At 59.9% G+C, this 226,801-nt stretch carries 212 protein-coding genes, 2 tRNA genes, 3 rRNA genes, 1 other RNA gene, 3 pseudogenes and 1 riboswitch (2 of these 222 cut by a window edge); of the genes and pseudogenes, 141 read left to right on the forward strand and 80 right to left on the reverse strand.

Annotated elements, in window-relative coordinates; genetic code table 11:
• The 25 genes from rpsB to J0X03_RS04570 form a co-directional block, all read left to right on the forward strand.
• Positions 1-149, forward strand: partial view of a 30S ribosomal protein S2 gene (gene rpsB, locus J0X03_RS04450; RefSeq protein ID WP_016929891.1) — the 3' portion only. It extends 577 nt beyond the left edge of the window; only the last 149 of its 726 coding nucleotides appear in the window; its start codon lies off the left edge, out of view; its stop codon occupies positions 147-149.
• A gap of 129 nt (positions 150-278) precedes the next feature.
• Positions 279-1,130, forward strand: coding sequence for a translation elongation factor Ts (gene tsf / locus J0X03_RS04455; protein ID WP_033644872.1), 852 nt, complete (start codon positions 279-281; stop codon positions 1,128-1,130).
• 148 nt (positions 1,131-1,278) lie between these two features.
• A complete protein-coding gene (gene pyrH / locus J0X03_RS04460) occupies positions 1,279-2,004 on the forward strand; it encodes a UMP kinase (RefSeq protein WP_004931940.1) in 726 nt (241 codons plus the stop codon).
• Positions 2,005-2,123: 119 nt separating this feature from the next.
• A complete protein-coding gene (gene frr, locus J0X03_RS04465) occupies positions 2,124-2,681 on the forward strand; it encodes a ribosome recycling factor (protein WP_025160240.1) in 558 nt (185 codons plus the stop codon).
• Between the two features lie 157 nt (positions 2,682-2,838).
• The gene (ispC, locus tag J0X03_RS04470) at positions 2,839-4,044 is read left to right on the forward strand and encodes a 1-deoxy-D-xylulose-5-phosphate reductoisomerase (protein WP_103101961.1); all 1,206 of its coding nucleotides are present in this window, start codon (positions 2,839-2,841) and stop codon (positions 4,042-4,044) included.
• A gap of 268 nt (positions 4,045-4,312) precedes the next feature.
• Positions 4,313-5,071 (forward strand): (2E,6E)-farnesyl-diphosphate-specific ditrans,polycis-undecaprenyl-diphosphate synthase, encoded by a 759-nt coding sequence (gene ispU / locus J0X03_RS04475; protein WP_033644874.1) that lies wholly within the window; start codon positions 4,313-4,315, stop codon positions 5,069-5,071.
• Positions 5,072-5,080: 9 nt separating this feature from the next.
• The gene (gene cdsA, locus J0X03_RS04480) at positions 5,081-5,923 is read left to right on the forward strand and encodes a phosphatidate cytidylyltransferase (protein WP_033644875.1); all 843 of its coding nucleotides are present in this window, start codon (positions 5,081-5,083) and stop codon (positions 5,921-5,923) included.
• 27 nt (positions 5,924-5,950) lie between these two features.
• On the forward strand, positions 5,951-7,306 hold the full coding sequence (rseP, locus tag J0X03_RS04485; RefSeq protein WP_025304033.1) for a sigma E protease regulator RseP: 1,356 nt from the start codon (positions 5,951-5,953) through the stop codon (positions 7,304-7,306).
• A 35-nt stretch (positions 7,307-7,341) separates the two neighbouring features.
• Entirely contained in the window at positions 7,342-9,768 is a 2,427-nt protein-coding gene (gene bamA, locus J0X03_RS04490; RefSeq protein ID WP_147881684.1) for an outer membrane protein assembly factor BamA, read from the forward strand.
• A gap of 156 nt (positions 9,769-9,924) precedes the next feature.
• Complete coding sequence (skp, locus tag J0X03_RS04495; RefSeq protein ID WP_004931958.1) at positions 9,925-10,422, forward strand: molecular chaperone Skp; 498 nt, start codon at positions 9,925-9,927, stop codon at positions 10,420-10,422.
• 3 nt (positions 10,423-10,425) lie between these two features.
• The gene (lpxD, locus tag J0X03_RS04500) at positions 10,426-11,448 is read left to right on the forward strand and encodes a UDP-3-O-(3-hydroxymyristoyl)glucosamine N-acyltransferase (protein ID WP_033649808.1); all 1,023 of its coding nucleotides are present in this window, start codon (positions 10,426-10,428) and stop codon (positions 11,446-11,448) included.
• A gap of 160 nt (positions 11,449-11,608) precedes the next feature.
• Positions 11,609-12,064, forward strand: coding sequence for a 3-hydroxyacyl-ACP dehydratase FabZ (gene fabZ / locus J0X03_RS04505; protein ID WP_004931962.1), 456 nt, complete (start codon positions 11,609-11,611; stop codon positions 12,062-12,064).
• Between the two features lie 3 nt (positions 12,065-12,067).
• Positions 12,068-12,856 carry an acyl-ACP--UDP-N-acetylglucosamine O-acyltransferase gene (lpxA, locus tag J0X03_RS04510; protein WP_033644878.1) on the forward strand — a complete coding sequence of 263 codons (789 nt, stop codon included), beginning with the start codon at positions 12,068-12,070 and terminating at the stop codon, positions 12,854-12,856.
• Between the two features lie 3 nt (positions 12,857-12,859).
• Positions 12,860-14,008: a lipid-A-disaccharide synthase gene (gene lpxB, locus J0X03_RS04515; protein ID WP_004931967.1), complete on the forward strand. Its 1,149-nt coding sequence runs from the start codon at positions 12,860-12,862 to the stop codon at positions 14,006-14,008.
• A complete protein-coding gene (rnhB, locus tag J0X03_RS04520) occupies positions 14,005-14,598 on the forward strand; it encodes a ribonuclease HII (protein WP_033644879.1) in 594 nt (197 codons plus the stop codon). The genes lpxB and rnhB overlap by 4 nt, the downstream gene beginning before the upstream one ends.
• 77 nt (positions 14,599-14,675) lie before the next feature.
• On the forward strand, positions 14,676-18,164 hold the full coding sequence (dnaE, locus tag J0X03_RS04525) for a DNA polymerase III subunit alpha (RefSeq protein WP_046687712.1): 3,489 nt from the start codon (positions 14,676-14,678) through the stop codon (positions 18,162-18,164).
• A gap of 12 nt (positions 18,165-18,176) precedes the next feature.
• Positions 18,177-19,136 carry an acetyl-CoA carboxylase carboxyl transferase subunit alpha gene (gene accA / locus J0X03_RS04530; protein WP_004931972.1) on the forward strand — a complete coding sequence of 320 codons (960 nt, stop codon included), beginning with the start codon at positions 18,177-18,179 and terminating at the stop codon, positions 19,134-19,136.
• A gap of 111 nt (positions 19,137-19,247) precedes the next feature.
• Positions 19,248-21,392 carry a lysine decarboxylase LdcC gene (locus tag J0X03_RS04535; RefSeq protein ID WP_033644883.1) on the forward strand — a complete coding sequence of 715 codons (2,145 nt, stop codon included), beginning with the start codon at positions 19,248-19,250 and terminating at the stop codon, positions 21,390-21,392.
• Between the two features lie 107 nt (positions 21,393-21,499).
• Positions 21,500-21,889, forward strand: a complete 390-nt coding sequence (locus tag J0X03_RS04540) for a VOC family protein (RefSeq protein ID WP_047026598.1) — start codon at positions 21,500-21,502, stop codon at positions 21,887-21,889.
• 89 nt (positions 21,890-21,978) lie between these two features.
• The gene (gene cadC, locus J0X03_RS04545; RefSeq protein ID WP_033644885.1) at positions 21,979-23,535 is read left to right on the forward strand and encodes a lysine decarboxylation/transport transcriptional activator CadC; all 1,557 of its coding nucleotides are present in this window, start codon (positions 21,979-21,981) and stop codon (positions 23,533-23,535) included.
• A 369-nt stretch (positions 23,536-23,904) separates the two neighbouring features.
• Complete coding sequence (cadB, locus tag J0X03_RS04550) at positions 23,905-25,248, forward strand: cadaverine/lysine antiporter (protein WP_033644886.1); 1,344 nt, start codon at positions 23,905-23,907, stop codon at positions 25,246-25,248.
• A gap of 95 nt (positions 25,249-25,343) precedes the next feature.
• Positions 25,344-27,482 (forward strand): lysine decarboxylase CadA, encoded by a 2,139-nt coding sequence (cadA, locus tag J0X03_RS04555; RefSeq protein ID WP_033635725.1) that lies wholly within the window; start codon positions 25,344-25,346, stop codon positions 27,480-27,482.
• Positions 27,483-27,550: 68 nt separating this feature from the next.
• The gene (gene dtpD, locus J0X03_RS04560; RefSeq protein WP_160204530.1) at positions 27,551-28,996 is read left to right on the forward strand and encodes a dipeptide permease DtpD; all 1,446 of its coding nucleotides are present in this window, start codon (positions 27,551-27,553) and stop codon (positions 28,994-28,996) included.
• Between the two features lie 56 nt (positions 28,997-29,052).
• The gene (gene tilS / locus J0X03_RS04565) at positions 29,053-30,384 is read left to right on the forward strand and encodes a tRNA lysidine(34) synthetase TilS (RefSeq protein ID WP_069100480.1); all 1,332 of its coding nucleotides are present in this window, start codon (positions 29,053-29,055) and stop codon (positions 30,382-30,384) included.
• Positions 30,384-30,698, forward strand: coding sequence for a c-type cytochrome (locus J0X03_RS04570; protein ID WP_025304017.1), 315 nt, complete (start codon positions 30,384-30,386; stop codon positions 30,696-30,698). Before tilS ends, J0X03_RS04570 begins: the two co-directional genes overlap by 1 nt.
• A gap of 50 nt (positions 30,699-30,748) precedes the next feature.
• On the opposite strand, the gene rof is transcribed toward J0X03_RS04570, so the two are convergent.
• Both rof and J0X03_RS04580 read right to left on the reverse strand, forming a co-directional pair.
• Complete coding sequence (rof, locus tag J0X03_RS04575; RefSeq protein ID WP_004931991.1) at positions 30,749-31,012, reverse strand: Rho-binding antiterminator; 264 nt, start codon at positions 31,010-31,012, stop codon at positions 30,749-30,751.
• Positions 30,999-31,199, reverse strand: a complete 201-nt coding sequence (locus tag J0X03_RS04580) for a YaeP family protein (RefSeq protein ID WP_033652508.1) — start codon at positions 31,197-31,199, stop codon at positions 30,999-31,001. Before J0X03_RS04580 ends, rof begins: the two co-directional genes overlap by 14 nt.
• Before the next feature lie 213 nt (positions 31,200-31,412).
• On the opposite strand from J0X03_RS04580, the gene J0X03_RS04585 reads away from it, so the two are divergent.
• Genes J0X03_RS04585 through nlpE form a run of 3 tightly spaced genes read left to right on the forward strand, consistent with a single transcriptional unit; the run spans position 31,413 to position 33,091 of the window.
• Positions 31,413-31,961, forward strand: coding sequence for a YaeQ family protein (locus J0X03_RS04585; RefSeq protein ID WP_033644891.1), 549 nt, complete (start codon positions 31,413-31,415; stop codon positions 31,959-31,961).
• 3 nt (positions 31,962-31,964) lie between these two features.
• Positions 31,965-32,378 carry an alternative ribosome rescue aminoacyl-tRNA hydrolase ArfB gene (gene arfB, locus J0X03_RS04590; protein ID WP_033644893.1) on the forward strand — a complete coding sequence of 138 codons (414 nt, stop codon included), beginning with the start codon at positions 31,965-31,967 and terminating at the stop codon, positions 32,376-32,378.
• A gap of 29 nt (positions 32,379-32,407) precedes the next feature.
• Complete coding sequence (nlpE, locus tag J0X03_RS04595) at positions 32,408-33,091, forward strand: envelope stress response activation lipoprotein NlpE (RefSeq protein WP_033644894.1); 684 nt, start codon at positions 32,408-32,410, stop codon at positions 33,089-33,091.
• Positions 33,092-33,159: 68 nt separating this feature from the next.
• Here nlpE and proS read toward each other — a convergent pair whose 3' ends face one another.
• The 6 genes from proS to metN all read right to left on the reverse strand — a co-directional run bounded on the left by proS (position 33,160) and on the right by metN (position 38,746).
• On the reverse strand, positions 33,160-34,878 hold the full coding sequence (gene proS, locus J0X03_RS04600; protein WP_033644896.1) for a proline--tRNA ligase: 1,719 nt from the start codon (positions 34,876-34,878) through the stop codon (positions 33,160-33,162).
• Between the two features lie 112 nt (positions 34,879-34,990).
• Positions 34,991-35,698, reverse strand: a complete 708-nt coding sequence (gene tsaA, locus J0X03_RS04605) for a tRNA (N6-threonylcarbamoyladenosine(37)-N6)-methyltransferase TrmO (protein ID WP_016929866.1) — start codon at positions 35,696-35,698, stop codon at positions 34,991-34,993.
• Positions 35,695-36,099, reverse strand: a complete 405-nt coding sequence (rcsF, locus tag J0X03_RS04610) for an Rcs stress response system protein RcsF (RefSeq protein ID WP_025304011.1) — start codon at positions 36,097-36,099, stop codon at positions 35,695-35,697. Before rcsF ends, tsaA begins: the two co-directional genes overlap by 4 nt.
• 114 nt (positions 36,100-36,213) lie before the next feature.
• Positions 36,214-37,029: a MetQ/NlpA family lipoprotein gene (locus J0X03_RS04615; protein WP_025304010.1), complete on the reverse strand. Its 816-nt coding sequence runs from the start codon at positions 37,027-37,029 to the stop codon at positions 36,214-36,216.
• Between the two features lie 39 nt (positions 37,030-37,068).
• Complete coding sequence (locus J0X03_RS04620; RefSeq protein ID WP_004932010.1) at positions 37,069-37,722, reverse strand: methionine ABC transporter permease MetI; 654 nt, start codon at positions 37,720-37,722, stop codon at positions 37,069-37,071.
• Complete coding sequence (gene metN / locus J0X03_RS04625; RefSeq protein WP_004932012.1) at positions 37,715-38,746, reverse strand: methionine ABC transporter ATP-binding protein MetN; 1,032 nt, start codon at positions 38,744-38,746, stop codon at positions 37,715-37,717. Before metN ends, J0X03_RS04620 begins: the two co-directional genes overlap by 8 nt.
• Before the next feature lie 188 nt (positions 38,747-38,934).
• On the opposite strand from metN, the gene gmhB reads away from it, so the two are divergent.
• The 7 genes from gmhB (at position 38,935) to J0X03_RS04660 (ending at position 46,852) form a co-directional block, all read left to right on the forward strand.
• On the forward strand, positions 38,935-39,498 hold the full coding sequence (gene gmhB, locus J0X03_RS04630; protein WP_025304009.1) for a D-glycero-beta-D-manno-heptose 1,7-bisphosphate 7-phosphatase: 564 nt from the start codon (positions 38,935-38,937) through the stop codon (positions 39,496-39,498).
• 393 nt (positions 39,499-39,891) lie between these two features.
• Positions 39,892-41,433, forward strand: a 16S ribosomal RNA gene (locus J0X03_RS04635).
• 74 nt (positions 41,434-41,507) lie between these two features.
• Positions 41,508-41,584, forward strand: a tRNA-Ile gene (locus tag J0X03_RS04640).
• Between the two features lie 38 nt (positions 41,585-41,622).
• A tRNA-Ala gene (locus J0X03_RS04645) sits at positions 41,623-41,698 on the forward strand.
• Positions 41,699-41,904: 206 nt separating this feature from the next.
• Positions 41,905-44,811, forward strand: a 23S ribosomal RNA gene (locus J0X03_RS04650).
• 175 nt (positions 44,812-44,986) lie between these two features.
• Positions 44,987-45,102, forward strand: a 5S ribosomal RNA gene (gene rrf, locus J0X03_RS04655).
• The 16S, 23S and 5S rRNA genes sit together here with 2 tRNA genes alongside, the layout of an rRNA operon.
• 439 nt (positions 45,103-45,541) lie before the next feature.
• Positions 45,542-46,852 carry an MFS family transporter gene (locus J0X03_RS04660; RefSeq protein ID WP_033644171.1) on the forward strand — a complete coding sequence of 437 codons (1,311 nt, stop codon included), beginning with the start codon at positions 45,542-45,544 and terminating at the stop codon, positions 46,850-46,852.
• A gap of 36 nt (positions 46,853-46,888) precedes the next feature.
• Here J0X03_RS04660 and pssA read toward each other — a convergent pair whose 3' ends face one another.
• The 4 genes from pssA to trxC all read right to left on the reverse strand — a co-directional run bounded on the left by pssA (position 46,889) and on the right by trxC (position 52,317).
• The gene (gene pssA, locus J0X03_RS04665) at positions 46,889-48,244 is read right to left on the reverse strand and encodes a CDP-diacylglycerol--serine O-phosphatidyltransferase (protein ID WP_033644170.1); all 1,356 of its coding nucleotides are present in this window, start codon (positions 48,242-48,244) and stop codon (positions 46,889-46,891) included.
• A gap of 152 nt (positions 48,245-48,396) precedes the next feature.
• Positions 48,397-51,045, reverse strand: a complete 2,649-nt coding sequence (locus J0X03_RS04670) for a bifunctional acetate--CoA ligase family protein/GNAT family N-acetyltransferase (RefSeq protein WP_033644169.1) — start codon at positions 51,043-51,045, stop codon at positions 48,397-48,399.
• Positions 51,046-51,093: 48 nt separating this feature from the next.
• On the reverse strand, positions 51,094-51,783 hold the full coding sequence (locus J0X03_RS04675) for a tRNA-uridine aminocarboxypropyltransferase (protein WP_047573925.1): 690 nt from the start codon (positions 51,781-51,783) through the stop codon (positions 51,094-51,096).
• A 114-nt stretch (positions 51,784-51,897) separates the two neighbouring features.
• A complete protein-coding gene (gene trxC, locus J0X03_RS04680) occupies positions 51,898-52,317 on the reverse strand; it encodes a thioredoxin TrxC (protein WP_004928868.1) in 420 nt (139 codons plus the stop codon).
• A gap of 207 nt (positions 52,318-52,524) precedes the next feature.
• Between trxC and J0X03_RS04685 the strand changes: the two genes are divergently transcribed.
• Positions 52,525-53,613 (forward strand): tRNA/rRNA methyltransferase, encoded by a 1,089-nt coding sequence (locus J0X03_RS04685; protein ID WP_033644167.1) that lies wholly within the window; start codon positions 52,525-52,527, stop codon positions 53,611-53,613.
• 60 nt (positions 53,614-53,673) lie between these two features.
• Here the strand turns inward: J0X03_RS04685 and emrB are convergent, their stop codons facing one another.
• From emrB to J0X03_RS04720, 7 genes are all read right to left on the reverse strand, one after another.
• The gene (gene emrB / locus J0X03_RS04690) at positions 53,674-55,212 is read right to left on the reverse strand and encodes a multidrug efflux MFS transporter permease subunit EmrB (protein WP_033644166.1); all 1,539 of its coding nucleotides are present in this window, start codon (positions 55,210-55,212) and stop codon (positions 53,674-53,676) included.
• A 17-nt stretch (positions 55,213-55,229) separates the two neighbouring features.
• Positions 55,230-56,402, reverse strand: a complete 1,173-nt coding sequence (gene emrA / locus J0X03_RS04695; protein ID WP_016929855.1) for a multidrug efflux MFS transporter periplasmic adaptor subunit EmrA — start codon at positions 56,400-56,402, stop codon at positions 55,230-55,232.
• 23 nt (positions 56,403-56,425) lie between these two features.
• Entirely contained in the window at positions 56,426-57,877 is a 1,452-nt protein-coding gene (locus J0X03_RS04700; protein WP_033644165.1) for an efflux transporter outer membrane subunit, read from the reverse strand.
• A 28-nt stretch (positions 57,878-57,905) separates the two neighbouring features.
• Complete coding sequence (gene mprA, locus J0X03_RS04705; RefSeq protein ID WP_004928879.1) at positions 57,906-58,424, reverse strand: transcriptional repressor MprA; 519 nt, start codon at positions 58,422-58,424, stop codon at positions 57,906-57,908.
• A 162-nt stretch (positions 58,425-58,586) separates the two neighbouring features.
• Positions 58,587-58,934, reverse strand: a complete 348-nt coding sequence (gene ygaH, locus J0X03_RS04710; protein WP_033644164.1) for an L-valine transporter subunit YgaH — start codon at positions 58,932-58,934, stop codon at positions 58,587-58,589.
• Positions 58,924-59,670, reverse strand: a complete 747-nt coding sequence (locus J0X03_RS04715) for an AzlC family ABC transporter permease (RefSeq protein ID WP_033644163.1) — start codon at positions 59,668-59,670, stop codon at positions 58,924-58,926. The genes ygaH and J0X03_RS04715 overlap by 11 nt, the downstream gene beginning before the upstream one ends.
• 121 nt (positions 59,671-59,791) lie before the next feature.
• Positions 59,792-60,991 carry an MFS transporter gene (locus J0X03_RS04720; protein ID WP_103101674.1) on the reverse strand — a complete coding sequence of 400 codons (1,200 nt, stop codon included), beginning with the start codon at positions 60,989-60,991 and terminating at the stop codon, positions 59,792-59,794.
• Positions 60,992-61,096: 105 nt separating this feature from the next.
• Here J0X03_RS04720 and J0X03_RS04725 point away from each other — a divergent pair, with 105 nt between their 5' ends.
• Positions 61,097-61,975 (forward strand): LysR family transcriptional regulator, encoded by an 879-nt coding sequence (locus J0X03_RS04725; protein WP_042785250.1) that lies wholly within the window; start codon positions 61,097-61,099, stop codon positions 61,973-61,975.
• Between the two features lie 30 nt (positions 61,976-62,005).
• On the opposite strand, the gene proX is transcribed toward J0X03_RS04725, so the two are convergent.
• The 3 genes from proX to proV form a co-directional block, all read right to left on the reverse strand.
• On the reverse strand, positions 62,006-63,007 hold the full coding sequence (gene proX, locus J0X03_RS04730; protein ID WP_033644160.1) for a glycine betaine/L-proline ABC transporter substrate-binding protein ProX: 1,002 nt from the start codon (positions 63,005-63,007) through the stop codon (positions 62,006-62,008).
• A 69-nt stretch (positions 63,008-63,076) separates the two neighbouring features.
• On the reverse strand, positions 63,077-64,183 hold the full coding sequence (proW, locus tag J0X03_RS04735; RefSeq protein ID WP_160204529.1) for a glycine betaine/L-proline ABC transporter permease ProW: 1,107 nt from the start codon (positions 64,181-64,183) through the stop codon (positions 63,077-63,079).
• On the reverse strand, positions 64,176-65,378 hold the full coding sequence (gene proV / locus J0X03_RS04740) for a glycine betaine/L-proline ABC transporter ATP-binding protein ProV (protein ID WP_042785248.1): 1,203 nt from the start codon (positions 65,376-65,378) through the stop codon (positions 64,176-64,178). The genes proW and proV overlap by 8 nt, the downstream gene beginning before the upstream one ends.
• 126 nt (positions 65,379-65,504) lie before the next feature.
• Between proV and J0X03_RS04745 the strand changes: the two genes are divergently transcribed.
• Positions 65,505-65,768: a hypothetical protein gene (locus J0X03_RS04745; RefSeq protein ID WP_145957278.1), complete on the forward strand. Its 264-nt coding sequence runs from the start codon at positions 65,505-65,507 to the stop codon at positions 65,766-65,768.
• Positions 65,769-65,784: 16 nt separating this feature from the next.
• Here J0X03_RS04745 and J0X03_RS04750 read toward each other — a convergent pair whose 3' ends face one another.
• Together J0X03_RS04750 and J0X03_RS04755 are read right to left on the reverse strand one after the other, a co-directional pair.
• Positions 65,785-66,471, reverse strand: a complete 687-nt coding sequence (locus J0X03_RS04750) for a response regulator (RefSeq protein WP_033644157.1) — start codon at positions 66,469-66,471, stop codon at positions 65,785-65,787.
• A 33-nt stretch (positions 66,472-66,504) separates the two neighbouring features.
• Entirely contained in the window at positions 66,505-68,097 is a 1,593-nt protein-coding gene (locus tag J0X03_RS04755; protein ID WP_033651616.1) for an ATP-binding protein, read from the reverse strand.
• A 326-nt stretch (positions 68,098-68,423) separates the two neighbouring features.
• Between J0X03_RS04755 and J0X03_RS04760 the strand changes: the two genes are divergently transcribed.
• A complete protein-coding gene (locus J0X03_RS04760; protein ID WP_033644155.1) occupies positions 68,424-69,779 on the forward strand; it encodes a 2-hydroxycarboxylate transporter family protein in 1,356 nt (451 codons plus the stop codon).
• 97 nt (positions 69,780-69,876) lie between these two features.
• Here the strand turns inward: J0X03_RS04760 and J0X03_RS04765 are convergent, their stop codons facing one another.
• Positions 69,877-70,848, reverse strand: coding sequence for a patatin-like phospholipase family protein (locus J0X03_RS04765; RefSeq protein WP_033644154.1), 972 nt, complete (start codon positions 70,846-70,848; stop codon positions 69,877-69,879).
• A gap of 206 nt (positions 70,849-71,054) precedes the next feature.
• Between J0X03_RS04765 and J0X03_RS04770 the strand changes: the two genes are divergently transcribed.
• The 5 genes from J0X03_RS04770 (at position 71,055) to J0X03_RS04790 (ending at position 73,805) form a co-directional block, all read left to right on the forward strand.
• On the forward strand, positions 71,055-71,999 hold the full coding sequence (locus J0X03_RS04770) for an MBL fold metallo-hydrolase (protein WP_033644153.1): 945 nt from the start codon (positions 71,055-71,057) through the stop codon (positions 71,997-71,999).
• 153 nt (positions 72,000-72,152) lie between these two features.
• A complete protein-coding gene (locus J0X03_RS04775; RefSeq protein WP_033644152.1) occupies positions 72,153-72,893 on the forward strand; it encodes an SDR family oxidoreductase in 741 nt (246 codons plus the stop codon).
• A gap of 64 nt (positions 72,894-72,957) precedes the next feature.
• On the forward strand, positions 72,958-73,152 hold the full coding sequence (locus J0X03_RS04780; protein ID WP_033644151.1) for a DUF1289 domain-containing protein: 195 nt from the start codon (positions 72,958-72,960) through the stop codon (positions 73,150-73,152).
• Between the two features lie 78 nt (positions 73,153-73,230).
• Positions 73,231-73,518 (forward strand): CopG family ribbon-helix-helix protein, encoded by a 288-nt coding sequence (locus J0X03_RS04785; protein WP_033639547.1) that lies wholly within the window; start codon positions 73,231-73,233, stop codon positions 73,516-73,518.
• Positions 73,518-73,805, forward strand: a complete 288-nt coding sequence (locus J0X03_RS04790) for a type II toxin-antitoxin system RelE/ParE family toxin (protein WP_033639548.1) — start codon at positions 73,518-73,520, stop codon at positions 73,803-73,805. Before J0X03_RS04785 ends, J0X03_RS04790 begins: the two co-directional genes overlap by 1 nt.
• 43 nt (positions 73,806-73,848) lie before the next feature.
• Here J0X03_RS04790 and nrdF read toward each other — a convergent pair whose 3' ends face one another.
• The 5 genes from nrdF to J0X03_RS04815 all read right to left on the reverse strand — a co-directional run bounded on the left by nrdF (position 73,849) and on the right by J0X03_RS04815 (position 78,303).
• Positions 73,849-74,820 carry a class 1b ribonucleoside-diphosphate reductase subunit beta gene (nrdF, locus tag J0X03_RS04795; RefSeq protein ID WP_033639549.1) on the reverse strand — a complete coding sequence of 324 codons (972 nt, stop codon included), beginning with the start codon at positions 74,818-74,820 and terminating at the stop codon, positions 73,849-73,851.
• 8 nt (positions 74,821-74,828) lie between these two features.
• Entirely contained in the window at positions 74,829-76,973 is a 2,145-nt protein-coding gene (gene nrdE / locus J0X03_RS04800) for a class 1b ribonucleoside-diphosphate reductase subunit alpha (protein ID WP_071991659.1), read from the reverse strand.
• Complete coding sequence (gene nrdI / locus J0X03_RS04805; protein ID WP_004928930.1) at positions 76,955-77,359, reverse strand: class Ib ribonucleoside-diphosphate reductase assembly flavoprotein NrdI; 405 nt, start codon at positions 77,357-77,359, stop codon at positions 76,955-76,957. Before nrdI ends, nrdE begins: the two co-directional genes overlap by 19 nt.
• A 9-nt stretch (positions 77,360-77,368) precedes the next feature.
• Complete coding sequence (locus tag J0X03_RS04810) at positions 77,369-77,599, reverse strand: redoxin NrdH (RefSeq protein WP_033644148.1); 231 nt, start codon at positions 77,597-77,599, stop codon at positions 77,369-77,371.
• 272 nt (positions 77,600-77,871) lie between these two features.
• Positions 77,872-78,303: a carboxymuconolactone decarboxylase family protein gene (locus J0X03_RS04815; protein WP_015378864.1), complete on the reverse strand. Its 432-nt coding sequence runs from the start codon at positions 78,301-78,303 to the stop codon at positions 77,872-77,874.
• A 95-nt stretch (positions 78,304-78,398) separates the two neighbouring features.
• Here J0X03_RS04815 and pdxR point away from each other — a divergent pair, with 95 nt between their 5' ends.
• Positions 78,399-79,832: a MocR-like pyridoxine biosynthesis transcription factor PdxR gene (pdxR, locus tag J0X03_RS04820; RefSeq protein ID WP_160204526.1), complete on the forward strand. Its 1,434-nt coding sequence runs from the start codon at positions 78,399-78,401 to the stop codon at positions 79,830-79,832.
• A 61-nt stretch (positions 79,833-79,893) separates the two neighbouring features.
• On the opposite strand, the gene J0X03_RS04825 is transcribed toward pdxR, so the two are convergent.
• Entirely contained in the window at positions 79,894-80,202 is a 309-nt protein-coding gene (locus J0X03_RS04825) for an ElaB/YgaM/YqjD family protein (protein WP_004928950.1), read from the reverse strand.
• Positions 80,203-80,431: 229 nt separating this feature from the next.
• On the opposite strand from J0X03_RS04825, the gene asr reads away from it, so the two are divergent.
• On the forward strand, positions 80,432-80,782 hold the full coding sequence (asr, locus tag J0X03_RS04830; protein ID WP_004928953.1) for an acid resistance repetitive basic protein Asr: 351 nt from the start codon (positions 80,432-80,434) through the stop codon (positions 80,780-80,782).
• A 196-nt stretch (positions 80,783-80,978) separates the two neighbouring features.
• Here the strand turns inward: asr and J0X03_RS04835 are convergent, their stop codons facing one another.
• Both J0X03_RS04835 and J0X03_RS04840 read right to left on the reverse strand, forming a co-directional pair.
• Entirely contained in the window at positions 80,979-81,359 is a 381-nt protein-coding gene (locus tag J0X03_RS04835) for a DUF4440 domain-containing protein (protein WP_004928958.1), read from the reverse strand.
• Positions 81,356-82,738: an MFS transporter gene (locus tag J0X03_RS04840; RefSeq protein WP_160204525.1), complete on the reverse strand. Its 1,383-nt coding sequence runs from the start codon at positions 82,736-82,738 to the stop codon at positions 81,356-81,358. The genes J0X03_RS04835 and J0X03_RS04840 overlap by 4 nt, the downstream gene beginning before the upstream one ends.
• Positions 82,739-82,843: 105 nt before the next feature.
• On the opposite strand from J0X03_RS04840, the gene J0X03_RS04845 reads away from it, so the two are divergent.
• The 3 genes from J0X03_RS04845 to J0X03_RS04855 all read left to right on the forward strand — a co-directional run bounded on the left by J0X03_RS04845 (position 82,844) and on the right by J0X03_RS04855 (position 85,452).
• Entirely contained in the window at positions 82,844-83,740 is an 897-nt protein-coding gene (locus tag J0X03_RS04845; protein WP_060660329.1) for a LysR family transcriptional regulator, read from the forward strand.
• A 98-nt stretch (positions 83,741-83,838) separates the two neighbouring features.
• Positions 83,839-85,011, forward strand: a complete 1,173-nt coding sequence (locus J0X03_RS04850; RefSeq protein ID WP_074446864.1) for an MFS transporter — start codon at positions 83,839-83,841, stop codon at positions 85,009-85,011.
• Positions 85,012-85,113: 102 nt separating this feature from the next.
• Complete coding sequence (locus tag J0X03_RS04855; protein WP_033644143.1) at positions 85,114-85,452, forward strand: DUF2002 family protein; 339 nt, start codon at positions 85,114-85,116, stop codon at positions 85,450-85,452.
• 25 nt (positions 85,453-85,477) lie between these two features.
• On the opposite strand, the gene J0X03_RS04860 is transcribed toward J0X03_RS04855, so the two are convergent.
• Together J0X03_RS04860 and J0X03_RS04865 are read right to left on the reverse strand one after the other, a co-directional pair.
• Positions 85,478-85,924 carry a DUF1198 family protein gene (locus tag J0X03_RS04860; RefSeq protein ID WP_033644142.1) on the reverse strand — a complete coding sequence of 149 codons (447 nt, stop codon included), beginning with the start codon at positions 85,922-85,924 and terminating at the stop codon, positions 85,478-85,480.
• A 67-nt stretch (positions 85,925-85,991) separates the two neighbouring features.
• Positions 85,992-86,327: an MbeD/MobD family mobilization/exclusion family protein gene (locus J0X03_RS04865; protein WP_033644141.1), complete on the reverse strand. Its 336-nt coding sequence runs from the start codon at positions 86,325-86,327 to the stop codon at positions 85,992-85,994.
• 184 nt (positions 86,328-86,511) lie between these two features.
• On the opposite strand from J0X03_RS04865, the gene smrA reads away from it, so the two are divergent.
• Positions 86,512-87,084: a DNA endonuclease SmrA gene (smrA, locus tag J0X03_RS04870; RefSeq protein WP_033651604.1), complete on the forward strand. Its 573-nt coding sequence runs from the start codon at positions 86,512-86,514 to the stop codon at positions 87,082-87,084.
• A gap of 50 nt (positions 87,085-87,134) precedes the next feature.
• On the opposite strand, the gene J0X03_RS04875 is transcribed toward smrA, so the two are convergent.
• Positions 87,135-87,548: a DoxX family protein gene (locus J0X03_RS04875; RefSeq protein ID WP_016929826.1), complete on the reverse strand. Its 414-nt coding sequence runs from the start codon at positions 87,546-87,548 to the stop codon at positions 87,135-87,137.
• Between the two features lie 192 nt (positions 87,549-87,740).
• Here J0X03_RS04875 and J0X03_RS04880 point away from each other — a divergent pair, with 192 nt between their 5' ends.
• Both J0X03_RS04880 and J0X03_RS04885 read left to right on the forward strand, forming a co-directional pair.
• Positions 87,741-87,971: a (4Fe-4S)-binding protein gene (locus J0X03_RS04880; protein WP_016929825.1), complete on the forward strand. Its 231-nt coding sequence runs from the start codon at positions 87,741-87,743 to the stop codon at positions 87,969-87,971.
• Between the two features lies 1 nt (position 87,972).
• Positions 87,973-88,251, forward strand: a complete 279-nt coding sequence (locus J0X03_RS04885) for a GNAT family N-acetyltransferase (RefSeq protein WP_033644139.1) — start codon at positions 87,973-87,975, stop codon at positions 88,249-88,251.
• Between the two features lie 32 nt (positions 88,252-88,283).
• Here J0X03_RS04885 and J0X03_RS04890 read toward each other — a convergent pair whose 3' ends face one another.
• Positions 88,284-88,466 (reverse strand): YodC family protein, encoded by a 183-nt coding sequence (locus tag J0X03_RS04890; protein WP_016929823.1) that lies wholly within the window; start codon positions 88,464-88,466, stop codon positions 88,284-88,286.
• A 120-nt stretch (positions 88,467-88,586) separates the two neighbouring features.
• On the opposite strand from J0X03_RS04890, the gene J0X03_RS04895 reads away from it, so the two are divergent.
• Together J0X03_RS04895 and J0X03_RS04900 are read left to right on the forward strand one after the other, a co-directional pair.
• Positions 88,587-89,102, forward strand: a complete 516-nt coding sequence (locus tag J0X03_RS04895) for a DUF1543 domain-containing protein (RefSeq protein ID WP_096242544.1) — start codon at positions 88,587-88,589, stop codon at positions 89,100-89,102.
• A 151-nt stretch (positions 89,103-89,253) separates the two neighbouring features.
• A complete protein-coding gene (locus J0X03_RS04900) occupies positions 89,254-89,754 on the forward strand; it encodes a GNAT family N-acetyltransferase (protein ID WP_160204524.1) in 501 nt (166 codons plus the stop codon).
• A gap of 59 nt (positions 89,755-89,813) precedes the next feature.
• Here J0X03_RS04900 and J0X03_RS04905 read toward each other — a convergent pair whose 3' ends face one another.
• Entirely contained in the window at positions 89,814-90,548 is a 735-nt protein-coding gene (locus J0X03_RS04905) for a class I SAM-dependent methyltransferase (protein WP_033651601.1), read from the reverse strand.
• Positions 90,549-90,648: 100 nt separating this feature from the next.
• On the opposite strand from J0X03_RS04905, the gene J0X03_RS04910 reads away from it, so the two are divergent.
• The 3 genes from J0X03_RS04910 (at position 90,649) to J0X03_RS04920 (ending at position 93,363) form a co-directional block, all read left to right on the forward strand.
• Entirely contained in the window at positions 90,649-91,101 is a 453-nt protein-coding gene (locus J0X03_RS04910) for a GNAT family N-acetyltransferase (RefSeq protein WP_083223817.1), read from the forward strand.
• A 112-nt stretch (positions 91,102-91,213) separates the two neighbouring features.
• A complete protein-coding gene (locus J0X03_RS04915) occupies positions 91,214-91,630 on the forward strand; it encodes a DUF2946 domain-containing protein (protein WP_202396426.1) in 417 nt (138 codons plus the stop codon).
• A gap of 71 nt (positions 91,631-91,701) precedes the next feature.
• Positions 91,702-93,363 (forward strand): DUF2534 family protein, encoded by a 1,662-nt coding sequence (locus J0X03_RS04920; protein WP_201750830.1) that lies wholly within the window; start codon positions 91,702-91,704, stop codon positions 93,361-93,363.
• Positions 93,364-93,418: 55 nt separating this feature from the next.
• On the opposite strand, the gene J0X03_RS04925 is transcribed toward J0X03_RS04920, so the two are convergent.
• Positions 93,419-94,354 carry a LysR family transcriptional regulator gene (locus J0X03_RS04925; protein ID WP_025303965.1) on the reverse strand — a complete coding sequence of 312 codons (936 nt, stop codon included), beginning with the start codon at positions 94,352-94,354 and terminating at the stop codon, positions 93,419-93,421.
• A gap of 135 nt (positions 94,355-94,489) precedes the next feature.
• Here J0X03_RS04925 and J0X03_RS04930 point away from each other — a divergent pair, with 135 nt between their 5' ends.
• From J0X03_RS04930 to J0X03_RS04940, 3 genes are read left to right on the forward strand one after another with little or no spacing between them, the layout of a single operon-like run.
• Complete coding sequence (locus J0X03_RS04930) at positions 94,490-95,143, forward strand: DUF3313 domain-containing protein (RefSeq protein ID WP_015378822.1); 654 nt, start codon at positions 94,490-94,492, stop codon at positions 95,141-95,143.
• 38 nt (positions 95,144-95,181) lie between these two features.
• Positions 95,182-95,526: a DUF3302 domain-containing protein gene (locus J0X03_RS04935; protein ID WP_089197360.1), complete on the forward strand. Its 345-nt coding sequence runs from the start codon at positions 95,182-95,184 to the stop codon at positions 95,524-95,526.
• 9 nt (positions 95,527-95,535) lie between these two features.
• Positions 95,536-96,672, forward strand: coding sequence for an HlyD family secretion protein (locus tag J0X03_RS04940; RefSeq protein ID WP_160204523.1), 1,137 nt, complete (start codon positions 95,536-95,538; stop codon positions 96,670-96,672).
• A gap of 132 nt (positions 96,673-96,804) precedes the next feature.
• On the opposite strand, the gene ssrA is transcribed toward J0X03_RS04940, so the two are convergent.
• Positions 96,805-97,168, reverse strand: a transfer-messenger RNA (tmRNA) gene (gene ssrA, locus J0X03_RS04945).
• A gap of 49 nt (positions 97,169-97,217) precedes the next feature.
• On the reverse strand, positions 97,218-97,700 hold the full coding sequence (gene smpB / locus J0X03_RS04950) for an SsrA-binding protein SmpB (protein ID WP_016929804.1): 483 nt from the start codon (positions 97,698-97,700) through the stop codon (positions 97,218-97,220).
• A gap of 161 nt (positions 97,701-97,861) precedes the next feature.
• Between smpB and J0X03_RS04955 the strand changes: the two genes are divergently transcribed.
• The 3 genes and pseudogenes from J0X03_RS04955 (at position 97,862) to J0X03_RS04965 (ending at position 99,902) form a co-directional block, all read left to right on the forward strand.
• Positions 97,862-98,296, forward strand: coding sequence for a type II toxin-antitoxin system RatA family toxin (locus tag J0X03_RS04955; RefSeq protein WP_004929096.1), 435 nt, complete (start codon positions 97,862-97,864; stop codon positions 98,294-98,296).
• The gene (locus tag J0X03_RS04960) at positions 98,289-98,573 is read left to right on the forward strand and encodes an RnfH family protein (protein WP_004929098.1); all 285 of its coding nucleotides are present in this window, start codon (positions 98,289-98,291) and stop codon (positions 98,571-98,573) included. Before J0X03_RS04955 ends, J0X03_RS04960 begins: the two co-directional genes overlap by 8 nt.
• 83 nt (positions 98,574-98,656) lie before the next feature.
• A pseudogene (locus J0X03_RS04965) lies at positions 98,657-99,902 on the forward strand (IS3 family transposase).
• 95 nt (positions 99,903-99,997) lie between these two features.
• Here J0X03_RS04965 and bamE read toward each other — a convergent pair.
• From bamE to nadK, 3 genes are all read right to left on the reverse strand, one after another.
• Positions 99,998-100,336 (reverse strand): outer membrane protein assembly factor BamE, encoded by a 339-nt coding sequence (gene bamE, locus J0X03_RS04970; RefSeq protein ID WP_004929101.1) that lies wholly within the window; start codon positions 100,334-100,336, stop codon positions 99,998-100,000.
• Between the two features lie 240 nt (positions 100,337-100,576).
• Positions 100,577-102,238: a DNA repair protein RecN gene (gene recN, locus J0X03_RS04975; protein WP_033644129.1), complete on the reverse strand. Its 1,662-nt coding sequence runs from the start codon at positions 102,236-102,238 to the stop codon at positions 100,577-100,579.
• Positions 102,239-102,324: 86 nt separating this feature from the next.
• A complete protein-coding gene (nadK, locus tag J0X03_RS04980) occupies positions 102,325-103,203 on the reverse strand; it encodes an NAD(+) kinase (protein ID WP_004929107.1) in 879 nt (292 codons plus the stop codon).
• A gap of 125 nt (positions 103,204-103,328) precedes the next feature.
• Here nadK and grpE point away from each other — a divergent pair, with 125 nt between their 5' ends.
• Positions 103,329-103,913, forward strand: coding sequence for a nucleotide exchange factor GrpE (gene grpE / locus J0X03_RS04985; RefSeq protein WP_089195095.1), 585 nt, complete (start codon positions 103,329-103,331; stop codon positions 103,911-103,913).
• A 56-nt stretch (positions 103,914-103,969) separates the two neighbouring features.
• On the opposite strand, the gene ung is transcribed toward grpE, so the two are convergent.
• On the reverse strand, positions 103,970-104,653 hold the full coding sequence (ung, locus tag J0X03_RS04990; protein ID WP_004929112.1) for a uracil-DNA glycosylase: 684 nt from the start codon (positions 104,651-104,653) through the stop codon (positions 103,970-103,972).
• A 346-nt stretch (positions 104,654-104,999) separates the two neighbouring features.
• On the opposite strand from ung, the gene grcA reads away from it, so the two are divergent.
• From grcA to J0X03_RS05005, 3 genes are all read left to right on the forward strand, one after another.
• Positions 105,000-105,383, forward strand: a complete 384-nt coding sequence (gene grcA / locus J0X03_RS04995) for an autonomous glycyl radical cofactor GrcA (RefSeq protein ID WP_004929114.1) — start codon at positions 105,000-105,002, stop codon at positions 105,381-105,383.
• Positions 105,384-105,567: 184 nt separating this feature from the next.
• On the forward strand, positions 105,568-106,527 hold the full coding sequence (locus J0X03_RS05000) for a Tle-like phospholipase domain-containing protein (RefSeq protein WP_033644128.1): 960 nt from the start codon (positions 105,568-105,570) through the stop codon (positions 106,525-106,527).
• Positions 106,520-107,275, forward strand: coding sequence for an ankyrin repeat domain-containing protein (locus J0X03_RS05005; RefSeq protein WP_160204503.1), 756 nt, complete (start codon positions 106,520-106,522; stop codon positions 107,273-107,275). Before J0X03_RS05000 ends, J0X03_RS05005 begins: the two co-directional genes overlap by 8 nt.
• A gap of 52 nt (positions 107,276-107,327) precedes the next feature.
• Here J0X03_RS05005 and srmB read toward each other — a convergent pair whose 3' ends face one another.
• Positions 107,328-108,650 (reverse strand): ATP-dependent RNA helicase SrmB, encoded by a 1,323-nt coding sequence (gene srmB / locus J0X03_RS05010; protein WP_016929798.1) that lies wholly within the window; start codon positions 108,648-108,650, stop codon positions 107,328-107,330.
• Positions 108,651-108,749: 99 nt separating this feature from the next.
• Here srmB and trmN point away from each other — a divergent pair, with 99 nt between their 5' ends.
• Positions 108,750-109,529 carry a tRNA(1)(Val) (adenine(37)-N(6))-methyltransferase TrmN gene (gene trmN / locus J0X03_RS05015; protein WP_033644126.1) on the forward strand — a complete coding sequence of 260 codons (780 nt, stop codon included), beginning with the start codon at positions 108,750-108,752 and terminating at the stop codon, positions 109,527-109,529.
• 38 nt (positions 109,530-109,567) lie between these two features.
• On the opposite strand, the gene nadB is transcribed toward trmN, so the two are convergent.
• Positions 109,568-111,169, reverse strand: a complete 1,602-nt coding sequence (gene nadB / locus J0X03_RS05020; RefSeq protein ID WP_016929796.1) for an L-aspartate oxidase — start codon at positions 111,167-111,169, stop codon at positions 109,568-109,570.
• 214 nt (positions 111,170-111,383) lie between these two features.
• On the opposite strand from nadB, the gene rpoE reads away from it, so the two are divergent.
• From rpoE to rseC, 4 genes are read left to right on the forward strand one after another with little or no spacing between them, the layout of a single operon-like run.
• On the forward strand, positions 111,384-111,959 hold the full coding sequence (gene rpoE, locus J0X03_RS05025) for an RNA polymerase sigma factor RpoE (protein WP_004929136.1): 576 nt from the start codon (positions 111,384-111,386) through the stop codon (positions 111,957-111,959).
• A gap of 30 nt (positions 111,960-111,989) precedes the next feature.
• Entirely contained in the window at positions 111,990-112,643 is a 654-nt protein-coding gene (gene rseA, locus J0X03_RS05030; protein WP_033644125.1) for an anti-sigma-E factor RseA, read from the forward strand.
• Positions 112,643-113,599: a sigma-E factor regulatory protein RseB gene (gene rseB, locus J0X03_RS05035; protein WP_160204501.1), complete on the forward strand. Its 957-nt coding sequence runs from the start codon at positions 112,643-112,645 to the stop codon at positions 113,597-113,599. Before rseA ends, rseB begins: the two co-directional genes overlap by 1 nt.
• Positions 113,599-114,075, forward strand: a complete 477-nt coding sequence (rseC, locus tag J0X03_RS05040; RefSeq protein ID WP_033644124.1) for a SoxR-reducing system protein RseC — start codon at positions 113,599-113,601, stop codon at positions 114,073-114,075. Before rseB ends, rseC begins: the two co-directional genes overlap by 1 nt.
• Here the strand turns inward: rseC and J0X03_RS05045 are convergent.
• Positions 114,072-114,908, reverse strand: coding sequence for a hypothetical protein (locus J0X03_RS05045; RefSeq protein ID WP_033644123.1), 837 nt, complete (start codon positions 114,906-114,908; stop codon positions 114,072-114,074). The genes rseC and J0X03_RS05045 overlap by 4 nt on opposite strands.
• A 519-nt stretch (positions 114,909-115,427) precedes the next feature.
• Here J0X03_RS05045 and lepA point away from each other — a divergent pair.
• From lepA to acpS, 7 genes are all read left to right on the forward strand, one after another.
• A complete protein-coding gene (gene lepA, locus J0X03_RS05050; RefSeq protein ID WP_019452315.1) occupies positions 115,428-117,227 on the forward strand; it encodes a translation elongation factor 4 in 1,800 nt (599 codons plus the stop codon).
• A 32-nt stretch (positions 117,228-117,259) separates the two neighbouring features.
• Complete coding sequence (gene lepB, locus J0X03_RS05055; protein ID WP_033644122.1) at positions 117,260-118,237, forward strand: signal peptidase I; 978 nt, start codon at positions 117,260-117,262, stop codon at positions 118,235-118,237.
• A gap of 234 nt (positions 118,238-118,471) precedes the next feature.
• The gene (gene rnc, locus J0X03_RS05060) at positions 118,472-119,152 is read left to right on the forward strand and encodes a ribonuclease III (RefSeq protein ID WP_004929158.1); all 681 of its coding nucleotides are present in this window, start codon (positions 118,472-118,474) and stop codon (positions 119,150-119,152) included.
• Positions 119,149-120,057, forward strand: a complete 909-nt coding sequence (gene era, locus J0X03_RS05065) for a GTPase Era (RefSeq protein ID WP_004929162.1) — start codon at positions 119,149-119,151, stop codon at positions 120,055-120,057. Before rnc ends, era begins: the two co-directional genes overlap by 4 nt.
• A gap of 6 nt (positions 120,058-120,063) precedes the next feature.
• The gene (gene recO / locus J0X03_RS05070) at positions 120,064-120,795 is read left to right on the forward strand and encodes a DNA repair protein RecO (protein ID WP_015378804.1); all 732 of its coding nucleotides are present in this window, start codon (positions 120,064-120,066) and stop codon (positions 120,793-120,795) included.
• Between the two features lie 71 nt (positions 120,796-120,866).
• Positions 120,867-121,598, forward strand: a complete 732-nt coding sequence (pdxJ, locus tag J0X03_RS05075; RefSeq protein ID WP_033651585.1) for a pyridoxine 5'-phosphate synthase — start codon at positions 120,867-120,869, stop codon at positions 121,596-121,598.
• Positions 121,598-121,978, forward strand: a complete 381-nt coding sequence (gene acpS, locus J0X03_RS05080) for a holo-ACP synthase (RefSeq protein ID WP_004929169.1) — start codon at positions 121,598-121,600, stop codon at positions 121,976-121,978. Before pdxJ ends, acpS begins: the two co-directional genes overlap by 1 nt.
• A gap of 46 nt (positions 121,979-122,024) precedes the next feature.
• On the opposite strand, the gene J0X03_RS05085 is transcribed toward acpS, so the two are convergent.
• Entirely contained in the window at positions 122,025-122,285 is a 261-nt protein-coding gene (locus J0X03_RS05085) for a YfhL family 4Fe-4S dicluster ferredoxin (RefSeq protein ID WP_160204500.1), read from the reverse strand.
• Between the two features lie 53 nt (positions 122,286-122,338).
• Entirely contained in the window at positions 122,339-123,187 is an 849-nt protein-coding gene (locus J0X03_RS05090) for a MurR/RpiR family transcriptional regulator (protein WP_033644119.1), read from the reverse strand.
• Between the two features lie 167 nt (positions 123,188-123,354).
• Here J0X03_RS05090 and murQ point away from each other — a divergent pair, with 167 nt between their 5' ends.
• From murQ to yfhb, 3 genes are read left to right on the forward strand one after another with little or no spacing between them, the layout of a single operon-like run.
• Positions 123,355-124,248, forward strand: coding sequence for an N-acetylmuramic acid 6-phosphate etherase (gene murQ / locus J0X03_RS05095; RefSeq protein ID WP_033644118.1), 894 nt, complete (start codon positions 123,355-123,357; stop codon positions 124,246-124,248).
• Between the two features lie 18 nt (positions 124,249-124,266).
• Positions 124,267-125,628, forward strand: a complete 1,362-nt coding sequence (locus J0X03_RS05100; RefSeq protein ID WP_160204499.1) for a PTS transporter subunit EIIC — start codon at positions 124,267-124,269, stop codon at positions 125,626-125,628.
• A 3-nt stretch (positions 125,629-125,631) separates the two neighbouring features.
• Positions 125,632-126,288, forward strand: coding sequence for a phosphatidylglycerophosphatase C (gene yfhb, locus J0X03_RS05105; RefSeq protein ID WP_070914447.1), 657 nt, complete (start codon positions 125,632-125,634; stop codon positions 126,286-126,288).
• 45 nt (positions 126,289-126,333) lie between these two features.
• Here yfhb and J0X03_RS05110 read toward each other — a convergent pair.
• Positions 126,334-127,386, reverse strand: a pseudogene (locus J0X03_RS05110) (DUF2157 domain-containing protein).
• A 117-nt stretch (positions 127,387-127,503) separates the two neighbouring features.
• Between J0X03_RS05110 and tadA the strand changes: the two are divergent.
• Positions 127,504-128,010, forward strand: a complete 507-nt coding sequence (tadA, locus tag J0X03_RS05115; protein WP_033644114.1) for a tRNA adenosine(34) deaminase TadA — start codon at positions 127,504-127,506, stop codon at positions 128,008-128,010.
• Here the strand turns inward: tadA and mltF are convergent, their stop codons facing one another.
• Positions 128,011-129,471, reverse strand: a complete 1,461-nt coding sequence (gene mltF / locus J0X03_RS05120; protein ID WP_033644113.1) for a membrane-bound lytic murein transglycosylase MltF — start codon at positions 129,469-129,471, stop codon at positions 128,011-128,013.
• Positions 129,472-129,746: 275 nt separating this feature from the next.
• Between mltF and purL the strand changes: the two genes are divergently transcribed.
• The 15 genes from purL (at position 129,747) to J0X03_RS05195 (ending at position 151,688) form a co-directional block, all read left to right on the forward strand.
• Entirely contained in the window at positions 129,747-133,640 is a 3,894-nt protein-coding gene (purL, locus tag J0X03_RS05125; RefSeq protein ID WP_197806638.1) for a phosphoribosylformylglycinamidine synthase, read from the forward strand.
• A gap of 887 nt (positions 133,641-134,527) precedes the next feature.
• Entirely contained in the window at positions 134,528-135,964 is a 1,437-nt protein-coding gene (locus J0X03_RS05130; protein WP_033644112.1) for a sensor histidine kinase, read from the forward strand.
• A 3-nt stretch (positions 135,965-135,967) separates the two neighbouring features.
• Complete coding sequence (gene qseG / locus J0X03_RS05135; protein WP_052133764.1) at positions 135,968-136,840, forward strand: two-component system QseEF-associated lipoprotein QseG; 873 nt, start codon at positions 135,968-135,970, stop codon at positions 136,838-136,840.
• Positions 136,837-138,177 (forward strand): two-component system response regulator GlrR, encoded by a 1,341-nt coding sequence (gene glrR / locus J0X03_RS05140; RefSeq protein ID WP_046687667.1) that lies wholly within the window; start codon positions 136,837-136,839, stop codon positions 138,175-138,177. Before qseG ends, glrR begins: the two co-directional genes overlap by 4 nt.
• A gap of 130 nt (positions 138,178-138,307) precedes the next feature.
• Positions 138,308-139,930, forward strand: coding sequence for an NAD+ synthase (locus J0X03_RS05145; protein WP_033644110.1), 1,623 nt, complete (start codon positions 138,308-138,310; stop codon positions 139,928-139,930).
• 11 nt (positions 139,931-139,941) lie between these two features.
• The gene (gene glnB, locus J0X03_RS05150) at positions 139,942-140,280 is read left to right on the forward strand and encodes a nitrogen regulatory protein P-II (RefSeq protein WP_004847623.1); all 339 of its coding nucleotides are present in this window, start codon (positions 139,942-139,944) and stop codon (positions 140,278-140,280) included.
• Positions 140,281-140,496: 216 nt separating this feature from the next.
• The gene (locus J0X03_RS05155) at positions 140,497-141,420 is read left to right on the forward strand and encodes a LysR substrate-binding domain-containing protein (protein ID WP_033644109.1); all 924 of its coding nucleotides are present in this window, start codon (positions 140,497-140,499) and stop codon (positions 141,418-141,420) included.
• 115 nt (positions 141,421-141,535) lie between these two features.
• Entirely contained in the window at positions 141,536-142,999 is a 1,464-nt protein-coding gene (locus J0X03_RS05160; RefSeq protein ID WP_103101662.1) for a gamma-aminobutyraldehyde dehydrogenase, read from the forward strand.
• A 73-nt stretch (positions 143,000-143,072) separates the two neighbouring features.
• A complete protein-coding gene (gene ydcS, locus J0X03_RS05165) occupies positions 143,073-144,227 on the forward strand; it encodes a putative ABC transporter substrate-binding protein YdcS (protein WP_025303928.1) in 1,155 nt (384 codons plus the stop codon).
• A gap of 53 nt (positions 144,228-144,280) precedes the next feature.
• Entirely contained in the window at positions 144,281-145,309 is a 1,029-nt protein-coding gene (locus J0X03_RS05170) for an ABC transporter ATP-binding protein (RefSeq protein WP_033644106.1), read from the forward strand.
• Between the two features lies 1 nt (position 145,310).
• A complete protein-coding gene (locus tag J0X03_RS05175) occupies positions 145,311-146,255 on the forward strand; it encodes an ABC transporter permease (RefSeq protein WP_033644105.1) in 945 nt (314 codons plus the stop codon).
• A complete protein-coding gene (locus J0X03_RS05180; protein ID WP_016929774.1) occupies positions 146,245-147,051 on the forward strand; it encodes an ABC transporter permease in 807 nt (268 codons plus the stop codon). Before J0X03_RS05175 ends, J0X03_RS05180 begins: the two co-directional genes overlap by 11 nt.
• Before the next feature lie 35 nt (positions 147,052-147,086).
• A complete protein-coding gene (gene patD / locus J0X03_RS05185; RefSeq protein WP_046687663.1) occupies positions 147,087-148,511 on the forward strand; it encodes an aminobutyraldehyde dehydrogenase in 1,425 nt (474 codons plus the stop codon).
• A gap of 85 nt (positions 148,512-148,596) precedes the next feature.
• The gene (locus tag J0X03_RS05190) at positions 148,597-150,507 is read left to right on the forward strand and encodes an NAD(P)-binding protein (protein WP_129993523.1); all 1,911 of its coding nucleotides are present in this window, start codon (positions 148,597-148,599) and stop codon (positions 150,505-150,507) included.
• Positions 150,504-151,688, forward strand: coding sequence for a c-type cytochrome (locus J0X03_RS05195; RefSeq protein ID WP_060660344.1), 1,185 nt, complete (start codon positions 150,504-150,506; stop codon positions 151,686-151,688). Before J0X03_RS05190 ends, J0X03_RS05195 begins: the two co-directional genes overlap by 4 nt.
• Before the next feature lie 37 nt (positions 151,689-151,725).
• Here the strand turns inward: J0X03_RS05195 and hmpA are convergent, their stop codons facing one another.
• Positions 151,726-152,916: an NO-inducible flavohemoprotein gene (gene hmpA / locus J0X03_RS05200; RefSeq protein ID WP_160204496.1), complete on the reverse strand. Its 1,191-nt coding sequence runs from the start codon at positions 152,914-152,916 to the stop codon at positions 151,726-151,728.
• Between the two features lie 357 nt (positions 152,917-153,273).
• Here hmpA and glyA point away from each other — a divergent pair, with 357 nt between their 5' ends.
• Positions 153,274-154,527 carry a serine hydroxymethyltransferase gene (glyA, locus tag J0X03_RS05210; protein WP_025303922.1) on the forward strand — a complete coding sequence of 418 codons (1,254 nt, stop codon included), beginning with the start codon at positions 153,274-153,276 and terminating at the stop codon, positions 154,525-154,527.
• Between the two features lie 156 nt (positions 154,528-154,683).
• Positions 154,684-155,829 carry a 3-phenylpropionate MFS transporter gene (locus J0X03_RS05215; RefSeq protein ID WP_160204495.1) on the forward strand — a complete coding sequence of 382 codons (1,146 nt, stop codon included), beginning with the start codon at positions 154,684-154,686 and terminating at the stop codon, positions 155,827-155,829.
• On the opposite strand, the gene csiE is transcribed toward J0X03_RS05215, so the two are convergent.
• A complete protein-coding gene (gene csiE, locus J0X03_RS05220) occupies positions 155,830-157,095 on the reverse strand; it encodes a stationary phase inducible protein CsiE (protein WP_160204494.1) in 1,266 nt (421 codons plus the stop codon).
• 181 nt (positions 157,096-157,276) lie between these two features.
• Here csiE and J0X03_RS05225 point away from each other — a divergent pair, with 181 nt between their 5' ends.
• Both J0X03_RS05225 and J0X03_RS05230 read left to right on the forward strand, forming a co-directional pair.
• Complete coding sequence (locus J0X03_RS05225) at positions 157,277-157,912, forward strand: DUF1007 family protein (protein WP_046687657.1); 636 nt, start codon at positions 157,277-157,279, stop codon at positions 157,910-157,912.
• Entirely contained in the window at positions 157,903-158,925 is a 1,023-nt protein-coding gene (locus tag J0X03_RS05230) for a nickel/cobalt transporter (RefSeq protein WP_033651571.1), read from the forward strand. The genes J0X03_RS05225 and J0X03_RS05230 overlap by 10 nt, the downstream gene beginning before the upstream one ends.
• A 55-nt stretch (positions 158,926-158,980) precedes the next feature.
• Here the strand turns inward: J0X03_RS05230 and suhB are convergent, their stop codons facing one another.
• A complete protein-coding gene (gene suhB, locus J0X03_RS05235; RefSeq protein WP_033644096.1) occupies positions 158,981-159,784 on the reverse strand; it encodes an inositol-1-monophosphatase in 804 nt (267 codons plus the stop codon).
• A gap of 119 nt (positions 159,785-159,903) precedes the next feature.
• Here suhB and trmJ point away from each other — a divergent pair, with 119 nt between their 5' ends.
• From trmJ to J0X03_RS05345, 22 genes are all read left to right on the forward strand, one after another.
• The gene (gene trmJ / locus J0X03_RS05240; RefSeq protein ID WP_025303916.1) at positions 159,904-160,638 is read left to right on the forward strand and encodes a tRNA (cytosine(32)/uridine(32)-2'-O)-methyltransferase TrmJ; all 735 of its coding nucleotides are present in this window, start codon (positions 159,904-159,906) and stop codon (positions 160,636-160,638) included.
• A gap of 193 nt (positions 160,639-160,831) precedes the next feature.
• Complete coding sequence (iscR, locus tag J0X03_RS05245; protein WP_004941404.1) at positions 160,832-161,326, forward strand: Fe-S cluster assembly transcriptional regulator IscR; 495 nt, start codon at positions 160,832-160,834, stop codon at positions 161,324-161,326.
• Between the two features lie 54 nt (positions 161,327-161,380).
• Positions 161,381-162,595 (forward strand): cysteine desulfurase, encoded by a 1,215-nt coding sequence (gene iscS, locus J0X03_RS05250; protein WP_015378780.1) that lies wholly within the window; start codon positions 161,381-161,383, stop codon positions 162,593-162,595.
• A 24-nt stretch (positions 162,596-162,619) separates the two neighbouring features.
• Positions 162,620-163,006 (forward strand): Fe-S cluster assembly scaffold IscU, encoded by a 387-nt coding sequence (iscU, locus tag J0X03_RS05255; protein ID WP_033635600.1) that lies wholly within the window; start codon positions 162,620-162,622, stop codon positions 163,004-163,006.
• Between the two features lie 54 nt (positions 163,007-163,060).
• The gene (gene iscA, locus J0X03_RS05260) at positions 163,061-163,384 is read left to right on the forward strand and encodes an iron-sulfur cluster assembly protein IscA (RefSeq protein ID WP_004941410.1); all 324 of its coding nucleotides are present in this window, start codon (positions 163,061-163,063) and stop codon (positions 163,382-163,384) included.
• A 62-nt stretch (positions 163,385-163,446) separates the two neighbouring features.
• On the forward strand, positions 163,447-163,968 hold the full coding sequence (gene hscB, locus J0X03_RS05265) for a co-chaperone HscB (RefSeq protein WP_033644094.1): 522 nt from the start codon (positions 163,447-163,449) through the stop codon (positions 163,966-163,968).
• A 32-nt stretch (positions 163,969-164,000) separates the two neighbouring features.
• On the forward strand, positions 164,001-165,851 hold the full coding sequence (gene hscA, locus J0X03_RS05270) for a Fe-S protein assembly chaperone HscA (protein WP_160204493.1): 1,851 nt from the start codon (positions 164,001-164,003) through the stop codon (positions 165,849-165,851).
• Between the two features lie 2 nt (positions 165,852-165,853).
• Positions 165,854-166,189, forward strand: coding sequence for an ISC system 2Fe-2S type ferredoxin (gene fdx / locus J0X03_RS05275; RefSeq protein ID WP_004941417.1), 336 nt, complete (start codon positions 165,854-165,856; stop codon positions 166,187-166,189).
• Between the two features lie 32 nt (positions 166,190-166,221).
• Positions 166,222-166,422 (forward strand): Fe-S cluster assembly protein IscX, encoded by a 201-nt coding sequence (gene iscX / locus J0X03_RS05280; RefSeq protein ID WP_006327336.1) that lies wholly within the window; start codon positions 166,222-166,224, stop codon positions 166,420-166,422.
• Positions 166,423-166,645: 223 nt separating this feature from the next.
• Positions 166,646-167,941 (forward strand): aminopeptidase PepB, encoded by a 1,296-nt coding sequence (gene pepB, locus J0X03_RS05285; protein ID WP_160880170.1) that lies wholly within the window; start codon positions 166,646-166,648, stop codon positions 167,939-167,941.
• An 89-nt stretch (positions 167,942-168,030) separates the two neighbouring features.
• Positions 168,031-168,861 (forward strand): enhanced serine sensitivity protein SseB, encoded by an 831-nt coding sequence (gene sseB, locus J0X03_RS05290; RefSeq protein WP_160204492.1) that lies wholly within the window; start codon positions 168,031-168,033, stop codon positions 168,859-168,861.
• 162 nt (positions 168,862-169,023) lie between these two features.
• Positions 169,024-169,449 carry a nucleoside-diphosphate kinase gene (ndk, locus tag J0X03_RS05295; RefSeq protein WP_004941424.1) on the forward strand — a complete coding sequence of 142 codons (426 nt, stop codon included), beginning with the start codon at positions 169,024-169,026 and terminating at the stop codon, positions 169,447-169,449.
• A gap of 237 nt (positions 169,450-169,686) precedes the next feature.
• On the forward strand, positions 169,687-170,883 hold the full coding sequence (gene rlmN, locus J0X03_RS05300) for a dual-specificity RNA methyltransferase RlmN (RefSeq protein WP_004941426.1): 1,197 nt from the start codon (positions 169,687-169,689) through the stop codon (positions 170,881-170,883).
• Between the two features lie 97 nt (positions 170,884-170,980).
• A complete protein-coding gene (gene pilW, locus J0X03_RS05305; protein WP_033644344.1) occupies positions 170,981-171,730 on the forward strand; it encodes a type IV pilus biogenesis/stability protein PilW in 750 nt (249 codons plus the stop codon).
• The gene (gene rodZ / locus J0X03_RS05310; RefSeq protein WP_033644090.1) at positions 171,720-172,694 is read left to right on the forward strand and encodes a cytoskeleton protein RodZ; all 975 of its coding nucleotides are present in this window, start codon (positions 171,720-171,722) and stop codon (positions 172,692-172,694) included. Before pilW ends, rodZ begins: the two co-directional genes overlap by 11 nt.
• Before the next feature lie 47 nt (positions 172,695-172,741).
• Complete coding sequence (ispG, locus tag J0X03_RS05315; protein ID WP_016929756.1) at positions 172,742-173,863, forward strand: flavodoxin-dependent (E)-4-hydroxy-3-methylbut-2-enyl-diphosphate synthase; 1,122 nt, start codon at positions 172,742-172,744, stop codon at positions 173,861-173,863.
• Positions 173,864-174,002: 139 nt separating this feature from the next.
• Positions 174,003-175,277 carry a histidine--tRNA ligase gene (hisS, locus tag J0X03_RS05320; protein ID WP_025303909.1) on the forward strand — a complete coding sequence of 425 codons (1,275 nt, stop codon included), beginning with the start codon at positions 174,003-174,005 and terminating at the stop codon, positions 175,275-175,277.
• A gap of 13 nt (positions 175,278-175,290) precedes the next feature.
• Complete coding sequence (locus J0X03_RS05325; protein ID WP_033635592.1) at positions 175,291-175,911, forward strand: YfgM family protein; 621 nt, start codon at positions 175,291-175,293, stop codon at positions 175,909-175,911.
• An 11-nt stretch (positions 175,912-175,922) separates the two neighbouring features.
• Positions 175,923-177,104 carry an outer membrane protein assembly factor BamB gene (gene bamB, locus J0X03_RS05330; RefSeq protein ID WP_046687651.1) on the forward strand — a complete coding sequence of 394 codons (1,182 nt, stop codon included), beginning with the start codon at positions 175,923-175,925 and terminating at the stop codon, positions 177,102-177,104.
• A 131-nt stretch (positions 177,105-177,235) separates the two neighbouring features.
• The gene (gene der / locus J0X03_RS05335; protein WP_004941442.1) at positions 177,236-178,726 is read left to right on the forward strand and encodes a ribosome biogenesis GTPase Der; all 1,491 of its coding nucleotides are present in this window, start codon (positions 177,236-177,238) and stop codon (positions 178,724-178,726) included.
• 99 nt (positions 178,727-178,825) lie between these two features.
• Positions 178,826-179,782: an AEC family transporter gene (locus tag J0X03_RS05340; RefSeq protein WP_033651565.1), complete on the forward strand. Its 957-nt coding sequence runs from the start codon at positions 178,826-178,828 to the stop codon at positions 179,780-179,782.
• Between the two features lie 13 nt (positions 179,783-179,795).
• Positions 179,796-180,017 carry a zinc ribbon domain-containing protein gene (locus J0X03_RS05345; protein ID WP_004941446.1) on the forward strand — a complete coding sequence of 74 codons (222 nt, stop codon included), beginning with the start codon at positions 179,796-179,798 and terminating at the stop codon, positions 180,015-180,017.
• A gap of 4 nt (positions 180,018-180,021) precedes the next feature.
• Here the strand turns inward: J0X03_RS05345 and J0X03_RS05350 are convergent, their stop codons facing one another.
• The 3 genes from J0X03_RS05350 to J0X03_RS05360 form a co-directional block, all read right to left on the reverse strand.
• The gene (locus tag J0X03_RS05350; protein WP_016929750.1) at positions 180,022-180,363 is read right to left on the reverse strand and encodes a protealysin inhibitor emfourin; all 342 of its coding nucleotides are present in this window, start codon (positions 180,361-180,363) and stop codon (positions 180,022-180,024) included.
• On the reverse strand, positions 180,363-181,388 hold the full coding sequence (locus tag J0X03_RS05355; protein WP_046687648.1) for a M4 family metallopeptidase: 1,026 nt from the start codon (positions 181,386-181,388) through the stop codon (positions 180,363-180,365). The genes J0X03_RS05350 and J0X03_RS05355 overlap by 1 nt, the downstream gene beginning before the upstream one ends.
• A gap of 62 nt (positions 181,389-181,450) precedes the next feature.
• Entirely contained in the window at positions 181,451-182,521 is a 1,071-nt protein-coding gene (locus tag J0X03_RS05360) for a LacI family DNA-binding transcriptional regulator (RefSeq protein ID WP_033651630.1), read from the reverse strand.
• A gap of 359 nt (positions 182,522-182,880) precedes the next feature.
• Between J0X03_RS05360 and J0X03_RS05365 the strand changes: the two genes are divergently transcribed.
• Together J0X03_RS05365 and J0X03_RS05370 are read left to right on the forward strand one after the other, a co-directional pair.
• Positions 182,881-184,191 carry an MFS transporter gene (locus J0X03_RS05365; RefSeq protein WP_101453852.1) on the forward strand — a complete coding sequence of 437 codons (1,311 nt, stop codon included), beginning with the start codon at positions 182,881-182,883 and terminating at the stop codon, positions 184,189-184,191.
• Between the two features lie 11 nt (positions 184,192-184,202).
• A complete protein-coding gene (locus J0X03_RS05370; RefSeq protein ID WP_160204491.1) occupies positions 184,203-186,569 on the forward strand; it encodes a glycoside hydrolase family 31 protein in 2,367 nt (788 codons plus the stop codon).
• Between the two features lie 3 nt (positions 186,570-186,572).
• Here the strand turns inward: J0X03_RS05370 and xseA are convergent, their stop codons facing one another.
• Positions 186,573-187,949 (reverse strand): exodeoxyribonuclease VII large subunit, encoded by a 1,377-nt coding sequence (xseA, locus tag J0X03_RS05375; RefSeq protein WP_033644342.1) that lies wholly within the window; start codon positions 187,947-187,949, stop codon positions 186,573-186,575.
• Positions 187,950-188,119: 170 nt separating this feature from the next.
• Between xseA and guaB the strand changes: the two genes are divergently transcribed.
• The 4 genes from guaB to J0X03_RS05395 all read left to right on the forward strand — a co-directional run bounded on the left by guaB (position 188,120) and on the right by J0X03_RS05395 (position 194,921).
• Positions 188,120-189,583 (forward strand): IMP dehydrogenase, encoded by a 1,464-nt coding sequence (gene guaB, locus J0X03_RS05380; protein ID WP_004941460.1) that lies wholly within the window; start codon positions 188,120-188,122, stop codon positions 189,581-189,583.
• A gap of 103 nt (positions 189,584-189,686) precedes the next feature.
• Positions 189,687-191,264: a glutamine-hydrolyzing GMP synthase gene (gene guaA / locus J0X03_RS05385; RefSeq protein ID WP_021504498.1), complete on the forward strand. Its 1,578-nt coding sequence runs from the start codon at positions 189,687-189,689 to the stop codon at positions 191,262-191,264.
• 1,099 nt (positions 191,265-192,363) lie between these two features.
• Positions 192,364-193,167 carry a helix-turn-helix domain-containing protein gene (locus tag J0X03_RS05390; RefSeq protein ID WP_033644341.1) on the forward strand — a complete coding sequence of 268 codons (804 nt, stop codon included), beginning with the start codon at positions 192,364-192,366 and terminating at the stop codon, positions 193,165-193,167.
• Positions 193,168-193,295: 128 nt separating this feature from the next.
• Positions 193,296-194,921 (forward strand): cholesterol oxidase substrate-binding domain-containing protein, encoded by a 1,626-nt coding sequence (locus J0X03_RS05395; RefSeq protein ID WP_228287469.1) that lies wholly within the window; start codon positions 193,296-193,298, stop codon positions 194,919-194,921.
• 77 nt (positions 194,922-194,998) lie between these two features.
• Here J0X03_RS05395 and J0X03_RS05400 read toward each other — a convergent pair whose 3' ends face one another.
• Complete coding sequence (locus J0X03_RS05400) at positions 194,999-195,316, reverse strand: hypothetical protein (RefSeq protein ID WP_079007635.1); 318 nt, start codon at positions 195,314-195,316, stop codon at positions 194,999-195,001.
• A 320-nt stretch (positions 195,317-195,636) separates the two neighbouring features.
• Here J0X03_RS05400 and J0X03_RS05405 point away from each other — a divergent pair, with 320 nt between their 5' ends.
• The 3 genes from J0X03_RS05405 (at position 195,637) to J0X03_RS05415 (ending at position 199,375) form a co-directional block, all read left to right on the forward strand.
• Positions 195,637-196,914 carry an HlyD family secretion protein gene (locus tag J0X03_RS05405; RefSeq protein WP_033644082.1) on the forward strand — a complete coding sequence of 426 codons (1,278 nt, stop codon included), beginning with the start codon at positions 195,637-195,639 and terminating at the stop codon, positions 196,912-196,914.
• Positions 196,907-199,021 carry a peptidase domain-containing ABC transporter gene (locus J0X03_RS05410; protein ID WP_033644081.1) on the forward strand — a complete coding sequence of 705 codons (2,115 nt, stop codon included), beginning with the start codon at positions 196,907-196,909 and terminating at the stop codon, positions 199,019-199,021. Before J0X03_RS05405 ends, J0X03_RS05410 begins: the two co-directional genes overlap by 8 nt.
• A 159-nt stretch (positions 199,022-199,180) precedes the next feature.
• Positions 199,181-199,375: a hypothetical protein gene (locus J0X03_RS05415; protein WP_127897174.1), complete on the forward strand. Its 195-nt coding sequence runs from the start codon at positions 199,181-199,183 to the stop codon at positions 199,373-199,375.
• 97 nt (positions 199,376-199,472) lie between these two features.
• On the opposite strand, the gene J0X03_RS05420 is transcribed toward J0X03_RS05415, so the two are convergent.
• The gene (locus J0X03_RS05420) at positions 199,473-201,254 is read right to left on the reverse strand and encodes a hybrid sensor histidine kinase/response regulator (protein ID WP_033644080.1); all 1,782 of its coding nucleotides are present in this window, start codon (positions 201,252-201,254) and stop codon (positions 199,473-199,475) included.
• Entirely contained in the window at positions 201,251-201,883 is a 633-nt protein-coding gene (locus J0X03_RS05425; protein ID WP_047025599.1) for a response regulator transcription factor, read from the reverse strand. The genes J0X03_RS05420 and J0X03_RS05425 overlap by 4 nt, the downstream gene beginning before the upstream one ends.
• Positions 201,884-202,058: 175 nt before the next feature.
• Between J0X03_RS05425 and J0X03_RS05430 the strand changes: the two genes are divergently transcribed.
• The 4 genes from J0X03_RS05430 to J0X03_RS05445 all read left to right on the forward strand — a co-directional run bounded on the left by J0X03_RS05430 (position 202,059) and on the right by J0X03_RS05445 (position 207,046).
• Entirely contained in the window at positions 202,059-202,373 is a 315-nt protein-coding gene (locus tag J0X03_RS05430; RefSeq protein ID WP_025303891.1) for a putative periplasmic lipoprotein, read from the forward strand.
• 195 nt (positions 202,374-202,568) lie between these two features.
• Positions 202,569-205,616, forward strand: coding sequence for an autotransporter family protein (locus J0X03_RS05435; RefSeq protein WP_060660357.1), 3,048 nt, complete (start codon positions 202,569-202,571; stop codon positions 205,614-205,616).
• Positions 205,617-205,797: 181 nt separating this feature from the next.
• A complete protein-coding gene (locus tag J0X03_RS05440; RefSeq protein ID WP_069100039.1) occupies positions 205,798-206,601 on the forward strand; it encodes a YPO3983 family protein in 804 nt (267 codons plus the stop codon).
• A complete protein-coding gene (locus J0X03_RS05445) occupies positions 206,594-207,046 on the forward strand; it encodes a DUF943 family protein (RefSeq protein WP_033644077.1) in 453 nt (150 codons plus the stop codon). Before J0X03_RS05440 ends, J0X03_RS05445 begins: the two co-directional genes overlap by 8 nt.
• Positions 207,047-207,162: 116 nt before the next feature.
• On the opposite strand, the gene rluF is transcribed toward J0X03_RS05445, so the two are convergent.
• The 3 genes and pseudogenes from rluF to J0X03_RS24300 form a co-directional block, all read right to left on the reverse strand.
• Entirely contained in the window at positions 207,163-208,032 is an 870-nt protein-coding gene (rluF, locus tag J0X03_RS05450) for a 23S rRNA pseudouridine(2604) synthase RluF (protein WP_047574034.1), read from the reverse strand.
• A 138-nt stretch (positions 208,033-208,170) separates the two neighbouring features.
• Positions 208,171-208,974: an aminoglycoside adenylyltransferase family protein gene (locus tag J0X03_RS05455; RefSeq protein ID WP_060660877.1), complete on the reverse strand. Its 804-nt coding sequence runs from the start codon at positions 208,972-208,974 to the stop codon at positions 208,171-208,173.
• Between the two features lie 42 nt (positions 208,975-209,016).
• Positions 209,017-209,454 (reverse strand): annotated as a pseudogene (locus J0X03_RS24300) (winged helix-turn-helix transcriptional regulator); the annotation flags it as partial.
• A 95-nt stretch (positions 209,455-209,549) separates the two neighbouring features.
• On the opposite strand from J0X03_RS24300, the gene J0X03_RS05460 reads away from it, so the two are divergent.
• Positions 209,550-210,779, forward strand: coding sequence for an MFS transporter (locus J0X03_RS05460; RefSeq protein WP_160204489.1), 1,230 nt, complete (start codon positions 209,550-209,552; stop codon positions 210,777-210,779).
• On the opposite strand, the gene J0X03_RS05465 is transcribed toward J0X03_RS05460, so the two are convergent.
• Together J0X03_RS05465 and J0X03_RS05470 are read right to left on the reverse strand one after the other, a co-directional pair.
• Complete coding sequence (locus J0X03_RS05465; protein WP_129993534.1) at positions 210,756-211,436, reverse strand: class I SAM-dependent methyltransferase; 681 nt, start codon at positions 211,434-211,436, stop codon at positions 210,756-210,758. The two genes, J0X03_RS05460 and J0X03_RS05465, sit on opposite strands and share 24 nt — an antisense overlap.
• 101 nt (positions 211,437-211,537) lie before the next feature.
• A complete protein-coding gene (locus J0X03_RS05470; RefSeq protein WP_033644074.1) occupies positions 211,538-211,963 on the reverse strand; it encodes a GNAT family N-acetyltransferase in 426 nt (141 codons plus the stop codon).
• 142 nt (positions 211,964-212,105) lie between these two features.
• Positions 212,106-212,202: riboswitch (TPP riboswitch) on the forward strand.
• A gap of 35 nt (positions 212,203-212,237) precedes the next feature.
• On the opposite strand from J0X03_RS05470, the gene thiM reads away from it, so the two are divergent.
• The 3 genes from thiM to J0X03_RS05485 all read left to right on the forward strand — a co-directional run bounded on the left by thiM (position 212,238) and on the right by J0X03_RS05485 (position 214,371).
• Positions 212,238-213,029, forward strand: a complete 792-nt coding sequence (thiM, locus tag J0X03_RS05475) for a hydroxyethylthiazole kinase (RefSeq protein WP_033651555.1) — start codon at positions 212,238-212,240, stop codon at positions 213,027-213,029.
• Positions 213,029-213,829: a bifunctional hydroxymethylpyrimidine kinase/phosphomethylpyrimidine kinase gene (thiD, locus tag J0X03_RS05480; RefSeq protein WP_025303881.1), complete on the forward strand. Its 801-nt coding sequence runs from the start codon at positions 213,029-213,031 to the stop codon at positions 213,827-213,829. Before thiM ends, thiD begins: the two co-directional genes overlap by 1 nt.
• An 83-nt stretch (positions 213,830-213,912) precedes the next feature.
• A complete protein-coding gene (locus tag J0X03_RS05485) occupies positions 213,913-214,371 on the forward strand; it encodes an inhibitor of vertebrate lysozyme family protein (protein WP_160204488.1) in 459 nt (152 codons plus the stop codon).
• Positions 214,372-214,410: 39 nt separating this feature from the next.
• Here the strand turns inward: J0X03_RS05485 and gutQ are convergent, their stop codons facing one another.
• From gutQ to J0X03_RS05550, 13 genes are all read right to left on the reverse strand, one after another.
• Entirely contained in the window at positions 214,411-215,382 is a 972-nt protein-coding gene (gutQ, locus tag J0X03_RS05490; RefSeq protein ID WP_069100799.1) for an arabinose-5-phosphate isomerase GutQ, read from the reverse strand.
• Positions 215,375-216,148, reverse strand: coding sequence for a glucitol operon DNA-binding transcriptional repressor SrlR (gene srlR / locus J0X03_RS05495; RefSeq protein ID WP_033644070.1), 774 nt, complete (start codon positions 216,146-216,148; stop codon positions 215,375-215,377). The genes gutQ and srlR overlap by 8 nt, the downstream gene beginning before the upstream one ends.
• An 83-nt stretch (positions 216,149-216,231) precedes the next feature.
• The gene (gutM, locus tag J0X03_RS05500; protein WP_004941515.1) at positions 216,232-216,588 is read right to left on the reverse strand and encodes a transcriptional regulator GutM; all 357 of its coding nucleotides are present in this window, start codon (positions 216,586-216,588) and stop codon (positions 216,232-216,234) included.
• A gap of 46 nt (positions 216,589-216,634) precedes the next feature.
• The gene (gene srlD, locus J0X03_RS05505) at positions 216,635-217,414 is read right to left on the reverse strand and encodes a sorbitol-6-phosphate dehydrogenase (protein ID WP_129993535.1); all 780 of its coding nucleotides are present in this window, start codon (positions 217,412-217,414) and stop codon (positions 216,635-216,637) included.
• Between the two features lie 10 nt (positions 217,415-217,424).
• Positions 217,425-217,787, reverse strand: coding sequence for a PTS glucitol/sorbitol transporter subunit IIA (gene srlB / locus J0X03_RS05510; protein WP_004941520.1), 363 nt, complete (start codon positions 217,785-217,787; stop codon positions 217,425-217,427).
• A 22-nt stretch (positions 217,788-217,809) separates the two neighbouring features.
• The gene (gene srlE / locus J0X03_RS05515) at positions 217,810-218,790 is read right to left on the reverse strand and encodes a PTS glucitol/sorbitol transporter subunit IIB (protein ID WP_016926695.1); all 981 of its coding nucleotides are present in this window, start codon (positions 218,788-218,790) and stop codon (positions 217,810-217,812) included.
• 15 nt (positions 218,791-218,805) lie between these two features.
• The gene (gene srlA, locus J0X03_RS05520) at positions 218,806-219,354 is read right to left on the reverse strand and encodes a PTS glucitol/sorbitol transporter subunit IIC (RefSeq protein ID WP_004941528.1); all 549 of its coding nucleotides are present in this window, start codon (positions 219,352-219,354) and stop codon (positions 218,806-218,808) included.
• 236 nt (positions 219,355-219,590) lie between these two features.
• On the reverse strand, positions 219,591-220,640 hold the full coding sequence (fbaB, locus tag J0X03_RS05525; RefSeq protein WP_015378749.1) for a class I fructose-bisphosphate aldolase: 1,050 nt from the start codon (positions 220,638-220,640) through the stop codon (positions 219,591-219,593).
• Between the two features lie 206 nt (positions 220,641-220,846).
• A complete protein-coding gene (locus J0X03_RS05530; RefSeq protein WP_060660360.1) occupies positions 220,847-221,533 on the reverse strand; it encodes a GntR family transcriptional regulator in 687 nt (228 codons plus the stop codon).
• A gap of 98 nt (positions 221,534-221,631) precedes the next feature.
• The gene (locus J0X03_RS05535; protein ID WP_069100800.1) at positions 221,632-222,963 is read right to left on the reverse strand and encodes an MFS transporter; all 1,332 of its coding nucleotides are present in this window, start codon (positions 222,961-222,963) and stop codon (positions 221,632-221,634) included.
• On the reverse strand, positions 222,944-224,449 hold the full coding sequence (locus J0X03_RS05540; protein ID WP_160204487.1) for a mannitol dehydrogenase family protein: 1,506 nt from the start codon (positions 224,447-224,449) through the stop codon (positions 222,944-222,946). The genes J0X03_RS05535 and J0X03_RS05540 overlap by 20 nt, the downstream gene beginning before the upstream one ends.
• A gap of 52 nt (positions 224,450-224,501) precedes the next feature.
• The gene (locus J0X03_RS05545) at positions 224,502-225,791 is read right to left on the reverse strand and encodes an MFS transporter (RefSeq protein WP_160204486.1); all 1,290 of its coding nucleotides are present in this window, start codon (positions 225,789-225,791) and stop codon (positions 224,502-224,504) included.
• A gap of 91 nt (positions 225,792-225,882) precedes the next feature.
• Positions 225,883-226,801 carry the 3' portion of a Zn-dependent oxidoreductase gene (locus tag J0X03_RS05550; RefSeq protein WP_160880171.1) on the reverse strand. 98 nt of this gene lie beyond the right edge of the window, so the window shows 919 of its 1,017 coding nt (coding positions 99-1,017); its start codon lies off the right edge, out of view — the gene reads right to left on this strand; it ends in the stop codon at positions 225,883-225,885.

A 226,801-nucleotide genomic window follows, 5' to 3' on the forward strand; every position in this document is an offset into this window, starting at 1 on the left:
CAGACGGCGTTGACTTCATCATCCCTGGTAACGACGACGCAATCCGTGCAGTAAACCTGTACCTGACTGCTGTTGCTGCCGCTGTGCGTGAAGGTCGTTCTCAAGATCTGGCCGTTCAGGCGGAAGAAGGCTTCGTAGAAGCTGAATAATAAGGCAAGCTCGTCACTGAGCCCTTATTAACCAGGTATTGACATATGTTGGTTAGGGGGGCCTGTAAAGGCCCCCTTTGCTTATCTGAATGAGAACTGTCTCCACGCGAGATAACCGAGGAAAAATAAATGGCTGATATTACCGCTGCCCTGGTAAAAGAACTGCGCGAGCGTACCGGCGCTGGCATGATGGATTGCAAGAAGGCGCTGGTTGAATCCAACGGCGACATCGAACTGGCAATCGAAAACATGCGTAAGTCCGGTGCGATCAAAGCCGCTAAAAAAGCAGGCAACGTAGCTGCTGACGGCGTGATCAAAACCAAGATCGAAGGCAACTACGGCATCATTCTGGAAGTTAACTGCCAGACTGACTTCGTTGCGAAAGACGCCGGTTTCCAGGCGTTCGCCGACAAAGTGCTGGATGCCGCTATGGCCGGCAAAATCACTGACGTTGACGTGCTGAAAGCACAGTTCGAAGAAGAGCGCGTAGCGCTGGTGGCAAAAATCGGCGAAAACATCAACATTCGTCGCGTTGCTTCCCTGGAAGGCGACGTGCTGGGCAGCTACCTGCACGGCGCGCGCATCGGCGTTCTGGTTGCGGCTAAAGGCGCTGACGAAGAGCTGGTTAAGCAAATCGCAATGCACATTGCGGCGAGCAAGCCAGAGTTCGTGAAGCCAGAAGACGTGTCTGCTGAAGTGGTAGAAAAAGAGTACCAGGTTCAGCTGGACATCGCCATGCAGTCCGGCAAGCCGAAAGAAATCGCAGAGAAAATGGTTGAAGGCCGCATGAAGAAATTCACCGGCGAAGTTTCTCTGACCGGTCAGCCTTTCGTTATGGATCCGAGCAAATCCGTTGCTCAGGTGCTGAAAGAGCACAACGCTGACGTGACCAACTTCATTCGCTTCGAAGTGGGCGAAGGCATCGAGAAAGTCGAAACCGACTTCGCTGCTGAAGTTGCCGCGATGAGCAAACAGTCTTAATGACTGTCGATGGAACCGCCGTCTGGCGGTTCCATACTATCCAGCCAGAATTACACCGGTGGCAGGCCCTGCAGCGTGATGCTCACCTCAGGCGCGTTTCATCGGCTGAAATCCCCAATACTAATACTGCTTCTTAGGACAGAACACCATGGCAACCAATGCAAAACCCGTATATCAGCGTATTCTGCTTAAACTGAGTGGCGAAGCCCTGCAAGGTGCAGAAGGTTTTGGTATCGACGCCAGCGTTTTGGATCGCATGGCTCAGGAAGTGAAAGAGCTGGTCGAACTGGGAATTCAGGTCGGTGTAGTTATTGGCGGCGGGAACTTGTTCCGCGGCGCGGGGCTGGCGCAAGCCGGCATGAACCGCGTAGTGGGCGACCACATGGGAATGCTGGCTACCGTGATGAACGGCCTGGCTATGCGTGATGCACTGCACCGTGCCTATGTGAACGCCCGCCTGATGTCAGCGATCCCGCTGAACGGCGTATGTGATAATTACAGCTGGGCAGAGGCTATCAGCCTGCTGCGCAACAACCGCGTGGTGATCTTCTCCGCCGGTACCGGCAACCCGTTCTTTACCACCGATTCCGCTGCCTGCCTGCGCGGCATCGAGATCGAAGCGGACGTGGTGCTGAAAGCCACCAAAGTGGATGGCGTATACTCCGCCGATCCGGTGAAAAACCCGGATGCGACGCTGTATGAACAATTAACCTATCAGGACGTGCTGGAGCGCGAGCTGAAAGTGATGGATCTGGCGGCATTTACGCTGGCCCGCGATCACGGTCTGCCGATCCGCGTGTTCAACATGAACAAGCCTGGTGCGCTGCGCCGCGTGGTGATGGGTGAGAACGAAGGTACGTTGATCAGCAAATAAGGCTGTTCACACCTCTTTTTCGGAGCGCGTGACGCCAGGCGCCGCGCGCTCTTCGAGTACGATTACGGGCTATACTTGAGTATCGCCTGCCAAGTAACCAGCTTCCAAGGGTTTGCAACGTGACTAATGAAATCAGAAAAGATGCTGATTCACGCATGGAAAAAAGCGTAGAAGCATTCAAAAACCAAATCAGCAAGATCCGTACCGGCCGCGCTTCTCCAAGCATTCTGGACGGCATCATGGTGGAATACTACGGCGCCGCTACGCCGCTGCGTCAGCTGGCCAACGTGACCGTGGAAGACTCCCGCACGCTGAAAATCAACGTATTCGACCGCAGCCTGAGCCAAGCCGTTGAGAAAGCGATCATGAGCTCTGATCTGGGCCTCAACCCGTCTTCCGCCGGTTCTGACATTCGCGTTCCGCTGCCTCCGCTGACCGAAGAACGTCGTAAGGATCTGATCAAGATCGTGCGCGGCGAAGCCGAGCAGGGCCGCGTAGCGGTGCGTAACGTGCGTCGCGACGCCAACGACAAGGTCAAGGCGCTGCTGAAAGATAAAGAGATCAGCGAAGACGAAGAGCGTCGTTCACAAGACGAGATTCAGAAAATGACCGACGCTTACATCAAGCTGGTCGACGCCGCGCTGGCGGAGAAAGAAAAAGAGCTGATGGAATTCTAATCAGCATCGCGCAGAAAAAAAGCGTCGCCTGGGCGGCGCTTTGTTTTTTGTGGCGCAGATCCCGTTTCATCGTACTGAAAGATCATGGACAAGCGGTGTCCAAGGTTCCACACTGGAGCACCTCCGATCTCATCAGACAGTTATTCAGAGTGAACTCATGAAGCAACTGACCATTCTTGGCTCGACCGGCTCGGTAGGGACCAGCACCCTGGCCGTGGTCAGGGCGAATCTCGACCGTTTTGCGATCAAAGCGCTGGTGGCCGGCCGCAATGTTGCGGTCATGGCGCAGCAATGCATGGAATTTCGGCCCGCGTTTGCCGCGATGGCGGATGAAAGCGCCGCGCGCGAGCTGCGCGCTATCCTGGCGGAGAACGGTGTCGCTACCGAAGTGTTGGCCGGGGAACAAGCGGCCTGTGAATTGGCCGCTTTGGATGACGTCGATCAAGTGACGGCGGCCATCGTCGGCGCCGCGGGGCTGTTGCCGACGCTGGCGGCGATCCGCGCGGGCAAGCAGGTGCTGCTGGCCAACAAAGAGTCGCTGGTCACCTGCGGCCGTCTGTTTATGGACGCGGTGCGGCAAAGCCAGGCGCAACTGCTGCCGCTCGACAGCGAGCACAACGCGATTTTTCAGAGTTTGCCTGAGAACATTCAGCGTCAGTTGGGATACTCTTCACTGGACAGTCATGGTGTTTCGCGCATCGTGCTTACCGGTTCCGGCGGCCCGTTCCGCACCACGCCGTTGGAACAGTTCGCCGCGATGACGCCGGATCAAGCCTGCGCCCACCCAAACTGGTCGATGGGCCGCAAGATCTCGGTGGATTCCGCCACCATGATGAACAAAGGTCTGGAATACATTGAGGCCCGCTGGCTGTTTAACGCCTCGGCCGAGCAAATGGAAGTGATCCTGCACCCGCAGTCGGTGATTCACTCGATGGTGCGCTATGCCGACGGCAGCGTGCTGGCGCAGTTGGGGACGCCGGATATGCGCACGCCAATCGCTCACGCGATGGCGTATCCGCAGCGTGTGAATTCCGGTGTGGAAGCGCTGGACTTCTGCCGTATCGGTTCGCTGACCTTCGCCGAACCGGAGCGTGAGCGTTATCCTTGCCTGTATTTGGCGATCGAAGCGTTCGATGCCGGCCAGGCGGCCACCACCGCGCTGAACGCGGCCAACGAAATCGCCGTGGCGGCATTTTTGCAGCAGCAGATTCGCTTTACCGATATCGCGGCGGTCAATCGCCAGGTGCTGGAACGTCTCGCGCTGCAGGAACCGACGAGCATCGAAGCGGTCTTAGACATTGACCGTCAGGCGCGCGCCGCCGCTGAGGAGCGGGTTCGCGCGTTGTGCGGCCGATCACGGTGATTATCCGATTTTGCTCGTAATTCGCGTGCGCCGCAGCGGGGCCGTTTGTTCATGCCCCGCTGAGGTGGTATAGTCTGCGCCACCTGTCAGCGGTTATACCGTTGAATTATGGCCCGATTGGCGCCTTGTGCGTCAATGGCGGCCCGGCTGCGCCGGGTGTCGCAAGGGCAGGCTGAAAGCCGTGTCGGGCACACGGCTTTTTTTGCGCGTAAGGGCCTGATGTTCCGGAAAGGCAGTTATATTTCTATTGAGGAAATAAGTACGAGTTATGTCGTCCGCAAACCAACAAGAGGCTAATCCATCTTCCCCGGGGCCGCGCCATGTCGCCATTATCATGGACGGTAACGGACGCTGGGCCAAACGTCAGGGCAAGTTACGTGTCTTCGGTCATAAAGCAGGGGTGAAATCGGTTCGCCGCGCGGTCAGTTTTGCCGCCAGCCACCATTTAGATGCGCTCACGCTTTATGCCTTCAGCAGCGAAAACTGGAACCGTCCGGTGCAGGAAGTCTCTGCCCTGATGGAGCTTTTTGTCCGCGCTTTGGATAGTGAAGTAAAAAGCCTGCATAAACATAACGTCAGGCTGCGAGTGATCGGCGATATCAGCCGATTCAGCGCGCGTTTGCAGGAGCGGATCCGCCGCTCTGAAGCTCTGACGGAAAATAACGATGGCCTGACGCTCAATATCGCTGCCAACTACGGCGGCCGTTGGGATATCATTCAGGGAGTAAGGGAACTGGCCGAACAGGTACGGGTAGGCGAGTTGCACCCGGATCAGATCAGCGAGGAATTATTGAACGAGCGGGTTTGCATGAGCGACCTGGCGCCGGTGGATCTGGTTATCCGCACCGGTGGCGAGCATCGCATCAGTAATTTCCTGCTGTGGCAAATCGCCTATGCTGAACTTTACTTTACTGATGTGCTCTGGCCTGATTTCGATGAACTTGTCTTTGAAGGTGCGCTGAATGCATTTGCACAACGTGAGCGCCGCTTCGGGGGAACAACACCTAACGGCGCCGATGCGTCCTAGGGAGAACTTTTGCTGAAGTATCGCCTCATAACTGCTCTGATTTTAATCCCGATCGTTATCGCGGCGCTGTTCCTGTTGCCGCCGTTGGCCTTTGCTCTGGTAACGCTCGTCGTGTGCATGTTAGCTGCCTGGGAGTGGGGCCAATTGGCCGGTTTTACCTCCCGTTCGCAGCGCATCTGGTTGGCGATACTGTGCGGTTTTCTGCTTGCGCTGATGATGCTCAGCGTCCCCGCTTACCATCAATCCGTGCCGCAGATAAGCGGCTCGCTGTGGCTGTCGTTGGCCTGGTGGCTGGCGGCGTTGCTGTTGGTGCTGTTCTATCCCGGCTCGGCCGCTATCTGGCGCAATTCGCGCCCGCTGCGCCTGCTGTTTGGCCTGCTGACCATCGTGCCGTTTTTCTGGGGCATGCTGGCGCTGCGCCAGTTCGGCTACGAGCAAAACCCGTTTACCGGCGCCTGGTGGCTGTTGTACGTGATGTTGCTGGTGTGGGGCGCGGATTCCGGTGCCTACATGTTCGGCAAGCTGTTCGGCAAGCATAAGCTGGCGCCGAAGGTCTCACCGGGCAAAACGTGGGAAGGGTTGATCGGCGGGTTGCTGACGTCGGCGGTGATCTCGTGGCTGTTCGGCCGCTACGCGCCGCTGAACGTGGTGCCGACCACGCTGCTGGCCTGTTCGGTGATCGCCGCGCTGGCTTCGGTGCTGGGCGATTTGACCGAAAGCATGTTCAAACGCGAAGCGGGCATCAAGGACAGCGGGCATTTGATTCCCGGTCATGGCGGCATACTGGATCGTATCGACAGCCTGACCGCGGCGGTGCCGGTGTTTGCCTGCCTGATGCTGTTGGTGTTTTAATCCGTCGATGACGGAAAGTGAGGGATGATGGTCAGCGTGCTTTGGAACCTGGTGGCGTTTCTGATTGCGCTCGGTATCTTGATTACCGTGCATGAGTTCGGACACTTTTGGGTTGCCCGTCGTTGCGGCGTGCGCGTTGAACGCTTCTCCATCGGCTTCGGCCGGGCGCTGTGGCGTCGAACCGATCGCCAGGGCACCGAGTACGTTATCGCTCTGATCCCGCTCGGCGGCTACGTGAAGATGCTGGACGAGCGCGTGGAGTCGGTGGCGCCGGAGATGCGCCACCAGGCCTTCAACAATAAAACCGTCTGGCAGCGCGCGGCCATCATCAGCGCCGGTCCCATCGCCAACTTCCTGTTTGCTATCCTTGCCTACTGGCTGGTGTTCATCATCGGCGTGCCGAGTTTCCGTCCGGTGATCGGCGAAATCGCGCCGCAATCGATCGCCGCCAAGGCTGAAATTTCGTCTGGCATGGAACTAAAGTCGGTTGACGGCATCGAAACGCCTGATTGGGAGTCAGTTCGTCTGGCGCTGGTGGCGAAGATTGGCGATGCGCAAACCGAAGTCGGCGTAGCGCCGTTCGGCTCTTCGCAGGTGGTGACCAAAACCCTGGACTTGCGCCAGTGGAACTTTGAACCGGACAAGCAGGATCCCGTTGTCGCGCTGGGGATTATGCCGCGCGGCCCGCAGATCGAATCCGTGTTGGCGGAAGTGCAGCCGAACTCGGCGGCGCAAAAGGCGGGTTTACAAGCGGGGGACAGGATCGTTAAAGTCGATGGTCAGCCGTTGGGTCGTTGGCAGACGCTGGTGAAGCGTATCCACGATGGCCCGGGGCAACCGCTGGCTTTGGAGATTGAAAGAAACGGCGCCCCCTTGTCTTTGACGCTGATACCGGATACAAAGCCGGTGGGAAAAGACAAATCGGTGGGGTTTGCAGGCATCATTCCAAAGGTGCTGCCGCTGCCGGAAGAGTATAAGACGATTCGCCAGTATGGACCGTTCCCGGCGCTGTATCAGGCCGGCGACAAGACCTGGCAGCTGATGCGGCTGACGGTCAACATGCTGGGCAAATTAATAACCGGTGATGTAAAGCTGAACAACCTGAGTGGCCCGATCTCGATTGCACAGGGAGCTGGGGCGTCAGCCGGAGTCGGATTCGTGTATTATCTGATGTTCCTGGCGTTGATTAGCGTCAACCTGGGGATCATCAACCTGTTCCCATTACCGGTGTTAGATGGTGGGCATCTCCTCTTCCTGGCGATAGAAAAGCTGAAGGGTGGGCCGGTTTCCGAGCGAGTACAGGACTACAGCTACCGCATAGGTTCGATCGTGTTGGTGTTGTTGATGGGTCTTGCACTTTTCAATGATTTTTCCCGCCTTTAGGGGCGGGGATAGGTTAGGAAGAACGCATAACAACGATGGCGATGAAAAAGTTGCTCATAGCGTCGCTGCTGTTTGGCAGCGCCACCGTATACGGTGCAGACGGGTTCGTAGTGAAAGACATTCATTTCGAAGGCCTGCAGCGAGTTGCCGTCGGTGCGGCGTTACTCAACATGCCGGTTCGCGTCGGCGATACCGTCACTGACGATGACATCAGTAATACCATTCGTGCCTTGTTTGCCACCGGCAACTTCGAGGACGTGCGCGTACTGCGCGATGGTAATACCTTGATCGTGCAGGTGAAGGAACGTCCTACCATCGCCAGCATCACTTTCTCCGGCAACAAGTCGGTGAAGGATGACATGCTCAAGCAAAACCTGGAAGCCTCCGGCGTCCGGGTGGGCGAGGCGCTCGACCGCACCACGATTTCCAGCATTGAAAAAGGGCTGGAAGACTTCTATTACAGCGTTGGTAAATACAGCGCCTCGGTGAAAGCCGTGGTCACGCCGTTGCCGCGCAACCGTGTCGACCTGAAGCTGGTGTTCACGGAAGGGGTCTCCGCCAAGATTCAACAAATCAACATCGTCGGCAACCATGCCTTCACCAACGATGAACTGATCTCGCGCTTCCAACTGCGTGACGAAGTGCCGTGGTGGAACCTGGTCGGCGATCGCAAATACCAGAAGCAAAAACTGGCGGGCGATCTCGAAACCCTGCGCAGCTTCTATCTGGATCGCGGCTATGCCCGCTTCAACATCGATTCTACCCAGGTGAGCCTGACGCCGGATAAAAAAGGCATCTACATCACTATCAACATCACCGAAGGCGAGCAGTACAAGCTTTCCGACGTTGTCGTGAACGGCAACCTGGCTGGCCACTCGGCGGAAGTCGCTCAGATCACCAAAATCGAGCCAGGCGAGCTGTACAACGGCAGCAAGGTGACCAAAATGGAAGACAACATCAAAACGATGTTGGGCCGTTATGGTTACGCCTACCCGCGCGTCGGCACTCAGCCTGAGATCAACGACGCGGATAAAACCGTCAAACTGCACGTCAACGTTGACGCGGGCAACCGCTTCTACGTGCGTCGCATCAAGTTCGAAGGCAACGACACCAGCAAGGATTCCGTACTGCGTCGCGAAATGCGCCAGATGGAAGGCGCCTGGCTCGGCAACGAGCAGGTCGAGCAGGGCAAAGAGCGTCTGAACCGTCTGGGCTACTTCGAAACGGTTGACGTGGAAACCCAGCGCGTGCCGGGCACCGCCGATCAGGTCGATGTGACCTACAAGGTGAAAGAACGCAACACCGGTACCTTCAACTTCGGCGTCGGTTACGGCACCGAGAGCGGCGTCAGCTTCCAGGCCGGCGTGCAGCAGGATAACTGGTTGGGTACCGGCTACTCGGTCGGCATCAGCGGCACCAAGAACGACTACCAGACCTATACCGAACTGTCGGTCACCAACCCGTACTTCACCGTTGACGGTGTGAGCCTGGGCGGCCGCATCTTCTACAACGACTTTAAGGCGGATGACGCGGATCTGTCGGACTATACCAACAAGAGTTACGGTATCGACGGCACGCTGGGCTTCCCGATCAACGAAAACAACTCGTTGCGCACCGGCCTGGGCTACGTCCACAACGGCCTGTCGAACATGCAGCCGCAGATCGCCATGTGGCGTTACCTCGACTCGATGGGCGTGGATGCGAACAAGACCGACCGCGCCAGCTACTCGACCGACGACTTTACGCTGAACCTGGGCTGGACCTACAACAACCTGGACCGCGGCTACTTCCCGACCTCGGGTAACCGCACCACGTTGAACGGCAAGGTCACCATTCCGGGCTCGGACAACGAATACTACAAGGTGACGCTGGACAGCGTACAGTACGTGCCGATCAACGACGATCGCACCTGGGTGCTGTTGGGCCGTGGCCGTCTGGGTTACGCGGATGGGCTGGGCGGCAAGGAAATGCCGTTCTACGAGAACTTCTACGCCGGTGGTTCGAGCACCGTGCGCGGCTTCCAGTCCAACACCATTGGTCCGAAGGCGGTGTACTACAACTCCAACTCGTACCAGTGTCAGTTCAACGCCGGCAGCACGACCGATCGTCAGAGTATCTGTAGCTCGGATGACGCGGTGGGCGGTAACGCCATGGCGGTCGCCAGCCTGGAGCTGATCACCCCGACGCCGTTCATCAGCGAGAAATACGCCAACTCGGTGCGCACGTCGCTGTTCATCGATGCGGGTACCGTGTGGGATACCAAGTGGAAGAATACCAACGATACGCTGATGTACGGCGTGCCGGACTACAGCAAGGCCAGCAATATTCGTTCTTCCGCCGGTATCGCGCTGCAGTGGATGTCGCCATTGGGGCCATTGGTGTTCTCTTACGCCAACCCGATCAAGAAATACGAAGGCGACAAGTCCGAACAGTTCCAGTTTAACATCGGTAAGACCTGGTAACGGGTCTCTCCTCTGGGCATAACAGTTATTAAGAATCGCAATGGCCAGGCGCCCGCCGGCAGAGGGAGATGATTCTCATTGTTTGGTGGGACAAGTCTGGCAAATTGTGTACTTCAGTGTCATATGACACAAATGGGTGATGGTAAGGAGTTTATAGTGAAAAAGTGGTTGTGTGCCGCAGGCCTCGGTTTAGCAATGGCTGCTTCAGCTGGCGTTCAGGCAGCAGATAAGATCGCTGTCGTTAACGTCTCCAGCATTTTCCAACAGCTGCCGGCCCGCGAAGCGGTCGCTAAACAGCTGGAAAACGAGTTTAAAGGCCGTGCAAGCGAACTCCAGAACATGGAACGTAGCCTGCAGACCAAAATGCAACGTCTGCAGCGTGACGGCGCTACCATGAAAGCCAGCGACCGCAGCAAGTTGGAAAAAGACGTGATGGCGCAGCGCGAGCAGTTCTCTCAGAAAGCCCAGGCTTTCGAGCAGGACAACCGTCGTCGCCAGATGGAAGAGCGTAACAAGATCCTGAGCCGCATTCAGGACGCGGTGAAATCTGTCGCGAGCAAAGGCGGTTATGACGTGGTGATCGACGCCAACGCCGTTGCCTATGCAGACTCTTCCAAAGATATCACTGCTGACGTGCTGAAACAGGTTAAATAACACATGCTTTCAATTCGACTGGCTGATTTAGCGCAGCAGTTGGATGCACAATTGCACGGTGATGGCGATCTCGTCATCACCGGCATTGCTTCTATGCATTCGGCACAGCCTGGCCAAATCACGTTTTTGTCAAACAGCCGCTATCAAGAGCAGCTGTCTTCCTGCCAGGCAAGCGCCGTGGTGCTTACCGAAGCGGATTTACCACACTGCCGTGCTGCGGCGCTGGTGGTTAAGAACCCTTACCTGACCTATGCGCGCATGGCGCAGCTGATGGACACCACGCCGTCGCCGGCTCAGGATATCGCGCCAAGCGCGGTTGTCTCGCCGGAAGCGCAGCTGGGGCAGAACGTCGCCATTGGGGCGAACGCGGTGATCGAGTCGGGTGCGGTGCTTGGCGATAACGTGGTTATCGGCCCGGGCTGCTTCATCGGCAAACACGCACGCATCGGCGCGGGAACGCGTCTGTGGGCGAACGTAACGATTTATCATGCGGTCGAAATCGGCCAGCGCTGCCTGATTCAGTCGGGCACCGTGATCGGCGCAGACGGTTTCGGCTATGCGAATGAGCGCGGCGAGTGGATCAAGATCCCTCAGTTGGGCACGGTGATTATCGGCGATCGCGTCGAAATCGGCGCTTGCACCACCATTGACCGCGGCGCTTTGGATAACACCCAAATCGGGAATGGTGTTATCATCGACAACCAATGCCAGATTGCACATAACGTCGTGATTGGCGACAATACCGCCGTCGCCGGCGGTGTGATCATGGCCGGCAGCCTGAAAATCGGCCGCTACTGCCAGATTGGCGGCGCCAGCGTGATCAACGGTCACATGGAAATTGCCGACAAGGTTGTTGTTACCGGAATGGGAATGGTTATGCGACCAATCACCGAACCTGGGGTATACTCTTCGGGCATTCCGTTGCAGCCTAACAAGGTTTGGCGTAAAACCGCTGCGTTGGTAATGAATATCGATGAGATCAGCAAGCGCTTGAAAGCTGTCGAACGTAAAGTCGGAAAAGACTAGTCATTGCCGCCCGCTCTCGCGGGTACAAAACGAAACGCGTTGGTCGTGAGACCAAAAGCGCAAAGAGATGTTAATTTGCGGCCTGCATGATGATCTCCTTTTGGGGTCAGCGCAGGCCGTGTTGTTGATGCCATCAGTTTTTAGAGACAGGAAGAGTATTTTGACTACTGACACTCATACTCTGGATATTGCAGAAATTTTGGATCTGCTTCCTCACCGTTACCCGTTCTTGCTGGTCGACCGCGTCCTCGAGTTTGAAGAGCACAAATATCTGCGTGCGGTGAAGAACGTATCGGTGAATGAACCGTTTTTCCAGGGCCACTTCCCTGGCAAACCGATTTTCCCAGGCGTATTGATCCTGGAAGCCATGGCGCAGGCCACCGGCATCCTGGCGTTTAAAAGCGTCGGCAAACTGGAACCGGGCGAGCTGTATTACTTCGCTGGTATCGATGAAGCTCGCTTCAAGCGCCCTGTGGTGCCAGGCGATCAGATGGTCATGGAAGTCACCTTCGAGAAAACTCGCCGCGGTCTGACTCGCTTCAAAGGCGTGGCGACCGTTGACGGTAAAATTGTCTGCGAAGCAACCATGATGTGTGCCCGCAGCCGGGAGGCTTAATCCGTGATTGACCAAACCGCCTTTATCCATCCTAGCGCGATAGTCGAAGAAGGCGCCGTGATTGGCGCCGGCGTGCATATCGGCCCTTTCTGCTACGTCGGCTCCCAGGTGGAAATCGGCGCCGGCACGGTGCTGAAATCCCACGTGGTGGTGAACGGCATTACCAAGATTGGCCGCGATAACCAGATTTATCAGTTCGCCTCTATCGGCGAAGTGAATCAGGATCTGAAATACGCGGGCGAGCCGACGCGTGTGGAAGTGGGCGATCGCAATCGCATCCGCGAAAGCGTCACTATCCACCGCGGCACCGCGCAGGGCACCGGCCTGACCAAAGTGGGCAACGATAACCTGCTGATGGTCAACGTGCACGTCGCCCACGACTGTGTAGTTGGCAACGCTTGCGTGCTGGCCAACAACGCCACGCTGGCGGGGCATGTGGAAATCGACGATCACGCCATCATTGGCGGCATGACCGCGATCCATCAGTTCTGCATTATCGGCGCGCATGTGATGGTAGGCGGTTGTTCCGGTGTCGCTCAGGACGTGCCTCCGTTCGTCATCGCTCAGGGCAACCACGCTACGCCGTTCGGCGTCAACGCGGTCGGCCTCAAGCGCCGCGGTTTTGACAAGGATGAAATGCAGGCGATCCGCAACGCCTACAAAATCCTGTATCGCAGCGAAAAAACGCTGGATGAAGCGAAAGCGGAAATCGAAGCCCTGGCCAAAGAGCAGCCGGTGGTGCAGCAGTACCTCGATTTCTTCACCCGTTCTACCCGTGGCATCATTCGCTGAGTTATGTCGAATCGTCCATTGACTATCGGATTGGTCGCCGGAGAAACCTCCGGTGACATTCTCGGCGCCGGTTTGATCCGTGCGCTCAAAGCGCAGATCCCTGACGCGCGTTTCGTTGGCGTCGCCGGCCCGCTGATGCAGGCCGAAGGGTGCGAAGCCTGGTACGAAATGGAAGAGCTGGCGGTAATGGGCGTGGTGGAAGTGCTCGAGCGCTTGCCACGCCTGTTGAAGATCCGCAAGGATCTTACCCGCCGCTTCGGTGAGCTGCGGCCGGACGTGTTTGTCGGCATCGACGCGCCGGACTTCAACATCACGCTGGAAGGCCGCCTCAAGCAGCGCGGCATTCGCACCATCCACTATGTCAGCCCTTCAGTGTGGGCCTGGCGACAAAAGCGCGTTTTCAAAATAGGCAAAGCCACCGATTTGGTGCTGGCCTTTCTCCCTTTCGAAAAAGCGTTTTACGATCGTTTCAACGTCCCCTGCCGGTTTATCGGTCACACCATGGCGGACGCCATGCCGCTGCAGCCCGATCGGTTGGCGGCGCGCGCTCAGCTTGGCATCGCTCCGCAGGCGCGCTGTTTGGCCTTGTTGCCGGGCAGCCGCGGCGCCGAAGTCGAGATGCTGAGCGCCGACTTCCTCAAAACCGCGCAGCTGCTGCGCACGCGTTATCCCGAGCTGGAAGTGGTGGTGCCGCTGGTCAACGCCAAACGGCGTGAGCAGTTTGAGCGCATCAAGGCCGAAGTGGCGCCGGATCTGACCGTACACCTGCTGAATGGGCAGGGGCGTGAAGCGATGATCGCCAGCGACGCGGCGCTGCTGGCATCCGGCACGGCGGCGCTGGAATGCATGCTGGCCAAGTGCCCGATGGTCGTGGGCTATCGCATGAAGCCGTTCACTTTCTGGTTGGCGCAGAAGCTGGTGAAAACGCCTTATGTCTCGCTGCCGAATCTGCTGGCGGGGCGGGAGATCGTCACCGAACTGCTGCAGCATGACTGCGTCCCGGACAAACTGGCCGCCGCCGTGATGCCGCTGCTGGAAGAGAGCCCGGAAACCGACGCGTTGAAACAGACTTTCCTTACCTTGCACCAAAGCATCCGTTGCGGTGCGGACGAACAGGCCGCTCAGGCTGTGTTGGAGCTGGCGAAAGCATGATTGAACCCTTTATCTATCCCGCTGCCACGCTGATTGCCGGTGTGGACGAAGTGGGCCGCGGCCCGTTGGTCGGCGCGGTGGTCACCGCCGCCGTGATCCTCGATCCGGCGCGGCCGATCGTCGGGCTGGCGGACTCCAAAAAGCTCAGTGAAAAACGCCGGCTGGCGCTGTATGACGAAATCGTCGCCAAAGCGCTCTCCTGGAGCCTGGGGCGCGCCGAACCGGCGGAAATCGACCAGCTGAACATTTTGCACGCCACCATGTTGGCGATGCAGCGCGCGGTGGCCGGGTTGCATATCGCGCCGGACATGGTTTTAATCGACGGTAACCGTTGCCCGAGCTTGCCGATGCGTTCGCAGGCGGTGGTGAAGGGCGACAGCCGCGTGGCGGAGATCAGCGCGGCGTCCATTCTGGCGAAGGTCACGCGCGATCGCGAAATGGCCGAGCTGGACAGCGAGTTCCCGGACTACGGTTTCGCGCAGCATAAAGGCTACCCGACCGCCTTCCACCTGGAGCGGCTGGCCGCGCTGGGCGCCACCGAGCATCATCGCCGCAGCTTCGCGCCGGTGAAAAGGGCGCTCGCGCTGTAGCCTGCGAGCCTGACCGGCTCGACGATAGCATTAACCCGGGCTCAGCACGCTGAGCCCCTTCAATCAGGTATCTGGAGATGGCCGAACCTCGTTTTATTCACCTGCGCGTCCACAGTGACTACTCCATGATTGATGGATTGGCCAAGACGGCGCCGCTGGTGAAAAGAGCCGCCGCGTTAGCCATGCCTGCTCTGGCAATCACCGATTTCACCAACCTGTGCGGGCTGGTGAAGTTCTACGGCAGCGCGCACGGCGCCGGGATCAAACCGATCATCGGCGCGGATTTCCATGTGCAAAGCGAAGTCTTGGGCGACGAACTCGCTCAGCTGACGGTGCTGGCCAGCAACAACGAAGGCTACCAGAACCTGACGCTGCTGATTTCCCGCGCCTATCAGCGCGGCTACGGCGCCGCCGGCCCGATCATCGATCGCGACTGGCTGATTGAACATCGCGAAGGGCTGATCCTGCTCTCCGGCGCGCGTCAGGGCGACGTCGGCAAGTTCCTGCTGCGCGGCAACCAGGCGCAGGTGGATCAGTGTCTGGATTTCTACCAGCAATATTTCCCCGACTGCTACTACCTGGAGTTGATCCGCACCGGCCGCCCGGATGAAGAGAACTATCTGCATGCGGCGGTGGCGCTGGCCACCGAGCGCGGTTTGCCGGTGGTGGCCACCAACGACGTGCGTTTCCTGGTGGAAGATGACTTCGACGCTCATGAGATCCGCGTCGCCATCCACGACGGCTTTACGCTGGACGATCCCAAGCGGCCGCGCAACTACAGCCCGCAACAATACATGCGCAGCGAAGACGAGATGTGCGAGCTGTTCGCCGACATCCCGGAAGCGCTGCTGAACAGCGTCGAAATCGCCAAGCGCTGCAACGTCACCATTCGCCTCGGCGAGTACTTCCTGCCGCAGTTCCCGACCGGCGATATGAGCACCGAGGACTTCCTGGTACTCAAATCGAAAGAGGGGCTGGAAGAGCGTCTCGAGTTCCTGTTCCCCGATCCTGACGTGCGCGCGCAGCGCCGCCCGGAATACGACGAGCGTCTGGACGTCGAGCTGAAAGTGATCAACCAGATGGGGTTCCCCGGCTACTTCCTGATCGTGATGGAATTTATCCAGTGGTCGAAGGACAACAACGTGCCGGTGGGCCCAGGGCGAGGCTCCGGCGCCGGTTCGCTGGTGGCCTATGCGTTGAAAATCACCGACCTCGATCCGCTGGAATTCGACCTGCTGTTCGAACGCTTCCTGAACCCGGAACGTGTCTCGATGCCCGACTTCGACGTCGACTTCTGCATGGAGAAACGTGACCAGGTAATCGAGCACGTGGCGGAGATGTACGGCCGCGAAGCGGTATCGCAGATCATCACCTTCGGCACCATGGCGGCGAAAGCGGTTATCCGCGACGTAGGCCGCGTGTTGGGGCACCCGTACGGGTTCGTCGATCGCATCTCCAAACTGGTGCCGCCGGATCCGGGCATGACGCTGGAGAAAGCCTTCGCCGCCGAACCGCAGCTGCCGGAGATTTACGAGGCCGACGAAGAGGTCAAAGCGCTGATCGACATGGCCCGCAAGCTGGAAGGGGTGACGCGCAACGCCGGTAAACACGCCGGTGGCGTGGTGATCGCGCCGACCAAGATCACCGACTTCGCGCCGCTGTACTGCGATGCCGAAGGGAACCACCCGGTGACCCAGTTCGACAAGAACGACGTGGAATACGCCGGGCTGGTGAAGTTCGACTTCCTCGGTCTGCGCACCCTGACCATCATCGACTGGGCGCTGGAGATGATCAACGCCCGGCGCGCCAAGACCGGGCTGGAACCGATCGACATCGCCGCCATCCCGCTCGACGACAAGAAAAGCTTCGACATGCTGCAGCGTTCGGAAACCACGGCGGTGTTCCAGCTTGAATCGCGCGGCATGAAAGATTTGATCAAACGTCTGAAGCCCGACTGCTTCGAAGACATGATCGCACTGGTGGCGCTGTTCCGTCCGGGGCCGCTGCAGTCGGGCATGGTGGATAACTTCATCGACCGCAAACACGGCCGCGAAGAGATCTCCTACCCGGACATTCAGTGGCAGCATGAGTCGCTCAAGCCGGTGCTGGAGCCGACCTACGGCATCATCCTGTATCAGGAACAGGTGATGCAGATTGCCCAGGTGCTGGCCGGCTATACGCTGGGCGGCGCGGACATGCTGCGCCGTGCGATGGGTAAAAAGAACCCGGTCGAAATGGCCAAGCAGCGCGGCGGCTTTGAAGACGGCGCCAAAGCGCGCGGCATCGACGGCGAACTGTCGGTGAAAATCTTCGACCTGGTGGAGAAATTCGCCGGTTATGGCTTCAACAAATCGCACTCCGCCGCCTACGCGCTGGTGTCGTACCAGACGCTGTGGCTGAAGGCGCACTATCCGGCCGAGTTTATGGCGGCGGTGATGACCGCCGATATGGACAACACCGACAAAGTAGTGGGGCTGGTGGACGAATGCTGGCGTATGGGGCTGAAGATCCTGCCGCCGGACATCAACAGCGGCCTGTATCACTTCCACGTCAACGACGACGGCGAGATCGTTTACGGCATCGGCGCCATCAAGGGCGTGGGGGAAGGGCCGATCGAAGCCATTATCGAAGCGCGCAACAGCGGCGAGCAAGGTTATTTCAAAGACCTGTTCGATCTCTGCGCGCGCTCCGACATCAAGAAACTGAACCGCCGCATTCTGGAAAAACTGATCATGTCCGGGGCGTTCGATCGCCTTGGGCCACACCGCGCCGCGCTGATGAATTCGCTCGGCGACGCGTTGAAAGCGGCGGATCAGCATGCGAAAGCCGAAGCTATCGGCCAGGTGGACATGTTTGGCGTGCTGGCGGAAGCGCCAGAGCAGGTGGAGCAATCCTACGCCAACATCGCGCCCTGGCCGGAGCAGGTGGTGTTGGACGGTGAACGGGAAACGCTGGGACTGTACCTGACCGGCCACCCGATCACCCAATACCTCAAGGAGATCGAACGTTACGCCGGTGGCCAGCGTTTGAAAGACATGCACCCGACGGATCGGGGCAAAATGACTACCGCCGTCGGGTTGGTGGTCGCCGCGCGGGTGATGGTGACCAAGCGCGGCAACCGCATCGGCATCTGTACGCTGGATGACCGTTCGGGCCGTCTGGAAGTGATGCTATTCACCGAAGCGTTAGAAAAATACCAGCATTTGTTGGAAAAAGACCGTATCCTTATCGCCAGTGGACAGGTCAGCTTTGATGACTTTAGCGGCGGGCTTAAAATGATGGCCCGCGAGGTAATGGACATCAGTGAAGCCCGGGAAAAATACGCTCGCGGGCTTGCTATCTCGCTGACTGACAGGCAAATTGATGACCAGCTTTTGAACCGTCTCCGTCAGTCGTTGGAACCCCATCGCTCGGGGACGATTCCAGTGCATCTCTACTATCAACGGGAAGATGCGCGAGCCAAGCTGCGTTTTGGCGCAACCTGGCGCGTGACGCCCACCGACCGCTTGTTGATAGACTTGCGGACGTTGGTAGGCAATGAGCAGGTGGACTTGGAATTTGACTAAAATAGGAATGCTATGAGTCTGAATTTTCTTGATTTTGAACAGCCGATTGCAGAGCTGGAAGCGAAAATTGACTCGCTGACTGCAGTCAGCCGTCAAGACGAAAAATTAGATATTAATCTGGACGAAGAGGTTCAGCGCCTGCGTGAAAAGAGCGTTGAGCTGACGCGCAAGATTTTTGCCGATCTTGGGGCCTGGCAGATTGCCCAATTGGCACGCCACCCGCGCCGTCCTTATACCCTGGATTATATCAAACATATCTTTACCGACTTCGAAGAGTTGGCGGGCGATCGCGCTTACGCCGACGACAAAGCGATCGTCGGGGGGATTGCGCGTCTGGATGGCCGCCCGGTGATGATCATCGGGCACCAGAAAGGCCGTGAGACCAAAGAGAAGATCCGCCGCAACTTCGGCATGCCGGCGCCGGAAGGCTACCGCAAGGCGCTGCGCCTGATGGAAATGGCCGCCCGCTTCAAAATGCCGATCATCACCTTTATCGATACCCCGGGCGCTTATCCGGGCGTGGGCGCGGAAGAACGCGGCCAGTCGGAAGCCATCGCGCGCAACCTGCGTGAGATGTCGCGCCTGAACGTACCGGTCATCTGCACCGTCATCGGTGAAGGCGGCTCGGGCGGCGCGCTGGCGATCGGCGTGGGCGACAAGGTGAACATGCTGCAGTACAGCACCTACTCGGTGATTTCGCCGGAAGGCTGCGCCTCCATCCTGTGGAAGAGCGCCGACAAGGCGCCGCTGGCCGCGGAAGCGATGGGCATCACCGCGCCGCGTCTGAAAGAGCTGAAGCTGATCGACTCGGTGATCCCGGAGCCGCTGGGTTCCGCGCACCGCGACGTGCCGGCGATGGCCGCCGCGTTGAAAGCGCAGCTGCTGGCCGATCTGAAAGATCTGGATGGCCTGAACGACGAAGAGTTGCTCAACCGTCGCTACCAGCGTCTGATGAACTACGGCTACTGCTGAGTTGCGATCTTCACGGTAATAAACCGCCTCCGGGCGGTTTTTTTTTGGCTACACACCGCCGGATTTTCGTGGTGTTATAGAGACTTGGCCGTTAACTGACAGGAGCTGCCGATGAATATCATCGCCATCATGGGCCCGACGGGCGTCTACTACAAAGATGAGCCGATCCGCGAGCTCCACGCGGCGCTGGGCGCGATGGGATTCCAGCTGGTATACCCCAAAAACAGCGGTGACCTGCTGAAGCTGATCGAAGCCAATGCCCGCATCTGCGGCGTGATCTTCGACTGGGACGATTACAGCCTGGAGCTGTGCAGCGAGATCAACGAGCTGAACGAATACCTGCCGCTGTACGCCTTTATCAATACTCACTCCACCTTCGACGTCAGCCTGCATGAAATGCGCATGGTGCTCTATTTCTTCGAGTATGGCCTGAATGCGGCAGACGATATCGCGCAGCGCATCCAGCAATACACGGCGGAATACATCGACACCATTACGCCGCCGCTGACCAAGGCGCTGTTCAACTACGTGCGCGAAGGAAAGTACACCTTTTGCACGCCGGGCCACATGGCCGGCACCGCGTTCCAGAAAAGCCCGGTGGGCTGCCTGTTCTATGACTTCTTCGGCGCCAATACCCTGAAGGCCGACATCTCGATTTCGGTCACCGAGCTCGGGTCGCTGCTGGATCACACCGGCCCGCATCTGGAGGCCGAAGAGTACATCGCGCGCACCTTCAATGCCGAGCAGAGCTATCTGGTCACCAACGGCACCTCCACCGCCAACAAGATCGTCGGCATGTATTCAGCGCCGGCGGGCAGCACGGTGCTGATCGACCGCAACTGCCACAAATCGCTGTGCCACCTGCTGATGATGAGCGATATCGTGCCGATCTATCTGCGCCCGCTGCGCAACGCCTACGGCATCCTCGGCGGCATTCCGCAGCGCGAGTTTACCCGCGCCAGCATCGCCGCCCGGGTGCAGGAGACCCCGAACGCCACCTGGCCGGTGCATGCGGTGATCACCAATTCCACCTATGACGGCCTGCTGTACAACACCGACTACATCAAGCAGACGCTGGAGGTGCCGTCGATCCACTTCGACTCCGCCTGGGTGCCTTACACCAACTTCCACCCGATTTACGACGGCAAGAGCGGCATGAGCGGCGATCGGGTGCCCGGCAAGGTTTTCTACGAAACCCAATCCACCCACAAGCTGCTGGCGGCCTTCTCGCAAGCCTCGATGATTCATATCAAGGGCGACTACGACGAGAGCACCTTCAACGAAGCCTACATGATGCACACCACCACTTCGCCGCACTACGGCATCGTGGCGTCGATGGAAACCGCCGCCGCCATGCTGCGCGGCAATCCGGGGCGCCGCTTGATCAACCGTTCGGTGGAGCGCGCGCTGCATTTTCGCCGTGAAGTGCAGCGGCTGCGCGAGGAAAGCGACAGCTGGTTCTTCGATATCTGGCAGCCGGAAGAGATCGATGAAGCGCAGTGCTGGCCGCTGGATCCGGACGATAACTGGCACGGTTTCGGCCAGACCGATCGCGATCATATGTATCTCGATCCGATCAAGGTGACGATCCTGACGCCGGGCATGAACGAGCTGGGCGCGCTGGAGGAAGAGGGGATCCCGGCGGCGCTGGTGGCGAAGTACCTCGACGAGCGCGGCATCGTGGTGGAGAAGACCGGGCCGTACAACCTGCTGTTCCTGTTCAGCATCGGCATCGATAAAACCAAGGCGATGAGCCTGCTGCGCGGCCTGACCGACTTCAAGCGCGCCTACGATCTCAACCTGCGGGTGAAGAACATGCTGCCGGATCTGTACGCCGAGGATCCGGATTTCTATCGCCATATGCGCATCCAGGAGCTGGCCGCCGGTATTCATCGCCTGATCTGCCAACACGATCTGCCGCGCCTGATGCAGCGGGCGTTTGACGTGCTGCCGGAAATGAAGCTGACGCCGCACCAGATGTTCCAGGAGCAGGTGCGCGGCAATGTGGAAACCTGCGAGCTGGATCAGTTGGTGGGCAAAGTGGCGGCCAATATGATACTGCCTTATCCGCCGGGCGTGCCGCTGGTGATGCCAGGGGAAATGATCACCGAAGAGAGCCGGGCGGTGCTCGATTTCCTGCTGATGCTGTGCTCGATCGGCGAGCGCTATCCCGGTTTTGAAACCGATATCCACGGCGCCAAGCTGACGGAAGACGGACGCTATCTGGTGAAGGTGCTGAAAGCCCCGCAGCCATAAGGCCATAATGCGCCCGGCGGTTTGGAAAGATGCGCCGGGCTTCCTCATTGACGGCCTCATCGCCGCCGGATACCGTGCACCATCAGAATGAACAGGAGAGGGTTTCTATGCTGGCATTACGTCAGGTGCATCACATCGCGATCATTGGCGCGGACTACGCCGCCAGTAAGCATTTCTATTGCGACATTCTCGGCTTTACCCTGCTGAGTGAAGTTTACCGCGAGGAGCGTGACTCCTGGAAAGCGGATCTGGCGCTCAACGGGCAATACACCCTCGAGCTGTTTTCTTTCCCTTCGCCGCCGGCCCGCGTCAGCCGCCCGGAGGCTTGCGGCCTGCGCCATCTGGCGTTCAGCGTTGACGATATAGACCAAGCCATCGCCCATCTGCAGGCGGCCGGCGTCGCCTGCGAACCGGTACGCGTCGATCCTTATACTCAATCTCGTTTTACCTTTTTCAGCGATCCCGATGGTTTACCGTTAGAATTATACGAGAGTTAACGGCTTAATCGCCTCCCGGCGGCCACAGCCGGGGGCGATTATGCTATGATCGCGCCCTTGCCCCACATGCCTACAGAGTTATTTCCGCCATGCAAGAGCCTGCTTTTCGCGTCGGGGAGTGGCTGGTTACCCCTGCCGACAATACCATCAGCCGTGACGGCCGCCAGAAAACGCTGGAACCGCGCCTGATCGACATGCTGTGCTATTTCGCCCGGCACCCCGATGTGGTGCTGAGCCGCGACGAGCTGATCGATAGCGTTTGGAAGCGCAATATCGTCACTAATCACGTGGTGACCCAATGCATTTCAGAACTGCGCAAATACCTGAAAGACGGCGACAGCGACAGTCCGGAATACATTATCACCGTGCCTAAGCGCGGGTATAAGTTGGCGGCTTCGGTGATCTGGTGTGAAGACGGGGAGTCGCAGCCCGCCCCTGCGCCGGCGCCGCAGATTGCGGTGATCATGCATGAGCCGGAAGACGGCAGCGATGATGAAGACGATACGCCGTACGTGCCGCCGAGCCGGACCCGAACGCCGGTTGCCGCGCCCGGCGAAAAGCAGCCGCGCTTTTATCGCCGCTCGACGTTCTGGGTGTGGCTGGCGTTTCTGGCGGCGCTCAGCGTCTGCGTGGCGTTTGTCGGCATCGCCACGCTGTCGCAGCGCGTGCCGGTATCGACCATGCCGGTGCTGCTTAACCCGCGCGATATCGATATCCGCATCCAGGGCGGCGAGAGCTGCAGCAACTGGATGCCGCAGCTCTCCTATGTGGTGGGCGTCAGCGAGCTGATCACCGATTCGCTCAACACCTACTCGACCTTCCTGGTGCACGACCAAACCAATTACAACTATTCCGGCCCCAGCAACTCGGGCAAGTCGCTGTATATCGAGTTCGTCAATCAGCGCCACTACCGCGCCCAGCAGTGTTTCCTGTCCGTACGGCTGGTGGATAACGCCGACAGCTCAATCATGTTGGACAAGCGTTACTTCATTACCGCCGATAACCAGCTGAAGATCCAAAGCGACTTCCTCGCCAGCCTGTCCGCCGCGCTGAAACAGCCCTGGCCGCCGCAGCTGGAACAGCGTCTGGCGCAGCTGCTGCCGGATAACGGGCCACTGCTGCAGCGCTTCTACCAGGCGCATCAATTGTTGATCCATGGCGACGCTGATTCGTTGACTCGCGCCAGCGCGCAGCTGAGCGAGCTGATTAAAAGCGCGCCGAATTTCCACTACCTGCTGGCGGAAAAAGCGCTGGTGGATGTGCTGCGCAACTCTTATCAACCGTTCGACAGCCAGGGGCTGGCGCAATTGCGCGCCGATATCAGCCATCTGGCGACGATCCCCGAATTGAAAAATACGCCGATCGTGCAGCAAGTTCTGGCGGTTGATGCGCTGGCGCAGGGACGCATTGACGATGCGCACCGGGCGATCGAGCTGGGGATTGAGTTGCAAATGTCGTGGCTGAATTATGTGCTGCTGGGCAAAGTGTATGAAATGCAGGGGCAGAATCATTTGGCGGCGGATTCTTATATTACCGCGTTCAACCTGCGCCCCGGTGAAGATACCTTGCATTGGATCACCAATGGCGTATTCCAGACGTCATTGACCAACGTGGTGCCTTATTTAAATAACTATCAGCGCCAATAATTCACCAGAACCACGCCGCCATTATTCTCAGGGAATTCCGGCGGCGTTATTTATTGGTGAAGATATGTTGCGCCATTGTGTTATTTTGCTGCGCAATATCGTTCCTTTTCTGCCGTTTGTTATTCGTGATTAACCTGGTTATTATCCTGTTTTTTAACGATGTTTATCTTTTCTTTAGCTTACCTTTTTATCTTGATGTGTTAATCAAAAACCTCAGATTATCATTTGTATGATCATGAGCGTAATCTCACTTTATCTTTAGGACTTTATTTCTGCCGATGGTTAGCATCCTGACTATCAAGCCGGCTCATTAAAATCTTTTATTTATGGGTGTGGCTTATAAGAAACGTAAATCAGGAGAAACTGACCATGGCTTCACCCAAGAAAATAGGGCTTATTGCCTGCACCGGCGTAGTCGCCGGTAATATGATGGGGAGCGGGATTGCCTTATTGCCCGCCAACCTGGCGAGTCTCGGATCCATCGCCATTTGGGGATGGGTGATCTCGATTATCGGGGCGATGTCGCTGGCCTACGTGTACGCCCGCCTCGCGACCAAAAACCCGCAGCAGGGCGGCCCTATCGCCTACGCCGGTGAAATTTCCCCGGCGTTCGGCTTCCAGACCGGCGTGCTTTATTACCATGCCAACTGGATCGGCAACCTGGCCATCGGCATTACCGCCGTTTCTTATCTCTCCACCTTCTTCCCGGCGTTGAACAACCCGGTGCCTGCCGGCATCGCCTGTATCGCCATCGTGTGGATCTTCACCTTCGTCAACATGCTGGGCGGGACCTGGGTCAGCCGCTTGACCACCCTGGGCCTGGTGCTGGTGCTGATCCCGGTGATCGTAACCGCCACCCTCGGCTGGCACTGGTTTGACGCCGCCACCTACCAGGCTAACTGGAATACCTCCGGCACCACCGACAGCCATGCGGTCATCAAAAGTATTCTGCTGTGCCTGTGGGCGTTCATCGGCGTGGAATCCGCGGCGGTCAGCACCGGCATGGTGAAAAACCCGAAACGCACCGTGCCGCTGGCGACCATGCTTGGCACCGGCCTGGCGGGCATCATCTACATCGCCGCCACCCAAGTGATCAGCGGCATGTTCCCGGCGTCTGAAATGGCCGCCAGCGGCGCGCCGTTCGCCATCAGCGCCTCGGCGATTATGGGCAACTGGGCGGCACCGATGGTTTCCGCGTTCACCGCCTTTGCCTGCCTGACCTCGCTCGGGTCATGGATGATGCTGGTCGGCCAGGCCGGGGTGCGCGCCGCCAACGACGGCAACTTCCCGAAAGTGTACGGCGAGCTGGATAAAAACGGCATTCCGAAAAAAGGCCTGCTGCTCGCGAGCTGCAAAATGACCGCGCTGATGGTGCTGATCACCCTGATGAGCTCCGCCGGCGGCAAGGCTTCCGATCTGTTCGGCGAGCTGACCGGCATCGCGGTGCTGCTGACCATGCTGCCTTACTTCTACTCCTGCGTAGACCTGATTCGCTTCGAAGGGGTCAACGTGCGCAACCTGCTGAGCCTGATCGCTTCGGTGTGCGGCTGCGGCTTCTGCTTCATCGCGCTGATGGGCGCCAACTCTTTCGAACTGTCCGGCACCTTTATCATCAGCCTGATTATCCTGATGTTCTACGCCCGGAAAATGAATACCCGCCAGGCTGCCAATGCAGCGGCGGTCGATGAAAACACCACGGCCAAAGCGCACTGATTCGCGTCCGCTGACCGACTGAATTTACCCAGCCCCTTTCTTTCCGACCTGTCAGCCGCGACGGGAAGGGGCTTGCTTTGCCAGGAGAAATGCATATGAACGTTATCGCCATCATGAATCACATGGGTGTCTACTTCAAAGAAGAGCCTATCCGTGAACTGCATCAGGCGCTGGAAAGTCTGGATTTCCGCATCGTTTACCCTAACGATCGCGAAGACCTGCTGAAACTGATCGAGAACAACGCCCGTCTGTGCGGGGTGATCTTCGACTGGGACAAATACAATCTGGAGCTGTGCGAAGAGATCAGCCAACTGAACGAATACATGCCGCTGTACGCATTCGCCAACACCTATTCCACGTTGGACGTCAGCCTGAACGATCTGCGCATGCAGGTGCGCTTCTTCGAGTATGCGCTCGGCGCGGCAACCGACATCGCCGCCAAGATCAAACAGAACACCGACGAGTATATCGACACCATCCTGCCGCCGTTGACCAAGGCGCTGTTCAAATACGTGCGCGAAGGCAAATACACCTTCTGTACACCGGGCCACATGGGCGGCACCGCCTTCCAGAAAAGCCCGGTGGGCAGCCTGTTCTACGATTTCTTCGGCCCGAACACCATGAAGTCGGATATTTCGATTTCGGTGTCCGAACTGGGATCGTTGCTGGATCACTCCGGCCCACACAAAGAGGCGGAAGAGTACATTTCCCGCGTGTTCAACGCCGAGCGCAGCTACATGGTGACCAACGGCACCTCCACTGCCAACAAGATCGTCGGCATGTATTCGGCGCCGGCGGGCAGCACGGTGCTGATTGACCGTAACTGCCACAAGTCGCTGACTCACCTGATGATGATGAGCGACATCACGCCGATCTACTTCCGCCCGACCCGCAATGCCTACGGCATCCTCGGCGGCATTCCGCAGAGCGAGTTCCAGCGCGCCACCATCGCCAAACGCGTGAAGGAGACCCCGAACGCCACCTGGCCGGTGCATGCGGTGATCACCAACTCCACCTATGACGGCTTGCTGTACAACACCGACTTTATCAAGAACACTCTGGACGTGAAGTCGATTCATTTCGACTCCGCCTGGGTGCCTTACACCAACTTCCATCCGATCTATAAAGGCAAGTGCGGCATGAGCGGCGGCCGCGTGGAGGGCAAGGTGATCTACGAAACCCAGTCCACCCACAAACTGCTGGCGGCCTTCTCGCAGGCTTCGATGATTCATGTGAAGGGCGATATCAACGAAGAGACCTTCAACGAAGCCTACATGATGCACACCACCACTTCGCCGCACTACGGCATCGTGGCGTCGACCGAAACCGCCGCGGCGATGATGAAAGGCAACGCCGGCAAGCGCCTGATCAACGGCTCTATCGAGCGCGCGATCAAGTTCCGCAAAGAGATCAAACGCCTGAAAGTCGAGTCCGACGGCTGGTTCTTCGACGTCTGGCAGCCGGAGCATATCGATGAGCCGGAATGCTGGCCGCTGCGCTCCGACAGCGCCTGGCACGGTTTCAAGAACATCGACAACGAACACATGTATCTGGACCCGATCAAGGTCACTATCCTGACCCCGGGGATGAGTAAGGAAGGCGAGATGCAGCCGTTCGGCATCCCGGCCAGCATCGTGGCGAAATACCTCGACGAACGCGGCATCATCGTCGAGAAAACCGGGCCTTACAACCTGCTGTTCCTGTTCAGCATCGGCATCGATAAAACCAAGGCGCTCAGCCTGCTGCGCGCGATGACCGACTTCAAACGCTCGTTCGACCTGAACCTGCGGGTGAAAAACATGCTGCCTTCGCTGTATCAGGAAGCGCCTGATTTCTATGAAAACATGCGCATTCAGGATCTGGCGCAGAACATTCACCGCCTGGTGGAGCAACACAACTTGCCGGACCTGATGTACCGCGCGTTCGAAGTGCTGCCAACCATGGTGATGAATCCGTACCAGGCGTTCCAGAAAGAGCTGCACGGCGAAGTGGAAGAGGTCTATCTGGAAGAGATGGTCGGTAAGGTCAATGCCAACATGATCCTCCCATACCCACCGGGCGTGCCGCTGGTGATGCCGGGCGAGATGCTGACCGAAGAGAGCCGGCCGGTGCTGGAGTTCCTGCAGATGCTGTGCGAAATCGGCGCGCATTATCCGGGCTTTGAAACCGACATTCACGGCGCCTATCGCCAGGCGGACGGACGTTATCGGGTGAAAGTGCTGAAGGCGAAATAACCGCAGCCAATAAGAGGGGAGGCGCTCGCGCTTCCCCTTTGTCGTTCACCGACTGATGGGAGACCACCATGAAAACACCCTCACAGCCGCGCGCAATCTACTATGTCGTAGCGATACAAATTTGGGAATATTTCAGCTTTTACGGCATGCGTGCGTTATTGATCCTCTATCTGACCCACCAACTCGGCTATACCGACAGCCACGCCATCGATCTCTACAGCGCTTACGCTTCGTTAGTTTACGTCACTCCTATTCTTGGCGGCTGGCTCGCCGACCGCCTGCTGGGCAACCGCGTCGCGGTGATCGCCGGCGCGGCGCTGATGACCCTGGGGCATATCGTGCTCGGCCTGAGCGCGGTCTCCGCCCAGTCGCTCTATCTGGCGCTGGCGATCATCATTTGCGGCTACGGCCTGTTCAAATCCAATATCAGCTGCCTGCTGGGCGAGCTGTATCCGGCGCAGGACTCGCGCCGCGAAGGGGGCTTCTCACTGCTGTACGCCGCCGGCAACGTCGGATCTATTCTGGCGCCGATCGCCTGCGGGTTGGCGGCCGAGCGCTATGGCTGGCACGTCGGCTTTGCGTTGGCCGGGATCGGCATGTTCGCCGGTCTGGTGATTTTTCTGCTGGGCGGACGCCATTTCCGCCACACGCGCGGCGTGAATGCACCGCTGATGCGCGCCAGGAGCCTGGGCCTGCCGCACTGGGGATGGCTGCTGGCGGCGTTGCTGACGTCGCCGCTGTTCTTCACGCTGCTGTTTGAACGCGGCTGGGCCGGCTATTTGCTCGGGTTGGTGTGCGTGGCGGCGGTGGCGCTGGTGGCGCGCATTATGCTGCGTGCGGACGCCGGCCAGCGCCGGGGGCTGTGGCAGATCATCGTACTGATGCTGCTGGGCACGCTGTTCTGGGCTTTTGCCCAGCAGGGCGGCAGCTCCATCAGCCTGTTTATCGATCATTTCGTTGACCGGCGCTGGTTTGGCTGGACGGTGCCGACCGCGCTGTTCCAGTCGGTTAACGCCTGCGCGGTGATGCTGGGCGGCGTGGCGCTGGCCTGGCTGGCGAGCGGCGATGGCGATCGCACGCTGCGCATCTGGTGCAAGTTCGCCTTCGGTCTGCTGTTGATCGGCGTCGGCTTTACGCTGATGGCGCTCAATACGCGGCTGCACGGGCCGGGATCGATGGGGCTGATGATCGCCGGTTTGGCGGTGATGGGCTTTGCCGAACTGTTTATCGATCCGGTGGCGATGGCGCAGATCACCCGGCTGAATATCCCCGGCGCCACCGGCGTGTTGACCGGCATCTATATGTTGGCGACCGGTTCGATCGCCAACTATCTGGCGGGCATTATCGCCAATCAGACCGCCGAGGATCACATCGAAGGGGCGGCGATGCAGGCGTATGGCCGCATTTTCGCCCAGATCGGCTGGGGAGCGGCCGGATGTGCGCTGGCGGTGATCGCGGTGCTGGGCGGCTGGTGGCTGCTGACGCGACGCCAGGCCCGGACGGTTAATGCTTGATTGATGGCGGTAGGCGGGGTTAACGTGCAGCTATGTAGAAGTGACAAAGCCTACCGATGGATACTGATCAATTAACGACGCAGGTGGCGGAACAGCTGGGCGCGCAGCAGCGGCTGCTGGTGGCGTTTAGCGGCGGCCTGGATTCCAGCGTGCTGCTGCATCTGCTGGCGGCGTTGCGCCGCCAACGTCCGGCGCTGCAGCTACGTGCGCTGCACGTGCACCATGGCCTGAGCGCCTTTGCCGACCGTTGGGTTGAGCATTGCCGCAGCCGGTGTGCCGAGTGGCGGATCCCGCTGACGGTGACGCACGTGCAGGTGGATGCCCGCCAGGGCGGCATCGAAGCGGCGGCGCGTGCGGCGCGCTATGCCGCTTTCAGTGCAGCATTGGCGGAGGGCGAAGCGCTGCTCACCGCCCAACACCTTGACGATCAAAGCGAAACCTTCCTGTTGGCGCTCAAGCGCGGCAGCGGGCCGGCGGGATTGTCGGCGATGGCGGCGCGCGCCACGCTGGGCGAGCACCTGCTGTTGCGGCCGCTGCTGGGCTGCTCGCGTCAAACGCTGGAAAATTACGCGCAACGCCACGCCTTAACCTGGATAGACGACGACAGCAATCAGGACACGCGCTTCGATCGCAATTTCCTGCGGTTGCAGGTGTTGCCGCAGCTCAATCAACGTTGGCCGCACTTCGCTTCGGCGGTGGCGCGCAGCGCCAGCCTGTGCGCCGAACAGGAACAATTGTTGGACGAGCTGCTGGCGGAACCGCTGCAAAGCCTGTTGGCGGCGGATCGCTCATTGGCGATCGACGGTTTGACGGCCTGTTCGCCGGTGCGGCGCTTCGCTCTGTTGCGGCGCTGGATCGCATTGTTCAACGTTACCATGCCGGCGCGTGAGCAGTTGCAGCGTCTGTGGGAGGAGGTGGCGCTCAGCCGGGAAGATGCCGAACCGCAGCTGCAGCTCGGCGCCTATCAGATCCGCCGCTTCCGAGGCCGATTGCACCTGTTGCCGCCGCTGGCGGCACTGCGCGATGTGCATCTGCCCTGGCAGCCTGACGAGACGCTGACGTTGCCGGACGGGCTGGGGCAGTTGGTTGCCGGTGAGGGCGATCTGGCGCTGCGCGCGCCGCTGCCATCGCAGCAGATTAGCATTCGTTTCGGCGGCTTACGGGGCGCGGTGCGCATCGTGGGGCGCGCCCATTCGCGGCCGATAAAAAAACTGTGGCAGGAGCTGGGTATTCCTCCCTGGCAGCGTGAACGTATCCCGTTGATTTATTATGATGAGCAGCTGATCGCCGCGCTGGGCGTATTCGTCTGTGAGGCGGGGCAGGTGCCGGAAGGCGAACGCCCGTGGCGGCTGCGCTGGGAAAAAAATCATAATCGTGAGGAGCAATGATGAAGTTTGTGGAAATCGCGCTGTTGGCCGCCGGCCTGTTCAGCCTGCCGGCGTTGGCGGCGGGGGATGCGGCCGCCGGTCAGGCCAAAGCCGCCGCGTGCGCGGCCTGCCACGGCGCGCAGGGCAAGGTGACGGTGCCGATGTACCCGAATCTGGCCGGGCAAAACGCCATGTACCTGCAGCACGCGTTGCAGGCGTATAAGAAAGGGGAACGCAACGGCGGCCAGGCCGAGGTGATGAAAGCCTATGTGTCGGGATTGTCGGATGACGATATCGCCGATCTGGCGGCTTATTACGCCAGCCTGAAGCCCTAAATGACGAGGGCAGCCGTTGGGCTGCCCTGTTGGGATGGGGTTACCGCTGCTCAGTCCGACAGACTGACGACCACGGTACCGATTTCCGGATGACTGAAACTGCTGATATGGTCCAGACGCAGGTCGCGCTGTTGGCCGTTCTGTTCGATGGTCAGATACTCAACGCGTTTCTTTTGCAGCAGGTCGATCGCCTTGGCCTCGATCACTTCTCCGTCGCGTAACTCCAGCTTCAGAATAAGTTTATGCTGACAGGCGAGTTCCAGGTTGTCGTAGTCATCGCAATTGATGGGTTGGTACTCATCATTCATCAACATAGTCGCTCACCAATAAGTTAGCGGCGGCAAAGGCCGCCTGTTCCCTAACGGAGGACGGTAGCGCGTGGTTCGCTGCGACATCGTCCAATGCCTTTAACGCACAAGCCAGCGCATCAGGCACGTAGCCAAGATCTCCACTGCCAATCTCGGCGTAAGTACGGCGTACTAACTCACAGTATTGTTGCACAGTTTCCTCCCTTAAGAACCTCTGCATCATCAAGACTACTATCGCGATGAGGCGCAGGCTCTCGGAGTTTTATCCTATCCTAGACGACTATAGCACAGCTGTTATGGAGTTATCAGCACCCCGGCACGCCTTTCGCACTGCCGCAGCCTGGCCGCGCTGGCGGGGTTTGGCCCTGATCAAGTACACTGTCGCCGGATAATAACGAGGTCACCCATGGCGCTGAAAGCAACCATTTATAAAGCCGCGGTCAATATTGCTGATATGGATCGTCACTTCTACCACGACGCCACGCTGACGCTGGCGCAACACCCGTCCGAAAATGAGCAACGCATGATGCTGCGCCTGTTGGCCTGGATCTGCCACGCCGACGAGCGGCTGGTGTTCACCAAAGGGCTGAGCGCCGACGACGAGCCGGAGATCTGGCAGCGCAACGACCACAACGGGCTGGAAATGTGGATCGAGATGGGATTGCCCGACGAGAAACGCATCCGCAAGGCCTGCAACCAGTCGCCGCGCGTGGTCTTGTACGCTTACGGCGAGCGCGCCGCGCACGTTTGGTGGCAGGCGATGCAGGGAAAAGTGGCCGGCTACAAGAACCTGAGCGTGCGCTTCCTCGATGACGAACAGCTGGCGCGCCTGACGGCGCTGGCCAGCCGCACCATGACGCTGCAGGCAACGCTGCAGGAGGGAACTATTTGGCTGTCTGATGCTCAGAATAGTCTGGAAATCCAGTTTGCCGAGTGGCAGCAGGCACAGGTGTGACCGGTGCTGGAACTGTCAAGAAACGTAGCCATACCGGATAATGAGCTGGAATTGACGGCGATCCGCGCGCAGGGCGCGGGTGGCCAGCACGTGAACAAAACCTCAACGGCGATCCATTTGCGCTTTGACATCCGGGCATCCAGCCTGCCAGAGTATTATAAGGAAAGGCTGCTGGCGCTGAATCATCATCTCATTACCGCTGATGGCGTAGTGATTATCAAGGCGCAAGAGTATCGCAGTCAGGAATTGAATCGCGAAGCGGCGTTGGCCAGATTGGTCGCGCTGATTCAGCAGGCGATGGTGGTGGAAAAAATGCGCAAGGCGACCAAGCCGACCAAAGGGGCAAAATTGCGCCGTTTGGAAGGCAAGGCGCGTAAGGGCGCCACCAAGGCGCTGCGTGGCAAGGTTCGCACTTAGGAATACATGAACACAGTAGGAGAATAACTGTGAAGAAAATTACGGTAGCCCTGTTCTTGGCGGCAGGCGCACTCTCGTTGTTGGGATGCAACAATCATTATCAACCGAAGGAACAACCGCTGCAGGCGATGCCGCAGAGTTATCAAGGGCTGTTGCCTTGCGCCGATTGCGGCGGGCTGGATACGGCGCTGTTCCTGGATGAGGACGGCACCTTTGTGCTGCAAGAAACTTATCGCGGCACCAAAGACGGCGATCAGACCTTCGCCGACTACGGCAAATGGGCGCGCACCGCGGATAAGCTGGTGCTGACTGACAGCACCGGGGAAAAACGCTACTTCCGCCCGGTGGGCAAGAGTCTTGAGATGCTGGATCGCAGCGGCGCGCCGATCGCCTCCAAGCTGAATTATCGTCTGGAGCCGGTCGAGAAGCCATTGCCTAAAACGCCGATGGTGATGAAAGGCAGCTACACCTATATGGCCGACGCGGCGGTGTTCAAAGATTGCGCCACCGGCATCACGTTCCCGGTGGATAACAACATCGCGCTGGAGCAAGGTTACGCCAAAGCCAATAAGAATGCCGGTGAGCCGGTGTTTCTGACTTTCAACGCGCACTTCAGCGTGCAGCCGTCGATGGAAGAGGGGCAGATAGAGAAGGCGGTGGTGCCGGACGGTAAAATCGCGTTCGACCGCAGTAAAAGCTGCAGCAACAACTAACTTCCCCTGTCCCCATGGACATAAAAAAACCCGCCTAGGCGGGTTTTTTATTCGCTGACGGGCGGTGTTCAGCGTTTGATCTGGCCCAGCAGGAAATCAACGATTTCACCGGTTTTGATCATTTGCTTCTCGCCGACGCGGCGGTTTTTGTACTCGATCTCTTCGTTGTCGAGGTTACGGTCGCCGATAACGATAGAGTGCGGCACGCCGATCAGCTCCATATCCGCGAACATCACGCCCGGGCGCTCTTTGCGGTCATCGAGGATCACGTCGATGCCGTGGGAGCGCAGGGTGTTGTACAGCTCTTCGGCCAGCGCCTGCACGCGGAACGACTTGTGCATGTTCATCGGCAGAATAGCGACCTGGAACGGCGCGATGGCGTCCGGCCAGATAATGCCGCGTTCGTCGTGGTTCTGCTCGATGGCAGCGGCCACGACGCGCGTCACCCCGATGCCGTAGCAACCCATGGTCAGCACCTGGTTGCGGCCGTCTTCACCCTGTACGGTCGCTTTCATCGCTTCCGAATACTTGGTGCCGAGCTGGAAGATATGGCCCACTTCGATGCCGCGTTTGATCAGAAGCGTGCCCTGACCATCCGGGCTGGCGTCGCCTTCCACCACGTTACGGATGTCGGCCACCTGCGGCAGCGGCAGATCCCGCTCCCAGTTGATGCCGAAGTAGTGTTTGCCGTCGACGTTGGCGCCGGCGCCAAAGTCGCTCATCGCCGCTACGCTGCGGTCGGCAACCACCGGCATCTGCAGCTTGACCGGGCCGAGGGAACCCGGGCCGGCGCCGACGATGGCGCGGATCTCTTCTTCAGTGGCGAAGGTCAGCGGCGCGGCAACCTGCGCCAGCTTCTCGGCCTTGATTTCGTTCAGCTCGTGATCGCCGCGCACCAGCAGGGCGACCAGTTTATGGCCGCTCTCTTCGGTGGCGCGCACCATCAGCGTCTTCACGGTTTTTTCCACCGGCAGCTGGAATTGCTCGACCAGCTCGGCGATGGTTTTGGCGTTTGGCGTATCCACCAGGCGCAGCTCTTCGCTGGCCGCCGCGCGCGGCGCTGCCGGAGCGACCGCTTCCGCCAGCTCGATGTTGGCGGCGAAGTCGGAACCGGTGGAGAACACGATATCGTCTTCACCGCTGTCTGCCAGCACCTGGAATTCGTGCGACGCACTGCCGCCGATCGAGCCGGTATCGGCCTGCACCGGGCGGAAATCCAGGCCCATGCGGCTGAAGATTTTGCTGTACGCTTCGTACATCGCGTCGTAAGTCTCCTGCAGAGACTCCTGCGAGGTATGGAAGGAGTAGGCATCCTTCATCAGGAACTCACGGGAACGCATCACGCCGAAACGTGGGCGCACTTCATCACGGAACTTGGTCTGGATCTGGAAGAAGTTCAGCGGCAGCTGCTTGTACGAGCTGATCTCGTTGCGGATCAGATCGGTGATCACTTCTTCATGCGTCGGGCCCAGCACGAAAGGACGGTCGCCGCGGTCGACGAAGCGCAGCAGCTCGGGGCCGTATTGCTCCCAACGGCCGCTTTCCTGCCACAGGTCGGCAGGCTGAACCACCGGCATGGATACTTCGATCGCGTTAGCATTGTTCATTTCTTCGCGAACGATGTTTTCAACCTTTTTCAGAACGCGCAGGCCGGTCGGCAGCCAGGTGTAAAGACCGGAGGCCAGCTTGCGGATCATCCCGGCGCGCAGCATCAGCTGGTGGCTGATCACTTCGGCGTCGGCAGGTGTCTCCTTCAGAGTGGAGAGCAGATATTGGCTAGTACGCATGGTGTTTTGGTTCCGTTAGAACTGCAAATTGCATCGGGCTGCCAGAGTGGCGGCCAAAAAGTGATTTAGTTTACCAGCGCGAGCGGGTCGCCAAAAGAGAGGCGGCGGAATTTTAACGCGGGTCGAGCGCCAGCACTTCGGTGTGGCCGTCCACGACGCGCCAGCGCACGTTGAAATCCAGCAGCCAGACGGCGTAATCCCGTTCGACGTCCTCTCCTTTACGATAGGCGGGACGGGGGTCCTGTGCCAGCACCTGGCTGATAAAACGCCTTAATTGCGGGTAGCGCGCCTGATGTTGCTGCAGCTGCTGTTCCGCCTGCGGCGCGAAACGCACCGGCATATCGCCGGCGGGCGCGGCCTGGGCAAAGCCGGCGCGGGCCTGCGGTTGGCTCTCGGCGAACGGGAGATAAGGCTTGATGTCCACCACCGGGGTGCCGTCGACCAGATCGAGGCTGCCCAGTTCCAGCGCCACTTCCCCGTTTTTCACCCGTACGCCTTTGAGCTCAATGAGCGACATGCCGAGCGGGTTGGGACGGAAGGTGGAGCGGGTGGCGAACACGCCCATGCGGGCATTGCCGCCTAAACGCGGTGGGCGTACCGTCGGGCGCCAGCCGCCTTCCATGGTTTGATGGAAAATGAACATCACCCACAGATGGCTGAAATCGCTGAGACCGCGAACCGCTTCCGCCTGGTTGTAAGGCGGCAGCAGCAGCAGTTCGCCGCCACCGTCTTCGACCAGCCCCGGTTGGCGGGGCACGGCGAATTTCTCTTTATACGGCGAGCGGATCACGCCGATCTGCTCAAAAACGAATTCGGTCATTTAGACGAGACGTTAAGCGCCGAGCCCTGGCAAACGGCCTGCTGGTAACAACCGGCGACGCCGCTGACAATCTGGCAGTCGTGCAGCAGCACGGCGTTGGCCTTCATGTAAGACGCACGGATTTGCATGCGTTTACGGGCGGTAGCCAGATTCGGTGGGGAGTCTTGTACGGTGGTTTGGCACGATTCGCCGGACACTTCACCCAGATCGCGGAATGGTTTACCCACGAGTTCTTCTGCACTTTTATACAGTTTTACCGGAGCGGGGCGGGCGGCCGGCGTGGTCTTGGCCGGGGCGGTCGTGGTCGGCTTGCTGGTGCTGTTTGTTGAGGATGGCGCGATACGTTGCGATGAACATCCGGCCAGCGCGAGCGCTAACAAACAGAGAGGTAAAACACGCATTGAGATTCCTCTGCCTTAATGAAAGTGGCGCTATTGAAGCAATCTATGGCGGAAATAACAAGACGGGCCTTGGCCCGTCTTGCAATTATAGGAATAAAATTGGTGAATAAGCGCTTACCAGCCTTTCACGGCACCGCCGTTGAAGATTTTGTTGGCGGCGGCGTCAACTTCGTCAGACTGGTAGGCCTGAACGAATTTCTTCACGTTTTCCGCGTCTTTATTATCTTCGCGCGCAACCAGCAGGTTGACGTAAGGCGAGTCTTTATCTTCCACAAACAGACCGTCTTTCGCCGGCGTCAGGCCGATCTGGCTGGCATAGGTGGTGTTGATCACCGCCAGCGCGATCTGCTGATCGTCCAGAGAGCGCGGCAGCTGAGGGGCTTCCAGCTCAACCAGCTTCAGGTTTTTCGGATTCTCGGTCACGTCCAGTACGGTCGGCAGCAGGCCAACGCCGTCTTTCAGTTTAATCAGACCGACTTTCTGCAGCAGCAGCAGCGAACGGCCCAGGTTGGTCGGATCGTTCGGCAGTGCGATCTGAGAACCCTCTTTCAGTTCGTCCAGCGATTTGATTTTTTTGGAGTAACCGGCGATCGGGTAAACAAAGGTGCTGCCGACCGGCACCAGCTTGTAGCCGCGATCTTTGATCTGCTGATCCAGATAAGGTTTGTGCTGGAAGGCGTTCAGGTCGATATCGCCTTTGCTCAGCGCTTCGTTAGGCAGCACGTAGTCGTTGAAGGTGACCAGCTCAACGTCCAGACCGTATTTCTCTTTCGCCACTTTCTGCGCCACTTCGGCCACTTGCTGTTCAGCGCCGACGATCACGCCGACCTTGATGTGGTTTGGATTCTTTTCATCCTGGCCGCAGCCCGCCAGAGCCAGAGTACCGATCAGTGCGCCAATTGTCGCGATGGATTTAAATGTTAACGACATATCCCTTCCTCATTAGACTCGCATTAATATGCTGTGAAACTATTTATGGGTAACGGCTTTGACGATGCGATCGCCGCAGAATTGGATCAGATAAACCAAAACTACCAGTAATACTAATACGGTATTCATAACTGTGGCGTTATAACCGATATAACCGTATTGGTAACCGATTTGGCCCAGGCCGCCGGCGCCGACCGCGCCGCCCATGGCGGAGTAGCCCACCAGGGTGATCAGGGTGATGGTCGCGGCGTTGACCAGGCCCGGCAGGGCCTCCGGCAGCAGCACTTTCTTGATGATCTGCATCGGCGTGGCGCCCATGGCGCGCGCCGCTTCCACCAGACCGGACGGGATCTCCAGCAGGGCGTTTTCCACCATGCGCGCGATGAACGGCGCGGCACCGACGGTCAGCGGCACGATCGCCGCTTGCAGACCGATCGAGGTGCCGACGATCATGCGGGTAAACGGAATCATCCAAACCAACAGGATAATGAACGGGATGGAACGGAAGATGTTCACCAGCCCGGACAGGATTTTATACAGCGAATTGTTGGCGATGATCTGCCCCGGGCGGGTGACATACAGCAGCACGCCTACCGGCAGGCCGAGCACGAAACCGAAAAAGCCGGAGACAAAGGTCATCATGACGGTTTCCCACACGCCACGCGCCATCAACCACATCATTGCCTCAGACATAACCCAGAACCTCTACTTTTACCTGATTTTCTTGCAGGAACTTAATCGTTGCCAGCGCGTCTTCGTCGCTGCCGTGCAGCTCCGCCAGCATCACGCCGAATTTCACGCCGCCGGCATAATCCATCTGGGCGCTGATAATGTTGTTGTTCACGTTGAAGCGGCGAGCGGCTTCAGACAGCAGCGGCGCATCGACCGACTGACCGGTGAACTCCAGGCGCAGCAGCGGCTGACGGTCGCCCTGACGCTCCGGCGACAGGCGCGCGGCGTAGTCGTCCGGGATATCCAGATGCAGCGTGGACTGAATGAACTGTTGGGCCAGCGGTGTTTTCGGGTGCGAGAACACTTCGCTGACGCTGTCTTTTTCGATCAGCTGCCCCTGGCTGATGACCGCGACCTGGTCGCAGATGCGTTTCACCACGTCCATTTCATGGGTGATGAGCAGAATGGTCAGGCCCAGACGGCGGTTGATGTCTTTCAGCAGTTCCAGGATGGAACGGGTGGTGGCCGGATCCAGCGCGCTGGTGGCTTCGTCGCACAGCAGCACTTTGGGGTTACTGGCCAGCGCACGGGCGATCGCTACGCGCTGTTTCTGGCCGCCGGACAGGTTGGCCGGATAGGCGTCGTGTTTGTCCGCCAGGCCGACCAGCTCCAGCAGTTCGGTCACGCGCTTTTTGATCTCGGCGCGCGGCGTATTGTCCAGCTCCAGCGGCAGCGCGACGTTGCCGAACACCGTGCGGGAAGAGAGCAGGTTGAAGTGCTGGAAGATCATGCCGATTTGGCGACGGGCGCGCGTCAGTTCGCTTTCCGACAGCGAAGTCAGATCCTGACCATCGACCAGTACCTGGCCTGATGTTGGGCGCTCCAGCATGTTGGCGCAGCGGATCAGCGTGCTTTTGCCGGCACCGGAAGACCCGATGACGCCATAGATTTGCCCGGCAGGGACGTGAAGGGTCACGTCAGAGAGCGCGGTAATGGTGCGCGAACCCTGCTGGAACACTTTAGTGATGTTAGAAAGTTTAATCATATTCTTCTTATTTTAGCGTGGTTGCCCGTGGCTAGATAAAAGTAAACCTCGGCGTGGAACCCAGGTATGTCTCAGATGTTAAGGCGTCTAGACGTCTAAGTCAACGACCAGCGACGTTCTCCGGCGTTCTCAGCGTGGGGTAAAACATGCGATACTGTCAGCGTATACAGGCCCTCAGGAGCAAAGCGGTGACACAAAGCGTTCCAGCAATTTTTCTCGATCGTGACGGTACGATTAACGTTGACCATGGCTATGTCCATGAAATCGACAACTTCCACTTTATTGACGGCGTGATTGACGCCTGTCGCGAACTTAAAAAGATGGGCTTCGCGTTGGTGATGGTGACCAACCAGTCCGGCATTGCGCGCGGCAAGTTCAGCGAAGACCAGTTTATGTACCTGACCGAGTGGATGGATTGGTCGCTGGCCGATCGCGACGTCGACTTCGACGGCATCTATTTCTGCCCGCATCATCCGGAGGCGGCAGTAGAAGAGTATCGCCAGGTGTGCGACTGCCGTAAGCCGCAGCCGGGCATGTTGCTGCAAGCGCAGCAGGAATTGAACATCGATATGGCCGCTTCTTATATGGTGGGCGATAAACCGGAAGACATGCAGGCGGCGATCGCGGCCGGCGTCGGCACCAAGGTGCTGGTGCGTACCGGCAAGCCGGTGACGGAGCAGGGCGAAAAGCTGGCCGATTGGGTGCTAAACAGCCTGGCGGACCTGCCGGCAGCCATCAAAAAGCGGGTTTAATAGGCGTTACGAATGAATAGTGAGCGGTCAGATAAAAAATGCATATTAACGCTTGTCATTCTGAACCGGCTCCCTATAATGCGCCTCCATCGACACGGAACATGTGAACAACTTCACAGAGTATCCGGGGGTCGCAGAGAAAAAATCCTGAAAATTAGGGTTGACTCTGAAAGAGGAAAGCGTAATATACGCCACCTCGAGTTAGCAAGCGAAAGCGTCTAACTCACTGCTCTTTAACAATTTATCAGACAATCTGTGTGGGCACTCCACAAGACGATATCCAGCATCTTCGGATGCAAAAAAATATCAAGTCTTGAAGAGTGACTAACTGAAGTAAAATTCATGCAGTAAATCTTTGAGCATCGCTTCTCGAGTGGAAGCACATCAAGCTTTTAATTGAAGAGTTTGATCATGGCTCAGATTGAACGCTGGCGGCAGGCTTAACACATGCAAGTCGAGCGGTAGCACAGGGGAGCTTGCTCCCCGGGTGACGAGCGGCGGACGGGTGAGTAATGTCTGGGAAACTGCCTGATGGAGGGGGATAACTACTGGAAACGGTAGCTAATACCGCATAACGTCGCAAGACCAAAGAGGGGGACCTTCGGGCCTCTTGCCATCAGATGTGCCCAGATGGGATTAGCTAGTAGGTGGGGTAATGGCTCACCTAGGCGACGATCCCTAGCTGGTCTGAGAGGATGACCAGCCACACTGGAACTGAGACACGGTCCAGACTCCTACGGGAGGCAGCAGTGGGGAATATTGCACAATGGGCGCAAGCCTGATGCAGCCATGCCGCGTGTGTGAAGAAGGCCTTCGGGTTGTAAAGCACTTTCAGCGAGGAGGAAGGTGGTGAGCTTAATACGCTCATCAATTGACGTTACTCGCAGAAGAAGCACCGGCTAACTCCGTGCCAGCAGCCGCGGTAATACGGAGGGTGCAAGCGTTAATCGGAATTACTGGGCGTAAAGCGCACGCAGGCGGTTTGTTAAGTCAGATGTGAAATCCCCGGGCTCAACCTGGGAACTGCATTTGAAACTGGCAAGCTAGAGTCTCGTAGAGGGGGGTAGAATTCCAGGTGTAGCGGTGAAATGCGTAGAGATCTGGAGGAATACCGGTGGCGAAGGCGGCCCCCTGGACGAAGACTGACGCTCAGGTGCGAAAGCGTGGGGAGCAAACAGGATTAGATACCCTGGTAGTCCACGCTGTAAACGATGTCGATTTGGAGGTTGTGCCCTTGAGGCGTGGCTTCCGAAGCTAACGCGTTAAATCGACCGCCTGGGGAGTACGGCCGCAAGGTTAAAACTCAAATGAATTGACGGGGGCCCGCACAAGCGGTGGAGCATGTGGTTTAATTCGATGCAACGCGAAGAACCTTACCTACTCTTGACATCCAGAGAACTTTCCAGAGATGGATTGGTGCCTTCGGGAACTCTGAGACAGGTGCTGCATGGCTGTCGTCAGCTCGTGTTGTGAAATGTTGGGTTAAGTCCCGCAACGAGCGCAACCCTTATCCTTTGTTGCCAGCGGTTCGGCCGGGAACTCAAAGGAGACTGCCAGTGATAAACTGGAGGAAGGTGGGGATGACGTCAAGTCATCATGGCCCTTACGAGTAGGGCTACACACGTGCTACAATGGCATATACAAAGAGAAGCGACCTCGCGAGAGCAAGCGGACCTCATAAAGTATGTCGTAGTCCGGATTGGAGTCTGCAACTCGACTCCATGAAGTCGGAATCGCTAGTAATCGTAGATCAGAATGCTACGGTGAATACGTTCCCGGGCCTTGTACACACCGCCCGTCACACCATGGGAGTGGGTTGCAAAAGAAGTAGGTAGCTTAACCTTCGGGAGGGCGCTTACCACTTTGTGATTCATGACTGGGGTGAAGTCGTAACAAGGTAACCGTAGGGGAACCTGCGGTTGGATCACCTCCTTACCTAAAGATATTAGTTCGAGTGGCGTGCTCACACAGATTGTCTGATAGAAAGTAACGAGCAGAAATACCTTTATAGGCTTGTAGCTCAGGTGGTTAGAGCGCACCCCTGATAAGGGTGAGGTCGGTGGTTCAAGTCCACTCAGGCCTACCACTTCTTGTAAGTGGAAAAGGTACTGCACGTGACTGTATGGGGCTATAGCTCAGCTGGGAGAGCGCCTGCCTTGCACGCAGGAGGTCAGCGGTTCGATCCCGCTTAGCTCCACCATATAGTCCGGTATTGAATACTTCAGAGTATATTGGCGACAGTATGCTGCGAAGTATTTTGCTCTTTAACAATCTGGAACAAGCTGAAAATTGAAACATGACGGCTGAAATTTATCCCTCCGTAGATGTATTGGGATGAAGAGTAACCTGTCATAGAGTCTCTCAAATGTTTGCAGCGCGAACGATGGAAACATCTTCGGGTTGTGAGGTTAAGTGACTAAGCGTACACGGTGGATGCCTAGGCAGTCAGAGGCGATGAAGGGCGTGCTAATCTGCGAAAAGCGTCGGTAAGGTGATATGAACCGTTATAACCGGCGATACCCGAATGGGGAAACCCAGTGTGTTTCGACACACTATCATGTCATGAATACATAGTGGCATGAGGCGAACCGGGGGAACTGAAACATCTAAGTACCCCGAGGAAAAGAAATCAACCGAGATTCCCCCAGTAGCGGCGAGCGAACGGGGAGGAGCCCAGAACCTGAATCGGCTTGTGTGTTAGTGGAAGCGTCTGGAAAGTCGCGCAGTAAAGGGTGATAGCCCCGTACACTAAAATGCACAGGTCGTGAGTTCGATGAGTAGGGCGGGACACGTGACATCCTGTCTGAATATGGGGGGACCATCCTCCAAGGCTAAATACTCCTGACTGACCGATAGTGAACCAGTACCGTGAGGGAAAGGCGAAAAGAACCCCGGCGAGGGGAGTGAAATAGAACCTGAAACCGTGTACGTACAAGCAGTGGGAGCACCTTCGTGGTGTGACTGCGTACCTTTTGTATAATGGGTCAGCGACTTATATTTTGTAGCAAGGTTAACCGTATAGGGGAGCCGTAGGGAAACCGAGTCTTAACTGGGCGATTAGTTGCAAGGTATAGACCCGAAACCCGGTGATCTAGCCATGGGCAGGTTGAAGGTTGGGTAACACTAACTGGAGGACCGAACCGACTAATGTTGAAAAATTAGCGGATGACTTGTGGCTGGGGGTGAAAGGCCAATCAAACCGGGAGATAGCTGGTTCTCCCCGAAAGCTATTTAGGTAGCGCCTCGTGAACTCATCTTCGGGGGTAGAGCACTGTTTCGGCTAGGGGGCCATCCCGGCTTACCAAACCGATGCAAACTCCGAATACCGAAGAATGTTATCACGGGAGACACACGGCGGGTGCTAACGTCCGTCGTGAAGAGGGAAACAACCCAGACCGCCAGCTAAGGTCCCAAAGTCATGGTTAAGTGGGAAACGATGTGGGAAGGCATAGACAGCCAGGATGTTGGCTTAGAAGCAGCCATCATTTAAAGAAAGCGTAATAGCTCACTGGTCGAGTCGGCCTGCGCGGAAGATGTAACGGGGCTAAACCATGCACCGAAGCTGCGGCAGCGACGCTTAGCGTTGTTGGGTAGGGGAGCGTTCTGTAAGCCGTTGAAGGTGGCCTGTGAGGGTTGCTGGAGGTATCAGAAGTGCGAATGCTGACATAAGTAACGATAAAGCGGGTGAAAAGCCCGCTCGCCGGAAGACCAAGGGTTCCTGTCCAACGTTAATCGGGGCAGGGTGAGTCGACCCCTAAGGCGAGGCTGAAAAGCGTAGTCGATGGGAAACAGGTTAATATTCCTGTACTTGGTGTTACTGCGAAGGGGGGACGGAGAAGGCTAGGCTAGCCGGGCGACGGTTGTCCCGGTTTAAGCGTGTAGGGGGTGTGACCTGGTAAATCCGGTTGCATACTAACCCTGAGGCGTGATGACGATGCACTACGGTGCAGAAGTAGTTGATGCCCTGCTTCCAGGAAAATCCTCTAAGCTCCAGGTAACATTAAATCGTACCCCAAACCGACACAGGTGGTCAGGTAGAGAATACCAAGGCGCTTGAGAGAACTCGGGTGAAGGAACTAGGCAAAATGGTGCCGTAACTTCGGGAGAAGGCACGCTGGCATGTAGGTGAAGTCCCTCGCGGATGGAGCTGAAGCCAGTCGAAGATACCAGCTGGCTGCAACTGTTTAATAAAAACACAGCACTGTGCAAACACGAAAGTGGACGTATACGGTGTGACGCCTGCCCGGTGCTGGAAGGTTAATTGATGGGGTCAGCCGCAAGGCGAAGCTCTTGATCGAAGCCCCAGTAAACGGCGGCCGTAACTATAACGGTCCTAAGGTAGCGAAATTCCTTGTCGGGTAAGTTCCGACCTGCACGAATGGCGTAATGATGGCCAGGCTGTCTCCACCCGAGACTCAGTGAAATTGAACTCGCTGTGAAGATGCAGTGTACCCGCGGCAAGACGGAAAGACCCCGTGAACCTTTACTATAGCTTGACACTGAACATTGAGCCTTGATGTGTAGGATAGGTGGGAGGCTTTGAAGCGTGGACGCCAGTCTGCGTGGAGCCATCCTTGAAATACCACCCTTTAATGTTTGATGTTCTAACTCGGCCCCGTGATCCGGGGTGAGGACAGTGTCTGGTGGGTAGTTTGACTGGGGCGGTCTCCTCCCAAAGAGTAACGGAGGAGCACGAAGGTTAGCTAATCACGGTCGGACATCGTGAGGTTAGTGCAAAGGCATAAGCTAGCTTGACTGCGAGAGTGACGGCTCGAGCAGGTACGAAAGTAGGTCTTAGTGATCCGGTGGTTCTGAATGGAAGGGCCATCGCTCAACGGATAAAAGGTACTCCGGGGATAACAGGCTGATACCGCCCAAGAGTTCATATCGACGGCGGTGTTTGGCACCTCGATGTCGGCTCATCACATCCTGGGGCTGAAGTAGGTCCCAAGGGTATGGCTGTTCGCCATTTAAAGTGGTACGCGAGCTGGGTTTAGAACGTCGTGAGACAGTTCGGTCCCTATCTGCCGTGGGCGTTGGAAGATTGAGAGGGGTTGCTCCTAGTACGAGAGGACCGGAGTGAACGCACCACTGGTGTTCGGGTTGTCATGCCAATGGCATTGCCCGGTAGCTAAGTGCGGAAAAGATAAGCGCTGAAAGCATCTAAGCGCGAAACTTGCCTCAAGATGAGTCTTCCCTGGGCCTTTAAGGCCCCTGAAGGAACGTTTAAGACTAAGACGTTGATAGGCTGGGTGTGTAAGTGCAGCGATGCATTGAGCTAACCAGTACTAATGATCCGTGAGGCTTAACCTTACAACACCGAAGGTGTTTTTAGAGAGACAAAATCGTCAGGAACGATTTTGAACAACGCGGAGCGTTGGCCCCGAAGGGGTGAGTATCAGGATGATACGAATAATTTTCAGCGACGTTCCAAGATTGGTTCTGATGGCTTCACGGAAGTGAGGCGGTTGGAATGAAACAGAATTTGCCTGGCGGCAATAGCGCGGTGGTCCCACCTGACCCCATGCCGAACTCAGAAGTGAAACGCCGTAGCGCCGATGGTAGTGTGGGGTCTCCCCATGCGAGAGTAGGACACTGCCAGGCATCAAACAAAGCAAAAAGCCTCATGCGAAAGCATGGGGCTTTTTGCTTTGTCTGTTATCTGGCGTTCTGCTCGAGCATGGGCATGCGAAAGGCCCGTCGGGAACGGGCCTTAACGCCGCGTGCGGCGGCCCCGGAGGGGAGAGTCTCAGGATGAGACGAATTGTGTAGGACACTGCCAGGCATCAAACAAAGCCGAAAGCCCTGAACTGACGTTCAGGGCTTTTTGCTGTGCGTAAAATGGAAAATCCCCGTTGTAATCCGCTTCAGCTTTCATCGTACTGTTTAATATTCATCACAAAACCAACGCATTGTTTCTCTGAATGTCAGATATTCTTCGTCCGCTATTAAGTTTGGCTGTTAACTTATAAATAACAATAAAGTAACAACCAGGGCGGCAGGAAGCCAAATTTCATCATTGTTATGGCTCGGAGAATACATCATGACAGAAACAACCTCGGCTCTTGGGGATGAGCACGGCGTCGAACAGGGGGCGCTGGATAACAAGAAACGCATTTTCGCTATCGTCGGGGCTTCATCAGGCAATCTGGTGGAGTGGTTTGATTTTTACGTTTACTCCTTCTGTTCCATTTATTTTGCCGCCTCGTTCTTTCCAGCGGGCAACAGCACCACGCAGCTGCTGCAAACCGCCGGTGTTTTCGCCGCCGGCTTCTTTATGCGACCTATCGGCGGTTGGCTGTTCGGCTATATTGCCGACAAGCATGGCCGAAAAAACTCCATGCTGCTTTCAGTCTGCATGATGTGCGCCGGATCGCTGGTGATCGCCTGCCTGCCGACGTATGAATCGATCGGCAGCTGGGCGCCGGCGTTGCTGCTGATCGCCCGCCTGTTCCAGGGGCTGTCGGTAGGGGGAGAATACGGCACCAGCGCGACCTATATGAGCGAGGTGGCGATCAAGGGGCGACGCGGCTTTTACGCCTCGTTCCAGTACGTGACGCTGATCGGCGGGCAACTGTTGGCGTTGCTGGTCCTGGTGATCCTGCAGCAGATATTGCCCGCCGAAGAGCTGAAAGCCTGGGGATGGCGCATTCCGTTTGCCCTGGGGGCCGTGTTGGCGGTAGTTGCGCTGTACCTGCGCCGTTCGCTGAATGAAACCTCCGATGCGAAGACGCGTAACCACAAAGATGCCGGTTCGCTGACGGGCCTGTGGAAAAATCGCAAGGCGTTCCTGATGGTGCTGGGCTTTACCGCCGCCGGTTCGCTGACCTTCTACACCTTCACCACCTACATGCAGAAATATCTGGTGAATACCGCCGGTATGGACGCCAAGCTGGCCAGCGCCATCATGACCGTCGCGCTGTTCGTCTTTATGCTGCTGCAGCCTGCGGTAGGCGCGTTTTCGGACAAAATCGGCCGTCGCAGCTCGATGTTGATCTTCTCGGCCTTTGCCACGGTGTTGACGGTGCCGATCCTGTTCGCTCTGAAAGAGGTGAGTAATCCTTATATGGCGTTTGGCCTGATCGTGCTGGCGCTGTTCATCATCAGTTTTTACACCGCGATCAGCGGGCTGCTTAAAGCCGAAATGTTCCCGCCGGAGGTACGTGCTTTAGGGGTGGGCTTGTCTTATGCGGTGGCGAACGCCATGTTCGGCGGCTCGGCGGAATATGTCGCGCTGTCGCTTAAATCGTTTGGCGTGGAGAACGCTTTCTTCTGGTATGTCTCCGGCATGTGCCTGCTGGCGCTGCTGGTCTCGCTCCGGTTGCATCGCAAAGGCAAGGAGATACAGCTGTAATAAAAACCCCGGCCTTGGCCGGGGTCAGCATACCGCTTACAGGATACGGCTGATCAGCCGATCGATACGGATACGGCGCAGACGCCGAATCAGCTTACGCACCTTGATCGGATACTGCTGAATGCTTTGCAGTTCCTGATAATGGCCGACTACAGTGGTATGAGTACGGATGCATTCCAGCTCTTTCTGCCGTTGCTCGCGCAGCTCTTGCTTGGGATCGTGGATCAGAATGGCGTTTTCCAGATCCAGCCGCCAGGCGCGCGGGTTGAGGTTATTGCCGGTAATCAGCTGCCACTCTTCGTCTACCCACATGCCTTTCAGGTGATAGCTGTTATCGCCATCCTTCCACAAACGCACGATCAGTTGGCCGGTGTCGATGTAACGCTGCAACCGGCTCAGGAAGCGGCGCAGGTTGATCTCATACAGGTAGGGCAGCGCGCCGATGATTTTGAACGGCTGGTCTTCCGGAATATAGAAATCGTTGGCGGTTTTATCGCCGACGATGATTTCCACCTGCTTGCCCTGTCGCAGCAGATAAATGATGTTGCGCACCAGCAGCGCCGGCAGGTTGAAATAGGGAGTGCACAGCGTCAGTTTCTGGTCGGTGCATGACATCAGGTGATGAATGGTTTTATTCAGCACGCTTTGTTTGCCTAGCCCAACCATCGGCGTCACCGCCAGCTCATCGTTGCCGGCCTTGCCGCGGAAGTGGTAACCGGCGCGGCGCAGGGCGAAACGGAACAGACGGGTTTCGTTTTTGATCTCCGGGCTTTTCGGCCGATCGCTGCGATCCAGGCGTTGTACGGCGCCGGCGGTGAGCAGATGCTGCTTGATGTAATCGATCAGGGTATCGGCCAGCACGCCGTTGGTGATCAACTGGTAGCGATCGTAACGGTATTTCTCATGCTGATGCAGATAGACGTCGTTGATGCTGGCGCCGCTGTAGATAACGGTATCGTCGACCACAAAACCTTTCAGATGCAATACGCCCAGTGCTTCGCGAGTATTGACCGGTACGCCGTAGATCGGCACCGACTGTTCCGGATGCTGGCTGGCCATGGCGCAGTACCAGTCGGCGTTGGTATTGGCGGCGGCGGCGCCGATGCGCCCGCGCTGTGCGCGGTGCCAGTCGACCAGCACGCAGATTTCCAGCTCGGGCCGCCGCTGTTTGGCTTGATACAGCGCGTTGAGGATCTCACGCCCGGCGTCGTCATGCTCCAGATACAGAGCCACCAGATAGATACGTTGGGTGGCGTTGGCGATGGAATCCAGCAGCGTGGCGCGAAAGTCGGACGGCGCGTACAGAGTACGAACATCAGCAACCGTCTGGGGGAGTTTGGGCAGTTGTGCAAGGTGTTGTTGATGTTTGCTACGTTTAAATTTTGACAACATCACAGTGCGCTTCTTCTCTCATGATTGATGGCCGGAACGCCACAGACTTAAAAACAATAAACCGAATAATCGGGCGATAATACCATTAGTTGCCTCGATTGTGCGTATGTTTTGGCGTTAAGTGGTGGATTCGTAGCGCATTGCGACGCAGGTCACTGCGCGTCGTCGGCCTGCAGCGGCAGCGTCAGATTGACGATGCCGTCCTCAAGCTGCACCTCGATGCCAAAGCCCAACCGCTGCGCCAGCGCGATCATGCCGCGGTTATTCGGCATGGTGATACCGCTCAGGCGGGTCAGGCCATGCGCGCGCGCATAGGCGATCATTTTCTCCAGCAGCTGGCGGCCGAGCCCCACGCCTTTCAGGTCGGAACGTACCAGCACGGCGAATTCGGCGTCGGTGTTGTCCGGATCGGACAGCGCGCGGGTCACGCCGATAATCTCATCTGCCCGCACCGCCACAAAGGCCATTTCCCGATCGTAGTCGATCTGCGTCATGTTGGCCAAATCGTCATGGGTAAACTCGTTGATCTCGCTGAAGTAGCGATAATAGAGGTCTTCCTTGGTCACCCGGTCGATGAAATGCTTCAGCGCCGGCTCGTCTTCCGGCAGGATAGGGCGGAACAGGCATTGGCTGCCGTCTTTCAGCGCGATGGTCTCTTCCAGCTCATGCGGATAAGGCCGAATCGCCAGCCGCGCCTGCGGATCGCCGCTGAACGGTGCGAGCTGCATCGAAACGTCCAGCAGGGTGAACTCGCTGCCGGAAGCCAGCACCGGGTGAATATCCAGCCGGGCGATCTCAGGGCAGTCAAGGATCAGGTTGGAAACCTGCACCAGCAAGCGGCTCAGCCCGGGGATATCTAAAGGCCGCAGTGCGCTGCGCCCGCGGATCTTGCCGCCTTTCACCGCCTGCAGCACCAGATAACGCGCCAGCGCCATATTCAACGGCGGCAGCGCGACCGCGACCTGATTTTCCTGGCGCCACTCTACGCCGCCTTCACCCAGCATGATCAACGGGCCGAAAATGGCATCCTGCTCCACGGCGATGCGCAGCTCCTGGGCGCCGGCGCGGTTGGCCATGCTCTGCACCAGCAAGCCGTGGATGCGCGCCTGAGGATAGGTACGCTTCACGCGGTCGAGGATCGCCTCCGCCGCGCGTTGCACTTCGGTCGCGGTGCGCAGGTAAAGCATCACGCCCTGAACTTCCGATTTGTGCGGGATATCCGGCGAGCGCAGCTTCAGCGCCACCGGGTAGCCGATCTGCTCGGCGATGTGCACCGCTTCGGCGCTGTCTTCGGCGATCCAGGTCGGCAGGGTGCTCAGATCGTAGGCCTGCAGAATGGATTGCACCTCGTGGGTATCCAACTGGGTGGCGCCTTCGGCCAGCGCCTGATGGATCAGGCGGTGGGCATCGGCGGTATTGGCGGTCAGGCCGACCGGCAGCGCGGGCGTCTCCTTCAGCTGCTTCTGGTTGCGGCGGTATTCCACCATATGCATAAAAGCGGTGACCGCGCCTTCCGGCGTGCGGTAAGTCGGAATGGCGGCCTCGGTAAACAGCCGGCGTGCCTCTTGCGAAGAGTATTCGCCGCACCAGTTGGTCAGCAGCGTGATGCGCTTGCCGCGCGCATGACGATGCAGCGCGTCGATCAGCCGCTGCGCCGTGGCGGTGCCGGGCGCAGCCGCGCTCGGCGCGTGGATCAGCAGCAGCGCGTCATAGTCGTGGCTGTCGAGCAGCGCTTCGAGAGCCGCCAGATAACGCTGCGGCGTGGCGTCGTCGCGCAGGTCGAGCGGGTTGCCGGCGCGAATGAAGTCCGGCAGCGCGTCGCTCAGCGTCGCCAGGCTCTCCTCGCTCAGCGTCGCCAGCTTGCCGTTGCGGCCGAGCAGTTCGTCCAAGGCCATCGCCGCCGGCGCCGCCCCGTTGCTGACGATCATCAACCGTTCGCCGCGCAGCGGATGCATATGGCTGAGGGTTTCCACCGCCGAGAACAGCTCATGGGTATCCTGGACGCGCAGCAGGCCGGCGCGCTGGATGGCGGCGTCATAGGCGGCGTCCAGGCCCAGTTGGCTGTTGAGCAGTAATTGCGCCTGTTGGCTGCGGCCGCTTTTGATCACCAGAATGGGCTTGTTGCGCGAGGCGCTACGCGAGGCGGAGAGAAAGCGCCGCGCGTCGCTGATGTTTTCCAGATACAGTAGGATGGCGCTGGTCTTGCTGTCGCGCGCCAAAAAGTCGAGCAGGTCGTCGACGTCGATATCCAGGCTGTCGCCCAGCGCGATGAAATAGGAGAAGCCGACTTCGCGCTGCTGCGCCCAGTCGAGAATGGTGTTGGCGACGGCGGCGGACTGCGAGATAAACGCCAGCTTGCCCTTTTGGATCGGCACCGGCGAGAAGCTGGCGTTGATGCCTTGCCACGGCGCCAGCAGCCCCAGACTGTTGGGGCCCAGCAGCCGCATGGCGTAACGCTGCGCGCAGGCTTTGAGCTCGGCGAACTGTTCCGGCGGCGAAGAGAGCACGATGGCGGTTTTGCAGCCGCGTTGGCCCAGCGCTTCAATCAGTGCCAGATTACGGCTGGCGTGGGTGCAGATGATCGCCAGATCCGGCGTCAGCGGCAGGCTGGCGACGTCGGGATAGGCCATGACGCCGCATACCGCCTTGTAGCGCGGCGTCACCGGCAAGATGGGCCCGCCGAAACCGCCGGCCAGCAGGTTGCTCATCATCAGGTTGCCGGCGCGGCCCGGCTGCTGCGAAGCGCCCAGCACGGCGATCGATTTGGGACGTAGTAGCGCTTCTAACCCTCGCTGGCTCATGCACGGCTCCTTTTGGCAACGTTACGCCTGATTTTAGGCGCTTTATGGCTACATTGCTGTGACCGGTGCCTCCGGTCGGGTCGGTTTTCCCGCCAGATACTGTTGACGGAAATAGCGGAAATGCTGATTCAATCCGTCGGCGGCCGGCATATCGCCCGCCTGTTGCAGCAGGGCGGCGGCCACTTCCGCCGTGCAGTGTTGCTCGGCGCGGCTGGCTTCGCGCAGCTGGTAGGCCGATGCGGCGTCGACGTTGAGTGAAAACACCGGGAATTGATTGAGATACGGGCTTTTACGGAACATTTTGCGCGCTTCCGCCCAGGTGCCGTCCAGCATGATGAACAGCGGCGGTTTGCCGCCGACGGGCAGTTCGCTGAACACCGGCCGCTCGGCGTCGGCGTAGGACGCGGGGAACACCACGTAAGGCTGCCGTGTCGGATCGTTGATGGCCGCCAGCAGGGCGGGATCGACCTCGGTACGCGACCAGAGGAACGCCTGGGTGTCCGGCAGGATATCGGCGATCAGGCGCCCGGTGTTGCTGGGCTTGAGCGGCTCTGCGCCGAACATGATCAGGCAGAAACGGCTGCCGGCCTGCTGCGGGCGAATGGTGTCGCACAGGCAGTTCTTATGCGGCAGCAGGCACCCCTGACAACGCGCCACCCGGCAACCGCGCGCCAGAAAGGGGCGGGTGGCGCGGTCTAAACGGAATTGGCGCAGGCGAAGTACGGCGTTGTCGGTCATAACGATCCTGGGGAAAAACCGTTATTGTAACGCAGAAAAAAGCCCGCCGGGAGGGGCGGGCTCGATCGGGGCGCGTTCGCGCGCGATGGCGGGATACGGCCTATACTTGCCGAATCACACTAACTCGTTGAGCCAGTTGTCAAACGGCGCCTTCGGCATCGCGCCGTTGAGCATGTCGACCATCTTGCCCTGACGGAACACCATGATGGTCGGGATGCTGCGGATGCGGAAACGTGCGCTCAGTTCCGGCTCGGCTTCGGTGTTCACTTTCACGAAGCGCACTTTGCCGGCGCGCTCTTCGGCCACGTCTTCAAAGATCGGCGCAAAGCTGCGGCACGGGCCGCACCACGGCGCCCAAAAATCGACCACGACCGGCAGATCGTCCTGCAGCAACTGGTCCAGCGTGGCGGCGGTGGCGTTGATCACTTCACCGTCGAAGAGCTCATGGCCGCAGCGGCCGCATTTCGCGTTGTCCGCCAGACGTTCTTCCGGCACACGGTTGGTGGCATTGCAAGCTGCACAAACTGTATTCATGTTGACCTCGGGTACTGAGAAAGCATGGTCCCCGCAACGCGGTTGCGGAGATGTTTCTTTAATGCTGACGATTATCGGCAAAACCCGGCGCATGAACAATGAGGTTTGTTCAATGGATGTGATAGTTGGGAGCTTTTAGCGCAAGTTGGTGGCTTCATGCACCAACATCAGGTAATCTTCGCGCCCTGCGCGTTGGTGGAGAAGACAATGAACGATTCATTTAGTGGCAAGAACGGTAAGGTCAAAGTGATGTACGTCCGCAGCGACGACGACAACGGCGACGACCGCAACAAGAATAAACGTCCGGCCGGCAAAGGCCGTCCGGCTGACGGTGCGCGCTCGGGCCGCACCGGTCAAGACAAGGCGCGCGGCGGCAATGACCGTCGCGGAGCCGATTCCCGCCGCAGTGAAAGCGATCGTCCTCGCCGTCCGGCGCGCTCTGAAGATCGCGGCGGCAACGAGTCGCCGTGGAGAACCGTGTCGCGCGCGCCGAGTGAAGAGCCGGCGTTCGATCACGGCGGCATCAGCGGCAAAAGCTTTATCGATCCGGAACAGCTGCGCCGCCAGCGCGCGGAAGAAACCCGCGTTTACGGTGAGAACGCCTGTCAGGCGCTGTTCGCCAGCCGCCCGGAAGCGATCGTGCGCGCCTGGTTCGTGCAGTCGGTCACGCCGCGCTTCCGTGAAGCGCTGCGCTGGATGGCGGCTAACCGCAAAGCCTACCACGTGGTGGATGAGGAAGAGCTGGCCAAGGCTTCCGGCACCGAGCACCACGGCGGCGTCTGCTTCCTGATCAAAAAGCGTCAGGGCCTGGATGCGCAGACCTACCTGAAAACTGCGCCGGCGACCGACTGCGTATTGGCGCTGGAAGAAGTCGGCAACCCGCATAACCTGGGCGCCATCGTCCGTTCGTGCGCCCACTTCGGCGTCAACGGCGTGCTGCTGCAGGATCCGGCGTTGCTGGAATCCGGCGCGGCGGTGCGTACCGCAGAAGGCGGTGCGGAGCACATCAAGGCGATCAACGCCGATGATTTCCTGTCGGTGCTGGATACCTTCCGCAAGGCGGGTTACACCATCGTCACCACCTCCAGCCACAAAGGCACCGCGCTGGCGCAGGCCAAGCTGCCGGCCAAGATGGTGCTGGTGCTTGGCCAGGAGCGCGACGGCCTCAGCGATAGCGCCTGGCAGCAGGGCGATATGAACGTGTCTATCGGCGGCACCGGCAAGGTAGAAAGCCTGAACGTTTCCGTGGCGACCGGCATTCTGCTGGCGGACTGGTGGCGTCAGAATCAGGCGTAATCTGTTCTACGTCGGATAAAAAAACGGGCGCCTCAGGGCGCCCGTTTCGTTTATTGAAGCTTAGTGAGCGCCACCGCCCCCGCCGCCGCCGGAGCTGAATGGCGGTTTCGCTACCCACACCAGCGCCAGCAGCACCAGGAATACCCCGGCCGACAGCCAGAAAATCTCGTTGGCGGAGATGATCAGCCCCTGTGCCGTGATCTCGTTGGCGATGTAGGCCGACGCCTGCTGCTTGCTCATGCCGAGCTGCTCGAGCTGCCGGTACATCTCCTGCGACTGCGGATTGTACGGGTTGACGAACTCCGTCAGCTGCGCGTGATGCTGCGATTCGCGCTGCGTCCACAGGGTGGTGGTGATCGAGGTGCCGATCGACCCCGCCAGGGTTCGCGTAAAGTTCGACAGGCTCGATGCCGCCGCCATGCGTTCCGGCGGCAGGCCGGACAGCGTGATGGTGGTCAACGGCATGAAGAAGCAGGCGATGGCGAAACCTTGAACGAACTGCGGCCAGGCCGAAGCGCCGAAGTCCATGCCCGGTTCAAACGTATAGGCGCGCCAGTAGAAGCACACGGCATACATGATGAAGCTGAAAGTCACCAGCTTGCGCATGTCGAGCCGGTTGCCGAACTTACCGATGATCGGCGACAGCAGCACCGGGATCAGCCCGACCGGCGCCGACGCCAGCCCCGCCCAAGTGGCGGTATAGCCGTACACCTCTTGCAGCAGCTGCGGCAGCAGAACGATGGCGCCAAAATACAGCATGTACGCCAGGCTGATGCACAGACAGCCGATGGTAAAGTTGCGCGACTTGAACAGCGACAAATCCACCACCGGATGATCGTCCGTCAGTTCCCAGACCACCAGGAACAGCAGCGCCACGACCGCCACGACGGTCAGGGTGATGATCTCGGTCGAGTTGAACCAGTCCAGCTCCTTGCCCTGATCGAGCATCACCTGCAGCGAACCGATGCCGACGATCAACAGCACCAGACCGACGGTGTCGATCGGCTTGATCTCGGTTTTGGTTTCTCGCCCCTTCAGCGTCGCCATCGCCGCCAGGATAACGAAGGCGCCGATCGGGATGTTGATGAAGAAGATCCAACCCCAGTGGTAGTTGTCGCTGATGTAACCGCCGAGAATTGGCCCGAAGATCGGCGCGACGATCACGGTCATCGACCAGAGCGCCAGGGCCATCGCTCGCTTGGCGGGCGGGTAGTTGTTCAGCAACAGGCTCTGCGACAGCGGGATCAGCGGCCCGGCCACCACGCCCTGGATCACGCGGAAGAAGATCAGCATGCCGAGGCTGTTGGAGATGCCGCACAGCCAGGAGGCGAGAACGAACAGCGCGGTGGACCAGAGGAACAGCCGCACTTCGCCGATGCGCTTCGCCAGCCAGCCGGTGATCGGGATCGAGATGGCGTTCGCCACGCCGAACGAGGTGATCACCCAGGTGCCCTGCGAGTTGGAAGACCCGAGGTTACCGGCAATGGTGGGGATCGCCACGTTGGCGATGGTGGAGTCCAGCACCTGCATGAAGGTCGCCATGGCGAGCGCGACCGTCATCCAGGCAAGCTGGGCGCCTTCAAGCGGTTTCTGTGGCAAGATGGCCTCCCGCGCGCTTAGCCGGCGTTCGCATGGATCACGTCGGCGATCAGCTGGTTAACCGGCGCCAGATTCAACGCCAGCGCGTCGCTCTGATACAGCGGTTTGTCGCGCACCACGTCAGACAGCACGCGGCCGTCCAGGTTGGCGGTGTCGACGGTCACCAGCGTCGAAAGACCGATGCGCAGCGGATGATCGGCCACCTGCTTGGCGTCGAGCTCAATACGCACCGGCAGACGTTGCACCACCTTGATCCAGTTGCCGGTGGCGTTCTGGGCCGGCAGCAGCGAGAAGGCGCTGCCGGTGCCCATGTCGATACCGACCACTTTGCCTTGATACACCACGTCGTCGCCGTAGACGTCGCTGACCACCGTCGCCGGCTGGCCGATGCGCATATTGGCGATTTGCGTTTCCTTGAAGTTGGCGTCAACCCAGATGTGATCGGCCGGCACTACCGCCATCAGCGGCGAACCGGCGGCGATCTGCGCGCCGACCTGCACGCTGCGGCGCGAGACATAGCCGGTAATCGGGCTGATCACTTTGGTACGCTGCAGCGCCAGCCAGGCGTCGCGCATCTGCGCGGCGGCTTGCTGGATCGCCGGCTGCTGTTCCAGCGGGGTGTTCAGCACCATCGCCTGGTTGGCGTTGTATTGCTGCACCGCCACTTCCAGCGCGGCTTTGGCGCTGTCGACCGCATCGCGAGCGTGTTGCAGCTCTTCGCGGCCGATGGCGTCAACGCTGCCCAGCACCACGCGACGTTTCAGATCGTTCTCGGCCTTGCTCAGATCGGTCTTGCGCAAGGCGATGTTGGCCTGATACTGCTTACTGTTGATGATCAGCTGGTGGGTCTGACGCACGCTGTTGGCCAGGCCGGTTTTGGCGCGTTCAAACGCCTGCTCGGCATCGGTCGGATCGAGCGTCAGCAGCACGTCGCCCTGCTTGACGTAGTCGGTGTTGTCGAAGTTGACGCTGTTCACGCTGCCGGACACCTGGGCCATGATCTGCACCTGGTTGCCGGAGACGTAGGCGTCGTCGGTTTCCTGGTGATGACGCAGCACCAGGAACCAATACACTAAATAAGCCACCCCTATAACAATGAAAATAACCGTCAGCAACAGCAGCCAAAATTTGCGCTGCTTCTTTTTGCCGCTCGGCTGCTGCGGGTTTTGGGTTTCCGCGCTTGCGCTCATGGTGTTCTCCAAGCCTTATATTATTATGCTTTCGAATCCGCTGCGGCCGGGGCCTGATAGCCACCGCCCAACGCGCGGATCAGTCCTATCTTCGCCTGCAGTAAATTGCTGCTGGCATTCAACTCCGCCTGTTGCTGCTGCAATAGCTGCGTCTGGCTGGTCAACAGATCGTCGCGCCCGATAATCCCTGCCTGGTAACGGGCGTTGGCGACCTGATACACCTGTTGCATCGACTGGGCCGCGGACGCCGCCTGCAGCTGCTGTTGTGCAGAGCTCTGCTGGATGGTGATGGCGTCGGCGGTTTCCTGTACCGCATTCAGGATGGTTTGGTTGTAGGATTCCACCGCTTCGTCATACAGCGCGGATTCCTCGCCCAGCTTGCTGCGCAGGGCGCCGGCGTGGAAGATCGGCAGCGAGATCGCCGGCATCACGTTCCAGGCCTGGCTGGCCGCTTCAAACAGATTCGGGCTGGTGCCACTGGTATTGGTGGTCATCAGGCCGGCGAAGGCTGAAATGGTCAGGCTGGGGTAAAACTCTTTACGCGCGGCGCTGACGCGCTGGCTGTAAGACTCCACCAGCTGGCGTTGCGCGGCGATGTCCGGGCGTTTGCCCAGCAGATCCGCCGTCAGTTCGCCCTGCGGCGCCATCAGGTTGTCTGCAGGCAGCGGCACCTGACGCAGGTGCTGCATGGCGTTCGGCCCCTGGCCCGCCAGCGCGGCGAGCTGGTGTCTGAGCTGTTCGATTTGCGACTGCAGCTGCAGAATCTGCTGTTTGGCGACGTCGGACTGCGCCTGGGTTTGTTGCGGCACGTCGACGCCGGTCAGGCCGGCCTGATAGCGCTGTTGGCGCAGCGCGGTCAGGCGCTCGTTGTTGTTCACTTCCTGCTGCAGCAGCTTCTCGAGCGCGAGATTGCTCTGCAGCTGATAGTAGGCGGACGCCACCGAGCTGGTCAGCGTCAGAGCCGCCTGTTCCTGCTCGGCGCGCGCTGCGTTCACTTGCGCCTTGGCGGCGTTCACCTGGTTGCGGTATTTGCCCCACCAGTCGAACTCGTACGCCAGGTTCAACCCCAGCGAGTTGGAGCTTGAATAGATCGGCTTATGCGGATACCCCAGCCCCATATTGACGTTCTGCGGCACGCGCTGACGCTGGGTGCTGGCGTTCAGATCCAGGTTCGGCCCGTTGGCGGCGTTGGCTTCGCCTACCACGCTCTGCGCTTCGCGCACGCGGGCGGCGGCCTGACGCAGGGTCGGCGAACTTTGCAGTGTTTGCGTCATCAAGGCGTCCAGCTGCGGATCCTTGAGGGCGCGCCACCACTGCGGGCTGACGGCCAGCGAACTGACTTTCGGCTGAGCCAACTGCAGGCTCTGCGGATCCATCAGCGTGGATTGCGGGGCAATATTATCGGTAGAAGCACACCCGGCCAGCAGCAACACGGCGAACAGCGGGGTGAATCTCCAGTGAAATGGGGATCGCATAAGTAGGTACCTGAACAGAAATTGTGAATTAGGGTAACTGTTCTGTGATTTCCATTTGATCCAGACGTGCCAGCAATTTGCGCGTCAGCTGTTCCAGCTGTTTTTGCTCATCGTCGGTCAGCGTGGACCACAGGAAATGCAGACATTGGTGCTGCGGCGGCAGCAGTTGACTGAGAAATTCTTCCCCCTGCGGCGTCAGATGCAGATGCAGGCAGCGGCGATCGTTGTCGCTTTCCCGGCGCTCGATCCAGCCGCGCTTCTCCAGCTCGTCGGCGATGCGGGTCGCATTGGTGCGCGAGGAGCCCAGGGCAGAGCTTAGCTCAGAAGGTTGGATGCTGTGGCTTTCCTGCGCATCCAGGGTAATCAGCGCCATAAACAGTGTTTCGTTAATCCCCTGCGCTTTCAGCATCTTATTGCGATTTTCCAGCAGCTTGCCTTGCATGTGCATGCACAGACGGGTCAGCAGGATTTCCTGATAAGGGAAATCTTTCTGCCGCGTGGCGCGGAAATTCAGCATTTGTTCTATGGGGGCAAACGAGCTTTCCATAATTTAGGGCCTCATTAATTTCGTTCGAGATAGTAACGACGGTGACAAATAATGTAAATGTTCAGCCGTGCGGATAATTTAGCAATTCGTGTCATTTGTCAGTGTTTGTAAAGATGTGACGCCTGAAAACGCCAGTGTGAAGCCAAACGGTCGGAGGCGGCGTCAGCCAGGGCCGAAAAACATTAACAATTTTAATGTGACGCCAAAGGCCGTCGCGCCGAGCAGCGTCGACAGAATGATGCTTTTACTGCGGTAGAAACACAGCGCCAGCGCGGCGAACCCCGCTAACGTCGGCAGCAGCTTGTCCGGTTCGCGCATCACCACCGGCGTGCTGGAGACCACCAGCAGGGCGCAGATGGAGGCGATGCCGATGCTGTCGAGCAGCAGGGCGGCTTTGCCGCGTTTGATGCCGGGCTGAGCGCGCGCCGGCGCCAGCCGCAGCGGCAGATAACGGAACAGGTAGTTGGCGCAGCCCACCACCAGGCCGATCACCAGCACATCAGTGTTCATGGCTGGCCTCCGCGTGCGGGGGTTGGAACAGGGCGGCGGCGCAGCCGGCGCCGATGCCGGCCAAAATGGCGACCGGAATGGAGAACAGCACCACGCCGAGCAGCGCGCCGGCCAGCGCGGCGGCGATGGTCAGGCTCTGCGGGCGCCGGAAGGCGGCCAGCAGGAAACTGAGAAACAGCGCCGGCAGCATGAAGGCGAGCGAGGCCTCGATCACCGGGAACTGCTCCAGCGGGCCGTTGCCGAACAGCGCGCCGAGCGCGGTGCCGGCCACCCAGGAGAGCCAGGAACAGAGCGCGATGCCCAGCATCCAGTTTTCGCTCCAGCTGCGGTTATTGCGCATCAGCCTGGCGGTGGCGGCGGCGAAGACCTCATCGGTCAGGCCAAAGGCCCACAGCGCCGTTTTGCCGGGCGACAGGCGCGAGACGATGCGGTGACGCAGCGCCGGGCCATACAACAGGTGGCGCACGTCCATCGCCATTACCGTCAGCGCGGAGACCCACAGCGACATGCCGGCGCTCAGCAGGGCGGTGATCACGAACTGGCTGGCGCCGGCGTAGATGATGCAGGAGAAGAAAATGCTTTCCAGCGGGGAAAAGCCCAGTTTGACGGCGCTGAGGCCGAAAGCGAACGCCACCGGCACGTACCCGATGACGATCGGCAAACTGTCGACGACGCCGTTGGCGAAGGTGGCGCTGACGGCGGGCGGAGTAAGGCTGTCTGCAGCTTGGCTTTGCATGGTTGTGGGTCGCAGGGTAGATAGGTCGTCAATAGTTTATGCCCAGAACATTACCAGAGAGTAAGTAATGTTTATACCCTGCACCGCTAATAAATTTCTTTAGTGACTATTTGCACGATAATCAGATTGCCGCCGGCCCCTGCGGATCGTGATGCTTGCCGAGCCACCAGGTCAGCAGGTTGAGCAGGCATAACACCCCTCCGACGGCGGCTACGCCGTACCAGCCGGCATGCTGATAGGCGGACGCGGAGAGCAGCGAACCGAGGGCGCCGCCGATAAAGTAGCTGGTCATGTAGCCGGCGGTCAGGCGGTTGCGCGCCTCCGGCATGATGCGATACATCACGCTCTGGTTGGTGACGTGTACCGCCTGCACCGCCAGATCGAGGATCAGGATGCCGGCGATCAGCGCCCACAGCGATTGTTTAGCCAGCGCGATAGGTATCCAGGACAGCAGCAGCAATACCAGGCCGACGGTGGTGGTCAACCCGGCCTTGCCTTTGTCCGCCAGATGCCCGGCGCGCGAAGCGGCCAGCGCTCCGGCGGCGCCCACCAGACCGAACAGTCCGATCACCCCTTCGGAATAGTTGAACGGCGGCGCGGCGAGCAGAAAGGCCATTGAGGTCCAGAGTACGCTGAAGTTGGCGAACGACAGCGCGCCGAGAATGGCGCGGGTGCGCAGCAGCGGCGTGCGGCAGAACAGGCTGAAGATCGAGGCCAGCAGCTGCGGGTAGTTCAGCCCGGAGTGTTGCTTATAGCGCGGCAGCGCGCGCCACAGGATCAGCGCCATCAGGATCATCAGCACGCTGGCGACCCAGTAGATGGTGCGCCAGCCGCCGAACGACGCCAAGGCGCCCGCGACGGTGCGCGCAAGCAGGATGCCGAGCAGCAGGCCGCTCATGATGATGCCGACGGTCTTGCCGCGCTTTTCCGGGTGGGCCAGCGTGGCGGCCAGCGGCACCAGGATCTGCGCCACCACCGAGAACAGCCCGGTGAGCGCGGTGCCGAGGATCATCATCGGCAGCGTGGCGGAAGTAGCGGTGATCAGCATGCCGCCGGCGGCCAGCAGCGTCATGAACACGATCAGCCCGCGGCGCTCGAACATATCGCCGAGCGGCACCAGCAGCAGCAGGCCGGTTGCATAACCGAGCTGCGCGGCGGTGACGATAAAGCCGGCCTGGTTGACCGACAGGTTGAAACTGGTGGCGATGGTTTCCAGCAGCGGTTGCGCGTAATAGTTGCTGGCGACCGCCAGGCCGGTAGCGATGGCGATCAGCACGGTCAGCGCCGGGCTGAGGCCCGGATGGGCGTTTTGTTGGCTCATGGTTTTTTCATCACGGGAAGAAGATGGCGCGCAGTATCCGGCAACGCGCGTCCGGAAACCAATGTATAATTTTCATTTTATTTATCTCATTTCAAGATAGATGCCATGAACCTGAAACAGATCCGCTATGCGCTGGCGGTGGCGGAAGAACAGAGTTTCACCCGGGCGGCGCAGCGCTGCCATACGGTGCAGTCGGCGCTCAGCCACCAGATCGCCAAACTGGAAGAAGAGCTGGGCTGTACGCTGTTTGAACGTACTTCGCGCCGGGTGCGCTTGACCCCCGCCGGCCAGGCTTTCATACCCTCGGCGCAGCGACTGTTGGCGGCGCAGCAGGCGCTGGTGGAGGAGGTGACCGCCGCCGGCGATGCGGTGTCCGGCACCCTGACCATCGGCACGATTTCAACCATAAACGCGATTGATCTGACCGAAAAGCTCGACAAGTTTCATCGCCACTATCCGGCGGTGAACATCCGCCTGTACGTTGGCATGAGCGAAGCCCTGCTGGAGGATGTGCGTCAGCAGAAGTGCGATATGGCGTTCGTCGGCATCTGGCCCGGCGATGTCGATCTGCTGCCGATGTCACACCGGCAGTTGACCGATGAGCCACTGGTGGCGCTGGTGGCGCCGCAGCATCCGCTGGCCAACCGCGAGCGGGTGAACCTGCAGGCGCTGGCGGAAGTGCCGCTGGTGGATTTCTACAGCGGCACCGGCGCGCGGCGCCAAACCGATCGCGCCTTTCAGGCGGCGGGCATCCGCCGGCACGTCAGTTTTGAGATCGATCATATCGAATGGCTGGAGAATCTGGTGCGGCGCGGGTTGGCGGCGGGCATCGTACCGATCTCGACCGCGCAACGCTTAAGCGCGCTGGTGTCGATTCCGATTGAAGACGGGCCGCGGCGCCAGGTGTATTGCATCTGGCCGCAGCCCTTGTCGAACGCCGCCGCCCGTTTTTTACAGTTCAGCGGCATCGATCTGGCGGGGTAGGGGCGCGGCAGAGGCGGCGCCCCCGATCGGTTACGGCTTCGCCGCTTCGGCGGCGGTTTTCACCCAGCCGTCGAAGGTCGCCTGGTGCGCCTTGATCCAGCCGTTAACGTGGTTCTGGATATCGGCTTCCGAAGCCTGGCCTTCATGCATGCGCAGGTTTTGCGCGTTGATGTCAGCGATCGGCAGCTTCATGATGGCGAACAGCTTGGCGGCCGCCGGGTTGGCTTCGGCCCACTGCTTGTTGGCGGCGATGCGCATGGTGTTGACCGGGAAGCCGTAGTTGGCGCCGTTAGGCAGCTTGGTATCGACGTTCTTCTGCTCGCCCGGCAAGGAAGAGAATGGTACCTGCAGCCAGACCACGTCGCGGCCCGGCACCATCACATCGCTGACCCAGTACGGCGTCCAGGTGTAATACAGTACCGGTTTGCCCTCTTTGTAGCGGGTGATGGTGTCGGCGATCATCGCCGCGTAGTTGCCCTGGTTGTGTTCGACGGTATTGCTCAGGCCATAGGCCTTGATGTGGTGGTTGATCACCGCCTCGCAGCCCCAGCCCGGGGTGCAGCCGGTCAGATCGGCCTTGCCGTCGCCGTTGGTGTCGAACAGCTTGGCGATCTTGGGATCCTTGAGCTGTTCGACGTTGGTGATGTGGTACTGCTCGGCGGTTTTCTTGTCGATCAGGTAGCCCTGCGCGGCGCCGTTGACGTAGACGCCTTCGCGGTAGAACTTGGCGTCGCCGCCGGCGGCCTTGTACTGATCGGCGTGCAGCGGATCCCAATTGACCGCGATAAAGGTGGCGTCGCCGGAGGCGATGGAGGTGTAGGCGACGTTGTAATCCACTTCGCGCGGTTCCTTCACGTCGTAACCCAGTTTTTCCAGCGCCTTGCTGACCAGCAGCGTCTGGAACGTCTCTTCGGAAATGGTGCTTTGCACCGGCTGTACCGCGATCCCCTTGCCGGGTAAATCCGCCGCGATGGCGCTCTGTGAGCCAATCAGTGTCGTCAGGGCGAGAGCCCAGATGCCCGTGGTGCGCATAGTGTTTCCCCTCTTTTGATGTGGTGGTGCCCTGGCCCGCCGGGGCCGCAGCCGCCGGCGGGAAAAGCGTCAGGCTTGTTTGATAAATGGACGGGTAAACAGCCCGATGGGGCCGCGACGGTACCAGCGGCCGATGCCCTTGCTGCGGCGATCGCGCCCCAGCGATTGGGTGAGGCGATCGAGAATGATCGCCAGGATCACGATGCCGACCCCGCCGATGGCGGCCAGGCCCATATCCAGCCGGCCGATGCCGCGCAGCACCATCTGGCCCAGACCGCCGACGGCGATCATCGAGGCGATGACGACCATCGACAGCGCCAACATCAGCGTCTGGTTCACGCCGGCCATGATGGTCGGCATCGCCAGCGGCAGCTGCACCTTGAACAGCAGCTGGCGCGGGCTGGCACCGAAGGATTCGGCGGCCTCGATCAGATCCTCCGGCACCTGCTTGATGCCAAGAATGGTCAGACGCACGATCGGCGGCAGCGCGAAGATAATGGTCACCACCACGCCCGGCACGTTGCCGATGCCGAACAGCATGACGATCGGCACCAGATAGACGAAGGCCGGGGTGGTTTGCATGGCGTCGAGCAGCGGCCTAATCACTTTGGCGGCATGCTTGCTGCGCGCCAGCCAGATGCCGAGCGGCAGGCCGATAAGGATGCAGAAGAACAGCGCGGTCAGCACCAGCTCCAGCGTAACCATCGCCTGCGACCAGGCGCCGATGGCGCCGATGGCGACCAGAGAGAGCAGCGTCGCGGCGCCCATGCCGAGGCCCGCGATCTGCCAGGCGACCAGCGAGAACACCAGAATGGCGATCGGCGCCGGCATGCCCAACAGCAATTGCTGGAAGCCGCTCAGGATCACGTCTACCGGCACGCGGATGCCCTGGAACAGCGGGCGGAAGTGCAGCACCAGCCAGTCGATACCTTGCGTGACCCAGGAATCAAACGGCACCCAGGCTTTGTGGAACGGATCAAGCAGGCTGAAGTGCTCAGGCTGCGCCGGGGCGCTGCTGAGCCAATCGGCGCCTTGCCCGGCGGCGTCATGAGCGGCCGGTGGCGGCGCGCTGGACCAGGCGTCGCCGGCGTTGGCGGCGGCATCGTGAGCGGGGGCGGCACCGGCATCGGCCGGTGCGGTAGCCCAGGGATCTTGGGTTTGCGTGGTATCACTCATTGGCTGAGCCCTCCTTGTCCAACGCCTGCAGCAGCATGGCCTTGGAGATGATGCCGAGATAGTTATGTTCTTCGCCCACTACCGGCACCGCGCACGGCGCCTGGGCGACCAGGGAGATCAGATCGCTGAGCGGCGTGTCGGCCGGCACGGCGGCGGGGGCCTCAAGCAGGGCATCGTCCAGCGTTTGATTGGCGGACAGCGCCTTTTTCAGCGACTCTATCGACACCACGCCGATAAATTTCTTCCCGCGTTCAACAACATAACCATAATCACGGTCCTCATCGCGCAGCAGCTGCAGCGCCGAGCGGGGGCCAAAACCGGGGGTTTTGCGGATCAGCGTCACCGGACGCCGCTGGGCGATATCCTTGGCGCTGAACACATGACTGATGTCCACGCCGCGGAAGAAGGTGCGCACGTAGTCGTTGGCCGGATTATTGAGGATCTCGTCCGGCGTGCCGACCTGGATCACCTCGCCGCCCTGCATGATGGCGATGCGATCGCCAATGCGCATCGCTTCGTCCAGATCGTGGGAAATAAACACGATGGTGCGCTGATGCTGAGCCTGTAATTTCACCAGCTCATCCTGCATTTCGGTGCGAATTAACGGATCGAGCGCCGAGAAGGCTTCGTCCATCAATAATATATCCGGGTTATTGGCCATCGCGCGGGCTAATCCCACGCGCTGACGCATGCCGCCGGATAATTCATCCGGATAAGACAGCGCATAATTTTCCAGCCCGACCTGACGCAGGGCGTCCAGCGCTTTTTCCTGGCGTTCCTGCAGCGGTATTCCGGCTAATTCCATGCCAAAGGCGGTATTATTCAGAACATTCATATGCGGCATTAGCGCGAATGACTGAAATACCATGCTGATCTTATTTCGCCGCACGGTGCGCAGCGCGGTGTCGGATATTTTGGCGATGTCCTCACCGTCGATCAGCACCTGACCGCGGGTGGGTTCTATCAGACGATTGAGAAGGCGTACCAGGGTGGACTTGCCGGAACCGGAGAGCCCCATGATGACAAATATCTCGCCTTCTTCAATGGCCAGAGTGGCGTCTTTTACGCCGAGCGATAAGCCGGTTTTTTCAAACAGCCGATCTTTTGTCAGACCTTTATCCAGCAGTTTGAATGCGCGTTCCGGGTGCTCGCCAAATATCTTATACAGGTTCTTTACTTCGAGTTTAATTGCCATGCAATTTGCTGTTTCCTCTGGTTTAATTAAAGCGTTATGGGCTGTCCTTAGCAAAATAAAAGAGCTTTTTACCCTAACACAGTGAATATCTGAAACAACCCTCAATGTCATTTAAATGGGATATTAGTGGTTTACATCAAGGTTTTAATTAGTTATGGTAATTTGGCCCGTGACTCAAAATTGACGGCCATTATTCGCCATAATGGTTTGGTTTTTGGGGAAATAATACGGTGTGGCGCAGAGAAATATTTGGGCGCCGCGCCTGCCGTTCGGATAATAAAAAACCCGACCAGAGGCCGGGCAAAAGTCATCAGTATTTCATCAGTTTTAACGACAGGTGCCGATATCGAGGGGGATATCGTCGAGCGTCATGTTATCGCCTTAGTATGACAGCCAGATGGCAGCCTTAGGCCTTGCGATACAGCCTGCGCGGATGGCCGATATTGCCGTACAGCATCTCCACCCGCACGAACTGGGTGGCGACGCAATATTCCAGATAACGGCGAGCGGTGGTTTTGCTGATGCCGACCTGTTCGACCACGTCTTCCACCGCATGCGCCACCGCCGGCTGGGCGATAAACAGCGCCTGCACCAGCTCCAGCGTGTTGGTTTCTATGCCTTTGGCGCTCGGTTCGCTGGAGAACTGCTTCGACTGCAGGTTGTACAGCGCATCGACATTGTCCTGATCGATGATTTTGAAGGTGCGCTGGGTCTGCACGAACTGCATGAAGCGCTCGAGCGAGTTGCGCAGCCGTTTGTAAGACACCGGCTTGATGATGTAGTCGAAGGCGCCGTTGCGGATCGCCTGGCTGCAGGTATGCATGTCGCTGGCGGCGGTGATGAAAATCACCGAACAGGCGGGATTCTTTACCGCCGGTTCTTCCATCAGCTCAATGCCCTGGCCGTCCGGCAGAAAGTTGTCCAGCAGGATCAGCCGCGGCTGATGCTCGTTGGCTTTGGCCCGCGCTTCGGCCAGCGTGGCGGCGTAGGCCACCACCCGCAGGTTGAAATTTTTCTCGATGAACTCTGCGTGCAGCGTCGCCAGTTGCGGCTCATCTTCCACGATCAGAACGTCCAGTGTTTGGTGTGACATAATCGGGTGCTCAAAAAAATCGGGTTATGGGTTTTATTTAGGGATAAATATAGAGAATATCGCGCCGTGCGGCTCGTTGTCCGACACTTCTATGCTGCCGTGCGCCTGCGCCACGTGGCTGGCGACCAGATGCAGGCCGATGCCGTGGTCGCTTTTATCCGCTTTGGTGGTCACGCCCTGTTCAAACAGCGTATCACGAATCTCCTCGGCGATGCCGGTGCCGCGATCCGCCACCTCGATCACCAGCTCGTCGCTGCCGTCGCTGATATAGAGTTCGATCGCGTCGTGCGGAGCCGGGCAGTGCAGCGTCGCCTCCACCGCATTATCCAGCAGGTTGCCGACGATCGACATCAGTTCGGTCTCATTCAGCGCCGCCGGGATCTGCCGCAGCTGGCAGGCCGGATCGAAACGCAGTTCGATGCCTTTCTCTCTGGCGCTGGAGTATTTGCCCAGCAGCAGCCCGCACAGCGCCGCCGAACTGAAGCGCTGCGAGATGAAATCGAGGATCTCCTGCGCCCCCTCCGACTGGGCTTCCACATAGCGGATGGCCTCGTCGTAGCGCTGCATATGCAGCAGCCCGGCCAGCGTGGCGGTCCAGTTCAGCTGCTCGTGGCGCATGATGCGCAGGTTGTCGGCATAGCGTTTCACCTGGCTGAGCTGGCTGCTCAGGGTATTGATATCGTTCTTGTCGCGGAAGCTGATCACCCAGCCTTGCAGCTCCTGCTCCTGCATGATGCGCACCCGGCTGGCGATCACCCGCACGTGGTTGAAGCGGCACACCTCGTCATGGGTGTCGTGCTCCAAGTGCGCGACGGCGAAAAAGTCCGGCTGGGCCTGGATCACGTCGCCGATCGGCCGGCCCAGCAGGCCGGTGGCGGGCTGATGCAGATCCAACAGCTCACGCGCCGCATGGTTGATGGTGATGATCCGCAGCTGCGGATCGATGGCGATCACGCCCTCATAGATGGCTTCCAGCAGCGCTTTTTGCTGGCGCACCAGCAGCGCGATCTCTTTCGGCTCCAGCCAGAACATTTGGCGTTTGAGATTTTTCGACAGCAGCCAGGAAAAAACGAACAGGGCGATCAGCAGCAGCACGATGGAACCGATAATTTGCGTTAATGTCCTGGCATTTAAATTATCGATATGCGATTTCAAATAGCCGACGGAAACGATGCCGATGACGTGATTATTTTCATCCAGAATCGGCGCCTTGCTGCGTAATGAAACGCCGATGCCGCCCTTGCGAATGGAAATAATGCTTTTTCCTTCCAATACTTCTTTATTATCGCCGCCGATCATCGGCGTGCCCAGGCGGCCCTCATATTCTGAATGATAGAGATGACGGGCATGATTATCACCGATGACGATATAGCTGGCGTCGCTGCTGGCGCGGATTTTTTTCATCAACGCAGCGATCTTAGCGGCGTCGTTTTTTTCTACGGCATCCACCAACGAAGGGATAAGGGCGATTTCACGCGCCTGCACCTGGGCGCGGGCGCCGAGATCGCGGTGCAGCTGCGCATCCAGCTGGTAATAGGTGTAGGCGCCGATGCAGCTCAGCAGCAGGCAGGAGAAGGCCACCAGGCACAGAAACAGCTTGATTTGAAATGAGAGTTTAAGGCGCATGGCGGAGCTTCACCGTAAAGAGATCCTGAAGCCTTACCCTATCACGAGATACGGGGTGTGTAATATTGCGCCCGATCAACTTGTGATCCCTCACACGGGATTAGCGTGAACCGGACGAGAATTGTTCGTCTGCGATAAAGTTGATAAGCTTTAAAATAAAAACGGTATTAACGCCATTAAAACCACGCTGATTTTTACATAATCTTAATTAACCCCATAGAAACCATAACCACCATTAAAAACCCTTTTTAATTTTGAACATAATCACAGCAGATAATCCGTGCGCTTCTCTATGATGGCTGAACAAACTAATAAGAGGCCAGATTATGAGCACAACAGATGATTCTTACCTCGTAGCCAAAGACAAGGCCGCTGATATTCCTCTGCGTGAGAAATGGTGGCGGATACTGGATAATTATAAAGTAGGGATTATTCCGTTACCGTTCTTTATTCTGGCCGGCGTGTTGATTCTGCTCGACTGCCTGGAAGGCAAATTGCCGAGCGATATCGTGGTGATGGTCGCCACCCTGGCGTTCTTCGGTTTCGCCTGCGGCGAATTCGGCAAGCGCCTGCCGCTGATCGGCAAAATGGGCGCGGCGGCGATCTGCGCCACCTTCATTCCTTCCGCGCTGGTGCACTATGGCCTGCTGCCGGACGTGGTGGTGGAGTCGACCACCAAGTTCTACAAATCGACCAACATTCTTTACCTCTACATCTGCTGCATCATCGTCGGCAGCATCATGAGCATGAACCGCCAGGTGCTGATCCAGGGCTTCCTGCGCATCTTCATCCCCATGCTGTGCGGCGAGATCGTCGGCATGCTGGTGGGGATGGGCGTCGGCATGGCGCTGGGCCTGGAACCGTTCCAGATCTTCTTCTTCCTGATCCTGCCGATCATGGCCGGCGGCGTAGGTGAAGGGGCGATCCCGCTGTCGATGGGCTATGCCGCGATCCTGCACATGGAGCAGGGCGTGGCGCTGGGGCGCATTCTGCCTATCGTGATGCTCGGCAGCCTGACCGCTATCGTCATCGCCGGCCTGCTCAACCAGCTGGGCAAGCGTTATCCGCACCTGACCGGCGAAGGCAGCCTGATGCCGAGCAAGCAGGGTGAAAGCGACATGAGCGCGGTGGAAAAAATCAGCGGCAAGGTGGACGTTAGCACCATCGCCTGCGGCGCGCTGTTGGCCATTCTGCTGTATATGGTGGGCATGCTGCTGCACCGTCTGATCGGCCTGCCGGCGCCGGTGGGCATGCTGTTCGCCGCCGTGGCGGTGAAGTTGGCGCACGGGGTGTCGCCGCGCATTCAGGAAGGCTCGCAGGTGGTGTACAAATTCTTCCGCACCGCCGTGACCTATCCCATCCTGTTCGCCGTCGGGGTAGCCATCACGCCGTGGCAGGAACTGGTGGACGCGTTCACCGTACAGAATCTGATCGTGATCGTCACCACCGTCAGCGCGCTGGTAGCGACCGGTTTCTTCGTCGGCAAGAAAATCGGCATGCATCCTATCGACGTGGCGATCGTCTCCTGCTGCCAGAGCGGGCAGGGCGGGACCGGCGACGTCGCGATCCTCACCGCCGGCAACCGCATGTCGTTGATGCCATTCGCCCAGATCGCAACCCGTATCGGCGGCGCTATCAACGTTTCGCTGTCGCTGCTGGTGTTGGCCAAGTTCTTCGTATAACTCCTATAAATCCTTAGCGTTACTTTGCCTTTCCCCGCCCCCGCGGGGATTTTTTTTGCCCGCGCGCCGGCCCGACGCGCGGGCGGGGAACTGCCGGTTACGCCGCTTGCTTCATGGCGGCGTCGTACCACGCGAAGTAGCGCTCTACGCCGCGACGGCCGGATTCGATCAGCGCGCGTTTCTTCTCCTCGCTGATGCCGAACTCCAGCGTGCCGACGTCGAGCGTGTCGACATACACGGTGCGCTTCCAGTCATCGCTGTCCAGATGCACCTTGGTTTGGATGTCCAGCATCACGTTGGCCACCGCCAGGGTGAAATCAAACAGGTTGTTGACCGGCGTGCGCGGGCCGGCCTGACCGGCGGCCTGAGCGATTTCACTGGCGGAGTCCAGGCGAATGCCCAGCGTACGGGTGTTGATGCGCTGGCTGGTGCTGTCGATGTAAGGCGGCGTGGCGGAGAAGTCATAGTCGAACAGCCGCACCGGGTAGTTGTCGATCATGCCGCCGTCGATGCACAGGTCGCCCAGGGCATTTTTCTTCGCCACGAAGGCGAACGGGAACGACATCGAAATGCGCAGGCCATCCGCCACTTTCATGCGCGGCGTGGTACGGTGAGAATAAACCTCTCGCTGGCCGCTGTTGAGGTTGGCGCCGATAAAGTAAATCGACTTGAACCCTTTCGCCGCCTTCATCGCTTCGAACTGTTCGAAGGTAATATCCGGGTTGCCGGTATATTGTTTGATAATATCGCGTGACCATTGATAGAAATAATCGCCGGGCGCGATGCCGTATTGATTGAACAGGCGATAGGCGTCCTGGAGCGTGCCGAAAAAACCGCCGTTATAATCGAGGAATTTTTTAAAATCCATCGCCGACAGAATCTTGGTCACGTCGGCCGAGCTGCAGCCCAGCCCGACCAGCAGCGCGGCGATAGCGCCCGCTGAGGCGCCGGAGGTTTGCTTGATCTGCGGCATGATGCCTTTGGCCTCCAGCAATTCCAGTGCGCCGCCATAGGCGATGCCTTTTACGCCGCCGCCTTCAAAGACCAGGTTTTCGAATTGATAGCTCATCATATTTCCTTACTCGTGGTTTAGGGAGTAAGAAAAATAACGAAGCGGCGCACGAGAAAATATGGATTGGGGTTGTGTGGCTTGGCAAACAAAATTATTCATAATGAATATATTATTTATATATTTATCAAAGGCATTTATTAAACAGGCGCATCGGACTTTTTGCGTCAATACTTAGCGCTGTTCAATTCTCACAAGGAGTCATCATGTTCTGGAAACGTTGTCTGTTGGGCGCGGCGCTGGCCGTTATGTCGTTACAGGCCGGCGCCGCCGCGCCGCAGGCCAAAACCCCGACGCCGGGATTTTACCGCATCATGCTGGGCAGCTTTGAAGTGACCGCGTTGTCCGACGGCATTATTCGCCTGCCGGCGGATAAGCTGTTACTGGGCCGTACGCCGCAGCAGATCGCCGCCGGGGTAGCCGAGCAGCATCAAAGCCTGCCGGTGGTCACGTCGGTCAATGCTTATCTGATCAATACCGGCGACAAGCTGGTGATGATCGACAGTGGCGCCGGCCAACTGCTGGGCGACGGCCTGGGCAAGCTGGTGGATAACCTGCGTGCGGCGGGCTACCAGCCGGAGCAGGTGGATGAGATCTACCTGACCCACATGCACCCGGACCACCTCGGCGGGCTGACGCACGACGGCAAGGCGGTATTCCCCAATGCGGTGGTGCGCGCCGCCAGCCAGGACGCGGACTTCTGGCTAAGCGCGGACAAACTGAAACAGGCTAGCGCGGGCAGTAAAAGCAACTTCGAAAGGGCTCAGGCAGTGATCAAGCCGTATCAGGCGGCCGGCCACTTTAAGCCGTTCAGCGGCGACGGTGAGCTTTCCCCGGGCATTGCCGCCTTTGCCGCCCACGGCCATACGCCGGGGCATAGCGTGTATCAGGTGACCAGCCAGGGCCAGAAGCTGTTGCTGCTGGGGGATCTGATCCACGTGGCGGCGGTGCAGATGCCGCATCCGAAGGTGGCTATCAGCTTTGATAATGACGCCAAGGCGGCGGTCGCTCAGCGGCTGCGGATATTTGGTGACAGCGCGCGGCAGAGCGAGCTGGTGGGGGGCGCACACCTGTCGTTCCCGGGGTTGGGGTATTTGAACCGCCAGGGCGACGGTTACACTTGGGTGCCATTGAACTACGGCGCGCTGTAATGGAGATGGCCGCCCAACGGGCGGCCATCGTAAGCGCCTTGGGGACATTGTTCGATAATTTGGGATGATGATGCCAGAGAATCGGGGCTTATTCGCCGTGATAAAGAGTGCATGATTAACGTTACCCTCGTCGTTTTCTTTAAGGATCTCCCGATGAATCAGAAAACTCCCTCCGTCGCCATCGTCACCGGCGCATCGCGCGGTATCGGCGCGGCCATCGCCGAGCGTCTGGCCGCCGATGGCTTCACCGTCATCATCAACTATTCGGGCAACCCGGCGCCGGCCGATGAGCTGGTGCGCAAGATTGAACAGGGCGGCGGCCGCGCCTTGAGCGTCAAAGCCGACGTCAGCGATGCATCTGCGGTCGCCCGCCTGTTCGACAGCGCCGAACAGGCGTTTGGCGGCGTCGATGTGCTGGTCAATAACGCCGGGGTGATCGCGCTGGCGCCGGTGGCGGACATGCGTGACGAAGACGTGGATCGCCTGCTCGACATCAATCTGAAAGGCAGCTTCAATGCGATGCGCGAGGCGGCGAAGCGCCTGCGCGACAATGGCCGCATCATCAACTTCTCCTCCAGCGTGGTGGGGTTGCTGCAGCCGGGGTACGGCATGTATGCCGCCAGTAAGGCGGCGATCGAAGCGCTGACCAGCGTGCTGGCGAAAGAGCTGCGCGGCCGCAATATCACGGTGAACGCCGTCGCGCCGGGACCGACCGCCACCGGTTTGTTCCTCGACGGCAAAACCCCGGAGCTTATCGAGCGGCTGGCGAAGATGGCGCCGCTGGAGCGCCTGGGCACGCCGGACGATATCGCTGCGGCGGTGGCCTTCCTCGCGGGGGCCGACGGCGGTTGGGTCAACGGCCAAACCCTGCGCGCCAACGGCGGCATCATCTGATTGACGACGCGCCGCCGCAGGATCGGGTATCCTGTGGCGGAACTCATCACATCAAGGGCAGCGTATGGCGGGCGACAATCAGCAGTTTCATCCCGGCGTCAGGTCGCCCTGCGTCAGCCTGTGTCGGATCGACGACGAAACCCAGCAGTGCCGCGGATGCCGGCGCACGCGGGCGGAGATCGCCGCCTGGCCGACCGCCAGCGATGTGGAGAAACGCGCTATCTGGCGGCGGCTAGAGCTGCGTCAATCGGTGAAATAATCCTCTGCATTATTGCGCTGCCAGACTGCATGTAGCACAATTGAGCTACATGTGATTGACCGACGTTAGGAGCGATTTATGTCGACGACGACCATTCGTATTCCAGATGAGCTTAAAGCCCGAGTCGCTGCCGTCGCCGAGCAGGTTGGCGTAACGTCTCACAGCTTTATTTTGCAGGCAATAGCGGAGAAAACGCAGCAGGAAGAGTTGCGCCGCGACTTTGAGAATGAAGCGGAAAAACGCTATGCCAAGATAATTGCGACGGGAGAGACGGTCTCTTGGAAAGAGATGCGCGGTTATTTGGAAAATTACGCAGCGGGTGATACTGCCGCTGTCAAACCTCCGGTTAAAAAATTGGGGCGCTGATGGCAAATGTCGAGTTGGCGCCAGAGGTCAGGGATGATATCGAACGCATTCTCGCTCATTTGGCTCAGTATGGCGCTGCGGATTCAGGGCGGCGCATTCAGGAAATCATCCAGGCAATTGCGGTATTGGAACATAATCCATTGATCGGACGGTCCCTTGGCGCAGGGCTGCGTGAATTGATTATTGGGCAGCAAGCTCGCGGTTATTTGGCGCTCTACAAATACATTCCTGATATCGATACGGCGTTTGTTCTGGCGATCCGCAGTCAGAAAGAACAAGGGTATTGAATGCACGATACCGGCCTGAAAGACCGGCATCGCTGTCATGTCCTCAGAAGTCCCAGTCCTCATCCTCGGTGTTGACCGCCTTGCCGATGACGTAGGACGACCCTGAACCGGAGAAGAAGTCGTGGTTTTCGTCGGCGTTCGGCGACAGCGCCGACAGGATCGCCGGGTTGACCTCCGCCATCGCCGGTGGGAACAGCGCTTCATATCCCAGGTTCATCAGCGCTTTGTTGGCGTTGTAGTGCAGGAAGGTCTTCACGTCTTCCGTCCAGCCGACGCCGTCGTACAGTTCCTCGGTGTAGCGCACCTCGTTGTCGTACAGATCCTGCATCAGGTCGAAGGCGAAATTTTTCACCTGTTGGCGCCGTGCGGCGTCCACTTTCTCCAGCCCTTTCTGGAACTTATAGCCGATATAGTAGCCGTGCACCGCCTCGTCGCGAATGATCAGGCGGATCAGATCGGCGGTGTTGGTCAGCTTGGCGCGGCTGGACCAGTACATCGGCAGGTAAAAGCCCGAATAGAACAGGAACGACTCGAGGAATACGCTGGCGACTTTTTTCAGCAGCGGATCGTCGCTGCGGTAGTGCGCCAGAATGATGCCGGCTTTCTTCTGCAGCGCGCGGTTTTCCTCGCTCCAGCGATAGGCGTCATCCACGTCCGGCGTTTGGCACAGGGTAGAGAAGATTGAGCTGTAAGAGCGGGCGTGCACCGCCTCCATAAAGCTGATGTTGGAGTACACCGCCTCTTCGTGCGGCGTCAGCGCATCGGCGATCAGGGCCGGCGCGCCGACGGTGTTCTGGATGGTGTCCAGCAGCGTCAGCCCGGTGAACACCCGAATGGTCAGCTGCTGCTCCTTCGGCGTCAGCGTGGCCCAGGAGGGGATATCGTTGGACAGCGGCACCTTCTCCGGCAGCCAGAAGTTGGAGGTCAGGCGGTTCCACACCTCCAGATCCTTGTCGTCTTCGATGATGTTCCAGTTGATGGCGCGCACCAGCGGCGCCGATGTTACGGTCGTCATAAGTTGCCTCACAGCGCGCAGGACACGCAGCCCTGCACCTCGGTGCCTTCCAGCGCCATCTGGCGCAGGCGGATGTAGTAAATGGTTTTGATGCCTTTGCGCCAGGCGTAGATCTGCGCGCGGTTGATGTCGCGGGTGGTGGCGGTATCGCGGAAGAACAACGTCAGCGACAGCCCCTGATCGACGTGTTGCGTCGCGGCGGCATAGGTATCGATGATTTTTTCCGGGCCAATCTCGTAGGCATCCTGGTAATACGCCAGGTTGTCGTTGGTCATGTACGGTGCCGGGTAGTAAACGCGGCCGATCTTGCCTTCCTTGCGGATCTCGATGCGCGAGACGATCGGATGGATGCTGGAGGTGGCGTTGTTGATGTACGAGATGGAGCCGGTCGGCGGCACCGCCTGCAGATTCTGATTGTACAGCCCGTGCATCATCACCGACTGGCGCAGCGCGCGCCACTCGTCGCGGCCCGGAATAGCGATGCCGGCGGCGGCGAACAGCTCGCGCACCCGCTCGGTTTGCGGCAGCCAGTCGCGTTCGGTGTACTTGTCGAAGTACTCGCCGCTGGCATAGCGCGAGTGCTCAAAGCCGTCGAACGTGCCGCCGCGTTCGATCGCCAGCCGGTTCGAGGCGCGGATGGCGTGATAGGCCACGGTATAGAAATAGAGATTGGTGAAGTCGATGCCTTCTTCCGAGCCGTAGAAGATGCGCTCGCGCGCCAGGTAACCGTGCAGGTTCATCTGGCCCAGACCGATGGCGCGGGCGCTGCGGTTGCCTTCGGCGATCGACGGCACCGAGCGGATATCGCTCATGTCGGCCACCGCGGTCAGCGCGCGGATCGCGGTCTCGATCGCCTTGCCGAAGTCCGGCGCGTCCATGGTTTTGGCGATGTTCAGCGAGCCGAGGTTGCAGGAGATATCCTTGCCGATGCGATCGTAGCTCAGATCCTCGTGATAGGTGCTGGCGCGGTTGACCTGCAGGATCTCCGAACACAGGTTGCTCATGTTGATGCGCCCGGCGATCGGATTCTCCCGGTTGACCGTGTCCTCGAACATGACGTAGGGGTAGCCGGATTCGAACTGGATCTCCGCCAGCACCTGGAAGAACTCACGCGCGTTGATGCGCGACTTGCGGATGCGCTTGTCGTCCACCATCTCGCGGTATTTTTCACTGACGCTGATTTCAGACAGCGGCGTGCCATACACCCGTTCGACGTCGTAGGGCGAGAACAGGTACATTTCTTCGTTGTTCTTCGCCAGCTCGAAGGTGATGTCCGGGATCACTACCCCCAGCGACAGCGTTTTGATGCGGATCTTCTCGTCGGCGTTTTCCCGCTTGGTGTCGAGAAAACGCAGGATATCCGGGTGGTGGGCGTTGAGATACACCGCGCCGGCCCCCTGGCGCGCGCCGAGCTGGTTGGCGTAGGAGAAGGCGTCTTCGAGCATTTTCATGATCGGAATGACGCCGGAGGACTGGTTCTCGATGCGCTTGATCGGCGCGCCCACCTCACGAATATTGCTCAGCATGAAGGCCACGCCGCCGCCGCGTTTCGACAGCTGCAGCGCGGAGTTCACCGCCCGGCCGATCGATTCCATATTGTCTTCGATGCGCAGCAGGAAGCAGGAGACCAGCTCACCGCGCTGGCGTTTGCCGCAGTTGAGGAAGGTCGGCGTGGCCGGCTGGAAGCGGCCCGAAATCATCTCTTCCACCAGATCCTGCGCCAGTGCGGTGTCGCCCGCCGCCAGCGTCAGCGCCACCATGCACACCCGATCTTCGTAACGCTCCAGATAGCGCTTGCCGTCGAAGGTTTTGAGTGTATAGCTGGTGTAGTACTTGAAGGCTCCGAGGAAAGTCTCGAAGCGGAATTTTTTGGCGTAGGCCTGCTGGAACAGCTGCTTGATAAACGGGAATTCGTACTGCGCCAGCACCTGCGGCTCGTAGTAGCCTTCTTCCACCAGATAGCGCAGCTTTTCCTCCAGGTTATGGAAGAACACGGTGTTTTGGTTGACGTGCTGCAGGAAGTAGTGCCGCGCCGCCAGCCGATCTTTATCGAACTGGATCCGGCCTTCCGCATCGTAAAGATTGAGCATCGCGTTGAGCGAATGGTAATCCAGCGCGCCCGTCTCGGGCCTGGTCAGTTCTGTCGTTGCCAAAATGCGGTTACTCCCTGTCTAACGTTTTCAACGTCTTGCGTAGTGCCGAGCAGCTCGAAGCGGTACAAGAAAGGCACCTGGCATTTTTTGGCGATGATGTCGCCGGCGATGCCGTATGCTGCGCCGAAGTTGGTGTTCCCGGCGGCGATGACGCCGCGCAGGTATGAACGGTTTTGCGGAACGTTGAGAAAGCGGATCACCTGGATCGGCACCGCGCCGACGGCGCTGCCGCCGCCATAGCTGGGCACGATCAAGATATAGGGCTGTTCCATCAGCAATTTGCTGCGGGCGCCGGCGATCGGAATGCGGATCGCCGGCAGGCCCAGTTTCTCAACGAATCGGTGGGTGTTCTCCGAGCTGCTGGAGAAATAGACCAGCGGATTCATCGTCGGGCCTCAGCAGGTGAGCGCCAGCGCGCCGATTTTGTCCGGCCGGAAACCGGCCCAGTGATCGTCACCGGCGATAATCACCGGAACTTGCTGATAACCTAAGGATTTAACGTGGTCCAGCGCCTGCGGATCTTGAGTGAGGTCGATCACCTGATAATCAATCCCCTGTTTATCAAATGCGCGATAGGTGGCGTTGCACTGGACACAGTCCGGCTTACTGTAAATAATAATGCTCATGATTCGCATTTACCTTTAAGCTGAGGGAAAGGCGGACAAGTCAGAGAACGGAGCATTGTTCCTGGCGTTTCTGACGGCGTTATCAGCCGAACAACATTCCCTGCGGCTGATAGATAAAATACTATATGTTGATATTTGTTTTATCAACCACGCTATATATGGTGTTTTGTCGGGTTTTGCGCGCAGGCCGCGCCGGGGCTGGAAAAGGCGAGGGGAAAAATTTTTGCGGGTGTGAAATTCCCCCTCAGAGTCAAGAGGGGGAGGCGAGCGCATTACTGACGCATGCTGACGGCCAGCCGGTTGAAGGCGTTCATGATGCTGATGGCGAAAGTAAGATCGGCGATCTCGGTATCGCTGAAGTGCGCTTTCAGCGCCTCGAAAGCGCTGTCTGGCGCGCCGGTGGCGGCGATCAGCGTAACCGACTCGGCCCATTCCAGCGCGGCGCGTTCGCGCTCGCTGAATTCATGGCTGACGCGCCAGCCCGCCAGCGTATCCAGCTTGGCATGGCTGAAGCCGCTTTCGCGCAGCGCTTTGCCGTGCATGTCCAGGCAGTAGGCGCAGCCGTTGATCTGCGAAACGCGCATAAACATCAACTCGATGGTCGCTTTGTCCAGGGCACCTTTCTCCAGCGCCATCAGCGCGCTCACCATATTTTTGTACGGGGCGGGCGCCAGCTCGGCATAGTTCAAACGTTGCTTAATCATGGTCAACCTCAATCGGTAGTAACGAAATCATGTCGCTACTTTAGCGATCATATGGTCTATGCTATAGAGCCATAAAATGATTATTTAACCGGGCCATGATGCCAACTTTCCTGACCTCGCTGCGGCTGGACAGCCGGCTTGCCGAGCCGCTGTACCGGCAGATTTACCAGCGGATTAAAGACGCCATTACCCAGGGCAGCCTGACGGCGGGCAGCCGGCTGCCTTCGGTGCGCGGGTTGGCGAGCGATCTGGGTGTGGCGCGCGCCACGGTGGAAAGTGCCTACGCGCAACTTATCGCCGAAGGTTTCTTGCAGAGTCGCGGGCAGGCGGGCACCTATGTCTCGCCGCAGCTGCCGCACATGCCGCCGGGCGCGGTATCCTCTGCGCCACCGCTGGCGGCGATGGCGCCCGATCCGCTGCAACCGCAGGGCATGCTGCAGTCTTTCCAGCTGGGGGTGCCCGCGCTGGATGCGTTTCCACGGGCGCTGTGGCAGCGCATTGTCGCCCGTCAGCTGCGCGGTTCCACAGTGGCTTCCCTGGCGCTGCCGCCGGTCAGCGGCCTGCCTGAACTGCGTGAGGCGATCGCCCATTATCTGCATTTGTCGCGTGGCATCAGCTGCCGGCCGGAGCAAATTTTCCTCTGTGCCGGTTATCCGGCGTTGTTGGATTGGGTGACGGAGACGCTGTTACATGCCGGCGACGCGGTATGGATCGAAGATCCCGGCTATCCGGTCACGCGTCCGCTGCTGCAGGCCGCCGGCGTCAGGCCGGTCGCCGTGCCGGTGGATGAACAGGGCATGGATGTGGCCGCGGGTATGCTGACGGCGCCTGAGGCGCGGCTGGCGGTGGTGACGCCAACCCATCAAAGCCCGCTCGGCGTCTCGCTCAGCCTGGCGCGGCGGATGGCGCTGCTCGACTGGGCGCAGCAGCGCAGGGCCTGGATCCTCGAGGATGACTACGACAGCGAGTTTCGCTATCACGGGCGGCCATTGCCGCCGCTGAAAAGCCTCGATGTTCAGGGACGGGTGTTGTACGCCGGCACCTTCAGCAAAACGCTGTTCCCGGCGCTGCGCATGGCTTATCTGGTGGTGCCTGCCGGCCTGACGGAGGCCTTTGCGCGCAGCAGCCGGCTGCGTGGCTGCGGTTGCCCGCCGCTGCTGCAGGCCGGCGTGGCGGATTTTATCCGGCAAGGGCATTTCTACCGCCACCTGAAACGCATGCGGCCGTTGTACCGCCAGCGGCGCGAGTGGCTGACGCAGGCGTTGGAACGGCAACTGGGGGCGTGGCTGACAGTGGTGCCGCAGCAAGGCGGCATTCAGCTGTTGGCGCGGCTGCGCGACGGCTTGGCGGATGCGCCACTAGCGGCGCAAGCCTGGCAGCAGGGGTTGGCGGTGCAGGCGTTGTCGGACTGGCGAATCGACCATCCGGCGGGGCAGGGGTTACTGCTGGGGTTCGCCAATTTCAGCCGGCGAGAGGAGGCGGAGCGGGCGGTACAGGGGCTGGCACAGCTGTTTAAACACGCAAATTAAACGGCCCGCGATTTCCGCGGGCCAGACGCACATCTGTTTTATCTTTATGACTGCAGGGGTGTTAACGCCGGGCTAGCAGCACGCCGAGCACGATGCCGACGGCGGCACCGATCCCTACGCCCTGCCAAGGTTTGTCACGCACATAGCTGTCGGCTTGATCGACGGCGTCGCGCGCATGTTGTGTCAGACTGGTGGAGCCGTTGAATCGCGCTCGCGCGTCGCGCAGCACGCCTTTCGCCTTGCTGTGCAGCTCTTTCAGTTCCTCTTTGGTCTTGTCACCGGACTCGCGCAACACTTCATCCAGCGTATCGGCCAACAGAGTCACATCCTGATCGATATCGCGTTCTGTTCTTTCCGCTTTCTTAAACATTCAGCTCTCCATTTCGACACATGTCTTTTAAGTGTAGACCATGCCGAGATTTGTGTGGCCGATCACGGAAAAAAACCGCCGTCACGCAGGTGTTTGCCGGCACCTGGGCTTTGTACATTTGGTTACTCGGCGAAACCAATCACTCACGGAAACGGCCGTTTGATTCCACTAGTATCTGTTTCAACGGCTCCACCGGAGCTTACCGAAACAACACTCTGAGGATTTAAAGATGAAAAAAGTATTAGCGCTGATCGTTGCTGCCACTATGGGTCTGTCTTCTGTTGCTTTCGCTGCTGATACTGCAGCTACTGCTCCGGCTACCACCACCGCGCCAGCTGCGACCACCACTACCGCTGCGCCAGCGGCTGCTGCTGAAAAAGCGCCAGCTAAAGCAACGCACCACAAGAAAGCCAAGCACCACAAAAAAGCGCCAGCCCAGAAAGCTCAGGCCGCTAAAAAGCACCACAAAAAAGCGCCAGCTCAGAAAGCCCAGGCTGCTAAAAAACACCACAAAAAAGCGCCAGTGCAGAAAGCTCAGGCCGCTAAAAAACACCACAAAAAAGCCGGTAAAAAAGCTTAATTAAGTGATGTTTGCGGAACCGACAAGGTTCCGCACTCTACAGCCCGTATTCCAGACACCCGGTCTTTCCGGGTGTCTTCTTTTGAGGCTACTCACGATGATCCATCGCTATCTGTTTGAAGTCATTTTCAGCGCGGTAACCCTGTGCGGGGTGATCGTCGGTTGGGAACTGTTTCTGGCCGGCAGCTTCCTGTAATTATTGCGCCGCGGCGGTTTCGTGCAAATGCCGCCAGCCGAGCGCGTCGGGCAGGCGTTCAAACACCACCGTGGAGTAGCGCAGCGTGGCGCTTTGCCCCGGCAGGCTCTGTTTTTCCCGGTAGCTGACTACCGCGCCAGTCGGCCATTCGGCCACCAGCTTCATCTCTTCTATCTCGATTTCCAGTCCCGGTTTGGCGGCGCGATGCGCGCGGAAAAAAGCGCACAGCGCGGTGAAATCCAGCGGGGCGCCGTTCAGCGCGATCATGCTGAAATCCGGCGTAAAGCGCGCCAGCAGCGCTTGCTCCTCTCCGGCGCCTTTGCCCAGCCAGCGTTCAATGGCGATGTGGGCGTCGATCACTTCGGTAAAATACGGGTTCATAAAGCATCCTGTTGAGCGTTGAGTTGGCGCACGATGGCGCGGTTGGCGAGGCGCAGACACAGCAACAGCGGGATAAGTGTGCTGGCGCCCGCCAGAATGAAGCAGGTTCGGTAAGCCGCCGCGGGCGGCAATATGGCCAGCAGCAGATTCAGCAGCAGGCTGAGCAGCGCCACGCCGAGGCAAAAACTGAGCTGGCGGTTGATATTCCACAGTGCGCTGGCGTCCGCCAATTGGCCGTCGAGGATCTGCAGAAATGCGCTGCTCTGCGCGGTGCTGCTGCACAGGCTGCCGCCGAACCCCATCAGGGCGAAGGCGGCGATCTGCAACGCGTGCTGCCCGGCCTGATCGATCTGCGCCAGCGTCAGCATGCCGGCGCCTTGCAATAGGCAGCCGGCGATCAGCAGCGGCCGTGGGCCGAGGCGATTAAAGCTTTTGCCGGTCAACGTGATGGCCAGGAACGACGCCAGCGCCCAGGGCAGCATCAGGCCGCCGACCTGCGCGGCGGGCATCCCCAACTGGTTTTGCAAATACAGCATCGCCACCAGGCTGACGCCGATGAACAGGCCGGGAATGCACAAATAAATCGCCATGGCGTTGCGCAGCAGCGGATCGCCGACCAGCCGCAGGTTCAGCAGCGGCTGCGGGGTGCGCAGGCTATGGCGCAGATAATAGGCCAGCACCAGCAGGCCGGCGGCCAGCAGCGCCGCGCCGGAAACCTGATGACCGGCTTCGCTCAGCCGGGTCAGGCCGAGCAGTAGCAGCGTCAGCGCCGCGCAGGCGCTCAGTAATCCTGTCGCGTCGAGCGGTTTGCGCGCCGCCGTCGGCGTTTCCGCACGTAGCCACAGCGCCGCCAGCGCCAGGGCCAGGGCCGCCAGCGGCAGGTTGGCGAAAAACACCCAGCGCCAGTCCAGGCTATCGACGAGCCAGCCGCCCAGCGCCGGTGACAGCGCCGGCGCCAGCAGCCCCACCAACATGATGGCGGCCGACAGCCCGGCGCGTTCATGGCTGCGGTACAGCTGATAGGTCAGCGTCTGGCCGATGGGGATCAGCAAACCGCCGCCCATGCCCTGCAGGGTGCGCCAGCCGATCAGCGCGCCGATGCTGTCGGCGTTGCCCGCGCCGAGGGTGGCCAGCATGAACAGCGCCAGCGAGAGCAGAAACACCCGCCGTCCGCCGATGCGCTGCGCCAGCCAGGCGCTGAGCGGGATCACCAGCGTCAGGCCGAGAATATAGCCGTTGCTGACCCACGCCAGCTGGCTGACCGATGCCCCCATCGCCTGGCCGATGGCGGGGTAGGCGACGTTGGCGATAAACATATTGATCAGATCGACGAAAAAGCCGAGCAGATAGACGATTGCCACTTTGCTGCGATAAGACATGGTGCCTCCGGTTGAAGGCGAGCAGTGTATCGGGGGGAAAAGTGCGGATAAATCGGCGGCGGGCGATTACACTGTCAAAATGATTTTGACAATAAGGGCGGCGAAATGCTGAATTTGCAGCGTCTGGCGATCTTCGCGGCGGTGGTGGAAGCGGGCAGCTTTACCGCGGCGGCGGCGGCGCTGGGGCAAACCAAGGCGGTGGTGAGCTTTAACGTCAAGCAGCTGGAGAATGAGCTGGGGGTGTCACTGCTGGCGCGCAGCACCCGCCGATTGTCGCTGACCGATGCCGGCGAACGCTTCTACCAGCGCAGCCTGCAGCTGTTGCAGGAGGCCGAGAACGTGCTCGACGACGTGCGACGCGATCATCACGGGCTGAGCGGCGTGCTGCGTATCACCAGCACGCCTGAGTATGGCGCGCAGGTCGTGGTGCCGGCGCTGGCGGCGTTTTCGCGGCAGCATCCGCGCCTGCGCATCCAGCATGTGTCTTCCTCTTATCATGCCGATCTGATCTCTGAGCGCTTCGACGTGGCGATCCGCCTGGGCCAGCTGGCGGATTCCAGCCACCGCGCGGCGCTGATCGACAGCTTCGCCATCTTTCCGGTGGCGGCGCCGAATTATCTGGCCGAGCGGCCGATTCATTCGCTGACGGATCTGGCGCAGGCGCAGTGGATCGCCCACAGCCGGCTCAGTTCGCCCCTCAGCTGGCAGGTGGTCACGCCGCAGCGCGACGCGGTGCTGTTCAAGGTCGCGGATGCGGCGACGCTCACCGGCGACAGCGCCGCCGCATTGCTGGCGTTCGCCCTGCATGGCGCCGGGGTGGCGCTGCTGCCGGCGTGGCTGGCGCAGCCCGACATCGACGCCGGCAGGCTGCAACGGTTGCTGCCGGATCACCGTTTCCCCGAGCAGAGCATCTATGCGCTCTACCCGAACACCCGCCATGTGTCGGAGAAAGTGCGGGCGTTTATCGATTTTCTGCGTGCGCGGGTGGCGGCAAACCGTTAGCGAAATAATAATTCGTTATCACTCTCTCATTTATCATCAAATCTCGTCGGGGTATGCTGGAGGGCTTCGTCTACCCCGTCCGATGCGAGCCACTTTCGATGACCGCAGAAAATAACCGCCAGCTGAACCGACGTATTTTGTCCGTGGTGATGTTCACCTTCGTCTGCTACCTGACCATCGGCCTGCCGCTGGCGGTGTTGCCGGGGTTTGTGCATGACCACCTGGGCTACAACTCGGTGCTGGCGGGCCTTATCATCAGCGCGCAGTACTTCGCCACGCTGTTCAGCCGCCCGCATGCCGGGCGTTACGCCGATCAGTTGGGGCCGAAGAAGGTGGTGCTGTTCGGCCTGGCCTGCTGCGGCGCCAGTGGCCTGTTTTACGCGCTGGCGTTCGGCGTTGACGGTTGGCCGTGGCTCAGCCTGCTGCTGCTGTGCGTGGGGCGGGTGTTTCTCGGCGTCGGCGAAAGCTTCGCCAGCACCGGTTCCACGCTGTGGGGCATCGGCCGGGTTGGGGCGATGCACACCGCGCGGGTGATCTCCTGGAACGGAGTTGCTACCTACGGCGCGATGGCGGCCGGCGCGCCGCTCGGCGTGTATCTGAATCAGCAGTGGGGCTTGGCCGGGGTGGCGGCGCTGATCGTGCTGGCGGTCGCAGTGGCGCTGCTGTTGGCGAGCGGCAAGCCGGACGTCTCGATCGCCGCCGGGCAACGCATCGCCTTTCGCGCGGTGTTCGGCCGCATTTGGGCCTATGGTCTCGGGCTGGCGATGGGCACCGTCGGCTTCGGCGTGATCGCCACGTTCATCACCCTTTACTACGCCGACAAAGGCTGGAGCGGCGCGGCGTTTTCGCTGACGCTGTTCAGCTGCGCCTTCGTCGGCATTCGCCTGATCTTCAGCAATGTCATCAACCGCCATGGCGGGTTGAAGGTGACGCTGGCGTCGTTTCTGGTTGAGATCGTCGGGCTGCTGTTGATTTGGCAGGCCGGCGAGCCCTGGATGGTGCAAACCGGCGCATTGCTGGCCGGCGCCGGTTTTTCGCTGGTGTTCCCGGCGCTGGGCGTTGAGGCGGTGAAACAGGTGCCGCCGCAGAATCAGGGCACGGCGCTCGGTACCTATTCGGCGTTCCTCGACCTGGCGTTGGGCATCACCGGCCCGCTGGCCGGGCTGCTGATCGGGCAGGCGGGCGTGCCGTCGATTTATCTGGCGGCGGCGCTGCTGGTGGCGCTCGGGGTGTTGCTCACTCTGCGCCTGCTGCAGCGCAGCCGGGTCTGATTCAGGAATAGTCCGAAACCCGGATTCCTCCCCAGAAAATCATTGTTTCGGTGAATGATTACGGTAAGGTCGCTCAGCGGTCCAGAATGAGAGGAGGAATCGATGTATTTACGGCCGGATGAAGTGGCTAAAGTGTTGGAGAATACCGGCTTTGAGCGTGATTATGTCACCGATCAGGCCTATGGTTACCGCAAGGGTGCACACTACGTGTATGTGAATCGCGAAGCGCGGATGGGCAGAACCGCGTTGGTGATCCACCCGGCGTTGAAAGAGAAAAGCGTGCATTTCGCCACGCCGACCTCGCCGGTGCGCACCAGCGAGCAATATCTGGAATTTCCCCTGGATTTAAGCAGCGACGCGCCGAATCAGCGTTACGGCATCGCACACGGCTTCAGCTCGCGCGAAGCGCTGTCGCGTTACCTCTACAGCATGTTCCTGTAAACGGTCCCCCGCCAGGGGGACGCTATCAGCCGTGGGCCAACGCTTCGCGGTTGAAACGCTCGTTGTAGGCGCGGCGGAACTGCGCCAGTTCAAACGCATCGATATCCAACTCGGCGAAGTAAAACAGCGCCGCTTCGGTGTGCTCGGCGTGCAGCTCCGGCGACAGCCCGGCGCGCAGCAGCACGTCGCGCCAATGGCCAATCTGCTCGTCGTCAGCCTGTTTGATGAACGTCAGGTAGATGAACAGCAGGTAAGCGGCCTGGTGCATCTCTTCGGTATAGCCGTTGTTCAGCATGCGGATAAAGGTCTGGCTTTGGCGGCCGCCCATTTCCTGGATCATCGATTCGATCAGCATCGGTTTGACCCTTAGCAGATGGGCCAGCGAATCGATGGCTTTACGGGTGTCGGACGTCAAAATGCGGTAACCGATGATGAATACGACGATCAGGGCGGCGAGGATGATCCAGGTCATTTAGGCTTTATTACACTCTCAGTACGCCAGAAGAGGGGCGGGAGGCGCTGTGCGACAGCGCCCGCTATCAATGCTGTTCGCCGCTGAAATTACCGACCGCGCTCTGTTGGCGCAGGTGGTGATTGAAGGTGGCCGCGTCTTTGGCCAGCGCGTCCAGATGGGCGCCGAGCATTTTGATCTGCTTGACCAGCGCATGCTGCTCCGGCACCGAACTGGCGGTGCTCAGTTTGCGCGCCAGTTGTTCATTCTGCGCCCGCAGCGCGGCTTCGCGCTGTTTGGCTTCTTCCAGCAGTTGCTGCAGCGCCTGGTAGCTCCGCTGCCATTCGCGGTGTTGCCGTTCGAAGCTGCTCTGCAACTCATTCATCGCATTTTGAAACTGGATTTCCAGCTCGCGCATTGTCATGGGCTCGATCCTTTGCGGCACTCAATGATGGCTTAGCAGTATAGCGAAAACTGCTCGCAAGCTCACCCGTTGACGACAATTGAGACAAATGCCGCTGACAATTCCCGGCTTGCAACCGCGCCAAGGCGTCTTACAATCGTCCCCATCCCCGGCCGTAAAGGCTGCCGTTCAAGAGAGGTGGAACATGAGCGAGCAGGAAAAAGACTTTTTTGAACAGGCGATGGCAGACGTGGTGCCGCTGGCGAGCAGGCGGCAGACGCTGTACCTCAAGCCGCAGGAGGCGGTGGACAAAAGCGCGCGGCGCGAAGCGCAGCGGCTGCGGCAGGAAAACTTCCTCAGCACCGATTTCCTCGAGGTGATCCCCTGCGATCGGCCGCTGGAGTTCAAAGGGGAAGGCATTCAGCAGGGCGTGCTGGACAAGCTGCGCAATGGGCGTTACCCGCCGCAGGCGTCGCTGAATTTGCTGCGTCAGCCGGTTGAAGCCAGCCGGCAGGCGCTGTTCCGCTTCATTATGCAGGCGGAGGCGCAAAACCTGCGTTCGCTGCTGATCGTGCACGGCCGCGGGCGGCAGAACGAAAGCCATCCGAATATCGTGCGCAGTTACGTCGCCAAATGGCTGGCGCAGTTTGAACAGGTGCAGGCGTTTTGCCGCGCCTTACCGCGCGACGGCGGCGAGGGCGCCTGCTATGTCACGCTGCGTAAATCGGCGCAGGCCAGGGCGGAAAACTTTGAGCGCCACGCCAAGCGCAGCCGGTGAAAGGATAGCCGAAATAAAATGGCCGGCGCATATCGCCGGCCATCGATGAATTATTTATTAAATATTTTATAGTCCAGCGAATAACGGCCGGCGCCAGTCACCGCCAGCAGCAGCAAACCGCCAATGATGCTGATGTTTTTAAAGAAGTTGATTTCGTTGCCCATCATTTCCATGCCGGTCATTTTCCAGAACGGATGGCCGATAAACGCGGTGCCCAACACATACAGGGCAAAAATGACCGCGATAGGGCGAGTAAACAGGCCGAGAATAAGCGCGATGCCGAAAATAAACTCCACCACCACGGCGACAATCGCCGCCAAATAAGGCATCGGCGTGCCATAGCCTTCCATCGCCGTGACGGTCGCACCGAAGTTGACCAGTTTCATCCAGCCGAAAATGATAAACAGAACCATCAGTAGAATGCGGGACAGCAGAATTACGCCGTCTTTTGAGCTATCACCCATTTCGAACTCCTTAGCCACTGTCGGAATTATGTTGTCTTGCTGATTAAAGATTAGAACAATTTACGTTTTTTTCTAGCTGCGGCGGGCGGTTGCGCCACTTTTTTCGGCGGACGAGAGGCGTGGTGAAGCCGGCGGCATTGCCTATACTTGAGCCTGGAGCAAAAACAATAAAACGGGCAATGTGAGGCCATGATGGATGAAGAATTGACCGCCGCCGGTTACCGCCGTTATTCCGGCGACAAGATTGACGTTTATTTTAACAGCGCGATATGCCGCCATTCCGCCAACTGCGTGCGTGGCAACGCGGCTATTTTTACCCTGAATCGCCGGCCGTGGATTATGCCGGACAATGCCGACGCGGCCGAAGTGAAACGCGTTATCGATACTTGCCCCAGCGGGGCACTGAAATATAGGGAGAAATAATATGGATCATAAAATACTGGCGGACGAGAAGCGTTTTTATATCAATGACGAGCACGGCAAGTTGATCGCCGAGATCTCTTTCGTGCCGAGCGGCGACAAGCTGACCATTATCGATCACACCTGGGTGGATGAGTCATTGAAGGGGCAGGGCGTCGGCAAAAAGCTGGTGGCGTTGGTGGTGGAGAAAATGCGCGCGGAGCAGCGTAAAATCATTCCGCTGTGCCCGTTCGCCAAGCATGAGTTCGATACCACCCCAGCCTATCAGGACATTCGCGCCTGAGGCGATAACGGGGCGCGGCGCGCCCCGGTCATTCAGCAGACGCCGAAATCGCCGTCTTCGTGGTACAGCGCCACCTCGTTGGCCTGCACCTCCGTACGCTGTTCTTTACCCAGTTCATTCCAGCTGCAAACCAGGGTTTCGCCGTCGATCGCCACCACGGTCATCTTCGGGCCGCCGGTGGTGCGTTGTACAAAATCACCGATATTGAATGCCATGCGTTCCTCCACAACAGATTAAACCTCATCTATTGATAACACAGAATGGCGCCGCCGTTGGCAGGTGTTTCGTTATATATTAAATTATACAGCGATTATCACCAGGGAGAGCAGACTAACATGCCGGGATTATTGATGTTTTATGTGGGCGGTACGGCGCCGGGCGCCAATATTGAGTTGCACGACGTGCAGTTCGCGGCGGCGGATCGGCCGGAAGAAGCGTATCCGCTGCTGCGCGAAAAGTGGTTCGGCGATAAGCGCAAGGTGCATGTCGACGGCTATGCGCGCATCGACTGGGCGGACGGTTACGACGTGAGTCTAGAGCCTGCGCCGTTTACCGGTGAAGAGAAGCTGTTTTTCGTCAACGTGGGCGGCTACCGCAGCGATGAGCTGGCGGAATTGCACCAGTTCGGTCTGTTTGTGGCGCGCTCCGCCGACGAGGCGAAGGAGAAAGCCAAACGGGCGCTGCTGACGGACAGCGCGCAGCAGCACAAAGATGATCTGGCTGAGGTGGACGACTGCCTGCTGCTGCAGGCGCTGCAGGGCTACCACGTTCATCTGCGCGCCAACCCGCACGGCGAACCGGCCCGGCCGCTGTGGCAAGGGTATCTGCCGATCGGCGAACCCGCGTTATAACGCCGCTTCGAACACCCGCGGCAGGTTGAGATCGAGGCGTTTCAAATCCAGATGCATGATATTCATTGCCTGTTGATGAAAATGCCGTTCATGCAGCATGAGAGGCGCTGTATGCTGGCAAGCACGGCCATCAACTCACACGGGACTTGCCATGACCATTGAGATTTACCCGGCGCAAAAAAGAGACGCCAAACTGATTCTGGATATGATTATCGAGCTGGCGGTGTACGAAAAGGCGCGCGAGCAGGTGCGGGCCAGCGAGGAGGACATCGAACGCAGCCTGTTTGGGCCGGGCGCCTGTTCCGAAGCGCTGATTTGTACGGTGAACGGCGAGCCGGCGGGTTATGCGGTGTTCTTTATGAGTTACTCCACCTGGCTGGGTAAAAACGGCATCTATCTGGAAGACCTGTACGTGGCGCCGAAGCATCGCGGCGCGGGCGCCGGTAAAACGCTGCTGCGGCACATCGCCCAACTGGCGTGCGAGCGGCAGTGCGGCCGCCTGGAGTGGAGCGTGCTGGACTGGAATCAGCCGGCTATCGATTTCTACCTTAGCATCGGCGCGCAGCCGCAGGGCGAGTGGGTGCGTTATCGCATGGAGGGCGAGGCGCTGACGCACTTCGCGGCGCACGGGGCGGCGCTGCCGGTACAATAGCCGTTGGGGGGAGGCGGCCTCCCCAACTGTGGTGGTGTGAACGGTTTACTGCGGATCAATCAGGCGGGTTTGCGGGCGGCGAGAATGAAGATCATCGGGCGTTCCTGCTCTTCGTCCAGCGCCGGGGTAGCGGCGATTTGCTGCGCGCTGGGGCCCCATTCGTTCAAATGCTGGATGATAAACCCTTGCTGCGCCAGCGGGTTGATATAGCTGCCGAGCGTGCGGTGCTGCTTGATGACGCCTTCCGCCAGCCAGTTGGAGACGCGCCGGCCTTCCCGTTGGTAGCCGTTGACCGGCCAGGATTTCTGCCCGTTGCCGTCGGTCAGCCAGCCCTGCTGCGCCGGGGCGGTGTAGATCGGGTGCTCGGCGGTGAAGATGAACTGCCCGCCGGGTTTCAGCGCGGCGTAAACCGTGGCGAACAGCGCGGCCAGATCCTCGAGGTAGTGCAGCGTCAGCGAGCTGTAGATCAGATCGTAACTTTCCGGCGGCAGCTGCAGCTGCGCCAAATCTTGCCGACGGTACTCGATGCCCGAGTCGGCGGTCATCTCCCGCGCTTTGGCCAGCATCTTTTCCGAGACGTCCAGCCCCAGCACGCTGGCTGCGCCCTGTTCGCGGGCGCTGCGGCAGAACCAGCCGTAGCCGCAGCCGAGATCGACCACGCTTTTGCCCTGTAAATCCGGCAGGATGCGGCGGATGGCGGGCCATTCCGGCGCGCCGTCCAGGCCGTGCTGCGAGCGGCTGAGCTGCGCGTAGCCGTCGAAGAAGGCCTGATTGTCATAGATATTTTGCGTCATGATGACTCCTTGGGGTGAATGACGGCGGCGGAATGCCGCTGCCATACCGTGCATATTGCTGCATAATTCTACGCTGACAACATGAATAACGGGAATGACGATGGACATGATTTCGGTGCGGCAAGCGCCCGAGCTGGCACCGCGCGCCATTGCGTATTTTCAGCGGCACTGGGCCACGGCAGAGACGCTGATGATGTATGAAGACGCCATCAACCGCAGCCTCGGCGCCGCCAACCCGCTGCCGCAGTGGTACCTGCTGATGGAAAATGACCAGATCCTCGGCTGTGCGGGGCTGATTACCAACGACTTTATCAGCCGTGGGGAATTGTATCCCTGGCTGTGTGCGCTCTACGTAGAAGAGACGCAGCGCGGCCGGGGCTACGGCACCAAGCTGATTGAGCATGTGGCGACGGAAACCCGCCGGCTGGGCTTCCCGCAGCTGCACCTGTGCACCGATCTGGAAGGCTACTACGAGCGCAGCGGCTTCGTTTATAACGGGCTCGGCTATCACCCCTGGGGCGAAGCCTCGCGGGTCTACTCGCGGGCGCTGTGATCGCCCTCGCCGGGGGCGGGTAAGACAAACCTGACTTTTCTTTCACCTCATCGCGCATCGCGGGTTACACTGGCCGCTTGTTCGCCACCGACCGGGTTAATTCGCCGCCGCGATGAGAGTGCCACGTCAGCTACAGCAACGCTTTACCGCCTGCATCGCCATTATGGCGGTGCTGTTGCTGTTTGTGGCGCCGGTGGTGTCGAAATCGCTGATGCACCACCCGATGATGGGCGGCATGGCTCAGACGGACGCCGCCATGCCGCACGACATGCACGGGATGGCGATGCCCGCCGCCGAGCATGCCGGCCACCACGGTATGGATCCGGCGGAGATGATTTTCTGCGGCTATTGCGAGCTGCTGATCCACGTGCCGCTGCTGCTGTGGGCATTCGTCCCGCTGCTGTGGCTGATGGCGCGTATCGCGCGCCTGCCTTGCGCGCCGCGCATCGTTTCTCCGCCCCTTCGGCGCCTTATTCTGCGGCCAAGCCCGCGCGGGCCGCCCGGCCAACCGTTTTTCCCTATTGCTTGATCATGGGTAACGCCGTCCGTATCGCTGCAGACGGTTTGCCTGCGCGCACAGTTTGAAAAACGAGAAAGGCCATGTCTTCAATAACCAAAACTCCACCTGCCGCATCGCCGCGTGGCGCGATGCTGAACCTGATCAGACGGCTGCATTTCTATATCGGCCTGCTGGTCGCTCCTTTTATTCTGGTCGCTGCACTGACCGGCACGCTGTATGTGCTGACCCCGCAGCTTGAAGAGGCGCTGTATCGCGATGCGCTTTTCACCGAGCCGCACGGGCAGGCGAGATCGCTGGCTGACCAGATCGTCGCTGCCCGCCGTGCGGCGGGTGACGAGGCGCGCATTTACGCCGTGCGTCCGGCACCCGGCGCAATGGACACCACGCGCGTACAGTTCGCGAGTGCCGATCTGGGCGCTTCCGAGTCACGTGCGCTGTTTGTCGATCCCTATACCCTGGCGATCAAGGGCGATATGACGGTGTACGGCACTTCCGGCGTACTACCGCTGCGCACCTGGCTGGACAAGCTGCACAGCAGCCTGCTGCTTGGCGATCTGGGGCGTAATTACAGCGAGCTGGCGGCCTCCTGGCTGTGGGTGGCCGCGCTGGGCGGCGTGGCGCTGTGGCTGGCGACGCGGCCGAAGCGCAAGCTGAAAAGGGTGAAAGGGGGCTTCGCCGCTAACCGCCATTGGCATATCACGCTGGGCGTGGCGCTGCTGGCCGGGCTGCTGTTCTTCTCGGCCACCGGGCTGACCTGGTCGCAGTGGGCCGGCGGCAACATCGACGCGCTGCGGGCCAACCTGGGCTGGCTGACGCCGCAGGTCAACACCAGTCTGCAGGCCGATGCGCCGCAGACGCCGGCCGATCCGCACGCCGAGCACCGCGGGATGATGCCGGGCATGAAGATGGGCCCTGCCGCGCAAAGCAATGCGCTGAACGGCGATTGGGATCGGGCGCTGCATGCCGCGCGCGCCGCCGGAATAGACGCCGCTAAGGTCGAGCTGCGCCAGCCGAAAGGCGAGGGCAAAGCCTGGACGGTGACCGAAGTGGATCGCAGCTGGCCAACGCAGGTGGACGCGGTTGCCATCGCGCCGCAAAGCTTCGCCGTCGTCGACCAGGTGCGGTTCGACACCTTCCCGCTCATCGCCAAGCTGACCCGCTGGGGCATCGACGCCCACATGGGCATTCTGTTCGGCTTGCCGAATCAGCTGCTGCTGGCGGCGTTCGGCCTCGGGCTGTGCTTAACGATCGTGCTGGGTTACCGCATGTGGTGGAGTCGCCGCCCGGCGGCGGGGGTGCAGCATCCGGTGCAGACCCTGGTTGCCGCCTGGCTGGCGCTTTCCCTGCCTGCCCGCGCCGTCACGCTGCTGGTAGCAGTGGTGCTGGGTTATTGCCTGCCGGTAATGGGCGTGAGCCTCGCGGCGTTGCTGCTGGTGGACGTGTGGCGCTGGCGCGGCCAGCGGCAAGGCCTTCGGGACGAAACGCCTGAAGCGGCCGCCCGCCGCGCCGAGGTGCGCAAGTTCCGCGCGGCGGTGGCGACAGTGGCGGTGGCGGTCGGCTGCGTGATGGGCCGGGCGATCCTCGGTGGCACCGTCGAACAGTTTCAGCTGCCGATCGGTGACTGGAGCGCACAGATGGTGATCATGCAGAGCCTGATGGTGCTGCTGTATACGCTGGTGTTCACCCTGCTGCTTTCCATTCCGCTATGGTATTTCTTCCTGGGGGAAAAAGAGGGGCGGTGAGGTATTTTGCGCTGATGTGATGCGTTAAACCCCGCTGCGGCGGGGTTTTTCTTGGCTATATCAGCCGGTGTGCGTGCAGTTTGACGCTTTCCATGATGCTGTCCATCGTCACCTGCACGCGGTGCGGCAACACGCCGCGCCGGCGGTAGATCAGGTAGGCCTGCATATCGATGCCGCGCTCGCGCGCCAGGCAGGGCAGCAGCGTGCCGGCATCGAGCTCGGCGGCGACGGAATAATACGGGGCGTAGACGATGCCCAGGCCCTGTTTGGCCAGCTCGATCGCCGGCAGAATGTTATCGCAGACGCTGGCGCCGTTGATCTCGACCTGCACCAACTCCCCCTGCGCACTGTAGCCGCTCCAGGTATTGCGGATGCCGCCCAGCATGCGCAAGGTAATGCAGCGATGCTGCGACAGTTCATCCAGCTCATTCAGCGGCGAGCGGGCGATGTAATCCGGCGCGGCGAACAGCCCGACGCGAAAACGGGTAAAGGGCCTGGCAATCAGGCTTTCGTTTTGCGGCTGGAAAAAGCTGATCAGCAAATCGCAGTCGCTGTCGAATACTGCGCCATATTTTTTCTCGCGTTCGTCGGGGTTGCGGGTTACCAGATCGACAGTCAGCGCCGGCGCAGCGTGCAGCAGCGGCGGCAGCAAATAGCTGGCCAGGAAAGCGTGGATGCCGATCGGCGCGCCGAGCGTGACCATGCCGTTCAGGCTGCGCTTATAGGTGCCGGCCATATCGAGCAGATCGCTATGCTCGTTCAGCAACTGCGAGGCGCGGCGCAAGAATTGTTCGCCGAACTCGGTCAGTGACAGAGTGCGCGGGCCGCGCAAGAACAGCTCCAGCCCGAGCCGCCGCTCCAGCGCGGTGAGGGCGCGCGACACGTTAGACTGCGGCATATCCAACAGCTGCGCCGCTTTGCTGACGCTCGCCGTTTCGGCAATGACGCGGACAATCCTGAGTTCTTCAATGCGGAAGTCTTTCTCTTTCACTGGCCGGCTCGTATGAGTTTGTATATCAAAAATGATATACACCTTTGGCGGCATTGTCATATGACTTATCACGGGTGGGTGGGTATCATTCGATTTGATTATTTGCTATCCACAAAAATAAAGAGAAATCCGTCAATGAAAGTGACAAGAGCGGTTATTTTACCTGCGCTGTTATTACTGGCCGCGTGCTCGTCCGCCGTGACCGAAAAAGAAAAATACTCGACCTTTCTGACCAATTATGACGATATCAATAAAGGTCAATCCGCGTCCGGCAAAGACGTTTTATATTGGAAAGATCAGAGCGTCGATTTTTCCCGTTATCAATATTTGGTTTATCAACCGATGATCTATTTCCCGCGGCCGAAACCGAGCGAAATGGTCAGCCAACGCGCGCTCGACAATATCCTGAATTACACCAACCAGCAGTTTAAACAGGCGATGGGCACCCACTTTACGCTGGTGGACATGCCGCGTGAGCATACGCTGATTTTCCGCGGCGCCATCACGGCGATCGACACGCAGAAGAAAGGGCTGCAGGTCTATGAAGTCTTGCCAATCACGCTGCTGATCGCCGCGACGCAAAGCGTGACCGGGCACCGCACCATGGAGAGCGCGGTTTATATGGAAGGCGAGTTTATCGATGCCGCGACCAACCAGCCGGTGATTAAAGTGGTGCGTAAGGCTTCGGGAGAAAATCTTAATAATGAGAAAGCACAGCTGAAAGTCACCGACGTGAAGAACGCCATCGATACCATCGCCAACGACATCAGACAATATAACACGCTATAGAGATTATTTATTTCCATTATTCTCAACCAGGACTTTACATGTTTCTTAACTATTTTGCTTTAGGCGTACTGATCGCGGTATTCCTGATTTTATTCTACGGCGTCATTATTATTCATGACATTCCTTATTTGCTGGCGAAAAAGCGCCGGCATCCGCATCAGGATGCGATTCACGTCGCCGGTTGGGTCAGCCTGTTTACGCTGCACGCCATTTGGCCGCTGCTGTGGATCTGGGCAACGCTCTATCGGCCGGAACGCGGCTGGGGCATGAGTGAAAGCTCGGAACCCTCAACGGATCTGCAGGCGCGCATCGCACTGCTCGAAGCGGAATTACAACGCCTGCAGGAAAAGCCGACGGCGGTTCCCGGCCCCACGGTAAGTTGAGCGTAGCCTATGGATTTGCTCATTATTCTCAGCTACGTGGCGCTGAGCTACGGCGTATTTAAACTGTTCCGCATTCCGGTCAACAAATGGACCGTGCCGACTGCGGTGCTTGGCGGAATATTTATCGTCGGCGCCTTGATTCTGACGATGAACTACAACCATCCGTACAGCGATCGGGCGCAGAAAATTGCCGTGTCGGTGCCGATGGTGCCGCAGGTCTCGGGCATGATCGTTGAGGTGACGGAGAAAACCAACGTGCTGCTGCGCAAAGGCGAGGTGCTGTTCCGGCTCGACGACAGTCGCTACCGCGCGCGGCTCACCAAGCTGGAAGCGGATCTGGCCGGGGCGGAGGCGGAGATCAGAACGCGTCGGGCAGCGCTTAGCGAGTCCGCCGCCAACGTGCAGCGGGCGAACGTGGAGTTTGAGCGCGCCCGTAAAGATTACCAGCGCTACGTGAAAGGGGCGGCCATGCCGGTCAATCCGTTTTCGGAGCAGGACGTCAGCCATGCGCAGCAGCAGTATCAGGCGCAATCCGCCGCGCTTCAGGCGGCGAAAGCCCAGTTCCAACAGGAACAGGCGCGGTTGTCCGGGCGCTATGACGGCGAAGACGCCACGATAGCCAGCCTGAAATCGCAAATAGCCGAAGCGCGTTACAACCTGGAACAAACGGTGGTGCGTGCGCCGAGCGATGGCTATGTCACGCAGGTGCTGGCGCGGCCGGGCACGGCGGCGGTGCGCTTGCCGTTCAAACCGGTGATGATCTTTATCCCGCAGCAAAAGCGCCAGGTGGTGGCGGTATTCCGCCAGAACGCCATCCTGCGCTTGGCGCAGGGGGATCAGGCTGAAGTGGTGTTTAACGGTTTGCCGGGACAGGTTTATGGCGGCACCGTGAGCCGGGTGTTGCCGGCGATACCGGACGGCAGCTACCAGGCCAGCGGCGCACTGCAGGGCCTGAGCGCCACGCCGGGCCGGGAAGGGGTGTACGTGATGATCGATCTGGCAGCCAACCCGGATCTGGATCATTTGCCCGACGGCGTGAGCGCCCAGGCGGCGGTCTATACCGGGCACTTCGAGCACGTCTCCGTGATGCGCAAAGTGCTGCTGCGCATGACCAGCTGGCTGCACTACCTTTATCTGGATCACTAGCCTGCATCGGCCCGGGGGAGCCCGGGCCAAGGGGTTTCCCCCTGAATGTGACAAAACAAAAAAGCCCGCAACCGAAGTTGTGGGCTTTTTCGCTATTATCGCCGGGTCTATCTGGTTCACTGGCGACGTATTTGGTGGAGCTGGCGGGAGTTGAACCCGCGTCCGAAATTACTACACCGTCGGCACTACATGCTTAGTCCAATCTTTACATTCGCCGGCCAGCTGCGGATGGACACGCTACTGACAGACTAGCCTGATTGAGTTTAACGCTTCAGCCCCAGGCAGGACATCCACGCGATCTCTTTTGGGTTTGACCTCTCTTGATCCCCGTCCTAAGAGCGGAGGCTAGGGAGAGAGGGCTCTAAGCAGGGTATTAAGCTGCTAAAGCGTAGTTTTCGTCGTTTGCGACTATTTTTTTGCGGCTTTTTACGAGGCCAACCGCCCCTCGGCATGCTCCTAGGGCTTCGCAAATCCCGTCGAATCCAGAATCAGCCCCAAGTAACTTTGTGCAGTATACCAGAAGTTTACCTCGATAAGCCAGCGGCTTAACGATTGGCGTGCTTCATGATACGGGCTTTCGCCGTCTGCCATTCGCGATCTTTGATGTCATCGCGTTTGTCGTGCTCTTTCTTGCCTTTGGCTACGCCGATCTTGATCTTGCTCCAGGCATTTTTCCAATACAGGGACAAGGCCACCACGGTGTAACCGTCGCGGTTGACGCGGCCGAGCAGGGTGTCCAGCTCGCGTCGGTTCAGCAGCAGTTTACGGGTACGCGTCGGATCGCACACCACATGCGACGAAGCCACGTTGAGCGGGGTGATGGTGGCGCCAAACAGGTAGGCTTCACCGTCACGGAACGTCACGTAGCTGTCGCTGAGGTTGGCTTTGCCTGCACGCAGCGATTTAACTTCCCACCCTTGCAGCGACAGACCCGCCTCGAACTCTTCTTCAATGAAGTATTCGAAACGCGCGCGCTTGTTTTGGGCAATGGTGGCGGAACCGGGTTTGTGTGCTTTTTTCTTTGTCATAGTGCGTTCATTATACTGGATGCTTCAGCGAAAGAAATCCTTTCCCGTTCAGCACCTGCGCAATTTTTCGCATTTTTGGTGCCCTCATCCCTTAGCAGATTTTTTGTTTGCCGCCAGATAAATGGTATTATCTGTACGTTTTATGTCTTACAGGAAATGATATGCCCCAGATCAGTCGGTCTGCATTAGTGCCGTTCAGCGCCGAGCAGATGTATCAGTTGGTTAACGATGTTCATTCTTATCCCGATTTTCTGCCAGGCTGCACCGGCAGCCGGGTGCTTAACGCTACCTCCAACGAGATGACCGCCGCGGTGGACGTCGCCAAGGCCGGTATCAGCAAGACCTTCACCACCCGCAATACGCTGCTGGATAACCAGAGCATCAATATGCAACTGGTCGATGGTCCGTTCCGCAAGCTGATGGGCGGCTGGCAGTTCACGCCGCTGAGCGAAGAGGCCTGCAAGGTGGAGCTGCACCTGGACTTCGAGTTCACCAACAAACTGATTGAGCTGGCGTTCGGCAAGGTGTTCAAAGAGCTGGCGGGCAGCATGGTGCAGGCATTCACCCAGCGGGCGAAAGAGGTCTACAGTGTCTGACATCCAGGTCGAGGTGGTGTACGCCTTGCCGGAGCGGCAGTACCTGCGCAAGGTGAAGCTGGCCGAGGGCAGCAGCGTCGAGCAGGCGATTCAGGCTTCAGGCCTGCTGGAGCTGCGCCAGGATATCGATCTTAAAAGCAACAAAATCGGCATTTACAGCCGCCCGGCCAAGCTGGGCGATACGCTGAACGATGGCGACCGGGTGGAGATTTACCGGCCGCTGATCGCCGATCCGAAAGAGCTGCGCCGGCAACGGGCAGAAAAGGCAAAAAAATAAGGCGCTATAAGCGCCTTATTTTTTTATCTTGACCCGTCCTGAATAGCGTTGACACATTTTACTCACGCACAGAGGAAAATGTGATGAACCAGTATGTTAAACGCACACAACGCGATTACTCTCTATCCTTTAAATTAGCCGTCGTCGAACAGGTCGAAAAAGGCGAGATGACATACCGTCAGGTGCAAGACCGCTACGGTATCCAGGGCAGCCAGACTGTTATGAACTGGCTGCGCAAATATGGTCAGCTTGACTGGCGAACTTCGCCTTCCAGCAAAACGTGCGGAGACAACATGCCCAAACTTCCCCTGACGCCCGAACAGCGTATTAAAGAACTTGAGCAGCAACTGGCTGAATCTGAAGTCAAAGCACAGTTCTTCGAAGCCGTCGTCAAAGTGATGAATACCGACTTTGGCGCCACGCTGACAAAAAAGCAGTTAACCGCCTTATCGCGCAAACACAAGTACCGGGACTCACAGTAACGCGGGCCTGCCGATGGATGGGCATCAGCCGACAAGCGTGGTATCAGTCCCTGCAGCGTGAAGCAGGCAGAGAGGAGCAGGCCCGGCATCTCGTCGAACAGGTGACGGCCATCCGCTTGCATCAACCCCGGCTGGGGACGCGTAAGCTGCATCACCTGCTGCGGCAACGCCCCGAACCGGCGTTGCATGTGGGCCGTGACCGGCTGTTCAATATCCTGCGCTGCGCGCGGTTACTGGTGATGCCTAAACGGGCCTATCACAAGACGACGCACAGCCATCATCGTTTTTATCGCCATCCCAATCTGCTGAAGGCGGGGGACAATCAGGTCATCGCCAGCCGTCCGGAACACGTATGGGTGGCGGACATCACTTACCTGCCGCTGAGAACGGGGACGGCGTATGTCAGCCTGATAACGGATGCCTGGTCGAGAAAAATCGTGGGATATCATGTGCATGACAGTTTGCATACCCGGCATGTCGCCTGCGCGTTCAAAATGGCACTGGCCGGCAGGCGCACGGCGTTGCCGTTGGTACACCACTCGGACAGGGGTATCCAGTACTGCTCGCAGGAGTATCAGGCGTTACATCAGAGATATGGTGTCACCTGCTCGATGACGGACGGGTATGATTGTTATCAGAATGCGCTGGCGGAACGGATGAACGGGATACTCAAAACGGAATATCTGCTCGGCAGGCCAGAAGATATCGCGCAAGCAAGAAAGATGGTCAGAGAGTCGGTGAACATCTACAACACACGGCGGCCGCACCTGTCGCTGAAATACAAAACGCCCGATGAAGTTCATCGGGCGTTATCCGGCTGAAAAGTGTCAACCTATATCAGGACTAGTCATCTGAAACTGATTTTCTCTTCCGCGTTGCAGCCTGCGACTGTCATGAGGAACACCATGCCCCCTCATGGGCCGGAAGAGCGGTCAGCGCCGATTACTTGGTCAGCGCCGGTTTGTTCTGGATGTCGGTCAACACGCCTGCGCTGTCGAAGGTCAGCGTCAGCGTCTGCTGGGTGATATCTTCATGGCCAGGCTGCTGGCGGAACACATAGAACCACGTCTGAGTTCCGAACGGGTCTTGCAGCATTGGGGTGCCCAATGTGTAAGCGACCTGTTGTTGGGTCATCCCTTTCTGAATTTTCGCCACGTCGGTCGACGTCAGGTAGTTCCCCTGGTTGATGTCAGGACGATAAACCACCTTTTCAAAAGTAGAACAGCCTGCAGTCAGCATCACAAGAACTACAGCGGCGGCAGTCAGCGTTTTACAGCGCATAGTAATCACATTCCTTTAGGGCATAGGATGCCGATGATAATAGACCTTGCGGCAGTTGGAAACCTTTATACCCTTCATCTTTCACGTTGCGACGCATTGGCTTTCCTTTAGCACCTCAAGCGCTTGGCCTTTTTCAGGCTGTTGAGATGGCTTTGGCTCACCGCCGCGCCGCACTTTAGATATTTCTCGGGCCAACAGCGTCACTGTCAGACCGCAGGAAAGTGAAAAAGTTGAGCTTTTTTATGCCGCCAGCAGTTCTTTGGCGTTCGCCAACGTATTGCGGGTGACTTCGCTGCCGCCGAGCAGGCGCGCCAGCTCCTGCAGCCGGGCGCGTTTATCCAGCGGCGCCATCTGGGTTTCGGTGACCGTGCCGTCGGTCTGCTTGCTGACGAACAGGTGCTGATGCCCGCATCCAGCCACCTGCGGCAGGTGGGTGACGCACATCACCTGGGTGGATTCGCCGAGCTGGCGCAGCAGACGGCCGACGATGGCGGCGGTCGGGCCGCTGATGCCCACGTCCACCTCATCGAAGATCAGCGCCGGAGTTTCCATCTTGCGGGCGGTGATCACCTGAATGGCCAGCGCGATGCGCGACAGCTCACCGCCGGAGGCGACCTTCGCCAGCGGCTGCAGCGGCTGCCCCGGGTTGGTGGAGACGCAGAACTCGGTGCGGCTGGCCCCTTCGGCGCTAAGGTGCTGCGGTTCGAAGCGCACGTCGATGTTGAATTTGCCGTGCGGCATGGAGAGTGCCTGCATGCTGTCGGTGATGAGCGTGGTCAGCTCGGCGGCGTAGTGCAGGCGTTTCTGGTGCAGCTGTTCCGCCAGCGCTAGCGCCTGCTGGTGATGCAGGGTAACCGCCTCGTTCAGGTGTTCATGGTCGCTTTCCTGCTGTGAAAGCAGCTGCTGTTCATCCAGCAACTGCTGATGCAGCTGCGGCAGCTCTTCCGGCGCGACCTGGTGTTTGCGCGCCAGGCTGATTTGGCGCGACAGGCGCTGTTCCAGCTCGTGCAGGCGGTTGGGATCGAGATCCATGCGATCGGCGTAGTGGCGCAGCTCGTCGCTGGCTTCGCTAATTTGGATAGAAGCCTCTTCCAGCATGTCCAGCAGGCCGCTGAGCTTGTCGTCCAGCCCGGCCAGCTCAAGCAGCAGGTGTTTGGCGCTGTAGAGCTGGCTGAGCATGTTGTTCTCGTCGCTGTCGGCCAGCAGCTGCAGCGTCTGCTGGCTGAGGGTCAGTAGCTGGCCGCTGTTGGCCAGGCGCTTGTACTCGGCGTCGGTCTGCTCGAACTCGCCGGCCTGCGGCGCGAATTCGTTCAGCTCTTTCAATTGGTATTGCAGCAGCTGCTTGCGCGCTTCGCGCTCGATGGACTGCTGCTGATGGTGCGCCAGCTCGCGGCAGCTCTGATGCCAGCGTTGGTAGGCCTGGCTCATCGCCGCCAGCAGGGCGGGTTCGTCGGCGTAGGCGTCGAGCAGCGCTTTTTGGTGCTCCGGCTTGAGCAGCAGCTGATGGGCGTGTTGACCGTGGATTTGGATCAGGCGTTGCCCCAGCTCACGCAACTGCGACAGCGGCACGGCGGTGCCGTTGATAAAGCCGCGCGAACGGCCGTCGGCGTTGATCACCCGGCGCAGCAGGCATTCGTTGCTGTCGTCCAGCTGGTTTTGCTCCAGCCACGCGCGCGCGGACGGGGTGTCCGCCAGCGAGAAGCGGGCGCAGATGTCGGCGCGGGCGGCTCCCAGGCGCACCACGTTGCCGTCGGCGCGGTTGCCGAGGCACAGCCCCAGCGCATCGATGGCGATGGATTTGCCGGCGCCGGTTTCACCGGTGATCGCCGTCATGCCCGGTTGAAAATCAATTTCCAACTCACGAACGATAGCAAAGTTGCTGATGGTTAATTGCGCCAGCATGGGAACCTTCCTGTGTATAAACACATAACTGTAGTTTTATACAGTATAAACTGGTTTTATATACAGTAAAGTGGCCGATGCAGATTTTAGAACAATTTTTTCGACCAGCCCAACTTGGTGCTTAACGTGTTGAAATAGCTGTAGTCCTTCGGGTGAATCAGGTTCAGATGGAAGTTGCTGCGGCGGATCAGCACTTCTTCGCCTTCCTGGATCGGCAGTGCGATCTGGCTGTCGCAGCTGATCTCCAGATCGCTGCCGATCTGCGAGAATTTCAGGCGGATGGTGCTGTCGCCGTTGATCACCAGCGGCCGGGCGGAAAGGGTGTGGGGGAACATCGGCACCAGCGCGATCGCCTCCAGCGACGGGGTGAGGATCGGCCCGCCGGCGGAGAGCGAGTAGGCGGTGGAGCCGGTCGGCGTGGCGATGATCAGGCCGTCGGAGCGCTGCGAGAAGGCGAAGCGATCGTCGATATACACCTCGAATTCGATCATGTGCGCTACTTTGCCGGGGTGCAGCACCACTTCGTTGATGGCGGTGCTGATGCGGCACTGCTGGTGCTCTTTATGCACGATGGTTTCCAGCAGGAAACGCTGTTCGTCGATGTACTCGCCTTCCAGCACGTCCGCCAGCTGCTGCAGGGCGTTGTCGGGATCGAGATCGGTGAGGAAACCGAGGTTGCCGCGGTTGACTCCGATTACCTTGATGTCGTAGCGCGCCAGCACGCGCGCTGCGCCGAGCATGTTGCCGTCGCCGCCGACCACCACCGCCAGATCGGCGCGCTGGCCGATATCCGCCAGGCTGCCGGTGACGGCGTCTTTCAGCCCCAAATCATGGGCGATTTGGCGTTCGACCATCACCGAATAGCCACGGGCGACCAGCCAGTGGAACAGCATCTCGTGGGTTGCCAGCGCTGAAGGGTGACGCGGGTGGCCAACAATGCCAATACAGGCGAATTTTTTATTCATTTGTTGTGATTTTCCTCACCGGGACCCGTTTATGCCCCACATTGTGACCGGTTGACTTGAAACCCCGGTTTTGATCCCCATAATAAGCCAAGTTGCGAGATTAATGCTAAAACGCGGAGATATTCATGAGTAGTAAAGAACAGAAGACGCCAAACGAGCAAGTCTCGGAAGAAATGGAACAACACGCTCATCAGGAGGATACGCTGCCGGAAGCGGCGGAAGGCGTCGATCTGCGCGATGCGCGTATCGCCGAACTGGAAGCCCAACTGGCGGAAGCTCAGCAGCACGAGCGCGACAGCCTGCTGCGCGCCAAAGCGGAAGCGGAGAACATCCGTCGCCGCGCCGAACTGGACGTCGAGAAAGCGCACAAGTTCGCCCTGGAGAAATTCTCCGGCGATCTGCTGCCGGTGATCGACAACCTGGAGCGCGCGCTGGATCTGGCGGATAAAAACAATCCGGAACTGGCCGCGATGATCGAAGGCATCGAGCTGACGCTGAAATCGCTGCTGGACGTGGTGCGCAAGTACGGCATCGAAATCGTCGGCGACGTCAACGTGCCGTTCAACCCGGAAGTGCATCAGGCGATGAGCATGATGGAATCCGCCGATCACCAGCCGAACCACGTGATGATGGTGATGCAGAAAGGCTATACGCTGAACGGCCGCCTGCTGCGTCCGGCGATGGTCGCGGTCTCCAAAGCCAAGGCGTAATCGCCCCGGCAACGGCATAAAGAAAGGCACCCGAGGGTGCCTTTTTTGTCTCTGGACTACGCCTGCGGCAGGCGCGGCATCCAGTCGATCGGCGTGAGCCCTTGCTGCTCCAGCAGCTGATTGGCCTGCGAGAAGTGGCGGCAGCCGAGGAAACCGCGGTGCGCGGAGAGCGGCGACGGGTGCGGCGCTTTCAGCACATGGTGGCGGTTGCGGTCGATAAAGTTGCCTTTCTTCTGCGCGTGCGAGCCCCACAGCAGGAACACCACGCCTTCGCGGTTCTCGTTCAGGGCGGCGATCACTTTATCGGTAAAGGTTTCCCAGCCCAGGTTGGCGTGCGAGTGCGCGCGGCCGCCTTCCACCGTCAGCACGGTGTTGAGCAGCAGCACCCCCTGTTCGGCCCAGCTTTGCAGGTAGCCGTGATCAGGGCGTTCGAAACCGGGAATGTCGGTCGCCAGCTCTTTATACATGTTCACCAGCGACGGCGGCGCCGGCACGCCGGGGCGCACCGAGAAAGAGAGGCCGTGCGCCTGATTGGGGCCGTGGTAGGGATCCTGGCCGAGGATGACGACTTTGACGTCCGCCAGCTCGGTAAAGCGGAACGCGTTGAACACGTCTTTCTGCGGTGGGTAAATGGTCTTACCGGCCTGGCGCTCAGCGGCAACAAAGGCGAGCGTTTCAACAAAATAGGGCTGCTCTTTCTCTTTGCCGATCACGTCATGCCAGGTGAGGGAGGTGGCCATAAACGCTCTCCTTTGTTTTCTTTAGCAATTCATGGGCTATAGCTTACCGTGTCGGCCCGCGCAGCGAAACCCGCTTTTCATTTCTCGCCGCCGTTTGTAATGCAATTATTTTTGAAAATTTACAAAAATAATTGTTTTTTAGCGCGACGGGAAAATTGATATAAAACATAAATTTGCCCCTTCACGCCTTGTGCCTACCCGGTAAAAATTGACTTTAATCAAAGAACTGGCCCGGTCAGGCTGGTATACAGAACAACAAGACAACAATGGTTTTACCAAATGGCCGAAACCAGAATTGGGTTTTCTCACGACGTGAATTTTTACGCCCTTGTACGGAGGCAACATAATGATTACCGGTATTCAAATTACCAAAGCGAACGACCAGGCGCTGGTGAATTCTTTCTGGCTGCTGGACGATGAAAAAGCGGAAGCTCGCTGCGTGTGCGCCAAGGCCAACTACGCGGAAGATCAGGTTGTCGCGGTCAGCGATCTGGGCCAGATCGAATACCGTGAAGTGCCGCTGGAAATGCAGCCGACCGTGCGCGTGGAAGGCGGCCAGCACCTGAACGTCAACGTGCTGCGTCGCGAAACCCTGGAAGACGCGGTCAAGCATCCGGAAAAATACCCGCAGCTGACCATCCGCGTGTCCGGTTATGCGGTGCGTTTCAATTCCCTGACGCCGGAACAGCAGCGCGACGTTATCGCCCGCACCTTTACCGAAAGCCTGTAATCGGCGGCGCAGTCAATCAGGGAGCTTCGGCTCCCTTTTTTGTGCTTGATAGCCGAAAACTGAAGGCGGATCACATTCTGCACAAAGATAAGCATTCCTGATACAGAACTCATCCGACCTGCCGATAGCTAAATCAGCACCTATTCAGGTGCTAAATAAAAAAGTCTATCGACAAGGAGTCGGCATGAGTATGCCTTTAAGTTTTACCTCTGCAGTATCCCCGGTGGCCGCGATCCCTACACCTCGCGCCGCTGCCGAAACGGCGACGGCATCGCAGCCTGCGGCAGCGCCGGCAAATCCGGCGCCGGTGGCCACCCCTTCTCAGAATACGCTGAACGCGCAGAACCTGTTGAATACGCTGGTCGGCGATATCTCTGCGGCGGCGCCGACGGCGGTTGCGCCGGGCGTGACCCGGGGGCAACAATCTCAGGAAGGCGATTATGCGTTGGCGCTGTTGGCCAAGGACGTTTACTCGCTGAACGGCCAGGGCGCCGCCGGGTTCAACCGTCTGAGCGACAGCGCGTTGCTCGGGTTCGGCATCGATCCCGCCAGCCTGCACGACGCGGGCAGCGGTTTCCAGGCCGGGATTTACAGCAACGACAAGCAGTATGTGTTGGCGTTCGCCGGCACCAACGACTGGCGCGACTGGCTGAGCAACGTGCGGCAGGCGACGGGTTATGACGATGTGCAGTACAATCAGGCGGTTGCCGCCGCCAAAAGCGCCAAGGCGGCCTTCGGCGATGCGCTGGTGATCGCCGGTCATTCGCTCGGCGGTGGTCTGGCGGCCACGGCGGCGCTGGCGACCGGCACCGTCGCGGTCACCTTCAATGCGGCCGGGGTGTCGGATTACACCCTGAATCGCCTGGGGATCGATCCGGCGGCGGCGAAGAAAGACGCCGAAGCCGGGGGCATTCGCCGTTACAGCGAGCAATATGACATGCTGACCAGCACCCAGGAATCGACTTCGCTGATCCCGGACGCCATCGGCCACAACATTACCCTGGCCAACAACGATACCCTGACCGGCATCGATGACTGGCGGCCGAGCAAACATCTGGATCGCAGCCTGACGGCGCACGGCATCGACAAGGTGATAAGCTCGATGGCGGAACAAAAGCCGTGGGAGGCGAAGGCCAATGCCTGAAGGGCGTCGCTTGCGGCGGGCGCTGGCGATAGCCTTACTGGCGCTGGTCGCGGTGACCGGTTTACTGATGATGGCTAAGGAGCAACAGATGGGGCAGGAGATTTCACCGTTTGACGGCCGCAGCAACCAGGCGCTGGCTCAGGCGGTGGCGCGCGGCGATACGCAGGGCATCGGTGCGCAGGCCACACAGGAGCGCTTGCGCGAACGGGGCGAGCGGCAGGTCACGCTGTTGCAGTGGGCAGTGCTTTCGCAGCAGCCGGCCAGCGTGCAGACGTTGCTGGCGCTCGGTGCCGACCCGGCGACGGCGGGGCTGGACGGCAACAGCGCGCTGCACACCGCGGCGATGTTGCAAGACGCACAGTATCTGCGGTTGTTGCTGACCGAAGGGGCGCAGGTGAACGTGCGCAATGCCGTTACCGGCGCCACGCCGCTCGCGGCGGCGGTGCTGGCCGGGCGTGAGGAGCAGCTGCGGCTGCTGCTGGCGGCCGGGGCGGACACCACGTTGAGCGATCGGCTGGGGGATACTCCGCTGCATCTGGCGGCGAAGATCAACGGGCCGCACCTGGCGCTGTTGCTGTTGCAGGCCGGTGCCGATGCCCGGGCGCGCAATCAGCAGGGTTATGCGTTCCAGTTTTACTTCTCGCAAACGCCGGCGCATTTGCAGAATGACGAGCTGAAGGCGCAGTTCCGCGAGCTGGATAAATGGCTGCAGGGGCGCCGCCTGGCCACGCATTACGCGCAGCAGTAAACGCCCATAAAAAAACCGCCTGTACAGGCGGTTTTTTCTTAGGCAGCGGTGATTATTCCGCGTCGCCGGCCGGTTTGGCCTTCGCCTGACGGCGTTTGCCGACGTTTTTGGCGTCGCGATGGCGCACTTTCACCTTGGCCTTTTCTTTGTTCTTCGCTTTATCTTCCGCGCGTTTGGCCAGTACTTTCTTCGACGGCTTGCCGTTGCTCTTCTCGTTCGGCACCTTGGTTTTTGGCCGCAGTTCGTCGATCACGCGCGCTTTCAGCGGCTCGTTCAGGTAACGGCCCACTTTGCCCAGCAGCAGATGGTCGTGCGCTTCCACCAGCGAAATGGCGGTGCCTTTGCGCCCGGCGCGGCCGGTACGGCCGATGCGGTGCAGGTAGGTGTCCGCCGTGCGCGGCATGTCGAAGTTGAACACGTGGGTGATATCGAGGATATCCAGACCGCGTGCGGCAACGTCGGTGGCGACCAGTACGTTAACCCGGCCATCCATCATGCGTTTGACCGCTTCGTTGCGTTTGGCCTGCACCATTTCGCCTTCGAGATAGCAGGTGTTGATACCCGCTTCGCGCAGCCAGGTGGCCAGCTCGTGCACGCGCTCGCGTTTGCGCACGAAGATCACCGATTTCTGCACGTCCGGCTGCTTCAGCAGGTGGATCAGCAGCGCGGTTTTGTGCTGCACGTCATCGGCGCGGTAGTACCACTGCAGGATCTTTTTGCGTTCGCGGCGCGACGGATCGGCTTCCACTTCCACCGGCTCTTTCAGGATGCGCTCGGCGAATTCGCGGATCGCTTCGCCTTCCAGCGTGGCGGAGAACAGCAGCGTCTGGTTGCGCCAGCGGGTTTCGGCGGAGATGGTTTCGATGTCCTGCGCGAAGCCCATGTCGAGCATGCGGTCGGCTTCGTCGAGGATCAGGGTTTCCACCGCGCGGCAGTCGAAGTTCTCTTCTTTAATGTATTGCAGCAAGCGGCCGGTGGTGGCGACCACCACGTCCTGGTTTTCGCTGAACACTTCCGCGTGGTTCATGTAAGCGACGCCGCCGGTGATGGTGGCGATATCCAGCGAGGTATGAGCAGCCAATTCACGCGCCTGGTCGGCGACCTGCATCGCCAGTTCACGCGTTGGCGTCAGGATCAGCACGCGCGGCGGGCCGGATTTCTTGCGTGGAAAGTCCAGCAGGTGCTGCAACACGGGCAGCAGGAAGGCGGCGGTTTTGCCGGTGCCGGTCGGGGCCGAACCTAAGACGTCGCGCCCGTCCATCGCCGGCGGGATCGCAGCGGCCTGAATGGCGGTGGGGCGATCGTAGCCTTTGTCGCGCAGCGCGTCGATCAGGCGATCATCGAGTTCGAGTTCGGAAAAAGTGGTTGCTGTCATGGTCTACCTCTACTTGGGGCGCCGATTATAGACGGGTTGGCCGCGATCTTCACCTATTTAAGCGGAAAGCCGCTCTTTTCCCGCCGATCAGATTGCCTTATGCTACGCCAGTTTTATAGCCAGGTGGTGAGTGTGAGCAAGCGATCGAAAGCCGATTTTACCCCGCGCCGCGGGGGTTTTACCTTTAAACAATTCTTTGTCGCCCACGATCGTTGCGCCATGAAAGTGGGCACCGACGGGGTGCTGCTCGGCGCCTGGGCGCCGCTGGGGCAGGCGCGCCGGGTGCTGGACATCGGCAGCGGCAGCGGGCTGATCGCGCTGATGCTGGCGCAGCGCAGCGGCGACGAAGTGACCATCGACGCGGTGGAGCTGGATGAAGCCGCCGCCGGCCAGGCGCGCGAAAACGCGGCGGAATCGCCGTGGCCGCAGCGCATCCGCGTGCATGCGCAGGATATTCACCATTATGCGCAGCAGCATGCCGCTGAGTATGATCTGATCGTCAGCAATCCGCCTTATTTTGAGCCGGCGGTGGCCTGCCGCGATCAGGCGCGCCACAACGCGCGCTACACCGAAACCCTGACGCACGAGGCGCTGTTGGCCTGCGCCGCGCAGCTGTTGGCCGCGCAGGGCACGTTCTGCGTGGTGCTGCCGCACGACATCGGCGCCGAATTCGAACGCCTGGCGCAGCAAAGCGGTTGGCACACGGCGGCGAAAGTGAACGTCAGCGATCGGGCCGATACGCCGCTGCACCGGATGTTGCTGGCGCTGACGCGGCGGGAAACGCCGCTGCGGGAGCAGGCGCTGGCGATCAAACAGGCCGACGGCAGCTATACCGACGATTTCCGCCGGTTGATCACCGACTTCTACCTGTTCTACTGAAAAGAAAAGGGCGCCGATAAGGCGCCCTGTCGCAGAGTTTAAGGTTGCAAAATGGTCGGCAGCGCTTCCGGCAGCAAATCCGGGTAGTCCAGCGTGTAGTGCAGGCCGCGGCTCTCTTTGCGCGCCATGGCGCTGCGCACGATAAGCTCGGCCACCTGCACCAGATTGCGCAGCTCCAGCAGGTTGTTGGAGATGCGGAAGTGAGCGTAGTACTCGTCGATTTCCGCCTGCAGCGTGTTGATGCGGCGCAGGGCGCGCTCAAGGCGCTTGGTGGTGCGCACGATGCCGACGTAATCCCACATGAACAGCCGCAGCTCGTGCCAGTTGTGTTGAATCACCACCCGTTCGTCCGCATCGTCCACCCGGCTTTCATCCCAGTGCGGCACCTGTTTGGCCTGCTGGATGAACGGCAGGCGCTGCAGAATGTCTTCCGCCGCCGACCAACCGTAAACCAGGCACTCCAGCAGCGAATTCGACGCCATGCGATTGGCGCCGTGCAGGCCGGTGTAGCTGACCTCGCCGATGGCGTACAGCCCGTCGAGATCGGTGCGGCCGTGCTGATCGACCATCACGCCGCCGCAGGTGTAGTGCGCGGCCGGGACGATGGGGATCGGTTGCCGAGTCAGATCGAAGCCCAGCGTCAGCAGCTTTTCGTGGATCATCGGGAAGTGCTGGGTGATAAACTCCGCCGGCTTGTGGCTGATGTCCAGGTACATGCAGTCGGCGCCCAGGCGCTTCATTTCATGGTCGATGGCGCGGGCGACGATATCGCGCGGGGCCAGTTCGCCACGCGGGTCGAAATCCGGCATAAAGCGGCTGCCGTCCGGGCGCTTCAGGTAAGCCCCTTCGCCGCGCAGCGCTTCGGTCAGCAGGAAGTTGCGCGCCTGCGGGTGGAACAGGCAGGTCGGGTGGAACTGGTTGAACTCCAGGTTGGCGACCCGGCAGCCGGCGCGCCAGGCCATGGCGATGCCATCGCCGGAGGAGATGTCCGGATTGGTGGTGTATTGGTATACCTTGGCCGCGCCGCCGGTGGCCAGCACCACCGTTTTGGCGCGGTAGGTTTCCACCCGCTCGAGCTCGCGGTTCCAGACGTAAGCGCCTACGACTCGGCGGGTGCCCGGCAGGCCGATTTTGTTCGAGGTAATAAGGTCAACCGCGTTGCGGCGTTCCATCACGCAAATATTGGGGTGAGCGCTTGCTTTCCCCACCAGCGTGGTCTCTACTTCCTTACCGGTAGCGTCCGCAGCGTGCAGGATGCGGCGATGGCTGTGGCCGCCTTCGCGCGTGAGGTGATAATGCGCCTCGCCCTGCGCGTTGACCTCGGTGTCGAACAGTACGCCCTGATCGATCAGCCACTGCACGCAGTGGCGCGCGTTGCCGGCGATGAATTCGACGGCCTCTTTGTCGCACAGGCCGGCGCCGGCAATCAAAGTGTCATCAACGTGTGAGGCAATGCTGTCCGTCTCATCGAACACCGCGGCGATCCCGCCTTGGGCGTAAAAGGTGGCCCCCTCGCTGAGCGGCCCCTTGCTGAGAACGGTAACCTTGCAATGCTGCGCCAGGCGCAGCGCCAGTGACAGGCCCGCAGCGCCGCTGCCGACGATCAGTACATCGCTAACATGTTCAGATGATGGTTGCATAACGTATGATGTGTGCAGAAGAAGAGTGAATTTCATGTTAGCCTAACTGTCCGGGCAAAAGCCACGGATAGGGTGACATCAACAGAAAAAACAATGGCGATATGGAACTTCGTGTTCTATATGAACTCCAAGCGAGTGCTTGCTCAGGAAAATAATGTATGGCTGGCAGTACAATTTTACGCGTGGAGACGGATTTGGGGAGAGTTTACCTCGGATGAGCGAGCAGTTAACGGATCAAGTTCTGGTTGAGCGGGTCCAAAAGGGCGACCAGAAATCGTTTAACCTACTGGTAGTGCGCTATCAGCATAAGGTGGCGAGTCTCGTTTCCCGCTATGTGCCGCAGGGCGATGTGCCTGATGTGGTGCAGGAGTCGTTTATCAAGGCCTATCGCGCACTGGAATCGTTCCGTGGCGACAGCGCTTTTTATACCTGGTTGTATCGAATCGCCGTGAACACGGCAAAGAATTATCTGGTTGCTCAGGGGCGCCGTCCGCCATCCAGTGATGTGGACGCCAACGATGCGGAAAATTACGAAAGTGCGGGCGCACTGAAAGAAATTTCGAACCCTGAGAACTTAATGTTGTCAGAAGAGCTGAGACAGATAGTTTTCCGTACCATTGAGTCTCTCCCTGAGGATCTTCGCATGGCGATTACCCTGCGGGAGTTGGATGGTCTAAGCTACGAAGAGATAGCCGCCATCATGGATTGCCCGGTCGGAACCGTACGTTCGCGTATTTTCCGCGCCCGGGAAGCTATCGATAATAAAGTTCAACCGCTGATCCAGCGTTAGCAATGGCGGGCACAGGAAGGGTACTTAGGCATGCAGAAAGAAAAGCTTTCCGCTCTGATGGATGGTGAATCGTTCGACAGCGAGCTGTTGAGTTCTCTGTCGCAAGATCGAACGCTTCAGCAAAGCTGGCAGAGCTATCACCTGATACGTGACACACTGCGGGGTGATATCGGACAAGTGATGCATTTCGATATCGCCGATCGCGTCGCCGCTGCACTTGAGAAAGAACCTGCCCGGCTGGTGCCTTCCGCCGTTCAGGAATCTCAGCCGCAGCCTCACACCTGGCAGAAAATGCCGTTCTGGGACAAAGTGCGTCCTTGGGCGAGCCAGATTACGCAAATCGGCATGGCGGCCTGCGTGTCGCTGGCGGTCATCGTCGGCGTGCAGCACTACAACCAGCCTTCTGCGTCATCGAACGCGTCCGAATCGCCGGCCTTCACCACGCTGCCGATCATGGGCCAGGCCTCACCGGTCAGCCTGGGCGTCCCGGCCGACAGTTTCTCCACCGGCAGCGGCCAACAGCAGCAGGTGCAGGAACAGCGTAAGCGTATCAACGCCATGCTGCAGGACTATGAACTGCAACGTCGCCTGCATTCGGATCAGCTGCAGCTTGAGCAAAGCAATCCGCAACAGGCTGCCATTCAGGTTCCCGGAACTCAGTCTTTAGGAATGCAACAGCAGTAATGAAGCAAATCTGGTTCTCCGTTTGTTTATTGACGGGCAGCCTGCTCTATTCCAGCATCGCCCCGGCGCAGCCGACTGCGTCCGGGGCGTTATTGCAACAGATGAGCAGCGCCAGCCGTTCTCTCAATTACGAGCTCGCCTACATCAGCATCAGCAAGCAGGGAATCGAGTCGTTGCGCTATCGCCATGCGGTGATCGGCAACGTGCCGCTCGGCCAGCTGTTGCACATGGACGGCCCGCGCCGCGAAGTGCTGCAGCGCGGCGGCGGGATCAGCTACTTCGAACCCGGCCTGGAGCCGTTCACGCTCACCGGCGATCACATCGTCGATGCGCTGCCGGCGATCGTTTATGCCGATTTCACCCGCCTGGCCAAGTACTACGACTTCATCTCCGTGGGCAGCACCCGCATCGCCGATCGGCCGTGTGAAGTGCTGCGCGTGGTGGCGCGCGACGGTTCCCGCTACAGCTACATCGTCTGGATGGACGAGGACACCAAGCTGCCGCTGCGGGTGGATTTGCTCGATCGCGACGGCGAAACGCTGGAGCAATATCGGGTGATCTCCTTCGCGGTCGGCGCCGACGTGCAGGGCGCGATGCAGGGGCTGCTCAAAGCCAACCTGCCGCCGCTGCTGTCGCTGTCGGCGGTGGAAAACGTCCAGCTGAGCTGGAGCACCGGCTGGCTGCCGGCGGGGGTAGACGAGGTGGCGCGCAACCGCCGCAAATTGCCGAACGTCGCCGTGCCGGTTGAATCCCGCCTTTACAGCGACGGCTTGTTCAGCTTCTCGGTCAACGTCAGCCCGGCGGGCAGCGGAGCCGGGCTGCAGTACTACCGTCAAGGGCGCCGCACCATCCAGACCGAAGTGCGCGCGGGCAATGAAATCACGATTGTGGGCGAATTGCCGCCGGCGACGGCCAAACGCATCGCCGACAGCATTTCTTTCAAGGTATCGCCGTAATGATGAAAGAGTGGGCCACGGTGGTTTCGTGGCAACAGGGCGTAGCGCTGCTGCGCTGTGAACCCAAGGCCGGCTGCGGCAGCTGCACCGCGCGCTCCGGCTGTGGCGCGCGTGCGTTGAACGAGCTGGTGCCGGAAACCGAGCATCAGCTGCAGGTGCATATCGATCAGCCGCTCGAGCCGGGGCAGCGCGTCGAGGTCGGCATTGCGGAAGGCAGCCTGCTGCGCTCCGCCATGCTGGTTTACCTGACGCCGCTGCTGGGCATGATGCTGGGCGGCGCGTTATTGCAATATTGTTTCGGCAGCGACGCCTCGGCGGCAGTCGGCGCCGTACTGGGCGGCGGGGTGGCCTTTATGCTGGCGCGCCGCTTGGCCCGGCGTCTGGGCGAGCAGGCCGACTATCAGCCGGTGGTGCTGCAGATTGGCTTACCGCCTACCGCACTGCGCATGCAGGCGGAAAACTCCCCGCTGATTTAAACCGACGGCCGCGTCATCGCCGGGTTGTGATAGGCGGGGATGCGGTTGTGGATCATATGTTCCAGCAGCGCGATGAACAGATCGGCGCTGAGCAGCGAATCATCGTTGATAGCGAACAGCACATTACCCTGGCCGTCGAATAAGCGGATGCCGCGCTGCGGATGATTTTCCAACGCGCGGATCTGCTCGATAGGCACGTTGCCCCGTTCAGTGGTCAGCAGGGTGGCGCTCAGCCGCAGCGTTTCGGTCGGCGTGCCTTGCCGTTTGCCGAGCAGCAACTGCCACAGCCAGCGTGCGTCGCCCTCAACCGTGTGAAACGACACCGTCTCCCCCTGATAGAGCGCGTTCAACGCCAATGGCCCGCGCTGCTGCAGCTGCTGATCGACGATCACGTCCGCCAGTCGCCACGAATGGGCGACATTGCTGAAGACCGTGCACCAGGGCTGATCCGCGCCGGCGCGGAACGCCGTGACGTCAAACAACCCGCCAAAAGCCTTGCCGCCGCGAAAGCGATAGATGTCGCCGATTTTCTCAAACGGAATGAAACGCTCTTTGTGATGGTGGCCGTCAAAGACCCGCACGCCGTGCTCGTAGAGCCGATATGTCAACACCGGGCGCAGGTAATGCCGCAGCGCCAGCAGCGTACAGCCGAGTAAAATTGTGCCCGCGCCGGCCTGCAACAGCGTGATGACGTCGTTCTCATCAATGCTGCTCAGCAGCGGCAGCACCAACAGCGCCGCACCCACGCTGAACAGCAGCGCCGCCGCCGCCAGAATGCCCCAGTTGACCTTCGAAAAATCGTGCCGGCTCAGCATTTGCCCTTTATCGATCATAATGCACCTTCCAATCAACGTACGCAGATATGCTGGTGAACCCCGGTGGGCTGCCGATGTAGTGCCCGGAATAATGTTTTGTCGCGGAGTTCATGCCCTTTCTATCCGAGGGACGGTGGTGGCGTATATGGGGTTTTTCCTAAAGGATGTGGGGCAAAATCGAATTCTAAGAGGTTGATCCAAATATTCTTTTTCGATAATTTCAGAAGGGGTTTATTGCGCTGCGGCCGGTTATGTATTAGCGCCGGAGTTTGACGGCCACGGAGCACCTGCAAGCCTTGGGTTCAGGCCGTATAGCCCGTGTTAACATCTGTTTTCATCAGCCGGGGCGCCCTGTAACATTTAGCTGCGCATAATAGAATGCCTTCACTGCACCGATCGCTAGGTTTTCAGTGGTGTGGCATGTAGAATGCAGCGATTCAGGTGCAAGACGGCCTAACCCATTCACTGTCGCTTTAGGTCCATGCGGGTTTCTATAGGCGAGTAATTCAGAAATACCAAGGCAGAAAAACTTTTATAATGAAGCATATACGAAATTTCTCCATTATTGCCCATATTGACCACGGTAAGTCGACGCTGTCTGACCGCATTATCCAAATTTGCGGTGGCCTGTCCGACCGTGAAATGGCTGCGCAGGTGCTCGATTCCATGGATCTGGAGCGCGAGCGCGGCATCACCATCAAGGCGCAAAGCGTCACGCTGGATTACAAGGCGCTGGATGGGCAGACCTATCAGCTTAACTTTATCGACACCCCAGGCCACGTTGACTTCTCCTATGAAGTGTCCCGCTCGCTGGCGGCCTGCGAAGGCGCGCTGCTGGTGGTGGACGCCGGCCAGGGCGTAGAAGCCCAGACGCTGGCCAACTGCTACACCGCGATCGAAATGGATCTGGAAGTGGTGCCGGTGTTGAACAAAATCGACCTGCCGGCCGCCGATCCGGATCGCGCCGCGCAGGAAATTGAAGACATCGTCGGCATCGACGCCACCGATGCCGTGCGCTGCTCGGCCAAAACCGGCGTCGGCGTGCCCGACGTGCTGGAGCGCCTGGTGCGCGACATTCCTGCGCCGCAGGGCGATCCGGATGCGCCGCTGCAGGCGTTGATCATCGATTCCTGGTTCGATAACTACCTGGGCGTCGTGTCGCTGGTGCGCGTCAAGAACGGCACGCTGCGCAAGGGCGACAAGATCAAGGTCATGAGCACCGGCCAGGTGTACAACGCCGATCGTTTGGGCATTTTCACGCCGAAGCAGGTCGATCGCGACGTGCTGAACTGCGGCGAAGTGGGCTGGCTGGTCTGTGCGATCAAAGACATCCTCGGCGCGCCGGTGGGCGATACCCTGACGCAGGCGCGTCAGCCGGCGGATAAAGCGTTGCCGGGCTTCAAAAAAGTGAAGCCACAGGTGTACGCCGGTCTGTTCCCGATCAGCTCCGACGACTATGAATCTTTCCGCGATGCGCTGGGCAAGCTGAGCCTTAACGACGCCTCCCTGTTCTACGAACCGGAAAGCTCCACCGCGTTGGGCTTCGGCTTCCGCTGCGGCTTCCTTGGTCTGCTGCACATGGAGATCATTCAGGAGCGTCTGGAGCGTGAATACGATCTGGATCTGATCACCACCGCGCCGACGGTAGTCTACGAAGTGGAAACCACCGGCAAAGAAGTGATCTACGTCGACAGCCCATCCAAGCTGCCGCCGTTGAACAACATCCAGGAACTGCGCGAGCCGATCGCCGAATGCCACATGCTGATGCCGCAGGAATACCTGGGCAACGTCATCACCTTGTGCGTTGAGAAACGCGGCGTGCAGACCAACATGGTCTACCACGGCAACCAGGTGGCGTTGACCTATGAAATCCCGATGGCGGAAGTGGTGCTCGACTTCTTCGACCGCCTGAAGTCCACGTCGCGCGGTTATGCGTCGCTGGATTACAACTTCAAGCGCTTCCAGGCCTCCGACATGGTGCGCGTGGACGTGCTGATCAACAACGAGCGCGTGGATGCGCTGGCGCTGATCACCCACCGCGATAACTCGCAGTATCGCGGCCGTGAATTGGTGGAAAAGATGAAAGATCTGATCCCGCGTCAGCAGTTCGACATCGCGATTCAGGCGGCGATCGGCACGCACATCATCGCGCGCTCCACCGTGAAGCAGCTGCGTAAAAACGTGCTGGCGAAATGCTACGGCGGTGACGTCAGCCGTAAGAAAAAGCTGCTGCAGAAACAGAAAGACGGTAAGAAGCGCATGAAGCAGGTCGGCAACGTCGAGCTGCCGCAGGAAGCGTTCCTGGCCATTCTGCACGTCGGTAAAGACGGCAAGTAACCGCGACGAGTTCGCGAAACGAGGGAGTTTGCATGGCGAATATGTTTGCCCTGATCCTGGCGTTGGCCACCCTGGTCACCGGGATCATCTGGTGCTTCGAGCGCTTTAAATGGGCGCCGGCCCGCCGCGCGAAGATTGCGGCGGTCAACGAGCAGACCGCGGGCGCAGTAGACGATAAAACGCTGGCGAAAGTGGCTAAGCAGCCAGGCTGGGTAGAGACCGGGGCATCGGTCTTCCCGGTGTTGCTGCTGGTCTTTGTGGTGCGCTCGTTTATTTACGAACCGTTCCAAATCCCGTCCGGCTCAATGATGCCGACGCTGTTGATTGGCGATTTCATTCTGGTGGAGAAATATGCTTACGGCATTAAAGATCCGATAACCCAGACCACGCTAATTGAAACCGGTCATCCGAAGCGCGGCGATATTGCGGTATTTAAATATCCGCTGGATCCGAAGCTGGATTATATCAAGCGCGTGATTGGCCTGCCGGGCGACCGTATTACTTACGATCCGGTGAATAAGCGCGTTACGGTGCAGCCGTCGTGCAACAGCGGGCAGTCCTGCGATACCGCGCTGGCGGTCACCTACGCCGACGCGCAGCCGAGCGACTTCGTACAGCTGTTCAGCCGCAGCGGCATGGGCGAGGCCAGCAACGGTTTCTACCAGATCCCGCTGAATGACAACGTGCCGCAGGGCGGCATTCGTCTGCGTGAACGTCAGGAGAGCCTGGGCAACGTGACGCACCGCATCCTGACCGTGCCGGGCACGCAGGATCAGGTGGGCGCTTACTACCAACAGCCGGGCAAACCGCTGGCGGAGTGGGTGGTGCCGGCCGGGCATTACTTCATGATGGGCGACAACCGCGACAACAGCGCGGACAGCCGTTACTGGGGCTTTGTGCCGGAGAAGAATCTGGTGGGTAAAGCCACGGCCATCTGGATGAGCTTTGAAAAGCAGGAAGGCGAGTGGCCTACCGGCGTGCGTTTCAGCCGGATTGGCGGCATTCATTAATCGCTGATTTATTCCCTGTCAATTTCACGCCGCAGCCTGCTGCGGCGTGAAAGATTAAGGGGATATAAACACAGCATTATGTTTCCACTCGTTGTAGAATACTTTCTCGAGCGATAAAAGTTGGCTCCTGCTGGGAGCCACTGCAAACGAAACAGCTTTGGATCGGCTTTCGGCGAAGCAGGCCTGTTCCGTATGCTGCAAGTTTTTGACGCATTCTTGATCTATTGGTAACTCATGAACCCCATCGTAATAAACAGGCTGCAGCGGAAGCTGGGCTACACTTTTCAACAGCAGGAGCTTTTACTGCAGGCTTTGACTCACCGCAGCGCCAGCAGTAAACACAATGAACGTCTTGAGTTTCTGGGTGACTCGATTCTTAGCTTTGTCATCGCCAATGCGCTCTACCACCGCTTTCCTCGCGTAGACGAGGGCGATATGAGCCGCATGCGCGCCACGCTGGTGCGCGGCAACACGCTGGCGGAGATGGCGCGCGAGTTTGACCTGGGCGAATGTCTGCGGCTTGGGCCGGGCGAATTGAAAAGTGGTGGGTTCCGCCGCGAGTCAATCCTGGCGGATACGGTGGAGGCATTGATCGGCGGCGTGTTCCTGGACAGCGACATCCAGACCGTCGAGCGCCTGATTTTGGACTGGTATCGCAGCCGGTTGGACGAAATCAGCCCCGGTGATAAGCAGAAGGACCCGAAAACCCGTTTGCAGGAATTTTTGCAGGGGCGTCATCTGCCGTTGCCTTCTTATTTGGTGGTGCAGGTTCGCGGTGAAGCGCACGACCAAGAGTTTACCATCCACTGCCAGGTGAGTGGTTTGAGCGAGCCCGTGGTGGGCACCGGCTCGAGCCGCCGTAAAGCCGAGCAGGCGGCAGCGGAACAAGCGCTGAAAAAGCTGGAGCTTGAATGAGTGAAGTAAAACAACACTGCGGTTTTATCGCCATCGTCGGCCGCCCGAACGTGGGCAAATCGACGTTGCTGAACCAACTGCTGGGGCAGAAGGTTTCCATTACGTCGCGTAAGCCGCAGACGACCCGTCACCGCATCATGGGCATCGACACCGATGGCGCCTATCAGGCGATCTACGTCGATACCCCAGGGCTGCACATCGAAGAAAAACGCGCCATCAACCGTTTGATGAACCGCGCGGCCAGTAGCTCGATCGGCGACGTCGAACTGGTTATCTTCGTGGTCGAAGGCACCAACTGGACCGCCGACGACGAAATGGTGGTCAACAAGCTGCGCAGCCTGCGTTGCCCGGTATTGCTGGCGATCAACAAGGTCGATAACGTCACCGACAAATCCAAGCTGTTGCCACACATTGCGTTCCTCAGCCAGCAGATGAATTTCCTCGACGTGGTGCCTATCTCAGCCGAGAAAGGGATGAACGTCGACACCATCGCCGGCATCGTGCGCAAGCTGCTGCCGGAAGCGGAACACCACTTCCCGGAAGACTACATCACCGATCGCTCCCAGCGCTTTATGGCGTCCGAGATCATCCGTGAGAAGCTGATGCGTTTCCTGGGTGAAGAGCTGCCGTATTCGGTGACGGTGGAAATCGAACAGTTCGTGGCCAACGATCGCGGCGGCTACGATGTGCACGGCCTGATCCTGGTCGAGCGCGAAGGCCAGAAGAAAATGGTCATCGGCAACAAGGGCGCCAAGATCAAAACCATCGGCATCGAAGCGCGCCAGGACATGGAACAGATGTTCGACGCTAAAGTGCATCTGGAGCTGTGGGTGAAAGTGAAATCCGGTTGGGCGGACGACGAACGTGCGCTGCGCAGCCTGGGCTATGTTGACGATCTGAAGTAACGATCCGTGGACGGCTGGGAGCGCGCTTTCGTCCTGCATGGGCGGCCGTACAGTGAAACCAGTCTGATGCTGGATCTGTTTACCGAAGGTCATGGGCGGGTGCGCTTGCTGGCAAAAGGCGCGCGCAGCCGCCGCTCCAATCTGAAGGGTTGCCTGCAGCCCTTTACCCCCCTGTTAGTGCGCTGGGGCGGCCGCGGCGAAGTGAAAACGCTGCGTAACGCCGAAGCGGTCTCTCTCGGTTTACCCCTCAGCGGCATGATGCTTTACAGCGGCCTGTACGTGAACGAACTGCTGGCGCGCGTGCTGGAGCAGGAAACCAACTACTCGGTGCTGTTCTTCGACTACCTGCAATGCCTGCAGGCGCTGGCGGCGGAAGACAGCTCGCCGGAACAGGCGTTGCGCCAGTTCGAGCTGGCCTTGTTGCAGCACCTGGGTTACGGCCTCGATTTCCTGCACTGCGCCGGCAGCGGCCTGCCGGTGGATGACGCCATGACCTACCGCTACCGTGAAGAGAAAGGCTTTATCGCCAGCCTGGTGGTGGATCACTACAGCTTCACCGGGCGCGAACTGCGCGCGCTGGCGGAGCGGCAGTTTCCCGATGCCGAGACGCTGCGCGCCGCCAAGCGCTTCACCCGCATGGCGCTGAAACCCTACCTCGGCGGCAAGCCGTTGAAGAGCCGCGAACTGTTTCGCCAATTCGTGCGCAAACAGCCGAATACGCCGGTCGACGACGCCTGACCTTTTCCCCTTTTGCCGTTCTGCACCCGCGTGTAAACTGCTGGCACTGAAAATCGTATTTAGAGGTTGTCATGGCTGATTTACTGCTGGGCGTCAATATCGATCACATCGCCACGTTACGTAACGCGCGCGGAACCCAATACCCGGATCCGGTTCAGGCGGCATTCATTGCCGAACAGGCGGGGGCCGATGGCATTACCGTGCATCTGCGCGAAGATCGCCGCCACATCACCGACCGCGACGTGCGCTTGCTGCGCCAGACCATCCAGACGCGCATGAATCTGGAGATGGCGGTGACCGACGAGATGCTGGACATCGCCGTGGAGCTGAAGCCGCACTTCTGCTGCCTGGTGCCGGAAAAGCGTGAAGAAGTGACTACCGAAGGCGGCCTGGACGTTGCCGGCCAGCTGGACAAAATGAGCGTGGCGGTCGAGCGCCTGGCGCAGGCGGGCATTCTGGTCTCGCTGTTCATCGATCCCGATCATCGCCAAATCGACGCGGCGGTGGCGGTGGGCGCCCCCTATATCGAAATCCACACCGGCGCCTACGCCGAAGCGCAGGGCGAGCTGGCGGTTCAGGCCGAGCTGCGCCGCATCGCGGTCGCCGCCGCCTACGCGGCCGAGAAGGGGCTGAAGGTCAACGCCGGCCACGGCCTGACCTATCACAACGTGCAGCCGATCGCTGCGCTGCCGGAAATGCACGAGCTGAACATCGGCCATGCGATTATCGGCCAGGCGGTGATGAGCGGGCTGCCGGCCGCGGTTGCCGACATGAAAGTGCTGATGCGGGAAGCGCGCCGGTAATGGCGGTGCTCGGGCTGGGTACCGACATCGTCGAGATGGCGCGTATCGAAGCGGTGGTGGAGCGCAGCGGCGATCGTCTGGCGCGCCGCGTGCTGAGCGACGCCGAATGGGCGCTGTACCAGCAGCACCAGCAGCCGATTCGCTTTCTGGCCAAGCGTTTCGCCGTGAAAGAGGCCGCCGCCAAGGCGTTCGGCACCGGCATTCGCAACGGCCTGGCGTTCAACCAGTTCGAGGTGTTCAACGATGCGCTGGGCAAACCGAATATTCGTTTGCACGGCCGCGCCGCCGAGCTGGCGGGGGAGATGGGGGTCACCGCGATCCACGTTTCGCTGGCCGATGAAAGGCGCTATGCCTGCGCGACGGTGATCGTCGAAAGCTGAAAATAGAAAGGGCGCCCTGCGGCGCCCTTGTCAGTCCTGCGGCGGGTTAAATGTGATCGGCGTGGTGCAACACCACGAACTTATCCCACAGCTGCTCATTAGTCTCGCGATGCTGCGGATCGGTAATGATGGTGTTGTCGATGGGGCAGACCTGCTGACAGGTTGGCGTATCGTAATGGCCAACGCACTCGGTGCAGCGGTCGGTATCGATTTGGTAGATCTCATCGCCCATCGAAATCGCCTGGTTCGGGCATTCCGGCTCGCACATGTCGCAGTTGATGCATTTGCGTGTGATTAGCAGGGCCATGACGTATCTCTCATTATTAACAGGGGTATTTTTCGCAGCGGCGATTATACCGGTTAAACCAACTTTTTCATCAATTGTTCGCTGTGCCTGATACGGTCGCGGGCATGATCGAGGTCGTGCTGGATCAGCGCCATAAACAGCAGGTCGGTGAGAGCGTACTGGGCCGTGCTGGAAGAGATGGCCGCGCTGCGGGTGCGGGGCTCTTCGGCGATGGTATAGAGACAGTGATCGGCGCGTTGCTGCAGGCCGTTGGGCGAGAAGCTGGTCAGCGCCAGCACCCTGGCGCCGGCCTGGCGCGCTTCTTCCGCCGCCAGATTGATTTCACGCCGCTCGCCGCTGAAGGAGATCGCCACCAGCAGATCGCGTTTGTCCAGCGCCTGCACCGCCGCCAGTTGAACGTGCATATCCGCTTCGGCCACCGCCATCACCCCGATTTTCAGCAGCTTGAAGGAAAAATCCTTGGCCACCAGCCCGGAGGCGCCGATGCCGATCAGCATTACCCGGCGCGCCTGGCGCAGCATGTCCAGCGCCTGATGCAGCCGTTCTTCGCTGTTGATGTCCAGCGTCGCGCGCAGCGCCGCCTGCTTTTCCGCCAACAGCTTTTCACCGACGGTTTTCAGCGTGTCGCTGCTGAGAATGTGGTTATGAACGGTCACTACCGGTTCGGCCTGCGGCTGGGCCAGCGTCTCGCTCAGCGCCAGCTTCAGCGCCGGGAAACCTTTATAGCCCAGCTTTTGGGCGAACTTCACCACGCTCGACTGGCTGACGCCGGCCAGCTGGGCCAGCTTTTGCGAGCTGAGATGGCGCGCCTGTTCGGCGTTGTTCAGCAAAAAATCCGCCAGCTTGCGGTCGTTTTGCGCCAGTGTCGGATACATCTGGCGAATGCGCAGAAGGGTACTCATTGATCTTTCCCTGGAAACCAGCGGCCATTTTGCCACGCAGGCAGCGAAAACGCGCGGTGAAAATTTTTGTGAGCTCGTCGTTAAAATAGCAAATAGCGCTCGCTTTGTTGAATAAAATATTCAAATATTGATTTAATTTTGTGAATTAAAAATTCAAAGGTGAACAGATGAACTTAGGCGCACTGGTATCGGAAACCCGCAACCCGGCCACCATGGGGCTGGATGAGATGTCGACGCTGGACATGGTCCGCTGCTTTAACCAGGAAGATCGCAAGGTGCCGGAGGCGATTGAAAAGGTGCTGCCGGCGATCGCGCAGGCGGTCGATTTGGCCGCGGTGGCGCTGAAGGCCGGCGGGCGGCTGATTTATTTGGGCGCCGGCACCAGCGGGCGCCTGGGCGTATTGGATGCCTCCGAGTGCCCGCCGACCTTCGGCGTGCCGCACGGCGTGGTGGTGGGGCTAATCGCCGGCGGGCCGGGCGCGCTGCTCAAAGCGGTGGAAGGGGCGGAAGATGACGCAGCCCTGGGCGAGGCCGACCTCCGGGCGCTGAACCTGACCGCCGTCGATATGGTGGTGGGGTTGGCGGCCTCGGGGCGCACGCCCTACGTGATCGGCGCGCTGCGCTATGCGCGCGGGCTGGGTTGCCCGACGGCGGCCATCTCCTGCAACCCGGATTCGCCGATCGCGCACGAAGCGCAGGTGGCGATCTCGCCGGTGGTGGGGCCGGAGGCGCTGACCGGTTCGACGCGCCTGAAATCCGGCACCGCGCAGAAGCTGGTGCTCAACATGCTGTCGACCGGCGCGATGGTCAAGCTGGGCAAGGTCTACCAGAACCTGATGGTGGACGTGAAGGCCACCAACGTCAAACTGGTGGATCGCGCCTGCCGCATCGTGGTGGAGGCCACCGGCGCCGAACGCGCTCAGGCGGAGGCGGCGCTGGCGCAGACCGGCTTTGAGGTCAAACCGGCGATCCTGATGATTTTAGCCGGCGTCAGCGCCGATGAGGCGCAGCAGCGGCTGCAGCGGCACGACGGCTACCTGCGCGCGGCGTTGGCGCGTTAATTCACGGTGGGGGCGGCGATGGACAAGACAACGGCATTGGCGACACAGATCCTGGCGGGCGTGGGGGGCGAGGGCAATATCCTCAAACTGGAGAACTGCATGACGCGGGTGCGCGTCGAGGTCAGCGACGAACAGCGTCTGGACCTGGCGGCCCTCAAACAGTTGCCCGGCGTGAAGGGCTATATCAAGCAGGGTGAACAGCATCAGTTTATCGTCGGCCCGGGCGCCGCCGCCAAGGTGGTAGACGCCATGCGCGCTTTGCTGAGCGGCAGCGCGCAGCCCGCCGTTGGTGACGCCGCCCGCACCAAGGCGCAGGCCAAACAGAAATACGCGGCGCCGATGAGCGGCGCGCTGAAAAAACTGGCCGATGTCTTTATTCCGCTGATCCCGGCGTTTATCGCCTCGGGCCTGATCACCGGCATCATCAACCTGCTGAAACGGCCTGACATCGCCGGCCAGCTGGCGGTGGACTACCCGAACGTGCTGGGGCTGTTGGCGATCTTCGGCAGCGCGGTGTTCGCCATCATGAACATTTTGGTCGGGGTCAACGCCGCGCGGGTATTCGGCGGCTCTCAGGCAATGGGCGGCGTGATGGCCGGCATTCTCTCCAGCCCAGCGCTGGCGCAGATTACCTTGTTCGGCGAGGCGCTGCAGCCGGGGCGCGGCGGGGTGATCGCCGTGCTGCTGGTGGTGGCGTTGATGTGCTGGGTGGAGAAACGCCTGCGCACGCTGCTGCCGGAATCGGTCGAACTGATCCTTAACCCACTGCTGACCACGCTGGTCACCGCCTCGCTGGCGATCCTGATTCTGCAGCCGATCGGCGGCATTATCTCCGACGCCATCGCCCACGGCGCCAATCTGGCGATCGACAAGGGCGGGCTGCTGGTGGGAGCGCTGCTCTCGGGGCTGTTCCTGCCGCTGGTGCTCTCCGGCCTGCATCAGGGGCTGGTACCGATCCACGTCGAGCTGGTGCAGGCGCACGGTTCCAACCCGCTGCTGCCGATCCTGGCGATGGCCGGCGTTGGGCAGGTGGGGGCAGCGCTGGCGGTGCTGTTGAAAACCCGCAATGCGCGGCTGAAAAAGGTGATCAAAGGGGCGTTGCCGGTCGGCATTCTCGGCATCGGCGAGCCGCTGATCTTCGGGGTGACGCTGCCGCTGGGCCGGCCGTTTATCGGCGCCTGCCTCGGCGGTGCGGTTGGCGGAGCGCTGATCAGCTACTGGAAGGTGGCGACGGTGATCACCTTCGGCATTTCGGGGCTGCCTTTGGCGTTGACCATCGTCTCAGGTAAGGTGATGTTGTATCTGGCGGGGATGCTGATTACGATTATCGCCGGTTTTCTCTTCACCTGGATGATGGGGTTCAACGATCCCGAGGAGTAGCGTTTGAGCGACAAGCAGCAACAACCGGCCGCAGAGGGGCGCCGCGTGGTCTTTTTCGATCTGGACGGCACCCTGCATCAGGAGGATATGTTCGGCAGTTTCTTGCGTTTTCTGCTGCGCCGCTTACCGCTGAACCTGTTGCTGGTGATACCGCTGCTGCTGCCGATCGGTCTGGCGCTGCTGCTGCTGGGACGCGCCGCGCGTTGGCCGATGAGCCTGCTGCTGTGGGCGATCACCTTCGGGCGTTCCGAAGCGACGCTAAAGGCGCTGGAGCGGCAGTTTATCGAGGCCTTTCGCCAGAAGGTGACCGCATTTCCGGTGGTGCAAATGCGGCTGCGGCAGTACCTGGAGGAGCACGATGCCGAAGTGTGGCTGATTACCGGCTCGCCGGAGCGGCTGGTGGAGCAGGTGTATCGCGATTCGGCGTTTCTGCCGCGGGTACGGTTGATCGGCAGCCGCATCACGCGCCGCTGCGGCGGCTGGGTCTTGACCCTGCGCTGCCTGGGGGCGCAGAAAGTGGTGCAGCTCGAGCAGCGGCTCGGTGTGCCGCTGAAGCTGTACAGCGGTTACAGCGACAGCAAGCAGGATAATCCGCTGCTGTTCTTTTGTGAGCACCGTTGGCGGGTGAGCAAGCAGGGCGAGCTGCAGCAGCTGGAATAAACAAAGGGCGGAGAATTCCGCCCTTTGCTGTTACCGCTGCCGCGATCAGTCTTCGGTTACGTCGTGCGGTTTGCGTCCGAGCTGCCAAATCTTCTCCGCATAATGCCCCAACGCCCACAGGCTCAGGCCGAGCAGCGCGAAGAAAATCGTCTTCGGCATGCTGTCCCAGAAAAACTCGAACAGGCGGGTATAGAGGTTGATGCCGAGAAAGGTCAGCCCGAAACCGCGCAGCATGGCGTCGTCATGCTTCAACCCCAGCCAGATGGCGGCGAAGGCGGCCAGCCCGAACAGCAGGCTCCAGTGGAACAGCTCAATCTGGCGCGCGCGGTACCAGCTGTCGAGATCGCCGTAGTTGCCGAAGATGGACAGCAGCCACAGCGCGATGAACAGGTACAGCAGGCCCATCGCCAGCGACACCCGCTGCAGGCCGCGCTGCGCCAATAGCGGCCGCAGCAGCAATGCGGCGGCGATCAGCACCGCGCCGAAGGCGATAAAGCGAATCGGGTAGCTCATGCCGAGCCAGTAGGCGCCTCAGCCGGACAGGTAGCCGGTCTCGGCGCCGAAGGCATTGCCGAGAGACAGCAGGGCGAACCACCATACCAGCCCGGAGCGGCTGAACCAGCCGATGGCGCCGTACAGCAGCGCGGCGACCAGCAGCAGCACGGAAACCCGCCCGCTGCCGTTATCCAGCCAGACGCCCAGTTGCCATAAGGCGCAGGCGGTGAGCAACACGGCGACAAACAGCGCCGCCTCATTGCCGTAGCGTTTTTCCGGGTGGCGTTGACGACGACGCAGCGCCCAGACGTAGGCCAGCGCCGCCAGTACGCCGGCGATCGCCATGCGCACCGGCGCGTCGAAGCGGAACAGTTCGCTCAGCCATTCAAGCAGTGCGCTGTCGGCGAACAGGCTGGTGACGGCGATCAGCAACGAGGCCAGCGCGGCGAGAAACGCATAGCGCGCCAGCCGCCGCCAGTCGAAAGGCTGCACGTCCACATGCAGCAGCAGTTGCTGTTGTTGCTCGGGGGTCAAGGCACCTTCCCCAACCCAGCCGTCCAGCGCCTTGCGCACCACGACGGCGTTCTTTTTACTGAGTTTCATGCTTCTGGTCCCTGAATCACACGCTGATTCGGCCAGTATAGCCATTGGCGGGCGGCTACGACAAAGGGAGGCTAGTGTGTATAATGCCCGCCGCAAAAGCGCACGAGGAATTATGCGATGACTGAATATAACGATGAGTACTGGATGCGTCAGGCATTGCAGCTGGCCCTGCGCGCGCAGGAAGAGGGCGAGGTGCCGGTGGGTGCGCTGCTGGTGCTGGACAATCAGGTCATCGGCGAGGGCTGGAACCGGCCGATCGGCCGGCACGATCCTACCGCGCACGCCGAGATCATGGCGCTGCGGCAGGGCGGCGCGGTGCTGCAAAACTACCGCTTGTTGAACGCCACGCTGTACGTCACGCTGGAACCCTGCGTGATGTGCGCCGGCGCGATGGTGCACAGCCGCATCCGCCGGTTGGTGTACGGCGCCGCCGACGAGAAAACCGGCGCGGCCGGTTCGCTGGTGGATATTTTGCGCCATCCGGGCATGAATCATCAGGTGGAGATCGTCTCGGGCGTGCTGGCGGACGAATGCGCCGCCACCCTGAGCAATTTCTTCCGCCTGCGCCGCGAACAGAAAAAAGCGCTCAAGCTGGCGCAGCGGGCGGCGGATAAGCCGGAATAATCAGTAGTTGAGCGCCAGTTCCGGCATCACCGTCGGATAGCCTTTTCCCAACGCTTCCTGCTCGGCGGCCGCTTGCGCCGCCTTTCTCTCTTTTTCCTGCAGATAACCCACCAGGCTGACCTGGTAGCGGCGGATGTTTTCTACATAGTTGTAGGCTTCACGCCCGCGCGCATAACCATAGGTCAGCTGCGGGTAGTAGCGCTTTTGGCTGAGCATCGGCAGGCGCTGTTTGACGTCGACCCAGCTGTCCGGATTGCCTTTTTGCGTTTTGGTCAGCTTGCGTGCGTCCAGCATATGGCCCCAGCCCATGTTGTAGGCCGCCAGCGAGAACCAGATGCGCTCATCTTCCGGCACGCTGTCCGGCACCTTGGCCATCAGCCGCTGCAGGTACAGGGCGCCACCCTGAATGCTCTCTTCCGGATCGAGGCGATCGTTGACCCCCAGGCCGTCGGCGGTGGCGCGGGTCAGCATCATCAGGCCGCGCACGCCGGTGGGGGAGGTGGCCTGCGGATTCCAGTGCGATTCCTGATAGGCGATGGCCGCCAGCAGCTTCCAGTCGATCTCGTTGGCGTGTTTCTCGAACAGCGGGCGGAAGTTGGGCAGCACCGAGTCGATGGCCGACAGGAAGGTTTTGGTATCCACGTAGTCGAAGCTGCCGACGTGGCCGAGGTATTTCTCTTCCAGCCGCGCCAGGGTGCCGTCGTCCACCATTTGACTGTAGAAATCCAGCATCGCCGCGTACAGGCTGTCGTCGCCGTCGCGTTTGAGGTACCAGGTGACCGGCTCTTCGTCGGTGACGTCGAACGCCACCGCCAGCTGCGGATGGATGCGCTGCAGCAACGCGATGGTCACCGAATCGCCGAGGGTATAGTCCAGCTTGCCGTCGGCAACCCGCTCCAGCAGCTCTTTGGAGGTGAGATCGCTGGAGGACTCCCAGGCGAGATCCGGGTATTTATCCTGTTTGAGCTGCTTTAGCGTGCTGACATGCGCGGAACCGGAGGCGACCGCCAACTTGCCTTTGATGTCGGCGAAGCCTTTTGGCCGCGGGGTGCCCAGCCGGTACACCAGCTGTTGGGAAACGGAGTAGTAGGCGGGGCCGGTGCGCGCGCGGCTGAGGCGCTCCTGGTTGTAGATAAGGCCCGCCGCCAGCAGGTCGGCGTCGTCGTCGTCCAGATCGTCGAACAGGTCATTGATGTTCTGATGGGGGATCACCACCAGTTTTACCCCGAGGTAGTTGGCGAAGCGCTTGGCCAGTTCGTAGTCGAGCCCACCCGGCCCTTGCTTGGTGTTGAAATAGGTCAGCGGTGAGTTCAGCGTGCTGATACGCAACTCGCCGCGGGAAATGATCTCCTGGAGTTGCCCGCCCTGGCCGCTGCGCCAGGTGATATTGGGCCACAGCGCGAGAGCCAGAAGCAGGGTGACAACGCCGATGAGGATGTAGTTTATTTTAAGACGTTTCAAATAGTTATCCAGTGGTGGCACAGGTACGCCGGCGACGACAACCGCGACTTTTCTCATGGTTAAATCACCAGTGCGGGGGGCATTTTGCGCAACAAAACGCCAGTGTGCAACTTTATTGATACGTTATGACAATTCGACGGTGCGGCGCGCTTTTATCAATAATCCCTACGCAAACGGTTTCGTCGGCGGCGAGGATTCTCTATAATGACGCGCGTTTTCCCCTGTTGCGCCCAATGAAGCGTCTTATCCGTCGCTTCGAAGACGAGAGAACTTTGATTATGGAAATTCTGCGTGGTTCGCCCGCTTTATCGGCTTTTCGCATTACCAAACTGCTGTCCCGCTGCCAGGACGCCCACCTGCCCGTCAGTGATATCTACGCCGAGTACGTCCACTTTGCCGATGTTAGCGCACCGCTAAGTGCCGAAGAACACGCCAAACTTCAGCGCTTGCTCAAGTACGGTCCTTCTCTCGCCGAACACGCCCCCGAAGGCCGGCTGCTGCTGGTCACGCCGCGCCCGGGCACCATTTCCCCCTGGTCTTCCAAAGCCACCGACATCGCCCACAACTGCGGTTTGCAACAGGTGCTGCGGCTGGAGCGCGGTCTGGCGTTCTACGTCAAGGCGCCTGAGCTGACGGAGGCCCAGTGGCACCAGCTCGCCGCGCTGCTGCACGATCGCATGATGGAAACCGTCTTCAGCGAGCTGCAACAGGCTGAACAGCTGTTCGCGCACCATCAGCCGGCGCCGTATCAGTCGGTCGACGTGCTGGGCGCAGGGCGCGCCGCGCTGGAGCAGGCCAACGTCCGGCTCGGCCTGGCGCTGGCGCAGGACGAGATCGATTACCTGCTGAATGCCTTTACCGGTTTGGGGCGCAACCCGACGGATATCGAACTCTATATGTTTGCGCAGGCCAACTCTGAGCACTGCCGCCACAAGATTTTCAATGCCGATTGGATCATCGACGGCGAACAGCAGCCCAAGTCGCTGTTCAAAATGATCAAGAACACCTATGAGCAGACGCCGGACTATGTGCTGTCGGCGTATAAAGACAACGCCGCGGTGATGGAAGGCTCGCAGGTCGGCCGCTTCTTCGCCGCGCCGGAGAACGGCACGTACGATTACCATCAGGAAGACGCGCATATCCTGATGAAGGTGGAAACCCACAACCACCCGACGGCGATCTCGCCGTGGCCGGGCGCCGCGACCGGCTCCGGCGGCGAGATCCGCGACGAAGGCGCCACCGGCCGCGGCGCCAAGCCGAAGGCCGGCCTGGTGGGCTTCTCGGTGTCCAACCTGCGCATTCCCGGCTTTGAACAGCCGTGGGAGCAGGACTTCGGCAAACCGGAGCGCATCGTCACCGCGCTGGACATCATGACCGAAGGCCCGCTGGGCGGCGCGGCGTTCAACAACGAATTCGGTCGCCCGGCGCTGCTGGGCTACTTCCGTACCTATGAAGAACGCGTCAACAGCCATAACGGCGTGGAGCTGCGCGGCTACCACAAACCGATCATGCTGGCGGGCGGTATCGGCAACATCCGCGCCGATCACGTGCAGAAAGGGGAAATCACCGTCGGCGCCAAGCTGGTGGTGCTGGGCGGCCCGGCGATGAATATCGGTCTGGGCGGCGGCGCGGCGTCATCGATGGCGTCCGGCCAGTCCGATGCCGATTTGGACTTCGCGTCGGTGCAGCGCGACAACCCGGAAATGGAACGCCGCTGTCAGGAAGTGATCGACCGCTGCTGGCAGCTGGGCGACCAGAACCCGATCCTGTTTATCCATGACGTCGGCGCCGGCGGCCTGTCCAACGCCATGCCGGAGCTGGTGAGCGACGGCGGCCGCGGCGGCCGCTTCGAACTGCGCGACATCCTCAACGACGAGCCGGGCATGAGCCCGCTGGAAGTATGGTGCAACGAATCGCAGGAACGTTACGTGATGGCGATCGCCCCGGCGCAGATGGCGCAGTTCGACGAGATCTGCCGCCGCGAGCGCGCGCCTTACGCGGTGATCGGCGAAGCGACCGAAGAGCAACATCTGACGTTGAACGATCGTCACTTCGACAATCAGCCGATCGACATGCCGCTGGATGTGCTGCTCGGCAAGACGCCGAAGATGACCCGCGACGTGACCCGTCTGCAGGCGCAGGGCCAGGCGGTACAGCGTGAGAACATCACGCTGGCCGACGCGGTGAAGCGCGTGCTGCATCTGCCGGCCGTCGCGGAGAAAACCTTCCTGATCACCATCGGCGACCGCACCGTCACCGGCATGGTGGCGCGCGACCAAATGGTCGGCCCGTGGCAGATCCCGGTAGCCGACTGCGCGGTCACCACCGCCAGTCTGGACTGCTATTATGGCGAAGCGATGTCGCTCGGCGAACGCGCGCCGGTGGCGCTGCTGGACTTCGCCGCCTCCGGCCGCCTGGCGGTCGGGGAAGCGCTGACCAACCTGGCCGCCACGGAAATCGGCAGCCTGAAGCGCGTGAAGCTGTCCGCCAACTGGATGGCCGCCGCCGGCCACCCGGGTGAAGACGCCGGCCTGTACGAAGCGGTGAAAGCGGTGGGCGAAGAGCTGTGCCCGGCGCTGGGCATCACCATTCCGGTGGGCAAAGACTCCATGTCGATGAAAACCCGCTGGCAGGAAGGCAATGAACAGCGTGAAATGACCTCGCCGCTGTCGCTGGTCATCACCGCCTTCGCCCGCGTGGAAGACGTGCGCCACACCGTGACGCCGCAATTGCGCACCGATAAGGGCGACAGCGCGCTGCTGTTGATCGACCTGGGCAACGGCCATAACGCGCTGGGTGCTACCGCGCTGGCGCAGGTTTATCGCCAACTGGGCGACAAACCGGCCGATGTGCGCGATGTCGCGCAGCTGGCGGGCTTCTTCAACGCCATGCAGCAGCTGGTGGCCGATCGCGCGCTGCTGGCTTATCACGACCGCGCTGACGGCGGCCTGCTGGTGACGCTGGCGGAGATGGCCTTCGCCGGTCACTGCGGCGTAGAGGTTAACCTCGATGGCCTCGGCGACGATGCGCTGGCGGTGCTGTTCAACGAAGAGCTGGGCGCGGTGATCCAGGTGAGCGCCGAACGTCTCGACGACGTGAAGCGGGCGTTCGCGCAGCACGGTCTGACCGACAACGTGCATCACATCGGCAGCGTACAGGCCGGCGATCGTTTCGTCATCAATCAGCACGGCAAAGCGTTGTACAGCGAAAGCCGCAATACCCTGCGCACCTGGTGGGCGGAAACGACCTGGCAGATGCAGCGTCTGCGCGACAACCCGGCGTGCGCCGATCAGGAACATCAGGCCAAGCAGGATGAACAAGATCCCGGCCTGAACGTGAAGCTGACCTTCGCACCCGAGGAAGACATCGCTGCGCCGTACATCGCCAAGGGCGCTCGCCCGAAAGTGGCGGTGCTGCGCGAGCAGGGGGTGAACTCCCACGTTGAAATGGCGGCGGCGTTCCACCGCGCCGGCTTTGACGCCGTGGACGTGCACATGAGCGATCTGCTGGCCGGGCGTCGCGATCTGCAGGACTTCCACACGCTGGTGGCCTGCGGCGGCTTCTCTTACGGCGACGTTCTGGGCGCCGGCGAAGGCTGGGCGAAGTCTATCCTGTTCAACGAGCGGGTGCGCGACGAGTTCGAGGCGTTCTTCCACCGTCCGCAGACGCTGGCGCTGGGCGTGTGCAACGGCTGCCAGATGATGTCCAACCTGCGTGAGCTGATCCCGGGCGCCGAACACTGGCCGCGCTTCGTGCGCAACCTGTCGGATCGCTTCGAGGCGCGCTTCAGCCTGGTGGAAGTGGCGGCCAGCCCGTCGCTGTTCATGCAGGGCATGACCGGCTCGCGCATGCCGATCGCCGTTTCCCATGGCGAAGGGCATGTCGAAGTGCGCGATGCGGCGCATCTGGCGGCGTTGGAAAGCCACGGCCTGGTGGCGCTGCGTTTCGTCAACAACGCCGGTCAGGTCACGGAAGCTTACCCGGCTAACCCGAACGGTTCGCCGAATGGCATCACCGCCGTGACCAGCGCCAACGGGCGCGCAACGGTGATGATGCCGCACCCGGAACGCGTGTTCCGCACCGTCAGCAACTCCTGGCACCCAGAAGAGTGGGGCGAGGATAGCCCGTGGATGCGCATGTTCCGCAACGCCCGTAAGCAACTGGGCTAAAAACGGCCACCACCGTATAGAGGGCGCAAGCAATTGCGCCCTTTTTTATGGCCGGCACTCGGCGATTGGCGGCAGTGTCTGCATTTAGCGACAAGCGCTGGTTTGCTTGTCGCTAAATGGAGACATTTAACCCATTGATTTTATTACCGGTAAACAGGTTTGACTTTAGTTGTCGGCGTTTGGCGACAGGGTGGTGTTTTTTTCATCGTGCATTGGTGCTGATTGGGCGCATGGATTTACCTTTATTTATTTATTATCAAATAAAATCATTGTGTTATGATTTTTGTTGCAAAGTTGGCACGTAACGTGCATTATTCTCGGCGGCTGCTCATTCACCTTTTTATGACGGTGCCGAAATTAGACGGCAAATTACCTCATAAGCCTCCGAATGATGCCAAAGAAATGGTGCCTATCGTCCAACCAAACCGATAACAGACCGCGCAAGCGGCTTTATCAAGCATCGGGCGACACGTGGAGTGAGGCACCGCCTGTATCCAACTGTGATGAAGGGTTCATCAATCCTGGATACTTACGGATGCTATTCGTCCTGTTCGATGCCAGCCGCTGCGCTACATCACCCTGGGGACGAGGTTCAAGGGCATCCACACTTTCCTTGCGGCGGGGCAAGCTTATTGCCCCGGCGTCAATTCTCAACGCTGCGCTTACTCCTGTTTCGTTGCCTATGCCCTCGAACGCAGACGCTATTCCCACACTCTCGCTTTCGTACCGGTTTTTGTTACCGGGACCGTATGTCATTGGCAGGCCAACCTTATCGGCGCGGTTCACCGATCCCGCGGCTTTTTCCTTGTGCGTTCAGGATTCTCCCTTGCCGGGCTTTTCTCTTTCCGGCGAGTCAGTTAGCATCGTGACAGGCCTGAGAGAATGAGATGATTTCGTTGAAAAAATGGCGTTTATTCCCCCGTTCGCTGCGGCAATTGGTGCTGCTGGCGTTCCTGTTGGTGCTGCTGCCGCTGTTGGTGCTGGCCTATCAGGCCTACCAGAGTCTGGATCACCTGAGCGCGCAGGCGGCGGACATCAACCGCACCACGCTGGTGGACGCGCGGCGCAGCGAGGCGATGACCAGCGTAGCGCTGGAGATGGAGCGCAGCTATCGTCAGTACTGCGTGCTGGTTGAGCCCACGCTGCAGAAGCTGTACCAAAATCAGCGCAAGCAGTATTCGCAGATGCTGGACGCCCACGCGCCGATTCTGCCGGACGAGCGCTACTACCAAACGTTGCGTCAGTTGCTGACCCAGCTGGCGGCGATCAAGTGCCATAACAGCGGGCCGGACCAAGAAGCCTCCGCCTTGCTCGAGTCGTTCTCCCGTTCCAATGCCGAAATGGTGCAGGCCACGCGCGCGGTGGTGTTCTCGCGCGGCCAGCAGCTGCAGCAGGCCATCGCCGAGCGCGGCCAGTTTTTCGGCTGGCAGGCGCTGCTGCTGTTCCTGGTCAGCGTGCTGCTGGTGGTGCTGTTTACCCGCATGATCATCGGGCCGGTCAAGGCCGTGGAGCGGATGATCAACCGCCTGGGGGAAGGGCGCGCGTTGGGCAGCACCGCATCGTTCAAAGGGCCGCGCGAGCTGCGTTCGCTGGCGCAGCGCATCATCTGGCTGAGCGAACGGCTGGCGTGGCTGGAGTCGCAGCGCCACGAGTTCCTGCGCCATATCTCGCATGAATTGAAAACGCCGCTGGCCAGCATGCGCGAAGGCACCGAACTGCTGGCCGACGAGGTGGCGGGGCCGCTGACTTCCGACCAGAAAGAGGTGGTGACGATCCTCGACAACAGCAGCCGCCACCTGCAGCAGCTGATTGAACAACTGCTGGATTACAACCGCAAACTGGCCGATGGCCCGGCGGAGCACGAGAACGTCGAGCTGCGCGAAATGGTCGATTTGGTGGTCGCCGCGCACAGTTTGCCGGCGCGGGCGAAGATGATTTCCACCGAAATCGCGCTGGAAGCGGAAATCTGCTGGGCAGAGCCTACGCTATTAATGCGCGTGCTGGATAATCTCTACTCCAATGCGGTGCACTACGGCAAGGAATCCGGTAACATTTGGATCCGCAGCCGTCAGGTTGGACAACGGGTGCAAATCGACGTCGCCAATACCGGCACGCCGATCCCCGAGGCTGAAAGAGCCATGATTTTCGAGCCTTTTTTCCAGGGTAGTCACCAGCGAAAAGGGGCGGTAAAAGGAAGCGGACTGGGGTTGAGCATCGCTCAGGACTGTATCCGTCGCATGCGCGGTGAGCTGCAACTGGCGACGGTCGCCGGTGCAGACGTCTGCTTCCGCATTGAACTGCCGTTAACCGCCGAGAATGAATAAATAATGTACACATGGTCTAAACGCCTTCGTCTTTCACAGACCGAACGTTCACCGCGTGCCACGCACAGAGCGCCGCTCGGCAAACGCCCGATCACCTGGCTGGGCGCCGTTTTCTTTATGCCGCTGTTGCTGGCGGGCTGCGTCGATCGCGCCGTCAGCGGCGGATTGAGCGCTCAGCAGCAAGAGGCGATCCCGGATACCAAGGTGATCGATTACCGCACCGCGGCTTGCGATACCCTGTGGCAATTGGACGACAAGGACGCGCTGGATAACGCGCTCTACTGGCTGCGCGCGATGGACTGCGCCGATCGCATCGGCTCGACCCAGGCGCGTGCGCTGGCGAAAACGGTGCCGGGCGACAGCTGGTCCGGCGTTTTCAAACAGAGCATCCTGCTGGGGAGCGCACAGCCGACCTCCGGTGAACGCCGCCAGATGCTCGACAGGATCAACAGTTACCGGATGGAGTTCCCCGGTTCGCTGCGTCCGTTGACGCAGCTGTGGCGCCAGCAGCAGATGCTGCAGATCACGCTGTTCGATGAGAAAGCGCGCTATCAGCATCTGCAGGAGAGCAGCGACAGCCAGATCGATTCGCTGCGCCAGAATCAGGCGCGCCTGCAGTCGCAGCTGCAGGACACCTCGCGCAAGCTGGAAAACCTGACCGATATCGAGCGCCAGCTCTCATCGCGCAAGCAGCTGCAAGGGGAAATCCCGGAAAACGGCGCGGGCCAGCAGAAGGGCGAAGCTGCCGGTAAAAGCGGCGCGGCCGCCAAAGGCGCTGAAACGCAGGACGAACCGGAAAAAGGCACCGCGCTGCCGGTTGAACCGGAAGACACCTATACGCCGCATCCCGCCAATAAGGAGTCCCACGCGCAATGACCGCACGCAAACCGGCCAACCTGTTATTGGTTGACGACGATCCCAGCCTGCTGAAGCTGCTGGGCATGCGCCTGACCAGCGAAGGTTTTCACGTCACCACCGCCGAAAGCGGCCAGGAGGCGCTGCGCCTGTTGGTGCGCGAACAGATCGATCTGGTGATCAGCGATCTGCGCATGGATGAGATGGACGGCATGGCGCTGTTCGCCGAAATCCAAAAGCATCAGCCGGGCATGCCGGTGATCATTCTTACCGCGCACGGTTCGATTCCCGATGCGGTGGCCGCCACCCAGCAGGGAGTGTTCAGCTTCCTCACCAAACCGGTGGATCGCGATGCGCTCTATAAGGCCATCGACGAGGCGCTGTCGCTGTCGGCCTCCCCCGCGGGTGACGACGCCTGGCGCGAAGACATCGTCACCCGCAGCCCGTTGATGCTGCGCCTGCTGGAGCAGGTGAAAATGGTGGCCCAGTCCGACGTCAGCGTGTTGATCAACGGCCAGAGCGGCACCGGCAAAGAGGTGTTGGCGCAGGCGATCCACGCCGCCAGCCCGCGCGCCGGCAAGGCGTTCATCGCCATCAACTGCGGGGCGCTGCCGGAGCAACTGCTGGAGTCCGAACTGTTCGGCCACGCCAAGGGCGCCTTCACCGGCGCGGTCAGCAGCCGCGAGGGGCTGTTCCAGGCGGCGGCGGGCGGCACGCTGTTCCTCGACGAGATAGGCGACATGCCGTTGTCGCTGCAGGTGAAACTGCTGCGCGTGCTGCAGGAGCGCAAGGTGCGGCCGCTGGGCAGCAACCGCGATCTGGACATCGACGTGCGCATTATCTCCGCCACCCACCGCGATCTGCAAAAGGCGATGGCGAAGAACGAGTTCCGCGAGGATCTCTACTATCGTCTCAATGTGGTGAATCTGAAGATCCCGGCGCTCAACGAGCGCGCCGAAGACATTCCGCTGCTGGCCAATCACCTGTTGCGCGAAGCGGCTCAGCGGCACAAGCCGTTCGTGCGCAGCTTCTCGACCGACGCCATGAAGCGGCTGATGACCGCCAGCTGGCCGGGCAACGTGCGTCAGTTGGTCAACGTCATCGAACAGTGCGTGGCGCTGACCTCGGCGCCGGTGATCAGCGAGGCGCTGGTGGAACAGGCGCTGGAAGGGGAAAACACCGCGCTGCCGACTTTCGCCGAAGCGCGCAACCAGTTTGAGTTGCACTATCTGCGCAAACTGCTGCAGATCACCAAGGGCAACGTGACCCAGGCCGCGCGCATGGCGGGCCGCAACCGCACCGAGTTTTACAAATTGCTGTCGCGCCACGAGCTGGACGCCAACGATTTCAAAGAATGACAGATTCACGCCGGCGCCTGCCACGCAGGTTCTCAACAAATCCGGCGGAATGATTTACACTCCGTTCTCTTTGCCGCGGTGCGCCCCGGCGTAGAGCACCATGGAACGTATTAAGCGGGATCGTACACAAATGAGCAGATCACTTTCCATCGCCCTGGCCCAGCTGAACCTGCTGGTCGGCGACATTGAAGGCAACACCGAACGCATGTTGCAAATCGTGCAGGAGCAGCAGAAGGCGGGAGCCGATCTGGTCATGTTCACCGAACTGGCGCTGTCCGGCTACCCGCCGGAAGACCTGCTGTACCGCAATGATTTCTATCAGCGCTGTGATGCGCAGCTGCTGCGCCTGCAGCAGGCTTCCGCCGAGACGGCGATCCTGGTCGGCCACCCGTGGCGCGAAGGCGACAAGCTGTACAACGCGCTGTCGCTGTTTGCCGAAGGCCGCCTGCTGACCCGTTACTTCAAACAGCAGTTGCCGAACTACGGCGTGTTCGATGAGAAGCGCTATTTCCACGCCGGCAACGACACCTGCGTGGTGGAACTGAAAGGCTACCGTCTTGGGCTGCTGATTTGCGAAGATCTGTGGTTCCCGGAGCCGATCGACGCCGCCAAGGCCGCCGGCGCGGAGATTATCCTGTCGATCAACGCCTCGCCGTATAACCGCGAAAAACCGTATATCCGCAAAACGCTGATGGCCGGCCACTGCCAGCGCACCCAGCTGCCGCTGGTGTACCTCAACCAGGTCGGCGGCCAGGATGAGCTGATCTTCGACGGCTGCTCCAAGGTCTTCGACGCCGCCGGCACCATGACCCACCGTCTGGCGGCCTTCGACGAGCAGGTCACTCGCCTGGAATTCAACGAGCTGGACGTGGTGCCGATGGCCGATCCGGCCGCCGAACTGCCGCAGCTGGCGCAGGTGTATCAGGCGCTGGTGTTGGCGGTGCGCGACTACGTGACCAAGAACGGTTTCAAAGGCGCGGTGCTGGGGCTGTCCGGCGGCATCGACTCGGCGCTGACGCTGGCGATCGCCGTGGATGCGTTAGGTAAAGACAAGGTGCAGGCGCTGATGATGCCGTTCCGCTATACCGCAGATATCAGCATCGCCGACGCCAAGGAAGAGGCGGAAATCCTCGGCGTGGAGTTCGATATCGTCTCCATCGAGCCGATGTTCGATGCCTTTATGGGCCAGCTGTCGCCGATGTTCGCCGGCACCGAGCGCGACACCACCGAAGAGAACCTGCAGGCGCGTTGCCGCGGGGTGGTGCTGATGGCGCTGTCCAACAAACGCCGCAGCATCGTGCTGACCACCGGCAACAAGAGCGAAATGGCGGTGGGTTACGCCACGCTGTACGGCGATATGGCCGGCGGTTTCGACGTGCTGAAGGACGTGCCGAAAACGCTGGTGTTCAAGCTGTCCGAATACCGCAACACCGTCTCCTACGTGATCCCGCAGCGGGTAATCGATCGTCCGCCGTCCGCCGAGCTGGCGCCGGATCAGGTCGATCAGGACAGCCTGCCGCCGTACGATATCCTGGATGCGATCCTGGAAGGCTACGTTGAGCGCGACAAGTCGGTCGCCGATCTGGTGGCCGAAGGCTTCGACGAAGCGATCGTGCGCAAGGTGATCCGCCTGGTGGACATCAACGAATACAAGCGGCGTCAGGCCGCCGTCGGGCCGCGCATCACCGCCCGTAACTTCGGCAAAGACCGCCGCTACCCCATCACATCCGGTTTTGGCCGCAAAAATTGGTAAAAGGAAAGAAGATGAAAAAGATCGACGCGATTATCAAGCCGTTCAAACTGGATGACGTCCGCGAAGCGCTGGCCGAAGTGGGCATCACCGGCATGACGGTCACCGAAGTCAAAGGCTTCGGCCGCCAGAAGGGCCACACCGAGCTGTACCGCGGCGCCGAGTACATGGTCGACTTTCTGCCGAAGGTGAAGATAGAGATCGTGGTTGCCGACGACATCGTCGACACCTGCGTAGAAACCATCATGCAGACGGCGCAGACCGGCAAGATCGGCGACGGCAAGATCTTCGTCTTCGACGTGGCGCGCGTGGTGCGCATCCGTACCGGCGAGCAGGACGAAGAAGCGATCTGATCCTCCGCAGGATCATCGGTCATCAGGGCGCAGCTTGCTGCGCCCTTGTCATTTCTGTCCCCCGCACATCGCACTTCTTCGCCTCATTGTTCCCCCCATTTTTGCCTGTCGGCATTCTAAAAAAGCGAACGCTATCGCGTTTTTGATACTTTTCCCGATCGCTTCACGGCCGGCGTCTACACTCAACGCAATGTTTTTGCTTGAGGAATCACCCCCATGATGACGTTACGCCAAATCCGCCACTTTATCGCCGTGGCGGAAACCGGGTCGATCTCCGCCGGCGCCCAGGCGGTGTTTGTCTCCCAGTCTTCGCTGACGCTCGCTATCCAGCAGCTGGAAACCGAGATCGGCGTGCGGCTGTTCGAGCGTCACGCCAAGGGCATGACGCTGACCCATCAGGGGCACCAGTTTTTGCGTCAGTCGTATCTGATCCTGGCGACGGTGGACAATGCCAAGCGCAGCCTGCAGATCGGCACTGAAAGCCTGACCGGCAAGCTGACCATCGGCGTCACCAGCCTGGTGGCCGGCTACTTCCTGGTGGAACTGCTCACGCGCTTTAAATCGGCCTATCCCAACGTCACCGTGCAGGTGGTTGAAGACGAACGCCCGTACATCGAGCATCTGCTGGTCAGCGGCGAGATCGACATCGGCGTGCTGATCTTGTCGAACATCGAGGACCGCGACGCGCTGCAGACCGAGGTGCTGATGCACTCTCCGTATCGCCTGTGGCTGCCGCCGCTGCACCCGCTGCTGGAGCACGAGAGCATCAGCCTGGCGGACGTGGCCAAACAGCCGCTGATCCAGCTCAACGCCGATGAAATGGACGTGCACGCGCGGCGCATCTGGGCGCGTGCCGGGCTGAAGCCGGAGATCGCGATGAAGACCGCCTCGACTGAGGCGGTGCGCAGCCTCGTGGCGGCGGGGATGGGGGTCTCCATCCAGCCGGACATGGCGTACCGCGCCTGGTCGCTGGAGGGCAATATGATCGAGGCGCGCAAGCTGGACGATCTGCTGGAGCCGCTGGATATCGGGTTGGCGTGGCGGCGCGGCAGCGCGCGGCCGGAGCTGGTGACGCCGTTCCTCACCATCGCGCGCGAGAACGGCAGCAAACACGCCGCCGGGCTTAAGCATTCGATTTAATCGAACGCGGCGTTCAGTATTTAGAATTTGTTGCCCGCCAGAGGCTCGCTTAGGCTGATTAAAACTAACTTATTCACATTTTGTTAACGTTTTTGTCACTTAGGGGCGTCAGGCGATGGCGGATGTGCAGGTTCTCTCAGGTTTGTCCTGTCAGCAGTTCATTAACGGTCAGCTTATCGACGGCGAAGGCCAGCAGGAATGCATCGTCAATCCGGCCAACGGCGAGACGCTGATCGCCCTGACCGAAGCCTCTTCGGCGCAGGTCGGCGGCGCGGTAAAAGCCGCGCAGCAGGCGTTCAGCCACTGGTCGCGCACCACGCCGGCCCAGCGCGCCACGCTGTTGCTGCGCATCGCCGACGCCATCGAGCGGCAGGCGCCGCAGCTGGCGCAGCTGGAAGCCCTCAACTGCGGCAAGCCGCTGCATCAGGCGCTCAATGACGATCTGCCGGCGGCGGTCGACGTGTTCCGCTTCTTCGCCGGCGCGGTGCGTACGCAACAAGGGCAACTGGCCGGTGAGTATGTGCCGGGCCACACCTCGATGATCCGCCGCGATCCGATCGGCGTAGTCGCCTCGATCGCCCCCTGGAACTATCCGCTGATGATGGCGGCGTGGAAGATCGCGCCGGCGTTGGCGGCGGGCAATACCGTGGTATTCAAACCGTCCGAGCACACGCCGCTGACTATTCTGGCGCTGGTGCCGGCGCTGCAGGAGATCCTGCCGCCGGGCGTGCTGAACATCGTCTACGGCGGCGGTGAAGGGGTCGGCAGCCAGCTGGTGGGGCACCCGCAGGTGCGGCTGGTGTCGGTCACCGGCGATATCGTCACCGGGCAAAAAATTCTTCAGGCGGCGGCCAAAAGCGTCAAGCGCACCCACCTGGAACTGGGGGGCAAGGCGCCGGTGATCGTCTGTGACGACGCCGATCTCGACGAAGTGGTCAACGGCATTCGCACCTACGGCTATTACAACGCCGGTCAGGACTGCACCGCCGCCTGCCGCATCTACGCGCAGGCGGGCATCTATCCCAAGCTGGTGGACGCGCTGGGCGAGGCGGTTGCCAGCCTGCGCTTTGCCCGCAAGCGCGATCAGGACAACGAGATCGGCCCGTTGATAAGCAGCCGCCAGCGCGATCGCGTCGCCAGCTTTGTCGAGCGGGCGCTCAGCCAACCGCATATCGAATTGATCACCGGCGCCGCGGCGCACTCCGGGCCGGGATTCTACTATCAGCCGACCCTGCTGGCGGGCTGCCTGCAAAGCGACGAGATCGTGCAGCGCGAGGTGTTTGGCCCGGTGGTCAGCGTCACGCGCTTCGAGCATCTGGCGCAGGCGGTCGAGTGGGCCAACGACTCGGAATACGGGCTGGCTTCGTCGGTGTGGACGCAAAATATCGATCGGGCGCTGCACATCGCCGCCCATCTGCAGTACGGCAGCACCTGGATCAACACCCATTTCACCTTGGCGAGCGAAATGCCGCACGGCGGCCTGAAACGCTCCGGCTACGGCAAGGATCTGTCCAGCGATTCGCTGCAGGATTACAGCGTTGTCAGGCACGTAATGGCGAAGTTCAAAGCCAGCTTCTAGCGGTTCTATAAAGCAAAATCGGGCGGCAGCCGTTCCCTGCCGCACACAGATACGCAACACAGGGGTAATTACGATGAGAAAAACTACCGCAGTCACCACCACCGTCTCCGCGCTCTGTCTCACCGTGCTGTGCGGCCTGGCTCAGGCGGCCGATCTGCCGCAGTCGCTGGGCAAAGGCGAAGGCCGGCTGGACATCATCGCCTGGCCCGGCTACATCGAACGCGGCCAGTCCGACAAAAACTACGACTGGGTCACCCAGTTTGAGAAGCAAACCGGCTGTGCGGTGAACGTGAAGACCGCCGCCACCTCCGATGAAATGGTCAGCCTGATGGCCAAGGGCGGCTACGATCTGGTGACCGCCTCCGGCGACGCCTCGCTGCGCCTGATCTTCGGCAAGCGGGTGCAGCCGATCAACACCGCGCTGATCCCGAACTGGAAGAACATCGATCCGCGCCTGCTGAACGGCGCCTGGTATACCGTGGACGGCAAAACTTACGGCACGCCGTACCAGTGGGGGCCGAACCTGCTGATGTACAACACCAAAACCTTCCCGACGCCGCCGGACAGCTGGGCGGTGATCTTCCAGCAGCAGAACCTGCCGGACGGCAAGAGCAACCAGGGGCGGGTGCAGGCTTACGACGGCCCGATCTACATCGCCGACGCGGCGCTGTTCCTGAAGGCCACCCAGCCGCAGCTCGGCATCAGCGATCCTTACCAGCTCAACGAAGAGCAGTATCAGGCGGCGCTGAAGCTGCTGCGCAGCCAGCACGCGCTGATCCACCGCTACTGGCACGATACCTCGGTGCAGATGAGCGACTTTAAAAACGAAGGCGTGGTGGCTTCCAGCGCCTGGCCGTATCAGGCCAACGCCCTGAAGGGCGAGGGGCAGCCGATCGCCACCGTGTTCCCAAAAGAGGGCGTGACCGGCTGGGCGGATACCACCATGTTGCACAGCGACGCCAAACACCCGAGCTGCGCCTACCAGTGGATGAACTGGTCGCTGGAGCCGAAGGTGCAGGGCGACGTGGCGGCCTGGTTCGGGTCGGTGCCGGCTTCGCCGGCGGGCTGCAAGGCCAGCGCGCTGCTGGGTGAGAAGGGCTGCGAAACCAACGGCTTCAACCAGTTCGACAAAATCGCCTTCTGGAAAACGCCTCAGGCGCAGGGCGGCAAGTTCGTGCCGTATAGCCGCTGGACCCAGGACTACATCGCCATCATGGGCGGCCGCTAAGCCGCGGGGCGCAGCCCGCTGCGCCCGAATCACATCCGTATGGAGCACAGAAAATGACCATTGCCGTGCAATTCATCGATGTTTCGCGGACTTTCGGCGATGTTCGCGCCGTGGATCGGGTATCCATCGACATTCAGGACGGGGAATTTTTCTCCATGCTCGGGCCATCCGGCTCGGGCAAAACCACCTGCCTGCGCCTGATCGCCGGCTTTGAACAGCTCACTTCCGGCTCGATTCGCATCCACGGCCAGGAAGCCGCCAACCTGCCGCCGTATCAGCGCGACGTGAACACCGTATTTCAGGATTACGCGCTGTTTCCGCACATGTCGGTGCTGGAAAACGTCGCCTACGGCCTGATGGTGAAGGGCGTCGCCAAACGCGAGCGGCTGGCGCGGGCGCAAGAGGCGCTGGAGAGCGTGGCGCTCGGTTTCGTCGCCGAACGCAAACCGGCGCACCTGTCGGGCGGCCAGCGCCAGCGCGTGGCGTTGGCGCGCGCGCTGGTCAATCGGCCGCGGGTGCTGCTGCTGGACGAGCCGCTCGGCGCGCTGGATCTCAAGCTGCGCGAGCAGATGCAGGGCGAGCTGAAGAAGCTGCAGCGTCAGCTGGGCATCACCTTTATCTTCGTCACCCACGATCAAAGCGAAGCGCTGTCGATGTCCGATCGGGTGGCGGTGTTCAATAACGGCCGCATCGAACAGGTGGATACGCCGCGCGAGCTTTACATGCGGCCGAAGACGCCGTTCGTCGCCGAGTTCGTCGGCACCTCCAACGTGGTGCGCAGCGAGCTGGCACAGCGCCTGCTCGGCGAAAGCCGAACCTTCTCGATCCGGCCGGAACATATCCGCCTGCTGGAGCACGGCGGCGCGGCGCAGGACGAGATCCAGGTGCAGGGCACGCTGCAGGAAATCCATTACCAGGGCGCGGCCACGCGGTATGAAATCGCGCTGAACGGCGGCGAAAAGCTGCTGGTCAGCCAGGCTAATCCGCAGTGGATCGCCGCAGGGCAACAGCGGCAGATCGGCCAGCCGATCGTCGCCTGCTGGCCGCGCGCGGCGATGGTGCCGCTGCTGGAGGAGAGGTGAGATGGACATGAGCATCGATTCCCCCTCGGCGCGTGGCGGCACCGTGCGCGCGCTGTCGACCTGGCTTTATCGCCGGCCGACGCTGTATCTGCTTTTGCTGCTGGTGCCGCCGCTGCTGTGGTTCGGCGCGGTGTACCTCGGTTCGCTGCTGACGCTGCTGTGGCAAGGATTTTACACCTTCGACGATTTCACCATGGCGGTGACGCCGGATCTGACCTTCGCCAACCTCGCGGCGCTGTTCAACCCGGCCAACTACGACATTATCCTGCGCACGCTGACCATGGCGGTGCTGGTGTCGCTGGCCAGCGCGGCGCTGGCGTTCCCCATCGCCTATTACATGGCGCGTTACACCAGCGGCCGCGTCAAGGCGTTCTTTTACATCGCCGTGATGATGCCGATGTGGGCCAGCTATATCGTCAAAGCCTATGCCTGGACTTTGCTGCTGGCGAAAGATGGCGTGGCGCAGTGGTTCCTGCAGCACCTGGGGCTGGAGCCGCTGTTGGCGTCGCTGCTGACGGTGCCCGGCGTCGGTGGCAACACGCTGTCGACCTCGGGGCTGGGGCGTTTTCTGGTGTTCGTCTATATCTGGCTGCCGTTCATGATCCTGCCGATCCAGGCGGCGCTGGAGCGCCTGCCGCCCTCGCTGCTGCACGCTTCGGCGGATCTGGGCGCCCGGCCGGCGCAGACCTTCCGCCACGTCATTTTGCCACTGGCGGTGCCGGGCATCGCCGCCGGATCGATCTTCACCTTTTCGCTGACGCTGGGCGACTTTATCGTGCCGCAGCTGGTGGGGCCGCCGGGCTATTTCATCGGCAGCATGGTGTACGCCCAGCAGGGCGCGATCGGCAATATGCCGATGGCCGCGGCCTTTACGCTGGTGCCGATCGTCCTGATCGCCATCTATCTTTCCATCGTCAAACGTCTGGGGGCTTTCGATGCACTCTGAACGCGCGCCCTTAGGGCTGAAGCTGGCCGCCTGGGGCGGACTTGTCTTCCTGCATTTCCCGTTGGCGATCATCGCCATCTACGCCTTCAACACCGAGGACGCGGCCTTCAGCTTCCCGCCGAAGGGCTTCACGCTGCACTGGTTCAACGTCGCCGCCGGGCGGCAGGACATTATCGATGCGGTGCTGCTGTCGGCGCAGATCGCCTGTCTGGCGACCGCCATCGCGCTGGTGCTCGGCACCCTGGCGGCGGCGGCGCTGTATCGGCGCGATTTCTTCGGCAAGGACAGCATTTCGCTGCTGTTGCTGCTGCCGATTGCGCTGCCGGGGATCGTCACCGGCTTGGCGCTGCTGGCGGCGTTCAAGGCGCTGAACATCGAGCCCGGCATCCTGACCATCGTCGTCGGCCATGCGACGTTCTGCGTGGTGATCGTGTTCAACAACGTCATCGCCCGGTTCCGCCGCACCTCGTACAGCCTGATCGAAGCGTCGATGGATCTCGGCGCCGACGGCTGGCAAACCTTCCGTTACGTGATCTTGCCGAACCTCGGCTCGGCGCTGCTGGCCGGGGGCATGCTGGCGTTCGCGCTGTCGTTCGACGAAATCATCGTGACCACCTTTACCGCCGGCCACGAGCGCACGCTGCCGCTGTGGCTGCTGAACCAGCTCGGCCGCCCGCGCGACGTGCCAATCACCAACGTGGTGGCGCTGTCGGTGATGCTGTTGACCATGCTGCCGATCCTCGGCGCTTACTACCTGACCAAAGGTGGAGAAAGCGTCGCCGGCAGCGGCAAATAATTTCCTTACCCGACCTCTGACAAAAGGATAACCCTATGCAAAGCCAACTGTTGATTGACGGCCAACTGGTGAATGGCCAGGGCGCGACCCAGCCGGTGTATAACCCGGCGACCGGCGAAGTGATCGCGCAGGTGGCGGAGGCCAGCCCGGAGCAGGTCGATCGCGCGGTGCTGGCGGCGGACGCCGCGTTCGCCGCCTGGGGGCAAACCACGCCGAAGGAGCGCGCCGAGCATCTGCTCAAGCTGGCGGATCTGATCGACGAGCATGCCGAGACCTTCGCCAGGCTGGAGTCGCTCAACTGCGGCAAGCCTTATCACTGCGTATTGAATGACGAACTGCCGGCGGTGGCCGACGTGTTTCGCTTCTTCGCCGGGGCCAGCCGCTGCCTGACCGGCATGGCCGCCGGCGAGTATCTGGCCGGGCACACTTCGATGATCCGCCGCGATCCGCTCGGCGTGGTGGCCTCGATCGCGCCGTGGAACTACCCGCTGATGATGGCGGCCTGGAAACTGGCGCCGGCGTTGGCGGCGGGCAACTGCGTGGTGATCAAGCCTTCTGAGCAGACGCCGCTGACCACCTTCAAACTGGCCGAACTGGCCGCCGGGCTGTTCCCGCCGGGCGTGCTCAACGTGCTGTTCGGGCGCGGCGCCGGCGTGGGCGATCGGCTGACCGGGCATGACAAGGTGCGCATGGTGTCGCTGACCGGGTCGATCGCCACCGGCGAGCACATCATCGCCCACACCGCCGCCGGCATTAAGCGCACCCATATGGAGCTGGGCGGCAAGGCGCCGGTGCTGGTGTTCGACGATGCCGATCTGCAGCAGGTGGTCGACGGCATTCGCGGTTTCGGCTTCTACAACGCCGGGCAGGATTGCACCGCCGCGTGCCGCATCTACGCGCAGAAAAGCATTTATCCCGAGCTGGTCAAGCGGCTGGGCGAGGCGGTGGCCAGCCTGAAGATCGGCGCGCCGGACGACGAGACCACCGAGCTGGGGCCGTTGATTACCGCCCAGCATCTGGAGCGGGTGGCCGGTTTTGTCGAGCGAGCCAAAGCGTTGCCGCACGTACAGGTGGTGACCGGCGGCGAGAAGGTGAAAGGGCCGGGCTACTACTTCCAGCCGACGCTGTTGGCCGGCGCGCGCCAGGACGATGAGATCGTGCAGCGCGAAGTGTTTGGCCCGGTGGTGACGGTGACGCCGTTCGACGACGAAGAGCAGGTGCTGGCCTGGGCGAACGAATCCAATTACGGGCTGGCGTCGTCCGTGTGGACCCGCGACGTGGGCCGCGCGCATCGCTTAAGCGCCCGCCTGCAATACGGCTGCACCTGGGTGAACACCCACTTCATGCTGGTGAGCGAAATGCCGCACGGCGGCCAGAAGTTGTCCGGCTACGGCAAGGATATGTCGATGTACGGGTTGGAGGATTACACGGCCATTCGTCATGTGATGTTCAAACATTGATTTTACAGTAATTATCCGCACAATAGCGCGGCCTTCGAGCCGGCTCCGGCCGGCTGATGATAATAAAAATTGAAAGGAAGCCTATATGGGTATCACCAGACGCGATTTTCTCAACGGAGTGGCGATCACCATCGCCGCCGGGTTGACGCCGCTGCAAATCTTGCGCGCGTCGCCGCAAACCGCCAATCAAACCCTGTACTATCCGCCGGCGCTGACCGGGTTGCGGGGCAACCATCCGGGCTCGTTCGAGCATGCGCACCAGTTGGGGCGCGACGGCAAAACCTTTGATTTCGGCAGCGTGCCCGCCGTTGAAGAGTTCGATCTGGTGGTGGTCGGTGCCGGCATCAGCGGGTTGGCGGCCGCCTGTTTCTGGCAGCAGCTGAAAGGCGAGCAGCAGCGCATTCTACTGATCGACAACCATGACGACTTCGGCGGCCACGCCAAGCGCAACGAATTCAACACCGACGACGGCATGCTGCTCGGCTACGGCGGCAGTGAATCGCTGCAGTCGCCGCGCTCCAACTTCAGCCCGGTGGCGATGGGGCTGCTGCACAAGCTCGGCGTCGATATCGACCAACTGGAGCAGGCGTTTGACACCACCTTCTACCCGGATCTTAACCTGAGCCGCGGGGTTTACTTCGATCGCAAGAACTTCGGCGTCGACAAGGTGGTGAGCGGCGATCCGGGCCGCACGGTGGCGGACGACATTCCGCGCGATCGCCTCAACGGCCGTTCGTATGAAGCGTTCATCGGCGATTTCCCGCTACCGGAAAGCGATCGCCAGGCGCTGATCGCACTGCATACGGTGGAGAAAGATTATCTGCCGGAGATGACGCTGGAGCAGAAGGTCGAGTGGCTCGATACCCACAGCTATACCCAGTTCCTGCGCGAGAAGGTGGGCCTGAGCGAGCTGGCGATCCGTTATTTCCAACAGACCACCAACGACTTCCAGGCGGTGGGCATCGACGGCACGTCGTGCAGCGATGCGCGCATCTGCGATCTGCCGGGCCTCGGCGGCATGAATCTGCCGCCGCTGGACGAAGAGTCGCAGGCGGATCTCGACGATCCTTACGTGTTCCACTTCCCGGACGGCAATGCCACGCTGACGCGCCTGATGGTGCGCAAGCTGATCCCGGCGGTGGCGCCGGCCGGCAAAGACATGAATGACGTGGTGCTGGCCAAATTCGACTACAGCCAGCTCGATCGGCCGGAATCGCCGGTGAAGCTGCGTTTGAACAGCACCGGGCTGCACGCGGCCAACGTCGGCGACAAGGTGGAAGTCACCTATATGACCGGCGAGAAGATGACCAAGGTGCGCGCCGGGCAGGTAGTGATGGCCGGCTACAACATGATGATCCCGTACCTGGTGCCGGAGATGTCGCACGAGCAGCAGGAGGCGCTGAAGCAGAACGTCAAGGCGCCGCTGGTGTACAGCAAGGTGGTGATCCGCAACTGGCAGCCGTTCATCAAGCTGGGCGTGCACGAGATCTATTCGCCGGCCGCACCGTACAGCCGCGTGAAGCTGGACTACCCGGTGAGCATGGGCGGGTATCAGCACCCGCGCGATCCGAACCGGCCAATCGGCCTGCACATGGTCTACGTGCCGACGCTGCCGGGCAGCGGCCTCAGCCCGCGCGAGCAGTCGCGCAAAGGGCGCGCGCTGCTGCTGGGCACGCCGTTCGAGGTGCACGAGCAGATGATCCGCGAGCAGCTGCAGGGCATGCTGGGCGCGGCCGGTTTCGATCATAAGCGCGACATTCAGGCGATCACCGTCAACCGCTGGTCGCACGGTTACTCCTACTTCCTCAACGGACTGTTCGACGACGAAGACGAAGCCAAGAAAATCATCGAAACGGCGCGGCAGCCGATCGGCAAGATCGTTATCGCCAACTCCGATGCCGACTGGAGCCCGTACGCCAACTCGGCGATCGATCAGGCGTGGCGCGCGGTGAACGAACTGGCCTACGGCAAGGTTGCCGCCAAGGAGGGAGCATGAGTCTGCGTTCGCTGTACCTGTTGAGCCTGCTGGCGGCCGGCGGCTCGGCCCAGGCGATGTCGGCCGGGGAATACGTCGCCAAAGCCGGCGACTGCACCGCCTGCCACACCGCGCCGGGCGGCGCTGAACTGGCGGGCGGCATGAAGTTCCCGACGCCGCTCGGGGCTATCTACGCCACCAACATCACGCCGGACAAGCTGCACGGCATTGGCGCCTATTCGTTCGAGGAGTTCGATCGCGCCATGCGCCAGGGGGTAGCCAAAGACGGCCACCGGCTCTACCCGGCGATGCCGTACACCTCCTACGCCAAAATGAGCGCGGAAGACATGCGCGCGCTGTATGACTACCTGATGAATGAGGTGCCGGCGCAAAACGTCGCCAACCGGGACAGTGACATCAGCTGGCCGCTGTCGATGCGCTGGCCGCTGGCGGTGTGGAACTCGCTGTTCCACGACGACCAGCCGTATCAGGCAGATCCGCAGCAAAGCGCCGAGTGGAACCGCGGCGCCTATCTGGTGCAGGGCGCGGGCCATTGCGGCAGCTGCCACACGCCGCGCGGCTGGGCGATGCAGGAGAAGGGCCTGGACGGTAAGGAGCCGGTGTTCCTGAGCGGCGCCGAGCTGGACGGCTGGTACGCCTCCAATCTGCGCGGCCTGCCGCCGGGAGAGGTGACGGCGCTGCTGAAAACCGGCCGCAGCCGCCATGCGGCAGTCGCCGGGCCGATGAGCGAGGTGGTGACCCATAGCACGCAGTATCTCAGCGACGGCGATCTGAACGCCATCGCGGTGTACCTGCGCAGCCTGGCACCGGAAACTGCCGCCAAAGCCGCTGCGCCAGCCACGCAGGCGGATAACCCGGGCGGCAAGGCGACCTATGCGATGTACTGCTCGACCTGCCACGGCAATAAGGGGGAGGGCACTGACTTCGCCATTCCGGCGCTGGCGGGCAATGCCACGGTAACGGCGGACAATCCGCTGACCGCGCTGCGGGTGGTGCTGGAGGGGGCGCATACGCCGATCACGCAGCAGGCGATGGCGTTTGACATGCCGGCTTATGGCTGGGCGTTGAACGATCGGCAGGCGGCCGATCTGATGAGCTACCTGCGGGGAAGCTGGGGCAACCAGGCGGCGCCGGTGACGGTGCAGCAGGTGCAGGACGCGCGCCAACTGCAGGCGAAATAAAGAGGGAGCGCGGTCTGACGGCCGCGCTCCGCAAGCATTACAGCACCTTATGTGGGCCGAAGCATTCGTAGTGGATGCGTTCGGCCTCTACGCCCATCTCCAGCAGCTGTTTGCCCACGAACTGCATGAAGGCCACCGGGCCGCAGAAGTAATAGTGCATCTGCGGATCGGCCAGGCTGCCTTGCAGCGTGCTCAAATTCATCAATCCGCGGCTGTGGTAGTCGCGGCCTTCCACGTCATCGGCACCCGGCTCGCGGTACCACACATGGCGGCTCAGATTCGGCATACGCCCGGCAATATCCGCTACCTCATCGGCAAAGGCGTGCACGCTGCCGTTTTCCGCCGCGTGCAGCCAGTGGACCTGCGCCTGATGTTGGTTGTCGTGCAGGGTGTTGAGCATGCCGAGCATCGGGGTTTGGCCGACGCCGGCGGAGATCAGCGCCACCGGCGTGGTCGGCGCCACGTCGAGGAAGAAGTCGCCGTGCGGCGGGGCGATGTCGATCACGTCGCCTTCCTGCGCCTGCTGGTGCAGGTAGTTGGAGACTTTCCCCTGATCTTCGCGCTTCACCGCGATGCGGTAGAACTCGCCGTTCGGCGAGGTGGTCAGCGAGTACTGGCGAATTTCCTGATGCTCCAGGCTGTCGTGCTTGATGTAGACCGCCAGGTATTGGCCCGGTTTGAAGTCCGCCACCCGGCCGCCGTCCACCGGCGCCAGCACGAAGCTGCAGATCACGTCGCTCTGCGGCTGTTTCTTCAGGATGCGGAACGCGCGCAGATCGCGCCAGCCGCCGTTGTCGGTTTCGCTCTGCTGATAAATCTGCTCTTCACGCTGGATAAATACGTTGGCCAGCACGCCGTAGGCCTTGCCCCAGGCGTCCAGGACTTCCTGGCCCGGACTGAACATTTCGTCCAGGGTCGCCAGCAGGTGACCGCCGACGATGTTGTACTGCTCCGGCTGGATATTGAAGCTGGTGTGCTTCTGCGCGATGCGCTCCACCGCCGGCAGCAGCGCCGCCAGGTTCTCGATGTTGGCGGCATAGGCGCAGATGGCGTCGAACAGCGCCTGACGCTGATCGCCGTTGCGCTGGTTGCTCATGTTGAAAATATCTTTCAATTCCGGGTTGTGCGCGAACATGCGATCGTAAAAGTGGGCGGTCAGCTTCGGCCCGGTCGCAGCCAGCAGGGGAATGGTGGATTTCACGGTGGCGATGGTTTGGCTATCCAGCATGGAAGCGCTCCTTGGGTTGGGATCTTGACGATAATTGTAATGATGTATTTTAAATGCATCTTATTGGGTTCCACGCCGCTTGTAAATACCCTTGTTTTCGTTGCGGTGTTCTTCGGGCGTCGATCGCGCTCACAGAACATGAAAAAAGCGCATCGTTCGCATGAGGAAATGTCCGTTGATAAACGGCGGCATTTAGCGGATCAAAGCCTTGCGCCACCTTATGCCAATCGTTTGCGTAAAAACCTCTGTCAAGACCTATCTTCGGTGGGGCGAAACGGTTTACACTGTGGCCCAGAACCCAAACGGGTAGTTATTTGGTGATTTTTTAGTTAGCTGATTTAAGTCAGGAGATGCCGGATGTTAAAGCGTGAAATGAACATTGCCGATTACGATGCGGAACTGTGGCGTGCCATGGAGCAGGAAGTGGTGCGTCAGGAAGAGCACATCGAGCTGATCGCGTCTGAGAACTACACCAGCCCGCGCGTGATGCAGGCTCAGGGTTCCCAGCTGACCAACAAATACGCTGAAGGCTATCCGGGCAAGCGTTACTACGGCGGCTGCGAATACGTGGATATCGTTGAGCAGCTGGCTATCGACCGCGCCAAAGAATTGTTCGGCGCCGATTACGCCAACGTGCAGCCGCACTCCGGCTCCCAGGCTAACTTCGCCGTTTACACCGCGCTGCTGCAGCCGGGTGACACCATTCTGGGCATGAACCTGGCGCACGGCGGCCACCTGACCCACGGTTCCCCGGTTAACCTGTCCGGCAAACTGTATAACGTGGTGCCTTACGGCATCGACGACAAAGGTCAAATCGACTATGACGATCTGGCCAAACAGGCGCAAACCCACAAGCCGAAAATGATCATCGGCGGCTTCTCCGCTTACTCTGGCGTGGTTGACTGGGCCAAAATGCGCGAAATCGCTGACAGCATCGGCGCTTATCTGTTCGTCGACATGGCGCACGTGGCCGGCCTGATCGCCGCCGGCGTGTACCCGAACCCGGTACCGCACGCGCACATCGTCACCACCACCACCCACAAAACCCTGGCGGGCCCGCGCGGCGGCCTGATCCTGGCGAAGGGCGGCGACGAAGAGCTGTACAAGAAGCTGAACTCCGCCGTGTTCCCTGGCGGCCAGGGCGGCCCGCTGATGCACGTGATTGCCGGCAAGGCGGTGGCGCTGAAAGAAGCGATGGAGCCTGAGTTCAAGGTTTACCAGCAGCAAGTGGCGGTCAACGCCAAGGCGATGGTTGACGTGTTCCTGCAGCGCGGCTACAAAGTGGTCTCCGGCGGCACCCATAACCACCTGTTCCTGCTGGATCTGGTCGACAAAAACCTGACCGGTAAAGAAGCGGACGCCGCCCTGGGCCGTGCCAACATCACCGTCAACAAAAACAGCGTGCCGAACGATCCGAAGAGCCCGTTCGTCACCTCCGGCGTGCGTATCGGCACCCCGGCCGTGACCCGTCGCGGCTTCAAAGAAGCCGACGTGCGCGAACTGGCCGGTTGGATCTGCGATGTGCTGGACAACATCAACGATGAAGCCACCATTGAACGCACCAAGAAGAAAGTGCTGGATATCTGCGCCCGCCTGCCGGTTTACGCATAATCCCGCTTTTGCCTGATAAAACCCGCTGCGGCGGGTTTTTTTGTGGCCGTTCGCGGTAAACTGTGAGCTGTCTGGCACTCTAACGCATTGAAGCGGAATGAAGATTGCGGGGCGGTGTGAGCTCTGTCAAAGTATTGCCCTCACTCCGGAGGGATCATGGTTCTGCAATCCACGCGTTGGCTCGCGCTCAGCTATTTCACCTACTTCTTTTCCTATGGCATCTTCTTACCGTTCTGGGGCGTGTGGCTGAAAGGCGAAGGCATCGCGCCGGAAACCATCGGCATATTGCTCGGCGCCGGTTTGGTGGCCCGCTTCCTCGGCAGTTTACTGATTGCCCCCCGCGTTAAAGATCCCTCTCATTTAGTCTCCGCCCTGCGCCTGCTGGCGCTGCTGACACTGGCTTTCGCGGTTGGCTTCTGTTTCGGCAACGGTTGGGGCTGGCTGATGCTGGTGATAGCGGGGTTCAACCTGTTCTTCTCGCCGCTGGTGCCGCTGACCGACGCGCTGGCCGGCACCTGGCAAAAGCAGATCCGTATGGACTACGGCCGGGTAAGGCTGTGGGGCTCGCTGGCGTTCGTCATCGGCTCGGCGCTGACCGGGCAGCTGGTGGCGGTGTGGGGCCATAACGCCATTCTCTACAGCCTGATCTTCAGCGTGCTGGCGATGCTGCTGGGCATGTTGCTGAAGCCGAGCGTCATGCCGCAGGGCGAAGCGCGTACGCACGGCGGGGCCGAGGGTTCGCTGTGGGCACTGCTGAAAGAAGGGCCGGTCTGGCGCTTCCTGCTGTGCGTCACGCTGCTGCAGGGGGCGCACGCCGGCTACTACAGCTTCGGCTCCATTTACTGGCAGGAGGCGGGCTATTCGGCCTCGACCATCGGCTATCTGTGGTCGCTGGGCGTAGTGGCGGAGGTGATTATTTTCGCCAGCAGCAACGTGCTGTTCCGCCGCTGGAATGCGCGCAACCTGCTGCTGCTTTCCGCCTGTTGCGGCGTGTTGCGCTGGAGCCTGATGGCCTACAGCACCGAGCTGGGCTGGCTGCTGCTGATCCAGATCCTGCATTGCGGCACCTTCACCGTCTGCCATCTGGCGGCGATGCGCTTTATCGCCGCGCGCCAGGGGCAAGAGGTGATCCGGCTGCAGGCGGTGTATTCGGCGCTGGCGATGGGCGGCGGTATCGCCGTCATGACGGTCATTGCCGGGTTCCTGTTCGAACATTGGCAGGGCGGGGTATTCTGGGTGATGGCGGCGGTCGCGGTGCCGGCCTTGTTCATCCGGCCGCCGGCGGTCAGTGTCAGCCGCTGATTAAGGCGCTTCCAGCAGCGCGCGGATGGCCTGGCGCTGCCGAGTTTCCAGCGGCAATTCGGTATAGATCAGCGGCGGGTGCGGATCGCTGTGCACCGCCGCATAAGGGGTGATCACCAGCATGACGCCCTGCGGCGCCCCGCCGCGCAGATAGTCGCTCAGCGGCAGGTACTTGATGTTCAGCGGCAGCAGCGTGAGCTCGCGGATCTGGTATTCCACTTCCTCTTCCAACTGCGGGTTATCCAGCGTCAGCAGCAGCACCTGTTTTTCCTGCAGCGCGTTGTCCTGCATCAGCCAGGCGCCGAAGCTGATGGCCACCAGGCCCGCCTCTTCGTTGGAAAAATGCACGCCGTATTCCTGTTCCAGCGGTTTCAACGCTTCCTGCGTGGTGCGCATTAGCCGCGGGTATTTGCGCACCACTTCTTCCAGCAGCATATTGTCGATGCCGATGGCGAAACGGCAGCGCTCCAGCGCCGGCGCCAGATGGGCGAACAGCTGGCTGACCAGCTCCGTCTTGCTGCTGAAGGCCATGCCGGAAAGCTGCTGGAAACGCTCGACCATGCTGTCGATCGCCGCCATCAATCTCTGCTCTTGCGCCGAGTCATTGCTGTGGTAGCTGTGATTTTTCAACATGGTGAAGGTCAGCGCCAAAAAATCGCGCTCGTCTGCCTGCGGCGGCTGGTTAAACAGCCGGTTGCAGGCCTGATGCAGCCAGGCGGCGGCCTGCTGCTCCGGCTTTTGCCGCAGCCAGTCGCGCTGAACGGCGTCGAAACGCGGGTGTTGCTGCAGGCGGTTTTGCCAGGCGCAGTAGAGCAGATAATGCTGCAGGAATTGGCGGTCGCGCGCGTCAAAGTGACGATTGAGCAGCGGCTCGCAGGCGTCGAGCGCCTGGGCCAACAGCGATGTCAACTCGGCATCGGCCGCCAGCGCTTGCCGCAGGCGCGGGGCGAAATCGTCTTCGACGAACCGCGGGCTGCAGCGCAGGGTGCGCCTTAGCCAATGGAGCAGGCACAGGCGTTGGTTGAGCGCGCTGCCCCTCAATCGGTAGCCATGGTCGGGATCGACGGCGATCTCCAGATGGTGGAAACGCTGGATTTCACTGGCCACCTCGGCTATATCTTGCCGGGTTATCGGGGGGGCGACGCCATTGATTCGGCTGAGGGTCTCCAGCTGTAACTCGGGCTCCGGCGTGTACAGCATCAGCAGCAGATGGCAGCGCCGTTGTTGTCCGGAGAGCTCAGGCACGGGAGAGGTGTCCAGGCTCATATCACCTTCCGGCATAAAAGGTTGCGATTATGCCTAAGCATAGCAAAAGGCTTTGTGCAGGCAGGGTTAACGCGCGGCTTTTACTTCGGCTTACAACTTTCGTCACAAATATCGCCGGCAGAGGCGGGCCGTTCGACATTTATTTGTGTTACGTTATAACAAATATAGGTAAAGCAGGATAATGATGAAGTTACGTCGACTTTTGGCTGCCTTTGGCGCCGTGTTCAGCGCCGGTGCGATCGCGCATCCGCACAGCTTTATCGATATGAACACCACCTTCGTCGCCAAGGATCAGCGGTTGGTCGGCCTGAAAATGGTGTGGGTGATGGATGAAATCACCTCGGCGGATCTGCTCTACGATGCGAAAAACGCCAAGAGCGATTCGGAAGTGTGGAAAAAGCTGGCGGCGGAAGTGATGGCCAACGTGCTGGGGCAGCACTATTTCACCGACCTTTACCGCGACGGCAAGCCGGTGAAATACCTGAACTTGCCCAGCGAATATCACCTGTCGCGCCAGGGCAACCAGGCGGTACTGGAGTTCGTGCTGCCGTTGGCCGAGCCGCAGCCGCTGGCGGGCAAGCCGTTCGAGCTTTCTACTTACGATCCGACTTATTTCGTGGATATGACCTATAAAGACCAAAATGCGCTGCATTTGCCGCCGGAGATGGCGCAGCAGTGCAGCTACAAGCTGATGACGCCGAAGCCGAATGCGTCGCTGCAGGCCTATGCGCTGTCGCTCGACAAGAACGACTCGCCCGGTGAAGACCTGGCGCTGGGGCAGCAGTTCGCCCAGCGGGTGACGCTGCAATGTCGCTGAATCTCTCGCAACCGACGATAAACCGGCGCCACTGGGCTTTCGGCCTGTGGCCGCTGCTGCCGTTCACGCTGGCGCTGGCGGCCGCCGCGCTGCTGGCGTGGCACTATTGGCCGCAGCTGCTGATGCAGAGCGTGGTATGGCAAAAAGCGCTGCACCAGCAGATGGCGGGGTTGTTGCAGCAGGTGAAGGCCGCGCCGCAGCAGGCAGGGTTGGCGCTGACGCTGTTCAGCCTCGGCTATGGCGTTTTGCATGCGCTCGGCCCCGGCCACGGCAAAGTGGTGATCGCCACCTATCTGGCCACTCACCCGGCGCGGCTGAAAAGCAGCCTGAAGCTGACCTTCGCCGCTTCGCTGGTGCAGGGCGGGGTGGCGATCGCGCTGGTTACGCTGATGCTGGTGGTATTGCAGCTCTCTTCGCGCCAGCTTCACCAAAGCAGCTTCTGGCTGGAGAAGGGCAGCTTTATTTTGGTGATGTTGCTTGGCGTGTTGCTGAGTTGGCGCGCGCTGAAACGTCTGTTTGCGGCGATCAAGGCGATGCGCCCGGCGCCGGCGCTGCGCATTAACAGCCTGACGCCGCTGGCGGCGGAGCATGTGCACAGCGCCGATTGCGGCTGCGGCCACCGGCATCTGCCGAGCGACAGCGAGCTGCAGGCGGGAAGCGATTGGCGCACCCAGACCGCCATCGTGCTGGCGATGGGCATGCGTCCCTGTTCGGGGGCGATTTTGGTGCTGCTGTTCTCTAAGGTGATCGGCGTGTTCGGCTGGGGAGTGATCTCCGCGCTGGCGATGGCGTTCGGCACGTCGTTGACCATCTCCATGCTGGCGCTGCTGGTGCATTACAGCCGACGGCTGGCGGTGCGCCTTAGCCGCTCGCGTGCGCCCGCCGCCTGGAGCGCGGTGGCCTGGGGATCGTTGGCGCTGGCCGGGGGCCTGATCCTGTTGGCCGCCGGGCTGTTGCTGTACGTCAGCGCGCAGCCGGAATTCGGCGGCGGCATCCGCCCCTTCTCCCGCTAACGGGCATAAAAAAAGCGCTGCATCGGCAGCGCTTTTTTCGATTCGCTTCTGGCGATTAACGCTTCAGCGCTTCGCTCAGTTCTTCGCGCATGGTGGCCAGCATGGCTTTCACGACGCGCGGGTTGCCTGCTACCACGTTGCCGGAGCTGAAGTGGTTGTGGCCGCCGACGAAGTCGGTGACCAGGCCGCCGGATTCACGCACCAGCAGTTCGCCCGCGGCGAAGTCCCACGGCTTCAGGCCGATTTCGAAGAAACCGTCTACGCGGCCGGCGGCCACATAGGCCAGATCCAGCGCAGCGGAACCGGTGCGGCGGAAGTCCGCGCACTGGGTGAACAGCTTGCCGACGATGTTGATGTAAGGCGTGGCGTGCTGTTTGACTTTGAACGGGAAGCCGGTCGCCAGGATGGTGCCATCCAGATCTTTGGCGTTGGTGCCGCGCAGACGGTAACCGTTGAGCTGGGCGCCCTGACCGCGCGTGGCGGTGAACAGTTCGTTGCGCATCGGATCGTAAACCACGGCCACTTCAGTGCGGCCTTTGATGCGTACGGCGATGGAAACGGAGAAATGAGGGAAACGTTTGATGAAGTTTGCAGTGCCATCCAGTGGATCGATCACCCATTGCACATCGCGATCTTCGCCGATCAGCTCACCGCGTTCTTCGCTCACGATACTGTGTTGCGGATAAGACTTGCGGATGACGTCGATGATCAGATGCTCTGCATCGCGATCGACGTTGGTGACGAAGTCATTGGTCCCTTTCTGGCTCGCTTCTACAGCGTCCGGGGTTTCGTAGTTTTTGGCAATCAGGTTACCGGCCTTGCGCGCAGCGCGCACGGCGATAGTCAGCATCGGATGCATGGGTATCTTCCAACTAGGATGTTAAAGAACAGGAAACGGCGCGAAGTATAGCAGCTGTTCGGCAAATTGCCTACGGCTGTGTTAAGATGCTGCGATTTTCCGCCACGCTCAGAGTTTGTATGCTGCACAATATCCGCATTGTTCTGGTAGAGACTTCACATACCGGCAACATGGGCTCGACCGCCAGAGCCATGAAAACCATGGGGTTAACCAACCTTTATCTGGTTAATCCGCTGATCAAACCCGATTCTCAGGCCATCGCCCTGGCCGCCGGCGCCAGCGACGTGATCGGCAACGCCACCATCGTCGATACCCTCGATGACGCCATCGCCGGCTGTAGCCTGGTGGTGGGCACCAGCGCACGTTCTCGCACCTTGCCGTGGCCGATGCTGGAGCCGCGTGAATGCGGCGTGCGCGCGGTGCACGAAGGCGAACACGCGCCGGTGGCGCTGGTGTTCGGCCGCGAACGCGTCGGACTGACCAACGATGAATTGCAGAAGTGCCACTACCACGTCGCCATTCCGGCCAACCCGGACTACAGCTCGCTGAACCTGGCGATGGCGGTGCAGATCCTGGCGTATGAAGTGCGCGTGGCTTACCTCGATCGCCAACAGGCGGGCGCGCCGCAGCTGGAAGAGACGCCGTATCCGCTGGTGGATGACCTCGAGCGTTTTTATCAGCACCTGGAGCAGACGCTGCAGCGCACCGGTTTTATTCGCCCGTCCCATCCGGGCCAGGTGATGAGCCGCCTGCGCCGGCTGTTCACCCGCGCGCGCCCGGAAGGGCAGGAGCTGAATATCCTGCGCGGCATGCTGACGTCGATCGAGAAACAGGATAAACATCAAGGTAATTAATTGATGTGGCATAACGGTGGGTGACAATAGTATTAGTTATCCAAAGGTTATAACATGTATTTTATATACCTTTGTTCTTGCTAAGTTCAAAACGTGCTAATACTTGAGTTAATTACTAGGTTAAATAGTTGACTGTTTTACTCAGGAATGTCAGACTTTCGGCCATATTTGACCAACAGGTAACCATTGAGCTATGAGACTGACATCCAAAGGCCGTTATGCCGTAACCGCTATGCTCGACGTAGCGCTGCATTCCCAGGAAGGGCCGGTGCCACTGGCGGACATTTCCGAACGCCAGGGTATTTCGCTCTCTTATCTGGAACAATTATTCTCCCGTCTGCGCAAGAATGGCCTGGTGGCCAGCGTGCGCGGTCCGGGCGGTGGTTATCTGCTGGGTAAAGACGCGGGTGAGATCGCCGTTGGCGCTGTCATCACTGCCGTCGATGAATCGGTAGATGCAACCCGTTGCCAGGGCAAAGAAGGCTGTCAGGGCGGCGATCGCTGCTTGACCCACGCCCTGTGGCGCGATCTGAGCGAGCGCATCAGCGGGTTCCTGAACAACATTACGCTGGCTGAACTGGTCAACAACCAGGAAGTGCTGGTGGTGGCGGATCGTCAAAACAACGATACGCGCCGCACGGCCAACGGTCGTCCGCAAGAAACTATCAACGTTAATCTGCGCGCATAAGCAGCTGGCGAAATTATTTTAGTTTTTGGAAGTGATGTACGGAGCACAAGAGCAATGAAATTACCGATTTATCTGGATTACTCAGCAACGACGCCGGTTGACCCGCGCGTTGCTGAGAAGATGATGCAGTTTTTGACCCTGGACGGCACTTTCGGCAACCCGGCTTCCCGTTCCCACCGTTTCGGTTGGCAGGCGGAAGAGGCGGTAGACATCGCCCGTAACCAAATCGCCGAACTGGTGGGCGCCGATCCGCGCGAAATCGTCTTCACCTCCGGGGCGACCGAATCCGACAACCTGGCGATAAAAGGCGCTGCCAATTTCTACCAGAAAAAAGGCAAGCACATCATCACCAGCAAAACCGAACACAAAGCCGTGCTCGACACTTGCCGTCAGCTGGAGCGCGAAGGGTTTGAAGTCACCTACCTGGCGCCGCAGAGCAACGGCATCATCAGCCTGCAGGATCTCGAAGCGGCGATGCGCGATGACACCATCCTGGTCTCCATCATGCACGTCAACAACGAAATCGGCGTGGTGCAGGATATCGAAGCGATCGGCGAAATGTGCCGTGCGCGCGGTATCATCTACCACGTTGACGCCACCCAGAGCGTGGGCAAACTGCCTATCGATCTGAGCAAGCTGAAAGTCGACCTGATGTCGTTCTCCGGCCACAAAATCTATGGTCCGAAAGGCATCGGCGCGCTGTATGTGCGTCGCAAGCCGCGCATCCGCATCGAAGCGCAGGTGCACGGCGGCGGTCACGAGCGCGGCATGCGTTCCGGCACCCTGCCTGTCCACCAGATCGTCGGCATGGGCGAAGCTTATCGCATCGCCAAAGAAGAGATGACCGAAGAGATGGCGCGTCTGCGCACCCTGCGCGATCGTCTGTGGAACGGCGTGAAAGATATGGAAGAAGTGTATCTGAACGGCGATCTGGAGCACGGCGCACCGAACATCCTGAACGTCAGCTTCAACTATGTTGAAGGCGAGTCGCTGATCATGGCGCTGAAAGACCTGGCCGTTTCTTCCGGTTCAGCCTGTACCTCCGCCAGCCTCGAGCCGTCCTACGTGCTGCGCGCGCTGGGCATGAGCGATGAATTGGCGCACAGCTCGATCCGTTTCTCCCTGGGGCGTTTCACCACGGAAGAAGAGATCGACTACACCATTCAACTGGTGCGTAAATCCATCGGCCGTCTGCGCGATCTGTCCCCGCTGTGGGAGATGTTCAAGCAGGGCGTGGACATCAACAGCATCGAATGGGCGCATCATTAATTCTCAGGTTTCAGGAGCAAGGTTATGGCTTACAGCGAAAAAGTAATCGATCATTATGAAAACCCGCGCAACGTGGGTTCTTTCGACAACGAAGATCCTACCGTCGGCAGCGGCATGGTAGGGGCGCCGGCTTGCGGCGACGTGATGAAGCTGCAAATCAAGGTTAACGATGAAGGCATCATCGAAGACGCGCGCTTTAAAACTTACGGCTGCGGTTCCGCCATCGCCTCCAGCTCGCTGGTGACCGAATGGATGAAAGGCAAGTCGCTCGATCAGGCTGAAGCGATCAAAAACACCCAGATCGCCGAAGAGCTGGAATTGCCGCCGGTCAAAATTCACTGCTCGATCCTGGCTGAAGACGCCATCAAAGCAGCGATTGCCGACTATAAGAGCAAGCATAGCGCCGAGTAATTTGTCTGAGTCGGCCCGGCCGCGCCGGGCTTTGATGTGAAGTGTGAGGTTGTGATGTCTATTACCATGAGCGACAGCGCTGCGCAGCGTGTTCAGGCGTTTTTGACGAACCGCGGCAAGGGTCTCGGCCTGCGTCTGGGAGTGCGAACTTCCGGCTGCTCCGGGATGGCCTACGTGCTGGAATTTGTTGACGAAGCCAACGATGACGACATCGTGTTTGAAGACAAAGGCATCAAGGTGATCATCGACGGCAAGAGCCTGGTCTACCTTGACGGCACCGAGCTTGATTTCGTTAAGGAAGGCCTGAACGAAGGCTTCAAGTTCAACAACCCGAACGTCTCAAGCGAGTGCGGCTGCGGCGAGAGTTTCAACGTCTGACAGTCCATCGTGCTCCCCCGTTTCGGCGGGGGAACTTCATCCGCTAACGCCCAGAGCACGCTATGGATTACTTTACTTTATTCGGGCTGCCAGTTCGCTACACCGTGGACGGCAGCCTGCTTGCGTCCCGCTTCCAGGATCTGCAGCGCCAATTCCACCCCGATCGTTTCGCCAACCAGCCGGAGCGCGAACGCCTGATGGCGTTGCAGCAGGCGGCGACCATCAACGAAGCCTACCAGGCGCTGAAGCACCCGTTAAAACGCGCGGAGTATATGCTATCGTTGCACGGCTTCGATCTGGGCAACGAACAGCATACGATGCGCGACACCGCGTTCCTGATGGAACAGCTGGAACTGCGCGAAGAGCTCGACGCCATTGAGCGCAAGCCGGAGGCGGAAAGCCTGCTGGCCGATTTCGGCGCGCGGCTGGCCGCCTCGGTCAAACAGCGCAGCGCGCTGATGCTGCAGCAGTTGGACAGTGAACAGTGGGCGGACGCCGCCGACACCGTGCGCAAGCTGCGCTTCTTGGACAAACTCCAGCAACAGGTTGAACAACTCGAAGAAAAACTGCTGGGTTTTGAGTAACACCTTCTGATTCTGATTGTGGAAGCTTCAACATGGCCTTATTACAAATTAGTGAGCCTGGCCTCAGCGCCGCGCCGCACCAGCGACGTCTGGCCGCCGGCATCGACTTGGGCACCACCAACTCGCTGGTCGCCACGGTGCGCAGCGGGCAAGCGGAAACGCTGGCCGACGAACAGGGTCGCCATTTGCTGCCTTCGGTAGTGCATTATCAGGCGGACGCGCAGCGCGTCGGCTGGGAGGCGCGCCAACAGGCGGCGCAGGATCCGGCCAATACCGTCAGCTCCATCAAACGCATGATGGGCCGCTCGTTGGCGGACGTGCAGCAACGTTACCCGAACCTGCCGTACCAATTCCAAGCCAGCGACAACGGCCTGCCGCTGATCGTCACCGCCGCCGGCGCGGTTAACCCAGTCGGCGTCTCCGCCGATATCCTGCGAGCCCTGTCCGCGCGCGCGCAAGCGGCGCTGGAAGGCGAGCTGGACGGCGTCGTGATTACCGTTCCCGCTTACTTCGACGACGCGCAGCGCCAGGGCACCAAAGACGCGGCGCGTCTGGCCGGCCTGCACGTCCTGCGCCTGCTGAATGAGCCGACCGCGGCGGCGATCGCCTACGGGCTGGATTCCGGCCAGGAAGGGGTGATCGCGGTTTACGATCTGGGCGGCGGCACCTTTGATATCTCCATTCTGCGCCTCAGCCGCGGCGTGTTCGAAGTGCTGGCCACCGGCGGCGATTCCGCGCTGGGCGGCGACGATTTCGATCACCTGATGGCCGACTGGTTGCGCGAGCAGGCCGGCGTGGCCGATCGCAGCGATCACGGTGTGCAGCGCCAACTGCTGGACGCCGCCATCGCCGCCAAAATCGCGTTGAGCGATGCCGACAGCGTGCGCGTCGAGGTGGCCGGCTGGCAGGGCGAGGTGACCCGCGCCCAGTTCGAAGCGCTGATTGCTCCGCTGGTGAAACGTACGCTGATGGCCTGCCGCCGCGCGCTGAAAGATGCCGGCGTCGCCGCCGACGAGGTGCTGGAAGCGGTGATGGTCGGCGGTTCCACCCGCGTGCCGCTGGTGCGTGAGCAGGTGGGGGGCTTCTTCGGCCGCACGCCGCTGACGTCGATCGATCCGGATAAAGTGGTCGCCATCGGCGCCGCGATCCAGGCCGACATCCTGGTGGGCAACAAGCCGGACAGCGACATGCTGCTGCTGGACGTGATCCCGCTGTCGCTGGGCCTGGAAACCATGGGCGGCTTGGTGGAGAAAGTGATCCCGCGCAACACCACCATTCCGGTGGCGCGTGCACAGGAGTTCACCACCTTTAAAGATGGCCAGAGCGCGATGATGATCCACGTGCTGCAGGGCGAGCGCGAGCTGGTGCAGGATTGCCGTTCGCTGGCGCGCTTCACGCTGCGCGGCCTGCCGCCATTGCCTGCCGGGGGCGCGCATATTCGCGTCACCTTCCAGGTGGATGCCGACGGTCTGCTGAGCGTTACCGCGATGGAGAAATCCACCGGCGTCGAAGCCTCGATCCAGGTCAAGCCGTCGTACGGCCTGTCGGACAGCGAAATCGCCGGCATGATCAAGGATTCGATGGCCAACGCGCAAAGCGACGTGGGCGCGCGCAAGCTGGCGGAGCAACGCGTGGAAGCCGCGCGGGTGCTGGAAAGCCTGCAGGGCGCGCTGGCCACCGACGCCGCGCTGCTGAGCGAGGCGGAAAGCCAGGCGATCGCCGCCGCGACCCAGGCGTTGCAGCAGGCGGCGCAGGGTGAAGATCCCGCCGCTATCGAAGACGCCATCAAAACATTAGATGCACAAACGCAAGATTTTGCCGCGCGCCGCATGGACGCTTCCATTCGCCGCGCGCTGGCTGGCCATTCTGTGGATGAGGTTTAACCATGCCTAAAATTGTTTTCCTGCCCCATCAAGATCTGTGCCCGGAAGGGGCGGTTCTGGAAGCCGAAAAAGGGGAGTCGATCCTCAACGTTGCGCTGCGCAACGGCATTGAAATCGAGCATGCCTGCGAGAAATCCTGCGCCTGCACCACCTGCCACTGCATCGTGCGTGAAGGCTTCGATTCGCTGGAAGAGAGCAGCGAGCTGGAAGACGACATGCTGGACAAAGCGTGGGGGCTGGAGCCGGAAAGCCGTCTGAGCTGCCAGGCGCTGGTCGCCGACGAAGATCTGGTGGTCGAAATGCCGCGCTACACCGTCAACCACGCGCGTGAGCATTAATTGTTAGCCGCAGCGCCAACCCGGAGATCATAATGGGACTGAAGTGGACCGACAGCCGTGAAATCGGCGAAGCCCTGTACGACCAATACCCGGACACCGATCCGAAAACCGTGCGTTTTACCGACATGCATCAGTGGATCTGCGATCTGGAAGAGTTCGATGACGATCCGCAGGCTTCCAACGAAAAAATACTGGAAGCGATCCTGCTGGTCTGGTTAGATGAAGCGGAGTAAATAGCGTAACGGGCTGCCATGGGCGGCCCGTTTATTTTGTATCCGACATACCCGTCGTCTTTCAAACCGCAGCGTTGTTACCTGCACGATCACACCCCAGTCACTTACCTGAGTAAGCTCCTGGGGATGAGATCGCTGGGCGCCTAGCTGCAATTTGAAATCCATAGGGTATGCAATAAAGCCCTAATGAAATAATAAAGGGAACATCCGGAGTAAGAAGGCTATGACAACAGAATTCATGCAGGTCACGCTGTCGCAACAACCTGCCGACGCCCGCTGGGGCGAGAAAGCGCTGCTGAGCACCAACGGCGAAGGGATGACCATCCACCTGACCGGCGCCGACAAGCTGGGCGCGATCCAGCGCGCGGGCCGCAAAATTGACGGTCAGGGCATCAAAAACGTCAAGCTGGCCGGCGACGGTTGGGACTTGGAAAACAGCTGGGCGTTTTGGCAGGGTTACCGCGGGCCGAAAGGGCAGCGCAACGTCGAATGGGCCGAGCTGCCGGAAGCCGCGCGTCAGGAGCTGGATAAGCGCCTGAAGATCGTTGACTGGGTGCGCGACACCATCAATATGCCGGCGGAAGAGCTGGGGCCCGAGCAGCTGGCGACCCGCGCCGTCGATCTGATGTGCGACGTCGGCTGCGATGCCGTCAGCTACCGCATCACCAAGGGCGAAGATCTGCGCGAGCAGAACTATGCCGGCATCCACACAGTCGGCCGCGGCTCCGAGCGCCCACCGGTGCTGCTGGCGCTCGACTTCAACCCGACCGGTAACCCGGACGCGCCGGTGTTCGCCTGCCTGGTCGGCAAGGGCATCACCTTCGATACCGGCGGTTATAGCCTGAAACAGAGCGCCTTTATGGATTCGATGAAGGCTGACATGGGCGGCGCGGCCACCATCACCGGCGCCCTGGCGTTGGCGGCGGCGCGCGGCCTGAAGCAGCGCGTGAAGCTGTACCTGTGCTGCGCCGACAACATGGTCAGCGGCAACGCTTTCAAACTGGGCGACATCATTCGCTACCGCAACGGCAAAACCGTTGAGGTGATGAACACCGATGCGGAAGGGCGCCTGGTGTTGGCCGACGGCCTGATCGATGCCGCCGAGCAGAACCCGCAGCTGATTATCGACTGCGCCACCCTGACCGGCGCGGCCAAAACTGCGGTCGGCAACGATTACCATGCGCTGTTCAGCTTCGACGACGCGCTGGCGCAGGAGCTGCTGAGCAGCGCCGCCGCCGAGCAAGAACCGTTCTGGCGTCTGCCGCTGGCCGAGTTCCACCGCAGCCAGCTGCCGTCCAACTTCGCCGAGCTGAACAACGTGGCCGGCCCGGCCTACACCGCCGGCGCCAGCACCGCGGCGGCCTTCCTGTCGCACTTCGTCAAGAATTACCAGCAAGGCTGGCTGCACATCGACTGTTCCGCCACCTACCGCAAAGGCGCGGTGGAGCAGTGGTCGGCCGGCGCGACCGGTTTGGGCGTGCGTACCCTGGCCAATCTGCTGCTGAGCAAAGCCAAATAATTGAACGCCCGCCGCGTCGGGCGCTAGAATGCGCATTATCTTCGGGGCCCAGCATGCTGGGCCTCGTTATTTGATCCCTGGAGTTTGCCATGAGTGCCCATCATCACGATGCCGCCCCGAGCGAGAACGAACTTGAACGCCTGCTGAAGCTGGCGGTGACGGAGCCGGCCCACCGCCCGGCGTTCTTCCGTGAATTGCTCGACGCCACGGTGCTGATCCTCGGCGACAGCGAGCAGGTGCAGCAGGACGGCGACATCGCGCTGAACGCGGATACGCCGGTCAATATCCAGCATTGGGAGAAGCAGGACGGCGGCAGCATCATTCCGTTCTTCACCTCGCTGGAGGCATTGCAGAAGGCCGTTGAGGACGAACAGCCGTTTATCGCTATGCCGGCGCGGGTGTTGTTCGAAATCACCCAGGGCGCGGATCTGTTCCTCAACCCGAAGGCGGAATACGGCAAAGAGTTCTACCCGGAAGAGGTGGCGATGCTGCTGGCGACCGGCGGCGTCGTCAAACCGGTTGAGCATTACGTCGACAAAGAGACCCAAATCCTGTTGGGGCAGCCCGAAGAGTACCCGTCGGCGATGGTGGATGCGCTGACCACGCTGTTCAGCCAGCGCAAACCGGTGCGCCGCGCGTTTCTGGCGCTGATGCACGACCAGGCGGCGGACGAGAAGCCGAATTTGCTGATCGGGCTGGAAGTGGACGCCGAGTCGGCGGAGATCGAGGCGTTGATCAACGAGGCCGGCAGCGTCGCCAGCGAAACGGCGCCGAACGACGAACCGGTCGATTTCTGCCTGGTGTCGGAGAAAGAGCGCGGCATCAGCCACTACCTGATCGCCCATACGCAGCCGTTTTATCAGCGCCGCTGGGGCAGCTGGCTGCGCAATTTGATCCCGTCTACCGACAAGACCCAGTAGCGCCGCCACGTTGTCGAAAATGGCCCATGAAGATCATATTTTTTTAATGAAATGTTGATTTTCCCGTAGGCAAGCGTTAACGGCGCACATATAATCTGCGCCACTTGAGAAGGCCGGCAACATTGCAGACCGGCCTGTTTTGGAAGTCATACAGAGGCCATCATGACCGTAGAACGTACCTTTTCCATCGTTAAACCAAACGCTGTAGCCAACAACGACATCGGCGCTATCTACGCGCGTTTCGAGCGCGCCGGTTTCAAAATCATCGCCGCTAAAATGCTGCGTCTGACTCGCGAGCAAGCTGAAGGCTTCTACGCTGAGCACAAAGGCCGCCCATTCTTCGACGGTCTGGTTGAGTTCATGACCTCCGGCCCAATCATGGTGCAGGTTCTGGAATCTGAAAACGCCGTGCAGCGCAACCGCGACATCATGGGCGCAACCAACCCGGACAACGCGCTGGCCGGCACCCTGCGCGCCGACTACGCGGACAGCTTCACCGCTAACGCCGTGCACGGTTCCGACTCCGTTGAATCTGCACAGCGCGAAATCGCTTACTTCTTCAACGAAAGCGAAATCTGCGCACGTTAATCGTGCCGTTTCTTGGCTGATAACCAGGCATTCACCGGCTGAAACAATAAAAATGCCCTGAATGCCTTTCAGCCGTAGCCACCCGCTACTAAAATTTGTACAATGCCGCGCCCCTGATAAGACGACTTGTCAGGGGCGTGTTTTTAGTGCCGCCACCCGAATCATGCGGGCTGAAATGCACAACTTACTGTCCATTCTTTAGCGCCATAACGTGTAATAACGAGGCCAGAGATCATTATGTTAGAACCCATCACGTCCGAGCACACCGTGTCTGAAAATAATTCGCTGACTACCCCCTCCGTTAACGTGGAGCAACCGGCTGCGGCCAAAATCAACCTGCTGGACCTGAACCGCCAGCAAATGCGCGAGTTCTTCGCCGAAATGGGCGAGAAACCGTTCCGCGCCGATCAGGTGATGAAGTGGATTTACCACTACTGCTGCGACGATTTCGAGCAGATGACCGATATCAACAAAGTCCTGCGCGGCAAGCTGCAGCGCGTGGCGGAAATCCGCGCGCCGGAAGTGGCGGAAGAACAGCGCTCGGCCGACGGCACCATCAAGTGGGCGATCAAGGTGGGCGATCAGCAGGTCGAAACCGTGTACATCCCGGAAGCCGACCGCGCGACGCTGTGCGTCTCCTCGCAGGTGGGTTGCGCGCTGGAGTGCAAATTCTGTTCGACGGCGCAGCAGGGCTTCAACCGCAACCTGCGCGTGTCGGAAATCATCGGCCAGGTGTGGCGCGCGGCGAAAATCATCGGCGCACTGAAGGTGACCGGCCAACGCCCGATCACCAACGTGGTGATGATGGGCATGGGCGAACCGCTGCTCAACCTGAATAACGTGGTGCCGGCGATGGAAATCATGCTGGACGACTTCGGCTTTGGCCTGTCCAAACGCCGCGTGACCCTGTCTACCTCCGGCGTGGTGCCGGCGCTGGACAAGCTGGGCGACATGATCGACGTGGCGCTGGCCATTTCGCTGCACGCGCCTAACGACACCATCCGCGATGAGATCGTGCCGATCAACCGCAAGTACAACATCGAGACCTTCCTGTCCGCGGTGCGTCGCTACCTGGAGAAATCCAACGCCAACCAGGGGCGCGTCACCGTCGAGTACGTGATGCTGGATCATATCAACGACAGCACCGACGATGCGCATCAGTTGGCGGAAGTGCTGAAAGACACGCCGTGCAAGATCAACCTGATCCCATGGAACCCGTTCCCGGGCGCCCCTTACGGCCGCAGCTCCAACAGCCGGGTGGACCGTTTCTCCAAGGTGTTGATGGAATACGGCTTTACGACTATTGTTCGTAAAACCCGCGGTGACGATATCGACGCCGCCTGCGGGCAACTGGCGGGTGAAGTGATCGACCGTACCAAGCGTACCCTGAAAAAGAAAATGGCCGGGGAACCTATCAACGTACGGGCGGTCTGAATCCTATAGCACCTTTTTTGTTATCTAACAGCCTGTTATGCGAGATGTTGACGCTAATGGGCGTTAGCTGACGGCCGATAAGGAAATGAATGCGGGCATGAAGCTGAAACTGTGGGGTGTGTGGCTGGCGGTCGGGTTGTTGGCCGGGTGTTCCGGCTCATCGCCGGAAAAGGAAGCACAGGTCGCTGAGGCGGGCCAGACGCGGTTGCAGCTGGGGCTGGAGTACCTGCAGCAAGGTGACATGGACGCCGCGCGCCAGAACCTGGAAAAGGCGCTGGACGCGGCCCCGCAGGATTACCGCACGCAGTTGGGCATGGCGCTCTACGCGCAGCGGATCGGTGAAAACGCCGCGGCCGAACAGCGTTATCGGCAAGCGCTCAAACTTGCGCCGGGCAATGGCACCGTACTGAATAATTACGGTGCGTTTCTTTGCAGTTTAGGGCAGTATGTACCGGCGCAACAGCAGTTTAGCGCTGCGGCGCTGGCGCCCGATTATGGTCAGGTCGCTGACAGCCTGGAAAACGCAGGTTACTGTTTTCTCAAGGCCGGACAAAACGATGAAGCGCGCACGCTGTTGAGCCGCGCGCTGAAAGTCGATCCGGACAAAGGCGCTCCGCTGTTGGCGGAGGCCGAAAAGCAATTTGGAGAAGGGAAGCGCGCCCAGTCGCAACTTTTATTGGATGTTTATCAGCATGTTCTGCCGGCTAGCGCCAGCAGCTTATGGTTACAGATTCGTTTCGCCGCGTTAGCCGGCCGTCAGGATAGCGTTCAACGCTATGGCAAGCAGTTAGCGCGAAGTTTTCCACAATCCAAACAGTACCAGCAGTTCTTAGCTAATGAATACTGAAGCCTCCCAAGATAAAACCGTATCCATGACGACGGGCCAGCGCCTGCGTCAGGCCCGTGAGCAACTCGGGCTGAGCCAACAGGCCGTTGCAGAACGCCTGTGTCTCAAAATGTCCACCGTGCGCGATATCGAGGAAGACAGCGTGTCCGCTGACCTCGCGTCCACCTTCGTGCGCGGCTACATTCGTTCCTACGCCAAGCTGGTGCATTTGCCGGAAGACGAACTGCTGCCGATGCTGGCCAAGCAGGCGCCGTTGAAGATGGCGAAAGTGGCGCCGATGCAAAGCTTCTCGCTGGGCAAGCGCCGCAAGAAACGCGACGGCTGGCTGATGAGCTTCACCTGGCTTATCGTGTTCGTGGTGATTGGCCTGACCGGCGCCTGGTGGTGGCAAAACCACAAGGCGCAGCAGGAAGAGATCGCCACCATGGCCGATCAATCCTCCGCGCAGCTTTCACAGAATAACGAAGGGCAGTCCGTGCCGCTGACGGACGGCAACGCCGACGCCGGCACCAACGTGCCGTTGACCGACAACAGCGCCGCGCCGGCCGATACCGGCGCAGCGGCTCAGGCGCCGGCGGCGACCGCCCAGACGCCGGGCGCGGCTCAGCAACAGCCTGCCGTGGTGTCGCCAAGCCAGACCACCCTGCCGGAAACCGCGCCGGCGGCGCAATCGCCGCTGCCGACCGCCGATGCGGGCGTGGCTGCGCCGGCGGCCGATCCGAACGCGCTGGTGATGGATTTCTCCGCCGACTGCTGGCTGCAGGTGACCGACGCGAGCGGTAAAACGCTGTTCAGCGGCACCCAGAAGCAGGGCGGCAAGCTGAACCTGACCGGCACTGCGCCGTACAAACTGACCATCGGCGCGCCGGCGGCAGTACAGATCCAGTATCAGGGTAAACCGGTTGATTTGAGCCGGTTCGTTAAGTCAAACCGTGTTGCTCGCCTGACCGTCGCCGCGCAGTAATCGCGCGGCCCCGGTCGTGATGTCAGAGCAGCAATGGAGAGTAAGTAATGCATAACCAAGCGCCCATCAACCGTCGAAAATCTACACGCATTTACGTCGGCAAGGTGCCTATTGGTGATGGCGCGCCGATTGCCGTGCAGTCGATGACCAACACCCGTACCACCGATGTTGAAGCAACGGTTAATCAGATTAAAGCGCTGGAGCGCGTGGGCGTCGACATCGTCCGCGTTTCGGTTCCTACCATGGACGCCGCCGAGGCGTTCAAGCTGATCAAGCAGCAGGTCAACGTGCCGCTGGTCGCCGATATCCACTTCGATTATCGCATCGCGCTGCAGGTTGCCGAATACGGCGTGGACTGCCTGCGCATCAACCCGGGCAACATCGGCAACGAATCGCGCATTCGCTCGGTGGTGGACTGCGCCCGCGACAAGAACATCCCGATTCGCATCGGCGTCAACGGCGGTTCGCTGGAGAAAGATCTGCAGGAAAAGTACGGCGAACCTACGCCGGAAGCGCTGCTGGAATCCGCCATGCGCCACGTGGATATCCTCGATCGCCTCAACTTCGACCAGTTCAAGGTCAGCGTCAAGGCATCGGACGTGTTCCTGGCGGTGCAATCCTACCGTCTGCTGGCGTCGCGCATTGATCAGCCGCTGCATCTGGGCATCACCGAAGCTGGCGGCGCGCGCAGCGGGTCGGTCAAATCGGCCATCGGCCTGGGCATGCTGCTGTCTGAAGGCATCGGCGATACCCTGCGCATCTCGCTGGCGGCGGATCCGGTCGAAGAGGTGAAGGTCGGTTTCGACATTCTGAAGTCGCTGCGCATCCGCGCGCGCGGCATCAACTTCATCGCCTGCCCGACCTGTTCGCGTCAGGAGTTCGACGTGATCGGCACGGTGAACGCGCTGGAGCAGCGCCTGGAAGACATCATCACGCCGATGGACGTCTCGATCATCGGTTGCGTGGTGAACGGCCCGGGCGAAGCGCTGGTGTCCACCATGGGCGTGACCGGCGGCCACAAGAAGAGCGGCTTCTACGAAGACGGCGTGCGCCAGAAAGAGCGTTTCGACAACGAACAGATGATCGACCAGCTGGAAGCGAAGATTCGCGCCAAGGCCGCGATGATGGACGAAAGCAACCGTATCACGGTCAATCTGCTGGAAAAATAAGCGTTATCGCTACACGGCGGGCCTGTTGGCCCGCTTGTTTATGCACCTGAAGGGCGGAAAACCGCATCCGCGTTGAATACCGGGCGGCAAAGTCCCTATAATCAGGTTCATTTTTACAGACAACGGACAGAGAACTCACGTGGCAAAGAACATTCAAGCCATCCGCGGCATGAACGACTACCTGCCGGAAGAAACGGCATTATGGCAGCGTATTGAAGGCACCCTCAAGCAGGTGCTGGGCGGCTACGGTTACAGCGAAATCCGGTTGCCGATTGTAGAGCAGACCCCGTTATTCAAACGCGCGATCGGCGAAGTGACCGACGTCGTGGAAAAAGAGATGTATACCTTCGAAGACCGCAACGGCGAAAGCCTGACGCTGCGTCCGGAAGGGACGGCCGGCTGCGTGCGCGCCGGCATCGAACATGGTCTGCTGTACAATCAGGAACAGCGTCTGTGGTACATCGGCCCGATGTTCCGCTACGAGCGCCCGCAAAAGGGCCGCTATCGCCAGTTCCATCAGCTGGGCGCGGAAGTGTTCGGCCTGCAAGGCCCGGATATCGACGCCGAGCTGATCCTGCTGACCGCCCGCTGGTGGAAAGCGCTGGGCATCGCCGAGCACGTCAAGCTGGAGCTGAACTCCATCGGTTCGCTGGAGGCGCGCGCCAACTACCGCGATGCGCTGGTGGCGTTCCTGGAGCAGCACGTCGAGGTGCTGGACGAAGACTGCAAACGCCGCATGTACAGCAACCCGCTGCGCGTGCTGGACTCCAAGAATCCTGAGGTGCAGGCGCTGCTGAACGACGCGCCGCGCCTGTCCGAGTACCTGGATGAAGAATCCCGTGCTCACTTCGCCGGTCTGTGTGAACTTTTGGCGCAGGCAGGTATCCCATATACCGTTAACGAGCGCCTGGTGCGCGGTCTGGATTACTACAACCGCACCGTGTTTGAGTGGGTGACCACCAGCCTGGGCGCGCAGGGCACCGTCTGCGCGGGCGGCCGTTACGACGGTCTGGTCGAGCAGTTGGGCGGCCGCGCCACCCCGGCGGTCGGTTTCGCCATGGGCCTGGAGCGCCTGGTGCTGCTGGTGCAGGCGGTCAACCCGGAATTCAAGGCGCCGTCGGCTATCGACGTGTACGTCATCTCTTCCGGCGCGGGCACCCAGAGCGCGGCGATGCAGCTGGCTGAACAGGTGCGCGACGCGGCGCCGCAGCTGAAGCTGATGACCAATTACGGCGGCGGCAACTTCAAGAAGCAGATCACCCGTGCGGACAAATGGGGCGCGCGCATCGCGCTGATCCTGGGCGAGAGCGAAGTGGCGGCGCAGCAGGTGGTGGTGAAAGACCTGCGCAGTGGTGAACAAGAAACGCTGGCGCAAAGCGAAGTCGCTGCGCGTCTGGCTTTGATGTTAGGTTAAGGAGAAGGACACCGTGGAAGTCTATACCACTGAAAACGAACAAGTCGACGCACTGCGTCGGTTCTTTGCCGAGAACGGCAAAGCGCTGGCGGTGGGCGTGGTGCTCGGAATTGGTGCCCTGGTTGGCTGGCGTTACTGGCAGAGCCATGAAAACTCCAACATGATGGCGGCATCGCAATCCTATCAGGAAGCCAGCGATCGTCTGGCGGCCGGCAAGCCGGATGACGTGGCTGCCGCAGAGAAATTTGTCCAGGCCAACGGCAACAGCTACGGCGTACTGGCCGCGCTGCAGTTGGCCAAGCACTTTGTCGAACAGAATGATTTCGCCAAGGCGGAACAACAATTGGCGCTGGCGCAGGGCCAGACCAAAGACGACAACCTGTTGGCGATGATCGACCTGCGTCTGGCGCGCGTCCAGCTGCAGGAGAAAAAGCTGGATGAAGCGCTGAAAACGCTGGATGGCGTGAAAGGCGAAGGCTGGGCGGCGATGATGCAGGATGTGCGCGGCGATGTGCTGCTGGCGAAGGGCGACGCCAAGGGCGCGCGCGAAGCTTACAGCAAAGGCATTGAGTCCAACGCTTCTCAAGCGCTGCAGGTTCTGCTGCGCATGAAATTGAATAACTTGTCCAGCTAAGGGGAATTCCCATGCAATTGCGTAAAACACTCTTGGTCGGACTGGTTTCCGCTGCCTTGCTGAGTGGTTGCTCGCTGTTTAACAGCGAAGAAGACGTGGTTACCATGTCGCCGTTGCCGAAAGTTGAAAATCAGTTTACGCCGAACAAGGCGTGGAGCACCTCGGTGGGCGACGGTATCGGTGAGTATTACTCCCACCTGCGTCCGGCCTATCAGGACAGCACCATTTACGCCGCCGATCGCTTCGGCATCGTGAAAGCGATGGATGCCGACAGCGGCAACGAGAAGTGGAAGGTCAATCTTTCCGAGAAGACCGGCTTCTTCTCCAGCAACCTGTCTGCGCTGCTGTCGGGCGGCCTGACGGTTGCGGGTGACAAGGTTTACGTCGGCAGCGAAAAAGCGGTGGTTTACGCATTGAACACCGCCGACGGCGCCATCGCCTGGCAGACCAAAGTGGCCGGCGAAGCGATCTCCCGTCCGGTTGTCAGCGACGGCATGGTGTTGGTGCATACTTCCAACGGCATGCTGCAGGCGCTGAACGAAGCCGACGGCGCGGTGAAGTGGACGGTTAACCTGGATATGCCTTCGCTGTCGCTGCGCGGTGAATCCGCGCCAGCCGTCGCCTTTGGCGCCGCCATCGTCGGCGGTGACAACGGCCGCGTCAGCGCCGTGCTGATGCAGCAGGGCCAACTGATCTGGCAACAGCGCATTTCTCAGCCGAGCGGCGCGACCGAAATCGATCGCCTGAACGACGTGGACACCACGCCGGTGATCGTTGACGGCGTGGTCTACGCGCTGGGTTACAACGGCAACCTGACGGCGCTGGATCTGCGTTCCGGTCAGATCATCTGGAAACGCGAGCTGGGTTCGGTGAATGATTTCATCGTCGACGCGGGCCGCATCTACCTGATCGACCAGAACGATCGCGTGGTGGCGCTCAGCACCGAAGGCGGCGTGACCGTGTGGACGCAAAGCGATCTGCTGCACCGCAACCTGACGCCGCCGGTGATGTATAATGGTTATCTGGTGACCGGTGACGCCGAAGGCTATCTGCACTGGGTCAACACCACCGATGGCCGTTTTGTCGCCCAGCAGGAAGTGGACAGCTCCGGCTTCCTGTCTGCGCCGATGGTGGCCGGCGACAAGCTGGTCATCCAGGCTCGCGGCGGGAAAGTTTACGCTTTCACCCGCTAACGCCGCTCGTCGCAAGGCTTGCAAACGGCTCCTGAATGTTCAGGGGCCGTTTCGTATTTTTATAAGCTGCACCGCTGGTGTCTATCCACAGTGCAGTAACGCATTGATTATTAAGTAATGAGGCTTCAACAATGATACCTGTCGTCGCGCTGGTCGGGCGCCCGAATGTGGGTAAATCCACCTTGTTCAACCGTTTAACCCATACGCGCGATGCGCTGGTGGCGGATTTCCCGGGGCTGACGCGTGACCGCAAGTATGGTCGTGCTGAAATCGAAGGCAATGAATTTATCATCGTCGATACCGGCGGCATCGACGGCACCGAAGACGGCGTCGAAACGCGCATGGCCGGTCAGTCGCTGCTGGCGATCGAAGAAGCGGACATCGTGCTGTTCATGGTCGACGCCCGCGCCGGCCTGATGCCGGCGGATCAGGGCATCGCCCAGCACCTGCGCAGCCGCCAGAAGGCGACATTCCTGGTGGCCAACAAGACCGACGGTCTGGATCCGGACACCGCCACCGCCGATTTCTACTCGCTCGGTCTGGGTGAAGTGTTCGCTATCGCCGCTTCTCACGGCCGCGGCGTGACCCAGCTGATTGAACACGTGCTGGTGCCGTTCGTGCCGGAAAAACCGGAAGACGTCGAGCTGACCGAGGAAGAGGCCAACGCCGCTTACTGGGCCGAGCAAAACGGCGAAACGCTGGAAGGCGAAGAAGACGAAGAGCCGGAAGAAGCGTTCAATCCGCAGGATCTGCCGATCAAACTGGCGATCGTCGGCCGCCCGAACGTAGGTAAGTCTACGCTCACTAACCGTATCCTCGGCGAGGAGCGCGTGGTGGTGTACGACATGCCGGGCACTACCCGCGACAGCATCTACATTCCGATGGTGCGTGACGAACGCGAATACGTGCTGATCGACACCGCCGGGGTGCGCAAACGCGGCAAGGTGACCGAAACCGTCGAGAAATTCTCGGTGATCAAGACCCTGCAGGCGATTGAAGACGCCAACGTGGTGCTGCTGGTGATTGACGCGCGTGAAGGCATCTCCGATCAGGACCTCTCGCTGCTCGGCTTTATCCTCAATAGTGGGCGCTCACTGGTGATTGCGGTCAACAAGTGGGACGGCATGAGCGAAGAAGATCGCGAGCACGTGAAAGAGATGCTCGATCTGCGTCTGGGCTTCGTCGACTTCGCGCGCGTGCACTTTATTTCCGCCCTGCACGGCAGCGGCGTCGGCAACCTGTTCGAATCGGTACAGGAAGCCTACGAGTGCGCAACCCGTCGCGTAAACACCTCGATGCTGACCAAAATCATGCAGATGGCGGTTGACGATCACCAGCCGCCGTTGGTGCGCGGCCGCCGCGTGAAGCTGAAATACGCCCACGCCGGCGGTTACAACCCGCCGATCGTGGTGATCCACGGCAACCAGGTCAGCGATCTGGCCGATTCGTACAAGCGCTACCTGATGAACTACTTCCGTCGCTCGCTGAACGTGATGGGGACGCCGATCCGCATCCAGTTCAAAGAGGGCGACAACCCGTTCGCCGGCAAACGCAACCTGCTGACGCCGACCCAGATGCGTAAGCGCAAACGCCTGATGAGCCACCTGAAAAAGAGCAAGTAATCGCTCATGAGGGGCGCGGCAGTGATGCCGCGCCCCTTTTTTATTGGCCCGAAATCGTTTTATTATCTGAAGATTACCTCGCCTGTCTGAAGGAACACCATGTCCTGGGAAACCTGGAGTTTTGCGTTCGACGTCACCGTGCCCAATCTGCTGATGATGCTGCTGGGGATCCTGTTGCGCCATTGGCGCCTGATGGATGACCGCTTCGTCGACGGCGCGACCCGCCTGGTGTTCAATCTGGCGCTGCCGTGCCTGCTGTTTTTCAGCATCGCTACCAACCATCCGCAGCTGCTCGGCAATCTGCCGCTGGTGCTGTTCGGCGCGGTCGGCACGCTGGCGACCTTCCTGCTGCTGGAGCTGGCGGCCAGGTGGGTGGTGAAAGAACCGCGTGAGCGCGGGGTGTTCGTGCAGGGCGGGTTTCGCGCCAACACCGCCATCGTCGGTCTGGCCTACGCCATGACCGCCTACGGCAGCGAAGGCATTGCGCTCGCCTCGCTGTACCTGACGGTGACCGTGATCCTGTTCAACATACTGTCGGTCATCACCCTCACGCGCAGCCTGCAGGGCGGGCAGGGCAAGAAAATCAGCCACCTGTCGCTGCTGCGCAGCATTGTCACCAATCCGCTGATCATCGGCCTGGTGTGCGGGCTGCTGTATGCGCAAACCGGGCTGGGTATCCCGACCGTGATCCGCCAAACCGGCAGCTATATCTCCGCGCTGTCGCTGCCGTTGGCGCTGCTGTGCACCGGCGCCAGCCTGGATTTCCGCGCCATGTTCCGCTCGTCCAACGTGGCGGCGCTGTCGTCGGCGGCCAAGCTGTTTCTGGTGCCGTTCCTGATGACGCTGGCCGGCTGGCTGTGCGGGTTTCAGGGGGCGGCGTTGGGCATCATCTTCCTGTTTTCCGCCACGCCGACCGCTTCGGGCAGCTATGTGATGACGCGCGCCATGGGCGGCAACGCCACGCTGGCGGCCAACATTATCGCTATCACCACCGTCGGGTCGTTCTTCACCACCGCGTTGGGGATCTATTTCTTGCGCTCATGGGGCGCGATTTAACCTGGGAGCTGTTATGGATGCGCATTGTCCGCACTGTCGTCAGACCATGAATTGGGTAGCGGGTCACTACCATTGTGCCGCCTGTCAGCGCGATTATCGGCAGCTGGCGAGCTGCCCGGAGTGCGGGCAGCCGCTGCAAGAGTTGAAGGCCTGCGGGGCGGTGGATTACCTGTGCCAGAACGGGCACGGGCTGATCTCCAAAAAACGGGTGAATTTCAGCTATCAGCCGCTGTAAGCCCTCACTCATCCACCTGGCCGGTTTTCCACAAATCCACCAGCGCCTGCGGCGCGCTGCTTTCCGGGATTAACAGCACGATCTCGGTGCTCAGGGTGGGGCTGGTGTAGTTGATCTGTACGCGGTAGTAGCGCTGGTCGCCGCAGCCGGGGGAGTTGGGTTGGCCCTCTTCCTGGGCGTACGGCAGCGTCTGATTCAGCAACTGATTCAGGCGCTGCCGTTGCTCCGGCGTGATATCGGCCAGCGCAATGCGGCGCTGGCCCGCCAGTTTGGGAATGTAGGCGAAGCCTCCCTCGCGCGCCAGCTCAATGACCGTATCCTGATTGAGCGTCGGCAGCGGTTTCATTACTCCACCCCCACCTGATGCCAAGCCTGCTGCACCTTGTCCGCCACGCTTTGATCGAAACGCGCCTGCGCGTGTTTCACCGTGGCGCGGGCGAAGGTGGCGAAGTCGGCGTTTTGCGGCAGCGCTTTGTCGCACACCGTGTCATACCAGACGTAGCCGGCTTTTTCCCAGGCGAAGCCGCCCAGCGCGGTTGCCGCCAGGTAGAACGCGCGGTTGGGAATGCCGGAGTTGAGGTGCACGCCGCCGTTGTCTTCCTTGGTCTGGATGTAATCCTTCATGCTGGCGGGCTGCGGGTCTTTGCCCAGCAGCGGGTCGTCGTAGGCGGTGCCGGGCGCTGACATCGAGCGCAGCCCTTTGCCTTTGATGCCCTTGGCGAGCAGACCGGCGCCGATCAGCCAGTCGGCTTTATCGGCGGTTTGCTGCAGGTGGAATTGCTTGACCAACGAACCGAACACGTCAGACAGCGATTCGTTGAGCGCGCCGGACTGCTGGTAGTAGATCAGCCCGGCTTCGCTCTCGGTCACGCCGTGCGTCAGCTCATGGCCGACCACGTCGATGGCGATGGTGAAACGGTTGAAGATCTCGCCGTCGCCGTCTCCGAACACCATCTGCTGGCCGTTCCAGAAAGCGTTCTGGTACTCCTTGCCGTAGTGCACGCTGCCGACCAGCGGCAGCCCTTTATTATCCAGCGAATTGCGCCGGTAGGCCTGCCAGAAGAAATCGTAGGTGACGCCGAGATAGTCGTAGGCCTCGTCCACCGCCACGTCGTGGTTGCTGGGCTGCCCCTCCTTGCGCACCTGTTTGCCGGGCAGTTGGGTGCCGTTCTGGGCGTCGTAGATATCGCGGAGCGCTTCGCCGGCTCGGGCGTTTTTCTCGGTCGGTGAACGCAGCGGCTTGTTGCCGAGCAGGCTTTGCACGTGGTTCAGGGTGTGCAGCGCGCAGTCGCGCTGCGGGGCGTTACCGTGTTCAATAATGCGGCGCAGCATGTAGGGAGGAATAACGGAACGCATGCGCTGGGCTGGCATAGTGGCTCTCCTTAGGCAAAAAATTTACCTCATCGAATGAATGCACTGAGCCTAAGTGTAGTCTACTCGTCATAAAGCCTGTGGTTATGCGTGCTCACCGCCGGGGTGGTCTTGTGGGGACTGATGCGCCGCACCGAAGCGCGTACCGCCAACCGGCCATGCAGCAGCAGGTTGCACGGCGGCGCGTCGGCGCGCAGCATGCGCCGCTGCAGCAGCTGGATCGCCTCGTAGCCCAGCTCATCACGCGGCACCTGTACCGAGGTCAGCGGCACGTCGTGTATTTCCGCCAGGTTGAAGCCATCGGTGCTCATCACCGATACGTCGCCCGGTACGCTCAGCCCCAGCTTGTTGAGCGCCTTGACCGCCCCGACCGCCATGTAGTCGCCGCCGGCCAGGATCGCCGTCGGCAGCGGGGCGCGGTTCAGGTAGGTGCTCAGCGCCTGTTCGGCCTCTTCGCTGCCGAAGCCGGAAGTGGTCACCAGATGGCGGCCGTCGTCGAACGGCAGATGATGCCGCGCGTAGGCCTGCCGGATGCCCGCCAGCCGCAGCTCCATGGTGTGGCGGCGCAGACACTGCAGGTTGAGGATATGGCTGTGCCCCTGCTGGAACAGATAGCTGGCGGAATAGTCGCCGATCAGCTGATGATCCGGCGAGACGCTGTCCAGCCGCATCTGCCGATCGGTGCAGTTGATCAGCACGCAGGGCTTGGGCAGATCGGCCGCCAGGGTATGGATGTGTTCGTCGTCGATGCCGATGATCAGCGCCGCTTCGGTGTGCGGATCGCTCATTTTTTCCAGAAACAGCGCGCCGTCGCTGTGCTGCTCTTCCAGGCCGCAGTAACGGATGCGCACCTCGTGCTGCATCAGTGCGGCGGCGATGCCCTGAATGACCTTGTAGTAGAAGATATCGGTGCGCACGTCGAACGCGCGCTGCGGCGCGAACACCATCACATTGTTCAACATCAATCGGCCGCTGGAAATGCCCTGTAGAATGCCGTTTTGCTGCGCGCATTCCAGCACCTTGCGGCGCGCTTCGGCGCTGGTGTTGGCCTTGCCCGCCAGCACGCGGGAAACGGTGCTGATCGACAGCCCGGTTTGGCGGGCGATCTCCTGGATTTTCAGCTTCCCGTTCATTTTGTGATCTCCTTCAAATTCGTCCATGAGAATATTTTCACTGCGGCTTTTCAGCACTTTGACTGGATCCTGCGGCCATTATGACTATTTTTTCACCCGCCTGTGAAAATCTTTGCAAAAAACCCCGTTTCGCTGTGCGTGATCGCTGAGTAGTCTGCATTGGTACACCAATTTTAACGACTTGTCAGTCCAATTTTAACGGTGTGCAAAGAAGAAAACAAAAAATAAATCATGGGGTTGTGATGGACTGCCTGTCTGTTATGCGGGCGTTGGCCTGTGTTCACCGTCCCCTTTTGATAGCGCAATGTACCCTACCAATGCGCGCGTCGCTGTCATGGGCGGCCGCGGGGAGAGAACCGATGAGTGTGGAGATCAATCAGACGGTCGCGCAGAGCGGCCGGCGCAAGTTCAAATCGCTACGCTGGTGGATGCTGGCGCTGTTCTTGTTGGGCGTCACGGTCAACTACATTACCCGCAACTCGCTGGGCATTCTGGCGCCGGAACTGAAAACCAGCCTGAACATGAGCACCGAGCAATATGCCTGGGTGGTGGCGTCGTTCCAGTTGGCCTATACGGTATTTCAGCCGATCTGCGGCTGGCTGATCGACGTCATCGGCCTGAAGATGGGCTTTCTGATCTGCGCGGGCATTTGGGCGGTGGTGTGCATGCTGCACGCCGGCGCCGGCAGCTGGCTGCAACTGGCCATTTTGCGCTTCTTCATGGGGGGCGCGGAGGCGGCGGCCACCCCGGCCAACGCCAAGGCGATCTCCGACTGGTTCCCGAAGAAGGAGCGTCCGATCGCCGCCGGCTGGGCGGGCGTCGGTTTCTCCATCGGCGCCATGCTGGCGCCGCCGATCATCGTCATCGCCCACGTCTCCTTCGGCTGGCAGGGCGCGTTCCTGTTCTCGGGCGGGCTGGCGCTGATCTGGGTAGTGCTGTGGTGGCTGTTCTACCACTCGCCCCAGCAGCACCCGAACCTCAGCCAACAAGAGCTGGATCTGATCCGTGAAGACAACGAGCCGGTGCTGCCGAAGCTGCCGTTCTTCACTTCGCTGGCCAGCCTGTGCAAGAACAAGAAATTCTATGGCATCGCCATCCCGGCCTTTCTCGCCGAGCCGGCCTGGGCGGTCTTCAGTTTCTGGGTGCCGCTGTACCTGGCCACCGAACGCGGCATGGATCTGAAGCAGATCGCGATGTTCGCCTGGCTGCCGTTCCTGGCGGCGGATATCGGCAGCGTCGCCAGCGGCTATCTCACCACCCTGTATCGCAAATGGTTCGGCTGCAGCCGCGTCAACTCGGTGGTCGCCAGCTCGGTGACCGGCGCTTTCCTGATGGTGTCGCTGGCGTTCGTCGCGATCACCCAAAATCCCTATGTGGCGATCGCGCTGATCTCGATCGGCGGCTTCGGCCACCAGGTGATCTCCTGCATGCTCAGCGCGCTGGTGGTGGAGTCGTTCGATAAAAACCAGATGGCGACGGTCAACGGCATGCGCGGCTCCAGCGCCTGGATCGCCAGCTTCCTGTTCACGCTCCTGATCGGCGCGGTATCCGACACCCTCGGTTTCAACCCGCTGTTTATCGCGATGGGCTTCTTCGATCTGATCGGCGCTGTGTTCCTGATTGCCCTGATCGCCGAGCGCGGCGGTAAGAAAACCCCTTCACACAGCTAAGTGGGATATTTATGAAAACCTTGAAAAATTGGACGCTGGCGGCGCAGCATGCCGACCATGTCGAGCTGCTGGTCGATGAACGTCACCGTTTCTGTCTGTACGTGCTGGAAGACGGTTTGTTCCGCGTGTTGATCAAGCGCAACGGCGAGCTGGCGCTGGATCGCACCTGGAGCATCGCGCCGCAGGAGGATGTGTCTTGGGAAGGGCGCGAACGGCTCAGCGTCGCCGGCTTCAGCCTGCCGGGCTATCAGCTGCGCCAGGAGAGCGGTCGGCTGGTGGTCAGCACGCCTCTGCTGCGCGTGACGGTGCATCAGCCGCTGTGGTTGGAATGGGAGCATTGCAATGCCGCTGGCGAGTGGCGGCCGCTGGCGGCGGATCGGCCGACCAGCGCCTACCTGCTCAACGCGCACGGCGACGGCGTGGCGCATTACCAGCGGCGTTTCGCCGATGAGCGCTATTACGGCCTGGGGGAGAAGGCCGGCGATCTGGAACGCACCGGCCGCCGCTTCGAGATGCGCAACCTGGACGCGATGGGCTACAACGCCGCCAGCACCGATCCGCTGTACAAGCACATTCCGTTTACCATCACCCGCGGGCCGGAGGCGAGCTTCGGCCTGTTCTACGACAACCTGAGCAGCTGCTGGCTGGATCTGGGCAACGAGATCGACAACTACCATACGGCCTACCGCCGCTATCAGGCCGAAGCGGGCGATCTGGATTACTACCTGTTCCTCGGGCCGAAGGTTTTGGATGTCACCAAGGCGTTCGTGCGCCTGACCGGCCGCACCCACTTCGGGCCGAAGTGGAGCCTGGGCTACAGCGGTTCGACCATGCACTACACCGACGCGCCGGACGCCCAGCAGCAGCTGCAACAGTTCATTGCGCTGTGCCGTCAACATGCCATCCCCTGCGACTCTTTCCAGCTGTCGTCGGGCTACACCTCGATCAACAACAAACGCTACGTGTTTAACTGGAACTATGACAAGGTGCCGCAGCCTAGGCTGCTCAGCCAGGCGTTTCACGACGCCGGCCTCAAGCTGGCGGCCAACATCAAGCCGTGCCTGCTGCAGGATCATCCGCAGTATCAAGAGGTGGCGGCGCAGGGGCTGTTTATCCGCGATTCGCAAAGCGACGCGCCGGAACGCTCCAGCTTCTGGGACGACGAAGGATCGCACCTCGACTTCACCAATCCGGCGACGGTGCGATGGTGGCAGCAGGGCGTCACACAGCAGCTGCTGGAGATGGGCATCGATTCGACCTGGAACGACAACAACGAGTACGAAGTGTGGGACGGCGAAGCACGCTGCCACGGCTTTGGACGGCCGATCGCCATCAAACATCTCCGCCCGGTGATGCCGCTGCTGATGATGCGCGCCTCGATGGAGGCCCAGTTGCGCTTTGCGCCGCAGCGGCGGCCGTACCTGATCTCGCGCTCCGGCTGCGCCGGCATGCAGCGCTACGTGCAGACCTGGAGCGGCGATAATCGCACCAGCTGGCAGACGCTGCGCTACAACATTCGCATGGGGTTGGGCATGAGCCTGTCCGGGTTGTATAACCTCGGCCATGACGTCGGTGGCTTCTCCGGTGACAAACCGGACGCGGAGCTGCTGGTGCGCTGGGTACAAAACGGCGTGATGCACCCGCGTTTCACCATCCACTCCTGGAATGACGACGCCACGGTCAACGAACCCTGGATGTACCCGGCCGCCACCCCGGCGGTGCGCGAGGCGATCAACCTGCGTTACCGGCTGCTGCCGTATTTCTACACGCTGCTGTGGCAGGCCTGCGCCGACGACGAGCCGATGCTGCGCCCGACTTTTCTCGATCACGAACAGGATGCGCGCACCTTTGGCGAAAACGACGATTTTCTGATTGGCCGCGATCTGCTGGTGGCCAGCGTGGTGGAGCCGGGGCAACGTCGCCGTTCGGTGTATCTGCCGGATAACGGCGAAGGCTGGTACTGCTTCTACAGCGGCCAGTGGTTCGGCGGCGGCCAGACGGTGACGCTGGCGGCGCCGTTGGAGCGTCTGCCGCTGCTGGTGCGCGCCGGGGCGGCGCTGCCGCTGTCGCAGCGGTTGGCGCATGTGGACGTGGCCGCCGACGATCGGCGCGAGCTGCGGCTGTTTCCGCTCAAGGGCGGCGGGGCGAGCGGCGGGCTGCTGTTTGAGGACGACGGCGAAAGCGACGGCTGGCGGCAGGGCGAGGCGCTGTGGCTGCGCTGGGAAATGCGCTGCGACCATCAGCGCATCATGCTGGATATCACGACGGAAGGGCATTTCCGCCCGGCCTGGCGCACGCTGACGCTCAGCCTGCCGGAAGGCGAAACGCGCGCGCTGTGGGTGAACGGTGAACCGGGCGAGCGTTTTACGCTGGAGTAGGGCTTACTCGGCCGCGCGCTTCTTGCGTGGCTTTTTGGCGACGGTGATGGTTTTCACCTCGCTTTCCACCCAGCCATCCTGCAGGCGGGTTTTCAGCAGCTCGCCGACCTGCGCCTGCTTGGTGGTTTTCAGCAGCTCGCCGCGCGGAGTTTGCGTCACGCTGTAGCCGCGCGCCAGCGTCGCCAGCGGGCTGACGGTCTCCAGCTGGCTGCACGCCACGCCGAAACGCTGGCGGTAGGCGTTGAGCTGGCGCTCCATCGCCTGCTGCAGACGGTATTCCTGCTGCTGCACGCGCTGTTGGTAGCGGTGAATGCGGCCCTGCGGCTGCACCTGCGCCAGCCGCTGCTGGACGCGTTCGCTGCGGCGGGCGGCCAGGCGCAGCTGCTGCTGCATGCCGTCTTCCATTCGGCGCTGCAGCTTGAACAGCAGCGTCTGCTGGCGCGCCAGGCGCAGATGCGGATGCTGCTGCTGTAAACGGTGATGAATGCGGGTGAACTGCTGCTGGCGCTGCGCCAGGTAGTAATCCATCGCCATCTCCAGCCGCTGCTGCTGCGACTGCAGCTGGCGCAACAGCTCGAGCTGATTGCGGCTCACCAGTTCGGCGGCGGCGGAAGGGGTCGGCGCGCGCAGATCGGCGACGAAGTCGGCGATGGTGACGTCGGTTTCATGGCCGACGGCGCTGACGATCGGAATGCGGCTGGCGAAGATCGCCCGCGCCACGCGTTCGTCGTTGAAGCTCCACAGATCCTCCAGCGAACCGCCGCCGCGGCCGACGATCAGCACGTCGCATTCATCGCGGCGGTTGGCGGTCTCGATGGCGCGCACGATCTGCATCGGCGCTTCCGCGCCCTGCACCGAGGTGGGGTAGATGACGATCGGCAGCGACGGATCGCGCCGCTGCAATACCTGCAGGATATCGTGCAGCGCCGCGCCGCTGGCGGAGGTGATCACCCCGACGCGTTTGGCCGGGGCGGGCAGCGGCTGCTTGAACTGCTGATCGAACAGCCCTTCGGCGCTCAGGCGCTGTTTCAACTGCTCGAACTGTTGCTGCAGCAGGCCGTCGCCGGCGGGCTGCATGCTCTCGGCGATCAGCTGGTAGTCGCCGCGCGGTTCATACAGCGTGATGCTGGCGCGCACCAAGACCTGCTGGCCGTTTTGCGGCCGGAAGGTGACGCGGCGATTGCTGTTGCGGAACATCGCGCAGCGCACCTGGGCGCGGTCGTCTTTCAGGGTGAAATACCAGTGGCCGGAGGCGGGCTGGGAGAGGTTGGAGATCTCGGCGGAGAGCCAAATCTGCCCCATTTCCATTTCCAGCAGTTGGCGAACCGTCTGATTCAGGCGGCTTACGGTAAAAATGGAAGGCGAAACAGGTAGCGACATGTGACCCAGATCAAATTTCAAAACAATCACTTAATTGGTCGATACTACATGGCTGAAAAAGGTAATCAAGACTTTTTGTAAGAAAGTGCTGGAGGCAACCGATTCCGCTCTGTATAATGCCGCGGCAATATTTTATCTTTTTCACAGCCCACCCTGGTGAGATATTGCCCATGCTACGTATCGCTAAAGAAGCTCTGACGTTTGACGACGTCCTCCTGGTTCCAGCCCACTCCACGGTTCTGCCTAACACCGCAGAGCTCGGCACTCAACTGACCAAAACCATCCGCCTGAACATCCCTATGCTGTCCGCAGCCATGGATACCGTTACCGAATCCGGCCTGGCCATCGCGCTGGCGCAGGAAGGCGGCCTGGGCTTCATCCACAAAAACATGTCCATCGAGCGCCAGGCTGAAGAAGTCAGCCGCGTGAAAAAACATGAAAGCGGCGTAGTCACCGACCCGCAGACCGTTACCCCGGCCACCACGCTGCAGGAAGTGAAAGAGCTGACCGCGCGCAACGGCTTCGCCGGTTATCCGGTCGTCACCGAAGACAACGAGCTGGTCGGCATCATTACCGGCCGCGACGTGCGCTTCGTGACCGATCTGACTCAGCCGGTGACTGCGGTGATGACGCCGAAAGATCGCCTGGTCACCGTGAAAGAAGGTGAAGCGCGCGACGTGGTGCTGCAGAAGATGCACGAAAAGCGCGTAGAAAAAGCGCTGGTGGTGGACGACAGCTTCCACCTGCTGGGCATGATCACCGTTAAAGACTTCCAAAAAGCGGAACGTAAGCCGAACGCCTGTAAAGACGAGCACGGCCGTCTGCGCGTGGGCGCGGCGGTCGGCGCCGGCGCCGGCAACGAAGAGCGCGTTGATGCGCTGGTGGCGGCAGGCGTTGACGTCCTGCTGATCGACTCCTCGCACGGCCACTCCGAAGGCGTGTTGCAGCGCATCCGCGAAACCCGCGCCAAATACCCGGATCTGCAGATCGTCGGCGGCAACGTCGCGACCGCAGCGGGCGCCAAAGCGCTGGCTGAAGCCGGCGTGAGCGCGGTGAAAGTGGGTATCGGCCCTGGCTCCATCTGTACCACCCGCATCGTGACCGGCGTAGGCGTACCGCAGATCACCGCCATCGCCGACGCGGTGGAAGCGCTGGAAGGCACCGGCATTCCGGTTATCGCCGACGGCGGCATCCGCTTCTCCGGCGATATCGCCAAAGCGATCGCCGCGGGCGCCTCTTGCGTGATGGTCGGCTCCATGCTGGCGGGCACCGAAGAATCTCCGGGCGAAATCGAGCTGTATCAGGGTCGCTCGTTCAAATCTTACCGCGGCATGGGCTCGCTGGGCGCGATGTCCAAAGGCTCTTCCGACCGTTACTTCCAGACCGATAACGCCGCCGACAAACTGGTGCCGGAAGGTATCGAAGGCCGCGTGGCCTATAAAGGCATGCTGAAAGCCATCGTGCACCAGCAGATGGGCGGCCTGCGCTCCTGCATGGGCCTGACCGGCTGCGCCACCATCGACGATCTGCGCACCAAGGCGGAGTTCGTGCGCATCAGCGGCGCTGGCATTCAGGAAAGCCACGTGCACGACGTGACCATCACCAAAGAGTCGCCGAACTACCGCATGGGCTGATGCCTTAACCTCTCCTGAGTGAGAGGCCGGGGTGGGGCGCTAAGCCCCATCCCGAAAACATACATTTTCGCTCTTTTTCTCTTGTTGCTGGAATTCGCCTCACATGACACAAAATATCCATAAGCATCGCATCCTCATACTGGACTTCGGTTCGCAATACACCCAACTGGTCGCCCGCCGCGTGCGCGAAATCGGCGTTTACTGCGAACTGTGGGCCTGGGACGTTAGCGAAGAGCAGATCCGCGAATTCAACCCAAGCGGCATCATCCTGTCCGGCGGCCCGGAAAGCACCACCGAAGCCGGCAGCCCGCGCGCCCCTGACTACGTGTTCAACGCCGGCGTGCCGGTGCTGGGCGTGTGCTACGGCATGCAGACCATGGCGATGCAGCTGGGTGGCCATGTGCAGGGCTCCAACGAACGCGAGTTCGGCTACGCGCAGGTGGAAATCGTCAACGAGAGCGCGCTGCTGCGCGACATCGAAGACGCCATCAGCCCGGCCGGCAAACCGCTGCTGGACGTGTGGATGAGCCACGGCGACAAAGTGACCGCGATCCCGTCCGACTTCGTGACCGTCGCCAGCACCGATACCTGCCCGTTCGCCATTATGGCCAACGAAGAAAAACGCTTCTACGGCGTGCAGTTCCACCCGGAAGTGACCCACACCCGTCAGGGCCAGCGCATGCTGGAGCGCTTCGTACTGGACATCTGCCAGTGTGAGGCCCTGTGGACGCCGGCGACCATCATCGAAGATGCGGTTGAGCGCATCCGCGAGCAGGTGGGTGAAGACCACGTGATCCTCGGCCTGTCCGGCGGCGTTGACTCCTCCGTGACCGCGATGCTGCTGCACCGCGCCATCGGCAAGCGTCTGACCTGCGTGTTCGTCGACAACGGCCTGCTGCGCTTGAACGAAGCCAAGCAGGTGATGGAAATGTTCGGCGACCACTTCGGCCTGAACATCGTGCACGTCGAGGCGGAAAACCGCTTCCTGACCGCGCTGGCGGGCGTCGACGAGCCGGAAGCCAAGCGTAAAATCATCGGCCGCGTGTTCGTTGAAGTGTTCGACGAAGAAGCCTGCAAGCAAGAGCAGGTGAAATGGCTGGCGCAGGGCACCATCTACCCGGACGTAATTGAATCCGCCGCTTCCGCCACCGGCAAAGCGCACGTGATCAAGTCGCACCACAACGTGGGCGGCCTGCCGAAAGAGATGAAGCTGGGCCTGGTTGAGCCGCTGAAAGAGCTGTTCAAAGACGAAGTGCGCAAAATTGGCCTGGAACTGGGCCTGCCGTACGACATGCTGTACCGTCACCCGTTCCCGGGCCCGGGTCTGGGCGTGCGCGTGCTGGGCGAAGTGAAGAAAGAGTACTGCGATCTGCTGCGCCGCGCCGACGCCATCTTCATCGAAGAGCTGCACAAAGCCGATCTGTACAACAAAGTCAGCCAGGCGTTCACCGTGTTCCTGCCGGTGCGCTCGGTCGGCGTGATGGGCGACGGCCGCAAATACGACTGGGTGGTCTCCCTGCGTGCGGTGGAAACCATCGACTTCATGACCGCGCACTGGGCGCATCTGCCGTATGACTTCCTCGGCCGCGTGTCCAACCGCATCATCAACGAAGTGGACGGCATCTCCCGCGTGGTGTACGACATCAGCGGCAAGCCGCCGGCGACGATCGAGTGGGAGTAATCCCGCGTCCGGCGTAGGCTGGCGTCAGTGAACCGCACATGAGAACCAAACCCGCTTAACGGCGGGTTTTTTTATGCCCGATGTTTGGCGCCCTGTGCCGTAGACGGCCTCCGCTCCGAAAGGAGGGCTGGGTTGAGAGAGGGGCGAACGGAGAGGACAGCCCGCGCGGAGCCGCCTGCGCTTTGCTTACGGCTCATTTCCTGAGGCGCTGCGTTTCCCATCTCGGCTTTGCGCCTATCCGCAGAACGGTATTCTGCAACCACGCGCACTTCGCCGGTGCGATGATGTCGTCGGATAACGGGGCTTTATTCACCGTATCCGCCGGGCCGCGACATAATGAATTGCCGTATTGAGGCGCGTCGACTCATCGGCATCGGGCGATGGCGTAGCTAATTAATCCTCTGCGAAAATAAAAGGACTCCGTGCGCCCTTTTATGGGATTTTTCTGAAAGACTTGGTCTGACGAATAAATATATCAGAAGGATGCGATGAATTAGTCTATTTCTTATTTTATAAATCTTTCCTTCTGTTTTTATTGAGGAAATCAGCGGTTTTATTGTATTTAATAACCCTTCTCAAGGGCGATTCCTACGTTTTATCGGCATTCATTGCTTGGAGTTGAAATTCTAATTATATGATTTTTCTTGTCTTTTAATTATTATCGTAACATAAAGTGCGAACTGTGTAATTATCTGGCATTTGATATTTTCTAAGCTATCTACATAGGCTACTCTAAATGTAAGGGTATTAAAATGCACCGCCGAGAGGGAGGCAAACGATTTATCAACGGATGCCAGGATATGCTTTCTTTTGACTGCTTAGTTGCACAACGTCAGGATGGATATTGGTCAAGATGAAAGAGACAGGAAAAGCCTTCACCAGGGAAAAGCTTTATAAGAATTATACCAATAACGTCACAAGGAGGATGTCTACCCAAAAAGAAGTATCTCTCTGTCAATCAATTATAAAAGGTTCATCGTTTTTCACATTCTAATCCTAATTGCATGATTGCGGCAGCGCTTTGTTTTTCATTTTAATGGATAAAAGCCCAATGAGCAGGTTGTCTGAGGGTGGGTTTTGTTAGGGCATGGATGTCATTATGAGTTACCAGCATAGTATTGTGGTCGAGCTAGTTAATTTGATCGAGATGAATATACAGCATGATCTCTCGATAGAAAAGTTATCGGATTTGTCTGGTTATTCGAAATGGCACTTGCAAAGAATGTTTCAGCGTTATACGGGAATGAAAATAGCGACGTATATCAGAAATAGGCGTCTGAGCAAGTCTGCCGTCATGCTCAAACAGTCTGATTTAAAAGTATTGGAAGTGGCTACTGCTATCGGCTTTAGCTCCCAGCAGGCTTTTAGCCGCGCCTTTCAACGCTTTTTCGGTGAAAGCCCAAAGGACTTTAGAACGAGCCAGGAATGGGACTTTTCCAAACATCTCCCTCCCTTTTTAATACAAAATCCGTCAGCATATCATTTTATCGAAATGCCCAAGAACATATACCTGCTTAAGGGATATAAGTTTTTTCTCTATCATTCAATGAATGCTTCCAGCTCTGGAGGAGAGGAACGACAGAAATACGGCAGCCGCACAGGGAAAAATACCGATACGTCAATGCGCACGGTAAAGTTGGCTTCATCCGGTTGGGAAGTAACGCTCAGCAAAGGGTACTACGAGACACGCAATCTGACGTTGATAAGAGGGCAGTATTTATTGTTCGAGTTTAACGGCAGGTTGAACGAATATCTGGTTTTTTTTGACAGCATCTATGACGCCTATCTTCCTTTGCTTGGCGTGCGAATAAGAAACGGCTTTTTAATTGAGTTGCATAAAGAAAAGAATTTTCAATACGCGGAAATTAACGTCAAGGTGTTGATTTATATTGGCAAGTCTTGACGCTCTTCGGGCAGTAAAACAGAGGGATTATCCCAAGGAAAAGGAGGTGCTTATCAGGGTGATTAATTAGCGCTCGGGCTGTTGCCGTTTTTATCTCTATCTATTTTAATTTTAAAAGGAAGTCAGTTATGACTGGTTCTAGTTTGAACACGTTCCCTGTGGGCTATGAGTATGTCAATTTTGTTAATTGGTCAAAAGAAATCTCCGGCAATCATATTCTGACCTGCTATCCACAAAATACGGATGAGCTCTTGGCCGTAATTAACTGGGCGCATGAGAATAAATATTGCGTGCGTCCGGTTGGCATCAAGCACAACTGGTCCCCGCTCGTTATTGCAAACGGGGAGGATAACAGCAATGTCGTGCTGATCGACCTCACCAGAAAATTCAAAAACATCTCAATCAATAAAGTGGGAGAGCATGGATACGTCACCGCGCAAACGGGGGTGACAATGCAGGCTTTGCTCACTGAATTAGAAAAAAAGAAACTCGGCTTTTACGCGACGCCGGCGCCTGGCGATCTGACCCTGGGCGGCGTGCTTGCCATCGGCGGCCATGGAACCTGCATCCCGGCAAAAGATGAGCCTCTGGCTGAGTTTGCCAGTTTTGGTTCCGTGAGCAATAGCGTGGTGTCGCTAAAAGCTGTCGTCTGGGATCAGGCGCGGTCGAAGTATGAATTAAAGGAGTTTACGCGTGATAATGCGGAGAGCTCGGCATTCCTGGTGCATGTCGGCCGGGCTTTTATCAGCGAAGTGACGCTGCAGGTGCCGCGCAACCGGCGTTTACGCTGTCAAAGTTATGTTAATGTCACCGCGGCGGATCTTTTTTCCACTGCAAGCACGACAAAAAATACCTTCAGCCATTTCTTGGATCTGTGTGGGCGCGTTGAAGTCATTTGGTTCCCGTTCACGGAAAAACCATGGCTGAAAGTGTGGAAGCAAGAAGACAGCTTCCCAAAAGTGTCAAAACCGGTTAATGGTCCATTTAACTATCCGTTCTCGGATAATTTGCCGGTTAAAATTTCCGATATCATTAAAAAAATCAATAATGGCCACCCGGAGCTGACCCCGACACTCGGCAAGGCGCAGATGGAGTTGGTCAGCATTGGTTTAGGGGCCACCGTGTCGGCGGATCTGTGGGGGTGGAGCAAGGATCTGCTGTTGTATGTGAAGCCGACAACGCTGCGCGTGACGGCCAATGGTTACGCGATAATCACGAAGCGGAGCAATATTCAAAACGTATTGCACGATTTCACGAAAAAATATGAAGACATGGTGGCCGATTACCAGCGCAAGAATTCATTTCCGATGAATGGCCCGATTGAAATTCGCGTCACCGGATTGGACAGTGCAAAAGAGAGCGCGGTGGCCAATGCCATTGCTCCCGATCTTTCGGCTATTCGTCCCGTTGAATCCCATCCGGAATGGGATGTCGCGATCTGGTTGGATATTCTGACCATGCCCGATACGCCGGATGCCAATAAATTCTACAGTGAAATGGAAAAATGGATTTTTAGCCACTATGCGGGCGACTATGCGACGGTTCGCGTAGAGTGGAGTAAAGGCTGGGGTTATACGTCACAGGCCGCGTGGCAGGATAAAACCGTACTCGAAGAAAACATTCCGCGCAGCTTTAATGCCGGGGCAGGGAACAATGACAGTTGGAATCATGCCTGCAACGTGCTGAATAAGTACGATCCGCACAACGTGTTCTCCTCTCCATTGACCAAAGCGGTTTTCAAACAGAAGAGTTAGTGAGTGCGTAATTGAAATAACCACCTGATTGGGCAGGTGGTTAGCATCATTAACCTTTCAGAGGGAGCCGCTTGTTTTCAAGCACCCCATTCTTTCTCGTAATGATATTCGATACGGCTTGCATCCCCACCCAGCAGGGAGCCTACGGCTGCAACGCTTTTAAATGCCGCATAGCCAAGCGAGTCCGCGACATTATGAACGGCGCCCAAGCCAAAACCGATCGCGTTGAACCCTTGGCCTACGGAAGAGATCAATCGGGTATTAAGCGCATCATTGGCCAATTTTACGGTATCAATGATAACATCGCCGGCAAATCCTGATACAAAGCTTGCCGTATCGGAAATAATCCCCGCACCAGAAACGATTTCGATCTCTGCAGTATTTAGCTCTTTCATAGTAAATCCTTTCAACTTTATCCCTATACCTCAGGAACGAAACGTAAAGCGTTTCGCCGCTTAATTCTCGCAGCCTCTGTGAATGACGGCTTGATGAGAATACGCTTAGATTAAAGAGGTCGGCGTTGAAATATGCAACTCATAACGCCGTCGCTAATATTAGGGTCGCACTTTTTGTGACGTTTCAGCAGTTTTGTGTTTTTTTAAGATTATTATTACTTGTGGGTTTTGCCAACAAAGACTAAATCTAAATAAGCGCCGTGTTGGGCCAGGGATAAGATAAAAATGAACGGTGTCGCTATATATGGAGAGGTCAGAATTTGTTTAGGGAAGAGGCCTTATCGCACAGTCGTTCTAAATGGGCAGGAAAAGCATTGTTAATTGCAGGATTGCCGGCCTGGGTCATCGCGGGCATTTCACTTTCATTCGTTTCTGTGCTGATCATTTTCGTGACCTATGGCGGTTATACCCGGCGTATCAGCGTGGGCGGAGAGGTCACGACGCTGCCAAGATCGGTCAATATATTTGCTACTCAGCAGGGATTCATTGCACAACGCTTTGTCAATGTGGGCGATCAGGTAAAAAAAGGGCAGCATCTTTATCAGATAGACGTCAGCAGGGTGACGGATTCCGGCACCGTCAGCGCAAGCACGCGGCAGGCGATAGAAAATCAACTGGCGCAGGTCGATAGCATCATCGCCAAATTGGAGGCGAACAAGAAAACGACCCTGGTCAATCTGCAAGCGCAGATTGACCAATATAAACTGGCGCACAGCCAGTCCAAACAGATGGTCGAAAATTCACGCAACGGCGTTAACTTCATGCGCGAAACCATGAAAAATTACGATGAGTATCGCAGTAAGGGGCTCATTAATCGGGATCAGCTGAATAACCAGGTTTACCTCTACTATCAGCAGCAGAGTACGTTCCACAGTCTCTATAACCAAAGCATTCAAGAGTCTTTGCAGATAACTAACCTGAATAGCGATCTCGCGACAAGAGCGTCCGATTTCGATAATCAAATCTCACAATATCAATTTCAGCGCAATGATCTCCTGCGGCAGCTGGCCGAAGCGGACGCCAGCGGCTCGTTGATTGTCAATGCGCCGGCGGACGGGCGCGTTGAATCGCTCAGCGTGACGCCTGGGCAAATGGTCAATACGGGAGACAGCCTGGCGCAATTAATCCCCAGTAATCATGCCATCTATTATTTGGTTTTATGGTTGCCCAACAGCAGCGTGCCTTACGTGAGCCGAGGCGATCACATCAACGTTCGCTATGACGCCTTCCCGTATGAAAAATTTGGTCAGTTTCCCGGCGTGATCGAAAGCATCGCTTATGTTCCCGCATCGATTCAGGAAATGTCCACTTACAGCAGTTCGCCAACTCGACAATCGGCTGAACTGGTTGAGTCGTACTACAAAGTGCTGGTGGCTATCGATAACACGCAATTCGGCTATCAGGGAAAGAAGCTGAACCTTTCAAGCGGCATGAAGGCGCAAGCCACGCTTTTCCTGGAGAAAAGACCCATCTACCAATGGATGTTCGCGCCATTTTATGACATGAAAAACAGTGTGTCGGGGCCACTTCGTGAATAAAGTTTATGAGAATATCGTTGGCAAGCTGAACCTGTCGCTCAGAAGAAAAGTGCCGCAGGTCTTGCAAACGGAGGCCGCCGAATGCGGGCTGGCCAGTTTAGCGATGGTGTGCGGCTATTACGGCATGCACATCGATATGCTGTCGATGCGCCAGAAGTTTGATATCTCGGCCCGCGGCGCCACCCTGAGCTCGCTGATCGCGATCGCCGAGAATCTCAATTTGAAAACGCGGGCTCTATCCTTGAGCCTGGATGAGATTCACCAGGTGAAAAGGCCCTGCATATTGCACTGGGATATGAATCACTTTGTGGTCCTGGTCAACATTCGCGGTGGACGGATAACCCTGCACGATCCGGCATTTGGCCGCCGGGTTATCGGCCTGCAGGAGTTTTCCCTTCATTTTACCGGAATCGCTTTAGAGGTATGGCCAAGCAGTGAATTCACGCCTGTGGTGCAGAAAAATCGCCTGCACTTTAGGAAACTGCTCAGCAATGTCACCGGTCTTAAAAGCGCGCTGGTAAAAATTTTCGCTCTGTCGCTGGTCATTGAGGCCGTCAACCTGCTGATGCCCGTCGGGACTCAGTTGGTGATGGACCACGTCATCCAGGCCGGCGACCATAATTTATTGGTCATTATTTGCGTCGGTTTACTGTTTTTTATCTTGTTCCGCACCTGCGTTTCGATGTTTCGCTCGTGGATCTCCATCGTGATGGGCGCGCTTATCGATATACAGTGGAAATCAGGGCTGTTTGATCATCTGATGAAGCTCCCGCTTGCCTATTTTGAAAAGCGCAAGCTGGGTGATATTCAATCGCGCTTTGGCTCGTTGGACGCCATTCGCACCACGTTTACCACCAGTATCGTTTCCAGCATCATTGATGGCATCATGTCGGTCGGCGTATTTATCATGATGTTCATGTACGGTGGCTGGCTGGTGTGGGTAGCCTCCGGCTTTACGGTCTTATATGTTCTGCTGCGCCTTTCGACCTATCGCTATTATCGGCAAGCGTCCGAGGAGCAATTGGTGAAGTCGGCGAAAGCCAGCTCACATTTTATGGAGACGCTGTACAGCATCGCGACGCTGAAGTCGTTGGGGTTGGCGGGAACGCGTTCGCAATTCTGGTTAAATTTAAATATCGATACGGCAAACGCCAATATTCGGGTGACGAAGCTCGATATGTTCTTTGGCGGCGTGAATGCGTTTCTTGCGGCCTGCGATCAAATCGTTATCTTGTGGTTGGGCGCGTCTTTAGTGATCGACAGTCAAATGACATTAGGCATGTTTGTCGCCTTTAATGCCTATCGGGGGCAATTCTCCGATCGCGCGTCAAATCTTATCGATATGGTCATTCGGCTGAGAATGCTGAATTTGCATAATGAAAGGCTGGCGGACATCGTGCTTTCTACGACAGAGGAAGAAAAGCCCTATCGCAAGATATGCAATCCCAACGAGGCGGTGACTTTTGAAGTGCGCGATCTGCTTTATCAATATGACAGCCTTTCGCGCCCAGTGATCCCCGGGCTCAGCCTGCAGATCGCGGCGGGAGAAAGCGTGGCGATCGTCGGGCCTTCAGGCGTCGGCAAAACCACGTTGATGAAGCTGATGTGCGGGCTGTTGGAACCGACGGAAGGGCGTTTGTTTATCAACGGCATTAACATTCATGATATCGGCATTAATAATTATCGGGAGTGCATCGCATGTGTATTGCAAGAAGATAAACTGCTTGCCGGTTCAATTGCCGAGAACATATGCAGTTTTGATGCTCATCCCGATACGGAATTTATCGTTGAATGCGCCAAGCATTGCAATATTCACGACGATATTATGAAAATGCCGATGGGATATGAAACGTTGGTGGGCGAATTGGGGGGCAGTCTTTCCGGCGGGCAAAAACAGCGGGTGCTTATCGCCCGCGCGTTATATCGAAGGCCCAGTATTCTGTTTATGGACGAAGCCACCAGTCATTTGGATCTGGACAATGAAAAAAGGGTGAACGAAGCCATATCCTCGTTGAAAATGACCCGCGTTATCATTGCTCATCGGCCATCGACGATTGCATCGGCAGATCGGGTAATTACATTGCAACCTGTAAATGCAATGGCGTAGTTGTTTGATGAAATATAAAATTTTATATTTATTTCATCTTTAATTAAGATTTTCGTTATTGAGTTAATTTATCGAGCACCTTATACCTAAAGCGTGAACCGACGGTTCATAAAAAGCAGTCTTCTTTAATTGATTCTTTTTAGTGAATGGAGATGAAAAATGAGAGAATTAAACTCAACAGAAGTTCAGCAGGTGAACGGCGCAACGATTGGCCTGGGTCTGGCTATTATCGGCAAGGTTGTTAACAGCTGGGGAAACGCGTGGAATAATGCCTGGGGCGGTTGCACGCCAAAACCGCCGGTATGTAAACCTGAGCCGCCGGTCTGCAAACCAGAACCGCCTAAATGCGATTAATCGTATTTAGATAACGCCACGTAAAATGCGGCAGGCTTAATGTTTTATTCATTGAGCCTGTCTTATTGCTGGCGGATAACCTGCGCCATCTGTGTAGTTAACTTGCCCCCCACTGCGTCAACAGCGCATGCAGCCTGGCCGGTTCCAGCGGCTTGCGCAGCACCAGATAGCCTTCCTGCTCGGCCTCTTGCAGAACTTGCGAATTGAACTCGCCGCTGACCATGGCGCCACTCACGTCCGGCAGGCGTTCGAACAACGCTTTGAGGATGTCGAAACCGCTCTCGCCGGAGCGCAGGCGTTGATCGCACAGCACGGCGAACGGCGTAAAGCCGTCGTCGACGATGGCGAAGGCTTCCTCGGCGGAGGCCGCGCAGCGCACGGTGATGCCCCAGGTGCTCATCAGGCTTTCCCAGGCGGAGGTCACCAAAGGATCGTCGTCCACCACCAGGCAGGATCCCCGCAGCGGCGCGTAGCGGGTGGGCGTGGCGGTGTTGTCGTACGTCGCCGCGCTCTCCGGCGCTTTGTCTTCGCCGAGGTATTGCGCAAAGCGCATCCAGAAGCGCGAGCCTTTGCCCTCGACGGAGTGCATGCCGTACTTCACCTTCATCAGCTTGGCGCAGCGCGCTACCACTGCCAACCCCAGCCCGTGCCCGGCGCTGTCTATCTTCCACGCCAGCTCGGGGCGGTAGTAAGGGGAGAAGATTTTGCTTTTCTCTTCGTCGGCGATGCCTACGCCGGTATCCCACACTTCCACCAGGCACTCGGCGCCGCGCGGGCGGATGGCGATCAGTACGCCGCCCCGTTGCGTGTAGCGCAGGGCATTTTGGATCAGATTGATCAGCGATTGCCGCACCAGCAGCGGATCGCCCATCACGCTGATGCGCCGCCTGGGCCGCCAGGTGCGCAGCGCAAGCGAGCGGCTGTTGGCCTCTTCGCGGAACAGGGTGATCACTGAGTCGAGTAGTGCGCCGATATCCACATGGGTGGCGGCGGTGCGCACGTTGCCGGATTCGATCTTGCTGAGATCAAGCAGCGAATTGAACATCAGATGCACTGAGCGCACGCTCTGCTGCAGATCCAGCAGCTGCGGCGTCAGGCTGTCGTCCCGGTTTTTGTGGATGATGGCTTCGATCAGAAAACCCATGGCGTGCACCGGTTGGCGCAGATCGTGGCTGGCGGTGGTCAGGAACTGGTTCTTGTCCAACAGCGCCTGTTCCGCCTCTTCTTTGGCCTGGCGGAACTGTTCCGCCAGGCGCGAACTTTGCTCTTCGAGCAGCGCTTGCTGAATAAAGAACGCATGTGAGGTTAACGCGTGGCGATAAATGGCGAAACCGTACAGCAAGTTCAGCATCAGCACGATGAACATCACGTCTTCCAGCCGCCAGATGATACCGAGGTTCAGCAGCCCCCAGGAGGCGAAGAAAAAACGCGTAAAGGTGCTGATGACGGGCGTCAGATGCGTTGCGTTGGCGGCGACGATCGCGGCGATGCTGATATTGAGCAGCAGGAAAAAGTCAAAGTTATGGGTCTGCGGGGTAATTAAATAGAGTGAGGAGATCCCCAGCCCGTGAATAAAGGCCACCTTATTAATGCGCGGCAGCCAGCGGCGCAGCACGGTGTCTTCATCATTTTCTTTGGCCTCGCGCAGGTAGCGCCGATGCCATATTCTGATCGCCACGGCGCATAGCAGGTAAACCATGATCCAGGCAATGGTTGGGCCAAGTTCATCCCCCAGCAAATAAATCCAGATGGCAAAAGGGATGCCGACGAAAGGTACGGCGGTAAAGCTGAACACCAATCGCATGAAGGTGTTGTCCAGCAGGCGGATCTGCGCGCGTGGTGAGATGCCATCATTTTGTAAATTCTGGAAAAACCTCATTGCGACGGCTCCCGTTTGCCGTGCAACAGCGTAATGGCTTCGACCCGGCTGTTGACGCCGATCTTTTTCAAAATATTGCTGATGTGTTCTTTGACGGTGGGTTCGGAAATAGACAGCTGCGCGGCGATCCTTTTATTTGGCAGGCCGCGCATCATCATATTTAATACGTCAATTTGTCGTGGGGTTAAATTAAATTTTTTTAAATGCTCGTTGTTGCTTTTAACGGCGAATTCATTCCCGTCAGGAAACCATTCCTGATTATCGTTCAGCGCAAAGACCGCCTTGGCGAATAATTCAGGAGGTTCGTTTTTTAATACAAATCCATGCCCGCCGGCAGTGTGCACTTTCTGCCAGATATCGTTATTCTCGTCGCCGCTAACCACCAAGATCCGCACCTGAGGATAAAGTTGCTTTACTTCTTTGAGTAATTTCAACGCCGTACCGGAAGAGAGCCAAAAATCGATCACCAGTAAACGCGGCGGGCCATTTTCCCTAATATGACGGTAGCAATTCTCTTCTGTGGTCACCACATGCGCCTGTTTGAATCGGCAATGCGTGCTGAGAAAATTAGCGATGCCGCTTGCTACCAATGGATGGTCATCAACGACCAACGCATAATCCTGCCCCAAAGGATTCTCCTTTCGCCTTCAAATATCAGATAGGTCTGATGAGTTATTATCAACCCTCCCTACTTTAGGAGGGTTTTTTCGTTTAGGAAAGGGAAATATATTATTCGAGGATTTGGATAAGAGAAAACATAAAGCCAATCGGTAATTTTAACTGATTGGTTATAAAGGATAATTTATGAAGAAACCACTTATCGCTTTAACCGTTACGATGATGATAGCCGGTTGTTCCACCCTGAAAACCGATCAGGCCATTCCGCTGCTGCAGGCGGAAACCGCTAAAATGCTGGGCCTGGGTTCATCGGACGAAATTACCGTGACCAATGTCAATGGCGCGCAGCCGGATGCGCTGGGCGGCCAAAAACTTTCTTATCGCGCCACCACGGAAAAAGGCCGAATTTTCGATTGTTCATCGCTGATGATGCCGGGAATTTTAGGCTCCTCGCCGTCGCTGAGCGCGCCGACCTGTACACCGGTAGTCACCCATAAATAATTCGCTTTGGAGGCGGTATTGCCGCTTCCTGGTTTTCCATCGTCGGAGCGCCAGCGCCGGGGGGCAATAAGCTTTTGCTTCGACGATCAATAAACCTGCGTGCGCGGAATAACGCCTCATACCTCCTCTAGCGCATTGAGTTTTCTTATAACAATACATTCCGCGACATCACGCTAACGAGTACGGAGATAGCCCGTGAATGACACGACATCGCATTCTTTAGCGGTTAAAACACCGCTTTCCAAACTTTACCTCGCTCTATTTTCCGCGCCGCTGTTGATGCTGGCGCCCGCCGATATCGCTCGCGCAGACGATGCCATTTTTGACGGCGACTCAAAAATTACCGAATCATTGGCCTACACCGGGGACGTTTACGTCGGCCGTAACCAAAGCGGCAACCTGCTGATCGAGAATGGCAAGATCAGCGCCTATAACATCAATATCGGCCGGATGTTCAACGGCCAAATCCATGACAGCGTAGTCACGGTCCGCGGGCCGAACGCCGAGCTGAATGCGGTGAACGATCAGTTCGTGCTGCGCGGCGGCCTCAATCTGGGGCGGGGCACTTTGCGGGTTGAAGACGGTGCGCTGGCCAGCGCGAAAGAGATCGTGGTCGGCACCACCCGTGGCTATGACAGCCACCTTATCGCCACCGGCGCCGGTTCTCGCGTTACCAGCAATTTTCTCAGCGTCGGCACCGATCTGGGGGCACGTTCCACGCTGGCGATTGAAGACGGCGCGGTGCTGAACACCGCCTTTGACGCACGCATCGGCAATGGCAGCGGGCCGGGTGAGACCGATACGCTGAGCCCGAAAGCCACGGTCAAGGGGGCCAATTCCCAGTGGAACGTCGGTCGTGCGCTCACGCTCTACGGCGATCTGGACGTGCTGAACGGCGCTGCGGTCAACGTCGGTAATATTCAGGTGGCGGGCGTCTCAGGCGCGCGTAAAACTGCCGAGCTGACGATCGCCGGCAACGGCTCACGGTTTACCAGCGGCAGCAGCGTCAACGTCGGCGATTACGGCAACGGCGTGTTGGCGGTCATGGACGGCGGGACATTCTCCGCCGGCGGCAACGAAGTGGTGCTGGGCAAGACCGGTTCCGGCTCGAACCGCGGCGCGCTGATTATCGGCAGCCGCGGCAATATGGACACCGGCACCGGGTTAACCGAACCGACGCTCGGCGCGGCGGGCGCTGCAGGCACTATCGATGCCCAGACGGCGATCGCCCTGCGAGGCGGATTGTTCCGCAGCTATGTGTACTTTAACCATACCGACGGCAATTACGTTTTCAGCAACAAGATGAGCGGCGAAGGCGAGGTGATCAACAGCGCCGGGCACACGACGCTGAACGGCGATCTCTCTGAGCTGCAGGCGAACGTCACCGCGCGCGGCGGCAAGCTCATCATCGCCAGCGACATCAATACCCAGAAAGAAGACGACATCTTCGAGATCCAAACCCTCGGCGCCGAGAACGGCGGCACGCTGATCCTTAACGCGACGGCGGGCACCGACGTCAATAACGGGCTGGGCTACAGCAGCGCCGCGTCGATCAAGGCCGGCGGCACGCTGGGCGGCAACGGCACGCTGGGCCAGACCGAGATCCAGTCCGGCGGCCATATCTCGCCCGGCGACGGCAATATCGGCACGCTGACGCTGAAACGCTACCTGAACTTTATCGGCGAATCCTTCTATGACGTCGATATCGCCGGCGACGGCCGCAGCGATCAACTGCTGGTGGCGGGCAAAACCACCATCAGCGATCGGGCCAAGGTGCAGGTTACGGCGCTGGATCCGCAAACCAGCTATAAAACCGGCCAAAGCTACCGCATTCTGACCTCGGACGGCGGTATTGACGGCCAGTTCGCGTCGGCGGTCTCCAAGTCCGCCTTCCTCGATGTGGCGTTAAAACACAGCGCCAACGCCGTGGATCTGACTATCGCGCAGAAAGACACGGGCGGTGAAAACCCAGGCGGCGAGAATCCGGGTGGGGAAAATCCAGGTGGTGAGAATCCGGGCGGAGAAAACCCTGGCGGTGAGAATCCAGGGGGCGAGAATCCGGGCGGAGAAAACCCTGGCGGGGAAAATCCGGGGGGCGAGAATCCAGGCAGCGGCAAGCCGGGCATTTTCCAAACGGTGGCCGAGAGCGGCAACCAGTGGAATACCGCCGGCGCGCTCTCTACGCTGGCGCAGCGCGGTCCTTCACTGGCGCTGTACAACTCGCTGCTGCTGCTGAGCGCGCCGGAAGCGCGCGAGGCGTTCAATCAGCTGTCCGGCGAAGTCTATCCGTCGATGCAGTCTAACCTGATCGCCGGCAGCACCCAGCTGTTCAACGTGCTGAACCAGCGCATGCTGCGCCTGTTCGACAATGACAGCCTGCCGATACCGCCGTTGGCGATGTCGCTGGTGCAACCGGCGCAGGCGCAAAACAGCGGCGTCTGGGGCCAGACCTTCAGTTCCTGGGGCAGGAACAGCGGCAACGGCAACGTGGGCAAGCTGGATGGCAACACCACCGGCTTCCTGTTGGGGGCGGATCGCAAGCTGGCGGACCATAACGTGCGCATCGGCGGTTACTTCGGTTACAGCCGCGGCGATTATGACGTCGACAGCCGCCGCTCCAAGGCCGATACCGACAACTACCACCTCGGCCTGTATGCGGCCGGGCAACAGGATGCGTTCTCGCTGCGCGGCGCGCTGGGTTACACCTGGCACAAGATTGAAGGCAAGCGCAACGTCGATTTCAGCGGCTTCTCGGATCGGCTGAAGTCGGATTATGACGCGAACTCGCTGCTGGCGTTCACCGAAGCGGGTTACCGTTTCGGCCAACCGGAGATGAACGTCGAACCGTTCATCAACCTGAGCTACATCCGCCTGCATACCGACAGCTTCCAGGAGTCGGGTGGCGCGGCGGCGCTGAGCGTGCGCAATGAAACGATGGACACCTTCTACTCCACGCTCGGGGTGCGCGGCGTGACTGAACTGCCGAAGAACGTCAGCCTTTACGGCTCGCTCGGCTGGCAACATGCCTACGGCGATAAGAACACCTCATCGCGCATGGCGTTTGCCGGCAGCGACGCGTTCGTTACTCAGGGCCAGGCCGTGGATGACAACGTGATGGTGGGCGATATCGGCGTGAGCGTGAAGCTGTCGCGCGCTGCGACGTTGGATGTTGGCTATCAGGGGCAATTCGGCGCCGATACCCGCGTCAATTCGGTCAACGCCAACCTGCGCTGGTCGTTCTGATTTTTCCTCTAGACTTCTCTGGTACTTTCAGGCCCGCTTGATGCGGGCCTTTTTTATGGTGGGCATTAAGTTTCCCGTGAGCCTGCGTAAGGGGGCGCTAAGACATTTCCCGATATGAGCAGGGCGGGATTGTCTGTATGATTAATGCTCTTCTTGGTATGGGCAAGGGACTGATTTTCCAATGCGTGAATTGACAAGGCCGTTAACGATTTTCACCAGTAAGAAGCCTTTTAACGACCGTTTTGCGGATGATATGCAATATGGCGATATGGATGAACGTACACTTAAGCAACGGTATCGCGTGGGGCAAGTATCAACGTTTATCGATTGGAGTACTTATAAATCGCCCTATGATCATCCGGCAACGCGAAATATTCCGGCAGCAGGAAAAGAAAAGGCGGTTGCCATGCTTTTTGATGAGCTGAGAGCTGCATCGAGATACTTTTCTTTTACTGGCGTTTATCAAGGCTTGATAGTTAAGCTCTTCAATCACATGCAGGGCAATAACGGAACTGACTTTCAAGATGTTCAAATGGATTTAGCCTATAAAAGGCTGATACTGAGCGATAAATCAGAAAATAGTACGCTAATTCGAATTAAAAGTGTTCTCGACACCTTTGACTTTAACTCATATCGGCTGAATAAAGAGGCATTTGCTCTTCAGTTATCACAGAGCCGTTTGCCAAAGTATGTCCGCTGGGAAGACTGCATAAATGGAATGGGAGTCAGTGTGCATGAGGTCAACAGTACAGAGATCAGTGTTGATTCTTTGGTTTTTCAAGGTAATAGATATACTGCCGTGATTAGCTATAAAGCTCAGGATCATTTTGGATTGGATAAAGAAGATATTAGCAAGTTAACGTTTAATTCTATTGGTTTTTTCAGGATTTGGTTTGTACTTCAAAGGTATAAAGAGTTCGCGTTTAGACCCTTTTTCACCAACTTTGGCGCGAAGATAATAGTGACAGGTGAAAACTATGCTTAACAAGAAAAAGGTTGCGTTCTTTTCTTTGGTTGCCGTAGCGGCTTTTTGGTTGGTTTGGGTGCTTGTCAGGCCGGCTAATGTTGTGCGGGTTGATGGTGCTGCTGTTTATGTTCAATACCTTCCGTTGACCACGGAAGGTAAAATATCTTGGTGGAATGATAATAAAGATAAACTTCAGGAAAAATATCATATTATCAAAGACGAGAGTCACTTTACCGTTGCCGTAATGAATTTTGATGGCTATGTTGCCGCTCCGACGGGTAGCAATGATGGAAGTGTTGATGACTATCATTGTTTTGCCGAGGGCGATGCCAAGAACAAATGTATCTATAAGGATATAGCGATGATTATTAATGGTGATGCTAATAAAAGGATTTTTATCAGTCTGGATGGGAAGACTTTTGCTCAAGAGCCTGACGGTAAGACCACGCTGTTAAAAAAATAGTGACCCTTACTCTTACCCCCTGATTTTCCTCGTTTTCAATCAGACTCGTCTAGGTGGTGGTCAGGGTTTCGCCCTCGCCAAGCCCGCGCAACGGCGGGCTGAGCAGGGAAGGACGTTTAACGCCCTTTTTTCTTGCGTCCTGGCTGGGTAAAGCGCTTGCGGCCGGCCGGCGCAGCGGTTTTATCGGCGCTTTTCGGTCCGCCGGCGCTCGGTTTTTTCGCCGGGGAAGATTTGGCCGGGGCTTTCTTCGTCGGTTTAGCCTCGGACGAAGAGCCTTCAATCAGCTTGAACAGCTCAATCAGCTCGTCATCGGTCAGATCGCGCCATTCGCCCAGCGGCAAGCCTTTCAGGCTGACGTTCATGATGCGCGTGCGTTCCAGCTTGGTGACCTCATAGCCGAAGTGTTCGCACATGCGGCGGATTTGGCGGTTCAGCCCCTGCACCAGCGTGATGCGGAACACGAACGGCGCTTCTTTCTTCACCTTGCATTTTTTGGTCACCGTGCCAAGCATCGGCACGCCGGCGCCCATGCCGCGAATAAACTCGTCGGTCACTGGCTTGTTGACCGTCACCAGATACTCTTTCTCGTGATTGTTGCCGGCGCGCAGGATCTTGTTGACCAGGTCACCGTGGTTGGTCAGAAAGATCAGCCCCTGCGAATCCTTGTCCAAGCGGCCGATCGGGAATATGCGCTTGCTGTGGTTGACGAAGTCGGTGATGTTGTCGCGCTCGCCGTCCTCGGTGGTGGTAACGATGCCGACCGGTTTATTCAGCGCGATCAGCACCAGATCTTCTTCATTGCGCGGTTCGATCAGCTGACCGTTAACCTTCACCACATCGCCGGCAAATACCTGGGCGCCAACGGTGGCGCGTTTACCGTTGATGAAAACGTTGCCCTGTTCGATGTATCGATCGGCGTCGCGGCGTGAGCAGATACCGCTCTCGCTAATGTATTTGTTCAAACGAATGGATGAGTTAGTCAGCATGGGATCTCCGTAAAACGCGGACTATACATTACCCGGATGGCGCTGCGAAGCGAATCATGCAGGGGGCGGCGGCTATGAACAAAATCCGTCCCTGCATCAAAAAGTGCAGACGATAAGTGGTGTCGACAGGCCTGCGTCTTATTGCGATGCTGTTGTCGTCAATAGACTTGCGATCGTCGTTTTGGCATAGCCGATGAATGCCGCCAACGGCTGCTGATGCTGAGACAGGTCATCTATCGCTTGTCCGAGATAAACTCGCCGCGCGGTGCTAAGTACCGGCTGGTGTTCAGATGGCAAGCGTTCCAGCAGCCATTCGGCGGCCACATCTTTGGGGGCGATCCGACCGGTTGCCGCGCTGAACCAGATGCGCGCCAGCGCAAGCACAATGTTGCATTCGTCGCCATGCCAGTCATCAGGTTCGTTCCATTGACTCAGGGTATCGGTGAGCGCGGCGATGAAGTCACTGCGAGGGACGCTGTCATACAGGAGTTCAAAGGAGGAGCCGAACAGATGTCGATGATGCTGCCGGGCTTTGGTAAGCAGGATCGCCACATCAGGATCCAAGGTGGCGGGGGAGACAATTCCCACCAGCAACTCTTCACGCAGCCATTCGCCAAACTGTAACTCACGTCGTGGCGGATAGCGCCAAGGTTTGATGTCGGTCTGTACCAGCACGGTGACTTCCAGCGGGCGAAAAATACTGTCGGCATCTGGCGGAGCCGACACGGTCAGCAAAGCTTTCATGAGGGCGGCCCGAGTGGTTGACATCAGCGGCTTGCTGATGACGACCAAGATGTCGATATCGCTGTTGGGTTTAAGACCGCCATCGACCGCAGATCCATACAGATGGATGCCCAAGAGTGTCTCGCCGAGTTGCTCTGTCAGCACATTGTATGCGGCGTCGATCTGTGCGGCGATTTCGGCTGGAAGTGTTTCTTTTATAGCTAATTGGCGATTGTTAAAAGATGGCTCAAACCGTTCCCCCACCTTCACCACCCGGGTGTTAAGCGGGGTGAGCGTCTGCCCGGCGTTGCCGATCGGCGTCAGGCGCGGCACGGGGCGGCCGCTGTCGCTTTCCACCAGCGTTGAATGCGCCTCTCCTTCGGCGAACAAATGATCTTCCCCCCACTGGCGCAGGCCAACGATCACCGGAAATAGCGCGCGGCCTTTCTCGGTCAGCACATACTCCTGATAGGCACTGCCGTCTGCGGCGGGCACGCTCTCCAGCACGCCGTGCGTCACCAGGGCGCGCAGCCGGGTGGCAAGGATGTTCTTCGCCATCCCCAGCCCTTTTTGAAATTCGCTGAAGCGGGTGACGCCGTCGAAGGCGTCGCGCACGATCAGCAGCGACCACCAGTCGCCAATCACATCCAGCGTGCGCGCCACCGGGCACGGCGCGTCTTCCAGGCTCTTACGTTTCACGACGATTATCTCCTGCTGCATATTCTGGTTGCATTATAAAACCTCTGCACCTAAAGTTCATTGGGTTTAATAATGAAACCACATTAAGGTGTGCGATGAGCGACAAACTGCTGGATCCTCCCTGTGCGGCATTAGGGCGCCTGCCGGCCGCCCTTGTGCTGCTGTTGGCCGCCGCCAGCGCCTTTAGCGTGGCCAACGTTTACTATGCGCAGCCGCTGTTAGACGCCATCGCCCGCGATTTTTCCATCAGCCTGGCGGCGGTCGGCATGGTGATCGCCGTGACTCAGTTGGGCTGCGCGCTGGCGTTGCTGTTGGTGGTGCCGCTGGGGGATCGGTTGAACCGGCATCGATTGCTGGCGGGGCAACAGCTGGGGCTGATCGCTGCGCTGCTGCTGGTGGGCTGGGCGCCCAGCGCGCCCTGGCTGCTGGTGGGGATGATGCTGGTGGGGCTACTGGGCACCGCCATGACGCAGGGCCTGATCGCGTTCGCCGCCGCCCTGGCGCCGCCGCAGGAGCGCGGGCGGGTAGTCGGCGCGGCGCAGGGCGGGGTGGTGCTGGGGTTGCTGCTGGCGCGCACCTTGTCCGGCGCGCTGGCGGACGTCGGCGGCTGGCGCACGGTGTACTTCTTCTCTGCCGGAGTGACGTTGGTATTGCTGCCGATCCTGTCGCGCATGCTGCCAGCGCCACGCACCGTTCCCAGCACGCTGAGTTATCCCGCGCTGCTGGGTTCAATGTTGAGCCTGTTGTTGCATGACCGCACGCTGCAAATTCGCGGCATGCTGGCGCTGCTGATGTTCGGCGCTTTCAGCCTCTTTTGGAGTTCGCTGGTGTTGCCGCTGAGCCAGCCGCCGTTCAACTTCACCCATGCCGCGGTGGGAGCGTTCGGCCTGGTCGGCGCGGTGGGCGCGCTGGCGGCGGTGCGCGCCGGGCATCTGGCGGATCGCGGGCTGGGGCAGACGGCCAGCGGCGTGTGTCTGCTGCTGTTGACGCTGGCCTGGCTGCCGCTCGGTTTGCTCGGCAGCGGCCTGGTTTGGCTGGTGGCGGGCATCGTGCTGCTGGATCTGGCAGGTCAGGCGATCCACGTGCTGAACCAGAGCATGATCTTCCGCGCGCACCCGCAGTCGCACAGCCGGCTGGTGGGCTGCTACATGCTGTTTTACGCCGTCGGCAGTGGGCTGGGCGCCTTTGCCGGCACCCATATGTACGCCTGGGCGGGCTGGAGCGGCGTCTGCTGGCTGGGGGCGGGCGTCAGCCTGAGCGCGCTGCTGTTTTGGCGGCTGACGCTGCGAGGGATGCCGCCCTCAGCGACGGCGGTGGAGCAGTGAAAGCTGGAAGCCCAGCGCACCGCACAGCTGCTGAGGCGCGGTGAAGCCGCTTTCCGCCAGGAGGAGACGGCTGCGCGCCGCTGCCATCGGGTGCCAGTTGCGGCGGGTGCGTTCGATCACCTCCTGCGCCTGCGCCGCCGAATGCCCGGCGCTTTGCAGCCAATGTTGGTAGTGGCTGGCGGGCAGGCCCTCCGGTTGATAGTCGAACAGCAGCAGCGGTGCGGCGGGGGAGAGGCGCTGCGCCAACTGCTGCAGGAAGTCCAGTTTGGCGCCATCGTCGGCGATAAAGTGCAGCACCAATGAGCACACCGCCGCGTCGTGGCGGGTTTGCGGCGCTTGTTGCAGCAAGGTGGGCTGGAAACTCACCCGTTGTGCATAACCCGCGGCTTCGGCTTTGGCGCGTGCGGCCGCCAGCATGCCGGCGGAGGGTTCCACGGCGCTGAAACGCCAGCTGGCGTTGGCGGTGGCCAGCGCCGCCAGTTCACTGCCGGTGCCGCAGCCGGCCAGCAATAGCGTGGCGTCATTCGGCAGCGTCTGCGCGAGCGTCGCCGTTAGCAGCGCCTGGGCAAACTGATAGCCGGGCACCAGGGTCAGAATACGGCGATCGTAGTCCGCCGCCGCGGCATCGGGGAAGCGAGTATCCGTTTGATGTTGCATAACCTTCCTTGCCAGGTTCATTGAGAGAGACAAGGAAGGGTATGCTTAAGTGATAATGAAATCCATTATCACTAATGGGTTCTGTGACGGGAAAGGCGGCGTTAGCGGGCCGGCGAATGCATCAGGTAATAATCTTCTTCGCCGTCGTTGCCAGTGGAGATGATGCGCCAGCCGTGCTTGCGGTAGAACGCCAGCGCTTTTTCATTTTTCACCAGGCATTTCAGCGAACCGGTGGCGGTGAAGGTGGCTTGCGCCGCATGCAGCAGCGCACTGCCGACGCCGCGCGGCGGCTGATGGGGATCGACATACAGGTTATGAATGAAGTTATCTTCGCGGTAGACGGAGACGAATCCCAGCAGCGCGCCGCCGTCTTCCGCCACCCAAATCGCTTCGCCCAGCGTCGCGCCGTCGAAATCTTCCAACTGATAGTTTGAGGTATCGCGCCAGCCGAACGCCGCCTTGCGCGACGCCAGGTACAGCGTGCGCAGGAAGGGGCGATCGGTCTCTTGGTAGGGTCTTATCTGCATGGCATCTCCTGGTGGTTTGTGCTCACTATAGCGCATTGCGCGGCGTATGCCCGCTGGGCCAATTTAATCGCTTGTTTGTCCGCGCCGCCGCTGGCATGATCCCCAGTAGGGATTAACGCAACGTTGATCACAACCTATTGATTTTCATGACTCGGGGTGCCCTTCCGCGTGAAGGCTGAGAAATACCCGTATTACCTGATCTGGATAATGCCAGCGTAGGGAAGTCACGGCCGCTCAACCGGCGCCGCCTTCTTGAACGCCGGTTGGGAGGAATATGATCGCTCGACCTGATGCACTACCCGGCGCCCGCGCCGCGGCCTGCCTGACCCAATTCCAACAGCGGCCTCCGCTGATCCACTGCCTGACCAACGAAGTGGTGCAGTCGCTGACCGCCAACGTGCTATTGGCGCTCGGCGCCTCTCCGGCGATGGTGGTGGAGCCGCAAGAGGCGGCGCAGTTCAGCGCGCTGGCCGACGGCCTGCTGATCAACGTCGGCACCCTCAACGCGCTGCGCGCCGAATCGATGCGGGCGGCGGTGGCCGCCGCCAATCGGGCCGGTAAGCCCTGGACGCTGGATCCGGTGGCGGTCGGCGCGCTCTCCTACCGCACCGCCTTCGCCAAACAGCTGCTGGACGAGAAACCGGCGGCGATACGCGGCAACGCCTCGGAAATCATGGCGCTCAGCGGGTTGCTGGCCAGCGGCCGCGGCGTGGATAGCGGCGACGACTCGCTGGCGGCCTTGCCCGCCGCGCGTGAGCTGGCGCAGCGCAGCGGCGCGGTGGTGGCGGTCACCGGCGCGGTGGATTACGTCACCGACGGCCAGCGCGATTGGGCGATCGAAGGCGGCTCCCCGCTGATGACGCGGGTGGTGGGCACCGGCTGCGCGCTGTCGGCGGTGGTGGCGGCGTTTTGCGCCCTGCCGGGCGATCGCCTGGACAACGTGGCGACCGCCTGCCGGGTGATGTCCCACTGCGGCGGCCTGGCGGCCAGGCAGGCCGCCGGGCCGGGCAGCTTTACGCCGGCGTTCCTCGATGCGCTGTATCAACTGCGCGGGGAGGATCTGTGATGAAACGCATTAACGCCCTGACCATCGCTGGCACCGATCCCAGCGGCGGCGCCGGCATTCAGGCCGATTTGAAGGCTTTCTCGGCGCTTGGCGCCTACGGCACCTCGGTGATCACCGCGCTGGTGGCGCAAAATACCCGCGGCGTGCAGTCGGTGTATTACATCGATCCGGCGTTCGTCGCCGCGCAGCTGGACTCGGTGTTCAGCGACGTGCGCATCGACAGCGTCAAGATTGGCATGCTGGCCAACGCCGACATCGTGCAGGCGGTGGCCGAACGGCTGCGCCATTACCGGCCGGAATTCGTGGTGCTGGATACCGTGATGCTGGCGAAAAGCGGCGATCCGCTGTTGGCGCCGGAGGCGGTGGCGTCTATCCGGCGCGAGCTGTTGCCGCTGGTGTCGATCATTACGCCAAACCTGCCGGAAGCGGCGGCGCTGCTGGCGTGCGCGCCGGCGGAAGATGAAGCGCAGATGCGCGAGCAGGGGCGGGCGCTGCTGGCGATGGGCTGCCGGGCGGTGCTGATGAAGGGCGGCCACCTGAGCGAAAGCGAGAGCCCGGACTGGCTGTTTACCGCCGAAGGCGAGCAGCGCTTTACCGCGCCGCGCGTCGCCACCCGCCACACTCACGGCACCGGTTGCACGCTCTCGGCCGCGCTGGCGGCGTTGCGCCCGCGCCATGCCGACTGGGCGGCCACGGTGGCCGCCGCCAAGGACTACCTGCAACACGCGCTGCAACAGGCGGACACGCTGGAAGTGGGGCACGGCATCGGGCCGGTGCATCATTTTCACGCCTGGTGGTGAGTCAACTTTTTGCCGCAACCGTGGTCTGACTAGTTCAGGCCCGGTTTACGGGCGAAACCTGATTTAACCTAGGGAGAAGGACTATGACGGGACACCAGGCGCTGCGTTGCGCCCTCTTCGGCGCACTGCTCAGCTTCAGCGCGGGCAGCTTCGCTCAGCAGATCGTCACCACATCGGATTTGATTCAGCAGCCGGGGTATCAGGCCAGCTGGCAAAACATGGTCAAAAGCCAGGCGCGGATGCCGGGCTGGGCGCGCAAGGGCGTCGGCACCTCTACGCCGGCGCAAAACTTGAGCTGGAAGGGCAAAGAGTATCTGGTCGGCAACCTGTGCAAGCCGCACGACTGCGGCAACAACTTTTTGATCGTGGCGTTCAGCGCGGACAAATCCCAGGCCTGGGGCGTGCGGGTGGAAGTGGAAGATCGGCCGGAAGCCGTCGATCATCCGAAGAAATACGCCAAGTACCAGTGGCTCGGCAAGCCGGATGACGACATGAAAGCGCTGCTTAAGCAGCAGTTCGAGAACAATCCCGACTGGAAATGATCTGACCGGGGGCGCTGACGATGCCGCCCCCGGCGTTGATCAGCCGATGCCGGCCTGATGCAGATCGTGCAGGTTGAGCGCCCCCACCAGCACGCCGTCCATATCGACCACCGGGGCCGCGCTGATGTGCTGTTCGTGCAGCGCTTCCAGCGCTTCGCCGGCGCGCCACTGCTCCGGCAGCCGATAGCCGGGGCGGGTGATCGCCGGGCTGAGCGGATCCTGCAGGCTGTTGCCCTTCACCAGCCAGCGGCGCAGGTCGCCGTCGGTAAACACGCCCACTACCCGCTGCTGCGCGTCGCACACCGCCACCAACCCGAGCCCGGTGCGGCTCAGTTCCAGCATCGCTTCCATCACGTTGGCGCTTTCGCTCACGCGCGGCAGGCGATCGCCGGTGCGCATCAGGTGATGCACGCGGTTCAACAGGCGCGCCCCCAGGCTGCCGCCCGGGTGCGAGCGGGCGAAGTCTTCCGCATTGAAACCGCGCTGGCGCATCAGCGCCATCGCCAGAGCGTCGCCCATCATCAGGGTGTTGACCGCGCTGGAGGTGGGGGCCAGCCCCATCGGGCAGGCTTCGCGCTCGACGCCGATATCCAGTACGCAGGCCGCGCCCTGCGCCAGCGGCGATTCTTTGCCGCCGGTGATGGCGATCACCGGAATGCCGTTCTCCGCCAGCAGCGGCAGGATCAGGTCCAGCTCTTTGGCGCGGCCGGAATAGGAGATGAACACCACCACGTCGTCGGCGCCGATCATGCCGAGATCGCCGTGCAGCGCCTCCGCCGGATGAACGAAGAACGACGGCGTGCCGGTGCTGGCCAGCGACGCGGCGATTTTTTTGCCGATATGGCCGGACTTGCCGATGCCGGAAATCACCGCTTTGCCGCGGCAGTTCAGCAGCAGCTCGCAGGCGCAGACGAAATTGTCATCCAGGCGCGCCAGCAGGCGCTGCGCTTCGGTCAACTCGATCTCCAGCGTTTCGCGGGCGAAGGCGAGCAGGGCGTTGGCGTTACTCATCGGGGTCTCCTACCAGAATGATATTGATGCCTTTCGCCTGCAGGGCGGCGAGGTAATCGGGGTTGATGTCTCGGTCGGTGATCAGCGTATCGACGGCGCTGAGTTCGCACACCACGTTCGGGCTCTTGCGGCCGAATTTCGAGGAGTCCACCAACAAAATAATGCGGCCGGCGGCTTCGCACATCGCTTTGCTGACGTTGTGCACTTCGTTGAAGGTGGTGACGCCGGCGTTGAGATCGACGCCGTCCGCGCCGATAAACAGCTTGTCGAAGCTGAATTGCTGAAACGCCGATTCGGCCAGGCTGCCGTGGAACGAGGCCGATTTTTTGCGGTAGGTGCCGCCGGGCATCAGGATGGTCTGATCGTTATCCAGCTCCACCAGCGCGTTGACGATGGTCAGGCTGTTGGTCATCACCGTGATGTTATTGAACTGCGCCAGGTGCGGCACCATCTGCAGCACCGTGCTGCCGGCGTCGAAGATCAGCGAGTCGCCGTCGGCGATCAGCGCCACGGCGGCGCTGGCGATGCGGCGTTTTTTCTCGGTGTTGATATGGGTTTTACGGTCGATCGGCTGATCGCCGTCGTCGCGGCTGAGTACTACGCCGCCGTAGGTGCGGATCACCTCGCCTTCTTCTTCCAGCAGGGTGAGATCTTTGCGGATGGTGGTGCCGGTAGTGGAGAAATGCTCGGCCAGGGCGTCCACTGCCGTTTTGCCATGCTGCTGCAGATATTCAAGGATAGCGGCCTGCCGCTGCTTTGGTTTCATCGCGATTCCCGTTCACAAGAGTGGGGCATTTCCCCTCGCTGAATAATTCACTATGAAAGGTAATGCCTTTTAATGTGAAAATATCACGATTTGGGTTCAATCGCTAACGATAGTGCAGACTGGCATGCGCGATCCTCGGGGAAGATCACATCCGGGCGCAAATCCCGCTGATGCAAACCGTGCAAATGAGGCAGCGGGCGGGGCCGGGCGAAAACGGTCAGGCCGCGCAGCAACAGGCTGCCGCATACCCGCCGATCGGCGTCGAAGGCCAGCGCCAGCACCACCCGTGGGCGAAAACGGCCGCCGGAGCGGCCGACGCCGACGGCGCCCAGTCGGCATAAGCCGTCGAAGGCGCGGTTAAAACGTTGCAGTTGCCACCAGCCGAAGGCGATTTGCAGCAGCCAGGCCAGCAGCGCGAAGGCGATCAAAGCTTGTGTCATGGGGTTCTCCTTATGCCCCCTTCCGCGGAAGGGGGCGTCGGTGGCCTCAGAACATCACCTGGCCGCCGGTGATGTTGATCGATTGGCCGGTGCAGTAAGAGGCCTTATCGCTGGCGTAGAACAGCAGGGTGTTCAGCACGTCCTGGTAGTCGCAGCCGCGCTTCAGCGGCACTTTGTCGATGTAGTACTGCTCCACCTGGTCCGGCGCGATGCCCAATTTTTGCGCGTACTGCGGCAGCAGCGATTGAAACATCGGCGATTTCAGCAGGTTGCCGAGCATCAGCGAATGCACCGTAATGCCGTATTCCGCCAGATCGAGCGCCAGCGACTGCGTCAGCCCCACGCCGCCGAACTTGGCGGCGCTGTAGCCGGAGTTGTGCTTGCTGCCGACCTTGCCGGACTTGGAGTTGATCTGAATGATGCGCCCGGCGATGCCGTCGCGGATCATCAGGCGCGAGAACTCGCGGGCGCAGAGGAAATAGCCCACCAGGTTCACCTGCAGCGAGCGGTCGAAGTCGCCCAGCGGGAAGTCGGTGATCGGCGCCGCCTTGGCGATGCCGGCGCTGTAGACCAGCAGGTTGGTTTGGCCAAATTCCCGGTCAACCGCCGCCGCCAGCGCGATCACGCTCTGCTCGTCGGTGGCGTCGGCCTGAAAACCGCAGGCGCTGCCAGCGCCGTACTCTTCGTTGATCTGCCGCGCCACCCGATTGGCGTTGTCGGCGTTCAGATCGGCCACCGCCACCCGATAGCCGGCCTGCGCCAGCCCGCGGGACAAAAAGGCGCCTAACGTTTGGCCGCCGCCGATCACTACAGCTACTTCAGACATGGTCTACTCCTTATGCGATAAATGACAGCGTGCTGCCCAACGGGATATCGGTCGGCGTCGGGCCGGAAACGTGGATCGAGCCGGGGAATTCGGCTTCGGCTTCGCCGTCGAAGCGCACGGTGATGTGGCCCAGTTCGCGCAGATTCTGTGTGGCGACGCTGCCGACGGCGGTGATGGCGTAGCGCTGCTGCGCCAGTTCCATCACGCCGCCGACCTGCAGCTCACCGGCGGTCGCGCCGTGGCGGTGGATAAAGCAGAACTCTTCGATATCCGCCGGCGCGCCTTCCCGGAAAGTGATCAGCATGTTGTCCAGCAACGCGTCGCGGGCGCAGCCGCCGATCTGCGTGATGGTGGTATGAAAAATGGTGTGCATAAACGTCTCCCTGGAAATCATGCTATTGATAAATAAAGGCCGAGGCGGCCCAGGCGATCAGGACCGTTGGCGCGCCGGTCAGAAAGCGCCCAACCAGCACTGAAGGCACGCCGACCCGTACGGTGTCCTGTTTGGCTTCCGCCAGCGACAGGCCGACCGGAATGAAATCGCAGGCGGCCTGCGCGTTGATGGCGAACAGCGCGGGCAGCGCCAGCTGCGGCGGGATATGGCCGAGGCCGATCTGCACCCCGACCAGCACGCCGATCACTTGGGCGATGACCGCGCCGGGGCCGAGGAACGGCGACAGCAGCGGGAATGAGCAGATCAGCGCCAGCGTCACCAGGCCGATCGGGCTGTTGGCCAGCGGCGTCAGGCCGTGAGCGATAAAGTCCCCGAGGCCGGAGGCCATGATGATGCCGATCAAGGCCGAGACGAATGCCATAAACGGCAGAATGGTCTTCAGCACGGTGTCGATAGTGTCGCGCCCGGCCTGGAAGAACACCGCCACCACCGATCCCATGCCCATGCCGACCTTCGCCAGTAGCCCGTCGCTTTGTTCGGTGATCTTCTTGCTGGTGTCGTAGTCGCGCGCCTTGGGCGGCGCTGCAACGGCGGCGGCGGGTGGGTTCTCCGTCGCGTCGATTCGGCTGATGTTGTGGTCGCGCACGCCGGAGACATAGATGTCTTCGAGGATAAACTGCGCCAGCGGGCCGGACTGGCCGGTGGCGTGGATGTTGACCGTCGGAATGCGGCGTTTCGGGTACAGGCCGCAGCGCAGGGTGCCGCCGCAGTCGATCACCGCCACGCCGATCTCTTCCGCCGGTGGCTCGCCCTCTTTGAAACCGTCGACGGCGGGCCAACCGGTCAATTCGCTGAGGCGATCGACGATGGAAGGCCGGGTGCCGGCGGTGATGTACACCACTTTTTTGCCGGGTTCTATCGGCAGTTCCAGGGGGCCGCCCCAGCCGCTGGCGCCTTTTTCAATACGGATATAAGCACTCATGCTGCACTCCACGAATTAAAGTTGCACCTGGCGATCCAGACGGATGCCCATCTTGCGTTCGAACAGACTGGTGGTGAGATCGGTGACCCAGCCGCGGAAGAAGTTGGTGAACAGCCCCACCAGGAAATAGCTCACCGCCAACGGGCCGAGCGGCAGGCCGAGGGTAGTCAGGCCGCTGGCGATGCCGAGGTAAACGAACAGCTCGCCGGGGTTGATGTGCGGGAACAGGCCGTTCATCGAGTGGCAGCTGTAGGAGGCCGCCGCGTAGTAGCTTGGCTTGTATTTCTCCGGCATGAAGCGCCCCAGGCTGAGGGTCATCGGGTTGCAGAAGACAAAGGTGCCGATCAGCGGCAGCAGCAGATAACGCGAGACGGGGTTGCCCGCGCAGCGCTGCGCCAATCGTTCGATACGTTCCTGGCCAACAAATTTGATCAGCGCGTTCATGATAACCAACAGGCTGATCAACAAAGGTAAAATGCCGGTCACCATGCCGACAAACACTTCACCGCCTTTCTGAAACAGGCCGATAAACCACTCGGCGCCGTGGGTGATTAGCTCAATCATTATGTTCTCCTGTAATGGACTGATATGGCCTGGAGCGAACGGCGGCTCTGTCGCCATGGGCCTTACAGTAGTCACTTTGTTGGGCTATTTGTTTTAAATAGATCACAATTTGAAAGATAAATATTTTATTTTGAAAGTTTAAAGTGAAAGAAAGAGAAGGTGAACGGCGCGAGAGGCGGGATAACGGGCACAAAAAAGCCCGGCGAACCGGGCTTTGTGACAGGCGGTCTGTCACATCAGGCGATGGTGACCTTCTTGTCCAGGTAGGCGTCTTGTACGGCGTTGATCAGCGCCACGCCGTCTTTCATCGATTTCTTAAACGCTTTACGCCCCAGGATCAGGCCCATGCCGCCGGCGCGTTTGTTGATCACCGCGGTGCGCACCGATTCCTGCAGATCGTTCTCACCGGCGGCGCCGCCGGAGTTGATCAGCCCGGCGCGGCCCATGTAGCAGTTGGCCAGCTGGTAGCGCACCAGATCGATCGGGTGATCGGTGGTCAGCTTGGTGTAGACGCGATCGTCGGTATAGCCGAATTTCACCGCGCGGTAACCGCCGTTGTTTTCGGCCATTTTCTGTTTGACGATGTCGGCGCCGATGGTGGCGGCGATGTGGTTGGCCTGGCCGGTCAGATCGGCGCTGGAGTGGTAGTCCACGCCGTCCTTGTTGAACGCCGGGTTGCGCAGATAGGCCCACAGCACCGTGACCATGCCCAGCTCATGCGCGCGCTCGAAGGCGATCGAGATCTCTTCGATCTGGCGGCGCGACTGCTCGGAGCCGAAGTAAATGGTGGCGCCAACCGCCACTGCGCCCATGTTGAACGCCTGCTCGACGCTGGCGTACAGGGTCTGGTCGTACTGGGTCGGGTAGCTCAGCGTTTCGTTGTGGTTGAGTTTGACCAGGAACGGAATTTTATGCGCATAGCGGCGCGATACCGACGCCAGCACGCCGTAGGTGGAGGCGACGCAGTTACAGCCGGCTTCAATCGCCAGCTCGACGATGTTCTTCGGATCGAAATACAGCGGATTGGCGGCGAACGAGGCGGCGGCGGAGTGCTCGATGCCCTGATCGACCGGCAGGATCGACAGGTAACCGGTGCCGCCCAGGCGGCCGTGGTTGAACAGGGTTTGCATCGAACGCAGCACGCTGTTGGGGCGGTTGTTATCGATCATTACGCGGTCGACGAAGTCGGCGCCCGGCAGGTAGAGATTCTCGGCGGGGATAGTGGTACAGCGGTGTTGCAGCAGATCTTCCGCTTCCTTTCCTAGCAACTGCACAATATCAGTCATGATTCACTCCCGATTAAGCTTCTTCATACACCGGCAATGCAAGGGTTTTTGACCACCGGCGTAGTAAAAAAGCGGTGATTGAAGCTGTAAAGCGATGCTACCGAACTTGATCCGGCAAGGACAAACAATAGATGCGATTGAGAGGAAATGCCATTGGCGTGGCCAAATACGCGGGGGCGATCGCCCCCGGCTTGCTAAGCGATTGATTATTCGATCTCGAACCACGCGGTATTCTGTTGGGAGATCGGGGTGATGGAGTAGATCATCTCCTGCAGATGATCGTGGATGGCGCGCTCCGCCGCCTCGGCATCGCGCGCTTTCAGCGCTTCGTAGATGCGGTAGTGCTGCTTGATCAGGCTCTCCGGCGGCGAGACTTCGCTCAGGCTGAGGAAACGCACCCGATCCATGGTGGCCTTGATGGTTTCGATGGTCTCCCACGCCAGCGGGCAGTCGGCAAACTGGGTCAGCAGCTGGTGGAATTCGTCGTCCAGCGCCAAAAACTCGCGCGTTTGCCCGTTCTGCGCCGCCAGCGCCTGGCGGTGCAGGTTATGCTCCAGCGTCATCAGCTGCGCCGGGGTGGCGCGCTCGGCCGCGCGGCGCACGATGGCGCATTCCACCGCCTGACGGATAAAGCGCCCGTCGGCCACGCGCTTGGCGGAGATTTTCATCACGAAGGTGCCGCGCTGCGGCAGGATCTGAACCAGGCCGGCCTCCGCCAGCTTGATGAAGGCTTCGCGTACCGGCTGGCGCGAAACGCAAAAGCGGGTGGAGATCTCTTTCTCGGACAGCAGGGTGCCGGGGGGGATGGTGCAGTCGACGATATCCTTGCGCAGGAAGCGATAGATCTGTTGGTTGACCGGGACGTTGTTGGTGAGACTGTACGTTTCAGACATGGCGACAATCAGGCATCTGGCTGGAATTCGAATGCCACCATACTAGCAGATTATTGGTTAAGGGCGGGTGGATAAATCTACCCGCCGGGCAGGGTAACTCAGTGATGCCAATCCTGATATTCCTGCTTGCGCCGCCCTGGCGCGGTTTCCGGCATCAGGCTCAGGCCGATGGCCGACACCACGCCCAGCACCATCATGTACCCTGCCAGCCCGTAGTAGTGGCCGCCGGTCACCTGCAGGATCTTCACCGCCAACAGCCCGAGAATGCCGCTGCCGATCAGCGAGCCGATCTGCCAGATCAGCGCGATGCCGCTGCAGCGCACGCGGGTGGGGAACAGCTCCGGGAAGTAAGAGGCCTGCGGCGCGTAGCACATGCTGTGGCCGAAGGTCAGCACCACGATCATGGCGATCTGCGTTACCCAGAAATTATCGAGGTTGATCGCCATAAAGAACGGCACGATGCATACCACCTGCAGCAGCGCGCCGGCGATGTAAACCGGTTTGCGCCCCAGTCGATCGGAGAGGCGGCCCATCAGCGGAATGGCGAAAATCTCCAGCAGCACCGCCACGATCATCGCCTCCAGCAGAATGCTTTCGTTGAGGTGGTTGGCCTTGCCGTAGGCCAGTACGATCACCGTGAACATGGCGAAGGCGCAGGCCTCGATCAGCTTGGCGCACACCCCTTTGCCGATAAGGCCGGGATAGCTGCGGGCCACTTCCACCACCGGCCGGCTCTCCACCGCCTTGGTGGCGCGGATCTGGGTAAACACCGGCGACTCGTCGATCTTCAGGCGAATAAACAGCCCGACCAGCACCAGCAGCAGGCTGAGCAGGAACGGAATGCGCCAGCCCCAGTCCAGCATCTGCGCCGGCGACAGCACGGCGGTCAGCAGCGCGAACAGCCCGGACGGCAGCAGGAAACCGGCCGGCGCGCCGATCTGCACCCAGCTGGCGTAGAAGCCACGCCGCGGCGGTGGCGCGTATTCGGCGGTCATCAGCACCGCGCCGGCCTGTTCGCCGCCGACGCCGAAGCCCTGCAGCACGCGGATAAAGATCAGCGCGAGCGGCGCCCAGATGCCGATCTGCTCATAGGTGGGCAGCAGGCCGATGCAGAAGGTACCGAGGCCGACGATCAGGATGGTGATCACCAGCGCCTTCTTGCGGCCGACCTTGTCGCCGATGTGGCCGAACACGATGCCGCCCAGCGGACGCGCCAGGAAACCGACCGCGTAGGTGGCGAAGGCCGCCAGCGTGCTGATCAGCGGATCGGCGCTGGGGAAAAACAGCTGGCCGAAGAACAGCACCGCGGCGGTGCCGTAGGCGAAGAAATCATAGTATTCGGCGGCAGTGCCGATGGCCGACGCGCTGGCGACGCGCCGCAGCAGCGGTTGATTGCCGGTATTGACGGCGTTATGCGTGGTGATGGTCATCGGAAACCTCCCGGTCGGTAAGCGGCAGAGCGGCGACGGCGGCTTTGGCCCCCAGGCTCAGCAGTTGATGATAAGCGTGGCTGACGGCGTTGACGAAGTCAGGTGAATCGGGCAGATCGTGGCCGAAGACGCTGTCGAGTTGCAGCAGCGCCAGGACGCGGGGCCGGCCTTCCTCGCTGCCGGCGACCAACGCGGCGAGGCGTTCGCGCAGCGGATCGCTGATGGCGATCGGCGCGCCTTGTTCATCGCGGCCGCCGACGTAGCGCATCCAGCCGGCGACGCCCAGCGCCAGGCAGTCGAAGCGGCTGCCGCGCGCCAGATGCCAGCGGATCGCGTCCAACAGCCGCTGCGGCAGCTTCTGCGTGCCGTCCATGGCGATCTGCGCGGTGCGGTGCTTCAGCGCGCGGTTGCGGTAACGTTGCAGCAGCGAGTCGGCATACTGCGCCAAATCGACGTTCGGCACCTGCAGGGTCGGCGCCTGTTCCGCCAGCATCAGGTGACGGGCGGCGCGGACAAAATCCGCATCTTGCATGCAGTCGCCAACGTGCTGATAGCCGGCCAGATAACCGAGATAAGCGAGGAACGAATGGCTGCCGTTCAGCATGCGCAGCTTCATCTCCTCGTACGGCAGCACGTCGCTCACCAGTTCGGCGCCAGCCTTTTCCCAGGCCGGGCGCCCCTGGGGAAAGCGGTCCTCAATGACCCACTGGCTGAACGGCTCGCAGGCCACGCCGACCTCATCTTCGACGCCGCCCAACCAAGCATGGAGCTGCCCGCGGGCTTCCTGCGTCATCGCCGGCACGATGCGATCCACCATGGTGGAAGGGAAGGCGACCTCTTGACGCACCCAGTCGGCCAACGCCGGATCCTGCCGCTGTGCCAGTTCGACCAGCACCTGGCGCGTGACCCGACCGTTAGCCGGCATGTTATCGCAGGACATCACGGCGAACGGCGGCAGCCCGCGTTCACGGCGCAGGCGCAGCGCCGCCAGCAGCAGCCCCGGCGCCGACTCCGGCTGTGCCGGGTGGGCGATATCATGCGCGATCGCCGGGTGTTCCGCCATCAGTCGGCCGCTGGCGGGGTGGTGGCAATAGCCCTTTTCGCTGATGGTCAACGAGACGATGGCGATCTCGGGCTGCGTCAGCGCCGCCAGCACTGCCGCCAGCCCGTCGGTTTGCAGGTGCAGCGCCTGGCGCACCACGCCGATGACCCGGCCCCGCCAGCCATCGTCGTCCATCTCCGCCACCGAGAACAGCAGATCCTGTTGCTGCAGGTCGGCGATCTTTTGCCAGCCGTGCTGCATGCTGATTTCGCAGTAGCCCCAGTCACTGCCGTGCTCGCTGGCCAGCCTGTCGGCGTACATCGCCTGGTGCGCGCGGTGAAACGCGCCGAAGCCGATATGCGCCATGCGCGGTTTCACGCGCTCACGTGCGTAGCCGGGCCGGATAACGGCGGCCGGCAGCGCGCTGCGGTCGGAAAGTCTCATGTTCAATGTCCCTGGAGAGGTAAGCAAAGGGGCGAAGCCGCCCCGCCTGGCGTTAGGGTTTTAAGATTTGCACGCCCGCCGTTGAGCGCGGCGCCTTGATCACCAGCAGCACCAGCAGCGCGCCCAGCGCGGCGACGCCGCCCGCCAGCATAAAGGCGCTGTCGAATTTGCCGGTGTTCTGCACGATGTAGCCGGTGACGATCGGCCCGATGATGCCGGAGACGCTGCCGATCAAATGAATGAACCCGCTGGCGCCACCGACCCGGGATTTATGCACTACGTCCTGGATAATCGCCCAGTAGAGAGCGCCGGTAATGTAGAGGAAGAAGATCGACACTGACATCAGCATCACCGCCGGCACCACGCTGCTGACGGTGCCCGCCAGCGCCACGCACACCGCCGCCGCCAGCAGGCTGGTGACCAGCACGATCTTGCGCGACAGCAGCAATTTGCCGGTGATGTTGAAGATTTTGTCCGAAATATAGCCGCCGAGCGCCAGCCCGACGAAGCCGACGATCCACGGGATCATCGTGGTCAGGCTCATCTCTTTGATGTTCAGGTTGTGCGCCTGCACCAGATACGAGGGGAACCAGCTCAGGAAGAAGAACAGAATGTAGTTGTAGCAGAAGAAGGCGAAGGCGGTGACCAGAATGATCGGCTGCTTCAGGTAGTAACCCAGCCCGTGCGCGGCGTCGCTCAGCGCACTTTCCTCGCCGAGGTTTTCCTGTTTCAACCGTGCGATCAGCGCCCGTTCTTCGTTGCTGACGCGTTGGCTTTTCGCCGGGTTATCCGCCACCACGAAGAACCACACCAGCATCCAGACGATGCCGATGGCGCAGATGATCATAAACGCCGGCCGCCAGCCGAACGCCAGCGCCAGATAGCCGACGATCGGCCCGGCCACCGCGCCGCCCAACGGCGAACCGGCGCTGAGCAGGCCCATGGCGGTTGCCGCCTGCTTCTTCGGGAACCAGCCGTTGATCATCTTGTTGGCCGAGGCGCAAATCGGCCCTTCGGCCATGCCGAACAGGACGCGCAGGATCAGCATCGAGTAAAAGCCGGTGGCGATCGCCGTCATGCCGCAGAAGATGGACCACAGACCGACCGCCACGCCTAACACCAGCGTCGGGCCGAAACGGTCGACCGCCAGCCCGCCGACGAAGTTGAAGATGGCGTAGCCGAAGAAGAAGCTGCCGAAGATCAGGCCGAACTGTTCGGCGTTTAGCATCAGATCCTGTTCGATCATCGGCATGGTGATCGACAGCGCCACGCGATCGAGGTAGTTGATCATGTAGACCATGAACAGCAGGAACACGATGGTCCAACGCAGGTTCTTAAACATAAAGCACTCCACTGGGTGTCGTTTTAATCGTGATGCTTCGTTGTTTGCACGGGCGGCGGGTGCCGCCCCATGCCCCGATGCTGCCGTGACGTTACTCGAACTGCAGCAGTACCTTGCAGCAGGTGCGCTGATCCCGCTCGAACATCTGCATTGCCCGTTCGACGTCGCCGGCGGGCACGCAGTGGGTGAGTAGCCGCTGCGGGTCCAGCTTGCCGTCCGCCATCCAGGCGATCACCTGCGGGAAGCGCGCGCTGTTCAGGCGCGAGGAGAAGATCGACAGCTCCTTGCTGGTGATGCTCTGCTGGGTCAGGGTGCAGGCGTCGCCGGAAAAGCCCATGATGCCGATGCGCGCCGCCGGCGAAGCCAGCGCGATCGCCTCCGGCAAAATGGCGGGGTGGCAGGCGGCATCGACGATCAGCGTCGGCTGAACGCCTCGCTGCTGCAGCGCCTGAGGCAATGCGGCCTCGGCGTTGTTGAACACTTCATCAGCACCGTTGGCGCGCGCCATCTCCAGCCGTTCGGCGATGCGATCGACGACCCACACCTGCTTGACGCCGTACACGCCTTTCAGCGTCTGGATCACCGTGAGCCCCATCGGCCCGGCGCCGTAGATCAGCGCGATGTCGTCGGGGCGCGGTTGCAGATGGGCGGTAATGTTGGCGGCGATGGTGAAGGGTTCGATCATCGCGGCGTGGCGATCGCTGATGGCGGCCGGAACCGGATAGGCGTTGCGCGCCGGCACGCAGGCGTAGTCGCTGAAGCCGCCGTCGCGGTGCACGCCGATCACCTGCAGCGAGGTGCAGACGTTGGGGCGGCCGACCGAACAGGGATAGCAGTGGCCGCAGCTCACCACCGGGTCTATCGAGACGCGTTCGCCGAGGCGCGCCGGATCGACGCCTTCGCCCAGCGCATCGATCAGGCCGAAGAACTCGTGGCCGATCACCCGCGGGTAGCGGGCGAACGGGTTATGGCCGTGATAGATATGGACGTCGGAGCCGCAGATACCGGCG

The sequence above is a fragment of the Serratia ureilytica genome, assembly GCF_017309605.1.
Lineage (GTDB): Bacteria > Pseudomonadota > Gammaproteobacteria > Enterobacterales > Enterobacteriaceae > Serratia > Serratia ureilytica.

Excerpts from the sequence above, each read along its gene's own strand:
- tsf (WP_033644872.1), top strand. The coding sequence starts at position 279 with ATGGCTGATATTACCGCTGCCCTGGTAAAAGAACTGCGCGAGCGTACC.
- pyrH (WP_004931940.1), top strand. The coding sequence starts at position 1,279 with ATGGCAACCAATGCAAAACCCGTATATCAGCGTATTCTGCTTAAACTG.
- ispC (WP_103101961.1), top strand. The coding sequence starts at position 2,839 with ATGAAGCAACTGACCATTCTTGGCTCGACCGGCTCGGTAGGGACCAGC.
- ispU (WP_033644874.1), top strand. The coding sequence starts at position 4,313 with ATGTCGTCCGCAAACCAACAAGAGGCTAATCCATCTTCCCCGGGGCCG.
- rseP (WP_025304033.1), top strand. The coding sequence starts at position 5,951 with ATGGTCAGCGTGCTTTGGAACCTGGTGGCGTTTCTGATTGCGCTCGGT.
- bamA (WP_147881684.1), top strand. The coding sequence starts at position 7,342 with ATGGCGATGAAAAAGTTGCTCATAGCGTCGCTGCTGTTTGGCAGCGCC.
- lpxD (WP_033649808.1), top strand. The coding sequence starts at position 10,426 with ATGCTTTCAATTCGACTGGCTGATTTAGCGCAGCAGTTGGATGCACAA.
- lpxB (WP_004931967.1), top strand. The coding sequence starts at position 12,860 with ATGTCGAATCGTCCATTGACTATCGGATTGGTCGCCGGAGAAACCTCC.
- rnhB (WP_033644879.1), top strand. The coding sequence starts at position 14,005 with ATGATTGAACCCTTTATCTATCCCGCTGCCACGCTGATTGCCGGTGTG.
- dnaE (WP_046687712.1), top strand. The coding sequence starts at position 14,676 with ATGGCCGAACCTCGTTTTATTCACCTGCGCGTCCACAGTGACTACTCC.
- accA (WP_004931972.1), top strand. The coding sequence starts at position 18,177 with ATGAGTCTGAATTTTCTTGATTTTGAACAGCCGATTGCAGAGCTGGAA.
- J0X03_RS04535 (WP_033644883.1), top strand. The coding sequence starts at position 19,248 with ATGAATATCATCGCCATCATGGGCCCGACGGGCGTCTACTACAAAGAT.
- J0X03_RS04540 (WP_047026598.1), top strand. The coding sequence starts at position 21,500 with ATGCTGGCATTACGTCAGGTGCATCACATCGCGATCATTGGCGCGGAC.
- cadC (WP_033644885.1), top strand. The coding sequence starts at position 21,979 with ATGCAAGAGCCTGCTTTTCGCGTCGGGGAGTGGCTGGTTACCCCTGCC.
- cadB (WP_033644886.1), top strand. The coding sequence starts at position 23,905 with ATGGCTTCACCCAAGAAAATAGGGCTTATTGCCTGCACCGGCGTAGTC.
- cadA (WP_033635725.1), top strand. The coding sequence starts at position 25,344 with ATGAACGTTATCGCCATCATGAATCACATGGGTGTCTACTTCAAAGAA.
- dtpD (WP_160204530.1), top strand. The coding sequence starts at position 27,551 with ATGAAAACACCCTCACAGCCGCGCGCAATCTACTATGTCGTAGCGATA.
- tilS (WP_069100480.1), top strand. The coding sequence starts at position 29,053 with ATGGATACTGATCAATTAACGACGCAGGTGGCGGAACAGCTGGGCGCG.
- J0X03_RS04570 (WP_025304017.1), top strand. The coding sequence starts at position 30,384 with ATGAAGTTTGTGGAAATCGCGCTGTTGGCCGCCGGCCTGTTCAGCCTG.
- rof (WP_004931991.1), bottom strand. The coding sequence starts at position 31,012 with ATGTTGATGAATGATGAGTACCAACCCATCAATTGCGATGACTACGAC.
- J0X03_RS04585 (WP_033644891.1), top strand. The coding sequence starts at position 31,413 with ATGGCGCTGAAAGCAACCATTTATAAAGCCGCGGTCAATATTGCTGAT.
- proS (WP_033644896.1), bottom strand. The coding sequence starts at position 34,878 with ATGCGTACTAGCCAATATCTGCTCTCCACTCTGAAGGAGACACCTGCC.
- tsaA (WP_016929866.1), bottom strand. The coding sequence starts at position 35,698 with ATGACCGAATTCGTTTTTGAGCAGATCGGCGTGATCCGCTCGCCGTAT.
- rcsF (WP_025304011.1), bottom strand. The coding sequence starts at position 36,099 with ATGCGTGTTTTACCTCTCTGTTTGTTAGCGCTCGCGCTGGCCGGATGT.
- J0X03_RS04615 (WP_025304010.1), bottom strand. The coding sequence starts at position 37,029 with ATGTCGTTAACATTTAAATCCATCGCGACAATTGGCGCACTGATCGGT.
- J0X03_RS04620 (WP_004932010.1), bottom strand. The coding sequence starts at position 37,722 with ATGTCTGAGGCAATGATGTGGTTGATGGCGCGTGGCGTGTGGGAAACC.
- metN (WP_004932012.1), bottom strand. The coding sequence starts at position 38,746 with ATGATTAAACTTTCTAACATCACTAAAGTGTTCCAGCAGGGTTCGCGC.
- J0X03_RS04660 (WP_033644171.1), top strand. The coding sequence starts at position 45,542 with ATGACAGAAACAACCTCGGCTCTTGGGGATGAGCACGGCGTCGAACAG.
- pssA (WP_033644170.1), bottom strand. The coding sequence starts at position 48,244 with ATGTTGTCAAAATTTAAACGTAGCAAACATCAACAACACCTTGCACAA.
- J0X03_RS04670 (WP_033644169.1), bottom strand. The coding sequence starts at position 51,045 with ATGAGCCAGCGAGGGTTAGAAGCGCTACTACGTCCCAAATCGATCGCC.
- J0X03_RS04675 (WP_047573925.1), bottom strand. The coding sequence starts at position 51,783 with ATGACCGACAACGCCGTACTTCGCCTGCGCCAATTCCGTTTAGACCGC.
- trxC (WP_004928868.1), bottom strand. The coding sequence starts at position 52,317 with ATGAATACAGTTTGTGCAGCTTGCAATGCCACCAACCGTGTGCCGGAA.
- J0X03_RS04685 (WP_033644167.1), top strand. The coding sequence starts at position 52,525 with ATGAACGATTCATTTAGTGGCAAGAACGGTAAGGTCAAAGTGATGTAC.
- emrA (WP_016929855.1), bottom strand. The coding sequence starts at position 56,402 with ATGAGCGCAAGCGCGGAAACCCAAAACCCGCAGCAGCCGAGCGGCAAA.
- J0X03_RS04700 (WP_033644165.1), bottom strand. The coding sequence starts at position 57,877 with ATGCGATCCCCATTTCACTGGAGATTCACCCCGCTGTTCGCCGTGTTG.
- mprA (WP_004928879.1), bottom strand. The coding sequence starts at position 58,424 with ATGGAAAGCTCGTTTGCCCCCATAGAACAAATGCTGAATTTCCGCGCC.
- ygaH (WP_033644164.1), bottom strand. The coding sequence starts at position 58,934 with ATGAACACTGATGTGCTGGTGATCGGCCTGGTGGTGGGCTGCGCCAAC.
- J0X03_RS04715 (WP_033644163.1), bottom strand. The coding sequence starts at position 59,670 with ATGCAAAGCCAAGCTGCAGACAGCCTTACTCCGCCCGCCGTCAGCGCC.
- J0X03_RS04720 (WP_103101674.1), bottom strand. The coding sequence starts at position 60,991 with ATGAGCCAACAAAACGCCCATCCGGGCCTCAGCCCGGCGCTGACCGTG.
- J0X03_RS04725 (WP_042785250.1), top strand. The coding sequence starts at position 61,097 with ATGAACCTGAAACAGATCCGCTATGCGCTGGCGGTGGCGGAAGAACAG.
- proX (WP_033644160.1), bottom strand. The coding sequence starts at position 63,007 with ATGCGCACCACGGGCATCTGGGCTCTCGCCCTGACGACACTGATTGGC.
- proW (WP_160204529.1), bottom strand. The coding sequence starts at position 64,183 with ATGAGTGATACCACGCAAACCCAAGATCCCTGGGCTACCGCACCGGCC.
- proV (WP_042785248.1), bottom strand. The coding sequence starts at position 65,378 with ATGGCAATTAAACTCGAAGTAAAGAACCTGTATAAGATATTTGGCGAG.
- J0X03_RS04750 (WP_033644157.1), bottom strand. The coding sequence starts at position 66,471 with ATGTCACACCAAACACTGGACGTTCTGATCGTGGAAGATGAGCCGCAA.
- J0X03_RS04755 (WP_033651616.1), bottom strand. The coding sequence starts at position 68,097 with ATGCGCCTTAAACTCTCATTTCAAATCAAGCTGTTTCTGTGCCTGGTG.
- J0X03_RS04760 (WP_033644155.1), top strand. The coding sequence starts at position 68,424 with ATGAGCACAACAGATGATTCTTACCTCGTAGCCAAAGACAAGGCCGCT.
- J0X03_RS04765 (WP_033644154.1), bottom strand. The coding sequence starts at position 70,848 with ATGAGCTATCAATTCGAAAACCTGGTCTTTGAAGGCGGCGGCGTAAAA.
- J0X03_RS04770 (WP_033644153.1), top strand. The coding sequence starts at position 71,055 with ATGTTCTGGAAACGTTGTCTGTTGGGCGCGGCGCTGGCCGTTATGTCG.
- J0X03_RS04775 (WP_033644152.1), top strand. The coding sequence starts at position 72,153 with ATGAATCAGAAAACTCCCTCCGTCGCCATCGTCACCGGCGCATCGCGC.
- J0X03_RS04780 (WP_033644151.1), top strand. The coding sequence starts at position 72,958 with ATGGCGGGCGACAATCAGCAGTTTCATCCCGGCGTCAGGTCGCCCTGC.
- J0X03_RS04785 (WP_033639547.1), top strand. The coding sequence starts at position 73,231 with ATGTCGACGACGACCATTCGTATTCCAGATGAGCTTAAAGCCCGAGTC.
- J0X03_RS04790 (WP_033639548.1), top strand. The coding sequence starts at position 73,518 with ATGGCAAATGTCGAGTTGGCGCCAGAGGTCAGGGATGATATCGAACGC.
- nrdF (WP_033639549.1), bottom strand. The coding sequence starts at position 74,820 with ATGACGACCGTAACATCGGCGCCGCTGGTGCGCGCCATCAACTGGAAC.
- nrdI (WP_004928930.1), bottom strand. The coding sequence starts at position 77,359 with ATGAATCCGCTGGTCTATTTCTCCAGCAGCTCGGAGAACACCCACCGA.
- J0X03_RS04810 (WP_033644148.1), bottom strand. The coding sequence starts at position 77,599 with ATGAGCATTATTATTTACAGTAAGCCGGACTGTGTCCAGTGCAACGCC.
- J0X03_RS04815 (WP_015378864.1), bottom strand. The coding sequence starts at position 78,303 with ATGATTAAGCAACGTTTGAACTATGCCGAGCTGGCGCCCGCCCCGTAC.
- pdxR (WP_160204526.1), top strand. The coding sequence starts at position 78,399 with ATGATGCCAACTTTCCTGACCTCGCTGCGGCTGGACAGCCGGCTTGCC.
- J0X03_RS04825 (WP_004928950.1), bottom strand. The coding sequence starts at position 80,202 with ATGTTTAAGAAAGCGGAAAGAACAGAACGCGATATCGATCAGGATGTG.
- asr (WP_004928953.1), top strand. The coding sequence starts at position 80,432 with ATGAAAAAAGTATTAGCGCTGATCGTTGCTGCCACTATGGGTCTGTCT.
- J0X03_RS04835 (WP_004928958.1), bottom strand. The coding sequence starts at position 81,359 with ATGAACCCGTATTTTACCGAAGTGATCGACGCCCACATCGCCATTGAA.
- J0X03_RS04840 (WP_160204525.1), bottom strand. The coding sequence starts at position 82,738 with ATGTCTTATCGCAGCAAAGTGGCAATCGTCTATCTGCTCGGCTTTTTC.
- J0X03_RS04845 (WP_060660329.1), top strand. The coding sequence starts at position 82,844 with ATGCTGAATTTGCAGCGTCTGGCGATCTTCGCGGCGGTGGTGGAAGCG.
- J0X03_RS04850 (WP_074446864.1), top strand. The coding sequence starts at position 83,839 with ATGACCGCAGAAAATAACCGCCAGCTGAACCGACGTATTTTGTCCGTG.
- J0X03_RS04855 (WP_033644143.1), top strand. The coding sequence starts at position 85,114 with ATGTATTTACGGCCGGATGAAGTGGCTAAAGTGTTGGAGAATACCGGC.
- J0X03_RS04860 (WP_033644142.1), bottom strand. The coding sequence starts at position 85,924 with ATGACCTGGATCATCCTCGCCGCCCTGATCGTCGTATTCATCATCGGT.
- J0X03_RS04865 (WP_033644141.1), bottom strand. The coding sequence starts at position 86,327 with ATGACAATGCGCGAGCTGGAAATCCAGTTTCAAAATGCGATGAATGAG.
- smrA (WP_033651604.1), top strand. The coding sequence starts at position 86,512 with ATGAGCGAGCAGGAAAAAGACTTTTTTGAACAGGCGATGGCAGACGTG.
- J0X03_RS04875 (WP_016929826.1), bottom strand. The coding sequence starts at position 87,548 with ATGGGTGATAGCTCAAAAGACGGCGTAATTCTGCTGTCCCGCATTCTA.
- J0X03_RS04880 (WP_016929825.1), top strand. The coding sequence starts at position 87,741 with ATGGATGAAGAATTGACCGCCGCCGGTTACCGCCGTTATTCCGGCGAC.
- J0X03_RS04885 (WP_033644139.1), top strand. The coding sequence starts at position 87,973 with ATGGATCATAAAATACTGGCGGACGAGAAGCGTTTTTATATCAATGAC.
- J0X03_RS04890 (WP_016929823.1), bottom strand. The coding sequence starts at position 88,466 with ATGGCATTCAATATCGGTGATTTTGTACAACGCACCACCGGCGGCCCG.
- J0X03_RS04895 (WP_096242544.1), top strand. The coding sequence starts at position 88,587 with ATGCCGGGATTATTGATGTTTTATGTGGGCGGTACGGCGCCGGGCGCC.
- J0X03_RS04900 (WP_160204524.1), top strand. The coding sequence starts at position 89,254 with ATGACCATTGAGATTTACCCGGCGCAAAAAAGAGACGCCAAACTGATT.
- J0X03_RS04905 (WP_033651601.1), bottom strand. The coding sequence starts at position 90,548 with ATGACGCAAAATATCTATGACAATCAGGCCTTCTTCGACGGCTACGCG.
- J0X03_RS04910 (WP_083223817.1), top strand. The coding sequence starts at position 90,649 with ATGGACATGATTTCGGTGCGGCAAGCGCCCGAGCTGGCACCGCGCGCC.
- J0X03_RS04915 (WP_202396426.1), top strand. The coding sequence starts at position 91,214 with ATGAGAGTGCCACGTCAGCTACAGCAACGCTTTACCGCCTGCATCGCC.
- J0X03_RS04920 (WP_201750830.1), top strand. The coding sequence starts at position 91,702 with ATGTCTTCAATAACCAAAACTCCACCTGCCGCATCGCCGCGTGGCGCG.
- J0X03_RS04930 (WP_015378822.1), top strand. The coding sequence starts at position 94,490 with ATGAAAGTGACAAGAGCGGTTATTTTACCTGCGCTGTTATTACTGGCC.
- J0X03_RS04935 (WP_089197360.1), top strand. The coding sequence starts at position 95,182 with ATGTTTCTTAACTATTTTGCTTTAGGCGTACTGATCGCGGTATTCCTG.
- J0X03_RS04940 (WP_160204523.1), top strand. The coding sequence starts at position 95,536 with ATGGATTTGCTCATTATTCTCAGCTACGTGGCGCTGAGCTACGGCGTA.
- smpB (WP_016929804.1), bottom strand. The coding sequence starts at position 97,700 with ATGACAAAGAAAAAAGCACACAAACCCGGTTCCGCCACCATTGCCCAA.
- J0X03_RS04955 (WP_004929096.1), top strand. The coding sequence starts at position 97,862 with ATGCCCCAGATCAGTCGGTCTGCATTAGTGCCGTTCAGCGCCGAGCAG.
- bamE (WP_004929101.1), bottom strand. The coding sequence starts at position 100,336 with ATGCGCTGTAAAACGCTGACTGCCGCCGCTGTAGTTCTTGTGATGCTG.
- recN (WP_033644129.1), bottom strand. The coding sequence starts at position 102,238 with ATGCTGGCGCAATTAACCATCAGCAACTTTGCTATCGTTCGTGAGTTG.
- nadK (WP_004929107.1), bottom strand. The coding sequence starts at position 103,203 with ATGAATAAAAAATTCGCCTGTATTGGCATTGTTGGCCACCCGCGTCAC.
- grpE (WP_089195095.1), top strand. The coding sequence starts at position 103,329 with ATGAGTAGTAAAGAACAGAAGACGCCAAACGAGCAAGTCTCGGAAGAA.
- ung (WP_004929112.1), bottom strand. The coding sequence starts at position 104,653 with ATGGCCACCTCCCTCACCTGGCATGACGTGATCGGCAAAGAGAAAGAG.
- grcA (WP_004929114.1), top strand. The coding sequence starts at position 105,000 with ATGATTACCGGTATTCAAATTACCAAAGCGAACGACCAGGCGCTGGTG.
- J0X03_RS05000 (WP_033644128.1), top strand. The coding sequence starts at position 105,568 with ATGAGTATGCCTTTAAGTTTTACCTCTGCAGTATCCCCGGTGGCCGCG.
- J0X03_RS05005 (WP_160204503.1), top strand. The coding sequence starts at position 106,520 with ATGCCTGAAGGGCGTCGCTTGCGGCGGGCGCTGGCGATAGCCTTACTG.
- srmB (WP_016929798.1), bottom strand. The coding sequence starts at position 108,650 with ATGACAGCAACCACTTTTTCCGAACTCGAACTCGATGATCGCCTGATC.
- trmN (WP_033644126.1), top strand. The coding sequence starts at position 108,750 with ATGCTACGCCAGTTTTATAGCCAGGTGGTGAGTGTGAGCAAGCGATCG.
- nadB (WP_016929796.1), bottom strand. The coding sequence starts at position 111,169 with ATGCAACCATCATCTGAACATGTTAGCGATGTACTGATCGTCGGCAGC.
- rpoE (WP_004929136.1), top strand. The coding sequence starts at position 111,384 with ATGAGCGAGCAGTTAACGGATCAAGTTCTGGTTGAGCGGGTCCAAAAG.
- rseA (WP_033644125.1), top strand. The coding sequence starts at position 111,990 with ATGCAGAAAGAAAAGCTTTCCGCTCTGATGGATGGTGAATCGTTCGAC.
- rseB (WP_160204501.1), top strand. The coding sequence starts at position 112,643 with ATGAAGCAAATCTGGTTCTCCGTTTGTTTATTGACGGGCAGCCTGCTC.
- rseC (WP_033644124.1), top strand. The coding sequence starts at position 113,599 with ATGATGAAAGAGTGGGCCACGGTGGTTTCGTGGCAACAGGGCGTAGCG.
- J0X03_RS05045 (WP_033644123.1), bottom strand. The coding sequence starts at position 114,908 with ATGATCGATAAAGGGCAAATGCTGAGCCGGCACGATTTTTCGAAGGTC.
- lepA (WP_019452315.1), top strand. The coding sequence starts at position 115,428 with ATGAAGCATATACGAAATTTCTCCATTATTGCCCATATTGACCACGGT.
- lepB (WP_033644122.1), top strand. The coding sequence starts at position 117,260 with ATGGCGAATATGTTTGCCCTGATCCTGGCGTTGGCCACCCTGGTCACC.
- rnc (WP_004929158.1), top strand. The coding sequence starts at position 118,472 with ATGAACCCCATCGTAATAAACAGGCTGCAGCGGAAGCTGGGCTACACT.
- era (WP_004929162.1), top strand. The coding sequence starts at position 119,149 with ATGAGTGAAGTAAAACAACACTGCGGTTTTATCGCCATCGTCGGCCGC.
- pdxJ (WP_033651585.1), top strand. The coding sequence starts at position 120,867 with ATGGCTGATTTACTGCTGGGCGTCAATATCGATCACATCGCCACGTTA.
- acpS (WP_004929169.1), top strand. The coding sequence starts at position 121,598 with ATGGCGGTGCTCGGGCTGGGTACCGACATCGTCGAGATGGCGCGTATC.
- J0X03_RS05085 (WP_160204500.1), bottom strand. The coding sequence starts at position 122,285 with ATGGCCCTGCTAATCACACGCAAATGCATCAACTGCGACATGTGCGAG.
- J0X03_RS05090 (WP_033644119.1), bottom strand. The coding sequence starts at position 123,187 with ATGAGTACCCTTCTGCGCATTCGCCAGATGTATCCGACACTGGCGCAA.
- murQ (WP_033644118.1), top strand. The coding sequence starts at position 123,355 with ATGAACTTAGGCGCACTGGTATCGGAAACCCGCAACCCGGCCACCATG.
- J0X03_RS05100 (WP_160204499.1), top strand. The coding sequence starts at position 124,267 with ATGGACAAGACAACGGCATTGGCGACACAGATCCTGGCGGGCGTGGGG.
- tadA (WP_033644114.1), top strand. The coding sequence starts at position 127,504 with ATGACTGAATATAACGATGAGTACTGGATGCGTCAGGCATTGCAGCTG.
- J0X03_RS05130 (WP_033644112.1), top strand. The coding sequence starts at position 134,528 with ATGATTTCGTTGAAAAAATGGCGTTTATTCCCCCGTTCGCTGCGGCAA.
- qseG (WP_052133764.1), top strand. The coding sequence starts at position 135,968 with ATGTACACATGGTCTAAACGCCTTCGTCTTTCACAGACCGAACGTTCA.
- glrR (WP_046687667.1), top strand. The coding sequence starts at position 136,837 with ATGACCGCACGCAAACCGGCCAACCTGTTATTGGTTGACGACGATCCC.
- J0X03_RS05145 (WP_033644110.1), top strand. The coding sequence starts at position 138,308 with ATGAGCAGATCACTTTCCATCGCCCTGGCCCAGCTGAACCTGCTGGTC.
- glnB (WP_004847623.1), top strand. The coding sequence starts at position 139,942 with ATGAAAAAGATCGACGCGATTATCAAGCCGTTCAAACTGGATGACGTC.
- J0X03_RS05155 (WP_033644109.1), top strand. The coding sequence starts at position 140,497 with ATGATGACGTTACGCCAAATCCGCCACTTTATCGCCGTGGCGGAAACC.
- J0X03_RS05160 (WP_103101662.1), top strand. The coding sequence starts at position 141,536 with ATGGCGGATGTGCAGGTTCTCTCAGGTTTGTCCTGTCAGCAGTTCATT.
- ydcS (WP_025303928.1), top strand. The coding sequence starts at position 143,073 with ATGAGAAAAACTACCGCAGTCACCACCACCGTCTCCGCGCTCTGTCTC.
- J0X03_RS05170 (WP_033644106.1), top strand. The coding sequence starts at position 144,281 with ATGACCATTGCCGTGCAATTCATCGATGTTTCGCGGACTTTCGGCGAT.
- J0X03_RS05175 (WP_033644105.1), top strand. The coding sequence starts at position 145,311 with ATGGACATGAGCATCGATTCCCCCTCGGCGCGTGGCGGCACCGTGCGC.
- J0X03_RS05180 (WP_016929774.1), top strand. The coding sequence starts at position 146,245 with ATGCACTCTGAACGCGCGCCCTTAGGGCTGAAGCTGGCCGCCTGGGGC.
- patD (WP_046687663.1), top strand. The coding sequence starts at position 147,087 with ATGCAAAGCCAACTGTTGATTGACGGCCAACTGGTGAATGGCCAGGGC.
- J0X03_RS05190 (WP_129993523.1), top strand. The coding sequence starts at position 148,597 with ATGGGTATCACCAGACGCGATTTTCTCAACGGAGTGGCGATCACCATC.
- J0X03_RS05195 (WP_060660344.1), top strand. The coding sequence starts at position 150,504 with ATGAGTCTGCGTTCGCTGTACCTGTTGAGCCTGCTGGCGGCCGGCGGC.
- hmpA (WP_160204496.1), bottom strand. The coding sequence starts at position 152,916 with ATGCTGGATAGCCAAACCATCGCCACCGTGAAATCCACCATTCCCCTG.
- glyA (WP_025303922.1), top strand. The coding sequence starts at position 153,274 with ATGTTAAAGCGTGAAATGAACATTGCCGATTACGATGCGGAACTGTGG.
- J0X03_RS05215 (WP_160204495.1), top strand. The coding sequence starts at position 154,684 with ATGGTTCTGCAATCCACGCGTTGGCTCGCGCTCAGCTATTTCACCTAC.
- csiE (WP_160204494.1), bottom strand. The coding sequence starts at position 157,095 with ATGAGCCTGGACACCTCTCCCGTGCCTGAGCTCTCCGGACAACAACGG.
- J0X03_RS05225 (WP_046687657.1), top strand. The coding sequence starts at position 157,277 with ATGATGAAGTTACGTCGACTTTTGGCTGCCTTTGGCGCCGTGTTCAGC.
- J0X03_RS05230 (WP_033651571.1), top strand. The coding sequence starts at position 157,903 with ATGTCGCTGAATCTCTCGCAACCGACGATAAACCGGCGCCACTGGGCT.
- suhB (WP_033644096.1), bottom strand. The coding sequence starts at position 159,784 with ATGCATCCGATGCTGACTATCGCCGTGCGCGCTGCGCGCAAGGCCGGT.
- trmJ (WP_025303916.1), top strand. The coding sequence starts at position 159,904 with ATGCTGCACAATATCCGCATTGTTCTGGTAGAGACTTCACATACCGGC.
- iscR (WP_004941404.1), top strand. The coding sequence starts at position 160,832 with ATGAGACTGACATCCAAAGGCCGTTATGCCGTAACCGCTATGCTCGAC.
- iscS (WP_015378780.1), top strand. The coding sequence starts at position 161,381 with ATGAAATTACCGATTTATCTGGATTACTCAGCAACGACGCCGGTTGAC.
- iscU (WP_033635600.1), top strand. The coding sequence starts at position 162,620 with ATGGCTTACAGCGAAAAAGTAATCGATCATTATGAAAACCCGCGCAAC.
- iscA (WP_004941410.1), top strand. The coding sequence starts at position 163,061 with ATGTCTATTACCATGAGCGACAGCGCTGCGCAGCGTGTTCAGGCGTTT.
- hscB (WP_033644094.1), top strand. The coding sequence starts at position 163,447 with ATGGATTACTTTACTTTATTCGGGCTGCCAGTTCGCTACACCGTGGAC.
- hscA (WP_160204493.1), top strand. The coding sequence starts at position 164,001 with ATGGCCTTATTACAAATTAGTGAGCCTGGCCTCAGCGCCGCGCCGCAC.
- fdx (WP_004941417.1), top strand. The coding sequence starts at position 165,854 with ATGCCTAAAATTGTTTTCCTGCCCCATCAAGATCTGTGCCCGGAAGGG.
- iscX (WP_006327336.1), top strand. The coding sequence starts at position 166,222 with ATGGGACTGAAGTGGACCGACAGCCGTGAAATCGGCGAAGCCCTGTAC.
- pepB (WP_160880170.1), top strand. The coding sequence starts at position 166,646 with ATGACAACAGAATTCATGCAGGTCACGCTGTCGCAACAACCTGCCGAC.
- sseB (WP_160204492.1), top strand. The coding sequence starts at position 168,031 with ATGAGTGCCCATCATCACGATGCCGCCCCGAGCGAGAACGAACTTGAA.
- ndk (WP_004941424.1), top strand. The coding sequence starts at position 169,024 with ATGACCGTAGAACGTACCTTTTCCATCGTTAAACCAAACGCTGTAGCC.
- rlmN (WP_004941426.1), top strand. The coding sequence starts at position 169,687 with ATGTTAGAACCCATCACGTCCGAGCACACCGTGTCTGAAAATAATTCG.
- pilW (WP_033644344.1), top strand. The coding sequence starts at position 170,981 with ATGAAGCTGAAACTGTGGGGTGTGTGGCTGGCGGTCGGGTTGTTGGCC.
- rodZ (WP_033644090.1), top strand. The coding sequence starts at position 171,720 with ATGAATACTGAAGCCTCCCAAGATAAAACCGTATCCATGACGACGGGC.
- ispG (WP_016929756.1), top strand. The coding sequence starts at position 172,742 with ATGCATAACCAAGCGCCCATCAACCGTCGAAAATCTACACGCATTTAC.
- bamB (WP_046687651.1), top strand. The coding sequence starts at position 175,923 with ATGCAATTGCGTAAAACACTCTTGGTCGGACTGGTTTCCGCTGCCTTG.
- der (WP_004941442.1), top strand. The coding sequence starts at position 177,236 with ATGATACCTGTCGTCGCGCTGGTCGGGCGCCCGAATGTGGGTAAATCC.
- J0X03_RS05340 (WP_033651565.1), top strand. The coding sequence starts at position 178,826 with ATGTCCTGGGAAACCTGGAGTTTTGCGTTCGACGTCACCGTGCCCAAT.
- J0X03_RS05345 (WP_004941446.1), top strand. The coding sequence starts at position 179,796 with ATGGATGCGCATTGTCCGCACTGTCGTCAGACCATGAATTGGGTAGCG.
- J0X03_RS05350 (WP_016929750.1), bottom strand. The coding sequence starts at position 180,363 with ATGAAACCGCTGCCGACGCTCAATCAGGATACGGTCATTGAGCTGGCG.
- J0X03_RS05355 (WP_046687648.1), bottom strand. The coding sequence starts at position 181,388 with ATGCCAGCCCAGCGCATGCGTTCCGTTATTCCTCCCTACATGCTGCGC.
- J0X03_RS05360 (WP_033651630.1), bottom strand. The coding sequence starts at position 182,521 with ATGAACGGGAAGCTGAAAATCCAGGAGATCGCCCGCCAAACCGGGCTG.
- J0X03_RS05365 (WP_101453852.1), top strand. The coding sequence starts at position 182,881 with ATGAGTGTGGAGATCAATCAGACGGTCGCGCAGAGCGGCCGGCGCAAG.
- J0X03_RS05370 (WP_160204491.1), top strand. The coding sequence starts at position 184,203 with ATGAAAACCTTGAAAAATTGGACGCTGGCGGCGCAGCATGCCGACCAT.
- xseA (WP_033644342.1), bottom strand. The coding sequence starts at position 187,949 with ATGTCGCTACCTGTTTCGCCTTCCATTTTTACCGTAAGCCGCCTGAAT.
- guaB (WP_004941460.1), top strand. The coding sequence starts at position 188,120 with ATGCTACGTATCGCTAAAGAAGCTCTGACGTTTGACGACGTCCTCCTG.
- guaA (WP_021504498.1), top strand. The coding sequence starts at position 189,687 with ATGACACAAAATATCCATAAGCATCGCATCCTCATACTGGACTTCGGT.
- J0X03_RS05390 (WP_033644341.1), top strand. The coding sequence starts at position 192,364 with ATGAGTTACCAGCATAGTATTGTGGTCGAGCTAGTTAATTTGATCGAG.
- J0X03_RS05395 (WP_228287469.1), top strand. The coding sequence starts at position 193,296 with ATGACTGGTTCTAGTTTGAACACGTTCCCTGTGGGCTATGAGTATGTC.
- J0X03_RS05400 (WP_079007635.1), bottom strand. The coding sequence starts at position 195,316 with ATGAAAGAGCTAAATACTGCAGAGATCGAAATCGTTTCTGGTGCGGGG.
- J0X03_RS05415 (WP_127897174.1), top strand. The coding sequence starts at position 199,181 with ATGAGAGAATTAAACTCAACAGAAGTTCAGCAGGTGAACGGCGCAACG.
- J0X03_RS05420 (WP_033644080.1), bottom strand. The coding sequence starts at position 201,254 with ATGAGGTTTTTCCAGAATTTACAAAATGATGGCATCTCACCACGCGCG.
- J0X03_RS05430 (WP_025303891.1), top strand. The coding sequence starts at position 202,059 with ATGAAGAAACCACTTATCGCTTTAACCGTTACGATGATGATAGCCGGT.
- J0X03_RS05440 (WP_069100039.1), top strand. The coding sequence starts at position 205,798 with ATGCGTGAATTGACAAGGCCGTTAACGATTTTCACCAGTAAGAAGCCT.
- J0X03_RS05445 (WP_033644077.1), top strand. The coding sequence starts at position 206,594 with ATGCTTAACAAGAAAAAGGTTGCGTTCTTTTCTTTGGTTGCCGTAGCG.
- rluF (WP_047574034.1), bottom strand. The coding sequence starts at position 208,032 with ATGCTGACTAACTCATCCATTCGTTTGAACAAATACATTAGCGAGAGC.
- J0X03_RS05460 (WP_160204489.1), top strand. The coding sequence starts at position 209,550 with ATGAGCGACAAACTGCTGGATCCTCCCTGTGCGGCATTAGGGCGCCTG.
- J0X03_RS05465 (WP_129993534.1), bottom strand. The coding sequence starts at position 211,436 with ATGCAACATCAAACGGATACTCGCTTCCCCGATGCCGCGGCGGCGGAC.
- J0X03_RS05470 (WP_033644074.1), bottom strand. The coding sequence starts at position 211,963 with ATGCAGATAAGACCCTACCAAGAGACCGATCGCCCCTTCCTGCGCACG.
- thiM (WP_033651555.1), top strand. The coding sequence starts at position 212,238 with ATGATCGCTCGACCTGATGCACTACCCGGCGCCCGCGCCGCGGCCTGC.
- thiD (WP_025303881.1), top strand. The coding sequence starts at position 213,029 with ATGAAACGCATTAACGCCCTGACCATCGCTGGCACCGATCCCAGCGGC.
- J0X03_RS05485 (WP_160204488.1), top strand. The coding sequence starts at position 213,913 with ATGACGGGACACCAGGCGCTGCGTTGCGCCCTCTTCGGCGCACTGCTC.
- gutQ (WP_069100799.1), bottom strand. The coding sequence starts at position 215,382 with ATGAGTAACGCCAACGCCCTGCTCGCCTTCGCCCGCGAAACGCTGGAG.
- srlR (WP_033644070.1), bottom strand. The coding sequence starts at position 216,148 with ATGAAACCAAAGCAGCGGCAGGCCGCTATCCTTGAATATCTGCAGCAG.
- gutM (WP_004941515.1), bottom strand. The coding sequence starts at position 216,588 with ATGACACAAGCTTTGATCGCCTTCGCGCTGCTGGCCTGGCTGCTGCAA.
- srlD (WP_129993535.1), bottom strand. The coding sequence starts at position 217,414 with ATGTCTGAAGTAGCTGTAGTGATCGGCGGCGGCCAAACGTTAGGCGCC.
- srlB (WP_004941520.1), bottom strand. The coding sequence starts at position 217,787 with ATGCACACCATTTTTCATACCACCATCACGCAGATCGGCGGCTGCGCC.
- srlE (WP_016926695.1), bottom strand. The coding sequence starts at position 218,790 with ATGAGTGCTTATATCCGTATTGAAAAAGGCGCCAGCGGCTGGGGCGGC.
- srlA (WP_004941528.1), bottom strand. The coding sequence starts at position 219,354 with ATGATTGAGCTAATCACCCACGGCGCCGAGTGGTTTATCGGCCTGTTT.
- fbaB (WP_015378749.1), bottom strand. The coding sequence starts at position 220,640 with ATGACTGATATTGTGCAGTTGCTAGGAAAGGAAGCGGAAGATCTGCTG.
- J0X03_RS05530 (WP_060660360.1), bottom strand. The coding sequence starts at position 221,533 with ATGTCTGAAACGTACAGTCTCACCAACAACGTCCCGGTCAACCAACAG.
- J0X03_RS05535 (WP_069100800.1), bottom strand. The coding sequence starts at position 222,963 with ATGACCATCACCACGCATAACGCCGTCAATACCGGCAATCAACCGCTG.
- J0X03_RS05540 (WP_160204487.1), bottom strand. The coding sequence starts at position 224,449 with ATGAGACTTTCCGACCGCAGCGCGCTGCCGGCCGCCGTTATCCGGCCC.
- J0X03_RS05545 (WP_160204486.1), bottom strand. The coding sequence starts at position 225,791 with ATGTTTAAGAACCTGCGTTGGACCATCGTGTTCCTGCTGTTCATGGTC.